The sequence below is a fragment of the Bacillus sp. GBSW19 genome, from assembly GCF_002998655.1.
GTDB lineage: Bacteria > Bacillota > Bacilli > Bacillales > Bacillaceae > Bacillus.
Genome location: NZ_PVRF01000001.1, coordinates 806,108 through 1,036,793, shown reverse-complemented (window position 1 = coordinate 1,036,793; position 230,686 = coordinate 806,108). Strand labels below are relative to the sequence as shown.

Sequence of the window (230,686 nt, the reverse complement as noted above, 5' to 3'; positions counted from 1 at the left end):
TGAAAAGCTAGAAGATGACCGGGAAAAAGCAGCGGTAAGAAATATTGCCCAAACATTATTCGAGTGAGGTTCTGACTTTTGAAATTCATCAAATTTAATGACAGCAGAATCGATTCATTTTTATTTATGGAATTAACGGATTTAGCTAAAACGTTAGCAAAAAGTGATGATGTCGAGCTTGAATACGGAGTGCATTCTTACTATGAGCCTTTTGAAAAGAAAATTTTCATCAGCCATTTTTGGGATGATCGTAAACAAGAAGACATGACAGCCGGGCTAAAAAGTGATGTGTTCCTCCGTGCAGTAGGAACCGTTTATAGTGATCTGACTGTCTTTCAGGAAATTATTCGCTATGCCCATACAATTTCCATTCCTGATCTATGTAAACAATTGTTTATGCTGTTTGAAGATATCCGGATTGAAGAGCGAATTAAACGCGATCGCCCAGGAACAAAAAAGGTATTTAAACGAAGAAGAGAGCTGTACCGGCGACACTTTAAGACGCAATTAACAATTAACCAAGAGCGAAGCATTCTAACGGATGCACTCTATTGTGCAATGTATGTGAAGCTGACAGCTGATTCGCCGCTGGAAGAGATTCCGCCTCTACACGAGCGGATCAACCCAATGATTCCGTTTGTTGAATCAAGTCTTGAGCGTGTATATGAAGCGGGTTCAACCGGAGATATCGCAGTCATTGTCAAAGAATTAATGGAAGGCTTTGATGAGCTTCTTGATAAGGATATGCTGAATACGTACTTTTTCTTCCCGGAATTGGACTATGAAAAAGCGGCAAAAGAACCGCTGTTTCATGACTTGAAAAGAAAACCTAAATTAAGTGAGGACATCAAAGTCGACCGGGAAAAAGAGGGCGATGAAGATATCCACCAGGAGTATATGGAAGTGTGGCATCGAGAAACAGAAGCGCCGTCAAAAAGCTTCCTTCAATTTGATTTAGAGCACGGCGGTAAAAGTGATCTCGGGAAGGATGCAGCAAGAGAAGGCGATGACGGAGATCAAGCACTCGGCACTGTCCAAGGCTCTGCCAAGCAAACATACCGAAAAGATTATTCAAAGCTTGAGGCGCTGGAAGAGGCTGAAGGGGAAGAAAGCGGGGCGGATGCTCATGAGAATGGAAAAGAGAACAAATATGCGTTTCCAGTCATGATTTCACCTGATCCTCCCGCGCCAGAACAAATCGATGTATACAAGCAGCACGCTAAGGAGATTGAGCCTTATCAGAAACGCTTAAAACAGATGATTCAAAAAACGCTCGAACACAAAAAATCATGGCCAAAAACGGACCTTCATGCAGGGCGTCTGAGTAAAAAGCTGATTCGTTATTTTACAGTGTCTAACCCGCGTCTTTTCTATAAAAAACAGGCACCTTCTTCGGAGATTGATGCTGTTTTCACTTTATTAGTAGACTGTTCTGCCAGCATGTTTGACAAGATGGACGAGACGAAAAAAGGAATTGTTCTATTTCATGAAGCGTTAAAATCCGTTCAAGTCCCACATCAAATTGTAGGATTTTGGGAAGATACAAACGACGCAACCGAAACCAGTCAGCCGAACTATTTCAACACGGTCGTGTCGTTCAAAGATTCTTTATTTGATGCAGGTCCTTCCATTATGTCCCTTGAACCAGAAGAGGATAACCGGGATGGCTATGCGATTCGCCAAATGACAAAAATGATTTTAAAACGAAGAGAAGAGCAAAAGTTTCTCATTGTCTTTTCAGACGGAGAGCCAGCTGCCTTCAGCTACGAACAAAATGGGATCGTCGATACACATGAAGCAGTTCTTGAGGCGAGGAAAAAGGGCATTGAGGTGATCAATGTGTTTTTATCCAATTCGCCGATCGAAGAAGCACAGATAAAAACCATTCAAGATATGTATGGCAAGTTCAGCATTTTTGTACCAGATGTCGATACATTGCCGGATGTTTTATATCCATTACTGAAAAAATTACTGCATAAAAGCATTGGGGCATAAGGTTTTGCCCCTTTCTTCAAAATATTTTTCGGAATGATTTAAATTTTTTGTTTTTCTGTGAATTTTTTATCTTTAATTGAACAAAGAATGTAGAAAGTAATCCGAAACAGTGGTAGAATATTATTGGAAGCGTTTTATTACATAAATTTGGTCATTGTGTTCTGGAAGTTATATCGAGATAGTGTTCAATCACTTGATGATCAAAGTTGGGGGTAGTGTTCAAAATGTTTCAAAATGATGTGAAACAACCGTTGAGTTGGGAAGAATTTCATGGTCCGAACCTCGGCTATGTGCTCGAGCTCTACGATCAGTATGTCCAGGATCCTACTAGTGTTGATGAAGATCTAAGAGGCATATTTGATGAACTTGGTGCACCACCGAGTGAAATGAAGGAGGAAATTGGGAAAAAAGAAAATAGCGTAGTTACTTCTGAACAAATCCAAAAGATAGCATCAGTCGTTAAACTGGCAGAAGACATCAGAACGTATGGCCATTTAAATGCTTCCGTCAATCCTCTTCGCAAAGAAAAGGAATTACAAGAGCTGTTTCCTTTAAAGGAGTACGGTTTAACAGAAGAAGACGTCAAGAATATTCCAATATCTATTATTAGTCCTGACGCACCAAAACACATTTCAAACGGCATAGAAGCCATTAACCATTTGAGAAATACGTATAAGCGTACCATTTCATTTGAGTTTGATCACGTGCATGATTTCGAAGAACGAAACTGGCTCTCAAAATCGATTGAGTCTGGTGAACTATTTAAGAAAAAGCCAGCGGATAAACTAGTTTCTGTTTTCAAGAGATTAACAGAAGTTGAGCAGTTCGAACAGTTTCTTCATAAAACATTTGTTGGGCAAAAGCGCTTCTCAATAGAAGGATTAGACGCACTTGTCCCAGTACTTGATGAAATTATTTCAGAGTCTGTTACACAAGGGACTTCAAATATTAACATTGGAATGGCACACAGAGGCCGTTTAAATGTATTAGCACATGTGTTAGGAAAACCATATGAGATTATTTTCTCAGAATTCCAGCATGCGCCAAATAAAGAGCTTGTTCCATCAGAAGGCTCTATCGGCATCAGCTACGGGTGGACAGGTGATGTAAAGTACCATCTTGGAGCAGATCGCCAAATTAAAGACGAAGATACAAAGAGTGCAAGAGTTACGCTTGCCAATAACCCAAGTCACTTGGAATTCATTGATCCAATCATTGAAGGAAGCACACGTGCCGCTCAGGAAACACGTACTCAAAAAGGTTATCCAGCCCAAGACGTTGAAAAGGCATTAGCCATCTTAATTCATGGTGATGCGGCATTTCCTGGAGAAGGAATTGTGGCAGAAACATTAAATTTAAGTCAACTTGTAGGCTATCAGGTGGGCGGAACAATCCATATCATTGCAAACAATATGATCGGATTTACAACAGAAAGCAATGAATCTCGCTCAACAAAATATGCAAGTGACCTTGCAAAAGGATTTGAGATTCCAATTGTTCACGTCAATGCAGATGATCCAGAAGCATGTTTAGCTGCTGTTCAGCTAGCTGTAGAATACCGCAAACGCTTTAAGAAGGATTTCTTAATTGACTTGATCGGTTACCGCAGATTCGGTCATAACGAAATGGATGAGCCTTCTACGACTCAGCCGATGCTGTACGATGCAGTCAGAAAGCACAAAACGGTCAAGAATATCTTTGCAGATAAACTTGTTACAGAAGGTCTTCTAACGAAAGAGCAGCGTGAAGAAATCGAGCAGGCTGTAGCGACGAAAATAGAAGAAGCCTATCAAAAGGTGCCTTCAAAGAAAGAGCATACGATTCAAGAAATTGAACTGCCAGAACCAGTATCAAATGGCTTCCCAGCAGTAGATACATCAGTAGAATTTGATGTATTACGAAAGCTGAATGAAGAATTGATCAGCTGGCCGGAGGATTTCCAAGTATTTGGTAAGCTCAAGCGGATCCTTGAAAAACGTGCAAAAGTGTTTACAGATGACCGTAAAGTAGAATGGTCGCTTGGGGAAGCACTTGCATTTGCATCTATATTAAAAGACGGTACGCCAATTCGAATGACCGGACAGGATTCAGAGCGCGGTACTTTTGCTCAAAGAAACCTTGTTCTTCACGACAGTCAAACTGGAGATGAATTTATTGCTCTTCATGAGCTGAGTGATGCAAACGCATCATTTACTGTTCATAATAGTCCACTGTCAGAGGGCTCAGTGATCGGATTTGAATATGGTTATAATGTCTATTCTCCTGAAACGTTAGTCATTTGGGAGGCTCAATTTGGAGACTTCGCAAATGCGGCTCAAGTGTATTTCGATCAATTTATTTCAGCTGGCCGCGCAAAATGGGGGCAAAAATCAGGTCTAGTGATGCTCTTGCCGCATGGATATGAAGGACAAGGACCTGAACATTCAAGTGGTAGAACAGAGCGTTTCCTGCAATCAGCTGCTGAGAATAACTGGACAGTGGCGAACTTGACAAGTGCAGCACAATACTTCCATATCCTTAGAAGACAGGCGAAAATGCTGCTTCGTGAAGAGATTCGTCCGCTTGTCATCATGACACCGAAGAGTCTGCTTCGTAACCCGAACACATTGTCTGAAGTCCAGGAATTAACGGATGGGCAGTTCCGTCCAGTTCTTGAACAGCCAGGCCTTGTGCATGATCACGAAAAAGTATCGCGCCTCGTGCTATCTAGCGGGAAGGTATCAATCGATATTAGTGATCGTTTTACCCAAATGGAAGAGCCGAAAGATTGGCTTCACATTGCGAGAGTGGAACAACTATATCCATTCCCAGCCAAAGATATTAAAGCGATTTTATCGAAACTAAAAAACTTAGAAGAAATCGTATGGGTGCAAGAAGAGCCACAAAATATGGGGGCTTGGGGATACATTGAGCCATATTTACGTGAAATTGCGCCTGAAAAAGTAAAAGTACGTTATATCGGCCGAAGAAGACGTTCAAGTACGGCTGAGGGTGATCCAACTGTGCATAAAAAAGAACAAGAACGAATTGTATCTGATAGCTTGACTCGCAAAAACTAAGGGGGAAATGAAAAATGGCGGAAATTAAAGTACCTGAATTAGCGGAATCGATCTCGGAAGGAACGATTGCCCAATGGCTAAAGCAGCCGGGCGATTATGTGGAGCAGGGAGAATACCTGTTAGAACTTGAAACAGATAAAGTCAATGTCGAACTGACAGCCGAAGAATCTGGTGTACTGAAAGAAGTGCTGAAGGATTCTGGTGACACTGTACAAGTTGGAGAAGTCATCGGAACAATTGCAGCAGGTGAAGCTGGCGGAAGCGAGTCCGCAGCTCCAGCACCTGAGCAAGAGTCTGCACCAGCTTCGAAAGAAGAACCGGCAGCTGCTCAAAAAGAAGAAGCAGTGAAAGAAGAGCCGAAATCTGGTAATGGCAGAACCATCGCTTCTCCTGCAGCTAGAAAACTAGCGAGAGAGAAGGGACTAGACTTATCTGAGATTCCAACCGTAGATCCGCTGGGCAGGGTACGAAAGCAGGATGTCGCTTCTTATCAAAAGAATGAAGCACCTGCAAGTGCACCGAAAGCCGCGCCAAAAGCAAATGCTGCGGTGCAAAATGAGCAACCAGGAAAGCCTGTTGAACGTGAGAGAATGTCACGCCGCAGACAAACGATTGCAAAACGTTTAGTTGAGGTTCAGCAAACGGCTGCGATGCTGACGACATTTAATGAAGTAGATATGACGGCTGTGATGGACTTAAGAAAGCGCCGTAAAGATGCGTTCCTTGAACAAAATGATGTAAAGCTTGGCTTCATGTCCTTCTTCACAAAAGCAGTTGTAGCAGCACTGAAGAAATATCCGCTACTTAACGCAGAAATTCAAGGTGATGAGCTTGTCTTGAAGAAATTCTATGACATCGGCATCGCTGTTGCTGCAAACGAAGGACTTGTCGTACCGGTTGTCCGTGATGCAGACAGATTGTCGTTTGCAGGGATTGAAAAGGAAATTGGTCATCTTGCGAAAAAAGCAAGAGATAACAAATTGTCTCTGAATGAGCTACAAGGTGGATCATTCACGATCACTAACGGTGGAACATTCGGTTCACTGCTTTCAACACCAATTTTAAACAGCCCTCAAGTTGGAATTTTAGGTATGCATAAAATTCAGCTTCGTCCTGTGGCAATTGATGAAGAACGTTTTGAAAACCGTCCGATGATGTATTTAGCTCTTTCTTACGACCACCGAATTGTCGATGGTAAAGAAGCAGTTGGATTCCTTGTCACGATTAAAAACTTGCTTGAAGATCCGGAGCAGCTATTGCTTGAAGGATAATCTCCAATTTGAAAAGCTAGCACCCGTTAAGGTGCTAGCTTTTTTTCTTTTTCATTCTCAGGATTTCCTTTTTTTGACCAATATGTTGCAAGCCAGGAACCAGATAAATTATGCCACACACTAAAAATGGCACTTGGAACGGCTGCAAGTGGCGAGAAGTGCGCTGTTGCTAGAGCTGCACCGAGTCCAGAGTTTTGCATGCCAACTTCGATCGAGATCGCTCTACGAGAAGGGATATCCATTTTGCACCACTTTGCGATCAGGTAACCAAATAAAAGACCAAGTCCATTATGTAATATAACAACCGCCAATATCAGCAGTCCAGATTGAAGAATCTGCTCTTTATTTGCACTGACAACCGCAGCAATGATCACCACAATTCCGGCAACAGATACAAGCGGCAGTGCTTGAACCGCATACGATACTTGTTTTTTAAAAAACAATTTCACAAGAATACCTAAAATAATAGGGATTAAGACAACTTGTACAATGGATAAAAACAGAGCCTCTGGTGATACAGGTAACCAAGATCTTGCAAAAATTAAAATGAAAACAGGGGTTAAAAACGGCGCAAGCAATGTTGATAGGGTGGTTACAGCTACAGATAAAGCTGTATTTCCTTTCGCCAAAAAGGTCATGACGTTCGATGCTGTACCGCCTGGGCAGCAGCCTACGAGAACAACTCCTACTGCGATTTCAGACGGAAGCCGCAGTCCGTAAGCTAACAAAAAGGCAAGAAGCGGCATGAGTGTGTACTGCGTCAGCACCCCGATCAGAACATAAAGAGGTTTTCGAAACAGTTCTTTAAAATCTTCAGCGGACAAGGTAAGCCCCATTCCAAACATAATAATACCGAGTAAAAAAGGAATATACGGTCCAATCTTAGAGAATTCGGCAGGAAAGGCAAATCCAAAAAGTGCAAAGACAATGACCCAAATCGCAAAGGTCCTTCCTGCAAAGTGACTAATAGTTAAAAGAATCTTCATTTATTGTTTCAACTCTCTTTCCTTACATATCTTTTATATTTTAAACGAATTTTCTGAAAAAACAACCCATTCTTTATATTGATGATCATAATAAAATTATGTAAACTAAATTGAATTAAAAACCCCCATATAAGCATTTGCCTATATGGAGTATCGTCTTAAAAAGGGGTCCATTTCACTTGCTGAGCTTGCTTTAGTCGTGCTTCTGGCTCACGCCAGTCAACGACATTCCACCAACGGTCTACATATTGTGCTTTTTCATTCAGATATTGCAGATAGTAGGCATGTTCCCATACGTCAAGAGCTAGAAGAGGGATCACATCCCATTGTGATAGAAATTGATGGCGTTCGGCTTGTAAAATCTCTAATCGTTGAGATCTTGGTGCCCATACAAGAATGGCCCAGCCAACACCTTCTACTTGTTTGGCTGCAGCTGAAAATTGGGATTTGAATGCATCATAGCTTTCAAACGATTGTTCAATGAGACGCAGCATTTGTCCAGTGGGCTTTCGTTTTCCTGAAGGACTCATAGAAAACCAAAAAATGCAATGTAAATAGTGTCCCGCACCATTGAAGGCAAGCTCCCGTTCCCAATGCTTGATCATTTTAAAATCATTGGTTCTTCTCGCTCTTTTTAAGGCAAGCTCAGCTTGGTTCAGACCATCAACATATGATTGATGATGTTTCTGGTGATGCAAATACATAATCTCTTTTGAAATAAACGGTTCTAGTGCATCATACCGGTAAGGGAGCGGAGGTAATTTATGGTCGCCAGCTGCCACATCTCGCATTGCTTCTAGTGGTTTCATATCCTCTGCAATACTTTCAGCCAATTCGTACCACTCTTCTTCACTGGAATATTCATCATTCATGATGAACGATAAATGTTCTGTTTTCTGACGGATGTTGTCATCTTGAACTGCACCTTGAATGGAGCTAAGCCAATCTTTAAGCTGCATGCGATATTCTTCCTTATTCATTTTTACGCCTCATTTCTTCTAAAAATGTGGAACAAGCCATCATTGGAAAGACAAATGGATAGCTATGATAGGTGATGTAAAATTGCTTTGAAAGACCAATGCCTACTGGATAGTGCAAGGCTTCACTCGAGTGCTGATGATGAATCAAAAATGAGATGGCTTTTAAAATTGTTGTGTGATCCGGCTTCTCATATTGTAAAAGTGCCTCAGCAGCCCAAGCCGTTTGAACCACTGTTCCAAATGGGAGCGGGACATATCTTTTTACCTCTGCACTTTTACACGATTCTCCGAAGCTGCCATCTTCCAATTGAATTGTTTTTAAAAATCGACACGCTTTTTGAACAGCAGGATGCGATGAGGGGATGCCAGCAGCCTTTAGTCCTGTTAATGCAGCCCAGGTTCCATAAATATAGCAAACGCCCCATCTGCCAAACCATGATCCGTTGTTCTCTTGATGATCAAGAAGCCATTTTACGCAATGATCTTTTTGTCTTTGCATGAGTGGTGACATGTTGTTCTCTTCAAGACCGATGAGATGAAGCACACGACCTGTAATATCAGGAGTAGATGGGTCAATGGCCGCATCCTCAGCAGATTCGAGCGGAAGATGACGAAGCAAGAAGTGATCTTGATTTTTTTCAAAAGCAGAAAAGCCGCCATCACGGTTTTGCATGGAAAGAAGCCAATCAAACCCTCGTTTCCACTGAACCGGTGCGTAGGTGTGAGGAATGGCTTTTAACACAATTTGCGTATCATCACAATCAGGGTTATTTGTGTTCAAATCTGAAAAACCAAAGCCTCCCGGAGCCGCATGCCGGTTATGAATCGCCCAATCTGCTTTCTTCATTTGCTGCCGGTTCAATAAGTACGTAAAAGACTTTTCGATAACTGGATCTTCTTGTGTTCTGCCTGCTCGCTGAGAAGCATAACTGACAAGCGCTGTATCCCAAACTGTGGATGTAGAATTCTCAGCATATTTCCTGCCCCCACAGTCAGTGACTATCTTTTTCATCCCTTTAACTGCTTTTAAAATGAGATGATGTCCTGGAGAGTATCCAAGACTCATGAGTGCATAGACCATAAAAATACTGGCACTTAAATAGCTGTACAGCGTGCCATCTTTTTCAAGGCGGTCAAACATATACCGCTTCGCTGCCTCATACCCGAAAAAGTCGAGGCGGCTGTCGAGTGCTGTATACGACCGCATGTACGCTAGAAAGTGGTGAGTGGAACGTTCTTCTCTTGCCATAAACCAGTCAAAAGGATTTTTAGACATGTTCGCATCAAGATGTGCTAAGCTTGGAAACTGTTCATGAGAGGTATATCGTTTGTTGAGTGCAATCATCATTGGGACAAAATGAATTCTTGCATATGCACTAAGATGATAGAAGTGCAGCGGAAAGTATGTAGGGATGAGTAAAAATGAAAGTGGCGCATAGAAGTATGGCCAAGGGTGCATGCCATTGACGGCAAGCATCCACTTTGTCATAAAATGAACGTCTTTTAATCCGCCTTTTGATCGAATAAAGTGTGCTGCTTTTTCCATATGCGGCTCATCTTGTTGAAACCTCCCTGAAACGAGCATTCCACAATAGCCTTGCACAGTCGCTGTTACATGTCCCGATTGATCATGATACAAAGAAAAAGAACCATCTTCATTTTGCTTTTCGCGAATTGCTTCTGCCAATTGATGAACGAGTGCCTGGTCCGAATCACCGACAGCCTTTAACAGCATAATCAAAAAAGCATTTGTCATCATTGGGCCTTCAAAGCAGAAGACAAAAGCGCCATCTTCTCGTTGTCTGCGTAGCATTTGCATGTGCAATTCATCAATAAATTCGTTTACTTTCGTTTTGAAATCTTGCATATGCGGCCATGCTCCTTTCCTTTATTACTATATTCAGGAGACTGCCTGTCACATGCAATCACAAAAAAAAGCCGATGACATGGTCACCGGCTTTATAGGCGTCATTAGTCTTGGAGATTAATCCACACACTTTTGACTTCTGTATAGTTGTTAAGGGCGTATGATCCCATTTCTCTGCCAAGACCTGATTGCTTGTATCCTCCAAACGGGGCTGCAGCATCAAAGACATTATAGCAGTTGACCCAAATCGTGCCTGCTTCAAGACGTGCAGCAATGTCATGGGCATGTTTTAAGTTTTCTGTCCAAAGTCCTGCTGCTAATCCATAGTCAGACTGGTTGGCTCTTTCGACCACTTCATCAATGGAATCGTATGGAATCGCAGATAGGACAGGCCCGAAGATTTCTTCTTTTGCGATGGTCATGTCATCTTCTACATCTTTAAAAACAGTAGGGGAGACAAAATAGCCAGCCTCATAAGGGCAATCGCCACCGACAACGGCTGTTGCACCTTCAGATTTACCTTTTTCAATATATCCTAACACGCGCTCATGCTGTTCTTTACTTACAAGAGGTCCGATTTGCGTATCTTGATGAAGACCGGCGCCTTGCTTGAGGGATGTCGCATACTTAGCCATTTGATCGACAACCTCATCATATTGACTCCGGTGAACAAAGACTCTAGAACCTGCAGAGCACACTTGGCCTTGGTTAAACATGACCCCATTTAAAGCACCTGGAATGGCTTTCTTTAAATCGGCATCTGGCAATATAATATTTGGTGATTTTCCGCCAAGTTCTAATGTGACCCTCTTAATGGATTTGGCTGCTTTCTCCATGATGAGTTTCCCAACGCTTGTTGACCCCGTGAAGGCAAGCTTATTTACATCAGGGTGATCGGTTAATGCGTTTCCAGCTGTTTCACCAAATCCAGGAACGATGTTAATCACACCTTCTGGGAAGCCGGCTTTATCCACTAATTCAGCTAAATAAAGAGCAGAGAGGGGTGTTTGTTCTGCTGGCTTTAAAACGATGGTGCAGCCAGTTGCAAGTGCAGCACCCATTTTCCACATGGCCATGAGCAGCGGGAAGTTCCAAGGAATGATTTGTCCTACAACACCAACAGGCTCATGACGGGTATAATTAAAATAACCTTGACTGACAGGAATGGTTTGTCCGCTTATTTTGGTCGTCCAGCCCGCATAATAGCGCATATGCTCAATGGCGAGAGGGATATCTGCATTTGTTGTTTCATTAATTGGTTTTCCGTTATCTAAAGTTTCAAGCTGCGCGAGCTCTTCTTGGTTTTCTTCCATTAAATCAGCAAGCTTGAACATGAGGCGGGCGCGTTCAGCGGCAGACATTGAGCGCCATGGGCCTTGAAAGGCTTTTTTGGCAGCCTTTACTGCTTCATCAATGTCTTTTGCACCTGCTTCATATACATCAATAAGGGTTTCACCTGTGGCTGGGTTAGGAGTCGAAAAGGTTTTGTTATCGTGACTTGTGACAAACTGACCGTTAATGTAGAGTTTTTTCGTCCCTTGGAGAAAAGAATCGAGTTTTGAACTAATTTGAAGTGTTGTAGAGCTCATAAATAAACAAACCTCCTTAAAGATATGGGTTGTTCTGCGAGTTCTAGGTGGAAAAGCGGACCTGAAGCAAATGAACCAGTATACGCACATGTGTGTAAACGTATACATTCATCATATTACACGACATGTTTAAAAGCAATCCATAACACTCATTGCATTTCACGAAAAATTGGCTACAATAAATGTATAGATGAAAAAAGGAGTTTTTAAATCATGATCCATCAAAACTGGCAAACGGCTCAAACGTTAAAGCAAGTAAAATGTATACATACGAATGCGAAAAAATATATGGTCGACCGTGCACTAACGGTTGGAAGCACATATGAAGTGAAAAATGAGACAGAAGAATTCCTCTTTGTCGTTGATAATACAGGTAAAGTAGGCGGGTATTATAAAGAGTATTTCGAAGACATTTCTGCTGAATGATTTTAGTGATCATCACTCATACTAAGAAAAACAGTAAAGGGTGATGATGATGAAAAAGAAGCAAACAGACGAGCAGAATAATCAAAATGCTTGGCATGATCACGAAGATGCTGATATGGCGATTACGCTTGAGCAGATTTCCGATGTATATGCCGAGGGAACCATTGATACACCAAAAGACGAATAGTCCAGATTGTTGACAAAGTGCTAAAATGATCTTTATTTTAGCACTTTGTCTTCATTTTTCAGCGTGACATGAAAACCTTTGCAGTCTAGGAAGAATGAGTACCGGAGCGGAGCGAATTTGACATTCGTGAGCACCGGCGCGCAGGACTGACAAAGAATGCGAGGTTTTGTCTACACGCTGACAGTGATTTGAAAAAATCACTGTTTTTTTATTGGTAACATTCAGCAATTTTTCTCAAAAAGAACTGAAACTTTTTTCCTGCTTTAACTGTCTAAATAAGTAGAGGAAAGAGCATCGAATCAAAAAGAAAAAGTTAAATGAAATTTAATCTATTCGTAATGGAATAACGACCATTTATAGCGTATTCTATAAGTGAGAATAAAACGTACCCACAGAGCGTGCGTCCGTTTTTTCATAAAGGAATTTGATGGAGGAAGAGGGGGTTTACGTGGGTATTTTTTCTGTCAGTAAACAAAATGATAAGAAATTCGAATCCTTACTAATTGAAGGGGAAAGAATTGAGGCTGTTTACAGACTGCGTCACGACCAAATTTGTTTCACCAATAAACGACTGATCTTTGGCGATAACCGCGTATTTTCTAAGAAGAAAGTCAGGGTCTCCTTGCCGTATCGATCAATTGAAAGTTTTGCCATTCAAGAAGCTGGCGTGTTTGATCAGGACACAGGTATGCTGCTTGTCACAAGCTCAAAAGTATTTGAACTCGATTTTTCGAAAGAGACGGATTTGAGTGATGTGCAAGCCATTTTGACAAAACATCTTTGCTGATCAACCTTGCGATTACATAGATCATGCACTTTTCTCATTCTACTTATTTTAATAGATCGCACATTTCCTGAGCCCTTACCCATATTTTCTGGGAAGGGCTTTTTTTGTTTAGGTGTTTGAATGATAGCAAAAAAGGATAAAGATGAAACAGATACAGAAAGGAGAATGAACAATGAAAGTATTAGTTGCTGGAGCAAATGGACATACAGGCAGGCTCGTCATTCGTTATTTAAAAGAAAAAGGACATGAGCCGCTTGCTCTCATTCGAGATGAAAAACAAGCGGATGCGCTAAAGGAACTTGGTGCAGCGCCTGTCATCGGTGATCTTGAAAAGGATGTGACAGATGCTGTGAAACAAGCAGATGCTGTCATCTTTGCAGCTGGTTCAGGCTCAAAAACAGGTGCAGATAAGACGATTGCAGTGGATCAAGAAGGTGCAAAACGCCTTGTCGACACAGCGAAAAAAGAAAACATTCAGCATTTTGTTATGCTGAGTTCCTATAATGCCGATGACCCAAACCAGGGAAAAGGGCAAGGAAGTATGGAAATTTATTATGAGGCGAAAAGAAAAGCAGATGAACACTTAAAACAGTCTGGGCTTTCCTATACCATCGTCCGTCCAGGCGCCTTGCTGCATGATGAAAAGACAGGAAAGATTGAAGCTGCGGAGCATATTCCAGATGATCAAAACATTGAGATTTCAAGAGAGGACGTAGCCGCTGTACTTGTGGAAAGCTTAACGGAATCCAATGTGAAAAATAAATACTTTGACTTGATTAAAGGGGATAAACCAGTAGAAGAAGCACTTCGCACCATGTAAGAGAAGAAAGCTGCTGCCAAAAAGGCGGCGGCTTTTTTGATGTTTTCAATTCCCTTGCAGCGGGAAGTTAATGAGAAAGGAGTGATTGACCGTGGGCTTAACGAAAGAACAAAAAGCTGATTTATACGAAAGATTGAATCAATTAAAAGAAGATGTGAAAGGGTCAAAAAAGAAAGAAGAATCTATGCTAAGTGAATCCAGCGAGATTTCAAATGGTGTTGGGAACCATATCGCTGATCATGGGAGCATCTATTTAGACCGCATGACAGAACAAACGCTGGATCAAGTTGATGGCCAGCTTGAAGACGAAATTGATGCAGCACTAAAACGAATGGAAGACGGAACATATGGGATATGTGAGAAAACAGGGAAAGACATTCCATATGAACGTTTAAAAGCAGTCCCCTATACACGTTATTCAATCGATGCGAAGAAAAACGAAGAAACGACTCAAGACCCAAACGAGTTTGACCGTAATTTCTCTGATCAAATGCGTGATTTAACAAATAGAGAAACAATGGATCAGATGCATTCAGATACGTATGAACGATTAGAGGAAGAGCAGGATGTTGACATAGACGAAGAAAAATAGGATAATAAGTGGAAGTTACATTTTTTCAGAATAATGTTTTCTTATGTGTGCAAGGACAAATATCTTGTATACATAAGTATTTCTTAGAAAAAAGATCTCTTGAAATTTAATAAACTTTCGTGTAATATAGTTTAAAGGCTGCGATGCGCGTAATGTTAATTAAGTTTTAACCTTTAAGCTGTAATAGGGAGTTTTATATTGAAGCCGGAATGTCATGCCTCCTTAGAGAGGAAGACAGGAACGTTTCTGCAAACACCCACTTTGAGGAGTGGTGGTTTAAAACTTTCTTACTTAGATTACGGCATCCGCAGCTTTTCCTAGGATGATTCAAGCCATTTTCCATTTCGGAAAATGGCTTTTTATTTTGTGAAAATGCGAAATTGGACAGATCGCCTGTAGAGGCAAGAATATATGTTAAAATGGACAAAACTAATGACGGAGAGGGAATTGGATGTTAGAACAAGCAGAAGCACTCCTGAAACAATACTATGGCTTTGATGTCTTTAGAAAAGGACAGAAACAAGCCATTGAAGCGATTGTAAATAAACAAAAGGATACTGTCTGCATTATGCCGACAGGCGGAGGGAAGTCAGTTTGCTATCAGATCCCTGCCCTCATGATGGAAGGTACAACGATCGTTGTATCTCCGCTTATTTCTTTAATGAAGGATCAGGTCGATGCGTTAAATGAGATGGGAATACGTTCTTCCTTTTTAAACAGCACACTTTCCGCAGCTGAAATGAATGAAAGGCTGAAAAAATGCGAAAATGGGGAATATGAGCTGCTTTATATCACACCTGAACGCTTACAAAATGAACGTTTTTTTCAGCTGCTGGATCGGTTAACGATCCCTTTAATCGCGATTGATGAAGCGCACTGTATATCTGAGTGGGGGCATGATTTTAGGCCAAGTTATCGCTTCATTCAAGAATGCTTGAACAAGCTGTCAAAAAGGCCGGTGATTGTCGCATTAACAGCTACAGCGACGAAAAAGGTTCACCAAGATATATGTGAACAGCTTGGCATGAACGCAGAAGAAACCATCTTTACTGGGTTTGCTAGAGAAAATTTGTCCTTTCAAGTGATCAAAGGGGAAAATAGTGACCGTTTTATCACACAATATATGAAGAAAAACAGTCTTGAGTCTGGCATTATTTATACAGCAACTCGTAAAGAAGCGGATAACATTTATAATCGACTAAAAAAACAAAAGATCAAAGCTGGCGTTTATCATGGCGGATTGGATGACCATACGAGAGAAGAGCAGCAAAACCTGTTTTTAAATGATGACATCCAGGTTATGGTCGCTACATCAGCATTTGGCATGGGAATCAATAAGTCGAATGTACGTTTTGTGATCCATCATCAAATTCCAAGGGATATTGAAAGCTACTATCAAGAAGCTGGGCGTGCCGGCAGAGACGGGCTTGAAAGTGAATGCATTTTACTGTTTTCACCACAAGGCGTAAGAGTGCAGCGCTTTCTCATTGAGCAGTCAACAGAAGATGAGGTGCGCTATCAGCATGAACTGCTTAAATTAAGGCAAATGGTGGATTACTGTCATACTGAGCAATGTCTGCAGCAATTTGTGATGGACTATTTTGATCAAACAGCTAGTTCGCCTTGCGGTAAATGCAGCAACTGCCTTGATGAAAGAGAGCGTGAAGAGGTCACAAGAGAAGCACAGATGGTGTTATCTTGTACAGTGAGGATGAATGAGCGATTCGGTAAAATGATGATAGCCCAAGTACTGGCAGGCTCTAAAAACAAAAAAGTGCTTGAGCTAGGTTTCGACCGTCTCCCTACATATGCTTTAATGAAACAACATTCGGCTCAGCAAATCAGTGACTTCATTGAATTTTTAATTACAGAAGAGTATTTGCACATGTCTGAAGGTGCTTACCCAACACTTAAGGTGACCCATAAAGGGAAGAAAGTGTTAGTTGGACAAGAGACAGTGTATAAAAAGCAGGCGATCAAAGCAGAGGCCATTCAAGAAAATGATGCATTATTTGAGCGATTGAGAATGCTGAGAATGAAGCTAGCTAGAGAGCAAGGCGTCCCGCCATTTGTTGTATTTTCTGATCAAACATTGAAGGAAATGTCAGCTGTAGAGCCTAAAACAGATGATGAATTACTCCAAATTAAGGGGATTGGCGCTCAAAAAAGAGAGAAATACGGAGATGTTTTTTTAGAAGAAATTCGTTTATTTATAGAAAAAGAGAAAAAATAAAGTGTTTAAAGAAGAAAAATAAATTTTTTTCGCTGCACTTGGACACGTTTTCATCAGGTCGTTTTCGATCCTTTTAAAACCTTGATATGGCGGGGAATCAAGCCGTTTTGTGGTCTGATTTACCAATGGAGAGAGATGTTTCATGTAAAGGAACTGTAATCTAAAACATATCGTTTTGTTATTGAAATGACATTTACATATGTTACGATAGCACTCGTTAGCCGCCATAAAAAGCTAACAAGGGAGGATTTACTTTATGAAGAAGACTATTATGTCCTTGGTTGCTGTTGCAGCAATCTCAACAACAGCATTTGGAGCGCAGCAAGCTTCTGCAAAGGAAATCACTGTACAGAAAGGTGATACACTTTGGGGAATCTCACAAAAAAATGATGTGTCTCTAAAGGACCTAAAGGGTTGGAACAATTTATCTACTGATATGATCTATGTAGGTGATAAATTGACAATCTCTTCAAAAGAGAAAACTCAGGAGCAGTATAAAGTCCAGAAGGGGGACAGCCTCTGGAAAATCGCTCAAAAATTTAATGTGTCAATTAGCGATATTAAGTCTTGGAATAACTTAAACTCAGATATAATTATGATTGGTTCAACACTAAGTGTTGCTGGTCAAAGCTCGGCTCCGGTAAGCTCAGAACCTGTTCAAAAACAGGAACCTGTCCAAAAAGAGCAAACAACGAAAAAAGCTGCTCCTAAAAAGGAAACAGCTAAAGCAGAATCATCTTCTGCTAGTCAAAGTGTACAAAAAGAAATGACTGTTACGGCTACGGCTTATACAGCAAATGATGGTGGCATCTCAGGTATCACTGCAACAGGGGTAAACTTAAACAAAAACCCAAACGCAAAAGTTATTGCAGTAGATCCTAGTGTCATTCCATTAGGAAGTAAGGTTTATGTTGAAGGCTACGGTGAAGCCATCGCAGCAGATACTGGCGGCGCAATTAAAGGTAACAAAATTGATGTACATGTACCAAGCAAATCCCAAGCGCAAAATTGGGGCGTAAAATCAGTCAAAGTAAAAGTACTTAACTAGTAAACAATTGTTTTTTTGGAAGAAAGCATCAGGTGGCGGCCTGATGCTTTTATTATACCCTTTTTTTGGTCAAAAATACACATATTTTTCTGAAAAGTTTGCATTTTCGACAAAAAGCAGCGCATATCTTATGATACACGCTGGTTTTTGTCGTTAGCTGTCCACCCAATAAATTTCTCCGCTTTGTTCTTTCCAATTGATTTGGACATCAAATTGATGCTTTTCATAAAAATGAATCAAGCGATCCACGTGATTCCAGTCCCTTTTGACGAGGTCGCCAGTAATCACTGGTATGTTCTGCTCTCTTGCGATTTCTTTTAAATGCTTCATACAGATGGAGCCGTACCCATTATCTGGCGGGCCTTTAATATCGGCAATATGAATCTTTCCTTCTTCAGGATATTCCGCAATTAAGGAAAAATCAGATTGTCCGCGAAAAGCTTTTTCACAATCGCTCAACATAATTTTACATGTATCTGCACTTTCAATGGCAGAGACGATCATCCACTCATCTTCTTTCGCTTGATCGATGCCAATGATTTTTGCTTTTTTCGAAATATCTTTCATATTTTCTTGCATTCGATACATTTGGAACTGCAATTGCTGTAATTCTTGCTCTAACGTCTTCACATCTTTGGCTGTTTCCTGTAAGATTGACAAGTCCATTACTCCTTTCATATCAGAAATGATAAAAATCACATAAATTCCAATTCTAAAGGAAGTGGATGGATCTTTCAAGCCGTTAGAACGTCTGCAACCCTTAAGTTTGTCTAAAATTCGACGAAGACAGCGAATTCATTGACTTTATAGAGAAAGTTAAATAACATACTCTTAGTCGGAACTAATAAAGAGAGGTTTTCAAACATGAACGAACAGAATCAAAAACCGAAAAATTTCACTGGTATTGTGATCATTTTAACAATTGCCATAAACGGATTAATCGCTTTATTATTTTTAATGCCAAAATCAGATAAATTTAGCCATCTGGATATTACATTTTTGCCGTTACTTAATGCCGTGATGAACAGCTTTACGTTTATCTTTTTACTTTCAGCACTCATCATGATTAAACAAAAGAACATTAAAGCGCATAGACGATTTATCTTTGCTGCATTTTCAACGACACTTGTCTTTTTAATTTCGTATGTGACATATCATTCAATGGCAGCTGATACCCATTTCGGAGGAGAAGGGATCATCCGTCCAATTTACTTCTTTATTTTAATCACACATATCGTCTTATCAGCTGTAATTGTACCGCTTGCCCTGATTACTCTGTTTAGAGGTGCACAGATGCAAGTCGAGCGTCACCGTAAAATTGCCCGCTGGACAATGCCGCTATGGCTTTATGTCAGTCTCACTGGCGTCATTGTGTATATGATGATTTCTCCATATTACAGCTAACGTATGCCCAACTGGACATACGTTCTTTTATTTACAAGAGGCAGTGCTTTGGATAAAATGGGAATTGGGTATCCGACTTGCACGGTATCTTCCCATCTATAGACTCACATCATTTCTGGCCGTTTGCTCGTTTGGAGAACAACAATTGAACGAAACGGGGGTTGTATGATGACTGAACAACTGCAGTATAAACCGGGGCTTGAAGACATTGTGGCAAGCGAAACGTCTATCTCATACTTAGATGTGCAGCAAGAAGAAATTGTAATTCGCGGGTATGACCTCATCGAGTTGGCACAAAAAAAGACCTATTTAGAAACAGCCTATCTGCTTATTTATGGAAGATTACCAGATACCATGGAATATCACCAATTTCAGCAAGACATTTCCTCACAAACCAACTTACATCCAACCATTCAAACCATTTTAACAAAGCTGCCAAAAACCACTCATCCTATGGATGCCATGAGAACGTGCATATCTGCTCTTAGTGGGTACGATGATGCATTACATGATCGATCAGAAGCGTGCCAGCAAAGGCGTGCTGTTCGATTACTCGGCCAGCTGCCGGCCATTGTTGCTGGAAGCTATCATATTCTCACAAAAGACGCCGCTATTTCTCCAGATCAGACCAAATCCTACACTGAAACCTTTTTAGCCATGCTCACAGGACGTACTCCAACACAAGACGAAATCACCGCTTTTGACCAAACACTCACATTATATAGTGAACATGAACTGCCTAATTCAACGTTTGCCGCTAGAGTCATCGCATCCACACATTCTGACATGTATGGTGCTTTTACTGGAGCGATTTCTTCATTAAAAGGTGACTTGCACGGGGGAGCGAATGAAGCTGTCATGCACATGCTTCTCGAAGGAAAAACAACGGAAGGATTCCTTGCGCTGATTGAACGAAAATTAGCCGCAAAAGAAAAAATGATGGGCTTTGGCCATAGGGTATACATGAGAAAAATGGACCCAAGAGCCGCTCTTTTAAAACGATCATTGAAAACGCTTACGGAATCAAAGGGAGATACAACGCTTTATGACATGTGTGTAGCAGGAGAGGCATACATGAAAGAGAAGAAAAACCTCTATCCGAATCTTGATTATTACGCTGCACCTATTTATTACGTGCTCGGGATTCCGATTTCACTTTATACACCGATTTTCTTTGCTGCGAGAGCTAGCGGATTAGCTGCCCATGTCATTGAACAGCATTTGCATAATCGCATTTTTAGACCGAGAGTCCGGTATTTAGGGCCAAGAGGATTAAAAGTCTCAGATGATGATAGAAAAACGGGGGAATGAACATGAATAAAACAGCAGTCGCCAATCAAACGGATCAGCTATTGGAAGAAATCGCAGCCTATGCAGTAGACGGGGAGATTACGAGCAAAGAAGCCATTGAAACAGCGCGATATGTACTGATAGACACACTCGGCTGCGGAATGCTGGCGCTCAATTTTCCGGAATGTACGAAGCATCTTGGCCCCATCGTACCTGGTACCGTTGTGCCTAACGGAGCAAGAGTTCCAGGCACTTCGTTTGTGCTAGATCCTGTTCAAGCGGCTTTTGATATAGGCTGTATGATTCGCTGGTTAGATTATAATGACACGTGGCTTGCAGAGGAGTGGGGACATCCGTCAGATAACTTAGGCGGAATATTAGCTGTAAGTGATTACATCAGCAGAACGCGGCTTGCAAACGGTGAAGAGCCGCTTTCGATGAATGACGTACTGCATGCGATCGTCAAGGCACATGAAATTCAAGGTGTGCTCGCTTTAGAAAATTGTCTGAATCGAAATGGCTTGGACCATGTGCTATTTGTCAAAGTGGCAACAAGTGCTGTTGTGTGTGCATTGCTTGGCGGAACAAAGGAAGACGTGCAGCATGTTTTATCGCAAGCGTTTGTTGATAATTCTCCGCTTAGGACGTATCGCCACGCCCCAAACACAGGATCAAGGAAATCGTGGGCAGCGGGTGATGCAACAAGCCGCGGGGTAAGACTGGCAATGATGACACTAAAAGGGGAAATGGGCTATCAAACACCGCTTAGTGCTGAGAAGTGGGGCTTTGAAGATGTTCTTATGCAAGGAAAATCTCTCACACTCGCTCAGCCGCTAGGATCATACGTCATAGAAAATGTGCTTTTCAAAATTGCTTATCCTGCTGAGTTTCATGCCCAGACGGCTGCAGAGGCCGCTATGATGCTGCATGATGCTGTAAAAGATCGATTAGATGACATTGACCGGGTAGAGATTACAACACATGAATCAGCGATTCGGATTATTGATAAGAAGGGGCCGCTGTATAACCCAGCAGACCGCGATCATTGCTTGCAGTATATTACCGCGATTGGATTGATCTATGGTGAGCTAACAGCTGACCATTATGAAGAAGAAACGGCGCAAAATCCGGTCATTGATCGTCTCCGGGATCAAATGGTTGTCAAAGAAGATAAACGTTATACAGCGGATTATTTAGATCCGAAAAAGAGATCAATAGCAAACTGTGTGCAGATCTTCTTTAAAGACGGGACGATGACAGACCGAATCGAAATTGAATATCCACTTGGTCATCGCAGAAGAAGGCAGGAAGGCATTCCGCTGCTTGAAAAGAAATGGGTCTATCATTTGAAGACAAGATTTCCACAAAAACAAGTGGATCAAATTGTGTCACTCTGTCAAAATCCAAATCAATTAAAAACAACAACCGTACCAGCATTTATGGACCTATTCGTCATATAAGGGGGAACTAGTGTGTGGATCGTGAATGATGAATCAAGTCAAGCAGATTTAGCCGCAGCCTTTAAAGAACAAATGCACAAATCAGCTTTATTTCAAATCCCAGGCGTTCACGATGGAATGTCTGCGCTTTATGCAAAAAAAATGGGCTTCCAAGGGCTCTATTTATCTGGCGCCGCTTTTTGTGCCAGCAAAGGACTGCCTGATCTCGGCATGATCCATTCAACGGAAATGGCTGAAAAAGCGAAGGAAATCATTCGAGCTTCTCAGCTGCCGCTTTTGGTCGATATGGATACTGGCTATGGCGGCGTATTGAATGCTGCAAGGGCGGCAAAAGAAATGGTAGAGAGCAAGGTGGCAGCTGTTCAAATTGAAGATCAGCAAATGCCAAAAAAATGCGGACATTTAAACGGAAAGTCGCTCGTTCCAGTAGAAGAGATGATCGCGAAAATCAAAGCCATCAAACAAGCGGCACCAACGCTTTTAGTGATTGCAAGAACCGATGCAAAGTCTGTAAACGGGATGGAGGAAGTCATCCGCAGAGGCAATCTTTATCTCGAAGCAGGAGCTGATGCTATTTTTCCTGAGGCGCTCATTACAGCTGAAGACTTCACGCATGCGTCAAGCAGCATAAAAGGACCGCTTCTTGCAAATATGACGGAGTTTGGTAAGACTCCTTATTATCATGCAGATGAATTTTCGATGTTTGGATTTCAGATGGTCATCTACCCTGTGTCATCACTTAGAGTCGCTGCAAAAGCGTATGAGCGTTTATTTACAGAAATCATGGAGAAGGGGACGCAGCAAGGAATTTTGAAGGACATGCAAACGAGAAAAGAGCTGTATGAAACGATTCAATATGATGACTATGAGGAAATGGATCAGCATTTAGCGAAAACGATCCTGCCGGAAATCGGGAAAGAACAGCGATAAAATGAAAAGCACTTCCTAAACGGAAGTGCTTTTTTTACGATGATGGTGTGGATGATGAAGCCAATTTCATCTTTTCTTCAACTGTTTTCGTTTTTTCTTTTACTTTTTCAGCATAAGTGAAATCACCGTAGCAATACGGATAGCGGAAGTTATCTTTGTTGCCTCCACACGTATAGACTTCGGGGTTTTGTTTCACTTGCTTTTTGGAGTATTGCTTTGCCAATTTCTCGGAATGTTTTCCCCCGTTTTTTGCAACAAAATCAATATAGCCGATTCCCATATTATAGCTTTGAATAATGGTTTCCAAATCAACGCCTTTTTTCTTCCCATGCTTGTACATAGTAGAAAAATGATGGACTCCTTGTCTAATGCTTTTCTGAGGGTCATTGATTTCATTTCGTTTCAAACCAAGAGATTCAGAGGACTGCATTGGATCTCCGCCTCTGCCTTTTGATTCTTGATACATCATACCGAGGATTAACGCGGTATATTGATCTAAATCTTGATCTCTTAGCTCTGTTTCTACAAGCGGCTTGTAATCATCCAATCTCGACAAAACAATTGATTCCGTATCAATCGGCAGCTTTTTTAATTCCTTTTGATTAAAGGACATGACAATGGCTGCTAATACGAAAACAAACAGAAAAATCGTGAAGCAGCCTGAAATGGCAAAACATCCTGTTTTTTTCTTTTTCAAGGTCAGTTCACCCCTGTTTTGCCCCGCTTTTAAAAGGGAAGTACAGCCTTTTTATTATGCCATATCCTGCACAGGATACCAAGTGAAAACCTTATAATCAATCATACCCAAATGTAAATTCGGGTCTTGTTTTCAATCTGTAGCAGAAATAAACAAAACCGATAATCAGCCAAAGCATACCAATGATTAATGCATTTGTACTGATGCTCGTTAACAGCCAAATACAAAAGGCCGTCCCGCACAGAGGGATCAATGCGTATCTCAATGTATTGAGTACACCTCTTTGTTTTTGTCTGACGAAATAGTACGCAAAAACAGACAAGTTCACAAAAGTGAATCCAATCAACGCGCCGAAGCTGATAAAGGAATAAATGACTTCAAGTTCGCCAACGACTGCGGTTAAGGAGAAAGCACCAATTAATAAAATATTAAAAACAGGGGTTTTTAATCTCGGATGAATATATCCGAAGAAACGCTTCGGTAACGACTCATCTCTACCCATTGCATATAACAGCCTTGCTGCACTTGCATGTGACGATAAAGAAGAAGAGATGACAGCGACCATTGTGCCAGCTAAAAAGAACGAGTGGAGAAATGCGCCCCCCACAAATTCCGCAATTTCAAGTGAGGCAGCATCGGGATGCTTGAACTGTTGAAAATTTGGAAATACCTGCTGCAAAAAATAAGACGTCAAGGTAAACAGTACGCCTCCAATGGCGACGGTTAAGAAGATGGCAAGTGGGATCGTCTTTTTTGGCTTAATGGTTTCCTCAGACATGGTCGAAATTGCATCAAATCCTAGAAACGAAAAACATAAAATGGTCGCTCCTGAAAAAATAAGCGCTGGTTCTAAGCTCGCTGAATAAAAAGGCCGGGCGGACAATAATTCTCCACTTCCAGCGTTTTGTGTGAGCCCATAAATAACAAACCCAACAAAAGTGACGGCGACAATGACCTGGAAGGTCACAAATAGTGCCGTGATGTTGGCTGTAAGCCGAATACCGATTACATTGACAGTCGTTATGGCGATAGCAAGTATGATGATCCAAATGTAATGAGGTACATCAGGAAAGGCTGCGGTTAAATAAGCACTTCCGATCGCAAAATTCACCATAGGCAAAAATAAATAATCCAGTAAAAGTGTCCAGCCCACAAGGAAGCCGACATGAGGATGAATACTTTTTTGCGCATATGTATAAGCAGATCCTGCTTTTGGAAAAGCCTTCACCATATTCCCATAGCTAAGCGCTGTCAATAGTAATGCAAGTAACGTAAATATATAAGCTGCAGCGACGTGTCCTTTCGTCAGCTGAGCAACAATGCCGTATGAATCAAATACGACAAGTGGATCCATATAAGCAAGCCCGATCACAACAAGTGGAAAGACAGTCAGGCTGCGTTTTAGTCTTGGCTCTTCAGTCAATTTGCCTATCAGCTCCTCTAAAAAAATGAATAAATAATGCTCATTTTAAAAAGAATGCTACCAAGTGTCAATGCTATTTGAGTAAATCCTTTTTCTAAAGTGTGCCCGCTTTGCATGCCGGACGTTTTGGTATATGATGATACAGAGAATAAGTCGTGATTTGACGGACAAGAAAGGTGAAGCAAAATGAAGGAAGAACTGAATACAAATCAAGAACAGGAACGGATGGAGCTGGATGAAGAAAGTCTATTTCTTGTCTCCCAAACCTTTAAAGCTTTATCTGATCCGACTCGTATTCGAATTCTGCACCTGCTGTCTCAAGGTGAACACTCGGTAAATGATATAGCAGAAACACTGAATCTCATGCAATCAACCGTTTCTCATCAGCTGCGCTTTTTAAAAAACCTTCGTCTCGTGAAATCTAGACGAGCAGGGACCTCGATTTTTTACAGCCCTGAAGATCAGCATGTGATGGAAGTGCTTGAACAGATGATTCACCATGCACAGCACGATTGATAAAAAACCTTCCTACGCCTATAGGAAGGTTTTTATGCATGATGCACATGTGTCGATCGTTTACTTGCTTTCATCATGTGATAAGAAAAAACAACATAGTAAGCAGCTAAAAGAAAAAAGCTGAGCATGGTCATCGCATCATCGCTCACGATATGCTGATATAGTTCAACGACACTGATCTTGGTCATCGAATGGTTTGTCAGCTCAACCAGCTTAAAACTAAGCCTGGATAAAAACAAACATAAAATGAAGCTTTCAATCCATTTACTCGTTTTCATATACAGCCGGCCATTTTCTTCTTTCATTCGAATCGTCTGATAGGCATGAACAGCCAGGCTGCTTCCAAAAAGCATGCCAATAGCGGCATAGATGAAGATACTGTGATTTTGCCATCCTTCTGATAGGAGAATAAGGGCAGAGAGACCAAAGATATACATTCTCATCAAAAGACTGATGGGGCGTACAAGCTGATAGCGTCTCATTCGATTCATTCGAATCATGATGCAGATCAACATAATGCTCCCAATCATGAACAACTGCCACACGTTATGTGTCATGATGCAACCTCCTCCTGCACGTGCAGGGATGTAAACGAATGCTGGCTGTTACTTATCTTTACCATTCTTTCTTTTTTTATCAAAACAAAACCTACATTTATGAAAAAGAGGAAAAGTCATGAAAATCGACCGCATTTTATCTATTGTGATGCTGCTCATTAGCAAGAAGCAAGTACAGGCGAAAGATCTTGCTGAACTCCACGAAGTGAGCGTGAGGACCATTTATCGTGATATTGATACCATCAATCAAGCGGGAATCCCTATTGTGACAACCCAAGGAGCAGGTGGAGGCATTTCACTTGTTGAGGACTATCGTTTAGAGAAAAAATTATTTACCGATGATGACATCGAGGTCATTTTAACAGCCCTCGAAAGCATGACGAGTGCGTACTCCTTTAAAGAAAGTGAGCATGTACTGAAAAAAATCAAATCGCTCATTCCCACGCATACGGATGAAAGCGAAAAACAGCATCATGTCTTCATTGATTTAAGCTCCTGGGGAAAAGACAGCCAGGCTGAGCAGAAGCTCCAGCTCATCCATACAGCTGCCTCAGCGCACCAATATATTCAGTTCACCTATCGCAATGCGAAAGGCGAAACACTTCCACGCAAAGTGGAGCCTTATACGCTTGTTTTAAAAGGAAGGCATTGGTATTTGTATGCGTTTTGTTGTGTGAAAAAAGCTTTTCGTCTGTTCAAGCTGACCAGAATGACGGGTCTTGTCACCATTTCAGGATATTTCCAACCGAAAAGAATCAAAAACGAAGAGAAGCCTTGGAATGACTCTTGGCAAGAACAACCATCGGTCAGCTCTGTCACGCTCAGGTTAACGGAAGCATCAGTGGGCAAAGTGAAGGAATGGGTGGATGAGAACGAATTGAACGTATGTTTAGACGGAAGCTATCTTGCCACCATCACTGTACCTCAAGATGATTGGTTAAATAGTTTCCTATTCCATTTAGGTCCAGATGTCGACATTCTTTCCCCAAAGCATGTCAAAGAAGCGTTTGATCTCCAGTTGAAACAATTTCTCAAACGAATGGAAACTTGACACAATGTTGTCAGGTTTCTTTTTATATGATAGAAAAAAAGGAGATGAGAATGTATGTACGATATCGTGACATTAGAGAAACAATGGATGAAAGGGTTGTCTGTTCGAACAACAAACGAAATGGAGCTGACAAAAGAGCGGAAGATTGCACCTCTTTGGCAGCAATTTTTTGCGCAGCAGCTTCACGGGGGACAAGCGCCCGTCATAGGGCTGTATTCAGATTATGAAAAAGATGAGCATGGCTCTTATTTATTCACAGCGGGACACTTTGTGGATCAGCACTTAGAACATGTAAAAGAGATTCCCTCGTCCACGTACGCAAGATTTCGAACGAGAAAGGGGCCGATTGAAGAAGTTGTGCTTGAAACATGGCAGCAGATTTGGAATTGGGATCAGCGTTATTTTCGCACATATACAGGGGATTTTGAATGGTACGATGAAAGGTCTATTGATCCAAAAGAAGCGCGAATTGATATTTATATTGCGGTCGATGAAAAAATAGTTGCTAAAACTAATAGTATTAGTTAATATAAAACTAACAACATTAGTTTTAGGGGGACACTTGATGAGATTGACAACTTTTGACCGTCTGCACCAGCTCACATTGATGCCGCGATTATTTCCGGTAAATTGTTATGTATTTGAGGAAGAGAATGGGCTCATTTTAATTGATGCTGCTTTAAAAATGGCAGCAAAGCCGATTATCGAATTTGCCCGTCAAAAGAACAAACCCATACACAAAATTATTCTCACCCATAGTCATATGGATCATATAGGCGCATTAGATGAAGTGAAAAAAGTTTTTCCAGAGGCAGTCGTCTATTTATCAAAACGCGATGCCCGCCTATTTGAGGGTGACTTATCCTTGCTTCCTGGCGAACCCCAGCAAAAAATCAAAGGCAGTTTTTCGAGAAATATTCACACAAAACCGGATGTGCTTGTCGAAGAAGGAGATGAGATTGGGCCGCTGAAAGTCATTGCGACACCAGGGCACACACCTGGCAGCATTTCCTTATACGATGGAAGGTCAGGAGTTGTGATTGCTGGGGATGCCCTTGTAACAAAAGGCGGCTTATCAGTAACGGGTGAATTTCGCTGGACCTTTCCGTTCCCGGCCTTTGCTACATGGGATGCAGAAACCGCACTCAATAGCGCCGAAAAATTACTGGCACTTCGCTTATCCTGTCTTGCTGCAGGACATGGCGATCTCATCATAAAACCTCATGAAAAGCTGCAAGCTGCCGTTCGTAAAAGGCAGCAGCAGCTGAAGAAAGGGGAGCAGTAAACCGTGTCTCCAAGAATGGGTATCACGCAAGAAAAAATTATGGATACAGCAGCTGCATTTGTTGATGAAGAGGGGTTTTCTGCATTGACCATTGCTACATTGTCTAAAAGGCTGAACATCAGACCGCCTTCCCTTTATAATCACGTATCCGGTCTTCATGAGATTCAGGCGGCACTCGCAGTAAAAGGGCTGTCCATGCTTTGTGAAGAAGGCATACACGTAACAGAGGGGCTGGATAAAGAAGAAGCTGTTTTAGCCTTCGCCAGGCAGTATGTTGAATTTGTCCGGGAACATCCAGGTCTCTATGAAGCTGCCTTTTCACATATGGATGAGAAAAAAGTAAGAAGCGAGGCAGAGCGCCTTGCTGAATTTGTCCAATCCATCATGTCCCGCTTTGGTGTAAAAGAAGAAGAGATGACACATGTGGTAAGAGGACTAAGAAGCTTATTGCACGGCTTCGGTGATATTTCAAATAAAAAGGGATTTCAACGAAAAGAACAGCTTGAAGACAGTGTGAGCTATGCGGTCAGGCTTTATATCTCAGGTGTGTTGCAAAAAGAAGATCTGTCTCATTGAAAGGTCTTTTTTTTGCAGTGAATCGATATCTTAAAAGGGCGGCCGTCTTGAAGAATTTTTTTAACAGAAAACGAATAAAGATTTGACAGTTTTGTGAAACATGGTATGCTTATTATGTGAAATAATTCACATAGAGGAGTAGAGGCAGATGAAAAGAAAGCCTGTTTATGTGGAAACAACCATTCATGCACCTATAGAGAAAGTCTGGGAATATACGCAAAATCCAAAGCTTCATGAACAGTGGGATTTGCGTTTTTCAACCATTTCATTAAATGAACCCCAAAATGAACAGCCCCAATCCTTTTTGTATGAAAAGCATCTTGGGTTTGGTTTAAGTGTCACAGGGACAGGAGCGTATCGAACAAGAATGATGGATGAACGGAATGAGCGGGCATCCTCACTTAATTTCAAATCGTCACACCCATTGTCTTTTATCAAAGAAGGCAGTGGCTACTGGAAGTATATGAAAACAAGCGATCACATTGTATTTCAAACTCAATTTGATTACGAAACGAAAGAAGGAAAAGGTTGGACATGGGCAGACCGGATTCTTTTTCGCCCGATGATAGGATTTATGACGGCCTTTAGTTTTGGCGCTTTAAAGACGTGGCTTGAAAAGGGAACGCATCCTCGGTTATTACTAGAGAGAACACTTGCTCATTACGGGATTTGTTTGCTGTTTGCCATCGTCTGGCTATGCCAAGCGGTCATCCCTTTTTCACATTCTGCTTTTGATCATAGCATGGGATTTCGATTGTTTTATGCGCTTTTAGGTGTATCATGGCTAATTCCTAAGCTATCAAAAAAATATCTTTTCATTCTACAAAGCATTTTTTTTCTGATCATGCTTTGTATAGGGATCCTATCCCCGCAAACGACGCTTCATGAGCCGCTTGTGATGAGTGCATTTTTCATCTTGTCGATTGTAGGTATGATCAATTTAAGAGATTGTATAGATGTATTTTCCATCAAACGAAAAAGGGGAGGTAGACATGGTCGTTCATCGTCATCAAGTAAAGGATTACGATAAGCTGCATCCAAAACTAAAAGAGAGATACAACCGCGCGTTTTCTGCTGAAGGCACCATGGGGGAGATAGGCGGCGGGTCAAGACTCATTCGATTGATCTTCAGAATTGGTCCATTGTTTCGTTGTTTTTTCCCTGAGAGAGGAAAAGATATTCCTTTCCAAATTGTCAATGAGCCCTTTGTGACAAATAAGGGGGAGGAAGGGATGCACTGGTATCGAACGTTTTATTTCCCAAAGAAGGAGCGGCACTTTGATGCAGATATGATCATTGATCAGAAGAGTCATACAGTCCTAGACTACTTTGGAAAGCCTAGACTTCTTGTGTCAGAGCTTCATTTTACAGTAACAAAGCATGGTTTCCTGCACATTCAATCCGGCCGGCAGAAGTTTTTGATGTTCGGCAGGGAATGGCCGCTGCCTTCATGGCTTTATGGTGTGTCAGATGTAACGGAAGGCTACGATGAGGATGCAGGTGAATATACCATTGATGTCCACGTGAAAAATCGCCTGTTTGGTACTCTTTTTACATATAAAGGCCGTTTTACAGAAAGGATGTCTCCTGATGAATAAGTGGCATTTGACCTCCAGTCTGATCTTTATGTCTTTTTTTATCGCCACCCGTTTGATGACAGGTCCGATAGCAGAATTTTTTGTTCTCATGGCGATTCTATTTTTTCTTCCCGCTGCCTTACACTTTTTTGAGAAAGAAGGGAAGAAACAAAAGCCAGGGATGCTGATCGGCTTTTTAATGAAAGCCTTTCCACTAGCGGCTCTTTGTGCAACCGCTGCTTTTATCTATCATTCCGCCTGGTTTGCATCGGGCTGGCTTTTATATACATTCCTGTTGGCGTTATTTGGCTTTGCTCGTTTGCTGAAAAGAGGAATCTTTCCGCTTCATGAGCTGATGATCGATGGCGCATGGATGTATATCGCTTTAGGCGGGCTTTGGTTTTGGCTGTACACAGCAGATATACAGGTGATGACATTTTCGCCGATCATTGTTCTTTTGACCGCTATTCATTTTCATTACTCGGCTTTTTTTATCCCGCTTTTTTATGGATTATTAGGGAGACAGCGAACAAAGGAGACAGCTTTATACATAGCGGCGGGCTGGGTGATTTTGCTGTCGCCTGTGATGATTGCTGTTGGGATTAGCTTCTCCCGTCTATTTGATACGTTCAGCGTCGTTCTTTATGTGGTTGCCCTCTATATATATGGAATCCTTTGTGTGAAAACAAAATTTCGGTCAACTTTCGCAAAAGGTCTTGTTGTGTTTTCTAGCTTTGTTTTAATGGGGACGATCGTGTTATCTCTTCTTTATTCAGCGGGTATGCTTATGCGAGTGACCTACATCAGCATTGATCAGATGATTTGGTTTCATGGCAGTATCAATGCTTTTTTTGTGATTTTGCCAGGTTTAATTGGCTGGTTGATCGAAGGACCGAAGGATCAATTGAAGCAGAAGGATTTTCCGATTTCGAAAGTGCATGGTCGCTTTCATTTGATCTCTTTTCAAGAGGAAAGAGTGCACGATCGAGAGAAGCTCGGTTTAGTCGATTCACTTGATGAATTAAATGGAACGACATTTTCAGCTGATCGGGTTTCACCTGTGATTCGCAGATTTTATGAGAACCCTATGGCTTTTATGTTAAAAGCAGCCGTCAGTTTCCATTGGTGGGTGAGGCCTTTTGTTTTTTTACTTCAGCCAGTGTTTAAGAAAATAGGTCAGCTTTATTTGGGGTCATCTCGTATTCCTTATGAAATGCCGGGAAGTCTTTGTAGATTTCAACACCCTAAGGAAGAAAGAGAGAATGTGCGTGCGTGGATTCGTCATAACGCAAAAGGGGAGCAAGTCTTTTTTGCACTTTATGCTCTTCATCACGATGCAGCTGCGGGTTATATGAATATTGCGCTGCCGCTTCCGTATTCTCAGCTGACTGCCATTTTAAAGCCTTTTAATGAAAAGGAAGACTTTCTATTAAAAAGCACACGTCCAAAAGGCAGTACCGGTGACGAAGGATTGTATTTACATACGCCTTTTATCACCATGAAACTGCCAATGGAAGAAAGCTTTCATATGAAGCCGGAGACAGATCAAAGTCTCACAGCGGTACACCAAATGAAGCTGTTCGGTATTCCTTTTTTAACGATTCATTATCATATTGACAGCGAAAGTCATCATGTTAGTCAATGATGTCACATGGTTCACCGTGCCGAATGATGTTCACAATTGCTTGCCCATCACTCGGATGATGATCTGCATACTGGACTGGCAGCAGTGCAAAAAATACATAGTAGACTGAGAAGTAAGCAAATTGATAGAAAAATTGGTGCTCTGGCAGGAAATCATTGGCGATCATTGTATTCAGTATGAGAACACTGAGCAGGTTGCATAATGAACCGCCTAAGTAGACAAGAATGTGCGAAAATCGGTTATTTTTCCTCATTTCTTCATAGTGGCAAAATGCATCTAGAAAATAGATTCGTCTAATTTCAACGACGCCTACTTTCAACACTTTTTTGCCTCTGCCAAGAGCAAAGGAAACCTTTGCCCCAAACATCCACGCAACCACAATATGGCCAAGCTGATGAAGGATGGCAACGATAGGAAGAATGACGAAAAACGACCAGCAAAACGTCCACATATCCGATAATGTAAACAAGTGTGAACCCTCCCCAATATATTCGGGAGGAAGCAGTAGGATTATTTGCCATTTTACTGAATTCATTTTCAGGATGCAAACATTTAATACACGACTATAAATTTATTATGTAAACTAAAAGGGAGATTTTAGCGCTGAATAGGCTTTTTGAACCTCCTTTTTGACGAAATGAATGTGCTACAATGGATAATCAATAGATTACGTTACCTTTCGTGAAGGGGAGAGAGTCATATGGCAGATATTGAACAGTTCTTGGCGTTAGATATTCGTGTTGGGACGATCATAGAAGCAGAATTATTTGCAGAGGCAAGAGTGCCAGCGTTGAAACTCAAGATTGATTTTGGTGAAGAAATTGGTGTAAAGCAATCTAGTGCTCAGCTGACAAAGCGTTATACAGCGGAGAATCTTACCGGCAAACAAATTGTAGCAGTCGTTAATTTCCCGCCAAGAAGAATTGCAGGGTTCAAATCAGAAGTGCTTGTCTTAGGAGGCATGCCATCAAAAGAAGACGTGGTTTTGCTAGCCACAGATGAACCGGTTGAGAATGGAACAAAAATAGGGTAAGAAAAAAGACATCTTCCTCAGAAGATGTCTTTTGCGTATTGAGGCGGAATAACCACACGCCACATTCGTGTGTGTCTCAAAGAGACATGTTACCCGACTTACACAATTCAGCTCATCGCTTGATTAATATAGCATGGGATGAGCTTGAATGCAACCATTAAATGAATTCTTTCAGATTTTCATGTCATTTTACAAGATGAATGACAAAAAATCGATTATTTGGATTATTTTTTCAAAAAATATTGAAAAGTCAGATCAGATTTTATAAAATGAATTCAACTTAGTTTGTTTGGTCAATAAACTAAGATGGATTTCAAGCATTGATTCCTATATTGAAGGAGATGATTCCGTCATTCAACTGATTTGCTGCTTAAATGGGCTAAGCTGAAAGGATGAGATGTTCAGCTACATTTTTACAACGAATTGAAAGCGCTTTATATTTCCCGCATTGATTGCTGCTGCCCTCCATCATCTGTTCGTTAGAAGAGGCTAAGTGAAGAAGGGAGAAAGCTCATGGTTAGTGAGAATTTAAAGAAGATTCGTATGTCTGAAAAAGTGGGATATGCTTCAGGGGATTTCGCATGTAATTTGATTTATGCAACTGTCTCTACGTATCTATTATTTTTTTATACAGATGTGTACGGTTTATCAGCGGCAGCAGCAGGGACGATGTTTTTGGTTGTTCGCGCCATCGATGCGCTTGCAGATCCATTTATTGGTGCATTGGTGGACCGGACGAATAGCCGTTTTGGCAGGTTCAGACCTTACTTGTTATTCGGTGCGTTTCCTTTCGTCGTACTTGCCATCCTTTGCTTTACAACACCTGATTTTTCCGAAATGGGTAAACTCATTTATGCCTACATCACGTATGTTGGTTTATCGCTTACATACACATTCATCAACGTTCCTTATGGTGCTTTAACTTCCGCAATGACAAGAAATAACCAAGAGGTTGTCAGTATTACGTCCGTTCGTATGGTTTTTGCCAATCTAGGCGGTCTAGTTGTGGCTTTTTTTGTTCCTTTTCTTGCGACCTTTTTAAGTGATACGACAGGTAATACAGCACTCGGCTGGCAGATGACGATGGCTTTTCTCGGCGTTCTTGGCGGTGCATTACTGATTTTCTGTTTTAAAAGCACGAATGAACGTGTCACGCTTCAAAAGCCAGAGGAAAAGATTAAATTCAGTGATATCTTTGTCCAGTTGCGAGTGAATCGTCCGCTTGTTGTATTAAGCATTTTCTTTATTATTATTTTTGGTGTGAACTCGATCAGCAACTCTGTTGGGATCTATTATGTGACGTATAACCTTGGCAGAGAAGATTTAGTGAAATGGTACGGACTCATTGGCAGTCTTCCAGCTTTAATGGTGCTGCCGTTTATTCCTAAGCTGCACAAGCTGTTAGGAAAGAAAAAGCTGCTGAATTATTCTTTATTGCTGAATATCGTAGGTCTTCTTGCATTACTTGTGATACCGCCGAGTCAAATCACTTTAATACTGATTTTCAGGCTCGTTGCTGCTGCGGGTAGTATTACAGCCGGTGCTTACATGTGGGCACTTATTCCAGAGACTGTTGAATATGGCGAATATAAAACAGGGAAAAGGATGGGCGGGCTCATCTACGCGGTCATTGGGTTCTTCTTTAAATTTGGGATGGCGTTAGGCGGGATTGTGCCGGGGCTTGTACTCGATCGATTTGGCTATGTCGCGAACCAAATGCAGACACCAGAAGCATTACTTGGCATTTTAATTACGGTAACGGTGATTCCTGTATGCTTACTGATTTTAGCGATGATTGATATTAATTTTTACAACCTAGATGAAGAAAAACACAAAAAAGTTGTAAGGGAGCTTGAGAATAGGGATCAAGTATATATCGATCATATGGATGATTTTAAAATGTAGGTCGTGAAGAGGAGGAAGTTGAATGAAAATTACCAATCCAGTGCTCAAAGGGTTTAACCCGGACCCAAGTATTTGCCGTGTAGGAGAAGATTATTACATGGCGGTCTCTACATTTGAATGGTTTCCAGGGGTGCAAATTTATCATTCGAGGGATTTAGTCCATTGGCGGCTTGCTGCGCGTCCTTTGCAAAAAACGTCGCAGCTGGATATGAAGGGGAATCCTGATTCTGGCGGAGTATGGGCACCGTGCCTAAGCTATGCAGATGGTCAGTTTTGGCTCATTTATTCAGATATCAAAGTAGTGGATGGTCCATTTAAAGATGGTCATAATTATTTGGTCACGGCAAGTGAAGTGGATGGTGATTGGAGTGAGCCGGTCCGTCTCAATAGCTCTGGCTTTGATCCCTCTTTATTTCATGATCAAAGCGGCAAGAAATACGTCTTAAATATGCTGTGGGATCATAGGGAAAAGCACCATTCATTTGCGGGTATTGCCCTGCAGGAATATAGCGTGACGGAAAAGAAACTCATTGGTCAGCGGAAGGTCATTTTTAAAGGCACGCCGATAAAATTGACAGAAGCGCCGCATCTTTATCACATTGGTGATTACTATTATTTATTAACAGCAGAAGGAGGTACCCGGTACGAGCATGCGGCAACAATTGCCCGTTCCTCGCAGATTGAAGGGCCTTATGAGGTTCATCCTGATAACCCCATTTTAAGTGCTTTTCACGCACCTGAACATCCGCTTCAAAAATGCGGGCATGCTTCCATCGTTCAAACGCATACAAATGAATGGTATTTGGCTCATCTCACTGGCCGCCCCATTCAATCAAGCAAGGAATCTATTTTTCAACAGAGAGGGTGGTGTCCTTTAGGAAGAGAAACAGCGATTCAAAAGCTCGAATGGAAGGATGGCTGGCCGTATGTTGTGGGCGGAAAAGAGGGGGCGCTGGAGGTTGAAGCGCCAGCGATAAACGAAAAGGTTTTTGCTCCTACACACCATACAGTCGATGAATTTAAAGAATCAACGTTAAATAGACACTTCCAAACATTAAGAATCCCTTTTACTGATCAGATCGGTTCATTAACGGAAAAACCTCAGCATTTAAGGTTATACGGTCAGGAATCTCTAACATCTAAGTTTACCCAAGCTTTCGTTGCAAGGCGCTGGCAAAGCTTTTATTTTGAAGCAGAGACAGCTGTGTCGTTCTTTCCAGAGAATTTTCAGCAAGCCGCTGGTCTTGTGAATTATTATAATACGGAAAATTGGACAGCGCTTCAGGTGACATATGACGAGGAACTTGGCCGCATTCTTGAACTATCTGTCTGTCAAAACCTTTCCTTTTCTCAGCCGTTGACACAAAAAATCGTCATTCCAGAGGAGGTCACGTATGTGTATTTAAAAGTGACCGTTCAGAAAGAGACATATACCTATTCTTATTCTTTTGATCAAAGAGAATGGAAGGAAATTGATGTGTCATTTGAATCAAGCCATTTATCCGATGACTTCATTCGAGGAGGGGGATTTTTTACAGGGGCATTTGTCGGCATGCAGTGCCAGGATACAAGCGGCGAGCGTCTTCCTGCTGATTTCAACTATTTCCGTTATGAGGAAACAGATAAATAAAAAAGACAACACGCTAAGAGCTGTCTTTTTTATTTATGAACCTGTCATGGTGAGAGGGTGGCATCTTGCAGGAAAGCTTCAATGACTAAAGATGTCATCCCTAATACCGGTGCGTTGTGTCCTAATGACGAAGGAAGTAGCTCTACATGTGAACTGAATTGAGTATCTATCCTTGAGGATACCTCCTCTTGAATCACACGTAAAACCGTTGGCTGTGCTTCAATCACCTTGTTTCGTAAAATAATCGCTTGCGGGTTAAAGGTATGCAGGACGTTTGTGAGACCGACGCCAAGGTAAAAACCAAAGTTGCGCAGGGCATTGAGCGTTTTCATATCATTTAACGTCGCCAGCTGTTCCAAGTCTTGATGGGAGATGGGCTGATCATTTGTTTGAAGGGACTGAAACAAGGCTTTCTCAGATGCATACAGCTCCCAGCATCCACGGTTTCCGCAGCTGCATGTTGGTCCATTAAAGTCGATGGTCATATGTCCCATTTCACCAGAAAAGCCGTATGAGCCTCTGTATAAATGATGATTGATAATGATCCCGATCCCAATGCCAGTGCCGATGCTGGCATAGATCAAATGATCATAGTGTTTAGCAGCGCCAAAGATTTTTTCACCATATGCACCCGCGTTTGCTTCATTTTCAATGAAGACGGGTACTTGGAAAGCGTCTTGGAGCGTTGTTTTCAGGTCAACATTTTTCCATTTGGAATGAGGCGTAAACACGATTTGTTCATCGGCATCCACTAACCCAGGTATACATAGGCCAATACCTATGAGCCCGTATGGGGAAGAGGGGATTTGTGCCATCAACTGCTGTATTAATTCAATTAAAATGCGTATGGTCACATCAGGAGAGCTTGATGGGAGCTTGATCTGCTCTTCATGAAGAATGGACCCTTCGAGGTCGGTTAAAATGCCGTTGACATAATCAACGCCGACATCAATCCCGATGGAGCAGCCAGCACGTTTATTAAACATCAGTAAAACCGGTCTTCTCCCGCCGCTAGACTCACCTTGACCGATCTCATAGACGAGATGCTCTTTCATTAATGTACTTACTTGAGAGGAAACAGTCGATTTATTTAACCCAGTGCGTTCAGATAATTTTGCTCTGGAAATTGGCGCATGCTGGAGAATTTCTTTTAATAATAGCTTTTGATTTATTTTTTTCACAAAGTTCTGATCAGCAATATCCACGTTATCCACTCCATTTGTTTCGTCTTTAGATTAAGTTGAAAAAAAGCTGTTTTTGTTCGCCTGTATTCTGTAAGAAGGATGATTTTAACTTTATTATAACGAAAATATTTCTAAAAAACTAAAAAATATGGAAAATTCAAAGTGAATTGATCATAGATTGAACATTAGTTTGTTGAATCAACTTACTAAGTATATTCATAGGAGGAATAAAAGATGGCTAACTCAAATATGAAAACGTTACACAACTTAGAAGGAATCGGAAAAATACAATATGAAGGAAAACAATCAAAAAATCCACTCGCTTTTAAACACTATGATCCAAACGAAATGATTGGCGGAAAAACAATGAAAGATCACCTGCGCTTCTCAGTCGCTTATTGGCATACATTGACTGCAGATGGAACAGACATGTTTGGAACTGGCACGATGCAGAGAGCCTGGGACTCCTATAGCGGAATGGATTTAGCGAAAGCTAGATTGGAAGTGGCCTTTCAACTTTTTGATCTATTGGATGTTCCGTATTTTTCCTTCCATGACCGTGACATTGCACCGGAGGGAGATACGCTTCAAGAGACCAATCAACAATTAGACATCATTTTAGATAGAATGAAAGAATACATGCGGGATAGCGGAGTAAAGCTGCTCTGGAACACGGCCAATATGTTCAAACATCCTAGATTTGTACACGGCGCAGCGACATCTTGTCATGCAGATGTCTTTGCCTATGCGGCCGCACAGGTGAAAAAAGGCATCGAAACAGCTAAAGAACTCGGCGCTGAAAACTACGTTTTCTGGGGAGGGCGAGAAGGATACGATACTCTGCTGAATACAGATATGAAAAGAGAGCTTGACCACATGGCGTCGTTCTTGCATATGGCTGTTGATTATGCAAAGGAAATTGGGTACACTGGCCAATTTTTAATTGAGCCTAAGCCAAAGGAGCCAACCACTCATCAATACGATGCAGATGCAGCGACATCTATCGCCTTTTTAAAGCAATACGGATTAGATTCACATTTTAAATTGAATATCGAGGCAAATCACGCGACGCTTGCTGGTCATACGTTTGAGCATGAATTACGAGTAGCAAGAATACATGGATTGCTCGGTTCTGTGGATGCGAACCAAGGGAATACGCTGCTCGGCTGGGACACTGATGAATTTCCAACAGATTTATATGCCACAACTCTTGCCATGTATGAAATTCTGCAAAATGGCGGACTAGGAACTGGTGGTCTCAATTTTGATGCAAAAGTTAGAAGAGCTTCTTTTGAGCTTGAAGATATTTTGTATGCCCATATTGCGGGTATGGATGCATTCGCAAAAGGACTGCGGGTCGCTCATAGACTCATAGAAGATCGAGTGTTTGAAGATGTGATAAAGCACAGGTATCGCAGTTTTTCTGAAGGGATTGGCCGTGACATTTCAGAAGGAAAGGCAAACTTTCATACATTAGAAGAGTATGCGCTCAAACACCCTTTGATCAGAAACGAATCGGGAAGAGAGGAACAGTTGAAAGCCCGGTTAAATCAATATTTGTTAGAAGATTGATTGAAGGAGCGGACCTGTTTTGAAGGAGTGAAGACATGAAGTATGTGATGGGAATTGATCTTGGAACGAGCGGAGTCAAAGCAATATTAGTAGATGAGAATGGAAAGGTGTGCTGCGAGGCCTCTAAGCCTTACCGCCTCATTCAAGATAAACCTGGATATTGTGAGCAGAACCCAGAGGATTGGGTTGAGCAAACAGTGGCTGCGATGAAAGAACTGATGGCAAGACAGCCTGTTCATTCAAAGAAAGTAGAAGGCATCAGCTTTTCTGGACAGATGCATGGTCTGGTTCTTTTAAATGAATCCCGCAAGGTACTCCGCCCTGCGATTTTATGGAATGATACACGAACGACAGCGCAATGTACACGCATCACAAAAAAGCTGGGGGAACGGCTGCAAAAGATCACGAAAAATCAGGCGCTAGAAGGATTTACACTGCCAAAATTATTATGGGTAAAGGAACATGAACCAGAAATTGATCAACAAATCGACATGTTTTTACTCCCGAAAGATTATGTCAGATTTCGTTTAACAGGGTCTGTTCATATCGATCATTCTGATGCGGCTGGCACATTGCTGTTAGATATTGGAGAGCAAAAGTGGAGTGAAGAGATTTGTCAGGCATTTGATATTCCTCCTCATATTTGTCCGCCGCTTGTCTCATCAGAGGATGAGGTCGGTACACTATTGCCGCATATTGCACGTGAGGCGGGGATCGAAGAGGGTGCAAAAGTCTTTGCTGGCGGGGCAGACAATGCTTGCGGAGCAATTGGAGCTGGCATTTTATCCTCTGGCCGCACGTTATGCAGCATTGGCACATCTGGCGTCATTCTCTCTTACGAAGAGGATCATGAAAGAGCGCTTCAAGGAAACTTGCATTTGTTTTATCATGCAAAAAAAGACGCTTTTTACACAATGGGTGTCACCCTTTCAGCAGGATATAGCCTTAACTGGGTAAAACACTTACTGGCTCCAGAGGAATCGTTCCAATCGCTTTTAGAGGGTGCGGTTGATGTCGCGCCAGGAGCGAATGGATTGCTCTTTACGCCATATTTAGTCGGGGAGAGAACACCTCATGCGGATTCTACCGTTCGTGGAAGCTTGATTGGATTAGACAGCAGACATGAAAGGACACATATCGTAAGGGCTGTGCTAGAAGGGATTACCTTCTCGTTAAATGAATCCATCGCCTTATTCCGGCAAGCAGGGAAACACATAGATTCTATTGTCTCCATTGGGGGCGGCGCGAGAAGCCGGACATGGCTTCAAATGCAAGCAGACATTTTTCAGGCTGAGGTCATCCAGTTAGACAATGAACAAGGGCCTGCTTTAGGTGCAGCTATGCTGGCCGCCGTTGGCTGCGGATGGTATCCATCGCTTGAGGCATGTGCAGATCAGTTTATTCATCAAGCTGCTGTCTATGAGCCAGAGCAGCAGCATGCAAGTATATATGCTGATCTATTTCATCTGTATCAAAAGATCTATACACAAACAAGAGACATCCATGCCGGGTTAGAACAATACCGTTCTGTCTAGCAAGAAAGGTTACATGAAAGGAGGTGATGGGCTCGTTTCATCTTAGAGAAGGCAGAATAATATGATGAAAAAAGGAGAGGGATGAAAAATGAATTTGAAAAGATTGAGGCTGTTGTTTGTGATGTGTATTGGATTTGTGCTGACACTGACTGCTGTACCAGCTCATGCGGAAACGATTTATGATAATAGAATAGGCACACACAGCGGATACGATTTTGAATTATGGAAGGATTACGGAAATACCTCAATGACACTCAATAATGGCGGAGCATTTAGCGCACAATGGAACAATATTGGAAATGCTTTGTTTCGAAAAGGGAAGAAGTTTGATTCCACTAAAACTCATCATCAACTTGGCAACATCTCCATCAATTACAACGCAGCCTTTAACCCAGGCGGGAATTCCTACTTATGTGTCTATGGCTGGACACAATCTCCATTAGCTGAATACTACATTGTTGAGTCATGGGGCACATATCGCCCAACAGGAACGTATAAAGGATCATTTTATGCCGATGGAGGCACATATGACATTTATGAAACGCTACGTGTCAACCAGCCTTCTATTATTGGGGACGCTACCTTTAAGCAATATTGGAGTGTACGTCAAACAAAACGTACGAGCGGAACTGTATCCGTCAGTGAGCATTTCAGAAAATGGGAAAGCCTAGGTATGCCAATGGGGAAAATGTATGAAACAGCATTAACTGTAGAAGGCTACCGAAGCAACGGAAGTGCAAATGTGATGACCAACCAGCTGATTATTCGATAAAACCAAATGAAAAAAAGCCAGCAGTTTTTGCTGGCTTCAGCGTGTAGACAAACCCTCGCATTCGTTGTCAGGTCTGCGCGCTGGTGCTCACGAATGTTAAATTCGCTCCGCGCCAGTGCTCGCCCTTCCTAGACTTCAAAGGTTTTCTATCACGCTGAAAAGAAGACAAAGTGCTAAAATAAAAATCATTTTAGCACTTTGTCAACAATCTAAAGCCAGCAGTTTTTGCTGGCTTTTCTTCTGTCTATGATAATTTTTCAACTTCCACTCTGCCAGAAAAGAACGTCGCGCCGCCGCCCATATCTGCCAAGCGATCTGGTGTTAATCCATTGACTAGATGTTTTTTGCCTTTTTGATCTGCCCATAATCCTTGACTGACCACAACACCAGATAATACATTTTGACCGACTGACACGACCAGCTCACATTCTCCTCGGTCATTCAGCACACGCACCATGTCACCATCTTCAATCTCTCTTGCCTTTGCATCCTCTTCATTCATATGAAGCTTAGGAAACTTCTCAAGCTTTTGATGCTTTTCATGAAGTGAGAAGGTTGAGTTAAGAAAATTATGATTCGGTCCCGGTATAAAGGTAAGCGGATAATCGCTTTCCTGATAGAGGGGCACATAGGTTGGTAGTGCTGGATAGCCGTCTTTTTTCATTTGTTCAGAATAAAGCTCAATTTTCCCGCTTGGAGTAGAGAGCTTTAAGTCTTGGAAAGGTCCTCGTTTTGCTTTGATCCATTTCTTTTCTTTTAATGCTTCGTACGAAATGTCCTCATAATGCGGATTTTCCGGATGGTGAAGGGCTTGTTCCATGAGCTCCGCATCTGTCTCGCGGAAGGCTTCATTTTCAAAGCCCATCGCATGGGCTAACAGGCGGAACACTTCCGTATTGGATTTACTTTCTCCATAGCGTTCAATCACCGGCTCTTGAATTTGAATATAATGGTGCCAGTATGATGTATAGAAATCCTCATTTTCAAAAGCGGATGTTGCCGGCAGGACAATGTCTGCATACGCAGCTGTCTCTGTCAGAAATAGGTCATGAACCACTGTAAATAAGTCCTCTCTCAGCAAACCTTCTCTTACTTTATTTGCTTCAGGTGTCACAACGGCTGGGTTGCACGAGTAGACAAAGAGTGAATCAATGGAAGGCGCTGCATTCGTCAGCACACTGCCTAGCTGATTCATATTAAATGATCTAGGCGTGCGGTCCTTTAATAGATCCGGCCGCTGAAGAGCGGTTTCATTATAGCTGAGAAAAGAAGAGTTTGATTTCATCGCACCGCCGCCCTTGTAGAGCCATTGACCAGTCAGGGCAGGGAGGCAGGAAATGGTTCGAATACTCATCCCGCCATTATCATGGTGCTGCAAACCATTGCCAATGCGAATGAGAGATGGCGATGTCTCTGCGTACATTCTCGCAAGTGTAAGGATGTCCTCTTTAGAAACCCCAGTGATACCCTCAACGGTATCTGGATCATACTGCTTCACATGCTCACGCAGCTCTTTATGACCGGTTGTATATTCCTCTAAAAAGGCTTCATCTGTCAGTCCTTCTTTAAAAAGGACATGCATGATGCCAAGGGCAAGTGCGCTGTCAGTACCAGGTCGAAGCGGAATAAACCAATCTGCCATCCGTCCGGTTTGGTTCTTGTGAACATCAATCACGACAATCTTTGCTCCTTGCTTTCGCGCTTTTTGTGCGAGGGTGATTTGGTGCATATTGGTCGACACAGCATTGATGCCCCAAAAGATAAATAGTTTCGTATGAATGGTGTCTTCTGGGTCTGTCCCGATGCTTGCACCCATTGTATATTTATAGCCAGTCGTTCCTGCTGACTGACAGATGGTCCGGTCTAATTGACTTGAACCAAGACGATAGAAAAAGCGGCGGTCCATGCCTTCTGCATTCAGATTGCCCATGTTCCCATAAAAGCTGTAAGGCAGAATACTTTCTGGACCTTTTTCTTCAATCAGCTTTGTCCATTTTTGACGAATGGTTTCAATGGCTTCTTCCCACGTAATCGGTGCAAATTGACCATCGCCTTTGCGTCCAACACGTTTCAAAGGAGTGGTCAGCCGTTTTTCATCATATAAACGGGCTGTGACATTCCGCACCTTGTTGCATATGTTGCCTTGGGTAACTGGGTGGTCTGGATCTCCCTGCACTTTTACGATCTTTCCATTTTCTTTATGTATCAAAAGACCGCACTGATCCGGGCAATCTAACGAACAAACTGATTTGAATATTCCGTCTTTCATTGCTGTATAATCGGTCATGAATTTTTGGCTCCCTTTCTGCAATCCGTTATCACTTTGTATGGACTTTATTTTAGCATGTTCGGAGATGGAAGGTAAGAAAGAGATGATGAATTGAAGAAAATGAAAAAGCCCCTCAAAAGGGACTTTTAAAAACGGGTGACCTGTACAGGAAATTCTTTTACCCCAAAAACAAATGTGCTTTGAATGGGTTTTAGCTGATCTGCCGCACAGGTGATGTCTTGAAACGTCTGGAGTAAAACCTCAAGGGCAATGTTGCTCTCAAGGCGGGCAAGCGGTGCACCGAGACAAAAATGAATGCCAAAGCCAAAGCTCATATGAGGATTTGATTTCCGGTCAAGGCGGAACGTATCTGGATCGTCAAATTTCTGTTCATCGCGATTTGCAGAAGCGACCCAGCTAATGAGATAGTCACCTTTTTCAATTTTTGAGCCTGCAATCTCCACATCCTCGGCCGCGATTCGCCCAATGGCTTGAACAGGCGGGTAATAGCGTAATGTTTCCTCGGTCAATTGAGGAATAAGAGAGCGGTCCTGCCGTACTGCTTCGGCGATATGCGGCTGCTCTGTAAGCAGTCGTACTGCATTTGTAATTAAATTGGTCGTTGTCTCATTACCAGCAACAAGTAATAGAATACAAAAGCCAAGCAGTTCATTCTCGGTTAAACGCTCACCATCGATTTCCGCTTGAATGAGAAGTGAGATCAGGTCATCAGCAGGGGATTCTTTTCGTTTTTGGATTAAGTGAGCAAAATAAGCGGACAGCTCTTCCTCTGCGCGTTTCTGCATATCGACAACTGCCTGAATGGCTTCTTTTGATTCATCCTTAGCACCTGCCACTAGGGCATCAGAATGTTTCTTAATCAGATCTCTATCTTTTACCTCTGCACCGAGAAGCTCAGCAATAATCATCACAGGAAGGGGAGCTGCTAGATCTTGCACGATATCAAACGTACGTTGATCCTTGACTTGTTGCAGCAGGTCATGTGTCAGGTCTTTAATCTTACCTTCTAATTGCTTGATCGCTTTTGGCGTGAATGCTTTATTCACGAGTGCTCTCATCTTTGTATGTTTTGGAGGGTCCATTGTTAAAATACTCGTTTTCGAGGTGCTTCTTCCTCGCTGTGAGGAGAACACTTTCGGCTGCTTGAGAACAGATTGGATATCCGCATATCGAAAGAGATCCCAGCACTTTCTTGTCTCATCATATCTCATATCACTCTGCGCACGTAGCTCCTTGTAAATAGGGAATGGGAAAAGAAGGTCATCGGTAGAACGGATTTCTTTCATTGGAATGACATTGACATAGTTTTCTTTCACTTTCATTATGAACGCTCCTTTTTCACTTGGTTTCTCTTTCACCGTATCACCAGTAAAATGTCATTTCAACGGACATGTTTTCTAGAATATGTCAATAGTCTAATCGGAAGATTCAAGCACATTCATCGTATAGGAAAATAGAAAGTCATTAAAAATGATAGCGCTTTCTAAAAAATAGAATTGAAGTCACCGAATCAAAAATAAAATGGGGAATTCAGTCGAAAGAAAGGGTACTATGATGCTAATTCGAATAGTTCTTTTGATCTAAATTGTTGTTTCGTAAAAGCGCAGTCAGCATACATATAGCAAGCGGTTCGCTATACAATCGGGACTTTTGAAAAGCACTAGCTCTTTCTTGACACGATTTCTCATCATGTTACGATAACTAACGTGTGAAAAACACGAACAAAAAGCGAACAAGGGAGAGGATCCATATCATTGATCAAAAGAAAGTTGCTTTCATTGGAGCAGGCTCTATGGCGGAAGGAATGATTGCAGGGATTGTGCGATCAGGACAGATGCCGCTAGGCCAAATTTACGCAACAAACAGACAAAATCAATTTCGATTGAATGAACTAACGAAACGATACGGGATACAAACAGCCACAATGGATTCTTTTCCTTTTGAAGAAATGGATATGTTGATCCTGGCCATGAAGCCAAAGGATGCTGAAACAGCACTTGAATCGTTAAAACCTCATATTCAGAGAGACCAGCTGATCATGTCTGTCCTTGCAGGCGTTAAGCAATCATATATTGAAGATATGCTGCATGAAGGGCAGCCTGTTATGAGGGTGATGCCCAATACGTCAAGTACGATTGGGGCTTCAGCGACCGCTTTATGTGCTGGACGTTATGTGAAAGACGACCATATCAGCATGAGTCAGGCTCTTTTATCTGAAATGGGCGAAGTCTATACCATTCAGGAAGAGCAAATGGATATTTTCACTGGAATTGCCGGAAGCGGCCCAGCCTATTTTTATTTCTTAATGGAGAGAATCGAAGAAGCAGGAGAAGAAGCAGGTTTATCTAAGGAATTGTCTCGTCAAATTGGCGCGCAGACACTTCTCGGTGCTGCGAAAATGCTGCAAGAAACAGAAGAAGACCCTTCTACTCTAAGAGAGAAAATTACGTCACCAAATGGAACAACGGCTGCTGGATTGAATGCATTAGATGATTTTGGCGGTGGAGAAGCGATCAAGCAGGCCGTCAAACATGCTGCTAATCGATCAAAAGAGATCAGCAATCAGCAAAAACAAAAAGTATCTATATAAATAGAGCTCAGGTACAGGAGTGATAAGGTGTACGCAGATAAAGAGAGAAAACGAATTGTTGTGAAAATCGGAAGCAGCTCGCTTACTAGCTTTCAAGGGGAAATTAGTTTAAAAAAACTAGAAAACCTCGTCAATCAAATTGTGAAACTCAAAGATGCAGGACACGAAGTCATTTTGGTTTCATCTGGTGCGGTTGCAGCTGGTTACCGAAAACTAGGATTTATCGATAGACCCAAAACACTGCCGGAAAAACAGGCATCTGCCTCAATTGGGCAAGGCCTTTTAATGGAATCATATTCTACTTTATTTTTATCACACGGTTATATTGCCTCACAGCTTTTAATCACAAGAAGTGATTTTTCAGATGAAACGCGCTATCAAAATGTACGCAACACGATGAATGTGTTATTAGATCGAGGCATCATCCCAATTATTAATGAAAATGACACAGTGACGATCAATCGGCTGAAGTTCGGAGATAACGATACATTGTCTGCAAAAGTAGCTGGATTGATTGATGCGGATTTCCTTGCCATTTTATCTGATATTGATGGCTTGTATGAAGATAACCCGCATACAAACCCAAATGCAAAGAGAATTCTTGAAGTCACAGACATCACAGAAGACATCGAAGCAGCGGCTGGAGATGCAGGCAGCAGTGTGGGCACAGGCGGAATGAAATCAAAGCTCGATGCGTTTAAAATTTCCATGGCCGCTGGCATCAATGGCTTTTTAGGAAAAGCGGATACGCCTCACATTTTAGATAAAGCGATCAATGGGACAGAGGACGGCACTTATTTTACGGCTGATGAAAATTTAGCTCCGCTGAATTACAAGAAGCAGTGGATTGCCTTTCATTCTGGACCAAAAGGCGAGATCGTTGTTCAAAAAAAATCACAGGAGCACCTCATGCACCGCGAGAAAAGCCTTGATTCCGATGGCATTGTCAATGTAAAGGGTTCGTTTAAAAAAGGCGATGTCGTCCGTATTTTAGATCAAGATGGTAGAGAAATAGGGCTTGGTATTGTGAATTACCCAGCTGACGAACTTGCACTGAGCAGTGACTCGTTACAGGATGAAGTGGTTCATGTCGTCGATCTTGAAGCGTTTGTTTGTCATTTAGAATTATCGATACCAGTTTGCTAACCAAAAGGGAGGAATTCCATGACACTGACAGCTGAAGTTGTCACATCGGTCAAAGAAAAAGCAAAAAAAGCAAAGCACGTTTCAAAAAAACTAGGTTTACTTCATACAGAGGATAAAAACGAGGCACTGCTTAAACTAGCAGAAGCGTTAGAACAAAAAAGCACCTTCATTTTACAGGAGAACCAAAAGGATGTAGATGCCGGGAAGGAAAAGGGCTTCTCAGAGGCACTCTTGGATCGTTTAATGTTAAATGAAGAAAGAATTCATGAGTTTGCGGAAAGCTTACGGCTTGTGACGAGATTAACAGATCCTGTTGGAGAAATATTGGATGAATGGACTCTTGAAAACGGCTTGCACGTGAAAAGCCGAAGAGTACCGCTCGGCGTGATCGGGATGATCTATGAAGCGAGACCGAACGTCACTGTCGATGCAGCAGGGCTTGCCCTCAAGGCAGGCAACGCAGTGATTTTAAAAGGCGGTTCCTCCGCTATTTCTTCCAACAAAGCCATTGTCCGTGTCATTCATGAAACATTAGATCAAACAAAGATTCCGCGTGATGCGGTGCAATTGATTGAACAAACAGACCGTTCATCGGTTCAAGCGATGTTCCATCTAAAAGAATGGATCGATGTCTTAATTCCGCGAGGGGGAGCTTCTTTAATCAAAACAGTGGTTGAACAATCCACTATTCCCGTCCTTGAAACAGGGACAGGAAACTGCCATGTCTTTATTGATCAAACAGCCAATGTAAAAAAAGCCATTGAGATTGTCATCAATGCAAAAACGAATCGTCCGGCTGTATGTAATGCACTTGAGACGCTGATCATCCATCGCGATTGGCTGAAAGAGAATGCTGCATCATTGAATGAAGCTCTGCTGGAGCACCATGTCACTGTACATGGTGACGAGGCAGCAATGTCTCATTTTTCAAACGCCATTCCTGCTGAGGAAGTGGACTGGACAGATGAGTATTTAAGTCTTAATCTTGCAGTAAAGGTAGTCGATTCAATCGAGGAAGCCATACACCATATTGATCAGTACGGTACAAAACATTCAGAAGCCATCGTGACAGAAGATGAAAAGCAGGCACTCATGTTTTTAAACGCAGTCGATGCGGCGGCGGTTTATCATAACGCATCTACCCGCTTTACAGACGGCGGCGCACTTGGATATGGGGCTGAAATTGGCATCTCCACTCAAAAACTGCATGCAAGAGGTCCAATGGGACTTCCTGCACTCACGACAACGAAGCTGCTTCTATCTGGCGATGGCCAGATTAGAGGCTAGAAGAGATGCAAAAAACACTACCTTTTTTATGGGGTAGTGTTTTTTAGTGTATGATGAAGATTTTCATTTGCTAGAGCAAGTTTTCTTCATGACTTTCTCAAATTTAAAGAATTCAAATTCCTCAGGTGCTGAAAGCTCATTTTCTTGATCATCTGCATGAGGTGCGTTCGGATCTGGATGTTTCATGTGATAAAATTCAACAATTTGAAAGCCGCACTTATTGACATAAAAATGAATGTTGCGTTTTTCAAAATAGGGGGTCACAACCTCCCAAACAATCGTTTCTGGATATTGCGCCTCGATGGCTTTCCATGCTGCCTGACCAATGCCTTTTCCGTGTGAGGACGAAGAGATGTATAACAGGTCAACTGAGTTGCGCTGTGTCTCTTGATTGATTTTGATGACAACGCCGCCTGCCTTTTCACCATTTAGCATAATATGATAAACAATGTGTTCATTTGATTGAAAAGATTCATCAATCACTTCATCTGGAGGAATCGGTCCATCATGCGCATCGCCAAATGCGTCGATCACGCCAGCTGTAAAAGCTTTCTGCAGCTCTTTTTTCATAAAAGGGAAATCCTCTTTATTTGCATGTGCTAATGTCACTTCATGTTGAGTTATTTTGTTCATATTTTTATCCTTTCCCAGCGTAGTGGTGGTTCTGCATGTTATCATGATAAAGGGTGGAGTAACTCCATAGTCAAGAGAGGAGCCTTAATCATGATCAATGATGTGCAAAAAACGTTTTTCACTGGAGAATTTGCCAAGCTATTTGATGTAAAAAAAGATACCCTGTTTTATTACGATAAAATTGATTTATTTAAGCCAGCTGGTGTCCATGAAAATGGGTACCGTTACTATACACTCGAGCAATTTGATCATTTTATAGCGATTCAATCCCTTCGAGCTGTTCAATTTCCGATAAAAGAGTTAAAACAATATTTTACAGAGCCTTCCCGCGAAAGGCTTCAAAGCCTAGCAGCCGAACAAATAGAAAAGGTCAAACAAGAGATTGAAAAACTTCAAGATATCCAGTCTTTTCTTATGCGGGTGATGGAGACGACGCAAGAACTATCATCTATAAAAATAGGGGAGGTTCAGTTTCAAGAGATGCCAGAAGAACCTGTTGTATTAAGTGCATCGAACCCAATTGACATGAATACATCCGTAGAAGAAATATCACGTATTGTTGGAAAATTTCTAAAGGGAATTGGTATAAAAGGTGCTGCGGCAAATGGTGCTGTCTTAAAAAAGGAGCAGTTTCTTCAGCGTCACTATCATCAGTCAGATCGGCTGTTTTGCCGAATGGAAGCGCCGGGAGCAGTTAAAAAACCTGCCGGCCTCTATGCGGTGATGTATGATCAAGGATCATATGAGGAGATTGAATCTGCTTATTCGCGCTTGTTAGATGAAATCGAGAAAGAGGAAATGATGCTGGATGGAGATGTATTTGAGGAGTATTTGCTTCATTCACTCATGTCTAAAGATGAAGCAGAGTATATAACGAAACTCAGTGTAAAAGTGAAAAAGCGAGCTGATTAACAAAAAAGAGGATAGACCGCATGAGCGCGTGTCTATCCTCTCTTTATATTTAACCCACTTGATTCTCCGAAAATTGGCTCATATATAAGTCTGCATAAAAGCCTTTTTGTTTCAAGAGTTCACTGTGCGTTCCTTTTTCAATGATGGTGCCATCTTTCATGACTAGAATAAGGTCTGCATCCTTGATCGTCGACAGCCTGTGTGCAATGACGAAGCTCGTTCTGCCTTTCATCAATTCATTCATCGCTTTTTGAATGTGCATCTCTGTCCGTGTATCCACACTGCTCGTCGCTTCATCTAATATCAAGATCTTTGGATCAGATAAAATCGCACGGGCGATGGTTAACAGCTGGCGCTGACCTTGGGACAGGTTGCCGGCATCTTCTGTTAAGAGTGTGTCATATCCGTCTGGTAGCGTGCGGATGAAGTCATCAGCATAAGCATGTTTGGCGGCTTTGATGACATCCTCTTTTGAGACGTTCTGCCTGCCATAGGCAATATTGTCGTGAATCGTTCCTTCAAAAAGCCACGTATCCTGAAGAACCATCGCAAATAAGTCGCGTACTTGCTGACGGCTGAGGTCAGTTGTTTTGACGCCGCCGATGCGGATAGAGCCTTGATCTAATTCATAGAAACGCATTAAAAGATTGATGATGGTTGTTTTTCCAGCGCCTGTTGGTCCGACAATAGCAACCGTTTGACCTTCTTGCACATCTAAAGTCAAATCTTTAATAATCGGATGGTCTTTTTCATATCCAAATTGAACTTGTTCAAAGCTCACATCGCCTGAAAGTGATTCAAGATCAATTGCTGCATCTTCCTCGGCACTTTCTTCTTCCTCATCGAGGATTTCAAATACCCTTTCAGCAGAAGCAATCGCTGATTGAACCAAGTTGGCGACGCTTGATGCTTGCACGAGCGGTTGAGACATTTGCTGCGTGTATTGGATAAACGCCTGCACATCTCCGACACGAATATTCCCATTAATGACAAGAATACCGCCGGCTACACTGACTGCCACATAGCCAAGGTTCCCGATAAACGTCATCAGTGGCATCATTAAACCAGAAATGAACTGCGCTTTCCTCGATGATTCATACAGCTGTTCGTTTAATTGATCAAATGTATCAATCGCTTTCTTTTCGTAGCCATACGCTCGAACCGTTTGATGCCCTGAGAACATTTCATTAATATGTCCGTTGATCATCCCGAGCTCTTTTTGCTGCGCTTTAAAATGCTTTTGAGAAAATGACGTAATGCCGCGAATCGCAAACAGGCTGAGCGGCAGTGTTAAACAAACAAGCAAGGTAAGCAGCGGACTAATCAATAGCATCATGACGACAATCCCAATGACCGTAATGACAGATGTAATCACTTGGGTGAGTGCCTGCTGAAGCGATGTATTAATATTATCGATATCATTCATCACACGGCTCAGCGTGTCCCCATGGGTTGTTTTATCAAAATACCGAAGGGGGAGACGTGTGAGCTTGTCATTTGCTTCTTGCCGTAATTCAGCAATGGTCTGTTGGGAGACACCCGCCATCACATATTGCTGAACGAATGAAAAGAGAGAGGCAATGACATATAGCGCGACAAGCAGTAATAAAATACGTGAAATGACATCAAATTGAACAGCTGTTCCTTGAGTAAAGCTGTCAAACAGGGAAGAGGTGGCATCCCCTAGCAGCTTTGGACTAATGACGTTAAAGACGGTTGAACCGATCGCTGCAATGAAGACAATGATCAATTGAATTTTCCTCGGTTTTAAATAACCAATCAAACGAAGCAGTGTTTTCTTAAATTCCTTCGGTTTTGCGACAGGTCCTCTAGGGTGGCCGCCTTTATGGCCCATGCCGGAAGACATTTTCTTACTCATCCTCGCTCCACCTCCTGACCTTCCTGGGATGCAACAATCTCTTGATAGACAAGATTGTCCTTCAGTAATTGTTCATGTGTTCCGATACCTGCGATTTTCCCATCATCTAGTACGATGATTTTATCACTATGCTTCACTGTGCTGATTCTTTGCGCCACAATGATGAGGGCTGCATGTGCTTTTTCGGCTTCTAATGATGCCCGAAGCTTCGCATCTGTTTTGTAATCAAGTGCTGAGAAACTATCGTCAAACAGATAAAATGACGGCTTTCTCACTAGCGCTCTTGCAATAGAAAGACGCTGCTTTTGACCGCCAGATAGATTCGATCCACCCTGGTCAATTTCCGCATTGATTCCGCCATCTTTTTGCAAAACAAATTCTTCTGCCTGCGCCGTTCGCAGCGCCTGCCAGACGTCTTCATCGCTTGCATCCTGCCTGCCAAAACGCACATTATCGGCAATGGTGCCGCTAAATAAAACCGCTTTTTGAGAGACATAGCCCATCTGGCTTCTTAGTTTCTCCTGAGGCAGCTCTCTAATGTCTACACCATCTAGTGTAATCCGGCCATCTGTTGCTTCATAAAAGCGTGTCATCAGCTGGAGAAGCGTGGTTTTCCCTGAACCTGTACTTCCGATAATAGCTGTCGTTTCGCCAGTTTTGGCTTCAAACGTAATGTCTTGAACTGCCGGTTTCTCAGCATTTGAGTAATAAAATGACACATCCTCAAAACGAATGGATTGGGCTGGCGCGCGCAGGTCAGTAACAGTTCCTTCATTGTCTTTAATCTTCGGTTCCATGTTCAACACTTCGTTCATGCGTTTAGCTGATGCTTGTGCTCTTGGAACCATAATAAAGCTCATCGACAGCATAATAAGTGCCATTAAAATCATCATCGCATATTGAATGAAAGCAATGAGATTCCCTACTTCCATCTCTCCGGCATCAATTCGGTTTGCACCTAGCCAGACAATGCCGATATTCGTGAAGTTCATGATGATCAGCATAAATGGAAACAAATAAGCCATTAATCGGTTGACTCTAAGGCCAGTATCCTTGTAGGATGTGTTGGCTTCTTGAAAACGCTCCTTTTCATCATCTACACGGTTAAAAGCACGAATGACCCGGATGCCTGAAAGAGATTCTCGCATAATTAAATTCAGCCGGTCTGTTTTCTTCTGAAGCTGGCCGAATAAAGGAATAGCTTTTCTCGATACCAAATAGATAAATCCGCCAAGAAGGGGAAGAGCTGCTAAAAAGATGAGAGACAGGACAGCATCTCGGGATACAGCCAAAATAATTCCGCCCACAAGCATGAGCGGTGCTCTCGTCATCATTTGTAAAATCATGATCGTGACATCTTGGACTTGTTTCACATCATTTGTTGATCTTGTAATAAAGGAAGATGTCCCGATCCTTTGAAATTCTTCTAGTGAAAATTGTTCGACATGCACAAACAGCTGTCTTCTCATATCACGCCCGAAGCCAAGTGCAGTCTTTGATGACAAGTAGGACTTCCAGATCGTGAGCAAGATGGCAAGTAAAGAACAGGCCACCATCCAGCCGCCAACCTTCCATATGTAAGCAATATCTCCTTGGACGATCCCGACATCGACGATATCTGCCGTAAGCGTCGGTAAATACAGCTGGAGCATGCTGCTTAAAAAGGTGAGGATAACAATGGACACAACGGACAGCCGATACGGCTTTAAAAACGATAAAATTGATTTCATACGAATACCTTTCTTCCATAAAGTGTGTTGTTCTGTAACCCATCATATACAAAGAGGGATTATTTCCACAAATGAAATGTCCTGTTTTAATAAATTATTTATATTGTTCAATTTTAGAAAAGAAATCCTTCACGAACACATAAAAATCATGAGCAGAAGGTGACATTTCTCGTGACTTAGACGCAATAATTCCAACCGTTCTTCTCACTTGCGGAAAATCGATCGGAATTTTCGCTGTAAATCGCGGTGTGGTTTCATAAAAGGCGCTTTCGGGTAATAAGGTAACGCCCATACCCGCTGATACAAGACCTTTAATGGCGTCTAAATCCTCTCCTTCAGATGAAATGGTTGGCTTATAGCCTGCCTGCTTGCAAGCATCAACTGCAATTTGTCTCAGCACATACCCTTCAGGAAATAACACGAAATGATCCTTTCTTAAATCACTTAAATGAATACTCTTTTGTCCGCTAAAGGGGTGGCTAACCGGCAAAAGGGCATAAATGCTTTCTGAAAACAAAATATTTCCTTCTATTTGAGGATCGTTTGTCGGTACGGGTCCTAAAAAGGCGAGATCAATATCTCGATTTTTTACAGCTTCAATGAGAAATTTATAGGATCCTTGACGAAGTAAAAAATCGACCTCTGGATATTCCTGCTTAAAGGCGGAAATGACAGAAGGAAGCACTTGGCTTGCTAGACTTGTAGGAAAGCCGATATTCACCGTTCCTTTGTGCGGATCTAAGTATTCATCAATTTGTTCTTTCGCGTAATCAATGGCTTTTAGTGCCGTTCTGACATGATCTAAAAATTGTCTGCCGATCTTCGTTAATTTGATATTTCGGCCTTCTCGTTCGAATAAGGCCACTCCAAGTTCTTCTTCTAAATTCGCAATCTGCCGGCTGATAGCAGATTGGGCGACATGTAAGTTTTCAGCCGCTTCTGACACGTGCTCACGGTCTGCGACTTCTACAAAATAACGTAACTGACGAAGCTCCATTTTTACACTTCACACCCATCTATCTCAAAAAGAGATTGTTTTGATCTAAATTATATATTGTTTATATTAATTTGAAAACTTAAAATAAGTTACAGAGTTTGTGAGATTTTATGACTGTGAAAAAACGGATCTTTTAAACGGGGGAGAGAAACGATGACTTATAATCAACTACCACAACCACAAGGTCTCTACCGTCCTGAATTTGAACATGATGCATGTGGAATCGGACTGTACGCTCATTTAAAAGGGGAAGCGACACACAGCATCGTCAAAAAGGGATTACAAATGCTGTGCCAGCTTGATCACCGCGGCGGGCAAGGCAGTGATCCGTATACAGGTGATGGTGCCGGCTTAATGGTACAGCTGCCAGACGCTTTCTTTAGAAAGAACTGCAAAGACTTTGCACTTCCTGAAAAGGGCCGTTACGGGGTAGGAATGGTCTTCTTTTCAAAAGAGGATGACGAGAAAACGCGTCAAGCCATCGAGCAAAAAATCAACGGATTCATTAAACAAGAAGGTCAAACATTAATTGGCTGGAGAACAGTCCCTGTCGATGCCGGGAAAATTGGTACTGTCGCAGCGAAGAGCTGTCCCGTTGTGAGGCAAGTCTTTATTGGGGCAAACGACAACATCACAGATCGTTTGTCATTTGAAAGAAAATTATATGTCATTCGTAAGCAGGCTGAGAACTGGGGAACAGCAGAGGAAAAGCAATTTTACTTTGTCAGCTTGTCGAGTCAAACCATTGTATACAAGGGGCTTTTAACATCAGATCAAGTCGATGCTTTTTATCTTGATCTTCAGGATGAAACATTTGTTTCTGCATTTTCACTTGTTCATTCACGATTTAGTACAAATACATTTCCTACATGGGAAAGAGCCCATCCAAACCGTTACTTGATTCACAACGGTGAAATCAACACATTAAGAGGAAACATCAATTGGATGAGAGCAAGAGAACAACAATTCGTATCTGAAGCTTTCGGAGACGATTTAGACAAGATTTTGCCAGTGCTGAATGCAGACGGAAGTGATTCATCCATTCTAGACAATGCCTTTGAATTCTTTGTGCTTGCAGGCCGTACACCTGCTCATACAGCGATGATGCTGATTCCAGAGCCTTGGACTGAAAACACGCACATGTCAAAAGAGAAACGGGCATTTTATGAATACCATAGTTCTCTCATGGAGCCGTGGGATGGACCAACAGCCATTTCCTTTACAGATGGTAAACAAATCGGTGCCATCTTAGACCGAAACGGATTAAGACCGGCAAGATATTACGTCACAAATGATGATCATATCATTTTCTCTTCTGAGGTCGGCGTGATCGACACAAATGAAGAGGATGTCAAATACAAAGACCGTCTCGAGCCGGGCAAAATGCTGTTAATCGATTTAGAAGAAGGACGAATTATTTCTGACGAAGAAGTGAAATCGACGATTGCGAATGAACTTCCTTATCAAAAATGGCTTGATGAAGAAATGGTTCATGTCAATCGCTCAGAAGAAAATTCAGAAAATTCTAGTATAATGGATGATTTATTGACTCGTCAGCGTGCGTTCCATTATACGTACGAAGACATTCAAAAATATTTAATTCCTTTACTAGAAGAAGGTAAAGACCCAATCGGTTCAATGGGAAGCGACACACCGCTTGCTGTGTTATCAGATCGTGCGCAGTCTCTGTTTCATTATTTCAAGCAGTTGTTTGCACAGGTGACGAACCCGCCGATTGATGCTATTCGTGAGCAGCTTGTGACATCTACCATGACTTGGTTGGGTGCTGAAGGAGATATTTTACATCCGAATGAATATTCATGCCGAAGAATTAAACTTTATACACCGGTCTTAACGAGTGGACAATTTAACGGCTTGAAAACGATTGTTCATAATGCCTTTAAAAGCAAAACGATTCATACTCTATTCACCGATGATTTAAAGCGCGGATTGGATGCGATGTTTGAAGAGGCGGAAAAAGCGATCCGCGAAGGCGTATCTTTATTAATCCTTTCAGATCGTGAAATGACAGAACAAAAAGTGCCGATTCCACCGCTTCTAGCGCTCAGTGCACTGCATCAGCATCTTGTACGCCAAGGCTTACGGACAAAGGTTAGTCTGATCGTTGAATCTGGAGAAGTCAGAGAGGTCCATCATTTTGCCGCACTGATTGGCTACGGAGCAGATGCGATCCATCCTTATCTTGTGTATGAAACGTACAAACAGTTGATTGCAGATGAAGCGATCTCTTTCAGCTTTGATGAAGCAGTCACAAAGTTTGGTAAAAGCGTGACCGAAGGTGTCGTCAAAGTCATGTCTAAAGTGGGAATTTCCACTGTGCAAAGCTATAGAGGAGCGCAAATCTTTGAAGCTGTCGGCATTAGTGAAGATGTCATTCAGGCGTATTTCACGGGAACAGCTTCTCAGCTTGGCGGGATTGATCTTGAGACCATTGCACACGAGGCAAAACTCCGTCATGAAGCAGGGTATCAGGCAGCGACTGACCAAACACTCGAATCAGGCAGTGATTTCCAGTGGAGAAAAAATGGAGAGCACCATGCCTTTAACCCAAAAACGATCCATACGCTTCAGTGGGCATGCCGCAATGAAGATTACGATCTATTTAAGCAATATACAAAGGCAGCGGACGAAGAAAGAATCGGCTTCCTCAGAAATTTATTTTCTTTCCAGCCAAAACAAAAGCCAGTTCGTCTGGAAGACGTTGAATCTGCTGAATCCATCGTGCGCCGATTCAAGACAGGTGCCATGTCATTTGGATCTTTAAGTAAAGAAGCGCACGAAGCGCTTGCGATTGCCATGAATCGAATTGGCGGTAAAAGTAACAGCGGAGAAGGCGGAGAAGATCCTGCACGCTTTACAGTTGATGAACGCGGCGATGATCGCAGAAGTGCGATTAAACAAATTGCTTCCGGACGCTTTGGCGTAAAGAGTCATTATTTGGTCAATGCAGATGAACTCCAAATTAAAATGGCGCAGGGAGCAAAACCTGGAGAAGGCGGACAGCTGCCAGGAAATAAAGTATACCCTTGGGTTGCCGATGTACGCGGCTCTACACCAGGCGTCGGATTGATTTCACCACCGCCGCATCATGATATTTATTCCATCGAGGATTTGGCGCAGCTGATCCATGATTTGAAAAACGCGAACCGTGATGCCCGCATCAGCGTCAAGCTTGTGTCTAAAGCCGGCGTTGGGACGATTGCAGCAGGTGTAGCAAAAGGGACGGCGGATGTCATTGTGATCAGTGGATACGATGGCGGCACAGGAGCTTCGCCGAAAACGAGTATTAAACACACAGGACTTCCTTGGGAGCTCGGTTTGGCAGAAGCACATCAAACCCTTGTGTTAAATGGTCTTCGCGAGAGAGTCGTTCTTGAAACGGACGGCAAGTTAATGACTGGACGCGATGTTGTCATGGCTGCGATTTTAGGAGCAGAAGAATACGGCTTTGCAACAGCTCCACTTGTCGTATTGGGCTGTGTGATGATGAGAGCATGTCATTTAGATACTTGCCCAGTCGGCGTCGCTACACAGAATCCAGAGCTTCGCAAAAAATTCATGGGGAACCCTGATCACATTGTGAATTTCATGATGTTTATTGCAGAGGAAGTAAGAGAAATCTTAGCGGAACTTGGCTTTACATCAATGGATGAATTAATTGGACGCACGGAAGTTCTAGGAGTCAGTGAACGAGCAAAAGCACACTGGAAAGCAGGGCAGCTAGACCTTGAAACACTGCTTTATCAGCCAGAAGGAGCTCGTACATTCAGAACACCGCAAAATCATAAAATTGATGAATCACTGGATATGAATGAAATCCTCCCTTATGTACAGGAAGCGCTGAATCATCAAACACCGGTTGATCTATCATTGAATATTCGCAATATCAATCGTGTGGCCGGAACCATTACTGGAAGTGAAGTGTCTAAGCGCTACGGGGAAGAAGGCTTGCCAGAGGATACGATCACACTAAGGTTCACTGGTTCCGCAGGACAAAGCTTCGGCGCATTTGTGCCAAAGGGCATGTCTCTCTATTTAACAGGTGATTCAAATGACTATATCGGCAAAGGACTCTCTGGAGGCAAAATTGCGGTCAAAACCTCTGATCACTTTGTACAAAATGGACATGAAAACGTCATTGTCGGAAACGTCGCATTCTACGGAGCGACAAGCGGAAAAGCCTTTATTAACGGTCGTGCAGGTGAGCGCTTTGCCGTTCGTAATTCAGGTGTGCATGTGGTCGTTGAAGGAATCGGTGATCACGGCTGTGAATACATGACTGGCGGACGTGTCGTCATTTTAGGAGACGTCGGAAAAAACTTCGGCGCAGGCATGTCTGGCGGCGTAGCTTACGTCCATACATCCGATGCGAAACAGTTCAAAAGAATGTGCAACATGGAAATGATCATGTTTGAAAAGCTCACAGATCATGAAGAAGAACAAGAAGTGAAACAGCTGATTAAAGAGCACCTTCATTATACAAACAGCTCAAAAGCATCGGCACTTCTAGAAAACTGGGCGCAAGAAAAGGATCAATTCATCAAAGTTATTCCGAGAAATTACAAAATGATGCTTCAAAGCATTGAAGAACAAAAACAAGCGGGCCTCAGTCATGAAGAAGCGGTCATGTTCGCCTTTGAAGCAAACACAAAACCGAAAAATCAAGAAACGGCAAACGGGCAAAAAGCAGCCCTCGCTCATTAAGAAAGGGGAGAGGACAATGGGCAAAGCAACAGGTTTTATGGATTATAAAAGAGAAAAGCCAAATGAACGTGACCCTCTCACTCGTCAAAATGACTGGAAAGAATATTCAGCTCCTTATACAGATGACGTATTGAAGAAGCAGGGCGCTAGATGTATGGATTGCGGCACACCGTTTTGTCAAATTGGGATGGAGATCAGGGGCGGCGTCTCAGGCTGTCCGATCTACAATTTAATTCCAGAATGGAATGACCTTGTGTACCGCGGGAGATGGAAAGAAGCGCTCGAAAGGCTGCAAAAAACAAATAATTTCCCTGAATTTACTGGGAGAGTATGTCCAGCACCTTGCGAAGGGTCATGTACAGTTGCCATCAATGATCCAGCCGTTTCGATTAAAAATATCGAACGCACGATCATTGATAAAGGCTTTGAAAATGGATGGATCACACCAAGAATTCCTTCAAGCCGTACAGGCAAGAAGATTGCCATTGTCGGCTCAGGGCCAGCAGGACTTGCAAGTGCGGATCAATTAAACCAAGCAGGCCACGCCGTAACAGTGTTCGAACGGTCTGACCGCCTTGGCGGGCTGCTGACATACGGCATTCCAAACATGAAGCTGGACAAAGAAGTGGTGGAGCGAAGAGTCAAACTGTTGAGACAAGAAGGCATTGATTTTGTAACGAACACAGAAATCGGCGTCGATGTCACTGCCGACGAACTGAAAGAACAGTTTGATGCGGTCATCCTTTGTACAGGTGCACAGAAGCAGCGTGACCTGTTGATTGAAGGCCGGGAAGCTAAAGGGATTCACCTTGCGATGGATTATTTAACCCTCGCAACAAAAAGCATGCTTGATTCAGGATTTAAAGACAAAAACTTCATTGATGCAAAAGGAAAAGACGTCATTGTCATTGGCGGGGGAGATACAGGTGCGGATTGCGTCGCAACTGCACTTCGCCAAAAAGCAAAAAGTGTTGTTCAGTTCGGGAAGCACCCAAAACTTCCGGATACACGTGTAGGGGATAACATGTGGCCTGAACAGCCTTACGTCTTCTCACTGGATTATGCTTATGAAGAAGCACAAGCAAAATTCGGAGAAGATCCGCGTCAATATTCCATTCAAACCACAAAAATTGTGGCAGACAAAAATGGGAAATTAAAAGAGCTTCATACCATTCAAATGGAAAAGATGAAAAACGAACAGGGGAAGTTTGAATTTCATGAGATTCCAGGGACAGAAAAGGTATGGCCTGCTCAGCTAGTCTTTATTGCAATTGGTTTTGAGGGAACTGAACAGCCACTCGTGAAACACTTTGGCGTGGACAGCAAAAACAATCGCATTGACGCAAAGTATGGGGAGTATACAACAAATGTAGAAGGCGTATTTGCAGCGGGAGATGCAAGACGCGGGCAAAGCTTGATTGTCTGGGCGATTAATGAAGGCAGACAAGTGGCGCACGAGGTAGACCGTTATTTAATGGGGAGTTCGGTTCTGCCAAAATAGGTCATACAAAGGGTGTTTACACATATAAAGAAAAGCCATGGCCAAAGAGTGGTCATGGCTTTTTATGATTCAGAAATGGTGTGGTTGATGATGACTTTTTTGCGTTTAAGCTGCGATATGACTAAACAAATAAAGACAACTAGAACAAAAAGAGAAATGGTCAAAAAGCCAAACATATATGAGCCCGTCACTTCTTTTAAACTGCCCAGAATATTAGGTAAAAAGAAGCCGCCAATGCCCCCAGCAGCACCAACAATTCCGGTCACGATCCCAATTTCTTTATGAAATACTTGAGGCACCAGCTGAAAAACTGCGCCATTCCCCATCCCAAGACACATCATCCCGGTAAATAAAAGGGTAATGACCAAAGGTAAAGCTGGAAGACTGCTCACCCCTCCTAAGCAGATGCCGATGACTGCGAATAATCCAAGCAGTACTTTCATTCCACCTATTTTATCCGCAATGAGACCACCGATGGGGCGAAAGAAGCTGCCCGCCGCCACACAAAGAGTCACAAAATCACCTGCATGAATTTTCGAGATACCATATTGATCCACAAAGAAAATACTGAGAAAACTGGAAAGCCCGACAAATCCTCCGAATGTAATCGCATAAAGCAGGCAGAAAAACCATGCCGATTTCACCTGAAATACTGAAAAATACGACCGTAGCGGCTTTGGAGCGGGCTGATTTGGTGCATCTTTTGCTGTGAAAATAAAAAACAAAAAGACAAGACTTAACGGAATCAGGGCGAGCCCCATGACTGCATGCCATCCATAAATCTCGGCAAGACGTGGACCAAATAGTGTGGAGATCAGTGTTCCGCTGTTACCGGCACCTGCAATCCCCATGGCCACGCCTTGTAAATGAGGAGGATACCAGCGGCTTGCCATTGGCAAAGCAACAGCAAAGCTTGCTCCTGCTACTCCTAACAAAATACCAATCAGCACGAGCTCGGAAAGGGTTGTACCAGCGATGAACCCCCAGATGAGCGGGATGGTGGTGAAAAGCATGCCAATTACCGCTGTCTTCTTAGGTCCTATACGATCGGTGAATAAGCCAAGTACAATCCGAAAAAAAGAACCAGATAAAATCGGAATGGCAACAATCATGCCTTTCTCTGCAGTCGATAAAGCAAAGTCTTGCGCAATAAAAGCACCCAGTGCCCCTAATAAGACCCAGATCATAAAGCTCACATCGAAATATAAAAAGGAACTTAGCAATGTCTTAGGGTGACCACTTGATTTTAACTCTGAGAGTTTCATAAAATGCCTCCTCTATTTTGAATTTTCTGACTTAAAGATAGCGAGTTATCCCAAGTAATAAAAGTATCATGTTAGAAAAATTGACATGATTACACACTTTTTTACAGGCATGTGCCATAATCTATCCATACAATGTGTTGGGCAAGAAGCTTAGAGAGGTTGATTTCATATGGCAAAACGCAAACTAGTGTTTATCGGAAACGGCATGGCGAGTATGAAATGTATCGAGCAGATGATTCAAAAACAGCCAGAACACTATGCCATAACAGTTATTGGAAAAGAGAAGCGCCCTGCCTACAATCGAATAAAACTTTCATCGATTTTACAAAAAAGCGACTCATTATCTCAAATTGAACTCAAGGAAAAAGAATGGTACACCGCGCATGACATCATCATGTACAAAGGGGAAACAGTCGTCCATATCGATACAAACAAGAAGTGTATCATGACAGAAGCGCGCCGGGAAATTCCCTATGACAAGCTCGTCATCGCAACAGGATCATTGCCGTATTTTCTTCCAATTCAGGGCGTGTCCAAAAAAGGGATTTATGCTTTTCGTACAATTGATGATTATGAGGCCATTTGTGCGGATGCGATGCGTTATCAACGAGCAGCAGTGGTCGGAGGCGGTGTGCTTGGTGTAGAGGTGGCGGCTGGCCTGCAGATTGCGGGACTTGAGACAACCATCATTCATCATGCCGAGTGGCTCATGCAGCGCCAATTAGATGAAACGGCTGCTAGTCTATTACAGCAGCAATTAACGCGCAAGGGCATCCAGGTGAAAACAAATGCCCATACCATTGCATGCTTAGGGGACGAGAGGGTAGAAGGCGTTCTATTGAAAAATGGCGACATCGTGGATGCTGATCTTGTTGTTTTCACAACAGGTATCCGTCCAAACATACAGCTTGCAAAAAATCACGGCATTCATACGCGAAAAGCCATTGTCGTCAATGACATGATGCAAACAAATGTCCAAGATATTTATGCCATTGGGGAATGTGCAGAGCATAAAGGAATGGTGCATGGCCTTGTTCAGCCCATTTATGAACAAGCAAATGCACTTGCCAATCATCTATTAGGCGAGCAAATTACATCTGTACCTCATCCCATTTACTCAACAAAATTAAAAGTACCTGACATGCCTATCTATTCTGCGGGATGTATTGAACTCCATTCCCCGTATACGTCAGTGGTGACATATTTAGATGAAGAGCAAGAAGTGTATAAAAAATTCGTCTTTGAACGCGAGGCACTAACAGGTTTTTTATTAGTTGGAGAGCTGGAGAAAGCCGATCAGCTTTTGCAAGATGTGAAAGTGGGGCGTGATAAAAGTGTCGTCATGAAAGCTCTTCATGAGGAGCAGCCATCTCCTCTAGATTCATTAAAAATGGACGATCTCGTCTGCCAATGTCAAAGCGTTACAAAAGGGACGATTTTGAACACCATATCCGTCCATCAGCTGACAAGCTTAGAAGAGGTTCAAAAACAAACAGGGGCAGCAACCGGCTGCGGCGGCTGTCAAGAGCTCGTCCGTGCCTGCTGTCAGTTATCATCACATGAACAAATAGATGAGCCGGCCTCTTTTTGTTCATGTACAGAAGCTGATGAGCAGACCATTTTTTCGTTTATCAAAAAGCAACTGCTGCTGAATGTGGAGGAAATCAGAAGACATTTTCATTGGAAAACGGAGAACGGCTGCAGCAACTGCAGGTCTGCCATTCCATACTATCTCGAGCAATTCCAATCACCGATTGAAAAAATCAGCGATGCTGATCAAGAAGACATGTTGCCTCAGCTATACGGAGGGCGTCTTGAACTGGATTTCCTGAAAATCATTACGTCTTTGTTAGAACAAAAACTGATTGATCAGGCAGAGCTGACAGAGCATAAACGAATACGGCTCATCGGCGTGTCAAAACAGGCGGCACAGATCGTCAAAAAACATTGGCCCATCATGGCGAAAGAAAAAAGAAGACTATCTCATGTCCTTACATGTGATTGTAGTCACGATCCAGCTGTCACAGCACTAGTAATGGAGTTTGAAAGACAAGTAGAAGACACACTTTTACCAGCCGTCACCTCTATTCATGTCGCCGGCTCTTCCTGCACGTGTAAACTATCTCCAATATATGACATTTGCATGAAGAAACAGCTGGGGGAATGGAACATTTATATAGGAGGTGACGTATGTCAGCCGAAGGCCGGCCAGCTTTTTTACACTTTGCCTCAATCAAGTGAGCTGATCCCTTTTTTAAAAGCGCTGCTTGAAGATTATAGAAAAAGTGCATACTTTCAAGAATCCATCGGCGATTGGCTTCTCCGTTATGGACTCATTTCTATTCGAGAAAAATTGCTTGATGAGGAAAGTAGAAAAGAGCTCTGTGAACAATTTGACCAAAGCAGACAAAAGGATGTGAAGGTATGAGTCAGTCTTTTTTACGATATGCCCAGCAAATATCAGAGCAGGAAGAACGAAAGCGAGTGTATCCATCCCAATGTCCATTTTGCAGTATGCAGTGCAAAATGCAGCTAGTAGAGCAGCATGTGGAAGGACGAACCAGATATCAAACGATTGGCGTACACAATCCAACTACGCACGGGAGACTTTGTATAAAAGGGCAGCATGCACACCAGCACGCACTGCACAAAGAACGTTTGAATCACCCGCTCATCAAAAGAAACGGGCAATTTGTAAAAGCGTCATGGCAGGAGGCACTTAATGAAATCAAAACAAACATGGAATCCCTTCAGATGGCACACGGGCATGATGCCATCAGTGTGTACGGAAGCGCATCTATTACAAATGAGGAGGCGTACTTACTCGGAAAGTTTGCGAGAGTGGCGCTGAAAACGAAATACATCGATTACAACGGGAGACTTTGTATGTCGTCAGCAGCAACTGCGGCGAATCAAACATTCGGACTTGACCGGGGTCTTACGTTTCCTCTCAGTGACATCAAGCATACACGGGTATTGATATTGGTTGGAACGAATATAGCAGAATGTCAGCCAACCTTCATGCCGTACGTCGAAGAGGCGAAAAAAAACGGTGCATTTCTCATCGTCATCGATCCGCGCAAAACACAGACAGCCCAATTAGCCGATGTACATGTCAGCCTGAAACCAGGATCAGATGCTGCACTGGCAAACGGCATCTTGCACATTATGCTTCATGAACATTTAATAGATGAATCATTTATTCGTCTTCGAACGTCAGGGTTCCAAAAATTAAAGGAGCACGTCTCGCGCATGTCCCTCTCAAACATTGCTGAGCAAACCGGTGTGATGATTGAAGTTCTGCAGAAAATAGCAAGGAAATTCGCACAAGAAAAGACAGGCATGATTTTCACAGCAAGAGGCATTGAGCAGCAAATAGACGGGACAGCATCTGTGCGAAATTTCCTGAATATTCTGCTTGTTACTGGGAAGATCGGCCGCGTTGGGTGCGGCTATGGCGCAATAACCGGGCAAGGAAATGGCCAGGGGGCAAGAGAGCATGGACAAAAAGCAGATCAGCTTCCAGGGTATCGAGATATCACAAATTCTGCTCACAGAAAAGAAATAGCTGACATATGGAACATTGATGAAAAAGAACTCCCTGGAAAAGGCGTGTCTGCTTTTGAGATGTTTGAAAAAATGCAGGAAGGAGAGATAAAAGCGCTCTTTTTAATGTGCTCTAACCCCGTTCAGTCAGGCCCGCACGCGCGCTTTATTCAACAAGCCATCAAGAAATTGTCCTTTTTTGTAGCTGTTGATTTATTTATGTCTGAGACAGCTGCGCTGGCAGATGTAATTTTACCTACTTCGTCATATTTAGAGGATGAAGGTACGGTGACAAATGTAGAGGGGCGCGTTACGCTTAGAGAAGCAACCTATCCACTTAAGCATCAAAGAAAACACGATTGGCAAATCATTTGTGATATAGCAGCTGTATTAGGCAAAAGCGGCTATTTCTCCTTTTCATCCGCAGAAGAGATTTTTGAAGAATTAAGAGCCGCAACGAAAGGCGCAAAAGCGGATTACTCAGGCATGACCTATGAAAGACTGAGGGAGGAGCAAGGCATATTATGGCCTTGTACGCATCTAGAAGACCCAGGAACCGAAAGATTATTTGAACATGCATTCTCACATTCTGACAGTTTAGCAAAGTTTGCCGTCGTCACACACGGAAAAAATGTGGCAAAGGAACCAGTCAGTCAAGAATATCCTCTTTATTTAACGACGGGCAGAGTGATGGCTCACTACCAAACGGGCGTTCAAACAAGAAAAAGTACCTCTCTTGTTGCCCGGCAGTTTGAATCTTATGCAGAGCTTCATCCTGACACAGCAAAAACGTATGGACTTCAGCACGGGGAGCTTGTGACCATCCAGTCAAAAAGAGGAAGTGTCATCATGAGATGCCGCATATCAGACACCATTCGAAAAGATACCGTGTTTGTTCCATTTCACTGGAGTAAACATCAATCCATTAATCAATTAATTAGTGAACAACTAGATCCGCACAGTAAAATGCCAGGCTTTAAATATTGTCCTGTAGAGCTGTCAGCCTATGTGAATTAAAAAATATGTGAGAAATCATAACATGTATTTTCCATCTATGTTTAGATGATGGTACTTTCTAAAAAATGATCACATGAGGGGTGTTTTATCGTGAAAGAAAAACTCGTATTAGTGGGGAACGGTATGGCTGGCATTCGAAGCCTCGAAAACATTTTAAAAACAGACAGCGAACGATTCGACATGACGGTATTTGGAAGTGAACCGCATCCTAACTATAACCGGATTCTTTTATCGAAGGTGCTTCAAGGAGATACGAAGGTTGAAGATATTACACTAAACGATTGGAATTGGTATCAGGAGCATGATATTCAGTTGTTTACAAATGAGACCATTGTGAAGATCGATACAGATAACCAAACAGTCACCAGTGATCAAGGACGGACCGTGCATTATGACCGATTGATTTTAGCAACAGGGTCACTTCCGTTTATCCTGCCGATTCCAGGGCGTGATAAAAAAGGCGTGACGGCCTTTCGTACATTGCAAGACACAGAGGAAATGGTCAATGCCTCTAGCAGGTACAAAAAAGCAGCAGTCATTGGAGGCGGCCTTCTTGGACTGGAAGCAGCACGCGGCCTACTCAACTTAGGCATGGAAGTGAATGTCATTCACCTCAGCTCTCATTTAATGGAACGCCAGCTAGACCCTATTGCAGGTCAGCTTCTACAAAAAGCATTAGAAGAACAGGGCATGAACTTCCTGTTAGGAAAACAGACAAATGAGATTTTAGGAGATACAAGAGTTGAAGGGTTATCATTTTCAGATGGCACGACACTTGAGACAGACCTAGTCGTCATGGCTGTAGGAATTAAACCAAGTAAAATGCTTGCAGAAATAAGCGGCCTTGAAGTGAACCGAGGTATTATCGTCAATGATTTCATGGAAACGAGTGTCCCAGGCATTTATGCCGTCGGAGAATGTGTAGAACACAGAGGACAAACGTACGGGCTTGTCGCTCCTTTATACGATCAAGCGAATGTGCTTGCTGGGCATGTATGTGACATGAATCCTGTGCCATATGAAGGCTCTGTTCTGTCAACGCAACTGAAAGTATCGGGGGTTGACGTGTTTTCAGCTGGTGACTTTATAGAAAACGATGAGAAAAAAGCGATCAAAATCTTTGACGAACAAAAAGGCATCTATCAAAAACTAGTCTTCCAGCAAAACCGATTAGTAGGTGCCGTCATGTTTGGAGAAACAAGCGATGGACCTCGTCTATTCTCGTATATTAGAGAAGGGGTAGATATGTCGGATATGGAGAAGGTATCTGTCTTAACCTCGAATGATCCGGCGCAAGAAAGCATGATTGAAAGCATGGCAAATGACCATATCGTTTGCGGCTGTAATGGTGTCTCAAAGGGTCAGATTGTGGAAGCCATTCAAAAAGAAGGCTTAACAACGATTCAGGAAGTGAAGCAATGTACAAGTGCCTCACGATCATGTGGAGGCTGCAAGCCCGTTGTCGAAGAGATTCTTTGGCACACGTTGGGCGATGATGCGAACCGATCAGCCCAAAAAGAAACCATCTGCGCCTGCACCACTCGTTCACGAGATGAAGTCATTCATGAAATCAAAGAGAAGGGCCTGCAGCATGTCAAAGAAGTGATGAACGTACTTGACTGGGAGACAGAGGAAGGCTGTTCAAAATGCCGACCTGCCCTGAATTATTATTTAGGCATGCTTCAACCTCTTGAGTACAAAGATGAAAAGAGCTCACGATTTGTGAATGAACGCATGCATGCCAATATTCAAAAAGATGGCACCTATTCGGTTGTTCCGCGGATGTACGGCGGCGTGACAAATGCAAATGACCTGAGAAAAATAGCTGATGTCGTCGACAAATATGAAATACCGCTTGTGAAAATGACTGGCGGCCAGCGTATTGACCTTCTAGGTGTCAAAAAAGAAGATTTACCTAAAGTATGGGCAGACCTGGATATGCCATCTGGTTATGCTTACGGAAAATCTTTAAGAACGGTCAAAACTTGTGTTGGAGAACAATTTTGCCGGTTCGGCACACAGGACTCGATGGCTCTTGGCATTGCACTTGAAAAGAAATTCGAAGGTCTTGCGACACCGCATAAAGTCAAAATGGCTGTCTCTGCTTGCCCTAGAAACTGTGCAGAATCTGGCATTAAAGACCTTGGCATTGTGGGAATTGATGGAGGGTTTGAATTGTACGCCGGCGGAAATGGCGGCACACACTTGCGGGCTGGAGATTTATTGATGAAGGTCAGTACAGCAGAAGAAGTAGAGCAAGTGGCAGCTGCGTACCTTCAATATTACAGAGAAACGGCAAATTATCTAGAAAGAACCTCTGCTTGGGTTGAACGACTTGGATTAGATCATATTCAATCAGTACTCCTAGATGATGAGAAACGAGAAGCCTTAATCCAAAGAATGGACATCGCACTGTCAACGTATGAGGAGCCTTGGCAGGAGCTGCGCGAGAGTCAAAAAGACACGAAACAATTATTTCAAAAAGCGACGGCTTCTGTATAAATCAATTGAAGGGATGAGATCATATGACAGTTTCAGTTGTAAAAGTTCACATTGGCACCCTTTCAGATTTTCCGCTGCAGCTAGGGAAAACAGTCGCAGCCGGTACTCTTGAATTAGCTGTCTTTCAAACCTCTAATAAGCAGTTCAAAGCCATTGAAAACCGCTGCCCTCATAAAGGCGGTGTTCTGGCTGAAGGAATGGTAAGTGGAGACCATGTCTTCTGTCCAATGCATGATTGGAAGATTGATCTTTCGTCAGGGAACGTTCAAGCACCAGATCACGGATGCGTTAAAACGTATGAAACATTGGTCGAGGGGGACGATGTCTTTATTTTATTGCCCTCATAAATAGTTTAGATCCTTCCTTTCATGTATATGCTGTATGTAAATGCAGCAAGAAAGGAAGGAATTTCTGTGCCGTTTTTTAGTATTTTGATTGAACTATTTATCGGGTTTTCCGCCTTATTTTTTATTACAAAATTATTAGGGAAAACACAGTTTGCACAAATCACGCCGTTTGATTTTATTTCTGCACTGATTTTAGGCGAAATGGTCGGAAACGCCATTTTTGACCCAGAAGTCAAGATTCAGCACATTTTGTTTGCTGTTGCAGTGTGGGGCGTTCTCATCTATACAGTTGAATGGTTTTCACAACGCTTTAAAGGTATTCGAGCCTTTTTAGAAGGAAGACCTACGCTTGTCATTGATAAAGGGAACATTCACTACAATCGTTTGAAGAAAAATATGCTTGATCTCAATCAGCTGCAGACACTGATTCGCGCGAAAGGTCATTTTGCCTTGCATGAAATAGAATATGCCATTTTGGAAACAGACGGCTCTGTCAGTGTTCTTCCGAAAATGAAATACGCAACTGCCACAGCAGAAGATGTGAACGTGAAGGGAAAAGAAGTCAAATTGCCTAGAACATTTATTATTGATGGCGAAATTTTAAAAGATGACCTACAAGAAGCTGGCTTTGACGAAACATGGCTGAGTGAGCAATTAAAAAAGCAGCACATTTCTTCTCATCGAGACGTTCTATTTTGTGAATGGATTGAAAATGAAGGGATTTATGCGATAAAATATGAAAAATCTAAAAAACATCCACAACAAAATTAAGTGGGTGTTTTTTTTGTGTGTCATGAATAGGATCAAAAAGAATGTTTGATTGAAAATGTTCACAAAGAGGAGGAGATGTGCGATGAAGTATGGAAAGGTATGGCTTGTATTCGTTTTGTCTTTATTACTATTTGACTCAGCTTCACTTCAAGCAGCCGGACATCAGAATCAAACAAACCGCGTCCTTGTGGTCGATCATAAGGGAAATGGCACGTTTCGAACCGTTCAGTCTGCCATTGATGCGATTCCAGCGAACAATCAACAGCGCGTAACGATCTATATTAAAAATGGTGTGTATAAAGAAAAGATCCTGCTTCCGCAAAATAAACCGCACGTGTCCTTTATCGGCGAAAACCAGCACAAGACGATTCTGACGTATGATGATACAAATGCAAGAACTGGCAGCACAACAAATAGCTCCAGCACTATGATTCGTTCGAACGACTTTTACGCAGAAAATATCACCTTTCAAAATACAGCTGGCAGACATGCTGGTCAGGCGGTTGCGCTGTATGTGTCTGGCGACCGGGCTGCGTTCAAACAAATACGGGTCTTAGGGTATCAAGATACACTTTATGCAACAGGCTCAGGCCGGCAATATTATGAAAACTGCTATATCGAGGGCACGGTCGATTTTATTTTTGGATCAGCCACAGCTGTGTTTAAAAGAGCTGAAATAAAAAGTCTTGGAAATGGGTATATTACTGCAGCATCCACAACAGAAGCACAAAGGTATGGCTATGTATTCATCGATTCTACGTTGAAAAAGGGGACGGCAGCTGCTCAATCGGTTTATTTAGGACGTCCGTGGAGGCCTCATTCCGCTGTGACATTCCTCTATACAAAAATGGATGAACATATTAAGGCAGAGGGATGGCATAACTGGGATAACCGTGATAACGAAAGAACAGCAAGATATAAAGAATATGGATCGACTGGGACCGGAAGCAATGTAGCAAATCGCGTTAAATGGTCCAACATTTTAACGAAAAACGAAGCAAGTCAAATCACGGTGCAAGCTGTTCTTGGCGGAACCGATGGCTGGAATCCAGAAAAGAGGTAAAGGGCTTGTCAGTTTTCGTCAAAGAAAGCTGACTTTTCTGTTTAAAAAACCTTTGAGAACAAACGTTCTTTTGTGTATAATGAACATATTCTTCTAAAATTGGCTGCGATAAAAAAGGAGGGATTGCGTGAAGCGTTTTTCACAGCTCTTGTTTTTACAAATATGTATCCTGTCGATTTTATTTCTCCCTTTTTCAGCAAAAGATGATCAACTTACAGCTCGTGACGACTCACTGCCGTGGATGACAGCTTTAGATGAATTCATACGAACAGCACCTGATTTAGAGGGCGCGATCTCCGGCGTCAGCGTCCGCAATACTTCTGACTCCTCTCTTCTTTATGAACATCAAGCCGATATTCGTCTTACTCCTGCTTCTAATATGAAACTGCTCACATCAGCCATCGCCCTTGATATACTAGGAGAAACACACACATTCCTGACAGATATCTGGATGGATGGTTCTATTCAAAAGAAAACGTTACATGGCAACCTGTATCTACGCGGTACCGGGGATCCGACTTTATTAGAGGAGGATTTTGCAGCACTTGCCAAACAAGTGAAAAAGGCCGGAATACATACGATTCGCGGACAGCTTGCGGCAGATGACACTTGGTATGATGATACGCGATATTCTATTGATTTGCCTTGGAGTGATGAAGATCAATATTACGGTGCACAAATCTCTGCTCTCACAGCTTCACCGAATCAAGATTATGATGCAGGAACCGTGATTCTCGAAGTAAAACCAGGAAAGAAAGCAGGGCAAAAAGCGACCTATGACATCATCCCGAAGACTTCTGTCCCTCAAGTCATGAATCAAGTAAAAACCGTGCCAGAAGGCGGAAAAAAGAAAATTTCTTTTAAGCGCTCTCACGGCACAAACAAGATTACGTTGACTGGAACCATTCCGGTTAAAGCGAGTTCATCTAGACAATGGGTAGCGTTATGGGAGCCAACCACTTATGCGTTAGATTTAATGAAACGAGCGTTAAAGGCGGAAGGGATTCAAGTAAAAGGACCGCTTAAAACAAAACAAGTTCCTAAAAAAGCCAAGAAAATTGCCACCCATTCATCGATGCCTTTATCAGATCTGCTTGTTCCCATGATGAAACTCAGCAACAATACCCATGCAGAAATGTTGCTAAAGGAACTTGGAAAACAAGTGAAAAGCAAAGGGAGCTTTGAGGATGGACTGGATGTCATGAATGAAAGGCTTCCTGCTTTTGGCATCAATCCTTCGCATGCAGTGCTGCGAGATGGGTCGGGCATATCACCTATTAACCTTGTTTCTGCCAACCAGTTCACGTTATTTTTGACAAACATTCAAAAGGAAAAATGGTTTAAGACCTATGAACATGCGCTTCCGTTAGCAGGGGCAAGTGAACGAATGGTCGGAGGGACGTTAAGGAACAGATTGAAAGAACCAGCTACACTAGAAAAAGTACGTGCAAAAACAGGTTCATTAACAACGGTTAGCACACTTTCTGGATATATTGACACGAAGAGCGGAAAGACGGTCGCCTTTTCCATTTTATTAAATCATCTTGTTGATGACGAAAAAGGGAAAGAGATAGAAGACCATATTGTCAGCATTTTAGCTGAGAATCTTTAGATAGAGAAGGAGTACCATCATGACGTTAGATAACAATCAATCTTTAGTAAAAACCATGTCCATTTTTCTCGTCCCGCTTTTGCTTAGCAATATTTTACAATCAATCGGACAGCTTGTATCCATCGTTCTTGTCGGTAGATGGATTGGAGAGGATGCAGTAGCTGCTATTTCTGCATTCTTTCCGCTTTTCTTTTTACTCGTTTCTTTTTCCATTGGAATTGGATCGGGAAGTTCCATCCTTATTGGACAAGCGTATGGCGCGAAAAATGAAAAAAGATTAAAAGAAATTATTGGCACAACGCTTTCATTCACCTTTTTAATCGGACTTTCTTTAGCGATCATTGGAGGTTTATTTGCAACAGACATCCTAAATCTCATGGGAACACCTGCAAATATTGTGGAGGAAAGTGCGGCATATGCCAGAATTCTATTCATCTCAATGCCGATCTTATTTCTTTATTTTGTTTACACGACCTTCCTGCGAGGAACTGGGGATTCAAAAACGCCTTTTTATTTCTTAATGATTAGTACGGCAACGAATATTTTGACGCTGCCCATTTTATTATTTGGCTGGATGGGACTGCCGGCATTTGGTTTATACGGCGCTGCATATGCTTCTGTGATTTCAACCATTGTGACGTTTATTATTCTACATATCTACTTATATAAGACAAAGCACCCGCTTCGCATTGATGCATCAGTGAGAAAGCATTTATTGATGAAAGGGGATCTACTAAAAACATTATTAAAGCTCAGCATTCCATCGAGCATTAATATGATCCTTATTTCTTTATCAGAAATTGCTGTTATTTCTTTTGTCAACGATTATGGATCACAGGCCACAGCTGCCTATGGTGTTGTCAATCAAGTCGTGAGCTATGTGCAGATGCCGGCAGTGAGTCTTGGCATTGCAGTCTCTATCTTTGCAGCACAATTCATCGGTGCAGGGAATATCAACCGCTTGAAAGATGTGATAAAAATCGGGTTAGGGCTCAATTTTGCCATAGGCGGATTCATTATTATCATCGTTTATCTCTTTGCACCACAGATTTTATCTATCTTTTTAACAGATTCTAAGACGATTGACATTGCCTATAGCTTGGTCGTCATTACATTATGGAGCTATCTTATTTTTGGAACGGCCCAAATTGTTGCAGCCACGATGAGAGCAAGTGGAACAGTTTTATGGCCAACAATCTTTAGTATTTGCTCCATTTGGCTTGTAGAAGTACCAGTCGCTTATGTGCTATCGCACTACACATCCCTTGGCATCAAGGGCATATGGATTGGCTATCCTGCGGCTTTCTTTGTGAACTTACTCCTTCAATACGGCTACTATCAGCTCGTATGGAAGAAAAAACAAATTGTAGCGCTTGTTCAGTCATAATGTGAAAGTGTGAAGCAGCATATACATACGAAGATCTATCACTTTTCAGGAGGTCTGATCTTCTATGTTTTTGAATCAAAGAAGTGAACTGAGCTCGCACAATATCGGTGATTTTTCTTATGCCGGACCAGATTTCCAAGTGCTGACATGGGGGGAAGGTGCGACACTAAACATTGGGAAGTTTTGTTCCATCGCAAACGAAGTGAAAATTTTCCTTGGCGGTGAACACCGGACAGATTGGGTCACAACGTATCCGTTTAATCAAATTTTCAAAGAAGCTGCCCACATCAAAGGACATCCCAAATCAAAAGGAGATGTGCAGATAGGACACGACGTATGGATTGGATATGGCGCGACGATTATGTCAGGAGTATGTATAGGGAACGGAGCAGTGATCGGAGCAAATAGTGTCATCACAAAAGATGTGCCGCCATATGTAATTGCTGCAGGAAATCCGCAGCAGTTCATGAAATATCGGTTTTCATCCGAAATGATCGAAAAACTGCAGTTATTAGAATGGTGGAATTTAGAGTTTGCAATCATCCAATCTATTTTTCACCTTTTGCAGTCTCATGATATTGAACATTGTATAAATGTAATAGAAGACATAAAAAAGAAAGGCTGAAAAAGCCTTTCTTTTTTCGTTTAGCTGAGCCGTATAATGGTCAAGGCAGCACCTGCAGCAGCACCCCCGCCAACTAAAACAGCTGTGGCAACAGCCCCAAAAAACTGCAGTGAAATGATGCTTCCAGCTGTTAAATTAACGATTACAGTATTATGGATAAACGAAGTAGAGATAACAGGTGATTGAACAGAACCAGGCACAGTGGTTGCTCCATTTAAAAGCAAACATGTATTAATTAAAAGAGCTGCAGTGGTGTTGACTTGATACGTAATATAATATTTATCAGTTTGCAGAACGGTAAAAACAGTACTTGTGCCGTTTGCTGTAAAACCAGTAATGTTTTGAAAGTTTGGCAAAGGAATATTCGTTCCTCCGGCTACAGTAACAATGGTAGGGCCAGAACTATTAGCAGCATAAAGTGCTGTATCCGTAAAACCACCTGTTCCAGCAACACTAGTGATTCCTGTAACTCCAGTAGGTCCCGTTGATCCGGGGTAGTACCAGCGAAGCTGTCACTACCCGCAATAAGGAATAAAGTTAAATATGCAAAGTATTTTCTTTTTCTGATTGTATTTCTTCGATTGGAATTCTCTCCATCATATCCAATTTAAAGATACCATAAGGATTTACATGGCTATAGATAAGTGGACTTAACGCTCTTAAGTCTTCAGGTGTCATCATATCTTGCCACTGCTTTTCCGATAATACAAATTGAATCATGAGTGTATTAATATACACGAGGCAATTTTGCAATAAATGTAGGGAAAGAACGGCAACCTCCTGGTCTTCCAATCTATTTGTTGAAATTTCTCCACCCTTTCCGTAAAAAATAAAGCTGTTGGCGGAATTCCAATTCTCTACAACATTGAGGCCTTCATTAATTTCTCTCCGAATGTCTTCCGAGCCTATATAATCACACAAGAAAATGGTTTTAATGACTTTTCCCAACTCAGAAAGGGCCTGATAAGTAGGGTCTTTTTTGTTACAGCAATTGCATAACAAACACTACTTTATAAAAAAGTAGTAAAGTTAAAAGCTCCAGTTACTTTTTTCCGCAATCAGGCCATATTGTCGAGGATTGTTTGAATGAATTTCCAGTTTGACTCGTTATGATTGTGACGATCTTTACTTAAACCAAAGGCAGTAAAGTTGAACAAGAATGTAAGTAAGTAATACGGATTAGACCATTACTGTGCAACACTGTCTTCATTTTAGATAACCTTTTGAAAGAATGTTCTTAAACGTGTAGGGCAGGTTAGTAGAAGAGGGATTTAAAACATAATTATAAATAAATTCTGTTTTGAAAGAATTAAGATCCAACTTAACGGACTCTTGAATCTTTCAGAATTTCAATTAGTAGTTATGATTTTTTTAGCAAAATAGGTATATATGGATATACAAAAAGGTACACCTTAACTGAGTGCACCTTTTGTTTTTATAAATTGTATATTTCTCTGTTTATATTCACAATATCCTTATGTGAAAATTCGCCTTCCTTTTTTTCTGCAAAGAGCTCTGCAAACCGTTCCATCACCTTGTCCCGTAGTAAGGGTGCTTTTTCTTTATTTGCCTTTTTCAACGCTTTCGTAAGATCATCTTTTGTTAACTCTGTGCAGTAAGCAGGAGTTCCTGGCTGCTGTCTCCAAGAGTCACTTAAAGAACCACTGTCTACTGCGTCAAAGCCTAACTTGTTTACTACTTCCATGATTTCGTATTTTTGTGTAGGATCATTACCAGCAACTGCCATCGCGATTCGTCCACTAGAATCCTCGGATTTTCCTTCATGTTCTAAAGTGTAGGCTAATAAGTTGTTGAAAGCTTTTATGATAGGTCTGCCTAATTGATTTGAAACCCAAACACTTTCAACCATCCCGTTCTCTATTTCTTCAATTTTACCGTTTCTAAAAGGATAATAATTTGAAGTATCTACAATGATGACTGCCTCACCAACTTGATCGATAGTGTTCCGAATGTTTGGAAGTACATTTATAGGGAGCGATAGTATTAGAACATCAATATTTTTAATGGCATCCTCTACCCGCACAGCTGTTCCAGCAAGTTCTTTTCCTTCTAAATGTTCAATTCCTCGCGCATCTGCAATTTTGACATCATGTCCAATCTTAACCAATTTTTTCGAAATAATTGACCCAATTGGTCCAGCACCTATAATTCCATATCTCATGATTGTTCCTCCTAAAGTATTTGTATATAAAAGAATTATTCAGCTTAAAGTTACACAATCATATGTTTATCAAATTGTAAACATATATTAGATAATAAAAAGTATTGAGTATTTCTGTTACATATACTAGAATAAAATCATTTCTCATCTTTTTAAAGTAGGCAAAAAAAATTGACGTAGTACAGTTTTTTGTACTTAACAGTAGAAAGCGGGTGAAGAAGGTGTCTAGGATATGTAAGGATGGATTTGATAAAGAGTGTATAAAGGAACAAAGAGAATTTTATGGCATTGCTTATACCCAAAATATCCTCTCCGGACGTTGGAAATATGTAATTCTATGGTATTTAAAGACCAAAGAGCGTCGCTATAGTGAAATTAAAGCCTTTTTATGGGATATTTCACAAGGTTCTCTTACAAAGCAACTTCGAGAACTGGAAACGGATGGTTTAATTAATCGCAAAGTTTTTCCAGAGGTTCCTCCTCGTGTTGAGTATTCACTAACCTCAAAAGGGGAAGAATTGATCCCTATTATTGATTTGATGGAAGAGTTCGGGAAGAAGTTTGGGGAGCAGGCAGACTAACCAAGGCCCTCACATTTATTGGTTACAAGTTACCCCTAATTCAAAACTAAATGATTTAAGGCCTAGGCTGTCATTGCGGCAGCTTTTTTGTAATACCAAGCTATTAAGTACAAAAAAATGTACTATGGCAACTTTTATTGCCCTCTTTTAAAAATTGAGAATTTGTTTTATTCTAGTGTCTGTAACAAAATTACTCCATACAACAAGTTGATAGGCAAAACGGTGTAATATACAGAATCCGGACATTTCAGTGTTTAACAGATATGATGCATTGATCCATATCCCTTTGTCGTCCGTTCTAGATAAATTCAGCCTGATAAAATGAGAGTAGTTCTCTTAAGTTAGATGGACAACTAATTTTTAACTATGATATAGTTAGCTTACTAAATACATCGTAGTAATGGGGGTATACCTATGAACGATATAGTTGGATGCGAAATTCGTGAGTCATTAGATAAAATTTCATCCAAAATGCGTCGAGATTATAGCGAAAATCTAAGAGAACTTAATCTTCATGTAGGCCAGGATAGACTACTCGCTCGTTTGTGGTTAGGTGATGGAATAACACAAATGCAACTATGTGAACATTTAAAATGTGAGCCGCCTACGGTAACAAATATGGTTAAATCGTTGGAGCAAAATGGGTTCATATACCGTAAACGTGATGAACAAGATGCAAGGGTTATGCGAATTTACCTAACTGACAGAGGGAAAGAATTAGAGAAACCTGTTGATTTCAAATGGAAGCAGCAACAAGAAAAATTACTCGGTTCAATTTTACCGGAAGAACGCTTAATCTTAAGGGAACTTATGAAGAGAATGGAGAGAAACTTATTCTAAAGTTTTCTCTATGTTGATATTTAGCATGCTAAATAAAATCAGTCTATATCGTTTAGTTACTAAGAAAAAGAAAAAGTTTATAGGAAACCACTGAAGAGGATGCGTCTAGTTGAAACATTGATATCCATACTTGCTAAAATGTTTCAAATTAGTTAGTAAGCTAATTTTGTGTTTTACAAATTTATTGAATCTAATTAGAAAGAGTTTACAGCGGCTTTTTTGTTTACTTGGAGCCTTTTAAAAATAAAGGAGTGAAGATACATGAAAAGAAAAGAAATGCAACTGGCACTACAAATGGTCTCTGGATATGGAGCTGAATTCAACGCTTGGAGAATGCCTGGTACAGACCCAGCAGCCTACACAAATACGGATGGTTATGTGGAGCGAGCTAAATTAGCTGAAAAAGGGAAATTTCAAATGATTTTTATCGCTGATACTCCTGGATTATACAATGACTTAGGTCCTCAGACTCCTATGTTCCCTATGGATCCTATGTTAGCACTAATGGCTGTAGCTAGAGAAACGAAACATATTGGGCTTGTTGCTACCCTATCAACGACATTCAATTATCCATATAACATAGCACGTCAGTTCAAAGCACTGGATGTTATAAGTCATGGACGTGTAGGATGGAATGCTGTCACCACATCAAATCCAGTAGCGGCAGCAAATTTTGGTGCTCAGATTGCCAGTCGCCAAGAACGATATGACATGGCTCATGAATTCATCCAAATTGTTCAAGCATTGTGGGGGAGTTGGGAATCAGACGCTTGGACGTTAGATGTAGAAGGAGGAAAATTTGCCGACATGGACAAAATTCGGCCTATTAATCTTCAAGGGGAATATTATGCATCTCGTGGTCCTTTGCCCATCCCACCCTCTGAGCAAGGTCAGCCAGTTATTTTTCAAGCAGGTGGAGGGGTTGAAGGATTGGAATTGGCGGGAAGATACGCTTCTGGTGTTTATGCAAATCCTTATGATATAGAATCTGCTCGTGAACACAGACAAGCGCTTCGACAAAGTGCTGCCCGTTTTGGCAGAAATCCCGATGACATCAAGATATATACAGGTTTTATGTTTTCCCTAGGCTCAACTGAAGAAGAAGGACTAGAACGACGAAGACAGCTTATGAGTTTTAATCCTGAGGAGATTCCAGGAAGGGTAAGTTACCTTGGTTCAATGGTTGGTTTACGACTATCGGAGAATTCGGTTGATATTGATCAACCTTTATCAGCTGACTTGTTGAAAAAGGCATATGCCAATCCAATGGATCCACGGTCCCACAGAGCTTTAGAGCTGCTGAAAAGAGGGATCTCCATTCGTGATGTTCTTGCTCATGGGGTTATTAACTATCATCCAGTAGTTGCAGGTACCCCCGTACAAGTTGCTGACTTCTTGGAAGAATGGTTTTTGGCTGGTGCATGTGACGGCTTCTCGGTTGTTCCGGATATAGCCTATGATGGAGTTGCTGATTTTGTGGAACTGGTTGTCCCAATTTTGCAGGACCGCGGTTTATTCCACAGGGAATATGAAGGGAAAACACTGCGCGAGAATATGGGAGTTCCTTACCAATACGGAAGGCTGAAAGAGAACAATAATTAATAGAGGAGAGGTTCAAATGAATAATACCCTTGAATTGCTTCATAATCATACATCCATTCGTTCTTTCACTAATCAACCACTGACAGAGGGACAACGAGATGCAATCTTTAAGGCAGCTAATCAAACTTCATCATTCAGTCTACTACAAGTGGTTTCTATCATTAGAATTACAGATCCAGAATTACGAAAAAAAGTGATGCAGCTCTCTGTAAATCAACCTTATATTGAAGAAGCAGCAGAATTTTGGATTTTTTGTGCAGATTTTAACAGGAATCATGAAATTGCACCCAAGGTTGACCTTGACTATATTGAATACCTATTAATAGGTACATTCGATGCTGGGTTAATGGCTCAAAATGCTTTAACTGCGGCGGAATCAATGGGACTCGGTGGTGTTTATATCGGTGGAGTAAGAGCTAATATCTCAGAATTAACCGAGGTATTAAATTTACCAAAGTATGTGATTCCGTTAGTGGGGCTATGCATAGGACATCCTGCTGGAGAGAAGCCTGGACTAAAACCACGTTTGCCTCAATCGATGGTCATGTTTGATAATCAGTATCAACCACTAGATGAAGAAAAATTAACAACTTATGACCAACAGATGCGTGAATATTACCAAAATCGTCCGGTTAAAGCGCCTTTCACAGTTAAGAAAGTAAAGGGATGGAAAGATCACATCGAGGATCATCTTGAAAGAAGTAGACTCCCTTTTATGCTTGAGTATTTAAACAAACAAGGATTTGCTAAAAAATAATCTGATATTAATTAAAAATAGATTTATGAGGATATATAAAATGAAGAATCAATACAATACGCGGGCCATCTTGACAGCGTTACTTATCTGCGGTGCTGTTGGCATGTTTAACGAAACCTCTCTAAATATAGCATTGACTAATTTAATAGAAGTGTTCCAAATTTCGCCTGCAACCGCACAGTGGTTAACAACCAGTTTTATGCCCTCTTGGTATTTTAATGCCAGTGAGTGGGTTGCTGTTGCAGACGTTTTCCACAAGGAAGCTGTTCATAGGTTTGGTCATGAGTTTAATCGTAGGTACATTGATTGCGGCACTGGCATTCAATTTTGAAATGTTGATGTTCGCCCGAGTTTTACAGGCGGTTGGCATGGGATTGTTGCTTCCACTCATATTTAATACCGTTCTTGTTATATATCCACTGGAAAAGCGGGGGGCGGCGATGGGATTGGTCTCTCTGGTTATCATGGTCGCACCAGCGTCTGACCGACTATAGGCGGTCTATTAATAGAATATTTAACATGGCATTACATCTTTTGGATCTCCCTGCCACTTTTGGTCATAGGGTTATTGATAGGGCTTAAGTATTTGAAAAACATTACCGATGTCACTAAGCCTCGGATTGATCTACTATCTGTTGGATTCGGAGGAGTTGTCTTTGGCTTCAGTAAGGCCGGCGAAGGATCTGAAGGTTGGAGTAGCATGGTTGTGATCACATCAATCGTCATTGGGCTCGTCGCGTTGGTATTATTCATAAAACAGGACGGGGGTATGTGTGTTGGAGGTATTTAACTTAAGCAACTTATTATTACCTTGATATTTCCTTATTGCGGGTGGTGTCAGCTTCGCTGGTACTACCCCGATCCGGTGATTCCAGTAGCCCTGGTAGTCCAGTAGGCCCAGTAGCACCGGTGATTCCCGTTTCACCAGTAGGTCCAGCAGCACCTGTGCTACCTGTTGAACCTGTAGCACAGGTGCTGCCAAAAGCGTATAATCCGGTGACGTATCTGGCGTACCTAAAGGTGGAGCAGAGTCCACAATATACGTACCACCTTCATAAGTGACCACTTGACCCACTGAATATGTTGATGCTATTGCAGGATCATATGCTTTAGCACCACTTAATTCTATCCCTGTAGGGCCAGTCGGACCAGTTTCCACAGAAGCTGCCAAAAGTGTATAGTCGGGGGAGAGCCCAGGTATTCCTGATGGAGCATCTACATTGGCTATATAAATACTGCCATTAAACGTGACAACTTGACCCGCCTCGTAATCTTGTGATTGTGAGGGGTTAAAAGGGAGGGTGCCGGTTAATCCGCCAGCAGGTCCAGTTGGTCCGGTTGGCCCAGCGGGACCTGCTGGGCCTCTTCGTCCAACCCTTTGAATTGTTTTTGATTGTTTTTCTCCTTTTTCACAGGGGGATTCCCTCGAGACCTGTTTTGTTTTGAATGTTCTTGATTGATAAATGGACAGTCTCTTCTTTGAGGACGGTCAAGACGTAATCTTTTGTAATGAGGCTGCTCATGATATTTACCGCAAAAGGGACATTTGTGATCGAATTGATTGTACAAATTGCCCATCTCCTAAAATTGATATTTCATTCTATGTGCAAATTTTCAAATTTGAAGTAAAACCTAGAAACTCATCATTTCGAAAATCATCGAATCAAATCATTTAAATGTTTCATGATTTTATGTTATGGTGTTGAAAGTATATAACTAGTATGATTTTTGACAGAAATGGGGACATCATTTATGAGTCAATCAGTTTTACAGCGCACAGCTTATTCCGTTTTAAATTTATCCTCTGTGACAGAAGGAGGCACCATTAAGGAGTCTTTTGAACATAGTATGGATTTAGCAAAAAAGGCGGAGAAGTGGGGTTATCATAGATACTGGCTAGCAGAACACCATAATATGGAAGGTGTTGCAAGCTCTGCAACGTCCGTTTTAATTGGATATATTGCTGGGGGGACCGAAAAAATTCGAGTAGGATCTGGCGGGATTATGCTGCCAAACCACTCTTCACTTGTCATTGCTGAACAATTTGGGACACTTGAGACATTATATCCGGGGAGAATTGATTTAGGTCTTGGAAGAGCACCAGGGACAGATCAGTTAACGGCAAGAGCTCTCAGACGTAACCTTCATAACGGAGAAGATTTCCCTGAGCAGCTAGAAGAACTTCGGCAATATTTTAAACCAACCGGACAGGTCAAAAAACATGTAAGAGCCGTTCCAGGAGAGGGTCTAGACATTCCGATTTGGCTGCTTGGTTCAAGCGGTTTTAGCGCAAGACTTGCAGGAGAGCTTGGATTGCCATTTGCCTTTGCGGCACATTTTTCACCTAAAAATACAATTCCTGCTTTAGAGTTGTATAGACAGTCATTTAGACCTTCTGATGTGTTAAAAGAGCCTTATGCCATGGTGGGTGTGACAGTTTTTGCTGCAGATCAAACAGAGCGAGCTGAATATTTGGCGACCTCTCATTATCAGCGGTTTTTGAGTCTCATTCGAAATACTCCAGGAAAACTCAAAGCGCCTGTTGACAGTATGGACGGCCTTTGGAGTCCGTATGAAAAAGCGATGGTGGATGAACAATTAAGTTCGACAATGATCGGGGATAAAGAAAAGGTGAAAAAAGAATTGGAAGCCTTTATTGAAGCCACTCAAGCAGACGAAGTGATGATTAATTCGGATATGTTTGACCATCAAGAAAGAATGCGCTCGTATGAAATCATCGGAGAGATCTTCCAAGAGGCACAAGAAAAATAAACATGAAAAAAGAACTGCACAAAGCAGTTCTTTTTTATTTATGCTTTTGTAAAAATACGAAATGGTTGTCCAATTGGCAGCACAGTACGGCCAAAATGAGTATTGAGCACAACTGCTGCTGAACCATAAAACGAAAGCAGGGAAATGATCAATTCTGCGATACCTGCAATGGTATGAGTCACATCGTACATCACACCAAACGAGCTAAGGGAAAGACCAAGGAATAAGAAATCAATAAAGACGAAAATCAAAAATAATACTTTATGTGTTTCCATTGCACCAATCGTCATAAACAAGCTGAAAATCAAATAACCGATAAACGCAAAACCTAGTTGTTTTGGATCTGCTGCTCCCGCAAGCGTTTTCCCAAAAACGCCGGCTTGAATGAGCCAAGTCGTTCCAACGCCCATCCAAAAAAGACCGAATGCGCCAAAGGCAGTGGCTCCAAAAATATTATGATGCTTTGAATCTTGTATGGACGCGATTAGCTGCGCGATGCCTCCAAGGAAGATAGCCCAAGGTAAAATAAGGGAAGTGCCATCTGTAATTCCTAGTTTTTGTGAGGACGCAACGAGCGTCACCATTGCTAAACCAAACAAACCAAGTGGTGTTGGGTCTGCAATTGATAATCGAATAGCTTGAACATTCTGTTTTTCCATAATGACCTCCTACAATTTGCACTTACAAAAGATACTCGAATTAGACCGAAACGTCAAGCTCTTTTTTAGTAGACACTTGCAACGTCTTCCAAATAAATCTATATTTAATACATATCAAATGTGATAGAAAAAGAGGGATAAAATGAGTAAAGGCTTAGCTGGAAAAACGATTGCCATTTGTGGAACGAGAAAAACAGAAGAAATGCGTACACTTGTCGAAAAGCAAGGAGGACAAGCCGTTATTCGTTCTCTTCAAGGAACTGTATTTTTAGCCAAAGAGGAGTTAAAGCCAGGCATTGAAACCTTTGTGAAGCAAGGTGCGGATTGGGTGATTTTCACAACAGGCATCGGGACAGACACATTGATTGAGAGTGCAGAAGAGCTTCATCTGGGGGAAGCATTTATGCACATTCTATCAAATGCGCATATTGCTTCAAGAGGGTATAAAACCTTTGCAGCACTCAAAAAACGCGGAATTCAGCCAGACGTATCTGATGAAGATGGAACGGTTCGTGACATGATCTCAAAGCTTGAAGACAAGGAGTTTCATGGCAAACGCGTCATGGTGCAGCTTCACGGGGAAAACGCTCCGGCTCTCATCCAGTTTTTACATGACAAAGGGGCTGATGTTTTGCCGCTTTTACCTTATCAGCACACACCTCCTGAACCAGAGGCCGCAGAAACATTGCTTCAAGAAATGAAAGATGATAAAGTCCATGCCGTCTGTTTTACAACCGCTGTTCAGGTTCACGCCTTTTTCACACTAGCGGCAAAATGGGGTAGAAAACAAGAACTCCAAGAGCTATTCGAGCAGCACGTACTGGCAGTGGCCGTCGGAAAAGTCACAGCTGAAGCTTTAAAAGTAGAGGGAATAGACAGAATTCTAGCTCCGTCACTTGAGAGAATGGGTGCAATGATTATGGAATTATCCCAATATATGAAAAAACAATCATCACATTCATAGAAAAAACGCCTTTCACCCGATCAGTGGAAGGCGTTTTTCATTAGATTGTCCGTTTTCGGTTCGTACGAATTTTTTTGATGACGAAATAGAGAACGATCAGGACGATCGCAATGGCCATAATAGGGGTTGTATAAGCGTGAGCAACACTTTGAATGTGATCCCACTTTGTCCCAAGCTGCATACCGAGATAGATAAATAAGATCGACCAAGGGATGGCAGCTAATCCTGTCAAGAGGACAAATTTCAAAAAAGGCATTTTGGCAATACCTGCTGGAATGGAGATGGCGTGGCGGACAACAGGAATAAAGCGCGCTGTAAACACCACACCGGTTCCATATCGGTCAAACCAGCGCTCTGCAGTTGCGATATGGTGTTCATGGATGAATAAGTATTTTCCGTACTTTGTTAAAAAAGGTCTTCCGCCATAAAGACCGATCCAGTATATAAAACACTGTGCGAGCGTACCTCCGATGACGCCAGCGATAACAGCTCCAACAAAACCGATTGTTCCTGTTGACACCATATATCCGCCATAAGCAAGAACAATTTCGCTCGGAATGATTTCAATCATCAGACCTAGTGCTACACCTACATAACCAAGGCTTGTCAGCCAGGTTAAAATTTCATTGAACAAGGTTCCCATTCATTTCACTCTGCCTTTAAATACGAATTTTCTTCAAGCATCCTTATAAAAGCCTATGCTTGTTTTGCTTTTCTCATGAGTATGCTTTCCGCTTACCTCCCACGGCTAAACCGAAAGACGCCTCATGAATGCCTGGCTTTTCCACCAAGTCTGTGACGATAAACTCTCGTCTAGCAAACTTTATCATACCATATTTGCTTGTACCTAGACGATCTACTTGCTGAACACTTGTTATGTGAAGAACTATCATGATGTCAGTGGTCAAAACAGTAAAGAAAATATGAACAGGCTGCATCCGTTTTTTTCAACAGATCATGATATAATTTGTTAGATGAAACGAACGGGTGGTGCACAAACATGTATTTAACAATCGCAGAAACAGCTGAATACTTAGAAGTAGCTGAAGCGTATATTGAGAAATTAATCCAGCAAAAAAAGATCCGCTATGTATTTGACGGCGAATCCTATCTGATTTATCAAGGACAGTTTCAAACGCATATGAAGCAGCTTGAACAATACAAAGAGCTCGTCCAAGAGATTTTAAATGAACCGATTCCTGAAGATCCAGATGTAAAGGACGAAGATTAGAAAACATTGTTCTTTTCACATGATTCAATGATGACAAATATAAAAGATCATACATATGCAATAAAAGGAAGTGAATGGAGTGGAAAAAGCCGCTTTATGTGAAGCCTGTCAAAAAAACGCAATGAATGTAGTAGAGAATTCTGATGAGCCGAAACAGCCTTATCAATTATGTCATCCGTGTCACAAGAGACTACTCAACTATTCATTACGACCTATTGAATGGTATAACTTAGCCGTTCTCCATTCTCCTAAACAATTTTTACTGCACGATGACTTTTATGGAGAGGACGGACAGGCTTTCCAATTAGAGGATGATGTCATCGTCACCAAAGAAGATAAAGCACCCACATTACAAGACGTTCGGCAAGATTTGGCGTCTTTATTAGACTTTTCAATCACTAGGTGGTTTCTTGAGGGTGATGTCATCGATGCTCTGAAACAGCACGATGAGAAAAAGATCTTAGACTCTGTTCAAAGTCGGTTTGATGAAACTCGGCATGTCGAAGTGAAATCACGAATGATAGAAATCGCGGCTGATGTTTTAGGTACATCTGCCGCTGGGTGGGTTAGGGAACTTTTGGATCAGGCTGACGAAGAATTTCTTTATCCACTTTCCTGGGCAGCAGCCAGCAGCCTGCCAGAAGATGAGGGTTTACAACATGTGATAGAGAAATTGAAATCGATCAGTGAAAAAGAATTGCCGACAGCTGCTTTTATCTGCCTGTACCGTTTCCGTTCTTACAAAATCATGGATTGGATGGAGTCTGCCTGTACCCAATTTCACGATCATTGGGGAAGGCTGGCAGCCGTAAGCTGTCCAACCTGGGATAGGATGAAAACATGGCTCGACAAAGGAAGACCTTTCAGCTTAATTGCACTGGATACAATGGCAAACTGCGCTAAAGGGAATAGACCAGTCCTTGTGGAACAATGTTCACCTAAAATCCTTAGAACAGATAAAAATGAAGTAGAGAACACTTTAAATGACTATCTTCAAAAAGATCGCGTGCCACGAGTCAAAATGAAAGTGTCTAAAATAATGAATAACAAAGAAGACATTTTCGAATAATTTTTCACTCATTTATTGACTGACACCGGTTTGAACAATTTTCATATGGCATTTAATTTGTACATCCGCATCAGGATAGATTTCCTGCCATTTTTCTGGTGTCATTGCTTTGTCTTTTGATCGATACCTCAAACCCAGCCCAAGCGGATCTATGTTTTGCTTTTTAAAGGACTGAACAAGGTCTTGTCCTTGCTGAGCGACACGTTTTTCAACTTTTCTTTCAACATGGTCCAATATAGAAGGTTTATCAATTTTTTTGGACTTCATAAATTCTTTTAATTCACCTTTCAGCTTGATATCAATCGTGATATGAGGCTTTTTTGTTAGGTTTTTCGTTGGTTTGATCTGGTAAGACACATGTGATTTGATATTTTCAATGACGACATGGGTCTTTGCTTGATCATCCAATTGAAACTCGTAGATGCCATTTTTATGATTTTCAATCATCGCTTTAAATGTGAACGTTTCTTCTCCAGGGATATGACCCACCATTTTTTCTTGATCAAACAGAGCGACTCCTGTGACCTTGATGGCATTGCTTGTTTTTTTGATGTAAGGGAGGTAAGCATCGACCCCTTTTGCCAGCATCTGATTCATAAAAATATGCTGATTGGTCACAGGTTCATTGCCATTTCGCATATTTTGGGTTAACAGATCAGAGAGATACACGCCAATATTCAAGTTCGTTTGATTCATTTTTGTGTATAATAACTCTTCAACTTCTCCGCCTACAATCGCAAACACTTGGCGTGAACCAATGATAGGATCACGATAAATGTAATTCATTAAATCGATCATGCCGACTTCTTTTGCTAATTTTTCACTGATTAAAATAACGAGCACCTGGCCCATGACCACTGGAAAAGGTGATTTTTCTGACACGAGAAACTGAATATTACTAATGGTGTTTGACCTCGCACTTAATATTTGATAACTTCCTTGCTCTTCACTTTTAAAGACAGGGAAGACGAAGAAGCCCTTCATTTCGCCATCTTCTACTAAATCAAATCCTGCCGCTTGAGAGATATTTAATTCATCTAAAAGGCGAGGCTGTGCACAGCTAGTTAACAAAAGACTAAACAACATGAGACCCATGAGTATATAACGTTTCATGCTCGTTTTTTCACCCACCTTTTTTTCAGCATCAGCCCAATGACCATACAGACAATCAATCCATATATAAGAATGTATCCGCTATATTCCACCCATTGATTAAAGGCTTCAAAAGAGGTTGCCCCGGCAAAAAACGAAAACATGACCAAAATGAGGATGCTGAGACAGATTAAAGTGACGCGCTGACTCGTATGAAATACTTGTTTCGCCATTCGGCTCGCTGCCCATAATGGAATGGCGATATTTGGAATGATCAGAAGCAGCCAGAGGGACACTTCAATAAATTCAAAGCGCTGGATAAAGGGAAGTTTCACAATACTTGTTAACGTTAATGTCGGCCATTTTGTTAATTTGAGCTGAGCACTAGAGTAATACGCAATGGAGACGAGAAAGACAAGTAAATTTAAGCATGTCGTGAATAATGCCCCCATGTGGGCAAATTTTTGTGACGTCTGTGCTTGTTTAATAAAGGGATAATAGACAAGCAGCGTGCCAAAACCAAACATGGATAAGGAGGCATCTTTGACGCCCATTACCAGCTGCGAAAATGTATGATCAAACATCGGAAACATGAAGCGAATGTGACTATATTTCATGACATAAAAGCAAATAAACGTCATCCAATACGTCAGTACAATGCTAAAAAATGCCCATCCAGCAATGGTTCTAAAGCCGCCGGTATGAATGTAATACACAAGCAGCAGCAGTACAGACGCAAACAATAGACCAGGAATTTCTTTAAACAGCCATACATGGATCACATCCATATAGTGGACGAGAACGGTCAACGACAAAGAAGCAAAATATAAGATATAGAGTATGTTGAATAATTGCCCAATCCATTTGCCAAATACGTATTGCGTGATATCACCAAATTCATCCGAAGGGGCCTTTCTAAACATCAAGTACATCAGAAAGATCATCACATTGACGCTGATGCCAGAAATAAGAATGGCGATCCATCCATCATTATTCATAGAACGAACAAGGTTTGTTTGAAAGTTTAAAATGCCGACACCTACTTGATTGGCATTGATGAGAAAAAACACAAAAAAAGGGGAAACTTGAAATTTTTCTTTCACAGAAGAAGAACTCATGCTTTCACTTCCTTATTCATAAAAATCATTTTTCCCCTTACGGCCTTGCTTAGGCTTTTGCCGGTGAATCGTTTCATTTTGCGGGCGTAAATTTTCCGGTCTTTTATTCAAAAAGCGGAGCTGAGGACGAATCAAGCTACCCTTTAAATCCGTCAGACGCAGCGGAAAAATAGGCTCTAGATACGGCCTTCCAATAGACGTTAATTTCATTAAATGGGTGAGTAGGAAAGATCCCATCACGTTAATGCCTAATGCACCCCAAATCTGTGCTGCAAATAGAAATGGAAATCTCAGCAGCCGAATGGCACTGCCCATTTTGTAAATAGGGGTGACAAATGAGGCAAGAGCAGAAAGGGCGACAATAATGAGTAAAATATTACTTGTTAAGCCTGCTGCCACAGCAGCCTGTCCAATGACAATCCCGCCAACAATCCCGAGCGTCTGCCCGACTTTAGCTGGGAGCCTCGAACCTGCTTCTCTTAGTAATTCAATCGAAATCTCTAAAAATAGGGCCTCAATAATCGGAGGAAATGGAACAAGATAGCGCGAGGACACAATGGTTTCTAATAAATCCTTTGGGATCAGCTCATAATGAAAGGTTAAAACGGCTACATATAAAGGTGTCGCAAAAATGGAGAATATCACTGCAAATATGCGTAACAGCCGAAAGCAAGAAGCCGCCATCCACGACATATTGTAGTCTTCCATTGTGGAAAAATACTCAAGTAAAATAGTCGGGGCAAGCAAGACATGAGGCGATCCATCGACTAAGATGGCAATTTTCCCTTCTGTTAAACCTGACGACACGCGGTCGGGTCTTTCTGTATTTAAAAACAATGGAAAGATCGTATTGGATACATCATAAAGCATTTGAGCGAGGTAATTCGCATCTAAAATCTGATCATAATCAACGTCCTCAATGCGCTGGAGAACGGTTTCGATGTTTTGCGGGTTGGCGATTTCTTCAATATATAACACCGCTACTTTTGTTTGAGATAGCGTGCCAACTGTCTTTTCTGCCACTTTCAGGTTCGGCGTCGGCAGCCGCCGCCTGACCAAATTTAAATTGGTATCCAAAACCTCCACAAATGCTTCCTGGGCACTGATAATGCCAAATTCAATCTCGGGGGGCCCAACTTGTCTGCCTTTCTTTTCTTCAATCGGTATCAGAAGTGCTTTGCCCCAGTCCGTTTCGAGCCGAATGGCCATATTGCCCAGATGAAGGGCTTCTTCCACTTTTTGAAGATCGGTCGTGATGACAGACTGTTCAATGGGGATTCGTTCTTTCAGCTCCTCAAGAGTGGGGGTGAGGTGCAACTCTTTCATGCAGGGCAAAATTTGTTCATGGAGTAGATGACCATTAATTAAAGAACGAAAAAAAGAGATTCGATAAAGAAAACCTTCACTTCGTGACAATTCGTTTGTAAAATCAGAGGAACGTGACAATGCCTCAAATACTGAATTTGGGTCCTTTTGATGTTGTTTGTTTTTCTTCAGCACTTGAATCATCTCCTTCCGCGATTTGCCTCTATTATCCAACTAATTGTCTGAAGATATGCATGAAAAAAAGCGTTCAGCTTGATGAGCTAGACGCTTTTTTTCCATATTGAACGGCTTCTAATAAAAAATCTGCGAGATGGACGGCACGCATGCTGGGCGATTGTCCTGAACGTTTGATACCCGCTGCCATTTGCAAATGACAGCCTGGATTGGACGTGACAATGGCAGCCGCCGCTGTTTGACTAGCTTCTGTCATTTTATGATCTAAAATTTGCATCGACATCTTTGGTTGCAAAATATTATAAATTCCGGCGGATCCGCAGCAGCGGTCGGCATCCTTCATTTCTTTAAATGATACCCCGTGAATCGCCTTCATCAGCACCCTTGGCGCTTGCTCTACACCCATTCCATTTCGTAAGTGACAAGAGTCTTGATAGGTGATGATCTGCTCTGGCAAGGCAAGCGATGTACGCCGGTGAAACTTAAGCTCCACGAGAATATCTGATATATCCGTGATTTTATTTGAGAAGGCTTCACCTCGCTTTTGAAAAGCCGGATCATCCTTTAGCAAATGATCATAATCACTTAAAAAGGCACCACATCCGCCCGCATTCATGACAATGGCATCTGCCTCAATCTCCTCAAATGCTTCAATATTCCGCCTTGCTAACTGTTTCGCTTGCTCCTTTTCTCCGCTATGGCCATGAAGTGCACCGCAGCAAGTCTGAACAGGAGGGACGACAACGTCACAGCCGGCCAGCTGCAAAAGCTGGATGGTCGCTTCGTTTGTGCTGGAAAAAACGGTGTCCATTAAACAGCCAGTAAAAAAGGCCACACGCTTTCTTGCCGTGCCAATGGCTTTGTATTCTAACGCACGGCTTTTTTGTTGACGCGGCACCTTTGGAAGGGCCTGCTCCATCAGCTGTAAATGCGGCGGAAGCACCTTTAGCATGCCAGACTTGCGGGCGGCCGTTTGCAGACCAGAGGTTTGATAAAATCGCAGAAGTCCAGCCGCTTGACGCATTCGGCTTTGTGAAGGAAAGAGTCCTTTAAACACAACACGTCTCACAAATTTGACAGGAATAGATTGTTTTTTGTGCTGCTGAAGGATGTCTCTCGCATCCTCAAGTAAACGTCCATATTTGACGCCGGAAGGGCAGACCGGTTCACATGCACGGCAGCCAAGACAAAGGTTCAGTGAATGTTCGACATCTTCATCCGGCTCAATCACGCCGTCTCTCACCGCCTTCATTAAAGCAATCCGGCCGCGGGGAGAGTGAGTTTCTTGTTGACCGGATTCAATATAAGTAGGGCAGGAAGGGAGGCAGAAGCCGCAGCGCATGCAGTTGAGCAGCTCCTTTTCATCCATTTGCTGCTGAAAGTTTTGCTGAATCTCTGATTGTTTAGAGGAATTCATGAGACCACCACCCGCTTTCTTGCTGCTTTTCCAAACACCTTATCAGGATTCATGATATTTGCTGGATCTAGCGCTTGTTTGATTGCTTTCATTGCAGCGATTCCTTCTTTTTTGACCTTTAGCTCTAAATAGGGGGCTTTCATCAGACCCACGCCATGTTCACCCGTAATGGTGCCGCCAAGGGAGACTGCTTTTTCAAAAATGGCCTGAAAGGCTTCTTCGACCCGCTTCATTTCTTCTTCATTTCTTGCATCGGTTGCACAAGTAGGATGTAAATTCCCGTCACCTGCATGACCAAATGTACAGATTTTCACTTCGTACTCTCTCGCAATGTCTTCGATCGCCCGCACCATGTTAGCAATTTCAGACCGGGGGACTGTAGCATCTTCTAAAATCGTTGTGGGGCTTAAACGGGCGAGGGCAGATAAAGCGGCTCGTCTCGCTGTTAAAAGGGCACTTGCCTCTTCTTCAGAATGTGCGATATTTACTCCTTTTGCACCGTGCTGCTGACAGACCTTTGCGATGTTCTCTATATCACGGGAAACGGCCTCAGGGTTGCCGTCCTGTTCGATTAATAGCACCGCTTGAACGTCAGTCGGCAGGCCGATTTTGGCAAAGTCTTCGACGACTTTCAGTGTCGGCTGATCCATAAATTCTAATGTGGCGGGGATAATACGCTCTGCAATAATCGCCGAAACTGAAGCGGCTGCTTCCTCTAGGCTTTCATATAAGCAAAGCATCGTTTGTTTGGTTTCTGGAAGCGGCAAAAGCTTCAGCGTGGCTTCTGTGACAATTCCGAGCGTTCCTTCTGATCCAACAAATAAACGGGTCAGATCATATCCGGCCACGTCCTTTGCGAGCTTGCCGCCCGTTTTGATGATGTCACCGTTTGGCAGAACCACTTCAAGTCCAAGTACATAATCTCTCGTCACGCCATATTTTAACCCCCGGAGACCACCTGAATTTTCATTAATATTGCCGCCTAACGTGGAGATTTTCATCGAGCTTGGATCTGGTGGGTAGAAGAGACCTCTTGCCTCTACTTGGCCAATAAGTTCCTGTGTGATCAAACCAGGCTGGACCGTTGCGGTGAGGTTTTCTTCGTCTATTTCGATTAATTGGTTCATTCTTGTAAACAACATCACAAGTCCGCCTTGTGTAGGACAGGTTCCTGCACAAAGGTTCGTTCCTGATCCTCTTGGCACGATCGGCACCTTATATGAAGCGCAGAGCCGGACAATTTGCTGGATGTCCTCAGCCGCGCGCGGGCTTACGATGACATCTGGCATATGCTGAAAATTAGGTGTTGCATCATAAGAGTAGGCAAGCCGATCGGCTTTACTGTCTTGTACATAGGGCGCCCCGACAATCTTTTTTAATTGACTTAAAAATTCAGAATTTAACATGCGCATTCACTCCTACTGATTAGACATACCGTTTCTTTCAGTATAAAAAAAGAATCGCCTCATGCCTATGGACGATTCTACAAAATATTGGGCTGTTCGCCTCGTTTATTTGGATGATGATCTAATAGCATCAAGGCTAAATAAAAGAGCATCGCATCTTGCATGCGTTTTGGATCAAGTGTCGTTAAATCTTGGATACGTTTTAGTCTGTAATGCAGTGTATTGATATGTACGTGCATCGCTTCCGCGGTATACTTCAATGAGTAATCTGATGTTATGAGTACACGCAATGTTTTCACTAGTTCAGGGTAGGGGAGAAGTGGGGCGATCGTTCGATCAAGGAACACTTCTTTTGTTTCCTGACTCACTTCTTCTATAAAAAGTTCAAGTGTTAAATCCTCATCAAACACAATCGGTGTATCCACATTCGCCAATTTTAAGGCACGAAAGGCTTGATGAAAGGATTGCTTCATCATATGTCCAGCTGCTGGTTTTCCCGCACCTATCAAAACCTTTGACGTGGAACGTGAGGTGAGGGAAGCATGGATGTGAAAAAGACGCTGCTGCAAGGTATCACGATCATTTGCCGAGGTTTGCAGCATGAGCAAAAAGCGGGCATGTCCCCAGCGAACGATCATTTCCTGACTTGTGAGATGCAGCATTTCCTTTACTTTTTTGTATTGATCCTGCTTCATAAACGATTCATCGTGACAATCAATGAGGACGACGATACGCTGCTTGTTGACATCAAGCTGAAGCCGCGCTGCTTTTTCAGTGAGATTGATTGCTGTCTCTGGCAGATGAAGCCAGTCGAACACAAACGCTTCAAGCTGCCGTTCATCGGTTTCCGTTTCTAGAAAAAATTCATGCTCTTGAATAAGCAGTTCGGTCATTTTTCGTAATATTTCGCCAAATGGAGAGACATGGACGGGATTTCCTGTCATCCCAATCACCCCAATGACCTCTTGCTTAAAATAAATAGGCAGATTGATGCCGGCTTTGACCCCTTTCATTTGCTGCTCATCATCCTTTGTGAGGATTCGTTTTTGTCCTTCAAAGGATGTCAGATACGCCCCTTCATGAAATTGACCAATGCGCGCTGGATCTGTTGCCGCAATGATGGTGCCGTTTGTTTGTGCGATGATGATTTCCTCAGTCAGCACTTTTTTGACCTCGTCTACGATTTTTTCTGCCAGTGTCATTGTGAGCAAAACGTACCCCTCCGAGATGTTTCTTTTGACACTATCATACCATCATATGCTGAGTCATATCTTTCTTTTCATGAGTTATGCTAAAATAATAAACGCACATGAAAGAGAAGAAAGGAGACATAGCCATGTCATTGCAAAATCGCTTACAAGATTTACTGAAAGAAGGACAAGCGCTGCCAGACTTTGAATATGACGAAGCGGCGCGCCACAATTGGCCTTTAGAAGGTGCAAGAATAAAGGAAGAGGCACGCTTTAGCGATGTATATATAGAGCGTGTAGACAAAGAATCCGAGGACATGATTCAAACAGAAGGCGCCTCATTTCTAAACACACCGCTTACATATGTAAAACAACATCAAAAAGAATTCATTTATATCGAATCGAAGTGGTTTGATGTGGTGAGAGTCGATGGATTAGCCATTGAATGGGACGAAGTGTTTCAAACGTATACCGTGTTATTCGGTTTAAAACGTCCTAAAAAAGACACAGGCATTCTAAAGGACATGCTGGCTCCATTAAATGGTGCGCAGCTTCAATTTAATGGGCAAGACGGCTTATTCGATGTGAATTTACAGCTTCTTGAGCTTGAGGACATCCACGAAGATATGCCTTTCATTGAAGTCATCTCAGCCGTATACCGTTTTTTATTCCGCATAATCATGCAGCTTGAAATGAATGAATCAAAAAACGGCTCAAATTCCTGAGCCGTTTTTTTGTGATCCATTTATTTACGTCTGCTCATTTGATGAAGGCGTGGCAAACCGTACATCATGCTCTTTTCCATATTGAAGATAATCTTCACTTGGCTGTTTATTCGTGACGACGACATCAAGATCGTGTAAATCACAAAACGTGGTCAAAGCGTAGTGATCGAACTTACTATCATCAACTAATAAAAACGTTTTGGCACTTTTTTCAACAACTGTCTTTTTAATATCCGTTTCAAGTGGGGACGAATTCGTGACTCCGTGATCAATGGATAAACCAGTTGATGCGATAAAGGCTTTATTGACATTGTAAGCTTTCAAACGCTCTACACTTTGATAGCCAACGAAAGAATTCGTTTTTCTCTCAAGCATCCCGCCGGTGGAAAAGATAGTGAGATTTTCATAAGGCATCGCCTGTGTAATAAAATCTACATTATTGGTCACAACGGTCACCTGTTTCTCAGTCAAATAGGGAAGCATCTCAAGTGTTGTCGTACCAGAATCAACAAAAATCATATCCCCATTTTCCACAAAAGCAGCAGCCGTTTGTCCGATCAATTGCTTTTTACTGAGCTGGCGGGTCTTTCGCTCTTGATATACTACTAATGTTGAATGGTTCACAGCGACTCCGCCATATACTTTTTTGAGCACGCCGGATTCGACCAATGCTTGTACATCTCGGCGTATCGTGTTTTTTGAGACGCCAAAATGCGCCACAAGCTCATCAAGTGAGGCAGATTCCCGGTCAAACACATACTCTTTGATTTGCTGAATCCGTTTTGTTTTTATCATGCTTCATATCTCCAATCCATCCGAATCTCCTTTTTCCATTATACCAAATGGCTTCTCTTTTCCCCATCTCAATAAAAGCGTATGATAGAGAAAAGAACGTAACGGAAAGGATTTTCACTTCTATGAATCAATCAAACAACCCATTTTCAAAGCTTGCGAATTTTAGAGAAGTAGGGGGACTTCAAACAACAGGTGAGATGGTGATCAGGCAGGGAATGATTTATCGATCCGCAGATCTATCGCGTCTCACAAAACAAGATATGTTGACGTTCTCAAAGCTTAGGATTCAAACCATTTGTGATCTCCGAACAAGCTCAGAACGCAAATCACATCCGCCAAAAATCAAGGAACACAACAAAATCGTTCATATCCCGATGCAGCCTGACAGTAAGATGCCAAGTAAGTGGACCATGTTTCGTATGCTGACAACTGAAGGGAAATCTCTTTCATTTGCACCGATTATGAAAGATTTATATCAAAGTATGCTCACAGAACGTAAAGAAGAGATTCAGCAGCTGTTCTCGCTGCTTTCAGATAAGAGCAATTACCCGCTGATGCTTCACTGCACGAGCGGTAAGGACCGGACAGGCTTTTTATCTGCCCTCATTCAATTAGCAGCAGGTGTACCGATGCCGGCCGTTTTAAGTGAATATATGCGTTCCAATGAAGGTGTGAAAATGCTTGTCAGAAGGCAGCAGCGATTTGTCCGCATGATGAGTTTATACCGGGTGTCAAAAGAGCAAATTCAACCGCTTCTCGGTGTGCAGCAAGATTATCTGGAAGATGTGCTAAACGAAATGATGGACACATACGGAAGTGCAGAGCGGTATTTAATCGAGGCTTGCGAAATACCTGAAGCTCAGCTCAAGGAAATGAAAAACATCCTGCTGACACCATCTGCTGGCATTCGATCTCAAAAAGCGGAATAAACTGAATATGAGGTGATGCAAAAAATGCTGAAAAAAATCAGTATGACGTGTCTAACACTAATTTTGATGTTTGTATTCTTATTGATTCCTTCTAGCAGTCTAGCTCGTCCAATGCCAAAAGGGAAGCTTGAAAGCACAAGAGAGATGCGCGCGGTATGGATCGCATCGGTTTATAACCTAGATTGGCCTTCAAAGAAAGGACTGCCTGTCAAAGAGCAGAAACAAGAGTTTATTCATTTGTTAGATGAGATCAAAGCGATGAATATGAATGCCGTGATCATGCAAATTAAACCGACAGCAGATGCCTTTTATCCTTCGGCATACGGCCCGTGGTCCGAATATTTGACCGGCACGCAAGGGAAAGATCCCGGGTATAACCCGCTTGAATTCATGATCGAAGAAGCTCATAAACGCGGGCTCGAATTTCACGCTTGGTTTAACCCGTATCGAATCACAATGAATCATACCGACCTCAGCCGTTTATCAGCCGATCACCCTGCAAAAAAACATCCAGATTGGACTATTGCGTACGGTAATCAGCTTTACTACAATCCAGGCATTCCTAAAGCTCAGGAGTTCATTGTCGGCAGCATAGAAGAAGTCGTGAAAAACTACGATATTGATGCAGTGCATATGGATGATTATTTTTACCCGAATAAAATAGCCGGTGTGCCGTTTCCAGATCAAGAAACGTATGAAACATATGGAAAAAAGGCATTCACGCATATAGAAGATTGGCGAAGAGATAATGTGAACCAATTGGTCAAGCAAATCAACGACACCGTGAAGAAAGTAAAGCCGTATGTGAAGTTTGGTATTAGCCCCTTCGGAGTCTGGCGCAACATAAAGGATGATCCGACTGGTTCAAACACCACAGCAGGGATGACCAACTATGATGATTTGTATGCTGATACAAGAGAGTGGATTCAGCAGCACGATATCGATTATGTCACCCCGCAAATTTACTGGAGCATCGGCTTTCAGGCAGCCGCATACGATGTGCTAACAAAATGGTGGTCAAATGAAGTGAAGGGAGAGCCTGTTCACCTGTACATTGGTCAGGCGACGTATAAAATTAATCAAAACAGTGATCCTGCTTGGTCTGATCCAGAAGAATACTTTCGGCAGATCAAACTGAACAGACAGTCGCCTCTCGTGCAGGGAAGCATGCACTTTAGCCTAAAGGATATCAATCGCAACCCTTTGAATGTCAAAAATCGATTGATAGAAGATGCTTACCGTAAACCGGCTCTCATTCCAGAAATGCCTTGGCTTCATCAGAAAGCGCCAAAAAAACCAATCATTCAATCTATTAAAAAGACAGCAGAGGGTGCGGCTTTACAGATCAAAAATGATCCGCAATCTACCGCATCCTATTACGCGGTCTATCGCTTGACGACGAAAGGAACATATGAATTGCTGCAAACCGTTAGAAAAGAAACCGGCACGCTGACATCTGTCAAAGATCTTTCAGTTCATCAGAATAAGAGTGATACTTACAAAGTAACGGCTCTCAATCGACTTCATCACGAAAGCAAGCCTTCTACAAAAAGAGTGAGATAACGAAAAAGCATGAATGAGGATTTTCTTCGTTCATGCTTTTTTCTATTATTTTTGTTTTAATTTTCTGAATTCAGCCAAGCTTGGCATGAAGCAGCCACTTGATTAATAAATATGATAGAAAAGAGCCAAAGGGGGAAACAAGATGGATTTTGAATTAACGAAAGAACAACAAATGATTCGGCAGATGGTCAAAGAATTCGCCAAGGAAGAAATTGCTCCACTCGCTCAAACCATTGATGAACAGGCCGTATTCCCTGTCCAAACTTTTCAAAAAATGGGAGAACTCGGCTTGATGGGCATTCCTTTTCCAGAGAAATACGGAGGCTCAGGAGGAGATACGATCTCATATGCGCTCGCTGTAGAAGAAATCGGAAAACAGTGTGCCAGTACAGGTCTTAGCTATGCCGCAGCCGTTTCCTTAGGCGCAAGCCCGCTTTATTACTTCGGTACAGAGGAGCAAAAGATGGATCACCTTGTCCCGCTGGCATCTGGAACAGCACTCGGTTCCTTCGGATTAACAGAGCCAAATGCAGGATCAGATGCAAAAGGGACGAAAACAAAAGCGGTCAAAGACGGACAAGAGTATGTGATTAGCGGGGAGAAGTGCTGGATCACAAATGCCAATTTTGCCAGAACCATTATCGTCACCGCTGTCACGGATCATGATGAGAACGGCCGCCCGATCATCTCCGCCTTCATTGTAGAAAAAGGTCAAAAAGGGCTGTCCATTACAAATCCATACGACAAAATGGGGGTGCGCGGTTCAGATACGGCTGAAATCATTTTAGACAGCGTACGTGTACCAGCACATCATATATTAGGAGACCCAGCCAAAGGCTTCAAGCAATTTTTATATACATTAGACGGGGGACGCATATCAATTGCTGCCTTATCTGTTGGTATCGCGCAAGCTGCACTAGATGCTTCTCTCTCCTATGCAAAGGAAAGAAAGCAATTTGGGCAGACCCTCTCGTCCTTTCAAGCCATTCAATTTAAACTGGCAGATATGGCGATGCAAATAGAACTTGCTCGTCAAATGGTGTGGAAAGCCGCTTGGCTGAAAGATCATGGAAAGCCATTTACAAAAGAAGCTGCCTATGCCAAGCTTTTCGCTTCGGAAATGGCCACAAAAGCAAGTCTTGATGCTGTCCAAATTCACGGAGGAACAGGCTACATGAAAGAGTGCGGGGTAGAACGGCTTGTGAGAGATGCCAAGCTCATGGAAATCGGAGAAGGCACCTCTGAAATTCAGCGTCTAGTCATCGCGAGACAACTGCTATCATAACCCTTTTATGAAAACGCTTACCACTGATGGAGGAGGAAAATCATGATGTCGATTCATCCACAAACGATCGGCTCCCTATTAAAAGAGAAAAAGGAGCAGCACCCAGCACATGAAGCCATTGTGTATCCAGAACGTTCATTACGTTATTCATACGAAGCGTTTTTTAGAGAGGTCAAGGAAACAGGGAAAGGTCTTATGGCATTAGGGGTTCAAAAAGGGGATCATATCGCCATCATGGCACCTAATGTCCCTGAATGGCTCATGCTGCAATTCGCCTGCGCCTCCATTGGAGCCGTTCTTGTCACCGTGAATACGAACTTTCAATCACAAGAACTCGCTTACTTACTAAAGCACTCTGATAGCAGCATGCTGTTTATCGTTGACGGGTTTAAAGAGACATCATATGTCAGGATGCTTGAAAACCTCATTCCAGAGCTTCAAACAGCTCATCAAGACGAGATCACTTCATCATCATTTCCATATTTAAAAAGTGTTGTATATATTGGCGAGCACACGCCAAAGGGCATGCGCAGCTGGGACAGTATTCAAGCTGCTGCTAAAAGAATGGAGGATGATGCATGGGAGAAACGAATGGATGAGCTGGCGCCTGATGACGTTATTAATATGCAATATACCTCTGGCACAACCGGCTACCCAAAAGGCGTCATGCTCAGCCATACAAACATCGTCTGCAATGCCAGTCAGATCGCAGATTGCATGAAGCTCACCCATGAAGACCGCATGTGTATCCCCGTGCCGTTCTTTCATTGCTTTGGATCTGTTCTTGGCGTACTTGCTTGTCTCGCAAAAGGAGGCACGATCATTCCAATTGAATCTTTCCACCCAGAGCGAGTCCTTCAAACAGTGGAACAAGAGAAGTGCACTGTTCTTCATGGCGTCCCGACAATGTTCATTGCAGAGCTTGATCATCCGAATTTCCACCAATACGATCTGTCCACATTACGAACAGGCATTATGGCAGGATCTCTTTGCCCATCCCATGTGATGAAAGCAGTCATTGAACAAATGGGCCTGAAGGAGCTCACGATTGCCTACGGTCAGACCGAAAGCTCACCTGTCATTACCCAAACAAGAACAGATGATTCATTTGAAAGGCGGGTTCAAACAGTCGGTCGGGCACTTCCTCACATCGAGGTAAAAATCACCGCCCCAGGTACGCCGGATGAAGTACAAAGAGGAGAACAAGGCGAGCTGTGTACAAGAGGCTATCATGTGATGAAAGGCTACTATAAAAATGAAGAAGCCACAAATGAAGTCATTGATGAGGACGGGTGGCTTCATACAGGGGATTTAGCGGAGATGGATGAGGATGGCTATGTGAAAATCACAGGACGGCTGAAAGATATGATCATTAGAGGCGGGGAAAATGTTTATCCAAAAGAGATTGAAGACGTTCTTTATACGCATCCAGCCATTCTTGATGCACAGGTCGTTGGTATTCCTGACGAGACCTATGGAGAGGAAGCCGCCGCATTCATTCGGCTCAAACAAGGTCACACAGTGACGATTGAGTCATTAACCAGCTATTGTCAGTCACAAATGGCTCGCTACAAAATTCCAAAATATTTTTTCATCACAGACGAGTATCCGATGACCGCATCAGGGAAGATTCAAAAATTTCGTCTAAAAAAACAGGCGCTTGATCTAATAAAGGAGTGAGGGCAGCGATGTTCAAAAAAGTACTCATTGCGAATCGAGGCGAAATTGCTCGTAGAATTATTCGGACTTGTAAAAGGCTCGGGATCAACACCGTGGCTGTTTATTCAGAGGCAGATCAGCATGCGCTTCATGTGCAAGAAGCAGACAGCGCCTATCTCATTGGAGGCGCGAAAGTATCTGAAAGCTATTTAAACATGGAAGTGATCATCGAGGTTGCCAAGCAGACAAATACAGATGCCATCCACCCTGGATATGGCCTTTTATCAGAAAATGCGGGCTTTGCTGAACGCTGCCGCAGCGAAGGAATTATTTTTATTGGACCATCCGCACAGGTCATTCAGCGAATGGGGAATAAAATTGAAGCGAGAAAAACGATGGACCATGCGGGGATTCCCATTGTACCAGGCGTTTCAGCCCCGCTCCATGACGCAGAAGAAGGAGTCAGTAAAGCCCAGTCACTCGGTTATCCGATCATGCTCAAGGCATCAAGCGGAGGCGGGGGAATTGGCATGCAGCTTGTGCGAAATGACGAGGAGCTGCATAAAGCTTTTGAAGGAAATCAAAAAAGAGCGCAAAATTTTTTCAACGACGGGACGCTTTATATGGAAAAGGTCATTGAAGACGCGCGGCACATTGAAATTCAGGTCCTCTTTGATTCCTTCGGCCATGGGGTTCACTTATTTGAGCGCGACTGTTCACTCCAAAGAAGACACCAGAAAATCATCGAAGAAGCACCTGCCGCCTGTCTCGATGAATCAGTGAGACAACAGATGGGACAGATGGCCGTCAAAGCAGCCAAAGCCATTGGCTATGAAAATGCAGGGACGATTGAATGTTTAGTCGATCAAAACCAACAATTTTATTTTCTAGAGATGAACACGAGATTACAAGTAGAGCACCCTGTCACAGAAGAAATTACAGGTATTGATCTTGTCGAGGAGCAGCTGAAAATCGCTGCATCAGAGCCGCTTTCCTTCATTCAGGAGGATATTCATCAAATTGGGCATGCCATCGAGGTCAGAATCTATGCGGAGGACCCCGTTACCTTTTATCCGTCACCAGGAACAATCACTCGGCTATTTATGCCAGAAGCTCCCTATATACGCCATGAATCAAGTGTGACAAGCGGGAGCGTCATTACCCCATATTACGATCCAATGATTGCGAAGATGATCGTTTACGGTGATACACGAAAACTTGCAATAGAACGATTAAAAAATGCGTTACAAGCATATGAAATAGAAGGGATCAAAACCAACTTACCGCTTTTAAGGGAAATGGCTGGATCTTCTGCTTTCTTACATGGCAGCATCACAACCGATTTTCTCATGAAAAAAAGGGAGGGGAACCGTTCATGAAAATGGTCACGATACAAATGGCCGGAAACTTATGGAAGCTTCTTGTGAAACAAGGCGATGAAGTGCAAAAAGGACAGGAGGTCGCTATCTTGGAATCAATGAAAATGGAGATTCCAATTGTTGCAGAAGAGGCTGGTGTCATCAGCAAAGTGTATAAGGCAGAGGGGGAATTTGTCGATGAAGGAGAGGTCCTTCTAGAGCTGACAGAATAGGAGGGAGCGAGATGGCATTACCAAAGCGTGTACTTATCAGAGAGGTCGGCCCGCGGGACGGACTGCAAAATGAATCCACTTGGCTGGACACAAGCGAGAAGCAAAGGTGGATTGAACTGCTCACAGCAGCCCGGCTCCCTTATATTGAAGTCACCTCATTTGTTCATCCTAAATGGGTCCCAGCCTTAAAAGACGCCAAAGAGTTAGCTCAATCCTTACACAAAAATGACAACATCACCTATGCAGCACTCATTCCTAATGAAAAAGGCTTGGCTCACTTTTTTGAAGCAAATCTTGACGCAGGCGCTATGTTTATCTCTTCGAGTGAAACACATAACAAAAAAAATATGAATCAATCCATCCACGAAACACTTCCTGTCATCAAACAAATGACAGCTGATTTAAAAGCAGCAGGAAAGATCACGCGCGTATATATTTCTACCGTGTTTGGCTGCCCTTATGAACATCAAGTGCCAATGGATCAAGTTCTGCGGTTAACGGATATTCTGCTCTCTTATGGCATTGATGAAATATCACTCGGCGACACCATTGGAGAAGCCCATCCGCTTCAAGTAGAAAGGCGATTAGACATTTTACTTGAACGTTTTCCTGCTGATAAAATCGCTCTACATTTTCACGATACGAAGGGGATGGGTCTTGCCAATATTTATACGGCATTAAAAGCGGGAATCACAACATTTGACTCCTCTAGCGGCGGGCTTGGTGGCTGCCCATATGCACCTGGCTCTAGCGGAAATGTCGCGACAGAAGATGTAGTGCATATGCTTCAAAAACTAGGAATTAAAACAAATATCGATTTTCCTGCATTGATAAAAGCGGCAGAATGGATCGAAACAAAAGTAGATCGAACCCTGCCTAGTCATTGTTTACGTGCTTTTCACTCTCATACTACTTCATAAAGGATGAATGTGACATGACATCATTGGTTAATTTTATGATACAAGATGAACGGATTGGGATCATGACCTTAAACAGGCCGGAACAAGCGAATTCCCTATCCGCTGCGATGCTTGAGGAAATCAATCAAATCATTCAAGAAATCAAACACGATGAAAGCATCCGCTGTCTGCTCATTACAGGAGCTGGTTCTAACGTTTTTTGCGCAGGAGCTGATTTAAAAGAGCGACGACTGATGACAGAAGAAGAAGCAAAAGCGGCGGTTCTGTCGATTCAGCAAACCTTTACAGAAATTGACTCCCTTCCTGTGCCTGTCATTGCCGTGATGAATGGACACGCACTCGGCGGAGGCCTTGAGCTCGCACTGGCTTGTGATCTCCGCATCGCACGAGCCGGAGCAAGACTCGGCCTGCCAGAAACTGGACTAGCCATCATACCAGGAGCCGGAGGAACCCAGCGGCTTCCGCGCCTGATTGGACTCGGTAAAGCAAAAGAACTGATTTTCACAGGTGGTTCATTACAAGCTGAAGAAGCCATTCAAATCGGGTTGATTGAGCACCTCTCTTTAGCAGATTCTCTTATGGATGACGCCATTTCTCTCGCAAAACAAATCGCCAAAAACGGTCCAATTGCTTTAAAAGAAGCGAAACAAGCGATTCAAATGAGCCTTGATCATGATTTACGTACAGGTCTGATGAAGGAATACGAAGCCTATGTACGGCTCATTGATACAGAAGATCGAATGGAGGGACTTCAAGCTTTCCAAGAAAAACGAACGCCTCATTACCGAGGCAACTAGCAAGAAAGGGGAATGGGCATGATCGAAGAATATGAAGTGAAAAAACAGCGGATTGTAAAAGGAGGAGCCGAACAATACCATCAAAAAAACAAAGAAAAAGGAAAATTGTTCGTCCGTGATCGGCTCCAGTTGTTATTAGATGAGGATTCTTTCATTGAGGATGCCATGTTTGCCGAGTGTAAAGATCAACATTTACCAGCAGATGGGGTTGTCACAGGGACGGGGCGGATGAATGGGCAAACGGTTTGCGTCATGGCGAATGATTCTACCGTCAAAGCTGGATCATGGGGCGTCAAAACGGTAGAAAAAATCATTAGAATCCAAGAAACAGCGGAAAAGCTCAACTGCCCGATGCTGTATTTAGTCGATTCTGCGGGTGCAAGAATCACCGATCAAATTGCCATGTTTCCAGGCAGAAGGGGCGCGGGACGCATTTTTTATAACCAGGTGAAGCTGTCTGGACGTATCCCGCAAATTTGTTTACTATTTGGTCCTTCTGCAGCAGGAGGTGCTTACATTCCTGCTTTTTGTGACATCGTCGTTATGGTCGAAGGGAATGCCTCGATGTATTTAGGCTCTCCGAGAATGGCCGAAATGGTGATTGGAGAAAAAGTATCACTAGAAGAAATGGGCGGGGCAAACATGCATTGCAGCATATCAGGATGTGGTGATATTTTAGCCAAAACAGAGGAAGAAGCCATTCAAATCGCTCGCGACTATTTAACCTACATGCCTGCCAACTATACAGAGAAACCAAAACGGGCAGCCGCAAAAGCACCTCAGCCATCTGAAATGACCATCCAAGACCTTATCCCTAAGGGGCAGAATACCCCTTTTGATATGTATCAGCTCATTTATTTACTCATTGATGAAGGGTCATTTTTTGAAATCAAAAAACTGTTTGCCGCGGAGCTGATTACAGGCTTTGGCCGCATGAATGGTCAGCCTGTTGGTCTTATTGCCAACCAGCCTAGGGTGAAAGGCGGGGTGTTATTCCATGACTCAGCTGACAAAGCCGCCAAGTTTATTCAGCTATGTGACGCCTTTCATATCCCGCTCCTTTTTCTTGCGGATATACCGGGATTTATGATTGGAACGAAAGTGGAACAAGCTGGCATTATTAGACACGGGGCGAAAATGATCTCCGCTATGTCAGAGGCAACCGTTCCGAAAATATCGGTCATTGTGCGTAAAGCATACGGTGCAGGTTTATATGCAATGGCAGGGCCAGCGTTTGAACCAGACTGCTGTCTTGCTCTTCCATCAGCGCAAATTGCTGTCATGGGGCCAGAAGCGGCTGTGAATGCTGTCTATGCGAATAAAATTGCCGAGCTGCCTGCCGAAGAGAGAGCTGCATTTATACAAGAGAAACGTAAGGAATATCAGGAAGATATGAATATATATGAGCTTGCCTCTGAAATGATTGTCGATGGCGTCATCCCGTTTGACCACCTGCGAGCTGAGCTTTGTCATCGATTACAAGCCTATTCCTCAAAAGAGATGACATTTACAAGACGAAAACATCCGGTCTATCCGGTCTAAAGGGGGCATCCTTATGATGAACCTGAAACCAGCATGGGTACCGGAAGAGCAGAAGGTCAAACATACACGTCTTTACAAATGGATGCACTCACTTGGTTTTTCTACTTATGATGCATTCTACAAAGCTAGTATCGAGCGTACCGATTGGTTTTGGAGAGAAGCTGAAAAGGCGGTCGGCATCAAGTGGAAGGTGCCGTATGAAGCCGCATTAGGTCAAGATTCATTCATGTGGCCGAAGTGGTATAAAGGCGGTCAACTAAACGTGACCGAAACGGCCGTGGACAAATGGGCAGAGAACGAAGAGACCCAGCATCAGCCAGCCGTGATTTGGAGAAATGAAGTTGGGGCAGAGAGGAGATGGACGTATCTCGACCTTCAGGAAAAGGTTAATCGCCTCGCTGCTGGTTTTTTGAAGAATGGCCTTCAAAAAGGAGATGTGGCAGTCATTTATATGCCGATGCTTCCTGAAACGGTCGCTGTCATGCTAGCCTTTGCAAAAATTGGTGTCATCTTTAGCCCCGTCTTCTCCGGATATGGAAGCGAGCCTCTTGCCGTGCGTATTCGTGCGTCAGGTGCATCCATTGTCGTCACAGGCTCCGACATGACGCGACGCGGGAAGACGATCAATATGCGGGAATGTGCAGCAGAAGCCATCGACAAAACCACGACCGTCAAAACCGTCATTGTACACACCTCCTCTGATACTGAATATGAAGGAGATATTAGGCTAAACGATTTGTTAAAAGAAGATCCGATAAGTGAAACGACCTATCTCACAAATGAAGAGCCTCTCATGATCTTATACACTTCTGGAACAACCGGTACGCCAAAAGGAGCTGTCCATACACACGCAGGCTTCCCTGTAAAAGCTGCTTTTGACGCCGGTCTTTGTATGGACGTTGCAAAAGGAAACCGTTTGTTTTGGCTCACAGACATGGGCTGGATGATGGGGCCATTTCTCGTCTTTGGCGGCTTGATCAATGGAGCTGCAATCGTTTTATATGACGGTGCACCCGATTATCCAGATGAACAGCACCTCTGGTCATTCATCCACGAGCAAAAAGTCACCCATTTTGGACTTTCACCTACTTTTGTTCGGTCTGCGATGCAGCAAAACCTTTCAGGTATTCAGCTGCCGCATGTCAAAACCATCATTTCTACAGGTGAGCCGTGGAATGAAGCACCATGGCAATGGCTTTTTGACAAAATCGGTCAAAAGCACATTCCGATCCTAAATTATTCAGGGGGAACAGAGGTCTCTGGCGGAATTGTAGGAAGTACGCTGCTTCGCCCAATCAAACCAGTCCTTTTTAATGCGGCGATCTTAGGAATGGCGGCAGATGTATATAATGAAGCAGGTCAGAGCGTCATAAATGAAGTAGGAGAGCTTGTTGTGAAAAAGCCATGGGTCGGCATGACATGTGGTTTTTGGGAAGATCCGGGGCGATATGAAGACACGTATTTCAGACGATTTGATGGGGTGTGGACACATGGGGATTGGGTGATGCAATCAGCGGATGGCACATTCCATATCACGGGCAGATCGGATGATGTCATTAATTCAGCAGGAAAACGTGTCGGTCCAGCAGAAATTGAATCCATTCTTGTCGGACATCCAGCCGTACACGAGGCAGCTGTAATTGGGGTAAAGGATGAGGTGAAAGGGGAGGTACTCGTGTGCTTCATCGTGACTAGCTCACAATCTTGTGACGAAGCAAAACTGATTCGAGAGCTCAAAACACATGTTGGTTCACACGCGGGAAAAGCGCTCATGCCAAAGGAAATTCATCTCATTTCAACTTTACCGAAAACAAGAAACGGAAAAATCGTCCGGCGTTTATTAAAAGGAGCCTATGAACAGCAGCATTCACTAGATCTTTCTTCTTTAGAAAACCCTCATGTGTACAAAAGCATTTGCGAATACTTGAAACGGAAACAGAATCCATAAAAAAAGACAGGAGAGTGTCCTGTCTTTTTTTATTGCACATGAAAATTCGTACCATCTGTTGTTTCTTTGACAATCCCTGCCCGAACGACAAAATCACCGAAATGTTCTTGGTCTTCTCGTTCTTTTGCATAGCGAGGGAGCAGAGAGCCAAGCTCGTTTAAAATGTCTTCCTCACCAACATTTTCACGGTACAGCTTACTTAATCTGCTGCCATCAAACGCAGCGCCAAGATACATGTTGTATTTGCCAGGTGATTTGCCGATAAAGCCAATTTCACCTAGCGCATGGCGGGCACATCCATTTGGACATCCAGTCATTCGAATCGTGATTTCTTTATCACTTAAGCCATTTTCTTCAACAATCTCTTCAATTCGGTCAATCAAGCGTGGAAGGTAGCGTTCTGCTTCTGCCATCGCTAAGCCGCATGTTGGAAGAGAAACACAGGCCATTGAACTGCGGCGGAGTGCAGAGTGCTGCTGGCCATCTGATAAACCGAACTCCTGAATGAGCTGCTCGATTTGTTTCTTTTTATGAGAAGTGACATTTCCAATGATCAAATTTTGATTCGCTGTTAAGCGGAAGTCACCTGTATGAATCTTTGCAATTTCCCGAATACCTGTCATCAGCGGGTAGTCATCGTAATCCGTGATGCGGCCGCCTTCTACAAACATCGTATAATGCCATCTGCCATTGATGCCTTTTACCCAGCCATAGCGGTCTCCGTTATGATCAAAGTGATAATCTTTTGCGTCTAAAAGGGCAAACCCAAGGCGTCGTTCAAGCTCTTCTTTTACATTCTCAAGACCGAGGCGGTCCACTGTATATTTAAAGCGGGCATTTTTTCGCACGGAACGGTTTCCGTAGTCTCGCTGAATGGTAATCACTCTTTTGGCAATCTCTACAACTTGATCCGGTGTACAAAAGCCAATCACCTTTGCCAGCTGAGGGTAGGTTGCTGTATCACCATGCGTCATGCCCATTCCGCCGCCAATCGCGACATTAAAGCCGACTAATTGATCATTTTCAATAATCGCGATGAAGCCTAAATCCTGCGAAAAAACATCAATATCGTTAGCAGGAGGGACCGCCACACCAATCTTGAATTTTCTTGGCAAATAAAGCGGGCCATACATCGGCTCAACCTCTGTATCAGGCGTTGCCGCTACCTTTTCCTCATCAAGCCAAATTTCATGATACGCTCTCGTTTGCGGAAGCAGGTCATCACTTAATTTTTTGGCCAGCTCGTATACATCATGGTGCACTTCTGATTGATAGGGGTTTGATGTACACATGACATTCCGGTTCACGTCGCCGCAAGCAGCGATTGTATCTAGCATAGTAGAATGGATGTCTTGAATGGTCTTTTTCATGTTCCATTTTAAAATACCGTGAAGCTGAAAGGTTTCACGAGTAGTCAGCTTTAACGTACCGTTTCCGTATTTGTGAGCAAGCTCATCCATCACTAGCCACTGCTTAGATGTGGCGATTCCGCCAGGCAGGCGCACGCGCAGCATAAATTGATAGGCTGGCTCAAGCTTTTGTTTTTGCCGTTCATTTCTGAGGTCTCGATCATCCTGTAAGTAGCTGCCGTGATGCTTCATCAGGCGGTTGTCATCATCAGGAATTCCCGCTGAAATCGGATCAAGCATCACTTCTTTTAACGTACCCCGTAAATAATCACTTTTTTCTTTGATTTCCTCTACGTCGCTCGGAGGTCCATCCGGCGCTGTTAATGCTGTCTTCACCATGTAAGTAAAAGCTCCTTTCTTTCAAGCATCAAATCAATCAATATACGTCACGCTGATAGCGTTTTTGCTGCTGCAAGTTAGCTAAATAGCTTTCTGCTTTCTCTTTGCTCATCGCACCTTCTTCTTGGATGATCGATAGAAGGGTACTATGAACATCATGCGCCATATGTTTTTCATCTCCGCAGACATATACATAGGCACCTTGCTCCAGCCATTCGAATAATTCTTTACTTTGTTTCTTCATTTGGTGCTGGACATATACCTTTTCCTCTGAATCTCTTGAAAAAGCCACGTCCATTTTCGTTAAGACACCATCTTTTAACCACTTTTGCCATTCAGTTTGATATAAGAAATCCGTCACAAAGTGCTGATCACCGAAGAATAGCCATGACTTTCCGTTTGCACCGATTTCTTCTCGTTCCTGCATAAACGAACGGAAAGGAGCGATACCTGTGCCTGGTCCCACCATAATGATCGGTGCATCAGGGTTTTCAGGAAGCTTAAAGTTTTGGTTGTGCTGGATATAAACAGGCAGTGTATCACCTGGCTCTAAGCGCTCCGCACATAAGATGGAGCAGACACCTTGGCGTTCTCTCCCGTGTGCATCATATCTCACAGCACCTATTGTCAAATGAACTTCTTCTTCATTGGCTTTCAGGCTGCTTGCAATCGAATAAAGGCGTGCAGGGATTTTTCTTAAAATAGCGGTGAAATCTGCGGCTGTTCCTTCAAAAGGACCAAAATCGCGCGCAGCATCTACTAGATCTCTTCCTGCTATATACGCTTTTAACTTTTCTTCATTCCCTTCTTCTAAAAGGGCATGGAGGGCTTCACTTTTTGTAAAGTCCGCCATCTTTTGAAGAAGGGGTTTTGTTAATACTGTAATCTCAAAGTGCGAGGTGAGTGCTTCTTTCAAAAGAAGAGTGTCGCCGTTTTTATGCACGGTTACGGCTTCCTCTGCATTCCATCCGCATGTCGTGAGAAGTTCATCAACAAGCGCAGGATCATTTGTTGGATAAATACCAAGGCTGTCACCCGGCTCATATACAAGTCCTGATCCTTCAAGAGAGAGCTCCAAATGGCGGGTTTCTTTGTTAGAACCGCGGCCATTTAGGTTGATATTTTCAAGAACTTCCGCATAAAAAGGATTCGTTCTTGAGTATTCAGAAGCTGCTGTTTGGTTGGTTGCTCCTGCTGATTCTTGCGGGAATGCTGCGGCTTCACCTTCGCTAAGTGCCGATGTCACCCCTTGAAGCCATTCAGAAAACGGCTCATCATAATCAAGGTCACAATCCACTCGGCCTATAAGGCGCGTTCCGCCAAGTTCTTTGAAGCGCTCATCAAATTCTTTTCCAGTCTGACAGAAGAATTCGTAAGAGCTGTCGCCAAGCGAAAGAACAGAAAAGCTTAAATGATCGAGCTTTGACGCACGTCTACCATGGACATATTCATGGAAAGAAAAGGCATTATCAGGCGGATCTCCCTCGCCATGTGTGCTGACGATCATCAGTAAATTGTGTATTTTTTTCAGATTATTTGGTTTAAAATCTGACATAGAAGAGAGCGTCACTTGAAAACCTTTCTCCTCGAGATGCTGCGCTGTCTTTTTCGCTAATCCTTCAGAATTGCCTGTTTGCGAGCCATAAAGTACGGTCACATCTTTACTGACAGGCTGCGCAGGGGCTGCGGCAGAAGGAGTAGGGGCCAGAGCGGCCGTTTCTGATCCGGCTAGAGCTGCCTGTGCTGATAAATAACCGGTAAGCCAAATTTTTTGTTGATCTGTTAAAGTCGGAAGCAGCTGATTGAGCAAGTCTGCCTGCTGCTGACTAAAAGGACTGTTCAATACATGAAGTTGCAACGATATCCACCTCACAAGAAATATAAACATAGATTAATTCGATAGGAATTATATATATAGGTTCAATTTGAACTTTACCGAAAGTTTGCCATTAAGTAAAATATATAATATTGATTGTCATGATTAAGATTTCTAATACCTTTACAAGGTGAATGAACTTGAAGGTAAATCAGCTTAACTTATAAAGCACCTTAAGAAAAATAGGCGTTTTGTTCTGAGAATGCTAGCATGAAGAAGCTATCGTGAAAATTGAAAAGGAGTGTAGGAAAGTTGATGCAGCTAAAGTTTAAAAACATAAAATGTTTTCGGTTTGTCATCTTGATTTTTCTCATTTTATTAGTAGCGTGCAATTCTCCAAAGGACAATATAAAGGATTCATACAATAAGAATAAAACAACAACGCCTTTTTCAAAAAAAGGCATACTGCTGAGTAAAGAGGAGACTGGTTTACTTCTTATAAACAATAAAACTCCTCTAAAAAGCGATTATTCATTGAATACTCACCTTCTTATTGATAAGTATAAACATGATCTCATCATTATGGATTTATCGAAAGTTGATACTAAAGAGCTGGCACAGGGTCAAACGGTTGAGATCTGGTTTGATGAGTTACAAGAATCGTTTCCTCCTAAAGCAACGGTCGAAAAATATAAAATCATTATGGATAAGTAGGAGGGCAATGAGCACTTCTTAAAATTCACAAATAAAAAAGGGGAGAAAAACCCTAGAGTTTTTCTCCCTTCTCAATTTATGCCGTTGGAAGTCCCATCACAGCTTTCACTTCTAAATATTCCTCGATGCCGAAGTCTCCCCATTCTCTTCCGATACCAGATTGCTTAAAGCCGCCAAATGGGGCAAAGTAATCTGTTTCGGCATTGTTAATGGTGATTTGGCCAGCACGGATATGTTCAGCTACATATTTTAAAGTTTTTTCATCTTTTCCAACAACATACCCGGCAAGGCCATAAACCGTATCATTGGCGATGTCAAGGGCATGATCTAGGTCCTGATACGTAATCACACTCATGACCGGTCCGAAGATTTCTTCTTGCGCAATGGTCATATCATTTTTCACATTGGTGAAAATGGTATGCTTGGCGAAATATCCTTTATCGATTCCGTCCGGCTTTCCAGTTCCCCCTGCAAGCAGAGTAGCACCTTCATCAATTCCTTTTTCAATATAAGATTGCACAGTATCCCACTGCTTTTTAGAAACAAGCGGGCCTGTAGCGTGATCTTCTCTCGGATCACCAACTGTAAACTTCGGCAGGGCATTCAGCAGCGCTTTTTCAAATTTGTCTTTCATTGATTCTGGAATAAGCACACGCGTAGCCGCAGAACACACTTGACCTGTATTCATCGCAATATGATGAACGGCGGTTTCTGCTGCCTCATCCACATCTGCATCATCTAAAACGATAAGAGGGGATTTCCCGCCAAGCTCAAGAGCCACTTTCTTCACATTGTCAGCAGCGTTTTCCATAATCTTCGAGCCGACAGCACCTGATCCAGTAAATGAAACAAAGTCAATATCAGGATGTGAGCTAATACCGTCACCAATCACGTCACCAGTTCCGTTTACTAAGTTGAAGACTCCTTTCGGTACGCCTGCTTCATCAATGATTTCTGCAAGAATCATCGCAGCAAAAGGTGTAATTTCTGCTGGCTTTAAGACAACTGGTGAGCCTGCCGCAATGGCACCCGCAATTTTAAGAGAAGTTTGATTCGTTGGGAAGTTCCACGGTGTAATCAATCCGCTGACGCCAATCGCTTCTTTTATAATGGTATGTCCGCCGCGGTCCTCGGTAAATGTATAAGATTTAAGTGCTTCCGCTGCTTTAGAAAAATGTTCATAGCCCATTGTGTAATGAACTTCTTCTGATACTTTCAGCGGTGCACCGAGCTCTTGTGTCATCACTTCTACAAGTTCATCCTTGCGTTTTTCGTAGCCGCGCACAATGTTTTCCAGCATCTTCACGCGTTCATTTCGAGTTGTTTTCGAGAAAGAAGGGAAGGCGGCACGAGCTGCTTTCACTGCCTTATCTAAATCTTCTTTTGTTCCTAAGCTAATGGTGCCAATGACTTCTTCTGTCGCAGGGTTGATGACCTCTGTCTTTTCGTTTCCTGTTGAAGCAATCCATTCTCCATTAATAAAATGTTTCTCTTGATTTCTCATTCTGACATGTCTCCTTTTTATATGTGATTCAATCAATATTCTGTTTTCAGCTGATATAAAACTGTACCCACTGTGAAAAATCTAAAACGAAGAAACTGCAAAAGAAAAAGTTTCTGATATAATACGCAAAGTGGGACATATGTCCTTTTCAATAGATGGGCATGTATCATTTAATGGAACTAGACTGAAAAAAGAAGGAGAATTTGAACGAATGAAAGGTGTTATTTTCGCTTTATTAGGAGGCGCTTGCATTACACTGCAAGGCGTGGCCAACGCAAGAATCAGCCAGGATATCGGCACATGGCAGGCAGCAACTATCACACAGCTAACCGGTTTTATCATCTCGCTTGTCATCTTACTGATCGTTCGAGACGGGCACTTCAGGGAATATCAAAAGGTGCGGCCACTTTATTTAATAGGCGGCGCATTTGCAGCCATTATTATTTTTAATGAAGTCACCGCGATTCAAATGATCGGTGTCACACTCACCATCGCAGCGTTACTTATTGCACAGCTTGCTTTTACCTTTGCAATCGATGCAAAAGGATGGTTTGGTGTACAGAAGAAGAAAATGAAATGGCCTCATTATGCAGGAATTTTACTGATGGTCGCAGGCGTGATCATTTTAAAGCTATAAAGGAGGGCGTCAGATGGAGGAGCTTTATGATGAACCTCTTTTTGCCTCATATATGAAGGCACATCAATTAGAAAACGTCTTTCATCAAAAGCTCATATCACACGTGAGCTTGTGGCGCTATGAGCAGGGTGAGCTCGTTTGTTCAAAAGGGGATAAGAGGGAGTACCTGTACTTGTTAGTGAAAGGAAAATTAAAGATTTTCACGACCACAAAGGAAGGGAAGACCTTTATTCTTAGCTTTAAACATCCCCTTGAAGCGATTGGAGATATTGAATACGTTCAGCAGACGGATATGGTCAATACAGTCGAAGCTGTCACAGAAGTACATATGCTAAGGGTTTCTCATCAAGCGCTCATGCGCCATGCGAAGGATGACCCACGCGTGTTAACCTTTCTGCTAAAAGGCATCACAAACAAATTTTATACAAAATCAAATGATTTGAGTTTCCACCTTTTATATCCTGTGGAGGTCAGGCTTGCAAGCTACTTATTGTCTGTTGTGACAAATGATGACAGCGCGAGCGCCCTTCGTCTCACTGATGCGGCAAGCTTAATCGGTACAAGCTATCGTCATATTAACCGGGTCATTCAGCAATTCTGTGAAAAAGGGCTGATAGAGAGGCGTAGAGGAGAGATTACGATTTGTGACCGGAAAGGGCTCCTAGAAATAGCAGAGCACAATATTTATGAATAGAAGAAATGAAGGGATTTATATATGATCATAGGAATACTATTAGCTATCACTGCTGGCGCACTCGTCAGCTTACAAACCATTTTTAACAGTAAGGTCAATGAGCATACAGGCTCTTGGTCAACTACAACCGTCGTTCTTGGAATGGGCTTTATTGCTTCACTCCTGATGGGTCTCTTACTAGAGGGAACTGGCATGTTTCAATTAAGACATATGGAAGCTTGGTACTGGATCAGCGGAGCCATTGGGGTAGGAGTGGTCATTTGTCTTGTTCAGAGTATCAAACGTCTTGGACCGACTTATGGCATCTCGATTGTCCTCACGGCACAGCTGGGCTGCGCTCTTTTGTTTGATTCGCTTGGCTGGCTTGGGTTAGAAAAAGTGGCATTTTCTTTTACAAAACTATTAGGTGTCATTGTGATTGTTGCTGGGATCTTAGTGTTTAAATTGACCAAATTGGAGTCAGCAGAAAAAGATCAATCGCAAGAAAAAGGGCTGCCACAAGAGTAGCCGCCCTTTTTTAAATCAATCGCCGCCATAATACCGTTATCGCGGATAATCCATTTAAAAGGAGCCTTTTCATCAAAGGCTTTTTTTTCTGCCCATATGCGCTCGCATGATAGGCTGTTCGGTCTTTAGCAACGAGATTACTGTAGGCGATTTTTCGTTCGATTGCCTGTGTAAGTGATAACGCAAACGGGGCACTGTCAATCACCAAAATCGACTCTGTGTTTAAAAAACTAGACCTCGCATCTAAGTTATATGTCCCAATAATACTCAAGTAATCATCAATCACCATTGATTTCCCATGAATGGAATAGGGGCCTTCATATTCATACAAATGAACGCCTGTTTTCATCAGTTCCTTTTTCGTGCTTAAATATCCAGCAAAGGCTAACGGATTTGGTGTCGCTGTAAGAGAATTCGTGACCATTGTCGTTTGAATCTCACTACCTAAGGGGGTGAGTCCGGCTTTCATTGGGCGTGTTGGGATGACATAAGGCGTTTGTATAAGCACAGAACGCTTTGCCCGGTGCGCAAGATCGTTCAGTTTTTTCAGCACAAGCGGCCGCTTATTGAAGCGTTCCACAGGATTTGTGAAAAAGGCAATCTGTTTCACTGAAGTGGCATCTGCTGCCCAATCAAAGGAGGACATCACAAAAGGTTCTTTTGTGCGCACTGCTTCTTGATAGGATCTGAGCAGCTGTTTTCTAAGCTTTAACCCTTTTTTCGCTTTTGGCTTGGAGAACACATCTTTTGTTCTTTTCGTAAAATCATGATTCCATAGATAAACGAAATATTGCTCCATTTCATCTAATACTTTTCCCTTTTTGGCGTTATAGAGCAGCACATCGCGGTCAAAAGCAAAGTCTTTCGGCGGCTGATCTGCAAAGTATTTATCACCGATATTTCTTCCGCCCATCACAGCCACTCGACCATCTGCTAGTAGCAGCTTATCGTGAAGCCGATTATGCCACGTCCATGGCTTGAACAAACGAAAGGGCTCATAAAAACGAATCGACATGTTCGGATGATTTGCCACCGCATAGCGCAAATGCTTCAGCGGCCCGCGCAAACTGTGACAAATGCCATCTAACAACACCTGGACTTTCACACCTCGATCAGCTGCTTCAATTAAAGCACCTAGTACCCATTCGGCTGTTTTTCCCTTTTGAATGGAATAGTAACTGAGACGGATCACCTTCTTTGCCTCACGAATCATTTGGATTCTAACCTGACCAGATTCAAACCCATCGTCAAGAAGCATCACTTGATTTGTCCCCTGATCGTCTCCTGAGATAGAAGAGGCTTTATAAATACAATGTTCTTTGCATGTTTTTCGTATCGGTAAATAAAACAAAACAAATGCGGTCAAAAATACATAGACGACATAGAGAAGGATGAGAAAAAACAAGAGATGAAGCATAGGTATCAGCTCCTTTCACACAGACACAACTTTTCCTTAGTGTATGTCAAAAATCAAATTTCACTCATTTTGGCTTTCCATCAAAATATATGACAAAAGAATCACCTTGTTTTTATTGGGTATTTAATTATAGTATGAAATGAGTAAGGGGGAATCGAATTGAATGAACCACTATTTAACATTCCAAGCGATGTGTATCAAACGTTAAGTGAAACAGAACGTTATTTACTCCATTATATTCACCAGCATCTAGAGGATATCTCCACCTTATCCATCGTCACATTAAGTGAAAGAGCGAATGTGTCGACAGCCACAATTGTCAGATTGATGAAAAAAATTGGTTACAACGGCTATACCTCCTTTAAGTATCGATTGAAACAAGAAAAGAAAATGACCGATGCAAGTGATCAGCTAAAAAACATCGATGAAGACATCAAACTAGCGATTCGGAAAAATGAAGAAGAGGTTTTAAAGACGATTCAGCTGCAAAGTATTGGGCAAATTGAAGATGCCGTTCAAAAAATACATAATGCGGACAAAATTTATATTTTCGGCAGAGGGTTCTCAGAGATGATTGCTAAAGAAATGACCATCAAATTACAGCTCATCGGAAAAACATGCGAAGTACACGACGACCCGAATATCATTCGGCTGAAATCACGAGATATTGGTAAAAATGAACTTGCGATCTTTGTTTCATTAAATGGCGAAACAGCAGAGCTCGTTGAAGCGTGTCAAAATCTCAGCATGAAGCAAGTCACAACCATTACCGTCACGACAAGAATAGATTCTACATTAAGCAAAATATCAGATATGACTCTAGTCGGATATAAAGGCGAACAATCTTTCTTCCCAGATTATGAAGTCAGATCGCGCCTGTCTCTTCATGTCATTGCCCGCATTTTACTAGATGCCTATGTGATCCGAATGAAATAACCGCTTAAGAAGCCTTCGAGACTTTGATCTGGAAGGCTTTTTATCATGAAAACCTTTACACAATCTGAAAACATTTTCACTCCATCGTATGAGATACTTTCTTTAGAGAAAAGAAAGAAGGTGAAACCAATTGATTTATACCTGCACCTTAAATCCTGCTATTGACCTATATATTGCATTAAAAGAAATGAGGGCAAATGCAGTCAACCGCACAGAAGATGAAGACTATCAGCCGAATGGCAAAGGAGTCAATGTCTCCATTATGCTAAAGAAATATGGATTCACCAGCACTGCATTAGGATTTATTGCTGGGTTTTCAGGCTCTTATATTGAACAATCCTTAAAGGACCTTTCCATTCAAACCGATTTTATCTCGGTTGAAGGAATTACACGCATTAATGTTTTTATTAATACGACAGAAGAATACAAGCTCGTGAACCAAGGACCTGCGATTGAAGCAAAATCGCTTCACGCCTTTCGTGAAAAAATAGCGGCCATCCCGCAGGGGGGCATCCTTATCATGTCAGGCAGCCTGCCAAAGGGCGTACCCGCCAGCATTTTTTCAGAAGTAGCAGCTATTTGTCATCAGCACAACGTTAAGTTTATTTTAGACACAAGCTCCGCAGCAGTTCTTGAGACGCTTCAATACAAGCCGTATTTATTAAAACCGAATGAAGAAGAAATCGCTGCTTTTTTCGGCAAAATACATCCTATGTCAGAAAAAGAACTCATTCAATCAGGAGAAAAACTCATTGAGATGGGTGCAGAGCAAGTGCTTATTTCCCGCGGAGGAGAAGGGGCTTTGTTCATTACGAAAGACGTCATCTTAAAAGGAAACGCACCGACAGGCACTGTGGTAAACACAGCTTGTTCTGGAGATGCAATGCTCGCAGCCTTTCTTAGTAAACAGCTTGAAGGTCATTCACCTGAAGAATGCTTACGTTACGGCATTGCAACGGGCGCATCTACTGCATTTTCTAAAGGCTTAAGTGATTTACATGACATTCATTCATTAATTGAGCAAGTACACATTCACAAGATATAAGGGGGAATCAGATATGAGCCGTAAAAAAATTGTCGCTGCAACTGGCTGTCCAACAGGCATTGCACACACGTTTATGGCAGCTGAGGCATTAAAAATAGCTGCTGAGCAATTAGGGGTCGACATCAAAGTCGAAACGCATGGTCAAGTAGGAATTGAAAACGCTTTAACCGATCAAGACATTCTGGAGGCCGATGGGGTCATTGTCGCAGCTGACAAAGATGTGAATACAGATCGTTTTCACGGCAAACCACTGATTGAAGTGCCTGTAGCGAAAGGCATCCGCACGCCAGAAGAACTGATCCAAGGCATTATCAATGGAGATGCACCCGTTCATCAAGTGAAAGGAAGGGCTCCTGGGACGGAGAAAACATCTGCTCCTTCATCCTCTCAACAAAAGACGACGAATAAATGGATACACACGATCTACAAACATTTAATGAACGGTGTATCACACATGCTTCCATTTGTCGTTGGAGGCGGAGTCTTAATTGCTATTTCTTTTCTATTCGGTATTTACTCAGCTGATCCTCAGCATGAAACGTATCATCCGTTTGCTGCCTATTTAAAAAGCATTGGTGGACTCGGCTTTAGCTTAATGGTGCCTATTTTAGCAGCATTTATCGCTGATTCAATCGCCAGACGCCCAGGGATGGTTGTCGGATTTATCGGCGGCCTGCTTGCAAACGACGGTGGCGCTGGATTCTTAGGTGGTATTATCGCAGGTTTTGCAGCAGGATATATCATCGTATTCCTTCAATTCCTGCTTCAAAAATTACCTGCATCACTTGACGGTTTAAAATCAATCTTCATCTATCCTGTTATCGGTATTTTCTTGATTGGAGCTGTGATGACACCACTATTAGTTCCGATCACAGGCCTAAATAATTCATTAATGGATTTTCTCTCAGCTGTTCAATCCACGAACCCGCTGCTCTTAGGTTTAATTGTTGGCGCGATGTGTGGATTTGATATGGGAGGTCCTTTTAACAAAGCAGCCTATGTCACAGGAACGGCTTTACTTGCACAAGGCAACCTTTACTTCATGGCAGGTGTGTCCGCAGCATGTATCACACCGCCGCTTATCATTGCGATTGCCACAACGATTTTCAGAAAACATTTCACACCGCAGGAACGAAATGCAGGGGCAATCAACTATATTCTAGGGGCGACACATATTACAGAAGGTGCCATCCCATTTGCGGCAAAAAACCCGATCGTTGTCCTGCCAATTATCATGTTTGGCTCAGCCATCTCTGCTATATTGACGTATCTATTTGGCGTACAGGTTCCAGCTCCGCATGGTGGATTCCTTGTCCTTCCAGTCGTCACAGGTGCATTTCAGTGGGTACTATCCATACTGATCGGATCACTTGTAGGTGCCATTCTATACGGACTTTACCGTAAAAAAATAGACAAACCCGCAGTTTAATAGGGAGGAAGAGAAATGATGGAACATATCTATATGAATCTTCATGAAACAGCTTCTTCACAGGCTGGCGTTTTCACAGCCATTGCTGACATTGCCTACAAAGCAGGTATTTGTACATCAGCAGAGGATGTCAAAAAAGGCTTAGCTGAAAGGGAAGCACTGAGCACGACTGGATTTCAAGATGGATTTGCCATTCCACATACACAAACAGAAGCCATCACAAAACCAGCACTCGTGATCGTCCGCACGGAAACAGGCATTGAATGGGACGCTTTTGATGGGAAGCCATGCTTTTTCTTCTTATCCTTACTGATCCCCAAAAATGAAGCGGGCACCACTCATCTAAAGGCTCTTTCTGCCCTTTCACGAGGATTAATGGATGAAGCGAAACGACAAAAGCTACTGGAAACAAGAACAAATGAAGACATGCTTACTGTTTTAGAAACAGATATTTTAACGAGAGAGGATGTTTGATCATGCCTTTACTTTCAACAACACCGATGCTTGAGGCTGCGAAAAAAGAAAAATACGGAATCGTTGCATTCAATGTACATTCCTTTGACAGTATTTATTGGGTGCTCGAAACGGCCGCAGAATTAAAATCACCTGTCATTTTGCAAACAACGGTTGGAACGGTTCAATCACTTGGAGCAAAAGCGATTGCAGATACAGTCAAAGCGGCGGCTGATCAATATCAAATCCCAATCGGTCTGCACCTTGATCACTGCACGGACTTTGATGTGATTCTCACCTGTATTCGAGCGGGATATACATCCGTCATGATCGATGCATCCATGCATTCATATGAAGAAAATGTACGCCGCACAAAAGAAGTCGTAGACCTCGCGTTAAAAGTAGGGGTGAACGTCGAAGCAGAATTAGGCAAGGTAGGCGGCGTAGAGGATGATATCGTCGTCGATGAAAAGGATGCTGAAAAAGCCATTCCATCAGAATGCCGTCAATTTGTAGAAGAAACTGGGGTACCTACTTTAGCGCCTGCGATTGGTACCGCTCACGGCATTTATAAAGGGGTACCGGATATTGACTTTGACCGCATTGAACAAATTGCAGCGCTGGTCGATGTTCCCCTTGTGCTGCACGGTGGTTCCGCTGTACCGGATGAGGACGTCAGACGATGTGTAGCACTTGGTATGGCAAAGGTCAATGTCTCTACTGAATTGAAAAATGCGTACTCTGAAGCCATCCGTGATCATTTCTCAAACGAACCTGAAAGCTTAGATCCACGTATGTATTTACAAAAAGCAAAACAAGCAGCAAAAGACATGGTCACATCGAAAATACGGATCGTTGGCAGTGAGGGCAAAGCCCATCCTCTATATCAGTGAAACAAAAAAGCAGAGCCGCTAAGGCTCTGCTTTTTCACATTATTCGCTTTCTTTCATTTCATTTGATGTGCGTACTCGTGCATTTCCCATAAATAGGACCGTAATCGCTGCAAGGGCAATAGGGAATAACGCAATCAAAAATACGTACGTAATGCTTTGTGACATCGCATCGATGACTTTATTTAAAATATCAGGCGGAATTTGTGAGCGAGCACCTTCTTGAAAAATGGCTTGTGGATCGCCTATTTGAGAAGGGGCTCCTTTTATTCCGCTAAAGGCATCTGCTAAGCGATTCGTTAGGACATTGGTTTGAATCGTCCCAAAAATCGTGACACCAAGCGTCATCCCAAGTGATCTCATAAATGAATTGGTTGAGTTTGCACTGCCTCGGTAACGAGGGGCAAGATCATTCATTGAAGCTGAAGGCAGAAGAGAGAAGCTAAAGCCGACGCCAAAGCCTGATATCATCATAAAGAGTGTAAGCCACAGTCTAGCTGTATCTGGTGACATATTGGCAAGAAGCAGCATCCCAGCAAAAAATGAAATAACAGAGATCGTCATAAGACGTCTGAAAGGCACTTTCGTCTGCATCGTTCCGCCAATCATACTGCCAATCACAGATCCTATCATCATCGGTGTTAAAATAAACCCTGCACTTGTCGCAGATTCACCATACACCGCTTGCACGAAAATAGGAATAAAGACGGCAAGAATAATAAATGTCCCCCCATATAAAAACGCCAATATTTGAGATGTCGCAAATAAACGATTTTTAAACATCCAAAAAGAAATAATCGGTTCCTCCGCTTTACGCTCAACAATAAAGAAGATGGTACCAAACACAAGAAACACGGCAAAAAGTGTGAGGATTTGCACCGAATCCCACGCATAAGATTTACCGCCAAGCTCAAGTGCGAACATTAAGCTCACAACTGCCACGACAAGTGTAATAGCACCTGACCAGTCAATTTTTTGCTTGCGATGTTCCAGCGATTCATGATAGTATCTGGCGATCAAGAACACACTAACAATACCGATTGGCACGTTAATATAGAAAACCCAATGCCAGCCGATCGAATCTGTGATAATAGCTCCTAACAGTGGTCCTAGTACACTCGATAAACCAAATACTGCACCAAACATACCGGACATTTTTCCGCGCTTTTCAGGCGGGAAGATATCAAAGATGATCGTAAACGCGATCGGAAGAAGGGCACCGCCTCCAAGCCCTTGAATGGCCCGGTAAATAATGAGCTGATCCATCGTTTGTGCGATACCGCACAGCGCTGATCCAATTAAAAAGAAAATAAGTCCAAACAGAAAAAAACGCTTTCGACCATACATATCAGAAAGCTTTCCGTAAATCGGCATTCCAGCCATCACTGCCACCATATAAGAAGCCGTCACCCAAGCAAATTTATCAAAACTGCCCAAATCTGCTACGATGCTTCCCATCGCTGTTGCAACAATGGTATTGTCCATCGCTGCCATAAAAATCCCTAACAGCAAACCGATGACAACAAAGCGAGTGGATGCCTTGCCTTTATCCACATGATTCATTTCATTTACCTCCTGCTTACGTTCTCTTCTTATTTTTGCTATGATCAACTTAACCATAAGTAAGAGAACATTTATCTTGATGATCAAGATAAATTGATTTTAAAGGGAGGAGAACAAGTTGTCAATAAAGAACGAGACTGAAGACAGAGCAGACCTGATCATACATACAATGAGGCGCCTCGCCACACGAACGGTTTTATTCCATCAAGCGGCCGCGCAATCGCTCGGCCTTTTCCCAACAGACCTCAAATCAGCCGATTTATTAAACGAACTCGGTCCTCTCACAGCAGGAGAATTAAGTGAAAAAACAGGTCTTAGCTCAGGTGCGGTCACAGCTCTTATTGATCGCCTTGAAAAAGCGGGCTACGTCAAAAGAGAAAAAGACCCAAAAGACAAACGAAGAGTTATCATCGTTCCATTAACGGCAGGGAAATCACAGGTAAAAGAACTTTTCCAATCCTTATCGGCATCAACTAAACAGCTCACAAACGAATACAAACGAGAAGAATTAGACTTAATCATTCAATTTATTAACGAAGCAGCAGATATTATGGACCAAGAGCTGCAATTGCTTAAGTCTAAATCGTAAGAAGGCGCACTGATGCGGGTGTGCTTTTTTATGGAAAAATGGACTCAAAGGCTGCACGCTGTTTTTGAAGATGGTTTAGCTGAAAGTATAACTGATGATAGGAGGAGGACTGAGCTGTCAAAGATAACTATCTTGGGCTGAAAACATAGATGAGGCTCTGACTGAAGCTGATCTGAAGGCTTTGATTATTTGTCTTTAGATTTAAGGGACGAACATCTCTTTTTGAAATTCTAACTACAAAGAAAATTGAAAGCACATAGAGTTGGGAAGAGTAAAACTCCTAATCTTAGACGGAGTTAACCACAAAGCCTATTTATCAGACATTCCTGATTACGGAAAGACTAGTATTCATTCAAAAAACGGAGTACCTATAAGGATACAATATGATTAAGGATATAAAATAACATGAGTATTGTTATAATATACCTTATCACGTTCCACCTAATCTAAAAGATCATCATGTTATTTTCTAAAGGAGAGATCAACGTTGCTTAACTTAGACGATACAATGCATTTGCATGTAGGCTATTATGAAAATGATTCAGATTATGAAGGTGTGTTTTTTAAAAGTTTAGATTCAGGGAAATGGTTATTGTTTTTTGATCAAGAAAGCTATGGTATAAAACTTAAACAAAAATATGAAAAATATGATGATTTTGGTTTGTTGGTTGGAGAGTATAATATTGATGATGAATATATTGAGGATAAAGGGGATGAATTGTTCGAACGGTTTCTAAAAGAAAACGGTATTATTAAAGCATAGTGTTTTTGTGGGATACGTTACAATAAAACAACAGGATATAGAAGAAGACAGCTTTATCTGTTTGAAAACGTTTATGTAGACTTTAAAACTTTTGTTGAGGAATATATTTATTACGAAGGCGATGCGTTTTGGGAATAATATAAAAAAAGTGTCCATGTTTATGGGCACTTTTTCTTATTTGTATTGGCCGAGAAAAAGGGGACCTTTTTTTCTAAGTGGATCATCGTATGATAGAGGCAAGCAAAACGAACGTGAATATTTTGTCCAGAAGAAAGAACATGCGGACACTGATGCAGTACATATGTGTGAATCAAGAATGCCAAAAGCATTGTGAAGGATCAAAAAAATTCAAAAAGATTTTTCAGTACATCCATGACCTCATTACAAACGTTTTCTATCACATAAAAGAAGACAAAGGGTTCTTTTTGTACAAATCTCAAAGCACACTCAAGCGGGTGTGCTTTTTCTTATGGCAAAAGAGCACCCAAAAGCTGCACAGCATGTGCTGAAGACATTTGGGCTTCTTTGACGCATGTGAGTTGATTAGACTTATAACCAAAGGGAAGAAGGGAGGAATTCCAACTGTATTTAACCAAAAGGGGCACGACTTTACTATCAATGCTGATTCACACGACATCTTATTTATCAATTGAAGATTTACAGAATCGACTGAATGTCTCTACTCGAACCGTCTACTCTGAAATCAAACGCATGAATAGCTGGCTGGAAACTCAGCAGCTGAGTGGTATTCAGCGAAAAGATCAACTTGGCTACTACTTACACCCACATGAAAAAGAAGTCATTATTCAAAAAGCGAACACCATTCTCGTTGGCCATGATTATGAACCATGTGTAAAGGAAAGAAGAGCCATCCTGCTCTTATCCATTGCATGCAGTGAGAAACGCCTAAGAATTGATGATTTTATGAAGATGACCAAAGTGAGCCGGAATACATTGCTTGAAGATATGAAACAGCTAAAAGAAGCACTTTCAAAGCAGCAGCTTATCCTCCACTATCAGGCAGCCTGCGGCTATTTGATTTCAGGAGAAGAAAGAGCGATTCGATTGGCGCTGAAACCTTATATTCATTCCATTCGCACAATGATAAAAAACGAAAAAGCGTTTCCACCTTTTTGGTTAAAGGGGCCAATTTCATATAAACGGTTAAAGCATCTCCTCGAGCAGTCAGAACAAGAGCTTAAGCTCGAGTTTGCAGATGACATGCTGGATCAGCTGTCTTTGGATCTCTTTTTCTACTTTAAGCGGATGAAGCTAGAACGTGCTGTACACCTTTCAAACGAAGAAAAGCGTACATTGCAGGAAACAGATGAATGCTTTGCGGCTATTCGTTTCATGGCACGAATTCAAAGAGAAACCGGCCTTCATGTTCATGATGATGAAATCTATTTTCTTACTACTCTATGGCTCAGCGCCAAGAAACAAAAGCTTCCATCAAGTAAAAAACCAGAAGAGCATCTCATTCGCACCATTGCCAGACAAATGATTTTTGACTTTCAGCGGTATGCATGTATTTCCTTTCAAGAATACGAAGCCTTGGAGCAAAACTTGACAATGCATCTCATCCCGGCCTATTACAGACTCATCTATCACATTAATATCAACAATGAATTAACAGACTCTATTAAAAAAGCACAGCCAGAGGTGTTTGAAATCACTCAAAAGGTCGTATGCCATTTAGAAAAGGCGACCTGTTCAAAGATCAGCGACCATGAAATTGCATATGTGGCGATGCATTTTGGTGGTTGGATGAGAAGAGAAGGGATTTCACCAATTGTGCGGCGTTCTGTATACATTGTCTGCGGTGAAGGAATTGGCACAAGTCACATGCTGAAAACACAGCTTATCGAATTAATCGGTTATATCGAAGTACGTGAACTATTATCAAAGCGTTCATATGAAGAAATGTCATCCATTGATGTCGACTTTGTTGTGTCAACAACACCTATTTCGTTTAAAGGAAAACCTGTTCACCTCGTTCATCCCATTCTCACTGCCTATGAGAAAAAAACCTTACTTCAATATGGGGAAGGTGCAGAAATCAGGCTTGATGAGAACAATGTGGACGCTTTATTCAACATCATTCAGCAGCATACCATCATACAAAATGAAAAAGCACTGCTTCGTGATCTTAAAGAGCTACTTCATCCCGCATATGTATCCCATCAGAAAGGGTGGAAACCAGTGTTAAACGATTTATTAACAGAAAAAACCATTCATCTCCAGCAAACAGCAGATACTTGGCAAGAGGCCATCACAAAAGCAGCGCAGCCTTTACTCGATCAAAATGCCATTCAGAGAGGTTATGTGGAGGCCATGATTCAGTCTGTGCATCAAAATGGACCTTATATTGTGATTGCACCACAAGTAGCCATTCCGCACGCCAGACCAGAGGACGGCGTGAACAAATTAAGCATGTCACTCATGTCATTTGAACCGCCCGTTTTTTTCTCTAAAGATGGAAAAAAACAGGTTCGTCTCATCATTGTGCTAGCAGCCATTGACAGTATGACCCACTTGAAAGCACTCAAACAGCTGACCATGCTGTTAAGTGATGAAAAACGGAGAAAACAACTGGTTGAAGCAAAGGAATTAGCATCGGTGCAAAAACTAGTTGATCAATTTTCACAACTATAAAGGAGGAAAAAGAGAATGAAAAAAATTCTTGTTGTGTGCGGAAACGGATTAGGAAGCAGCTTTATCGTAGAAATGAATGTCAAAAAAGCATTAGAAGAGTTAGGACTTGTAGCTGAAGTGGATCATACCGATCTCAGCACAAGTAAAAATGAACAGGCCGATCTATATATCGGAGCAACAGACATTATCGACCAGCTGGATGACGGCACAAGAAAGGTCGCTGGATTAAATAACTTGTTAGACCAGGAAGCCATTAAAGACGTCCTTCGTAAACACATATAAGCCACAAAAAAGGGGGATCACATCATGATGGAACTGATCATGAACGATATATTGGGCACACCGGCAATTCTCATCGGTTTGTTTGCACTGGCCGGTTTACTTTTGCAGAAAAAATCAGCCGCAGATACCGTGTCAGGCACCTTGAAAACAACCATGGGTTTTTTAATATTAGGAGCGGGCGCCACGGTCGTGTCTGATTCACTTGGAGTTTTTCGAAAAATGTTTGAAGCAGCCTTTCACATTCAAGGGGTTGTCCCAAATACAGATGCCATGGCGGCTATTGCTCAAAAGGAATTCGGGACACAGACGGCTCTCATTATGATTTTTGGCATGCTGGTCAATTTGTTATTGGCAAAATTCACGCCCTTTAAATACGTCTTTTTAACAGGGCACCATACCTTGTATATGGCTGCAATGCTCGCAGTGGTTCTCTCGACAGCCGGAATGCAAGGAGGATTTCTTGTGACCACCGGTTCGATTATATTAGGAACGGCTATGGTCATTGCACCCGCTATTCTTCAGCCATTCACAAGGAAAGTCACCGGAAGCGATGATCTCGCGCTTGGACACTTCAGTACCTTTGGTTATTTTACAGCGGGAATGATCGGCAAATGGATCGGTCGTCCAGAGAGATCAACGGAAACCATTCAAGTGCCTAAATCACTCGGCTTTCTAAGAGATACATCTGTTGCCATTTCGATCACGATGGCTTTGCTGTTCTTTGCGATTGCACCGTTTGCAGGGATTCCCTTTATAGAACAAATTAGCGGGGGCACGAACTTCGCTGTCTTCATTCTCATTCAGGCTATTACCTTTGCTGCAGGTGTGTACATTATTTTAGCCGGGGTGCGGATGGCAATCGGTGAAATCGTGCCTGCTTTCAAAGGGATTGCCGATCGTTTTGTGAAAGGGGCAAAGCCGGCACTTGACGCGCCAACCGTTTTTCCATTTGCTCCAAATGCAGTCATTATCGGATTTTTATGCAGCTTTGCAGGAGGCATCGTATCCATTTTTCTTTTACCTTTGTTTGGTTTAACTGTCATTGTCCCTGGTCTTGTCCCGCACTTTTTTTGCGGCGCTACAGCAGGAGTGTATGGTAATGCAACAGGAGGCGTAAGAGGTGCTGTCGCTGGGGCCTTTGTGAATGGATTGCTTCTTTCCTTTTTACCTGCTTGTTTATTACCTGTGTTAGGAACCCTTGGCTTTGAAGGGACAACTTTTGGAGATACAGACTTTGGTATCATCGGAATCTTGATTGGATTGATCAAGCTTTTATTTCAACTCTAAAAAGGAGGAGCCTCAGAATGACAGCCATTTTTTCACCTTCATTGATGTGCATGGATTTAACGCACTTCCGCGAACAAATTCATATACTCAACACAAGAGCAGATCGATATCATGTCGACGTCATGGATGGTCATTACGTGAAAAATATCACCTTATCGCCCTTTTTCATAGAACAGCTTCGAAAACTGACAGATAGACCAATTGATGTTCACCTTATGGCGGAATACCCCCAAGAATTTTTAATCGATGCCTGCATTGATGCAGGCGCAAGCATGATCTGCTTACACCCAGAGGTCGTGCAAAGAGACGTTTTTAGAATCATTCGGCATATCCATCAAAGAGACTGCAAGGTCGGCTTTGTCTTAAATCCCGCCACACCAATTGCGGTGTTAAATTCCTTTATACATTTAATAGACCGAGTGACGATCATGACGATCGATCCAGGCTTTGCTGGACAGCCTTTTATTAAAGAAATGCTTCGTAAAATCAAAGAGGTGAGAAAGATAAAAGAGCAAGGAGGATACTCATTTTCAATTGAAGTAGACGGCTCTTGTAATGAGAGCACGTTCCGGCTGCTTGCTGAGGCTGGAAATGAGATCTATATCATCGGCAACTCAGGTTTATTTGGACTTCACAATCAACTCGATAAAGCTTGGGAGACAATGAAGCAATTGTTTGCAAAAGAAACAGCCTCAATTGAATCACGTTAGTAAAAGAGGATGTAATCCATCCTCTTTTTTACGCAATTTTACTAAAACACCGCAATCTCACCAAAAAATACCCAAATACAAAATAAAAAATTACAAATCCACAATTGAAAGCGCTTTACTTATATGTTATCCTTCAAATATCTTTAGTAAATATTTAGTCAAAATCTAAGAGGAGTTTGCCTATGACCACACTCAAAGATATTGCCCATGATGCAAAAGTGTCCGTATCCACTGTATCCCGTGTGTTAAATGGCGATCAAACACTTGCCGTTTCACACGCAACAAGACAAAACATCCTCGACATTGCAAAGAAGCTAAACTATACCCCAGTGAGAGCAAGAAAAGCCGATCAAGCAGAAGAAAAACCTCCATCTGAATCCCCAGTCATCGGTATCGTTGTCGCTCAATCCATTGACGAAGAATTAAATGATCCCTTTTTTTCATCGATTCGAAAAGGAATTGAAAAAGAATATGCCAAACAAGGGCTGTCCACCCTCCATACCTTTCGCCTGAGAAGCATGGACAAAGGGGCGATGCTAAAGGATATTGACGGTTTGATTGTCATTGGACGAATCAGTCCCGATACAGTTGAAAAAATGACAAACCGAATGGAACACATTGTTTTTATTAATCATTATGCGGATGAAGATTTGTATGATTGTGTACATGTTGATTTTGTAAGAGCGGCAGATCGAGCAATTCGCCATCTGCAATCGCTTGGCTATACACATCTAGGCTATATTGGCGGAAAGGAGCGGGAGCATTATTTCGAAGGAAACGCTGTGATTGAGGACGAAAGGCAAACGACGTTTATGAGAAGAATGCAGGAGGCGGGATGTCTTCATCTGGATGACATCCACATTGGGGAATACTCCATGCAAGAAGGCTATACGCTTATGCAGCAAGCCATTAAAAAAGGAAACCTTCCACAAGCCTTTTTTATCGGAAGTGATTCAATGGCGATCGGTGCAATGCGTGCGCTCAACGAAGCCGGTCTGCGTGTTCCTTTCGATGTATCCATTGTTGGGTTTAATGACATTGAAGCTGCTTCATTTTCAAGTCCGCCGCTTACAAGCGTAAAAGTATATACAGAAGAAATGGGGGAAGTCGGCTTGAAGCTTTTGCTTGAGCGAATAAACGGAAGAAAGCTCCCTCTAAAAGTCGTCGTGCCAACAAAACTCATCGAACGGGGCAGCACATGTCTCATCCATGAAAGGGGGTGAACCAAGATCTCAGCAAACAAAAAAGAGACAAAAAAGCAGAAAGCAGCTGCTCAGCATGATGGCCAGATCATGCTAAGAACAAGGCAGCCTGCCGTTATGCTCTCTTATCTCTTTGAAAAGAATAGAATTCCAGTATAATGGACTTCTTTTGTTTCCGCAACTGCATGAATTCTACCGATTATCGTCTGAATTTTCAGTGATCAAAAGGAGGAAACCATGAATAAAAAATTCATGCTGCTGACTGCGGCCTTTGTCTTGACCATTCTTTTGTCTGCTTGCGGCAATAACGGTACGTCCGAAGCAAACGGAAAGGTCACCCTGACTCTCTTTTCGACGATGAGCAACAGCGGGGAAAGAAAAGCATTTGAAGAAGTGATTCGTGAGTTTGAAAAAGAGCATCCACATATTCGAATCGATGCCAACTTCCCGGGCAACAGCTATGAAGATATGATTCGCGTCAAAATGGGGGCAAACGATATGCCGGATCTGTTTGACACACATGGCTGGGCCAAACTGCGCTATAGCGAGTATGTGGCTGATTTAAAAGAGATGGATTGGGTCAAACAGCTTGATCCATCTCTCGATCAGATTTTAAAGGACCAAGATGGCAAAGTATACGCGTATCCGCTGAATCAAGCAAAAGACGGGCTTAGCTTTAATGCCAATCTATTAAAGGACTATGACATTGAAGTCCCTAAAACACTTGATGAATTAAAATCTGCTTTGCTGACAGTTAAAGAAAAGAGCAAAGGAGAGGTTGTGCCGCTCTGGATACCAGGAGGAGATAACTCAAATATCGCCCAAGTCTTTGATGAACTAGCCACACCTTTATTAATCACCGATCCAAAACATCAATACGGAAAAGAACTTGAAAACGGATCTTTTGATTGGTCTCACTATACACCGCTTGCACAGTTCATGAAGGAGCTGAAGGATCAAGATTTTTTAAACAAAGATGTCCTGACAGCGAAACTATCTCAAGCACCTGAACTGATGGCACAAAACAAAATAGCCTTCACCTTTGTCGGAGGTTCTTTAGGACCTGAAGCGTCAGAACTCAATCAATCGATCAAAGTAGGCACGATACCTGTTCCTGCCATTCATGAAGGAGATGAGCAAAGCTGGATTGGGGGAGAACGATTTACTGTCGCTGCCTGGAAGGACTCCAAGCATCTAAAAGAAGCAAAACAATTCATCGATTTTCTCGCAAAGCCTGAAAATGCGGAAAAAATCGCAGAAGGCACATCCTCTGAAGCAGCCTTAACGCATGTAAAAGTGAAAAACTATTACTCTACGTTTTACGATCAATACGAACAGGTGAAGATTGAACCTTACTTCGATCGAAAATACTTACCAAGCGGAATGTGGGCTGTCATGGCAACGACGGGTCAAGAATTATTAGCAGGCTCCATCACACCAGAACAATTATCGAAGAAGATGGAAGAGGAATATAAGCGTCTGAAAAAACAATAGCAGGCCCATGCTGAAACAGGAGTGAAGCCAATGAATGACATCACAAAAGCAAAGCAGCCAGCCGCATTTACCTCTTTACCAAAACAAAAGATGCAAAAAAGCCGGAATTCATCACTTTGGTGGATGTACATGCCAGCTGTACTCGTCGTCAGTACCTTTATCATTTATCCTTTTTTGAACGGCATTCAGCTATCTTTTACGAATTGGAACGGGTTCTCACAAACTTATGAATGGATTGGGCTTGATCAATATAAACGTCTGCTTCAAGACCCAACGACATGGCTTGTTGTCAAAAACACGCTTCTCTACGGAATTGGGAGTACAATCTTACAAAATATCATTGGACTTGGATATGCTCTCTTATTAAACCAAAGTTTAAAGATAAGAGGCATCACAAGGACGGTGATCTATCTACCTGTCATGATCAGTCCGATTGCCATGGGCTATATTTGGTATTTTGTGTTTGCTTACCAAGGCGGTGCCTTAAACGATGTGGTGACGTTTTTTGGATTTGACCAAATGAATGCGCTTGGCAATCCGCAATTAAACACATGGATCATTGTGCTTGTCAACACCTATCAATTCGTCGGAATTGCGATGATCATTTATTTAGCAGGCCTTCAAAGTATTCCTAAGGATTATTATGAGGCGGCACAATTAGACGGCGCATCAAGCCTCCAGCAATTCAGACGGATCACATTGCCGCTGCTTATGCCGTCTATCACCATTAATGTTGTGCTTAACGTCATTGGCGGGCTGAAACTTTTTGATGTCATTGTGGCACTAACAGGCGGCGGACCTGGAGATTCCTCGCAATCGATGTCGACCTTTATGTATGATCTGTATTTCAAACGTCAGGATGCAGGCTATGCAGCAACGCAAGGAGTCTTCATGGCGGTCATCATCCTTGTCATTAGTGTCGCAGCACTGATTTATTTCAAACGAAAGGAGACCGAGGTGTGATGGATAACGCCTTTAAACGCAAAAAGAGATGGTACACCTTCCTCGCACTTTTGGTGACATTGCTTCACCTCATTCCATTTTATATCTTGGTGACGACATCATTAAAGGGGATAGGAGATTTCAGTTCAAAATGGCTGTTTCCGAAAGCGCTCCATCTTGAAAACTTTCGCACGGCATGGACAGAGGCTCAGCTTGGCCAGTCCTTTTTGAATACAGTGATGATTACGTTTAGCTCCGCTGTATTACTCATCATACTTGGATCTCTTGCAGCCTATCCGCTCGCAAGAAGAAACACAAAGCTAAATAAAGCAGTTTATGTTTTATTCATCACCATTATGGTCATTCCACCGCTCACAGCCCTTGTCCCGCTCTATAAAATGGTCGTTCAAATCGGGATGATGAACACCTATCAAATCGCTATTTTAAATAATGTCGCTGCTTTTTTGCCGCTAACCATTTTCTTATACGCAGGCTTTATCCGGTCGACCATTCCAAAGGAGCTTGAAGAAGCAGCCCGTATTGATGGAGCGGGGACACTCAGAGTTTTTTTCACTGTCGTTTTTCCTCTTCTGAAGCCCATTACCGCTTCTGTCTTAATCATTGCCTGTGTGTATATTTGGAACGACTATCAATTTGCCATCTTCTTTTTGCAAGATAAAGAGATGCATACACTCACAGTCGCCTTATCCCATTTTTTTGGTCAAAATCAGCATCAGCTCCAGCTCGTTGGTGCCGCTGCGCTCATTGCGATGCTGCCAATGGTTACGATGTTTTTACTGTTGCAAAAATATTTTATCGCAGGGCTTTCACAAGGCTCTGTCAAAGGGTAGTTCAATATGGATGTAAAAAGGAGAGTCGTCAATGTCTAAAATTACATTTATCGGTGCAGGGAGTACCGTGTTTGCTAAAAATATATTAGGAGATTGTTTGTTCGTCCCTGCACTTAGCGGCTTTGAATTCGCATTATATGATATCGACCACAACCGGCTGAATGAATCAGACACGATGCTTCGGCATTTAAAAGAGAACTACGGTGCAAATGTGACCATTAAGCCCTATCACAACCGAAAAGAAGCCTTAAAGGATGCGAAATATGTCATCAATGCCATCCAGGTTGGAGGCTATCGGCCAAGCACTGTAATTGATTTTGAGATTCCGAAAAAATACGGATTAAGACAAACGATTGCGGATACGGTTGGCATCGGCGGCATCTTCCGCTTCCTTCGAACAATTCCTGTGATGCTTGATTTTGCAAAGGAGATGGAAGAGGTTTGCCCAAATGCTTTATTATTAAATTACACAAATCCAATGGCCACACTGACAGGTGCGATGCTGCGCTATACACCGATTCAAACGGTGGGTCTTTGTCATAGTGTGCAGGTGTGTACAAAGGATCTATTTGAATCACTTGAAATGGATCATGAAGGCATTGAAGAAAAAATTGCCGGCATCAACCATATGGCATGGTTATTAGAGGTGAAACGGGACGGAAAAGATTTGTACCCAGACATCAAAAGAAGAGCGAAAGAAAAGCAGCAAGCGCGGCACCATGATATGGTACGTTTTGAGCTGATGGATAAATTCGGCTACTATGTCACAGAATCCTCAGAGCACAATGCCGAATACCATCCTTATTTTATCAAAGCACGCTATCCAGAACTGATCGGTCAATTTAACATTCCGCTCGATGAATACCCGAGACGCTGCGAGGAACAAATCAACAACTGGAATACAATGAAGCATGACCTTGTGGGCAATACACAGATCACACATACTCGCTCAAAAGAATATGGTTCTCGTATCATTGAAGCGATCGAAACGAACGTTCCCTTTAAATTTGGAGGGAATGTGCTGAACACAGGAGGACTCATTCACAATCTGCCTGAAAAAGCGTGTGTCGAAGTACCATGTGTTGCAGATCGCAGCGGCATCATGCCTTGCTATGTCGGAGAGATCCCTGAACAATTGGCTGGACTCAACCGGACCAATATCAGCTCACAGCTCATGACAATCGAAGCAGCAATTAGCGGCAAAAAAGAGCACATTTATCAAGCGGCATTACTTGATCCACACACAAGCGCTGAACTATCCATTGATGACATCATCAAATTATGCGATGAACTCATTGAAGCACATGGTGAGATGCTCCCGCATTTTGCAGAACCGAATCAATATGCTGCATCAACTAAATAAAAGAAAAGAACCAGCCTCTACCTGATGCAACGCGCATCAGGTTTTTCTTATGTTGCAAAAAGAGGATTGACTGAAAGCATTTTTAATATTATGATTTTTCTACAGTTACCCAATAGTTGATCAAAAATACACCATGAATAAATCACATTCCGGAATCATTTCTCACAAACAAATCGATGGGCGGCAACCTTTCACACTTTAGAGCAAGCTCTTTATCACAACGTAAACCAAAACGTCAGTTTCATTTGACAAAGAGTGTATACAGATGGGCGCCCGTTAGATGAGACAATGACAACCATACACATCCTATAAGCATGACATTCTTTCATAAAAAGGAGAGAGGGAACATGACCAAAACAGATGTACAAATGTTGAAAAATTATATTGGCGGACAATGGATTGAGGCAGAAACAAGTCAAACAGAGGCAGTATATAACCCAGCTATTGGCGAGATCATCGCAGAAGTGCCGCTTTCAACAAAAAAGGATGTCGAACGTGCGGTACAGGCAGCACAAGAAGCATTTACCACTTGGTCGAAAACACCAGTTCCCCGCCGTGCACGCATTTTATTTAAATACCAGCAGTTACTCGTTGAAAAATGGGATGAGCTGGCTGAACTCGTAACGATTGAAAACGGAAAAAGCATAACAGAGGCAAAAGGAGAAGTGCAGCGAGGGATTGAATGTGTGGAATTTGCCGCTGGTGCACCGACCTTAATGATGGGAAAACAATTACCAGATATCGCATCTGGACTCGAATCTGGCATGTACCGCTATCCGATTGGTGTCATTGGCGGCATTACGCCATTTAACTTTCCGATGATGGTCCCGTGCTGGATGTTCCCGCTTGCCATTGCCTGCGGAAATACGTTTGTTTTAAAACCTTCAGAACGAACGCCCATTCTTGCCGCGCGGTTAGCCGAGCTATTTGAAGAAGCGGGTCTTCCAAAAGGTGTTCTCAACATCGTCAATGGGGCTCACGATGTCGTCAATGGTCTGCTTGAACACCAAAAGGTCAAAGCCATTTCATTTGTCGGCTCTCAGCCAGTCGCAGAATACGTCTATAAAAAAGGCACAGAGCATGGCAAACGTGTCCAAGCACTTGCAGGTGCAAAGAATCACTCCATTGTCCTCAAAGATGCAGATTTAGATGCGGCAACGAAACAAATCATTGGTGCTGCCTTTGGATCAGCGGGAGAGCGCTGCATGGCCGCGGCTGTTGTCGCGGTGGAAGAAGAAGTGGCAGATGAGTTCATTCAAAAATTAGTTGATGAATCGAACGAGCTCGTCATTGGAAATGGAATAAATGAAGATGTCTTTCTTGGTCCAGTCATTCGAAAGGAACATAAAGAACGAACGCTTCAATATATCCAGTCAGGGATTGAAGAAGGAGCAAGCCTCATTCGTGATGGTAGGAATGACCTTGAAACAAATGGAAAAGGGTATTTCGTTGGACCGACGATTTTTGACCATGTCACAAATCAAATGAAAATTTGGCAGGACGAGATTTTCGCCCCAGTCTTATCAGTTGTCCGTGTCTCTTCACTAACAGAAGCGATCGACCTGTCCAATCAATCAAAATTTGCGAACGGTGCCTGCCTTTACACGGACAGCGCATCAAGCATCAGAGAATTTCGCGAAAACATCGAAGCAGGTATGCTCGGCGTGAATATCGGTGTGCCCGCACCAATGGCATTTTTCCCGTTTTCCGGCTGGAAGGATTCTTTCTACGGGGACTTACATGCGAACGGAACAGACGGAGTAGAGTTTTACACAAGAAAGAAAATGGTGACCGCTCGTTATATGTAATCTACATTCATTGAATAAGAAGAAAAAATGCAGTTCCAAAGTGGAGGACTGCATTTTTTATTGTCTCCTAGTCAAAAAGTAAGGGTTTTCATGATGATTTTAGCAGTGATTTCCCCTAGAAATCATCCTTTGTATTCATTCTTCATCAGCGCATATCAACATAATTTGAAATTGGGCGTAAACCCCAATATTAGGAAGATGAAAACAGGAGGAAAATGACACGATGAGGAAGAGGATGAAGTGCGGTGTAGGTTTTTTGATTCTTGCTTTGGTGCTGAGCTGTATACCGGTATATGATGCGAGTGCAGCAAGTACCCCCATTGCAAAACGAGTAGGAAATGCAAATCCACTCATAGACCATCACCTGGGGGCGGATCCGTTTGCGCTCACCTATAACGGCAGAGTGTACATTTATATGTCGAGTGATGACTATGAATATCACAGCAATGGAACGATTAAGGATAATTCTTTTGCGAATTTGAATAGGGTCTTTGTCATCTCTTCGGCGGATATGGTGAACTGGACAGATCACGGAGCGATTCCAGTAGCTGGCGCAAATGGGGCCAATGGCGGGAGAGGGATTGCCAAATGGGCAGGCGCTTCCTGGGCTCCATCCGCTGCGGTGAAAAAGATCAATGGGAAGGATAAATTTTTCCTTTATTTTGCTAACAGCGGCGGAGGGATTGGCGTCTTGACAGCAGACAGCCCGATTGGACCTTGGAAAGATCCTATCGGAAAAGCGCTCGTCACGCCAAATACACCAGGGATGTCCGGTGTTGTATGGCTTTTTGATCCAGCCGTATTTGTAGATGATGACGGAACCGGTTATCTATATGCCGGAGGAGGCGTTCCAGGCGGTTCAAATCCAACGCAGGGACAATGGGCCAATCCTAAAACAGCAAGAGTTCTGAAACTAGGATCTGACATGACTAGTGTAGTTGGCAGCGCATCAACCATTGATGCTCCTTTTATGTTTGAAGATTCGGGTATGCATAAGTATAACGGTACCTATTACTATTCCTATTGCATCAATTTTGGCGGCTCCCACCCAGCAGATAAACCACCTGGTGAGATCGGTTATATGACGAGCTCAAGTCCAATGGGCCCCTTTACGTATAAAGGACACTTCCTGAAAAATCCGGGTGCATTTTTCGGCGGCGGCGGTAACAACCATCATGCTGTGTTCCATTTTAAAAACGAGTGGTATGTCGTGTATCACACGCAAACGGTGAGCTCAGCCTTATATGGAGCAGGGAAAGGCTACAGATCTCCACACATTAATAAGCTTGTGCATAATGCTGACGGCTCCCTTCGAGAGGTCGCAGCCAATTTTGAAGGAGTTAAACAGCTTTCCAACCTGAATCCTTATCAACGGGTAGAAGCTGAAACATTCGCTTGGAATGGACGCATTTTAACAGAGGCCTCCTCAGCACCAGGTGGACCAGTCAATAACCAGCATATCACAAACATTCAAAACGGTGATTGGGTGGCTGTCAGTAATGTCGATTTCGGATCGAGCGGTGCCAGAACCTTTAAAGCCAATGTAGCATCCGCTTCAGGTGGACAAATAGAAGTACGTCTTGGCAGTCCAGACGGCAGAATTGCCGGAACACTCAATGTCCCTTCCACAGGCGGAAACTGGCGAGAAATAGAAACGGCAGTGAACGGAGCAGCAGGAGTGCACAACGTATTTTTTGTCTTCAAAGGAAATGGTGCCAACCTATTCCAATTTGATTCCTGGCAGTTTACTCAAAGGTAAACAAAATCAGATGCTGCGGCATCGATCACTGGTTGATGGGAGAGTGGGAAAATTTGATGTCCATAATCAAAAAACCAATTTGTACTTTATTGATCTGCTTCACTATGCTGTCTGTCATGTTCATAGGGCCTGGGGTAACTGAGGTTTCAGCAGCAAGTGATGCGAATATTAATGTCAATGCGGAAAGACAAGTGATTCGCGGCTTTGGCGGAATGAACCACCCGGCTTGGATTGGTGATTTAACCGCCCCTCAAAGGGAAACCGCCTTTGGCAATGGGCAGAATCAATTAGGATTCTCCATTCTACGAATTAATGTAGACGAGAACAGAAATAATTGGCACAGAGAAGTTGCTACCGCCAAAAGAGCAATAGAGCATGGCGCTTTAGTGATCGCTTCGCCTTGGAATCCTCCAAGCCATATGGTGGAGACTTTCAACCGTAATGGTGCGTCTGCAAAGCGGTTGAGATACAATCAATACGCCGCGTATGCTCAGCATCTCAATGATTTTGTGACATACATGAAAAATAATGGTGTCAACCTCTATGCCATTTCTGTACAAAACGAGCCTGATTATGCACACGAATGGACATGGTGGACGCCTCAGGAAATCCTGCGATTCATGAGAGAAAATGCCGGCTCCATTAATGCACGCGTGATTGCACCAGAATCTTTTCAATACCTTAAAAATATATCAGATCCTATCTTAAACGATCCGCAGGCGCTTAGAAATATGGACATTCTCGGTGCCCATCTGTATGGAACCCAGATCAGCCAGCTTCCGTATCCTCTTTTTAAACAAAAAGGAGCGGGGAAAGAGCTGTGGATGACAGAGGTATATTACCCGAATAGTGATAACAATTCAGCGGACCGCTGGCCTGAGGCATTAGGGGTGTCAGAGCATATTCACCATTCGATGGTGGAAGGTGATTTTCAGGCGTATGTTTGGTGGTACATCCGCAGATCATACGGTCCTATGAAGGAAGATGGAATGATTAGCAAACGTGGCTACAACATGGCGCATTTCTCCAAGTTTGTGCGTCCAGGGTACGTCAGGATTGATGCAACGAAAAGCCCTGAACCGAATGTTTTCGTCTCAGCCTATAAAGGGGACAATAAGGTCGTCATTGTAGCGATTAATAAAAACAATACAGGCGTTAACCAGCACTTTGTCATGCAAAATGGAACCGCTTCACAAGCGTCAAGATGGATTACGAGTAGTAACAGCAACCTTCAGCCTGGAACTGACTTAAATATATCAGGTAATCAATTTTGGGCTCATCTCCCGGCTCAAAGTGTGACAACATTTGTGGTCAAACGCTAAAAAAACACCAAAAGCCAATTTTCTCATTAAAAAAGAAAATTGGCTTTTTTCTGTGCAAATAGAAAGTTGATTTTTCACGATGTCTACACTTTGGGTATAATAATAACAATGACTTCAGGAGAGTGATCATAATGCCAAAGCTTCAAAGCAAAGTATTGATTATAGATGACGAAAAAGAAATTTTGGAATTAATCCATACAGTATTAACAAGAGAAGGCATTGACCGGGTGATAACAGCTTCAACTGCCCGTGATGGGCTCACGCAATTCCATCAAGAACATCCCGATCTCGTCATACTGGATATTATGCTGCCAGACGGTGAAGGCTACGATATTTGTAAACAAATCAGAGACGTCTCGCATGTTCCGATTATCTTTTTATCAGCAAAGGGAGAGGAATCAGACAAAATTGTAGGACTTGCCATTGGCGGCGATGATTACATTACAAAACCTTTCAGCCCAAAGGAAGTCGCCTACCGGGTAAAAGCCCAGCTGAGACGGTCATCATACTTACAGCCTTCTCAAGCTGATCCCGTGATCAAAAAAGGGCCATTTGAGTTAAATGAGCAGCAAGCCGAACTGACGAAAAACGGAGCGGTAATTGAGCTCACACCGAAAGAACTTATGCTGATGACCTATTTCTTGCAGCATCCGAATCGAGTGATCAGTAAAGAAACGCTTTATCAAACCGTTTGGGGAGAAGATTTCTTCGGTTCTGACAATACGGTGATGGTTCATATACGAAGACTTCGGGAGAAAATAGAGAATTCCCCATCTATACCAGAATTTCTCGTGACGGTCAAAGGGCTTGGCTATAAATTTGTTGTAAAGGATGCGTAAGGATGAAATGGCGATTAACAGGCAGATATATGGTCTCTGTCATTATCGTGACCATTATCACTGTCTTTATTAACTTATTTGGATTCATGATTTGGCTTGTACTACAAGCAAGCAGCCAGCAAAACGAAGAAAATACGCCCGAAACCTTCACAAGAACATTTGAACAATACATAACCTTTTCCGATCAAGGCATCACTGTGAACAAAGAAGGACAGCAAGCCTTAAAACAACAAAATGCGTGGATTCAAATATTAGACGAAAATGGACAAGACGTCTATCATGCACACGCACCTAAAGGAATAAAGAGCAAATATACACCTATAGAAATCGTGAACATACATAAATATAAAGATAAGCAATTGTTATCGACCATTTATGCCGGCGGAAAAAAAGGAAAGGGCAGGGAATACAGCTACTTTATCGGATTTAAGAACCCTGCCATCGGAAAATATTTATTCTCGTTCGACACGAAGGACTTAATATCAAGATTCAATATCGGGACGATGATTTTATTATCGATCGATGCCATCATTGCCTTATTCATTGGATACTTATTCAGCCGGCAGCTCATCAAACCGCTCGGCCGTGCCATTCATGGAATCCAGCGGCTCGCAAACGGAGATTATACGACAAAGCTGCCAACTAAGGGAATATATAAAGATGTCTTCTATAATGTCAATCACTTATCAGAGCAGCTCGCTTCAAGCCAAAAAGAAAAAGACAAATTAGAGCAAATGCGGGAAGAGTGGATCAGTCATATTTCTCATGATATTAAAACACCATTATCCTCTATTCAAGGCTATGCAGAAATCATCAAAGATCCAAATTATCCTCTTTCAGATCAAGACATCAGAGATTATGCCAGCATCATAGAGAATAAATCACTGTACATCAAAGATGTCATGGAGGATCTAAATTTAACAACAAGGCTGAAAAATAACGACGTGATGCTGCATAAAGAGCTAGTGAACATTGTGCCGTTGCTGCGGGAAACGTTAATTGATATCCTAAACGATTCGAGATATGCAGATCAGACGATTGAGCTGCAATCGAATGTAGACAAGCTCATGCTAAATATTGATACGATCCTCATACGAAGAGCGGTCACCAATCTCATTTTAAATGCCCTTGTTCACAATGATTCTGATGTGAAAATCATTGTACAGCTGGAACAAAAAGAAAATACCCACATCACGATTAAAGATAACGGCAAAGGAATCGAAGAGGCAGAGCTAGAAAAAGTGTTTGACCGCTACTATAGAGGGACGAATACAGGAGGGACACATGCAGGCTCTGGTCTCGGAATGGCCATTGCAAAGGATATTATCCAAAAGCACGGCGGGGATATTACGATACGCAGTATAATAGGGGAAGGAACAACGATTGATATCCAATTACCCGCATGAATGGACATACAAAAAAAACGGTTCTGATCAATCACAGAACCGTTTTTCCCATCTATTATTCTGAAAACACTTTAATGCCTTTGACAATGTTCCAAATGAAGAAGTAGATCGCCACAAGGAATGTCACAGCATACGTTGCAATTAAGAACGGACCAGCATGTCTGATATCGTTCATGCCAAGTAAACCTGAACCAAGGATGCCAATGCCAAAAATCAAATAAGGAATGAAATGTGTCCATAGCGATTTTTTCGCATGATATTTCACTTCGTCCTTCCCTAAGAAATAGACGATAATCGGAAACAAAAATGGCGCAAAAAAGATACTGAAGTAACATAATGAAGACAAAATTTTATTTTCTCTCAAACCTTTTCACCTCTATGATTGATTTAGAAGGAGGACCATTTGACTCATCCCTCACTTCCTTACAAACCCATTGTACTACCTCAATCTTAACTTGTATTAATCCGAACCTTACAGCAACCTTAAAAATGTTAAAAGATCGAACGCTACATGAAAGATAAGGAAATACAAGTTATGGAACTGCTGAGTCAAGACATAGAACCTGATACTTTAAGAAGGATAGTCCATCACAAACACGAAGAAATTGAAAGGAAAATCAAACGCTTCCGTCAAATTCAAGACCTTTTATCTAACTTGTTAAAGACCTCTGATAAAGAAATACAAGTCTTCCTCGAATCATTTCGTGTGATACATCAGGATGAACAATAAAACAATTGACTTAAAGGAGAGAAAACAAATGAGTGTGGAAATTGTTAATGGAGAACGTTCTGAAGAAAGTATTCAATTTGAAAAATTATTCGCTTCCCAAAGTAATAAAGAGAGTTTTTCTAGTATTGAAAACACAAAAAAATTTCTTGATCAAAAAGGAATAGAAAATACGAAGCCTTATGCCATTGGGGATGATGTGAAGTTAATTAGTGAGATAAAAGAGCAGACATTCGAAGGCATGCAAGTTTTCACTTTGAATGACCAAACGTCACAAAAACAAAAAGTCATTCTATATATACATGGCGGCGCGTGGACAAATCAGCCTTTGAATTTCCATTGGTGGTTCATGGATAAGATGGCGCAATCACTCAATGCGAAAGTGGTGGCTCCTATTTACCCAAAAGTGCCTCATTATAGCTGCCAGAATACCTATCCGAAAATCCTAAACTTATATAAAGACCTTCTGAAAACTGCCGGAAGTGCCAATCAATTGACGATCATGGGAGATTCAGCTGGCGGAAATATCTCACTTGGTCTGGCGCACCTTTTAAAGAAGGAAGGTCTGCCGCAGCCGAAGGATATTATTTTATTATCTGCATGTGTTGACATGAGCTTAAACAATCCTCTCATGTTTGAATATGCAAAAAAGGACCCGATTCTAGGTCCTGAAGGAATGGAAGTCATTGCAAAGATTTGGACAGCTGATAAAAATGTAACTGACCCATTGATCAGTCCCATTTACGGTGACTTTAAAGGACTTGGGAAGATTACTCATTTTATTGGAACACATGATATGTTATATCCAGATGCCATAAAGCTTGATGAAAAACTAACAGAACAAGGAATTGACATAAAAATCTTTGTTTATCCTGAAATGCTTCATGTATTTGTTGTCATGCCAATCCCTGAGGCACAAGATGCTCAGGAGAAAATCATTCAGGTGATCACTCGTTAGGGGTTGAGTTCACACAAAAAGATGCAGAATGATTTGATTGAAATAGTCGAAAGTTTAGTGAATGGGCTGCTTACTTGAAAGCAGCCTTTTTCAATTCAACATGAAATACATTCAGATTGTCAATTCACTTCGGGTTAAGCAATCCTTAAATTCCAATTTTTGTTTAAAACATACATATTTCCTATTAATATAATGAATGTTCACTTCTTCACTGGAGTTGACGAAGTGTCACCACTCCCTCAAACGTTATATCAACTAGCTGATATTCGCTGCCTGTAAAACGCGGTCATTGAATCTACATTGATAAAAAGTACAATCGATAAACATAGCATTCTCCAATGTCATTCCTCTCATATCGCAGGAGGAGAATTCGCAATTGGTGAAAACGGCTTTGATTTTGGCAATGTCCACAGAGCGCAAGTCGGAACGAATAAAGGTACAATGATCAATCGTACTACCGTTGGGGTGAAATCCCTCCGAGCAAAGAGCCGGTATCTATTTCAATACAGCTTGACATGTGAATCAATTATCGATATGGTGTGAATGAGTTCACACTTTACATAAAGGAGTCATTTATGCCAAAAAATACTTTCTTTCGATTGGATGAAGCAAGACGTGAGGACATATGTAATCGTGCTATGCATCTTTTTGTTGATCATCTTTACGAGGATATAACGATGAAGATGGTTTTGGATCGTTTGTCCATGCATCCCGGAACTTTTTATCGGTATTTTGAAGACAAAGATGACCTTTATTGTCTCTTAATACGACATGTGACCAAGAAAAGAGCTGCGTATTTTCATAACAACAATGAAGATTCTCTTTTTCAATTTTTCCTTACTGGCTTATTTGACAACACTAATGGCATTGCGACTGAGCCATTGAATGAACTGGAAATCAAACTCGTTGAAACATTTTTACACATTCCAGAGAACACCTTACTAAAAGTATATTTGAATGTGCTAAAGGGCGAGTCATTCCCCTTAATCAAGGACATGTTACGCCGCATGAGGGTTGATGGATATCTACGACCTGATATTGATGACGACCTCATTTCTTTTATGTTTGAATCTATGCAGTTTAATTTAGTCATGTTTTTTAGGGAATTCGATATTAAGGATTCTAACCTGCAGCATAAGATGAGCAAGTACTTTGCTGACTTTATGGGTCATGGGCTTCTTAGAGATGATAAATATGCTGAAGTTGTTAGCGATCTCAAGGAAGCCAAGGAATAAGGATGATGAACTGAAGATTGGATGTAACCATTTTACAGTTTTGAAAGCACTTATATCGCCATGTGTATTTCACATTCGCACTTTCATTTATTAAGGGGGAACAAAAGGATGAAAAGGTATGACACATTCCCAGAACCAATCGGCAGCTATACCGCCGCTCGTACCCAGATGGATTTTGAGTACACAGCATCAGATGACTCAAAAAGAGAATTGACCGCGTTTGTGTACTATCCGTCCGATAGCAGCGAAGGGAAGACTCCATCAACGTACATGTTTCCTGAAGTCTACGAAATGCTTCATGAGCAGCCACTTGTCACTGAGTATCTGAAAGAGAAGAATTTTTTCTCTATCGATATCAAGACTCATTGTTACGACGACCTTGCTCTTTCTGAGAAGAAAAAGCGCTATCCAGTGTTATTTTATGTTTGCGGCGGGGGCGGTTCACCGGAATGGGGGACAGCCATCTGTACAGACCTGGCAAGCCTGGGTTATGTTGTCGTCAGTATCGGCCATCAGAATAGCACAATGTATAAACGGAAAGATGGGAAGCTGTTGAATGTATCAAAGGATTTTTCGGATGTCATTATGGCGTTTTCTGAAGATCCGGAGATGATGGAGCTGGCTGGCAAGATGAAGATGCGGCCTGACGATGAAACGGCCATTGAGATGTGCCGTAACGTCCTGGCTCTGCCAATCATTAATCAGTTAACATTATATAGTGAACGACAGGCAGAAGATGTAAGGTACGTAGCCGATCATCTTCACAAACTAAACTCTGAAGAATTGGATTCTATCTTTCATGACAGACTGATGCTTGACGTCGGCATGGGCATCGTCGGACACTCTTATGGAGGACCTACGGCAGCGGTTGTTTGCCGGGATGACGACCGGTTTTCCTGCGGAATTGGCTTGGACAGCGGGGCATTCGGCCTTCTCGATAGCGACCTGAATAAACCTTTTCTGCTGTTGTTTTCTGAACCTAACTATCATATGAATGCGCTCATTGGCGTGAACAACAGCATGGAAACCTTTTATTTCTCTGTTGATCGCGCTGCCCATTTAGATTACTGCGACATCGTGTTTACCGGTGTAGATGAGGAACTCAGAGGCACAAGGGATGCATTAGATATGCGAAATCTTATGACGGATTATACGAAGACCTTTTGTGATCATTACATTCTGCAAAAGGCTGCACGTGTGGAAAGCCTGTCATATGATGGCGTGGACTTAATCAAGAAAACGAGCAACAAGTAATAACGGAGAAGCTGCTGATCAAAGCCGTTTCAAGCGTCAGCTTAAAGTTGAATATCTCAGCTTTTCCGTTAAATACCGAATGCTGATTGTTTGGAAAAGAAGAGACCGTACTAACAGATCTGTATTCCAAACAGCTTGTAGTGAATGAAGAGAAAAAAATCTAAAGTGGATCAATCCATCATCTTGATGATTAAATTAAAAGGGAACCATTTCAAGCATTGCTCATATTAGCCTACAAATACTTCTCCCTCCGGATAACGTATTGGGCTTTTGGTTCGTTTCATAAAGATAAATACAATGGTCAGAGAACCTACTCTGCCAATAAACATCAGAATCGAAAGAATTACCTTACCTAAAAACGTTAAATCAGGCGTTAATCCCATAGAAAGACCTACTGTGCCAAATGCTGAAAAGGTCTCAAAAACAATATCAATGAAAGGAGCTTTTTCAGCCATTGTCAATAAGAAAATGGTGATAAACACAAAACATAAACTGATAAAGCTGATTGCTAAAGCTTTAATGACAACATCATGCTTAATCGTACGTCTAAATATAACGGGTTCTTTATTTCCTTTCAGAAAGTGGAGAACAGAAATCACAATAATGATCATTGTTGTTAACTTAATCCCACTTCCTGTTGACGCACTACCAGCCCCCATAAACATAAGAAGCATCATAAGTGTTAAAGAACTCTCATGCATATGTCCGATATCAAGAGAATTAAAGCCCGCAGTTCTAGGTGTCACAGCTTGAAAATATGACGCCCATAATTTATCAAAAAGATTCATTGGACCTAAAGTATGCGGATTACCAAATTCCATTAAGAATATCAATAATAGTGCAACACCATTTGTGACGAAGGTTCCTATGATCATAAGCTTTGAATGGATGGATAATAATTTAAATTTACGTTTATCCCATATATCAAAAATCACGGTAAATCCAAGACCACCGATGATAAACAGGAGGGTAATCGTCAAGTTGATCAGTGGATCATTGACATAGTTCATCAAACTATTTGAAAAAAGAGAAAATCCAGCGTTATTAAAAGCAGAAATGGCATGAAATAAACTAATATAAAATCCTTTTAAAAAGCCATATTCAGGTATCCATCGAAACGATAATATACACGTCGCCAATAACTCAAAAGTCATTGAAAAGATAAACAATACTTTTACAAGACGTACAATACCACCAATATTTGTGAGGTTAAAGGCTTCTTGAACCAACAATCTTTCACGAAGCCCTATTTTTTTGCCAAGCAAAAGGATGACCATGACGGCTAAAGTTAAAAAACCAAGACCACCAATTTGTATCATCAGCATAATGACTATTTGGCCGAATAAAGTAAAAGTTGTTCCGGTATCAACCACAGCTAAACCTGTAACAGTTGTTGCTGAAACAGCTGTAAAGAAAGCATCAATGATGGGGATAGGTTTGACTGTAGAAATAGGTAAAGACAAAAGAAAGGATCCTATTACAATAACAGTCAAAAATCCAAACAATAAAATCTGGGGAGGAGTTAATTTTACTGGTTTACTTAAAAAATGATCAAATTTAAACATTCCTTAGCCTACTTTCAACCACATGAAATTTTTAATGTTATTATATAACGAATAGGGATACGATTGTCTATTAATCACTCATTCTCATGTCAAATGAGTGCATTGGCGCTTTGATGATCCAGCAAAAGCAGAAGGAACAGAAGAAGAGAAATAGGCATTTTCCCAAAGGGTGAGAGATGAAATTGGGGGTTGATTACAGCAGTTTGCTGTGACTGAATATAGTTTTACATGATAAGCCATATTGAATCAATGGCTTATTTTTGTTTCGATCAATTGAAGACGTTCAGGTAGCGTGACTTTAAAAGGCTTGATATTTAGTAATAGCACATTTACAGCCATCTTGAATGAAACAGGAAGATGATAGCAGACAAGATAAAAACATTTGATCCAACTCAAAAAGATATATAGTGAATAAACGCCGCAAAAAACGATTTTTCATTGTTCTAATGAGCGATTGAATTGTTTTCGAAAAACTAGGCATGAGACAGCAAATACTGCGAATGCGCCTGCTGATCCAGCAGCAAACATCAGCTCAAATTGTTCTGGTTTGGATTTGAATAACAAAGGGACAGAAAGAATGAGAGCAGCACCACTAAAGCTCAATCCTAATATCAACATTGCCAATAATTTATTCATAGAAACACCTCGCAGACTCAGCATTGAAACATTAGGAACCGACTGATCTAAGAATCATGTTATGATTTGAAATCCTTTAAAATCCCTAAATCGAAGTGTCCAATTTATATCCTTTGGGTGTCGAATGATTGGGTTCATTACAATTAAAGCACACATTCATGAAATAAACCATTTTAAACGAACACTGTTCTTTACGAACTATGTTCGTTATAATATAAATGAGATGTGATTTTACACTACTTCCATAAAGAAGAGGAGATGCATACGATGCAGACATTATCTAAAAAACAAAAGCAAATCGCTATCATTGGAGGAGGACCAGGAGGGCTAACACTCGCCTTAATTCTGCAAAATTACGGTATACAAACAACCATCTATGAACGGGAGATGCATGACAAGAGTCTTGAAAGAGGAGGCTCACTGGATATTCACGAAGAAACAGGTCAAAAAGCCTTAAAGGAAGCAGGAGTTTATGAGAAATTTCAAAAGAACGCTCGCTATGAAGGAGAAGATTTCCGGTTATTTGATAAAGTAGGAAGAATCTATCTAGACGAAGAAACTGAATCACATGAAAAAGGCACTCGGCCAGAAATTGATCGTGGTGTTTTGTGTAAAATGCTGTTAGATCAAATTGATGCTGAAAACATCAAATACGGATATAAACTAGATAGATGTGTTTCATTAGAAAACGGCATGACAGAACTTCATTTTGAAAACGGGGTTGTCGAGACGGTTGACCTTTTGATTGGAGCAGATGGTGCATTTTCTCGTGTACGTCCACTGTTAACAGATATTGATATTGAATACTCCGGGCTCACGATGCTTGAACTGAATGTCCTCAACGTAGAGGTGAACCACCCTGATTTAGCTGAATTTAATAAACGTGGTAAAATGTTTGCTTTAGCTGATCACAAAGGAATTATTGGTCAGTTAAACGGAGATGGACGAATAAAAGTGTATGCAAGCCTTATGGTAGAACGCAGCTGGATCGAGACTTGTGGCATTCCATTTAATCAAGCGAATGAAGCGAAAGAACCATTATTAGAGTTATTTAGTGATTGGGATGATCAGCTGAAAAATTATATTCGTTATGCAGAAGATGTCATCATTCCAAGACGTATTTATACGCTTCCTGTCGGTTTTAAATGGAACCGTCATAAAGGAGTAACGCTTATCGGTGATGCAGCTCATCTCATGACACCATTCGCAGGTGAGGGTGTAAACATGGCGATGTTTGATGCAATGGAGCTTGCACTTGCTATTGTCCGACATCCTAATGATATTGAAAAGGCTATTGAAGAGTACGAAGAAATGATGTATGAATATTCATCGGAAAAGGCTCAGGAATCGGAGAATAGTTTAAAACTGTGTTTTTCAAAAGACGCTGCGGTCAAGCTTGCAGATATGATGAATTCTTTTCAAGTAAACGGTGATTGATGCTCAATTTACTATTTTACTTTGACATGATATAAAGAGAGTATGAACAATTCAAATCGTCGTATTATAAGTCGTCGGTCTCGGCCGGCTAAAGAGCCCTTAAGCCGTGAGCTTATTGTTAAAACTGCCTATTCGCTTCTTAAGGAGCAAGGGATAGAGGGCATGAGTATGCGTAAGGTGGCTAAAGCATTGGATACGGGACCTGCATCCTTGTATGTCTACGTGAACAATTTTCAAGAACTAAGTGCTTACGTATTGGATTATGGTCTCGGCCAAATGGTTTATCCAGATTCAGTGGATGGCACATGGAAAGAAAAGTTATGTGAAATATTGCATACTTATTTCCTGCTGCTATTTGAAAAACCTGGTCTTGCTGAAATTTCTCTTTCCACCATTCCACAAGGAACGAACTTTCTTCAGTTGACCGAACATATTCTCGCTGCATTGCATGAAGGCGGGATCAAATCTACATCCGCTGCATGGGGAGTAGACCTGTTACTGTTATACGTATCTTCCGTAGCTTACGAAAAGGTCTCTTGGAAGAAACAAGGCTCTTCGCAGATTTCAGACACAAAAAAAGCATTTCATGATGCAGACAAAACGCGTTTTCCTTTCATTCATCGTGTAAAAGAAGAAATGTTTGCAGGTGATCCCGTTTCAATGGAACGATTCCGATGGGGAATTGACGTCATTTTGTATGGAATCCAGCAAAAAGACAATTAGAAAGGAGCACAAGTAAAAAGCAGTCAATGGCTGCTTTTTTTATATGGTGAATTTCATATTTGTGATCTTGTAATCATCATAATGTATAAATAAATCTACATATTGTTTTTATATATAAAAAATTATATAATCTAGTGGAATAAAAAAATGAGGTGCTTAGGCATGGAACATATTAAAAAGTTATTAGAGAGTTATATTCCTTTAGCAAAATCTACTGCAAAAATGTTTGGACCAAATTGCGAAGTGGTTATTCATGATTTAACGAACCCTCAAGCATCTGTCATGTTTACAGTAAATAACCATGTGACAGGAAGAGAAATCGGCCAATCATTTGATCATCTAGTAAAGACTGTATTACAATCAGAAGATTTTAAAGAAGATTATCTGGCTGGTTATACATTTGTAACAGAAGATAAGCGTACGATTCGTTCTTCGACTTCATTAATACGTGATTCAAAGCAAAAGGTGATTGGTGCTTTCTGTATCAATTTTGATGTTGAAGCACTAAATCAAATGCAGCAATTTATGGATACTTTTCTTTCTACACAAGTGGCAGCTCAAGAGAAAGAAACAACATCAAATGATGATCTTGAAAATGTGGAAGAAATAGTAGATCAATTGATTCAACAAATTATTCAAAACAGTGTTCATCCAGTCATGAAACGTCATGAAAAAATTGAACTAATTAAATTTATGGATGAAAAGGGCATCTTTTTAATGAAAGGATCTGTTGAGAAGGTCGCATCTATGTTAGGCATTTCCAAAGTAACCGTCTATAGCTATTTGGATGAAATCAAAAATAAATCGAGGTAAGGAGTGTCAAAATGAAAAGCATACTCGAGGTAGGAAATCTAAAATCAAACGGACACTATGCATTCGCAACCATTCATCAAAACACGGTCTATGTTTCAGGACAATTTGCCATCAATCCCGAAACGAGAGAAAAAGAGTTCGGCCACATTGAAGAAGAGACATTACAAGCGCTTAAGAATGTAGAGATGATTGTAGAGGCTGCTGGAAGTAAAAAAAAGAAGATCTTGCGCATGACATTATACATTTCGAATATTCATTTATGGGACAAAGTAGATGCTGTTTATACTAATTTTTTCGGTGAACATAAACCAGCACGTACGATTGTACCAACGAATGAATTACATTTTGGTTTCAAAATTGAAATTGATGCCATTGCATATATTTAAGATATTTTTTTGCCTACTCTATATAAAAAATTATATTTCATATAAAAAAATATTCGAAGGGGTAGATGATCGATGAATCAATTGATTTGTAACCATTGCGGGAGAAAGTATGAGATGACACCAACTCTATGGAAATGTGATTGTGGTGGAGTATTAAATCTGGTGAAAGATACTCCGAAAATAGATGTTGCAGCTTGGGATGACTATCCAAGTTCATTATGGCGTTATGTTGAAACCATGCCATTTACAAAAGGTTCAAAGACTTGGGAAACTGTCACAATGGGGGAGGGTCAATCCCCTTTAATCGTTCTAGACCCTAATGAGCCAAACACTTATGTAAAAGTTGATTATATGATGCCGACATTATCCTTTAAAGACCGAGGAGCCGCTGTTCTAATGACAAAGGCTAAAGAATTAGGGGTATCAAAAGTGATTGCTGACAGTAGTGGGAATGCAGGAACGGCGATTGCAGCTTATGCAGCACGTTGTGGTATTGCCTGTGACATCTATCTAAGCGATGAAACTTCGCCTAAAAAGGTTGCTCAAATAAAAGCACATGGAGCAGCGATTAAAACAATTCATGGTACACGTGAGGACATTGCAGCTGCGGCACAAAAGGCAGTAGACAATGAAAACGTTTTTTATGCAAGCCATGTCTATAACCCTTATTTTTTTGAAGGAACAAAAACATATGCCTATGAAATCTATGAGCAACTAAAAGGAGCACCTGATGCTTTAATCATTCCGGTTGGAAACGGTACTCTCCTCCTAGGTGCGTATTATGGCTTTAAAGAGTTATTTGAAAATGGTTTCATTCATAAAATACCGAAAATCGTTGCCGTACAAGCGAAAAACTGTGCACCCCTTGTGAAAGCTTATCAAAATGAAGAGGAATCAGCATCACCTGTGACGAATAAAGGGACCTTAGCAGAAGGGATTGCCATTGCTGCTCCAGCACGCTCCAAACAAATTTTAGAAGCTGTACTAGATACCAATGGTACGTTTATTGATATTAAAGAAGATGAGATTCTAAATGCACGCTCTAAACTAAGTGAGAAAGGATTTTATGTAGAAGTGACATCTGCAGTCAATTTGGCTGGCTACATGAAATATAAAAAGGAATCAGAAGAAACCATTGTCATACCTCTTTGTGGTGCAGGGATTAAATCAAAATAACCCTATTAGAATTGTCTCTCTTTGAAAATATGGAAATCCGCCATTGTGAAGCAGATTGGTCTTACACCGACTTCCATTTGAAAACTATCAAGATGACATATCCATTGCTGGATCTTTAGGATTCTGATAGTTACTTAATGCCAGATGTGTGTAAGACCGTTGCAGTTAGATTGCGTCAACTAATCCGCACTTGGCCTGATGATGATATAAATAAAAAGAACGCTCTCTATTTGGTAGGAGGAATGGAGCTAGCGCATCAACAAAATGAGCCATTGGGATTTATATAAGAATAGGAATTGTCATATGACAGACCATTGAAAGAAATGTAGATCCATTTTTTGCTTTATAAACAATAGTCAAATAAGGATTCTACAATAATCAATTTTTTTGATGAATAAAAAATAAAAGAAAAAAACATTAATCAATAATTTTAACGGGAACAAATTTTTGTTCAAATCCATATAATCAATTGATTATATAAGTATTCAGTTATATAATATTGGAGGAGTTGATAACAGGGACCGTCACCAATATTTGAAAAGAGGGAGGGAACCATTGTGACTTCAGATGTTTCAATTGGTTTGTTACATATGTCGAATTGTTTAAAAATACTCAGTGATCAAACAAGACTCATTATGATGAAATTGTTTTTGGAGAAGGAATATTGTGTTTGTGAACTGGTAGATAAGTTCGAAATGAGTCAACCAGCGATTAGTCAGCATTTACGAAAATTAAAAAAAGCTGGATTTGTCCATGAGAACAGAAAAGGGCAGTGGCGTTATTATTCAATCAATACACTGTGTCCAGAATTTGAGACGATTTGTATCATCTTAAATCTAATTGATAAAGAAGATGACCTTTTAAAAAGCATACAACATAACGCAACAAACATTTCTTGTTCGTAAGGAGGGATGGGTTTGAGTTTTGCCGTTTTATCATTACTCATATTTTTGTTAACTTTGGTATTGGTTATTTGGCAGCCAAAAAATTTATCCATAGGGTGGTCCGCATGTGGAGGGGCCATTTTAGCATTAATCGTAGGTGTTGTGAATGTTGACGATGTGATCACCGTGACAGGCATCGTATGGAATGCGACTTTAGCTTTTGTTGCCATTATCGTCATCTCACTCATACTTGATCGAATCGGCTTTTTTGAATGGGCAGCATTGCATATGGCAAAGGCTGCAAAAGGCAGTGGGCTGCGTATGTTTGTGTATGTGACCATCCTTGGTGCAATCGTCGCTGCTTTATTTGCAAACGATGGTGCAGCACTTATTTTGACACCCATTGTTTTAGCAATGGTCAGAGCATTACACTTCAATGAAAAAATTGTATTCCCTTTTATTATCGCGAGTGGGTTTATTGCAGATACAACTTCGCTTCCCCTTGTCGTTAGTAATTTGGTGAACATTGTAACAGCCGACTATTTCAACATTACGTTTATTGAATATGCATCCAGAATGGTTGTTCCAAACCTTTTTTCATTGCTAGCGAGTATCACTGTACTGTACCTTTTCTTTAGAAAGAGTATACCTAAACGCTATGATATGACTGAGTTAAAGCATCCTAGTGAAGCAATAAAAGATCCAAAGATGTTTAGATTATCTTGGTATATATTAGCTTTTTTGTTGATTGGTTATTTTGCAAGCGAATTTTTATCTATACCTGTATCAGTCATAGCTGGTGTGATTGCCATTTTATTCTTGGTCATTGCACAAAAAAGCCCTGCTGTCCAAACAAAAAGCGTTCTAAAAGAAGCACCATGGGCGATCGTTTTCTTTTCCATAGGTATGTACGTTGTTGTCTATGGCATGCGAAATGCAGGGCTCACTGATGCTCTTTCAAGCGTGATCCAAGCTGTAGCAGATCAAGGTTTATTGGCAGGGACTCTTGGTATGGGATTTATCGCAGCAATGCTTTCATCTGTCATGAATAATATGCCGACGGTCATGATCGATGCATTAGCCATATCCGGTACCGATACACAAGGAATAATGAGAGAAGCGTTAATTTACGCAAATGTCATTGGTTCTGATTTAGGACCAAAAATTACGCCCATTGGCTCCTTAGCAACACTACTGTGGCTCCACGTCCTTTCTCAAAAAGGTGTGAAGATTTCCTGGGGCACATATTTCAAAATAGGAGTCATTTTAACTGTACCAACACTATTCATCACGCTTTTAGCTTTGTATTTCTGGCTATTGATTATACATTAAAGGAGACGATCAACATGTCAAAGAAAACAATTTACTTTTTATGTACCGGTAATTCTTGCCGCAGTCAAATGGCTGAAGGTTGGGCTAAAAAACATCTTGGAGATGAGTGGAAGGTCTATAGCGCTGGTATTGAAGCTCATGGATTAAATCCGAATGCTGTAAAAGCAATGAAAGAAATAGGGATTGATATTTCTAATCAAACGTCTGACCTGATTGATCAAAAGATATTGCATCACGCTGACTTAGTCGTCACACTATGCGGTGATGCAGCTGATAAATGCCCGATGACTCCACCTCATGTCGAACGTGTCCATTGGGGCTTTGATGATCCAGCAAAAGCAGAAGGAACAGAAGAAGAGAGGTGGGCATTTTTCCAAAGGGTAAGAGATGAAATTGGAGATCGATTGAAACAGTTTGCTGAGACTGGAGAATAATATCTTTTATATGTGAAAGGAGACATCAATTCAGTAGATTGCGATGATCGAGTATGCAAAAATTCTATGGGATTGGCTAATAAGTCAAGCAAAGGAAAATGAGTGTGGACAATTTCATTTAGATTCTGGTGTTCATAGGCATGATGCACATAGATTCTACCTTAAAGTTGGATTAGATATTACTTGTCACCATTTTCAAATGTCTCTTTAACAAATGGATGGTCAGCATCGATTAGGTGGAATTAAGTTATATTTAGAAGAAACAAATGCATTTATTAATGTGCCATTTTTAGCTTTTCATTATTTGGAAGATGAAGAAGAGATCAGTTTATTTGATACTATCAACACTAAAGCTAAAGGTATAGGGTCTTCTTTAAGCCGATATCTAAAAAAGGAGAGAAGAAGAATTATGGAGATAACGCCTGTAGTATTAATAGGAGATAGAGTAAAGATACAACCTATGGAAGATTATCACGTACAGGAATTATTTGATGCGGGAAACAATTCAGATATATGGGCACACATGCCAATGAGGGTTCAATCGATTGAAGATATGAAGTCCCTTGTGAATGGAGCACTTCAAGCGAGAGAGCAAGGAAGCGAATTTCCTTTTGTTATCTTCGATAAGAATTCGGGGAAAATTGTGGGAAGCACTCGTTTTCTTAATATATCCATACCAAATCGTAACTTGGAAATTGGTTGGACATGGCTGTCTCCAACTGTTTGGCGAACTAGAATAAATACAGAATGTAAGTATCTTCTTTTGAAACACTGCTTTGAAACACTTGGGACAATTCGTGTTCAGTTGAAAACAGATAGCAGAAATGTGCGGTCTCAGCAGGCAATTGAACGGTTGGGTTTGGTAAAAGAAGGGGTGCTTCGGAATCATATGGTTATGCCTGACGGTTATTTAAGAGACTCTGTGTATTACAGTGTAATCGACCAAGAATGGGTGCTAGTGAAGGACAAATTGGAGAGTATGCTACAATAATCTCGTATTTTCGAAGTGTTGCTTATAAAACTAAAGGGTGCTTTGACTTAACAAAGGAGGTAGCTGCGGCACCTCCTTTTCTTATTGAACAAACGGAGCAACTAACTTTACTTGAACAATTATGACCCTAAAAAATATACATATAATAATAAAGGGTAATAACACAATTCTGTGGGGAATGAACATGTTATCGAAACGTGAAGAAGAAAGACGAAACCAATTAGAAGTAGTGGCTTTAGATGAATTAGTGCCTGAAGATCATCTTGTACGGAAAATAGATCAAGCGATCGATTTTGACTTCGTTTATAATCTTGTTAAAGATCATTATAGTTTCAAAAATGGTAGACCAAGTGTGGACCCCGTTGTTCTCATTAAAATGGTTTTGATCCAATATCTATTTGGCATTCGCTCCATGCGTCAAACCATTAAAGAAATTGAAACCAATGTTGCTTATCGTTGGTTTATTGGGTATGGGTTTTCCGAGAAAATTCCGCACTTTTCTACCTTCGGTAAAAACTACGGTCTGAAAGGCGCTTTATAAAGCACCTTCTATACTTATTCCCAAGTTTTTGCATGTTTTTGAACTAGTTCAATCATGCTATTAATAGAGGGTGATAGCCATTTATTTTTGTGATATGTCAAGTAAGTCGATAGGGAATTTTGTTGGTTTGAAACTTTCTCTCCCTTAAATAGGCCATTTTTTAGTTCTTCTTTTACAGAAAAGAAGGGAACAAGAGATACTCCTAGTCCATTTTTAACACAGTGTTTTATTGCTTCAATGCTTTGAAACTCTATACTATCTTTTATATAAAGTTCATTTGATATAATGTAATCATCGAAAACTGATTTATAACTACATCTTAAATCAGAATATAATGCAGTATTTAATGTGTCCCCTTTGCTGTGTGGACTAATGAAGACCATTATCTCCCGTACTAATTCTTCGATATACAACTCCTCCTGTGTCCAGTTCTTGTTTTCCAAAACCAAAGCTAAATCAATGTCACCACTTTGAAGGCTCTTGGTGACATCGTAATTTTCTAATGACTTAACGTAAAGACTCACTTTCGGATATTTCTGCTTAAATTCGAGGAGAATAAGAGGAATCCGGCAAATAGTTAAGGATTCTGATATTCCTATAGTTAGATCTCCTTGAGGTTCCTTATCAATAGTTAGTGATTGTTCGTATAGTTCAATTATTTGATTTGCATAAGGAAGATATTGCTCTCCGAAGTGAGTCAATATTATTCTCTTTCCTAATCGGTCGAAAAGGGGCCTGCCTAATTCTTTTTCTAATTCTTTAACATGTGTAGTTATAGAAGATTGCGCATAACCCAAATGTTCAGCCGCTTTATTAAAACCATTTTTGTTAACAATTGTCTTGAAAGTAATTAAATGTCGAAGTTCCAACTTAATAGCAAGCCTTTTAATACTTTTTGAGTAGCTCGAGTAATAGCAATTATGAATACAATCAAAACTTAAACTCGGGCTCTTTTAGTTTACATAATATATATTCTAGGAAGTTACAGCGCAAATGAATTTCTCTTGTCTCAAATCTAAGTATACTTATCTTATTGAGACAAAAAAGAAAAAATCAAAATCCCACGTTTATTCGCCAGATTTTGATTTATCAAGATATTTATGGTGACATCTGGATTAATAATGGCGCCACCGCCAATCCATACATAGTTCCAATGGTGACTGGTTTGCCGAATTCAATGCCTTTTGCACGTTCTATTAGGTCAAGCGGGTGTCCAGCCGATGCATCAAAATTTGCAAAAAAATGCTCGCCAACCTCTAATTCCTTTAAAATGGATGTTCTTTTTTCTGGCTGATTGGTTTGCTGGTATGCAAATGTCAATTTCTCGATCTGCGATCAGGGTTTGGTCACTAGAAACATAATGTTCTCCTTGGATCATTTTTTCCTTTTCACTTCTATTTATCCTGATTCATCATTTGAATGAATGCATCTGTGAATTGTGTCGTGGTTTCGCTTCCTCCTAAATCCTTCGTTTTTATGTTCATTTTCATCATCTCATCCAGAGTGCGTCTTATAAGAACAGCCGTCTTTTTCAGCCTGTCATCATGATATTTCACATATAACCAGTCAAAAAGCATGACTGTAGAAAGAATTAACCCCATGGGATTGGCGATATTTTGCCCAGCAATATCCGGTGCTGATCCATGTGCTGCCTGTGCCATCGCTTGGTTTTCGTTACAATTTAATGAAGGGGCGATCCCTAAACTTCCGACTAGTTCCCCTGTTAAATCCGATAAAATATCCCCAAACATATTCTCTGTCACAATGACATCAAAATCACCGGCACGTCTTACTAAGTGAGCTGCCATTGCATCGATATGTAGATCTTCTACTGTCACGTGCGGATATGCTTTTGCCACCTCTTGGCATGTTCGCAGAAATAAACCAGATCCTAATTTGATTACGTTTGCCTTGTGAACAATGGTCACCTTTCGCCTGCGCTCCATTGCACTTTGAAAAGCTGCATGAGCAATACGTGTAATCGCTTTTTTGGTAAACACACCTGTGGATATAGCGACCTCTGGCGTAATCATCCACTCTCCTACCCCATGATACATGTTCCGATCTGGATAAAAGCCTTCTGTGTTCTCTCGAAAAATCACGAGATCGACGTTTTGCACAAGGCCCTGTACCCCAGGTAATGATTGAGATGGACGAATGTTTGCAAATAAATCAAACGTATGACGGAGCTCTCCGCTTGGATTTCTCCTCTCTGTCAATATCTCTGGATATGAGGCAGAATCATGAGGACCTAAAATCCACCCATGGCACTTTTTTAATTCTTCTATAGTAGATGCTGGCACAGGATCTTGGTGAGAGTGGATGGCTTCAAAGCCAATTGGACATTCGACATATTCCACAAATGACTCCTGAAACTGTGATAGCGCTGCCTTTAAGATGCGCATATTTGCTTGTACAATTTCTGGCCCAATCCCGTCTCCTTTCAACACACCGATACGATATGACTTCATGCTTCCTCCCCCTTTATGTTTATTTTACCTTCTCGTCAGAAGAATTGGGAAGGCAAGATTTCTTTTGACTAGAATTGTTCATGTTCCTGCCTCAAGTTATTTACGAATCAGCCCATCTCATTTATAATCGAGTAGATTTGTTCAGTGACAGATACATCTTTAAATGTGAGGGATTAGATGGAATTAAAGTGGTATAAAGCGATAATAGTCATTTTCACGATGTCTGGAATTTCCATCTCTACATGGTTTTCACGGACACCGGAAGTCAGAGATTTATTACAAGCCAATACAGGAACGATGGGACTTATTTTACTTGGCTTATCCGTTGGTTCAATTGTCGGGCTTGTTCTTTCAAATGTATTTGTTCGAAAAAAAGGCGGCCGCGTGGCGATTGTGATCAGTGCTTTTTTGATGTTCCTTGGATTCACCACTCTTGCCATTGGTTCAACACTCTCTTCTATCTTTGTCGTCACTGCCGGTCTATTTCTTTTTGGAGCAGGCTCAGGTATGTGCAATGTGGCGATGAACCTAGAAGGGACAGAAATTGAATACAGTATCAAGAAAACCATTTTGCCTATATTGCACGCTTCCTTTAGCATTGGCACTTTAATTGGAGCAGGAGCTGGCATTCTTTTTATCCATCTAGGGGTCTCTGTGCTGAATCACCTACTTGTCATTGCCCTTCTTTTCTTTCTCAGCATCTTGATTTGCACACGGTTTATTCCGCACGGTACAGGAAAGGATCAGCATGAGAAGCAGTCAGATACAATAGATGATACTCAAACGCCATGGCTGAACAAACGAACAGTCTCTCTTGCGATGATCGCCTTATGTCTTGCGTTTGTCGAAGGGTCTGCCAATGATTGGATTCCACTTGCAATGGTGGATGGCTACCAGGTTTCACATTCCATGAGTACAGTCATCTATGCTTTATTTTTATGCGGGATGATTAGCGGCAGACTAATCAGCGGACGTTTGATCGATCGTTTCGGCAGGGTGTTATTGCTAAGAATTGCGATTTTATCAGCCGCCGCCGGACTATTTCTGGTCATTTTAAAGATTTCACTTGTTGTATGTATGATATCGATCTTTTTATGGGGACTTGGCGCTTCTTTAGGCTTCCCGCTAACCATTTCTGCAGCTGGTGATGATAGCCAGTACGCCGTGAAACGCGTCAGCATTGTGACCTTATCAGGTTATACAGCCTCTCTTTCTGGGCCGCCTATATTAGGGCTGCTTGCCAATCAAGTAGGACTGCTTCATGCCTTTATTTTTGTTTTATTCGCCATATGTATTGCAGGAATCTTTACAAAAGCTGTAGCAAAACCGCGTTCATTACAAGTTCACTAAAAGTGTCTGATCCTCGATCATGGCACTTTTTTTAAATTTAAAAAATAAAATTGAAACCTTTCATGAAGTGAAACAGTCCTATAAATGTCCTGATGTTTATCGCTTTTTTAAAGAGGGAAAGTAAAAAAATAAGACTTTTCAAATAACAGAAAACGTGGTAAGATCATGAAAATAAACAGGAAGGGGTGAGAAAAATGAAAAAAAATATGCTGCTAAAATTAGCTGTCTTATTTATAGCACTCGCAAGTTTTCATTTGTTCTCAATGCCTCATTCCGTTCAGGTATACCATCATGCAAAGGTGGTTGCCGATCAAGAATCACATGAAATGAAAATCGCTCAGACAATGGGCGATGAAAAGAAACAAAAACATGTGAGCGCAGTATTTGCCGCATTTACAGTACTGCTGATGATTGGCAGTATGACAGCTGGATTTGCACGCATCACTCATACTGATCAATTTGACCGGAAAAAGAAGCATTTACTTGCAGTATTCTATCAATCTTCTTATTTCCGACTATCTCGTGTTTAACCCAACCATCTAAATCAAAACAAAAATTGGGAGGTTTTACACGATGTTATTTTTCTTAAGAGTATTCATTCTAGGTCTATTCTCTGTCACTTCACTTTCTCTTTTCGTCTACCAAGGAATTGAAGTAGTGCACGCCATTACAAGCATGTTTGGCAACCACGAGAGCTAAATGACCCGTATATAAAAGAAACCCCCTGTTTATCGCAGGGGGTTTTCGTTTGCTTATTTATTGTCATCTGGCGCAGGTTGAGGTGTGACAAGGACATGTGTTACTTCTCCCTGCTCTTCCTCATCTACAATAAATGATCCATTGCTATAGCGGTCATTCGCTCTTAAAGTAGAGATATCAAGCGGAATCGTTGCACCCTTATCCGTATCAATCTCAAGTGTATCGTGCAGTGATGCAGCAATAACAGCCACAATACGGTGCGGGTTTTTCTTTAATTCTCTTAGCATCAGAACTCCGCGTTTGGCTCTAGATGTTTTATCAAATTCAGAGAGGTTCATTCGCTTCACAGCCCCTCTTTGAGTCGTCAGCACGAGGACATCGTTTTTCGGATCAATGATCTGGCCAGAGACTACTTCGTCCCCATCCTTCAAGTTGATTCCTTTGACACCAGCCGCTCTCGGACCAACAACACTTACTTCTTCTTCATCAAACCACAATCCATAGCCATTCTTCGTCGCAATAAACAATTCCTGCTGTCCTGTTGTCACATGAACATCCACGAGTTCATCGTCCCCTTTTAGGTTCAAGGCGACAAGCGGTTTCGAATAGCGCTGCGCTTTATATTGAAGAAGCTCTGTTTTCTTCACCATTCCACCTTTTGTAAAGAACAGAAGATACGACGTTTCATCAAATTCTTTAATTGGTATGGCTTTTTGAATTGATTCATCACGATCAATTGAAATGATATTCGTAATATGCTGCCCCATGTCTTTCCAGCGTATGTCTGGCAGCTGATGAACTGGACAATAAATATAGCTCCCTTTATTCGTGAACAATAGGAGGACATCCGTTGTATTCATTTCAAACTGATGAATCAGGCGGTCTGTATCCTTCATGCCAAAGTCCTTACCGTTAGATGCAGCATAGGAGCGCTGGCTTGTCCGTTTGATGTACCCATCCTTCGTCACCGTGACGTAAACATCCTCTGAGGCGATCATCACTTCAAGGTTAATCTTAATTTCTTCGATTTTTTCCTCAATGACAGATCGTCTCTCATCAGCATATGTCTTTTTGAGCTTTTTCAAACTGTTTGTAATGACCTTTAGCAGCTTTTTCTCGTTACCTAAAATGTCTTCAAGTTCTGTTATACGCACATCAAGCTCACTAGCTTCGTCTCTTAATTGCGTAATATCCGTATTCGTTAATCGATATAACTGGAGGGAAACAATCGCTTCTGATTGTGCTTCTGTAAAGTCATATTTCTCCATCAAGTTGTTTTTCGCATCTCGCTTATCATTAGAGGAGCGGATTGTGGCAATGACTTCATCTAAGATGGAAAGCGCCTTAATTAATCCGTCTACAATATGGTGGCGTTCCTTCGCTTTTCGAAGCTCATATGCTGAGCGGTTCGTCACCACTTCTTTCTGATGGGCAATATATGCATCAAGTATAGTTGTCAGCGTCATTAAGGTTGGTCTACGATTATGTATCGCCACCATATTAAAGTTATATGGAATTTGCAGATCTGAGTTTTTATATAAGAAATTCAAGACACCATTTGCATCTGCTTCTTTTTTCAGCTCTACCACGATTCGAAGCCCAGTTCGGTCAGTCTCATCTCGAACCTCTGAAATTCCTTCAACTTTTCTTTCAATTCGGAACTCGTCCATCTTTTTGACAAGATTGGCTTTATTCACTTCATAAGGAATTTCTGTGATCACGATTTGCTGGCGTCCGCCGCGGATGGTTTCAATTTCCGCTTTTCCGCGAATCATAATCTTTCCTTTTCCTGTTTCATAAGCCTTCTTAATGCCGTCGACCCCTTGAATGATACCGCCTGTTGGGAAATCTGGACCTTTGATGACTGTCATTAAATCCTCAACCGTACAATGCGGCTGTTCGATTCGTTTAATGACACCATCAATCACTTCTCCCAGATGATGCGGCGGGATATCGGTGGCATAACCTGCTGAAATCCCTGTTGATCCATTCACGAGAAGGTTTGGAAACATCGCTGGTAAAACAACTGGCTCCTTGCTTGTATCATCAAAGTTTGCGACAAATTCGACCGTTTCCTTGTCTAAGTCCTTTAATAGCTCTGAAGCAATGGCAGAAAGCCTTGCTTCCGTATAACGCATGGCAGCAGGCGGATCTCCATCGATACTCCCGTTATTCCCATGCATCTCAATGAGCACATTTCGTACTTTCCAATTCTGACTCATTCTCACCATCGCTTCATAAACAGATGAGTCACCGTGCGGATGATAGTTACCAATCACGTTACCGACTGTTTTCGCGGCTTTACGGAAGTTTTTATCTTGCGTGTTTCCTTCTGCGTACATCGCATATAAGATTCTTCGTTGTACAGGCTTTAGTCCATCTCGCGCATCTGGAAGCGCACGGTCTTGGATAATATATTTACTATAGCGACCAAACCGGTCTCCGATCACTTCTTCTAATGGTAAATCATGAAATCGTTCTTGTTGTGCCATGTTTAAACCTCCTCAGCTAGCGACAAGTTTTCATTTTCAAGAATGTTGCTTTCCTCATCAAGTCCAAAGGCGACATTCTTTTCAATCCATTTACGTCGTGGTTCTACTTTGTCACCCATCAATGTCGTGACGCGGCGTTCCACACGTGCAGCATCGTCGATTTTGACCCTGACAAGTGTTCTCGATTCTGGATTCATTGTCGTTTCCCATAGCTGGTCGGCGTTCATTTCACCTAAACCTTTATAGCGCTGAATCGTGTACCCTTTTCCAACTTTCTTCAGTACGTCATCCATTTCTTCATCAGACCATGCGTACTCAATGATTTCTTTTTTCCCTGAGCCCTTGCTGACTTTATATAAAGGGGGTAGTGCAATAAACACTTTGCCATGCTCAATCAGCGGCTTCATATAGCGGTAGAAGAACGTCAGTAGAAGCACTTGAATATGCGCTCCATCTGTATCAGCATCTGTCATGATCACGATTTTGTCATAATTGATGTCTTCTACATTAAAATCGACACCGACGCCTCCACCGATCGCATGAATAATGGTGTTGATTTCTTCATTTTTGAAAATATCAGCAAGCTTCGCTTTTTCTGTGTTGATGACCTTTCCACGAAGCGGCAGCACCGCTTGGAATTTACGGTCACGCCCTTGCTTTGCTGATCCGCCCGCTGAGTCGCCCTCTACTAGGTACAATTCGTTTCTTGCTGGGTTTCTAGATTGAGCAGGTGTTAATTTTCCGCTCAGTGTTGCTTCGGACTTTTTCCGTTTCTTGCCGCTCCTTGCTTCTTCACGTGCTCTTCTAGCAGCTTCTCTTGCCTGCTGCGCTTTAATCGCTTTTTTCACAAGAAGAGTGGCTGTTTCCCGGTTTTCTTCAAGGAAATAAGCCAGCTTTTCAGAAATAACAGCATCAACAGCCGAGCGAGCCTCACTTGTCCCAAGCTTTCCTTTTGTCTGGCCTTCAAATTGAAGCAGTTCTTCAGGAATTCTGACAGAAATAATGGCTGACAGTCCTTCGCGAATATCAGTGCCTTCTAAATTTTTGTCTTTTTCTTTTAAAAGGGCTACTTTGCGTGCATATTCATTAAAGGCTCTCGTCATCGCCGTTTTGGCACCAGACTCATGCGTACCGCCATCTTTCGTTCTGACGTTATTGACGAAAGAAAGAATATTCTCCGAGTAGCCGTCATTGAATTGAAAAGCAAAATCTACTTCGATGGATTGATGCTCTCCTTCAAATGAGACCACTTCACTCAGAACATCTTTTTCTTCATTTAAATAAGCAACGAAGGCTTCAATGCCTGTCTCATAATAAAAGGTTTCTTGTACATCATGTCGTTCATCAATCAGCTCTATTTTTAATCCTTTTAATAAAAAGGCAGATTCTCTTAAACGTTCTGATAAAGTATCGAAGTTATAGGTCGTGACACTGAACATAGTTGGATCAGGTTTAAAATGAATCAGTGTTCCTGTTTTTTTCGTTTTTCCGACTTTTTCAAGTGATGTGGCAGGCTTTCCGCCGTTTTCAAAGCGCTGATGATAAATAAAGCCGTCGCGTTCAATTGTGACAGTGAGCCATTCTGACAGCGCGTTTACTACAGATGCCCCAACTCCGTGAAGCCCACCACTTGTTTTATATCCGCCTTGACCAAATTTTCCGCCTGCGTGAAGGACCGTTAAAATGATCTCAGGTGTCGGTTTTCCAAGCTTATGCATACCAGTAGGCATCCCGCGTCCTTTATCTTGAACGGAAATGCTGTTATCTTTATGTATTTTGACAATGATATGATCTCCATGGCCAGCGAGCACTTCATCGACAGAGTTGTCTACAATCTCATAGACAAGGTGATGAAGACCGCGTGAATCCGTAGACCCAATATACATCCCTGGACGTTTACGGACCGCTTCAAGTCCCTCTAGCACCTGAATAGAATCATCGTTATAATCTACTTGCTGCTTTTTAACCAAATGCTTAATCCCCTTTCACTAACAAACATAACCGGCAAACCATCAAATGATCTCTCTAGATTTTAATGATGATCATGCTGCTCATTACTGTCCACTTTAATAAGCTGCATCATCACCATGCATGTGTGAATCAACAAAACATGCTCTTTTGCACGGCTATGAGAAATGTTCTACATTCTGCAATCAGAACTAGAAGTCCATTATAAACAAGACTGTTTGATAAGCCAAATGCAATCATATGATGGTTTTCACAAAACAGAACAAACGTTCTACCTTTATCTTATCGCTCTTTTTCTTGATATGCAAGGTCACCGCTATGTCCCTGTCGCCTTATTTTATCGCTTTCTTCTAGAATCGCAAATATATTTCTGCAACAAAAAAGCAAAAATCCTTGAAAACCAAGGATTTTTGACGATTTAATGAGTTTTTGTCATTGCATGAGCCACCTTGATACATAAATCCATGATGGCGACCTTGCCATTTTCCTCAATCAGCCTTTTCGCTTCCTCGTGATAGATGCCTTGCTGCGCCCAAAAAACAGGTGCGTCCATTTCAAGAAATTCTTCTGCCACCTCGGGCAAAAACTCTGAACGTCTAAAGACATTGACGATATCAACAGGATCTTTGATGTCCTTTAAAGAAGCGACTGCTTTCACACCAAGTGCTTCATCAATCGTTGGGTTCACCGGAATGATCTCATATCCGGCATCTTGCATCGCTTTAGACACCATATAAGACGTTCGGTGCGGCTGATCTGATAATCCAACAACAGCAATTCGTTTACTGCTCTTTAATATACGGCCAATTTCTTGTTTCGTAGGATGATTCATCCAAACACCCCTTTTCCTCTATTTTAGCGAACTTCTGCTTAAAAACAAAGCTGAATCCATCTGCTTTTGATTTTTTCAAAAAAAGATCCCCATGTTTTTCATAAGATCATGTTAAAATGTAAGACAAGAGGGAGAATATAAAGGAGTTATGCAGATGTTAATTGCTTTGATGTTTATTTTGGCTTATCTTCTCGGCAGTATTCCATCCGGTCTCATTGTCGGGAAAGCTGCAAAGGGTATCGATATCCGTGAACATGGCAGCGGAAACCTAGGTGCAACGAATGCATTTCGTACACTTGGCGTAAAAGCAGGGTCTATCGTGATTTCAGCTGATATTTTAAAGGGAACCCTTGCTTCTGCTTTACCGTTTTTCATGCAACTGGACATTCATCCCTTATTAGCAGGAGTTGCTGCTGTTATCGGTCACAGCTTTCCTGTCTTTGCAAAATTTAAAGGGGGAAAAGCAGTCGCTACATCTGGCGGCGTGTTATTATTTTATGCCCCATTCTTATTTATCACGATGATCGCTGCTTTTTTCTTATTTTTATACATTAGTAAATATGTTTCACTATCATCTATGCTGACCGGTATCTATACATTCATTTACAGCATTTTCACCAAAGACGTATTCTTAATCATTGTTGTTGCCGTTCTAGCTGGTTTTGTGATCTACAGACACATCGCCAACCTCAAACGAATCCTCAACAAAACTGAACCGAAAATCAAATGGCTCTAGCCGTTTCATAAGTTTCATTATGTGGTAAAAGGAAAGAAAAGCTGTTTTTGCATCCTGCATTTAAAAAAACAGCATGACTTCAAAAAGGGGCGATCACATTGAAATTAACGATAAAAGAAGATGCACTCAATTGGTACAAGGATGAACTAGATTTAGAAAAAGGTGATCAAGTTCGCTTTTTTGTGAGATATGGCGGGTGCAGTAATGTACAAAAAGGCTTTTCTCTCGGCGTCGCAAAAGATGAACCTCAAAATGCCGGCGCAACCGCTGAAATAGAAGGTATTACTTTCTTTGTTGAAGAAAGTGATATTTGGTATTTTGACAACCATGATCTGCATATTGATTATAACGAGTCCGTGAAAGAACCAGAGTTTCATTATGAATAAACAAAAAAGATACCTCATCCCTCGGGTATCTTTTTTGTTTTATCCTTCAATATATAGCCCATACTCATGAATGTTTCCTAAAGACCGCTCCTTTTGCAGGATTCTTTTTTGTGGTTCACCAATCAAGTCAAAGTGTGGAAACCCTGCGCGGTCATGAATCCATTCTTTTTTGAGTCCATGTTTTTCTCCCCACTCAATTAACTGCTTCATATCCTGACAGGCTGCTTTAGTGACGGTATTGGCATGCGGGAAACGGTCATCAAGCCAATAATGGGTTAAAAAGGCCAGTTCTCCTTGCTGGACAGCTGATTTCCACGCATTTAGATCGCTTCTTTTAATACCAAACGCCATGAATTAAACCTGCTTCTTCGACTGTTCGTATACTTTGTGCCAGGCAGGAAAAGCTTTTCTAAATTGAATAGGTCTAAAGGTTTCTTTGTCTACACAAATATGTGAGGTTGTCCCTGTAATCGCTGTTTGCCCATCAGGCTTTTGAATTTCGTAGCCATACACCGTTTTGAGTCCATTGTATTCTTCAATCCACGTATGAACTGTCGCTGTTTCACCGTACAGCAATGGTTTTTTATATTGCACCTGTAAATCTATAACGGGTGCAAGAGCGCCGTCTGCTTCTAGCTGCGCATAGGAAAATCCTAATTCTTTAATCAGTGCTGTTCTGCCGACTTCCATCCAGATTAAATAATTGGCATGATACACGATGCCCATTTGGTCTGTTTCTGCATAACGGACTTCTATTTCTTTTTTAGATACATACACGTTTTCATCGCTCTCCTATCAAAACCTAAGGTCTCTGCCATTTTACCACAATCGAAATGGTTCTTCTAAAAGGAGGCAATAAAATAAACCAGGAATCCCTGGTTTATTCGGTATAGCCATTTTTTCTTGCTGCTTCTTCGTCCTTGATCTCAGAGCGCATGGCATCAATACTCATTTTTCTATTTTCATTTTTTTGCTTGATCATCTGTTTTTCTTGATCTGTCGAAAGGGCCATCGCTGCTTCAGATTCATCGATATTGTCAAGGGTGTTTTCGATCATATCTTGCAGCTTTTCAACATTATCAGAACGATCATCTGGATTGGATTGATATGACTTTCCATTCATCATGATTCCCTCCTTATTCGCCCTTCGTCTGTATGACATCAGGCTGTTCATTTGATTTATTATGCATCTTTTTTCCTTTATTACGTTTGTACGCTACAGGTTTTGTCCCTAAATGGTCTGGTGTAAACTGCGCTTGTTTATCATGCTCTCTGCCCATCATTCATCCCTCCCTCTTCTTTAGGATGAACGAAAAAGGATAATTCATAACTTATTTCTGTCTAAAACGCTCTTCCAACTTTTCTTCAAGCTGGTTTAAAAATTCCTCATTGCTTAATAATTCTTTTTTATTTTCAAGTACAAGCTCTTCAAATGTACGTCGTTTTCTTCTTCTCATTGTACTCACCTCCAGTGTTTGTATTTCATTTTCGCCAAAACATTTAGAAAATAAGCAAAAAAGCTGAATCATTATAGACCCAGCTCTTGCTCAATTTCTTTTTTTGTCAGCATTTGATGCTTTACAGACACGATTCGTCCTTTTTCATCTAATATGTATGTCGTGGGGTATGAAAGCACCTGATATCGTGCTTGAATGCCTTTTTGATCCAATAAAATAGGAAAGCTCAGCTTTAATTCATCTGCAAATGCTGCAACATGATCTACACTTTTTTCAGTGGTCGTCAAATTCACCGCAAGTACTTCGACCTGATCATATTCGCTTCTAATTGCGTCTAGATCCGGCATTTCTGTCCTGCATGGCTTACACCATGTCGCCCAAAAATTGACGAGCACCTTTTTCCCTTGATAATCAGATAACGAGGCCGTTTGACCATCTAGGGTTTTAAGTTCAAAATCAGGGGCTTGATCCCCTTTTTCAAGACCGATTGCGGGCTCTTTTGGTTCAAGTAAATTCCACACAAGTAAACCAATCAACACAAGTAAAACAGCGCTTGCCATTCCTTTTTTCCACATGATTGATCCTCCACTATTTTAAAAAAGAAGAGAAAGCTGTCTAGGCGCCTTCTCTTCTTTGCTGTATGAGTATTAGTTGCTTGCCAATTTTTCACGAAGTACCATTTGAAGGATACCGCCATGACGATAGTAGTCAATTTCGACTTCACTATCAAAACGAACAACCACTTCAAATATTTTCTCATTGCCATCTGTATCAATTGCTTTCACAGTGACAAGATCACGTGGACGAACTGTTTCATCAACATGAACTTCAAATGTTTCTGTTCCTGTTAGACCATGAGTTTCTGCACTTTCTCCGTCTTTAAACTGTAAAGGAAGTACGCCCATGAAGACAAGGTTACTTCTATGGATACGCTCAAAGCTTTCAGCTAGAACAAATTTAATTCCAAGAAGGTTTGTTCCTTTTGCAGCCCAGTCACGTGAAGAACCCATTCCGTAGTCTTTACCTGCTAAGATCGCAAGACCTGTTCCATCTTCTTTATAACGCATGCATGCATCATAAATGGATGTCACTTCACCAGTTGGCCAATAAGTTGTATATCCGCCTTCTGTTCCTGGTGCGATTTGGTTCTTAATACGGATGTTTGCAAAAGTACCTCTCATCATGACATGGTGGTTACCACGGCGAGATCCGTATGAGTTAAAGTCTCTAGGCGATACGCCTCTTTCTTGCAAGTATTTACCCGCAGGTGTGTCTTTACCAATCGCTCCAGCAGGAGAAATATGGTCAGTTGTCACAGAGTCACCGAACTTGGCAACGACGCGCAAGCCTTTAAGCGGTTCAACCTTACCAGGTTCAACTGATAGGTTTTCAAAGAATGGCGGGTTATCAATGTATGTGGAATTTTCATCCCATTTGTACAATGCATCATCCGTCGTTTTAATTTCATTCCAGCGGTCATTGTTGTCAAAAACAGTTTCATACTCTGAACGGAATAACTCAGGTGTGACAGTGCTTTTGACGACGCTGTTGATTTCGTCCATTGATGGCCAAATATCATCGAAATAAACGTTCTCACCATTTTTATCCACACCGATAGGGTCTTTTGTTAAATCAATATTCACCGTACCAGCAAGTGCATACGCCACAACTAATGGTGGAGATGCAAGGTAGTTTCCTTTCACAAGCGGGTGGATACGCCCTTCAAAGTTACGGTTACCTGATAAAACAGAAGTGATCAGCAGATCATTTTCAGAGACAGCATCCTCGATTTCTTGCGCAAGCGGTCCTGAGTTTCCGATACATGTTGTACAGCCATACCCAACGATGTTAAATCCGAGGTCTCTTAAGTATGGAAGAAGTCCTGAGTTCACGAGGTATCCTGTCACAACCTTAGAACCTGGTGCTAGTGACGTTTTCACGTAGTTTGGCACCTTCATACCAAGCTCACTTGCTTTCTTCGCAACAAGACCTGCTCCGATTAAGACGTATGGATTCGATGTATTCGTACAGCTCGTAATCGCTGCAATCGCAATCGCACCTGTCTTCATCACAGCTTTTTCACCATTTGCTAGATCAAATTCAATTTGTTTATCCAGCTCTGATTTTTCTAAGCCAAACCCTTGGTTACCAGCTGGGCTTTCAATGTGCTGATGGAACGTCTCTTTCATTTCAGAAAGTGGAATCAAATCTTGTGGACGCTTTGGACCAGATAAGTTTGATTCAATTTGAGAAAGGTCAATTTCCACAACATCCGTAAAAATTGGCTCTTCTGCATCTGGCGTATAGAATAAGCCATTTGCGCGAGAATATTCTTCAACGATATTAATTTGCTCTTCATCACGTCCAGTAAGGCGAAGGTAAGCAAGAGCTTCCTCATCTACTGGGAAGAATCCGCAAGTAGCACCGTATTCAGGCGCCATATTCGCAATCGTTGCACGATCCGCTAACGGCAGTTGTGCAACTCCAGGTCCGAAGAATTCAACGAATTTGTTCACTACGCCTTTTTCACGCAGAACTTGTGTCACTTTTAATGCAAGGTCAGTTGCAGTCGTTCCGTTTGGAAGCTCTCCAACTAATTTAGCACCAATGACTTCTGGTACTGGGAAGTATGAAGGCTGACCGAGCATACCAGCTTCCGCTTCAATACCGCCAACGCCCCATCCAAGTACGCCGATACCGTTGATCATGGTTGTATGTGAGTCGGTACCAACCAATGTATCTGGGTAAGTGATGATCTCGCCATCTTCTTCAATCGCATGAACAACACTTGCAAGGTACTCTAAGTTTACTTGGTGAACAATCCCTGTTGCAGGCGGAACAGCTTGATAGTTATTAAACGCTTTCTTTGCCCAGCTAAGGAAGTTATAACGCTCTGCGTTACGTTCGAATTCTAAATCCATGTTAATGTTTAAAGCATCTTCAGTTCCAGCTTTATCAACTTGTACTGAGTGGTCAATGACAAGGTCAACTGGAATTTCAGGGTTGATTTTATCCGGGTCCCCGCCTACATCTGCCATTGCTTTTCTTAAAGAAGCAAGGTCAACGACGGCTGGTACACCCGTGAAGTCTTGTAAAATAACACGAGAAGGTTTAAATGGAACATCAATTTCTTTGACCTCGGCAGTTCCCCATTTTGCCAAGTTTTCAACGTGTTCCTTCTTGATCACTCTACCGTCTACTTGGCGAAGCACTGATTCTAAAAGTACCTTAATGGAATAAGGCAGCTTAGAAACATTTCCGATTCCTTGTTTCTCTAGTGCTTCTAACGAATAATAGTGATACGTTTTCCCATTTGTCGAAAACGTTTTTCTAGATTGAAAAGCGTCTTGTTTAGCGACTTGCTGCTGTTTCGACATGTCCAAAATCCCCCTTTTGATGATCAAGATCAATTTCAATTCTCAGAAAAATCGTCGTATTTCACCACAATTTTCTCACAATTTCATCTTAAAACAAATTCATACATAAGTAAATAACAATGCTTTTATTAAATTCAATAAGTTTATCTTATCATTAGGAAATGATTACTCTTCATAATCCAAGCAGAGCGGGTTCATACTACAATTGAGGTGATAGAACATGACAAAACGTAAAGCAAATCATGTGATTGACGGCATGAACGCAGCCAAAAGCCAAGGAAATGGTGCAGGCTATATTGAAAATGATCAACTCGTTTTAACAGAAGAACAAAGACAAAATAATAAAAAACGTAAAAAAAACCAATAAGAAAGGAGCAAACATTATGACGAATAAAAACACAGGAAAAGACATCCGTCAAAACTCGCCTAAGGAACATCAAAGCGGACAGCCGGAGCCATTATCAGGCAGTAAAAAAGTAAAAAACCGCAACCATACAAGACAAAAGCACAATTCTCATCATGATATGTAAACACCCTCCTCTCATCCCGTGGCAAAGCGGGATGTTTTAGGTCTTTCACACATTTCAGTTCTCAACATATCATTTATTATGAGATGTGATGGAGGAGTGTTTATGGAGAATGAAAAACAATCGAATTCCTCTGATTTTCTAGAAATAGATGATTGGCTCAATGTCTTAATGGATGATCCATTTGCCTGGTATGATGAACACCTCCCAATTGATCTTTATGAAACAAGCCGCGATTATATTATTGAGATTGATGTCTCCACCCTGTCGATCACTGATGTAAAGCTGACCTTCGCTGGACATGAGCTGACTCTCGCTTACACGGTACAAAAGCCAAATGATGAAGGCGAACAGCCAATTGAAAAAAGTGTCATGCTCCCTTTTTATCTGAACGACAAAGATATTGAAACAGAATACGAAAACCGAATTATTTCGATAAGAATTAAAAAAAGTTCTGACCATCCAAGCGGGGCATTTTCCTTTCAAATCCCGCACTTCAAACATTAAGAGCCCACCTTCATTTGGTGGGCTCTCTTCCGTTCGTGTCAAGTCAATACCTTTTGCGAACCACCATGGCCAAATAGTAGAGTCGCTATATGATAATGTATTCTTTTTCTACTAGATGGTTTGGGTCTTTCTAGTAAATGGGCAGTTATGAATGAAAAAAGGCGTTCATAGAGATGAGAGACATACATTTTTGTTATTTTCTTCTATCATCTCTTCATGTAAAATAAGATAGAGAGACGAGGGGTATAAGGAGTGAGAACATGTTAAGCGGCTGGTTTTTGTGGTTCATTTTATTTTGGGGTACGGTGATGATCGGATTACTCGCAATCGGTGGCTTTTTTATGTTTCGCAAATTTTTAAAACGATTGCCGAAGGAAGATGGGAAATCAGAGCTTGATTGGCAGGATGAATATATTCAAAAGAGCCTCCACCTATGGCGGGAAGAAGACAAAAAGCTTTTAAATGAACTCGTATTACCTGTTCCAGAGCTGTTTAGAGATGTAGCCAAAGAAAAAATTGCGGGAAAGATTGGCGAGCTGGCTTTAAAAGAACAAGCTGCCAGCATTAATTTAGATTTAATCATTCGCGGCTATATTATCGCTACCCCAAAGCGGGATCATAAGTTTTTACTGAAGCGCCTTCAAGAAAAAGACATCGATCACACGCCATATGAATCGTTATTAAAATAACCTCCTTTATCAAAAGGAGGTTTAATTCATTTGAACCTGCTGCGGATCTAATTGCTTAGACAGCTTTCTAAACGACAAATACATAGCAACGCGCCAAGGTACGATCATGCCAAAGGCAAGAATCCAAAACATCCCGCTTAGAGAACCATAATCAATAGAAGAACTCAGGATGGTCTTCATCCCGATACGAAGAACAAGAAGTCCAATGAGAATAAACACAAATGCTTTTGATCGCTTTAAATAAATGTCATTCCCTCTAATTTCAAACTTCGATGTTTTGATTAAAAATATGGAGAAAAACATCCCCACTGTGATCGCCTCTAGAAATTCAGCCCCAGTTACTCGAAACATAGGAACAAAAAACATTAGTGCCCCAGTGCTCATGAAAATAGGAGGTAATATAATTTTTTTTGCGGTTGCAGGTTTTGCAGATGACTTAATGCGAATAAACATGACGGCTACCGCCATACATATCGCAATTATAGAAGAGATCAAGACCATCATATCAAATCATTCCTTTATACTTTAAGGTCAGCCTATGTATAATATACTCCAATTGACGAAAAAAAACCATTCGCCGCGACTGTAGAAAACGATTTCAAAAGCCTGTAAATCCGCCGAACAATGAGGAGAACATGATGATAATCCATGTCAGAAGATCAAAGAACAGCAATATCCCTACCACAATCATAATGATCCCGCCAATTCTCATGATAAGCTGCTGGCGCTTTCTGATCCACGTCATTTTCGTGATGAAAAAGGATAGAACAAAAAACGGAACGGCAAATCCGAATACATACGCAATCATATATGTGACAGCCGACTCCGGATTGTTACCAGCAAGTGTGATAACAGCAGATAAAATAGGTCCTGTACAAGGTGTCCATCCAGCGGCAAAGCCCATTCCGATGAGAATCGACCCAAAAAAACCAGCAGGACGATTTTTGAACTGCATTCTCTTTTCCCCCATAAGGAAAGAAGGCTGGAATACACCAAGAATCATAAAACCAAAGAAAATAATGAGAATGGCTCCAACCTGGCGAATTGCTTGATGGTAATCATAAAAAAACTTCCCAACAAATGATGTTCCAAAGCCAATCGCAATAAATATAATAGAGAACCCAACTAAAAAGAATAAGGTATGAAGCAGACTTCTTCTTCTCAGCATCACCTTCTCAGATTTCACTTCATCTATACTAACGCCCGTAATATACGATAAAAAGGCTGGATAAAGCGGCAGACAGCATGGTGAGATAAAAGAAAGAAACCCTGCTCCAAAAGCTAAAAAGTAATTCAAATCTGTCAAAAGAACACCCCCTTCTTACAATATACAATAAGAGATGACAAAATCATTTCATTTTTTTTACATCCTCTCAATAAAGATGGTCTATTCTCTTAAAACCTTATATAATTTAATTTGACATCAAGATAACGAATCCTTTAAATTTGAAAATAAACCTTAAAATGGATATAATAAAATCGATTCTTTTTATCAAGATTTGCATGAAAGGAACATGACTTTGGTAAAAACATCATTATTAACTCAAATCGAAGAAAAAAGAGAAGAGCTGATGAAAGTTGTCTTGCATAATGGGATGACATCAACAGTGACCATCGAACATAGCCAGCAGCTAGATCATCTTCTCTTACAATATCAACGACACTTACACTCAAACTCAGCCAACTAATCATATCTCATGATATCTATCATGCTGCACGATTTTTAGAACAGTTGATATGTGTGACCATAAACGAAACAAAAACCTCTGATGACAGGGGTTTTTGTTTTTTAAGGAGGCTGACGCCAAAATAAAAACCACCTTCCCTGCTTTATTCATGCAAGTACAGTGGTTTTAAAGCGTCTGATGAAGGTGAATTCAATAAAGAAAGGACAACGCTTGTCCATTCTTTATAACCATGTTCCATCTATGATCATAATATCGTACGTATTATTTCGCTTGGTTGTTCATGGCTTTCATCATTTGATTGATTTTCTTCTGGGACGGTTTCATGCCCATTTGCATCATCATCATTCGAAGCATTTGTTCATTAATTGGTGGATTCTTTTTCAAGTAGCTCATCATATACTTACGAGCAATAAAGAATCCGAGTGCAACTCCTGCAAGCAGTGCAACAACGCCTACAAGGATGACAACCCATAAATCCATAATTCTTCCTCCTTCATGTTGTCTCGTATAAAGTGTACTAAACAAAAGGCTATTATACAACATTTCACGTTCAATTTTATTTTTTTAAACAAAATTCCTCACTTTTACCGGATTGAGCCACCCGTGCTTCTTTGAACCGAAGTCCATCGCAAGAAAGCAAGGACTAATTTTTCTCAGCACTTCAAAAAACACCGCTTCTGCCTCGTAACTGCCGGTGGCAGACATTTGGATATAACGGTCTTTTATAATAAATGCAGCCGTTCCTTTTCCATCAGGTAAGGAAGCGCTGTATATCGAGCCAATTTGTGTATAGTGAATGTTCGTTAAGTTGTTCATTAATCGCTGGTGCATATGAAAAGCAGGGATTCGTTTCGTCACGTAATCCACTTGTTTCACAAGCATCACCAATTCATCTTCCGTGCGGTTCGTCCAGTGTAACGACTCAAACAAATGAAACAAAATCGATTCTCTGCCAAAATAATGATGTGCAAATTCATCCTCAATCCAATAAATATAATAATGGCGTTCCATGTCTATCCCTTCCTTTCACATTTCGTCAATCTCGTTTATTGCTTGTATTATACAAAAATGTGAAAGAAAGAATTGTCTATATATGAAGCAAGAAGAAACTAGTTTTGTCAAAAAAACAAGAAAAAAGAAAAAAGTTTGCAGAGCGGATGAAAATGCTCTGCAAACAGATGAAAAAAAGCATGATGCTTGGAGACTGGTTATTTGTTCAGCTTCGCTTTCACACGGCTGACCACATTGCTGACCGTAAATCCGTATTTCTCAATAATGGTTTCACCTGGTGCAGAAGCGCCAAATTTATCAATGGCAATCACGTCACCATCAAGACCAGTGTAACGCTCCCAGCCAAGTGAAGCTCCCATTTCAATCGCAATACGAGCCCGCACTGCTGTAGGAAGGACTGATTCTTTGTATTCATCTGACTGCTGATCGAAACGATCCCATGCAGGAAGACTGACAACAGACGCGCGGATCCCTTCTTTTTCAAGTGCTTTTTGCGCTTCAATCGCTAAACCGACTTCAGATCCAGAAGCGAGTAGAAGTGCTTCGGGCTGTGCATCAGCAGCTTCAACGACGACGTATCCACCTTTTTCTACTCCCTCATACGCCTTCTCTGGTGCTTGGTCAATCGTTGGAAGGTTTTGACGAGTCAGAACTAGTGCTGTCGGTTTATCCGTTGAAGATACAGCAAGTTTCCACGCTGCAGCTGTTTCGTTTCCATCCGCTGGGCGAATAACAGAAAGATTAGGCATCGCACGTAATGAAGCAAGCTGTTCAACCGGCTCATGTGTCGGACCATCTTCACCAACAGCGATACTGTCATGAGTAAAAACATATGTGACTGGAAGTCCCATTAAGGCAGCAAGACGAATAGCTGGTCTTAAGTAATCTGAGAAAACAAAGAACGTTCCGCCGAATACACGAAGGCCGCCGTGAAGTGCCATACCGTTTAACGCGGCACCCATTGCAAATTCTCTGACACCGAACCAAATATTCTTGCCGGCATAATTATCTTTACCAAAATCGTCTGTGTTTTTAATCGTTGTTTTGTTTGAACCTGCAAGGTCAGCAGACCCACCAATAAAGAAAGGTACTTGCTTCGCAATGCCATTTAATACTTCGCCTGAAGAAGCGCGGGAGGCAAGACTTGAACCTGCTTCATAAACAGGAACCTCTTGATCCCAATTCTCAGGAAGCTTTCCTTCAATCGCAAGCTTCAGTTGAGCTGCAAGCTCAGGGTATTCTTTTTCATATTGTTCAAATAGTTCATTCCAAGCTGCTTCTTTTTTCTGACCAGCGTCTTTTACAGCTTCTTTGAAATGATCGTACACTTCAGAAGGTACATGGAAATCTTCTTCAAACGTCCAAGAGTAAGCTTCCTTCGTCAGCTTGGCTTCATCGCTGCCAAGCGGTGCACCATGCACACCAGACGTTCCTGCACGGTTAGGCGATCCGAAACCAATCGTTGTTTTCACTTCAATCAATGTAGGTCTGTCTGTACTTTGTTTCGCCTTTTCGATAGCAGCCGTCACTTCTTCAATGTTGTTGCCGTCTTTCACATAGAGAACTTCCCAGTTCATCGCTTCAAAACGATTCTTCACATTTTCAGAGAATGAACGATCTAGGTCGCCATCTAAGGAAATATCATTTGAATCATAAAGAACAATTAAACGGCCTAAGCCTAAATGACCAGCAAGTGAAGCAGCTTCAGAGGAAATTCCCTCCATTAAGTCCCCATCTCCGCAAATGCTGTATGTATAGTGATCTACAACATCAAAGTTGTCTTTGTTATACGTTTCCGCAAGATGTCTTTCTGCAAGTGCCATACCAACTGCCATGGCAATCCCCTGCCCTAAAGGACCTGTTGTGGCATCTACGCCCTCTGTGTGTCCAAATTCAGGATGTCCAGGTGTTTTGCTACCCCATTGGCGGAATTGTTTTAGATCATCGATGCTCAGGTTGTATCCGCTTAAATGAAGCATGCTATATAGAAGCATAGAACCATGCCCCGCAGATAAAACAAAACGGTCTCTGTTAAACCAATTAGGGTTTTGCGGACTTACGTTTAAGTGATTCGTCCATAAAGCGTATGCCATTGGTGCAGCACCCATTGGCATTCCAGGGTGACCGGAATTCGCTTTTTCAATTGCGTCTATGGAGAGAGTACGTATTGTTGCAATAGATTTCAATTCAATCGTTTCCATATAAATCCCCTTCCGTATCTTGTGTACACCATTATCATAAATCTACTGTCCTTTTTTCACAACTATTTCACGCTGAAAAAGAGTGATTTTGTCACATTTAGTTTATCGATCACCTAAAAAGTTATGCAAATATGAAAAAAGATGAGAATATACTTCCCATCTTTTCAAAATTTAAGAAATCACAGACTTAGTGAAGGTTTTGATCTCTTTCTCTTTTTAATTTTTCTGGTGTGACATCGTTTCCTTCAGGATCAACGATTTTCACGGTTTTAAGTGTATTTTTCATAGAAGAACGAAAAGCTTTTAAATACTCTTCTCTCAATAGCTTTTGTTCTGTTTTTTCAGCGTCTGATAAACCGGTCTCTTTCGACTTTTTTGAAAGCTCATTGATTCTTGCAAGCTGCTTTTTAGAAATCATGACAAACTCCTTTAAAACATTTTCTCTACATACTACTAAATATCAATCATTTTGACAACAAATCAAGCTTTAGGTGGTCAGACCTTTTTCATATTCTTGATACCTTCTATGGACCGTTGCTTTTGAAATGTCAAAACCTAGTGCCTGAAGAGTTGCTGCAATTTCTGCGAATGTCATGTTGTTTTTTCTTAATCGAACAATTTCTGAAATCGGCACTTCAATACGCTCACGGCCAGGCGCATGATCCTGCTGTTTTAAATTCAGTTCGGGCTGATACCCGCGCTCAACAGCTCTTCTCATTCCCCGCTTGATTTTCAGGTTATGAATTTTTCGTTGATACTCTTCAACTACTCCTACGATCTCAATAACCATTTCATCTGCTTCTGAAAGCTCAAGCTCGCCTCTATGAAACGTACTGTACACCTTTACGTTCTCTTTAAAAAGACAATGAAGAAGCGCAATTTTTGCTTGTCCTCTTCCGAGACGCGTTTCATCCTGGATAAGAACGGCATCAATTGACTCTTCTTTTAGAGTAGCTAGCATATCAAACACACCATCACGATCTAGATCATATCCGCTTGCTTTTTCTTTGATGACTTTCACCACATTCATCTTGTGCATAGCAGCTAAAGCCAGCAGTTCTTCTTCTTGTCTCTTCAGCGAGGTTTCCTGCTCTTCTTTGACAGTGCTTACTCTCGCATAGATGATTGCATTCATGACTTCAATCGACCTTTCTATTGTACTGTTGCAAGTTGATATACGACTGGATGCTCTTTTTTGACTGGTATGACAAGAATGTCACCAGGCTGGATTTCCGTTGAAGCAAGATCATTGTGCTGAGTGACCCAGTCAATAAACGCATTTTTGTCGATTGATTTGCTGTCGTTTACTTGATCAGCTAACCCCCAAAGAGTATCACCTGATTGAACCTCTATTTTAACATACTGATTTGGATCATTATGGCTTGTGACTGCAATAAGTGAGAGAAATATGCCAACGATGAATGAGAATACCCCAATAAAAATAATAGATTCTTTTAACCTCATAATGTCATCTCTCCTAACAGAATATGTGTTCGCTCTTTCTGTCACTCATTATAAATACGAACAAACGTTTCTGTCAAACGTTTTTTTCGAACCTATGTTTGTACTGTTAGGAAAAACATGCTATAATTTCTTTAAAATTGACGTTTTGAGGTGCAAAAGATGACGAAGCTATCAAAAAGACAACTCGATATCCTGACATTCATCAAAGAAGAAGTAAAAAGTAAGGGCTATCCCCCATCCGTTCGTGAAATTGGAGAAGCTGTCGGTCTAGCATCCAGTTCAACGGTTCATGGACATTTAGCTAGACTAGAAACAAAGGGCTTAATTAGAAGAGACCCGACAAAACCTAGAGCGATCGAAGTACTAGATGAAGAGGAAATGAATATTCCTAAGAGTGCTGTAATGAACGTACCAGTCATCGGAAAAGTAACAGCAGGCCTGCCTATTACGGCTGTTGAGAATGTAGAAGAATACTTCCCTCTTCCAGAGACTTTTGCAGCACCAGATGAACAAGTATTTATGCTTGAAATTATGGGAGAAAGTATGATTGATGCAGGAATTTTGGACAAGGACTATGTCATTGTGCGTCAGCAAAGCACCGCTAACAATGGAGATATTGTCGTCGCCATGACAGAGGAAGATGAAGCGACAGTGAAACGTTTCTATAAAGAAGATACACACTTTAGATTACAGCCAGAGAACCCATCTATGGAACCGATTATTTTACAGAATGTAAGTATACTAGGTAAAGTGATTGGCGTATTTAGAAATATTCACTAAAAAAAGCCGGTATTTCATCAGCTGCTGATGAGAACCGGCTTTTTCTTTTATGAACAAGAATATGCTAGAATACGCGAGCTTGGGAAGGAACCAAATGTAAAGTTTGGCCAAATAAAGCCAGTTGTTCTCCCGAAAGGCTGTGAGGATAGGACATACATTAAAAACACTTGACCGTTTCTCATGAACACAATCGTCCATCTTCTATTACATCCCGCTGCAAATTGAACAGATTGCTGGCCTCCACCTGTTTGCCCTGAAATAAGTGACTGCATGCTTTGAGGCTGTGATAATGCTTGCTGATACTGCGAAATGATATGCTGCGGCGGAGCTGGCGGAGCTGATCCGCTTGATCCGGGTCCAGTGCCTCCTCCTCCGATTGGAAACCCTGGAAATCCTCCAACTTGAGGAATAGGGAGTGATGGCCATCCTTGCATCTGCCTGTCATATGAGTAACCATTCCACATACCTTCATACGGATGATACATATTCAACACCACTTTCTTAGACATTCATCACGATAGTATATGTCATAAATGAAAAAGCGTGTTGAACGTCCAAACAAAAATTTTTCCAAAAAACGTTTTGTTCTTCTTTAGAACGGTTAAATAGTAGATATAAAGAAAAAATAAAAAAATGAAAACTTTTTGTCTCCCTCAAACGTTATATATATAGAAAGAAAAGAAATAAAAAACATTTAGATTTAATACTTGTAATACCATTGTAATTGTTGTAACATTTGTAACATAAGAAGTTTTCATTGAGAAAAGGAGGCAATCGCCTTGAAAAAATTATTCGTTTTATTAACTGCTATTATGCTTATGATCTCATTACAATCTACAACATTGGCCGCTTCTAAAAAACCAGCCGCTTTGACAAATAAAGAAGCGTTACATATTGCCCTTGACGCACGAGAACACTTTTGGAGTGCGATGTCAGGCTACAAAATTAATGAACATTCCGATTACAAATTAAAATCATTTAGCTATAAAGACATGACATACAACTATCTTTCTAAAACATTTGATACAAAGAAAAAACTAAACAGCTACCTATCTCAAGTTTTCACAAAAGATGCCATCAATCAAGGTTTAAAAGACTACCAGTTCATTGTTCATAAAGGAAAAATGGCTGTTCCAGTCGGTGACGGAGACAACATGCTTAATTGGGATAAAGCCACACCTAAACTTGTCTCTAAAAAACAAACGGTCCGCACATATGAATTCACCGTCCCAACACTTGATGGACGCAAAGTAAAACGAACTGTTACGTACGAAAAAGTACAAAAAGATTGGAAAGTCACAAAAATTGACGCTGTCATCTAAATAAGAAACCAGGCCATTCAATCGGCCTGGTTTTTATATTGGAGAAAATTCAGTCATGCGATCCAGCGCGTGAGCAAGTGATGATGCCGTGCGAAATTCATTAAAAGGAAGCCCAAGCTGCACGGCTGTTTGGGCAATTTCTGGTCTGATTCCTGAAATGGTCGTCTCTACTCCAATTAACCGAAGTGATGTGACAAGATCAAAGATTTGATGAGCCACCATTGTATCAATAATGACAACGCCCGATAAATCAATACATAAATGCTGTACGCCTTTTTGCGAGCACTGTTTCAGCGTATTTTCTAAAATCATCTTTGCTCTCGCTGTATCAATGTCACCTACTAACGGCAATAACGCAATATGATTTTTTAAGACAATGACAGGTGAGCTCAGCTCGTAAATCATGTCTCTTTGTGCCACGAGTTTCTTCGTTGTATTTTTCACATATTGCTGGATGAACACATGAATTGAAATATTAAACGCCTCTGAAATTAAATCATACCAATAAAAGATGCGGTCAATATCAATTTCATCTTGACGCTGCTTAATAAATTCTTTTAAGTAATGAAGGACCACTCTTTGATTGGACATGTATTCTCTCACAACATAATCTAATGGTGTGTTTAAATGCTTCGGGTCACTGGCTAAGTCTTCAGACCACTTTTTAAACTCAGTATGTAAATACGTCTTGTCTTCAATAAGAGCACGTATAAAATGCTGGTAATAATCTTGATTTTGCCGTTTCAGCTCTGCTATAATGCTGGAATCTGTTGAACGATATATTGATTCTGGATCATTATCCTCAATTGATTCATACCAAGTTTCAGTCAGTTTCTCTGCATGTTGCATGAAAAAATCGTATAATGCACGGTTCTTATCCATAAGCATATGTCCCTTCACATTTTCTTCTTGTCAGTCTTTGTACCTTATAGATCCATTGTACCACTGAATCTTTTGTCCCTGCTAGCTCCAATACGCTCTGATCATCAACAAAAAAGGCACCTACTCACAGGTGCCTCTCTTCCAGTTTTATTTCACAATAAATAAAATTCTTTTCCCATCAGGATAACCGCTGATCTGGTGTCCAACCCATGAGCCTGCTCCCCTATTATCAGATGGGCTGACATATTGAACACTCGCACCTTTTCCTCCCTCAAGACAAACCGCCATCGGCCACTCATCCCGGTCAAAGCCAGGTTTAGTCGGAATTCCTTTTAATGATTCTTGCCTGCGGGCATCTGCTCCATTTCGGTCTATCGTACACACATCTGAATGCCCTTTTCGAATGGCTTCTTGAATATGGCTGCCTGTTTCAGGGTACCGTTCCTTTGGAAATTGAATGACATGATCATATCGATCCGCACCTTTTGCCGCATGTTTCTCCCCAAATCCACCTAACAACGTGCCCATCCATATCACAAAGCATAGGGCGGCACCAGTGATCCAGCCTCTTCTCATTTTCAAAAGTGTGAGACCTCCTCATTTTTCTCAAGCAGAATCTTGACTTAAAGGAAATGTGTCATTTTAATGTATGAGCGGTTCACGAATGTATGTGAAAAAAATGATGAGGCTGAGAAATCAATGAATCTCTCAGGTTAGACAGATAGAAACCAGTGATTCTATCCATATAAAAAAGCTTGTCCCCTATGAAGGAAACAAGCTTTGTGCTCTAGCTTTTATTGCGCTTTTGCATAGTTGATAAATTCAACAAAGGCAGCTGTCGCTTTTGGACCGCCATTAATCGTTCCGTTTGAATACCCTGCATTATGAACCCCAACGATTTGCTGATTTTGATCTAGCATCGCTGAGCCTGAATTTCCGCTAAATGTATCAATCGTATAGTATGCGAGATTTGTATCTTCTCTTGTCACAGGACCTGACATCTCCCACTGCGACACCTTGCCAGTAGATCTCATTTTATCACCTGGATATCCAGAAATTTTAATCGTTGTCCCAGTTAAGTTTGTCACCTGACGAATAGAGCGGTAACCGACCGTATTGCCAATGTTCGTATCTGTTTTGATCACGGCAAAATCATATTGGCTCGCGCCTGTATTGATATATCCGCTTGGTACATAGAACTCCGTCATGTTTGCTGAGCCATTCACCGCAGTACTATCGTTCATGCCTGGATACACCGATCCTTTTGCACTATAACTTCTCGATGCTGTATTGTACACGCAGTGCCCGTTTGTCAAAATTTTGTTAGGGGCAATGAGTGTCCCCGTGCAGCTTGAGCCGCCAAATGTAATATAAGCAATTGAATTATATGGTGCCACTCTTGTGTTTGTTACTTTTGTTCTACCATCGTCTCCAATGACGACTTTTGTTTGAAAGTCTTTTAAATATTTTGATAGTGGTTTTACTTTTTCGCCAACAGTAGAAGAAAGATCATCCACTTTGTCAAAGGATGAGGGGGATTTCGTATCATTGTGGAAATCACTTGAAGAGATCACCTTTCCATCAGAAGTCACCATGTCATAATCAGACGTTAGTACTGAATCCGATGTGGCATGGGCAAAACTAGGCACACTTAAAGCACCAAAAACGAGTAGAGAAGGGAGTAACATTTTCACCTTTTTCATCATATTCCTCCTTTATGTCCTATATCAAAAATCATACGATTGTTTCATATTGGAGTAAATGAGAGAATATTCTTATTTTTTACAAAATATTTCATTTTTAAATTAGGTGTTTTGTATCTTCCCAACCTTCTTTCTATTGATCTCTCTCTGAAATAGAAAAAACCGCCTAATTGGCGGTCTTCCTAATTTTTCAGCTCCACACATCTTTTACATATCTATTGTCATTTGCAAGGGTTGTCAGCCAATTTTCAGCTGTTTCCTTCGAGCAATGTTTCTCGTTTTGATAGAGGTCGATAAGCGTAGCCTCTACGTCTGGTGCCATAACTTTTCCGTCCCCGCACACGTAAAGATACCCACCTTGGTCAAGTAACTTGATCAGCATGTCGCCGTCTTCTTTCAACAAATGCTGGACATATACTTTTTGCTCTTTGTGACGAGAATAAGCCCGGTGGATGTGAACAACTCCTTTTTGCGCTGCAAGCTGCATTTCCTCAAAATACAGATCATCTTCAAGAGGGTGACGGCAGCCAAAATACAGGTGAGCTTCGCCTAGTGGTTTTCCTTCCTTCTGCCACACTTCTCTTGCCTGAACAAACCCTCTAAATGGAGCGATTCCTGTACCCGGTCCGATCATGATCATCGGTACTTCAGATGAAGGTGGCAGCTGGAATCCTGCCTGCGCTTCGTGGAGGAAGCAGGCGACTTCTTCTCCTGCCTGCAGACCGCATAAATAGTTTGATGCGACTCCGGCATATTCTCCGCGGCCGCTCCACGCTTTACCTTTCACAACCGCCACTGTGATACTGACTCTTTTTTCTTCGACCTTTGGTGAGCTAGAAATTGAGTAATAGCGCGGCTTCAAACCTGGTAAAAGTGCTAAAAAGTGCACAAACGGCAGCTCACACGCTTCATATTGATCTAATAAGTCCAGCATGGTTACTCGTTTCTTTAAAACGGCTTCTTGATATGCTTCACCAGCCATTTGCTCAAGCTCCACGCGGTGAGGCGGACAAACTGTATATGCTGCGAGCTCTCTTAGCTGCGTACGTGTTGCAGGCTCTTGAAGCTCAACATGTGACGCAAGTAATTCTCTCATTTGAATCGGCTGATCTAAAGGTAAATGACTTGCTTCTTTCTCAGAAGAAAGCTTGATGTGCTGATTAGGCTCAAGATTGAAGCGATTGATCACCCGCTGCACGAGTGCATCACTATTTTTCGGAACAATTCCGATATGATCCCCTTCTTTGTATTGTTTCCCTTCAGGCAATTGCAGTTCAATATGTCTTGTTTGCCGCTCACTTTTTTCAGATTGTAATTCCTCATTTTTCAGTACAACAGCTGAAAAAGCACCATACGTTTTCGCCACAGGACGTTCTACTAGCTCATTTGTATAAACAACTGATAATTTTGGATTTTCCTTACCTTTCTCTTGGAAGGTGAGCTTAAATTCTTTTGCAAGCTGCTTGAAGACCGTTTTCTGGAATGTTTCTTTATCCTCATCCATATCTCCGCCTGCATCGCCTTCTCCTAAATCAGCTACACGCTTTGCACTTTTTCTTTCAAGTGCTTCATCAATGAGACGCGGAATACGCTGGTACGTACTCGCCCAATTTCGATCTCCGCATCCAAAAACAGCAAATGTCACGTTTGATAAATCCTGCTCTTCATCCTGCGTGACCCAATCCACAAATTTTTTCGCATGGTCAGGCGGATGTCCATTGTATGAAGCGGTCACGATTAAGACTGCACCTTTATCTGGTAATTGGCGTGTATAGTCATCAAGCGGAGCAGTGGTCACGTCAAACCCTTTTGCTTTCCCGTCTTCAGCAAATTCGTTTGCGATTTGCTGCGCTGTGCCAAGATTTGATCCATATAGAACAAGCAGTGGTGTACCGTGACTGGCCACTTTTGACTCATCAGATTTTGTGCTTTTTTTCGCCTCTTCTTTCGGTGGTGCCATAAAGAGTTTCTGCTTCCGTGGCCGCACTTTGATTTTAAAATCGTTTGGCTTAATCGTCAGAGATTCTTTTAAATCAAGTTCATATGATGTGTGATCAATCAATTCCAGATTGTGCAGAACCATCGCTAGCACCATTGTGGCTTCATGAAGGGCGAATTGCATGCCGATACATGCACGCTGCCCATTCCCAAAAGGCTTGTAGGCATGCTGCGGGATCTTTTCAGGGTGTAGAAACCGCTCTGGTTTAAATTCTTCCGCATCCTCTCCCCATACCGCTTGATCACGATGTAACTTAGGGAGAAGCACGGAGACACTTTGATTCTTTTCAATCGAATATTTCCCTCCGATGACGGTGTCCTCTTTCGCATAAAGAGAGAACGTAGGCGCTGTTGGCCAGAGGCGAAGTGATTCATTTAAAACCATACGAGTGTAATTTAGTTTTTGTACCTGCTTAAATGTTGGCAGTCCGCCTTGCAGCACATCATCTGCTTCTTGGACGGCTTTCTTTAATTTTTCTGGATTCTTTAATAAGAAATAAATCGCAAAGGATAGCAGCCCGCTTGTTGTTTCGTGCCCAGCTATTAAGAAGGTAATGATTTGATAGCGGATATTTTCATCTGACAGGCGCTCTCCTGTTTCAGGGTCCTTTGCATGCAGCATGAGGGACAGTAAATCATCGCCCGTTTTATCTTGTTTTTTTCGTTCTTGAATAATGTCATCTACTAATTGCTTCATAAAATCGACATTTTGGTCAAATTTTTTTCTTCTTTTGATCATTAGCTTATCTGCAACCTGCAACCGGCTCGCCTGATCCATCGCTTCGTTTAAACCATTCAGCATACTTTCGATGAATGGATGCTGATTTTCTTTATAAAAGCTGTTAAATCGAAAATCAAAACCGCAAAGTCCGATCGTATCTAAAGTAAGCTTTGTCATGTCCTCTGCTACTTCAATTTCTTCATCACGGCCTGTTCTTTGCCATTTTTGTACAAGCTGTGTGGCAATATCGAGCATCATCTCATGATAGCCCTTCATGGCCTGCTGGCTAAACGCAGGCATCAAGATGTGGTGAGCCTTTCTCCAGTTCGGTTCTTCTGTCCAGCTCGTAAATAACCCATCTCCTGCAAATGCTCTTACTTTATTGAGACTGCTCCCAATGTATTTATCAAAACGGCTCTCATCACATATTTCTTGGACAAGTTCATGGCTGGAAACAAAAATACTTGTTGCTTTTGAAAATTCAAACTGAAAGATCGGTCCTAATTCATCTGCAAGACGCCAAAAGGTTTGAGAAAGCTCCCCCTTTTTGATATGGGGAATATTTTTAAAAGGTCCGTAAGTTTTTGGTTTTGGAATGATTGATGTTTGTTGCATGTGCCCACTCCCTTTATATCATTAAGAAGCAACGCTAATGGCGCGCCATAAACATTGCTCAATGTCCTCTAGAAATTCAATCGTTGGCTCTATTTCTTCTGCAAGAATTTGTTTATGCAGCTGTACAAAGGCACCAAATACAATCGATAAAATGGTTCTACCTGAGAGATTTGGATGAATCCCATCCTTTTTCCCTTCTTCAAAGATAAGGAATAGCTCATGTAACAAAAGCTGCATTTTCTCTTTGCTCGTCTCGTCTAAGTAATGGGATCGTTTATCAATTTCTAAGAAATATAGCCCGCTTGGATTCTCCTTTGTAAATAAAACCAAGCAATAAAATACATGCTTAAAGTACGCCCGAATACTTGCCTTTGGATCTGGACTGTTTGTGTTCATTTTTTCGATAAATGCAGAAAGGCTGCGCTGGTACAAAATATTAACGAGGGCCTCTTTACTGTCGAAATAACGGTAAATGGTTCCTGCTCCGACGTTTGCTCTTTTTGATATCATCGGCATCGTGGTCCCATCAAAGCCCCGTTCAATAAATAAATCTAGTGAAGCCTTCATAATCTGTTCTTGTTTATCAGTCACTGCTGGCACTTCATCCCCTCCTCATTTCAGGAATGAATGTTCATTCCGCATGCGGTATATTATATTAATATTTTAATTTCTTCTATATATACTTAAACACACTTATTTTTCTCCGTCATCACATTTTCTGAAAATAATAATAATTGAGAAATGATGCCTAGTCAGACAGCATCCAAAGGACTTAGAAATCTTGGCAGATATGTGTCATGCGGGTGACCTCTGCACTACACGTTCATTCTTGATCAATCGGAGACTGAATATGGCCGTCATATGTATCAATATGTTTGCTTTCCAAGAAGACGTGCTCCACCAAATAAAATCGCAAAAGCAAACATCGTTCGAAGAATCACTTCAATATGATCAGGCATATATGGGGCTACCTTTCAATTGCATCAAAAAAAGCCTTTTCCTTAGAAAAGACTCATGTTTAGACTATGCATTTATTTCACCATTATTCAATTGGGCAGCATCGCTTTGCTCAAATTGTGTTCGCAGCTCAATAATTGAGCTATTCCTGACATCATTGGCATCTTGCTCAAGAAGCCACGTATAAAATCTAGCTTGCTCCGCTGTTTGCAAAGCCTGCATATATTTTTGTGTGGAACGTTTCTCGGCGACACGCTGCTTAATAGCACGCATCTGCTTCCAGAATTGATAATAAGGGAGCTTGAGCTTGGTCATGAATCCGCGATGATCCTCTATGACAAATCCCTCTTCTTTAATCGAGTCGTCATGAGAGACTGCCTGATACCATTTATAAAAAGACGTCCAATCATGGAACACAGCCACTTCCTGCTTGCAGGACATTCCAAGCTGTTCGCTTAACCTTTTCACTTCAGTGAATGGTGCTTTTTCATAGCTTAGCTGACGCTTCACAATATCAAGCAAAATGAGTTGATCTTGATCATATGTGATAATATGTGGGTCTTTCTCTGGTAAAATGACTTCAAACACAAGAGATACATTGTTGTCACGTACGTATGATTTGATGTAGTCGACCTGCACATCGTCAAAGGTTGCATAAAATAGCTCTTCGACCCAGGAAGCATGCGGATTTTGCTTCACATGTGATGTATACGATTTGGACGTAAACACCAATTCATTTTCCATTTCGTTATACCCAACCGTTCCTAAATATCCATTTGCTTTATCATAGACGGTAACAGGGAATTGAAGATGGTTCACTAGATGATGCATTTTTGTCTCCGGACGCTCGTCAATATTAAAAAATTTGTTGTAGCTTCTTGAAACAATCTGCTTTGACACCATATTGACAAACAAACCTCTTGCCTTCACATTCACATCATCCCACTGCCGTTCACTAAAAGCTTTTTTCGTAAAATTAAAAGATGAAATATGGTGAGGAAGCTTTAATTCCTGTACATATTCATGCTGATCTAAGTGAGCTAAAAAGTCATCCAGTGAGATATCTGGTTGAAGAGCACCCGATGGTTTTTTCTCAGAAGCTCTATAGACTGGGTTGTCAATTTCATGAGTCTCAATCCCGTCTGCTGTGATTTTCAAGACCCTCAGCTGCCCCCCGAATTCAACCTGGCCTTCTAGATTATAAGACCTTTCCGATGCTTGAATAGGCAGCCTGTATAAATTGCGATGCCCGTGAATTTGAATGACATCTAATCCAGCGGTGTTTTGAACAAACAAGTGGTCAATGTCATCTGAATATTCACCTACACCATGAATGAGCTGCTGTGTTGAGACATGCAGAAGCTCTTCTGGCATATGAGCAAGTCCCCCGTGGGTAACAAGAAATGTCTTGCCATGGTACGTAAAATAAGTAAGCTGATGAAATGTTCTGACAAACTTCCGTACTTCTTTTAAATCAAAGTCTGCTGCTTCGATTTCAGGTGCAGTATGCCGGTTAAACATATTGCTTCTTACTTTTTCACCATGTGCAAACCGGTATAAATGCTGATCATGATTGCCCTCAATCACGATGACATTCCGGCATTCTCTATGTGCGAGCATCCATTCTAATACTTCCTTGTTTTCTATTCCTCTATCAAGCAAATCACCTGCAAAGATATAAAGTTCGTTTTCTTTAATATCTCCTTGTAAATAGGTGGTCAGAGCGGTATGACAGCCGTGAATATCTCCAAAGACATGAATGGCCTCATATTGATCGAAGGATCGAGGCTGATAGGTCATCACTTGCGGATATTCCTCAGGCTGCAAAACAGTCACCCATGATGGGACCTTTTCTGTTTTTAACCGCTCGTTCATTTGATATAAAACAGACTCCCGCACAACTTTGTGAGGTTCCCGTGAGCGATTTTGCAGAAGGGCTGTTTCAAGCGGCACCTGCGTGAAATCGACGACATACACCCTGTAACGATACGTAGTAGCTAACGACTTATATTGAGAAATCGACTTGCTTGTGACATGTGTCGCATCAATCACAGTAAAATCTCCACGTTCCATTCGGGCTGTGAGTAAATCAAATAATAAAGACCACACTTTATGATCATGCTTGCTCGTAATTTCCGGTTTCCCATTGACAGATAACTGCGGCGGCTGGGTCAAAAGACGGATCTGATCAGCTGATAAAGTATATGGCTCTAAGCCTTGCTCTTTGATCCATGTTGATTTACCTACGCCTGGGAGACCTCGTAAAAGGACTAAAGTTCTCATATTGGTTCTCCTTTAATGAGTGATATTTTACCTATTATAGATAAATTATGGATAAATCTCAATCTTTTATTGATTATGGTAATATATAGATAGAAAGGGAGGTTTTACGTATGTCTAATGGAGAGAATATGGCATTCAATCTTGGAGATTTTTTATTTCAAGTGTTCTCTCTTCTATTCATTGCTGTTATCGTGACTATGATTGTCACCTCTTTTCGAATGATCAGAAGAAGACGAATGGAATTGAAGAAGGTTGAGGAAAGATTGAACAAAGTGATTGAAAAAAATGATTTAAAAGAGTAAAAAATCCGGGATTTAACCGGATTTTTTTGGTTTCATCACAATTCCTTGACGCTGCTGCATCAAAAAGAAAAAGACGCCTAAAAGGACAAGAAGACCGCCACACATTTGGAGCAGTGTAATCTTCTCTCCAAGCAGCCACACAGCAAGAATCGTGGCCCCAACAGGTTCGCCAAGTATACTCATTGAAATCGTTGTGGCATTGACATAAGTTAAAAGCCAATTATTAATGACATGAGACATGGTGGGAATGATGGCAAGCAATAAAAAAATCCCCCACTCTTTACCCGGATAGCCTGTAAAAGGAGTTTGCTGCATTAGGTTGAATAGAATTAAAAAAAGACCAGCAAAACCAAACACACAAAAACTATAAATCCAATGAGATATTTTCCTTACAGCCTGTTGACCTATTAATAAATAACAAACAACCGCGATCACACTTAAAAAGGATAAAATGTCTCCTAGGATGGCTTCCTGGCTATGACCTATGTCTCCCCATCCAATCATGAGTGCACCAGCAATCGCTGCACACATCGTCAAGAGTGCGGGCAGCGTGGTTCGTTCACGGAAAATGAGAAAGCCGCCTAATAAGGAGACCATCGGCTGAAGGGCGATAATAATAGTAGAGCTTGCCACAGTCGTCAGCTTCAGTGAGCCAAACCACAACACAAAATGGAGTCCTAAAAAGAAGCCTGACATACATAAGAAAAACCAGTCTCTGCGCTTTATTGAAAGAAATTCTTTTTTACGTGGCAGGATAAACGGCAGCATAAAAGCCGCGGCAAAGATCATTCGATACATGCTTAAAATAGCAGCAGGTGCATTTGACCATTTCACAATGATAGCAGAAAACGAAATGGCAATAATTGAAATCACAAGCGGTAGTGCAATTGATTTCTTTTGAGCAGTTGACTTCATTTCCATAAGCAGCTTCCTTTACATCAGCAGTAGATGAGAAGTTCATCTTGTATGTCGTCATCTTACTATGTCCAATCCGCTAGAGGCAAGATGATTTTAAAACTTGTGTGAGCTTTTTTGCATGAAAAAAAGGCTTTCATCTCGAAAGCCCTACTCATCATCTATCAATAGATAAACGGCCCGAACTGGACCATGAACACCTACCACTAAATTCATCTCAATATCCGCAGAGTTACTCGGACCTGATATGAAATGAATAGCACCTTTCGCCTGCTCCCCCTCTTCTACCGAGCGATTAAGAGCCGAAACAGCCTGAATCATCCGCGGAACCACTGTGCTTTTTTCGATACACACGATATACATCATCGGTAAAAAATGCAGCGCTCTGCCTTGGCCTTGATGGGATGAAAGGACGACTGTACCTGATTCTGCAAGGGTGTAATCACTGAATACAACCGAATATGTCGCTTGTTCTGCCAGCCTGATATTTTCTTCCCTTGATGCCTCAGCATTCCAGCTGGTGACTGCGAATCCTTCGTGCTGCAAGCTGTCAAACATCGGATGAAATCCATATTGTTCAAAACGATGATCGACAGGCGTCATCACAGAACCCTCTCCATACTCTGTCATCAATAATCTTAATACAGAGGGCGCTTCCTCTGGTGTTGTTTCGACCACTCTTGTGTGAATTCGTTGACATTGCTTCTTCAGTTGCTCGACTAGTTCTTCTTTAGACAAAAGTCCGTTTGTTTCCCACTGGACTTGATGCTTCCAAGCTGGACGCTGAATAGATGCAGACGGGGAGGAATCTTTACCTAATTGCTTACGGATATGAGCTAAAAACGACTCTCGGTGAGAAATGGTTCCCTTCATCACTGCTCCTCCTTCTGTCTCTTTTTAAACCAATCCCTGAATCTTTCTTTACTTGGAGCTGGCAGGTCACGAATATCTGTCCAATTCTTTAAAGGACCTATTCCTTTTGAAATCTGTCCGTTTGAAGCCATACGATTCATCAATACAGGGGCTGCTTTTGTTCCGAATTGATACATTCCGGGAGTCGATGCGCCCATTCCGAACATTTTCATCGCCATCATTTCAGCTTTAGACGCTCTCCCCTCTTTTTCAACGATGACTTGTCGATGTTTTATTAATAACTCGTGAAGCGGGATCTTTACTGGACAAGCATCTGTGCAGGCTGCGCAAAGGCTTGATGCAAAGGGGAGCTCTTGGTAGTCATCATAGCCGCCAAGAAGCGGCGAAAGAACAGCGCCAATTGGCCCCGGATAAATCGATCCGTATGAATGTCCGCCCACATGCCGGTAAACTGGGCACACATTAATACAGGCTGCGCACCGGATACATTGGAGAACAGGCTGAAAGGCAGTACCTAATATATTGGACCGCCCATTGTCTACAATGACCAAGTGAAATTCTTCTGGTCCATCCACTTCTTCTCCTCCTTTTGGCCCGACGACAGAAATATAACTTGTTAATTTCTGACCAACTGCACTTCTGCACAAAAGACCAACAAGGACATCCAGTTCCTCCATCGTTGGAACAATCCGTTCCATGCCCATAACGGCGATATGTGTCTTCGGGATAGCCGTGACAAGATCCGCATTCCCTTCATTTGTCACAAGGCAAATGGAACCTGTATTGGCGACAGCAAAATTACAGCCAGTGACACCAATGTCAGCTTCGAGGAACTTTTCACGTAATATGGCTCTCACAAAACTCGTCATATCTTCAGGTGTCTCTGACATCTCATATCCGAGCTTTTCGTGAAAGACTTCTCGTATTTGTTCTTTCGTCATATGAAGAGCAGGTGCCACAATATGTGAAGGAGGTTCATGATCATCTACTTGCAGAATATACTCGCCAAGATCGCTTTCCACCACCTCACAGCCGATCTCTTCAAGCGCTTGATTCATTTCAATTTCTTCTGTGACCATTGATTTTGATTTAACGATCTTTTTGGCCGCTTTTTTCTGTGCCACATTTTGTATATACGCCGATGCCTCTTCCTTTGTTTTTGCAAAAAAGACATGTCCTCCACGTGCACTAACGCTTTCACTTAATTGGTATAAGTAGTCATCAAGATGCGTCAGCGTATGCTGCCGGATTTCCTCGCCAAGTTCTCGCCACTTTTCCCAGTTGCCAAGCTCTTCGCTCGCAGATAGCCGCCTTTCATACAGGCGTTCCTGCGCTGAGGATACAGCACCTCTCATGACAGTATCTTCTAACCCTTCCCCGATTCGTTCTTTAAAGCCCTTCTCTCCAATTTTCATACTCATGTGCCGTTCCCCCTCTTAAAGTCAGCGGCTATTTAATACTTCTGCGATATGCATCACTTGAATGGGCTTATCAAGACGATTCAGCCTCCCGCCAATATTCAGCAGACAGCCGCAGTCAGCACCAATAATGTATTCAGCGCCTGTCTCCTCTATGCTTTGGACTTTCTCATCGACCATTTGCTCAGAAATAGATGTCATTTTTACTGAAAAGGTTCCTCCAAATCCACAGCAATTTTCTGCGCGCGGCAATGGTGTCATCGTCAAATCTTTGACATTTGACAACAGTGTGAAAGGTGCTTCCTTAATTCGCAGCAGTCTCGTCATATGACAGGATGTGTGATAGGCTGCGTTTCCTTTCAGGCTCGCCCCTACATCTGTGACGTGTAATATATCAACAATAAACTCGGTTAATTCAAATGTTTTCTCAGCAAGTGCCTCAGCTTTTGCTGACCACACTGGGTCTTCTTTTAAAAGATGAGGATATTCTAAAAACATCGCCTTACAAGAACCTGACGGCGTCACGACATATTCAGCTGATTCAAAGGCTTTGATCATGTTTTTTGCTGCTTTGATGGTTTCTTTTGTATAGCCGCTGTTAAAGGCTGGCTGTCCGCAGCACACTTGTGCCTCTGGAAATTCCACTTCTACACCGAGCCTTTCTAGTACTTTCACTGTCGCCTTTCCTACATTTGGCTGCATGGTGTCAATTAAACAGGTAACGAATAAATGGACTTTCATCGGCGAACTTCCCTTCTTTGCTGCAATTTGATTCATCATTTTGGTCATCTGATGACGAAATAACAGGCCTTATTTTCATTTTAATCCCAAATTTCTGAAATTTCAACGAAGTGATTTGTCTAAATTTGGACATATGGCATGTGTAGCTTGAATGAAAAAAACGCCCTTTTGATAGGGCGCTTGAGAAGATTTATTTTGAAATCAATTCACGAATTCTTTCTTCAATAGGTGTTAAGGGCCGGCCTAATAATGGTTCGAAATCACGGCTTTCAACGGCTAAGGCACCATCGCGAATGCCGCTTTGAATGGCTTTGACAAATGGCACAGCTTCTTTTGGTACACCATTTGAAGCTAAAAATTCTCCAAATGTGTCGACATCAATTTGCTCGACTTTGATCTCTTTTCCGCTTACCTCACTGACAATGTGTGCAAGTTCAGTATGCGTCCGAAGAGGTCCTGACAGCTCATATATCTCCTGGTCATGTACAGGAAGTGTTAACGCATTTGCGGCCGCTTCTGCGTAGTCATTTCTTGTTGCCCAGCCAACCTTGCCATCACCAATTGGACTTAAAAATGGTGCGCCGCTAACGGCTGCTAGAATCGTATCTTTTTCGTTTTCTACATACCAATTGTTTCTTAAAAACACATGAGGAATGCCAGAGGCCACAATCGCTTCTTCTGTTTTTGCATGGTCATGTGCAAGGACAAGCTGACTCTCTCTTGCACTCACAACGCTTGTATAAGCAATAAAGGATACACCAGCTGCTTTCGCCGCTTGGATGGCAGCCGTATGCTGCTGCACGCGGTCTCCTTCTGCAGTTGAAATCATCAAAAGACGGTCAATGCCTTGAAAGGCTGCCTTAAGGGTGTCTGGCTGAGTAAAGTCTCCATGGCATACATCCACCCCAGCTTCCTTCAAATGTGCTGCTTTTTGCGGGTCCCGAACACTGACCGCAATTTGTTCAGCCGGTACCTTTGTAAGCAAATGCTGGACGACGAGCGATCCAAGCTGTCCTGTTGCGCCTGTTACTAATAACTTCATTTGTTTGACCTCCTCATTTTGTGATTCGACGGTGATGTTTTGGTACAGCTTTACGTATCCGTTTATTCGTTATAACCATCTCGATTACAACAACTGGTGTAAAAAAAGCTCAAGTTCAGCCTGAGCTTCTTTTATTCTGACTCTGTCAACAATTGCTGGATGGTCACTTGTTTGAGGTGATTTTCAAGCGCTGCCTGAGCTTCTTTTAGTTCACTCCTCAGTCTTGTATCCATTGCTTGACCAATCGGACATGCGATGACTGGCTGATGGAAGTTAAATAATTCTTCATCCTCGCTTACATCGACAGCACGGTACACATCTAACAGCGTGATTTCCTCTGCCGGTCTTTTTAAATAAGCCCCGCCTACTCCACGGCGAATCTCAATAAGACCCGCCCGTTTGAGCATTGCCATCATTTTTCGAACAATGGCTGGATTTGAATTCACACTTTCCGCAATAAAATCCCCTGTACACTCTTTTGGAACACCTGCAATAAATGACAAAATATGAACAGCAATTGGATACCTGCTGCTAATTTGTTTCACAATCTTTCACCACCGTTGTAATCAATATAGTTACAATGAGTGATTTTGTCAATCAATAAACGGATTTTTCTTTCGATCCCAGTCCTCATATGTCATGATATCGTAGTCTTCTGCTGTATCAAGTTCAAGCGGGGCAATGCATTCAAGCAAATTCTCATCTGGGTCAAGAAAATAGATCGCTGCATGAAATTGCGGCGGATTATCCAGAACTAAAGGCTGTTCCTCTTCTGAAAAGCCAAACATTGGGTGAATACTGATGCCTTTTTCAACCAGCCAAGCCTTGATCTGTTCGATACTGGACGTTGTAATTTGAAAGGCAACGTGCCGAGTTGATGGATGGTATGGATAGGCGTTCATATCTACTTTCCACAAGCCAAGCCAGCTCTTTCCTTTCTCAATCCATAAAAAAGCAACTCGTTCATTTTCGTGAGCAAGTGTCAATTCCAATTTTTCATAAAACGCAATAGATGCCTTCAAATCACTCACAGGTAAATGGGCTTCATACAAACCTTTTATCATCATCAAAACCACTCCTTTTCTCCCTTCTATTCTGCTGGATTTGATGAGATTCCGCCTCAGCAAAACGATGTATTTTATCCCCTTCATTGGTTTGAGAAGAATGATATGTTTGATCCATTGCAGATGGGGGAAGGTGTTCAAATAAAAGAAAGGAGCGTTTCATATGCCTTGGACGATGAATGATTATCCGGCTTCATTTCAATCGTTAGATAACGTCATTCGAAAAAAAGCGCTTGAGATTGCCAACAAAATGATACAGGAAGGCTATGACGAAAATAGAGCCATCCCAATTGCGATCAGTCAAGCGAAAGAGTGGAAAAAGAATGCAACGAAGAATGAGATAGAGAATTTCTCAGCTCATGGTTCAGTCACGCCTTCTAAAAACAGCAGCTCCGCAAGACCAGAGCTCATGGATCATGCGCAGCATGTCGTCAAACATGAAGAAGGCTGGGCGGTTCAGACAGAGAAAGCGAAACGAGCAAGTGAGGTCAAAGAAACGAAACAAGAAGCAATTGACCGGGCAAAGGAGATTGCATCTAATAAAGGGACTTCTGTTGTTATTCACAGAAAAGACGGGGAAATTCAGGACGTGTTAAAACCGCAATAAGACCGCCCGTAAGCGGTCTCAGCGTGTAGGCAAACCCTCGCATTCGTTGTCAGGTCTGCGCTCCGGTGCTCGTCCTTCCTAGACTTCAAAGGTTTTCTATCACGCTGAAAAGAAGAAAGTGAAGACCGCCCATAAGCGGTCTTTTCTTATGCATTCTTTTCTTTTTTCGCTGGTGCTTTTCTTTTTTTAGGAGCCGCTTTTTTCGCTTTGGCTGGTTTTGATCGGTCGATTGAAGCCTGTAGAGCTGCCATTAAATCAGTCACATTGGATGCAGGATCTTTTTTGCCTGTCGTTTCTGGCTGAACCGTATGTTCTCCAGATATTTTATCGCCAATTAAGTTCATCAGCTGTTCTCTGTATTCATCCTGATATGCCGCTGGATCGAAAGTTGTGGTTAATTGCTCGATTAAAAGGAGCGCTGTATCTAACTCCTTTTTCACAATGTTCTCCTCTTGGGGGATATTCGGTACATCAGATACTTGTCTAATTTCGTCAGGGAAATGAATGGTTTCCATCAGCAAAATATGTTCATAGCACCTAACGATCGCTAATTGCTCCTTTGAGCGGATCATAATCTTCGCCACACCAATTTTTCCCGATTCCTCTAAAGCTTTTCTTAATAATGAATAAGCCTTCGCACCGCCCGTATCTGGCGATAAAAAGTAACTTCTTTCATAATAGATTGGATCAATCTCTTCTATTTTCACAAAATCAATGATTTCAACCGCTTTTTCTTCATTTTCTTTTCGCAGTTTTTCAAGCTCTTCCTCGTCTAATTCAATGAATTTATTTTTCGCATACTCGTACGCTTTGACGATTTGTTCTGGTGCCACCTCTTCCCCGCAGTTGGCACAAACCTTTTTATAGTTAATGGGCGTGTGACACTCTTTATGCAGCTGTCTTAATTTAATATCTTTGTTCTCTGTAGCAGTAAACAGCTTAACTGGAATATTGACTAGTCCAAAGCTAATGCCGCCTTTCCAAACTGTATGCATCGCGTCGCCTCCGTTCTTTTCTCCTTACTATGTAATGTTTTCGTTAGACTTATGTATGCGAATGAAAATTTCATCCCACTCTAAGAACACATCATATGAGGAAGTGACATGACAATGAACCCTATGCGATTAACGGCGGCACATGATATTCCTACCGGTTCAGACTGGGTGTATGAATTAAAATATGATGGCTTTCGGACCATCCTGATATGGGAGGAAAACGAGATTCATTTAGAAAGTAGAGCCGGAAAACGATTAAACGAACAGTTTCCTGAGGTTATTGAACAGTGCGAACAATTAAGGGACCAGTTTGCTCCTTTTTTACCACTTACGTTTGATGGGGAATTGGTCTTTTTACTGGATGAACAGCAAAGCGATTTTGCGAGGGTTCAGCAAAGAGGCAGGCTGAAAAACAAAGAGGCTATAAAGCTGCAGGCTGAGCGGTTTCCATGTCATTTGATTGCATTTGATCTATTAAGATGCACAGGGAGATCCCTTGTTGATTTACCGTTGATGGATAGGAAAAAACAGTTACAGCAAGTTTTCCAAGAAGCAAAACTTCCGCCAACTGTTCAGTTGGAGCACCCTTCCCTTCTTCAACTTATTCATACAGACACAAATCATGAATATATGAAAAAGCTGATGACGACGTATTTAGCAGAAGGACTCGTTGCGAAAAAAAAGACGAGTAAATGGCACGACAATACCCGGTCAAAAGAATGGCTGAAAGTCAAAAACTGGCGCTATGTCTCTGTCATTGTGACTCGTTTTGATAAAGAAAATGGCTATTTCCAAGGCTGTATTTATCAAGATCATCATCTCACCGAGGTTGTCCAATTCAAGCATGGGTTTTCTAAAGAAGAAGAACAAACGCTGCGTACACTCTTTCAAACTAAAGGCCAGCTAAAAGGAGCATCAGGATATGAAATCCCTCCTTCTATCGTCGCCAGTATTGCTTGTATATCCTTTGATGGATCCGCCTTAAGAGAGCCGCGTTTTTCTTCCTTTTTACTAGATACTGACCCAGCAGCATGTACGTTTCAGCAAATGCTCAAACAGCTGTATCCGCTCCCTGCCGTGATTGAGGTCACTCATCCTGAAAAACCGATTGTGCCGGCTCTTCATCTGAACAAGGCAGATTACTTACTTTATTTGAGACAAGCGGCTCCCTATCTCTTGCCCTTTTTACGTGAAAGACGACTTACTTTAATTCGGTTCCCTCATGGCGCTGGGGATGAATTCTTTTATCAAAAGTCGACACCTGATTATGCACCAGATTTTGTGTTGACCGATCAAGTTGATGATATTGCTTACACGGTCTGTAATGACCCGCAGACGCTTCTTTGGCTCGGTAACCAGCTGGCGATGGAATTTCATATTCCTTTTGAAACAAGGGATACGGACCGGCCGACCGAAATCGTCTTTGATTTAGACCCGCCATCTGTTAACGAGTTTCATCTAGCCATAGAGGCTGCCAAGCGAATCAAAGCGCTTTTAGACGGTCTCTTTCTCACAGCCTTTATTAAAACAAGCGGCGGTAAAGGACTGCAAGTGTATATTCCATTAAAGAAAAATGCCTTCACATACGAAGAAACGAGATCATTCACCGCGTTTATATGTCAATTTTTATGTGAACAAGCTCCTGAGCTATTTACTTTAGAACGCCTTAAGAAAAAACGCGGCAATCGCTTGTATTTAGACTATATTCAGCACGATGCTGGAAAAACAATCATCGCGCCCTATTCACCAAGAGGAAATGAGCTTGGACTTGTAGCGACACCGCTTGAATGGGACGAACTCCATCAAGATGGACTTCATCCTTCTTTGTTTACCATGCCAGTTGTTATAGAGCGTCTAAAGGAAAAAGGCGATCCATTCCGCCGCATGAGGCATCTTGTAAATGATGACACTTTCAGACAAGTCTTACATCGGCTTGAAGACATCATACCGGCACATAAGATGGACATACGCGGTCATTAAGCGTTACACTTATTCATTAGAGAGTAAGAAAGGGATGACCATTTTGACCGCACATTCATTTCGAAATATAGCACTAATCTTCTTGTGCCTTTCCGCAGGAATTGTGGATGTGATTGGCTATTTGAGCCTAGGGCATGTGTTTACAGCCAATATGACAGGTAATATTGTGCTGCTTGGCATTGCAGCAGGAAGCTCCTTGCAGCTAACAGCCCTTCATTCCATCACTGCACTGAGTGGATTCGTTCTAGGGGTTTTACTTGCTGTTGTGATAGGCGGAAAGCATGAGAAAACATTTTGGCCAAAAGCCGTTACACGTATCTTTATCATAGAAGTCATGATACTACTTCTATTTGCTCTCATGACCATATTCCCTTATACACAAGGTGCTTATTTTATGCTGATTATCCTTTTAAGTATGGCCATGGGTCTCCAGACAGCGGCCGCCCGCAAATTAAATGTGGCTGGCATTTCCACAACGGTTCTAACGAGTACACTCGCTAACCTATTTGAAGATTTGGCTCAGCGCATTTCACACCGGGAAAAAAGAAAAGCTCCTATTCAGCATGTCAGTTTCATGCGAATAGGCTCTATTGTCTTTTACTGCCTAGGTGCCGCTTTAGCGGCATACACAGATGCGTACGATCCGTTTATCATCATTTGGCTGCCTATCTCTATCCTTGGGGTGATTGTGATCACTGCTGCATTGAAGCATTTTCACCAATTGAAATAGTCAATCGTTAGATGGCTATTTCAACGTTCACTCATAACTTCTCACATAAAAACCAGGAGGACGCCCCATAATGAACGTGGAGCCATACGGATATCCAGAAAATGTCCCGAATCCACCGTATCCAGGGAAACCGCCTAAACCAGAAAACACACCAGGGCTCACATAATACCCGCCAAAGCCGATATGAGAACCAACCGATCCGATATGTGCTCCCCCACCGCTAAAACCGCCTCCATGAAAACCTCCATAAACTCGTGGATACATACAATCACCTGCTTTCGTCTAACAACTCATCACATCATATGCATGACAAATGGAGCGGTGTTCCGACTTTTTCTTTTACTTCTATGTACAATAGACCAATTTGATAAAATGTGAATGAAAAGTCCTGCAAAAAATTAAATTAAGCAAAGAAAGGTGACCTTTTTAACTTGTTGCGCTGCCCTATGTTTATTTAGAATAATGGGGCAGGTAACAAATTTGCACACCCCCTTTGTTGCGAATTCTTCTTATTAAACGTTCTTGTAGCGTTTAATAAGAAGAGCCTATTAACAACATACAAAAAACCCTTGCTGACGATGATCAACAAGGGCGAGAGATAAATGGTGGATTAACCACCAATGATTTTTTCTGCTACTTCGAAAGAACCCGCAACGTTTTGAGTCAGAACTGACGCAGCGATCGCTAAACCTACAACGAATAATACTTTTAAACCTGTTTTCATCTTAAATCAACCCCATTCTTTTCATATGTAAATCCGCTTCTAAACTTTTGTTCAAGTAAAAAACAGACTGCTCATAAAGTGCTTGCTTTTCACAATACTTAGCAGCAAAATGTGAAAGCTCTTTTACTTCATGATATTCATGCTTCTCTTCTAACTTTCTTAATTTCTCATCAATTTGCTGAAATCTTTGTGGTGCATTCGTTAAGTAAAGGTCATGGACGATGCCTATTTTCAGCTGAAACACTTCATGAGAAGCATCTTTTATTCTGGCATACGCAGCCTCTATATATTGGCTTGCACGCTGCTTTTCACCAATCACACAGAGTTCCCGGCTGATCAGATACGTAGAATGGAAAAAGAAATCCGACTCATAATATTCTTGATGGGACAGTGCTTTTTCAAGATGACGTATTGATTCTTTCGGTTTGTTCCAAAATGAATATAAAATGGCTACATTGTGATGGAGCTGAGCCAGCATAAAGTCATCCTGCTCGCTTGTCAAAACCTCTTCCGCCAGGCGATAATTTTCAAGCGCCTCTTCATACCGGCCGATCTCTGTTTGATTCGCCGCAATGAGAGAGTATGAAAGTGCCGTTCTTCTTTCATAATGCTTGTGCCGTTTATAGACGTGAAGTGCTCTGCGGATATAGCTTAATGAGAGCATGATATGACTAAGCCGGTAGTAAAGCCAGGCCACCTTAAAATCGAAATCAGCCCGTTCGATCTCACTTGGAATTTTATCTAAGAGCTTTTCAGCACTTTGATACATTTGCAATGCAACCTCGTAATTTCCTTGATGCTGCTCATACACACCCTCATAAAAATCAAAATAGTAGGCAAGTCGGTTAGACAAGTCATCCTCTTTTTTCCCGTGATGACCTTCTATACTTCTCGTTGAAACACTGCCCTTTTGCCCTCTTAAATTGTACATGAGAATGTGATGCCTCTTCTCAAGAAGAGAATAGTACATAAGGATGTCCGCATCGTCAATTTCCTCTACCGCTTGTTTCGCTTTAGCAAATAACCGTTCTGCCTCATCTGCATGATCTTTTTTGATTTCCATGTTCCAGTCATTTAATAATGATGCCAATTCCGCAACAGGAATCTTGCTCATTCTACACCCCCAATCACTTTCAGCTGCATCACATGATTTCACTAAATATGGAACTTCTATTAGCAATTGCTAATTGTCCATTTGAGATCATTTTAATATGAATCACTTGAATCTTCAATAACCGTTTCCATTGAAAATGCGTTTCTTTCTTCTAGTCAATGATGTTTGCGTAAATATTTCACCTTTTTTCGGTTTTAAAGTACCCAATCATCTCGTGATGAAATGAAAAAAGCCCTTTTTTTGGGCTTTTTTTCCTTATTCCAATCGTATGATGGTGAGTGCCGCTCCAACCGATCCTCCCCCAAGTAACACTATTGTTGCGACTAAACCGAAAATTTGGAGAGAAATCTGGTTACCTGCTGCAAGTGTTGTAATGAGTGATACGTTGTAGGTAGATGCCGATAAAGCGGGTGTTAATATAGAACCAGGAATGGCAGATCCGCTGTTAATGATCCTTGTTCCGGCAAGCAGCGCTACACTTGTGTTCACTTGATATGTGATGAAATAGCGACCTGAGACAGGCACTGTAAAAATCGTATTTCCACCACTTGCCGTAAAACCATCTAAGCTCTGATTATTAGGCAAGGAAACCGCTGTCCCGCCTATGACAACAAGCACTGTACTTCCCGACGTATTGGACGCGTACATTGAGTTAGCGGTCACAATTGTGCCGGTTGGACCTGTTACTCCTGTTGGGCCCGTTGATCCTGTTGTTCCCGTTACTCCGGTTGGACCCGTTATTCCGGTTATTCCCGTTGGACCTGTTACTCCGGTCCGGCCGGTTGATCCTGTTGAACCCGTTACTCCGGTTACTCCGGTTGCTCCCGTTGGACCTGTTGCTCCGGTTATTCCCGTTGCTCCTGTTGGACCCGTTACTCCGGTCGGGCCGGTTGCTCCTGTTGGACCCGTTGGACCTGTTGCTCCGGTTACTCCGGTCGGGCCGGTTGCTCCTGTTGAACCCGTTGGACCTGTTGCTCCGGTTACTCCGGTCGGGCCGGTTGCTCCTGTTGGACCTGTTGCTCCGGTTACTCCGGTCGGGCCGGTTGCTCCCGTTGGACCTGTTGCTCCGGTTACTCCGGTCGGGCCGGTTGCTCCCGTTGCTCCCGTTGGACCTGTTGCTCCGGTTACTCCGGTCGGGCCGGTTGCTCCCGTTGCTCCCGTTGGACCTGTTATTCCTCCACACATATTAAGTTGGGCGCACATGCCTCTCACTTCTTTCAAACTGTGGAATCTTTAAGACATACACACTAATACTGATAATTGAGAGAAAAAGAAACGACAATACTTCCAGTCGAGGTCCCGCCAGTAGCTACAATCCCAATGGAGTTAAGATCACTGAGCGTAATGGATCGACTCTCTCCCGGAGGTACAGTGAAATCTGGAACAGCCGCACCGTTGACCTCTAATGTCACAGTTGGTGCTACAGCCACGATTCCGTTGTTTTCCACCATAATGGTCCCGTTTATGACAAATGGTGTTCCATCCGTCCAGACGACAACTGGATCCGCTGCTGCTGCTAAATCGACTGTGAAGCATACCGCATCATTCACAAAGCCTGTTTGCTCATTACTACACCCGCCTAAAATAGCCATTTTAACCCTCCTTCAACCTATTCTTGATAGACTATGATCTAGTGTTCTATGAAGATTGTGCGATTATCCCAGACTCAAAGCCTTATTTTTTTCCTTTGTACCATGTTTAATTGAATGTCTAAGCGCGCTTGCACGTTTTCAGTGGCTTGTTTCTTTAAAATCAACATCATATCTTTTACAGTAATCGATCGACTTTCTCCTTTTTGGACACATATGTCATGACATGCTTTTTTTGTTTGAATGGTGATAGAAACTGGCACTTCTTGATCATCATGATGATGCAAAACCACTGTTGCTGTATTTAGTAATCTTGTTCCATTACGCCAGATTTCAACCGAACTGGGAGATGTTGAAAAATCAAGAAGGAGGTGGTGAGGTTCTATGTTCTTTAAAATGAGCGCATCATATACTGGCAGCTCTGCTTCAATCATTCCGCATAAAAAAGAAAGATCAACAAGGATCTTTGAACTGGATCGATACAAGACTTTCTGACAGCAAGTCGACCTCATGCAGCATGGAACAAGGAGCTCTAATACCACACAATTCTGTTCTTCATTGATGGAAATCAAAGAAAAATAGCAAGTCTTAAACACACTTCTTTCAACGAACACCCAGGAGTAGAAAGGTTCCCCATTTTCCATGATGAGCAAAAAAGGAGAACTCATTGAACGTTTGTGAGTAAAGCCTTCATTTTTTGTTTGATTAATTATCTCTTTCAGTTTACTCATCAACAGGTTTATCACTTTCTATCAGCTCAATTCAATGCTGTATACAAATCCATATGGTCTTTTATCATATGTGCCTTTGACTATTTTGTGCGATTCGCGTAAAGATCAGCGGCAGAAAGAGAACCCATGGAACTAATCGCAAAATTTACCGAACGAAAAGTCACTTTTAAAAGCTGTTCAATTAATCTATCGCATAATACGATATTACGTCATGCTCCGCCAAAAACGACGCCAATTATACGCAAATAAAAAAACAAATCAATAAAGCTTTAAAAGTGTTAAAAGGTTTATTCATACATTGTGAAAATTATCACCTTATATAAATAGGTAAATTTAAGGTATTTTTACAAAATTCGACACAAAATGCTTTTTCTCTTTGATACTATTGAATTAACCTATTTACAAATAATAGGTTAATTCAAATTAAGGAGTTGTTTTGTTTGAAAAAATCAACATTAAAAAAAGCTGTATTATCTATCGCCTTTTCTGCAACAATGTTATTTTCTATGAATACTGCAAGTGCTGCTCCGTTAGAGTGGGTCAGAGATGCTTATCCTGATCAGTGGGATTACGTATTAATTAAACAAAATGGGGTAAGTTACACTCAAGTTTGGACAAGTAGTAACAGTTATTTCCTTGTAAAATGCGAAGTATTATCTAATGGAAAATGCTTTGTTTCAAAATAAAAATATTTACAAAACGACTTCCAATTTTGGGGTCGTTTTTTACTTCAAAGTCAAACTCCTCTAAACGGGTGCTTTAAATTAAACCTCATTGAGAGCATAATCCAGGTCTAGGAAAGTCTTTGCTTTTAAACGTGTATACAATCTTTCACTCATACCGATTTCATTATATACCTTGTAATAGTTAATATTGGAGCTTATTTTGGTTTAATCTCCCTAATCTCTTTATACATAGGTTTTTCTTTACAATAACCCTATTAGCATTTTACTATATATAATAAGATCAATAACTTCCGCGCCTCAGCAGCTCTAGAAGGCTAGAGCACTGTAAAACGAATTATAGCTGGCGAGCCGCAAGGTAAGGGTTCAGAAGCATCGAAAAGCACACTAGCTGCGACAGGTGAAATTCCGTAGAGCGGCGTGTTGCCCCTAACCTATGCTTACGAAAGGAGTGCGGGTTCGAATCCCGTCTGAGACGTATGAGGTCAATGGAATTGGAGGATAAAACATCATGCATGTGTTTGAAGAATATGTAAGCAATATCGGTAATCCAAAGCTGAAGCAGCGCACACAAGACATTTTACAATGGATTTTAGACACATTCCCTCAATTAGAGCCAAGAATTGCTTGGAATCAGCCCATGTTCACAGACCACGGCACATTTATTATTGGGTTTAGCGTAGCAAAACATCACATTTCTGTCGCACCAGAAGGTAAAGGAATCGATCACTTTTCAGCTGACATTGTACAAGCGGGTTACGATCATGGAAAAAAGATGTTTCGCATGAAGGAAAGCTTGCCAGTTGATTATCCTCTCCTAAAAAAAATCATCGAATTTAATATCGAAGACAAAGCGGATTGTTCAACGTTTTGGCGAAAATAAAAAGCACCCCGATCTGAGCCATTAACAGATCGGGGTATTTTGCTGCAACATGTTATTTTGTTCTCTTCCTTACAACTTTCTGCTCAAGCCACTCATAACATGACAAAATGGCATTAACGCTCCTTTGGCATATCGGCAAATATACAACAGCGACCGCTGTTAAACACGCTATGACAGCACCTGCTAAGACATCAAATGGATAATGGACACCTACCCAAATCCTTGAAAAACCAACGGCGCACGCAATGATCAGCCAATAAACATGGCGTTTGTGAAAAAGCCAAAAGATCAGACAAACAGAAAAAATAAAGATGGTATGATCACTCGGAAAAGAGTTATTTACTTCCTTTTGAATCAAAAGATTGACATGACTCATTTCGGCAAAGGGCTGCTGGTTGGAATAAAAAATTCCTGCAATTTTGCCAATTAACTCTGCCAATATGAAAGTAAATCCGGCAGATACGACCACCCGCCTATTGGTTCTGCTCCGATTTTGAAACCATATGAACAGACACATGAGCGCTGCTAACAGCACTGTATATTCAGCTAGTCCAATGAATAACGGATTCAAGTAACCATGATCGATACTGAGCTGATTCACCCACCTAAATAAATCTTCATTATATCCCTGCATCTCATTTCATCCCTTTTTCCTCGATTTATGACAAGGATAATTGAAATGAGATGACCGCTCCATCGATCGAACGAACAAACCATGGAATCATATGACATGTTTGTCACTTTGCTGTCACCTGCACATCATTCACTGAGTGCTCTATAGAGAGTGATGCTGCTCCCATTCCTTTTTTAGCAAAGCATATTGATACGTGTTTTCATATTTAGGGGTGCCGTCCTCATAAGTAGTAAATGAAATAAACTCAAGAAAAAGGCCTTCTTTCCGCATGCCTAATCGCTCACATAATGCCTGTGAACGGACATTATCATCTTCTACATAGGCATAAAGCCGCCTTGCTCCCTTTTCTACAAATAAATAGGTCAAGAATGCTTCAGCACTCTCACGTGCATACCCCTTTCCTTCATATGCTGCATTGAAATTCCAGCCGATTGAATACGTATCAGGCTCCTCTTTTAAATGAAACAACTCACCGATAATTTGTTGACTTTCTTTTAAACAAACCGCTACATATGAATGATCTTCTTTTCTCTTTTGCACTTTAGCCACAGCTTCTTCTAATGAAAAAATTCGATCACTAAGAAAACAATTTACTCTTGGATTGGACAAGTACTCCAGCACCCCTGCCGCATCTTCATCGCAAAACGGTCTAAGATTTAAACGATTCGTTTCTAATTGATTCATAAATGACTCCTCTTTGCATCATTTCGTGTTTTCTAGTCTCTCCATATTTTAGATGACATGCACCAGCTTTGACAATCAAGTTGTTGTGAAGTGTCTTCAAATAAACGAAACTCATAAAAAGCATTTTTGCTATTAAATAATTTGATCAAAACTGATAAAATAGAACATAAGTTTCTATTTATTTTATTAAAAAGGGGTTACTTGATATGATCAAAACAGTGGATGGTAACATTTTAGAGGCAAGTGAAGACATCATCTGTCACCAGGTGAACTGTAAAGGGGTCATGGGCGCTGGATTAGCCAAACAAATCAAAAGCAAATACCCCAATGTATACAAAGAGTATAAACAATTATGTACAGAACAAGGAGATGACTTGTTAAGCTCCGTTCAACTCATCACAACTAATGACGGAAAAACAATTGCCAACTTATTTGCTCAAACTGGATACGGAAGAAAAAGAATGCAAACTGATTACGACGCCTTACGCAGCTGCTTACAAAGCCTAAAAGACACAGTAACCCATTCACATGAAGAGAAAAACCGAACTTCCATCGCCATTCCTTACGGGATCGGCTGCGGACTGGCGGGCGGCGATTGGACGATTGTTGAAGACATGATTGAAGAGGTATTGGGTGATTGTGAAGTGACGGTTTATCGGTTTAGATAAAGGGAATGAGGTTTTTATGAAATATATAAAATACAGTCATACAAAAACCCTCCTTAAATTGGAGGGTAATGTGTGTTAGCTGTTATTTTTATTTTTTATATAATTTAACACAGTTTCTTTATCTTCCTCATCTTCAGGGAGAATGCCGAATGTTTCATATTCCCAAACCTCTATTCTCTGAATGCCATAAAGCCCTATATTGAGAATATCTTCATAGCCGTACTCAATTGAAAACTTCCCTGACTTCTCCAGCTGAAGGGTAGCTGTTGTCCAAGCTCCTAAACCATTTTTTATATACTCCTTTTTCAAATCTTCAAAGACTTCACTGAGTTCAACTAATAAATGGTCATAAGTAGAGTCACTTACTCTATATCTTTCTGGAATATCATGTCCATAAACACATTCTTCATTATTAGGTTCAGTAAAATAAAAAGTAATTCCAGCTGAATCGTCTAGAATTTCAGCGTACATCCAAACTTTATCCCAATCACATGGTATAATTTCATTAATTGCTTCTGCAATTTTTTTATAATATTGTTCTATTGATTCCACTAGTATTAACCTCCAGGTTGATTTTTAATAGTTTCACGAACGGAACGTTTTCCAATTTTATATCTCACTACAAAACTTTCAGGTCTTAATGAATCATCTTTATAGATAGGCCGAATACTAACCTCTACATGTTTAGGTGGGTCTTTCCTCAAGGCTGCTAACCACTCTTGTTCTATCTGATACCATTTCCCACCACTTCGATTGATCTGTGAATTCATAGGTATGAGATTATCAATATCCCCAGACCCTTTAAAAATAGAGGCAATCAAATGACCTCCATCATCATCTAGTAATCGATCAGGCTTTCCTGAATTGGACTGAGCATATTGGTTTCTTTTGACCTCTCCATATTTTAAATCACTTGCTTCGACTTTGACAATCCGTCCGTAGTGATCTGTTGTGTAGGTGTAGCCTTGTTTAGTTGCATAAACGACATTGGGTTTTAATACTTTTTTACGTTTCCATCTCACATAGTGGTCTCCGTAACTGACAACGGTTGGCGGTGATTTTGGTGCTGGTAATCGTCTGCCTGTCTTAGAGATTCCGTATCCTGAATTGTTGTCTAGACGCTTTGCCATGGAGAGGAGTTTATTTTTAAGATTTTCTCCGTCAAAAACGTTATACGGTAGCTTCGGTCCACCAGCCATTTGAAACTTTGGTGAATATGGCAATAGGCTAGGAATGGAGACTCTGTCTAATGATTTTGCGCCTTGTTCAAGCCCTTTCTTCACCGTAGTTTTGGCCGCTGTTGTCCCCGTTTTTGTAATGGCTCCTGCCCCTTTAGAACCAAAGACGATTTCTGCTAGAGAACCAGTCGCATAGGCGAACCAGTGTGAACGAGAATACGCATCACCATCTATGACTTCTTTTTGGAATGAGTCTGAAATTGATTTTCCAATCGCTTTCGATGTTTCAATTGGGTGAGAAACAGCCGTAACGACTGATTCAACGGCACCTCCAGGGTCTGTTACAAGATCGTAGATGCCAACTACTGTATCTTTGGCCACATCATATAGACCAACTGCAGCACCTTTTACACTATCAACGAATACCTCTGATGCTTCTTCCTGCGCTTTGATTTGGAGCAGCTGGCTGTAATACATTTTTTGATCGTAAGAAAGATTTTCATATCCAATTTCGTCTACAATCTCAAAGTATTTCTCTACTGATATACACGAAGGATCATTGAGCTTTTCTTTCAATTCTTTGATTCTTCGTTTCTCTTTTTCTTCTTTTTTCACTTTTAAGTAAGCTTTCACCTGTGCATCAATTTTATCATGATTCTTGTACACATCTGTTTCATGAAATGCTTTTGCATCATAATACATGGGCTGAGCGTTCTTACCTTTTCCTGTAGCAGCCATCATTTTTGTATAAAAAGTTGCAAGATGTTTCTCAATCGCTTCTGATTTTGCGTATTCTGTTTTTAGGGCATGATCTAATGTATGTATAGCCTCAATTGCATCTTTTCTTTTTTTGTTCGCATCATCTAAGTGCTCGTCTACTTTTTTACTGGAAAATGTCTGCAATTCAATCAAATCACTAATATCGTCAAAAATAGCCGTAAGGGCTTCTTTTTGTTCCTTCACCATATCTTTATTGTTCTGAATGCCTTGCTTCAATTGAGCGTCTAAGAAGTGCTCGTCAATAAATGTACTACCGCCTAATGATTCATCATCAAGCTTTCCTTTCACTCCATCTAAAAAAGCCTTTTGCATATCGATAAAATCAAGATAAGTGTCCGTGTATAGTGCAAGATCATTATAAAAAGCTTTGATATTATCTGCACCTTTTCCAGTAAACTCGTCACCTAATCCCGATACACTTTTTAATGCTTTTTTCACAAGTTTCATTTCTTCTTGAAGCTCATGATAGGCCTTTGACCTCTGTTCGACAGCTGATAGTAAAGATGGAGCATCTAATATTTTCATATAAAAAAGACTCCTTTTATGGAATATTCTTTTACTAGAATACCATAAGGAGCCTGACACTTTATACCACTTTATCCATTTATGAATATCCTTTTTTACTTCAGGGGCATTCCTTAGTTTTCTTAATTAGATCTTTATTTTATAAAGTAATTTTCTCGTTCTAAACCCTTAATAATATCTTTTATTTTTCGGTCACCTCTTGAATAAAAAGCCAAAAAAATAGTTTTAAATATTTTAGGCAATAATTTATAGGTTTCAATTTTTGAACAAAGATGAATGAATTTATCCTTTGATTTTTGTAAGTTTTCTATTTGATCCACTGGATAAAGAATATATTCATCTTCAATAAAAATTGATTGAATTATTAATTCCTTATAAAAAATATCAATATGAATTTGTTCTGTATTTTTATTTACATCGTGATCAAAATTCATATTTTTAACTTTCTCAAATATTTCTTTTTTTATTAAATCTAACTTTTTTTTGATTTTTATGCGTTTTATATTTGGTTGATAATGAGATACCTTTGTTTGAATATAATTCATACCAATAACTTTTGCTACAACCGTTCTATGATTACCATCTCCAAAAGTGAAGTAACAATCTAAATCTTCTAAATAGCTAAGATGAATTTTCCTATCCTGATCTTCCTTAAATGACTTTTTATAGCTTTCTAAACCTTTTTTCTCTAGGCTATCTATAAGATAATCCACTCTACTTCCCATCGCATCAAAATTTTCTAACCAAGAGTCTTTACTTTTAACTCGGTATGCTCCCACAATTTTACTTACCTCAACTAATCTCTCCTTCTCTTCTTCCATTTTAGGCACATACTTATATAATCTAAAATCAGGATAATTATGTGGATATGTAGTACTCATATTCTCTATTTGACTTTCAGATACTCCTGCCCTAACAATTTTTTTTATTCTCTCAGACATTCTCTTTCAACTCACTTCTATTTAAGATTTGCAAAAATTTTATTTATTAAAAGCCCCTCCATTTGGCGCTGTCCCCCCGTTTTTACACTTTTAGAATCTTGGGCATCTATGAAATATGTTCAGGAGCGACTTGGCCATAAAAGCATTCGAGTAACATCTGATATTTATTCTCATATTAGCAAAAAAATTGACATGGATTCAATGAATAAATATGAAGAGCACATCTCCAAGATCATGGAGTGATTTTTTCATCATTTTTTGTGGGTGATACCTGTTTCATTTTAAAAGATAAGAAACACCCCCAAAAACAATAAACCCCTGAAGCCAATGGCTCCAAGGGGTTTTATTTATTAATACTGAGACATATACTGATCGCGTTCCCATGGGTGTACTTGGGTGCGGAACATAATTTCTAATTTAGATACAGTATATGCAACACTCTAAACCCTTGAAAACAAAGGTTTTTTTATTGTTTTATTATTTTAAATTTGAAATAGAACCTCTATGATTCTCAATATTTTTTGGTCAAATTTTGGTCATGATTTTGGTCAAAAATTTTAAATAGTGACCAATACATGATGGTAATAGTATAGTACTCTCTTAAAAAAAGAAGATTTTATCCGATAAGATTATAAGAAAAATACGATCAGCATATTAAAAACCGGATAACTTTCAGGAGATGTTCACGCTGTTAATAACAGAGAAAACGAAATAATCGTCGTGAAGCCAACAAAGTAATATGTAAGATTGAAATATTTTGAAAAAGGAAAGAGGATATTCATATGACAGAAGTTTATGATTTTAAAGCATTATCAGAAAAGCATCCTGAAATATTAGATAATTTACTCACAGGAAATGGCTTCTCAATAGAATTTGATTCGAATTTTAGATACGGTGGTCTATACGATTTTTTACAAAAAAAGGGACTTTTTGATGAAAAGGAAAAAAAATTATTTAGAGCTTTTGATACTACAAACTTTGAACAAGTTTTAAATTCCCTATTCAAGGCTCAAACAATTAATAAAACGTTTGATAAAAATACAGATTATTTAGATGAAAGTTATCAAACTATCAAAGATCTCCTAATTACGTCTGTAAAAGAAATACATCCTGAATATGCTTACTTAGATATTGATAAATTAGCTTGGAGTTTTAATATCTTCAAAAAAAACATATTCACAACTAACTACGATTTATTGTCATACTGGGCATTACTAGCTCTGAGAGGGAAAAAGAAAATCAGGGATGGATTTGGATATAGGGATGATCGAAAGCTTTCTTTCCAACCGGATACCCTTAAAAAGGATCAATTTAAATTATTTTACTTACATGGTGCATTACATCTTTATGTAGATCGCGGTGACGTAATCAAAGTAACAGGAGAAATTTTAATGGATAATATTACAAAAGAGTATGAGATGGGACACTTTCCTATTTATGTCTCAGAAGGAGCTTCAGAGAAAAAATTAGCACAAATCAAAAGTAACAATTATTTAAGTCATTGTTATCATGAGCTTTTAAATAGTAATGGAGGTATCACTATTTTAGGGCAAGGTTTAAATCCTGATTACGATCAACATCTTATAGATGCTATTAAAAACTCTAAAGTGAAATATATTGCATTCGGAGTCTATGAAACGCAATTTACAAAAGAAGATTATATTATTGAAACCACAAAGCAACATTTTGGTGATTTACCGGGTAAGGAACTTCTCTTTTATAATTCAAAGAATTTTTTCCAATCAGTTAAAGAGATAGCATATAAAAATCAAATCAAATTTGGTAAGCTTCCTCCTTTTTTTCCAAAGATTTAACATAAAATCCCCTAGATAACTCCAGGGGATTATTTATTTATAATAATGATTCAAGTTTTATTTTGGTTTTTGGTCCATAAATGCCATCAGCAACAAGACCATGCATCATTTGGAATCGTTTGACCGCATCCGCTGTCTTTGGACCATAGTAGCCATCAATACCGTTGTTTTTAGCTCTTTTGTCAGGATAGAAATAGAGTGCTGCTAGTGCTTCTTGGATTCGCCTTACAGCGTCTCCTTTCATCAAGGGTGCTTTTACCTTAAAGATGCCTGTTGGGAGCTTGTACGCTTTCTTAGATGCTTTTTTCTTAGGTGCTGTTGCGGATGATGTTGTCTTAGGCTTAGAAGATGATGTTTTACCGCCCAATGACTTTAGCTCTTTTCCAATGGCTGCTTTAAATGAGCTCCATCTACCTTCAGATAAGATCCGATGTGGACAATACTTTCCGTTCCAGTCTTGGTGCTTGCGTACTCGATCAACACCCCATCCACGTTCTTTTAGTAACTGCGCCACGAATTTTATGGCCAACTTTTCCGCAGCCTTGTATCTAGCACCACCAGACTCACTATAACAAATTTCAATAGCGATTGACTTACGGTTGCCGGACCCGTACGTACCGTCACCTGAATGCCAAGCATTTCGATCTAATGGAATTGCTTGAATTACTTCCTTATCATCCACCGCAAAATGATAGCTCGTTGAGCTAGTGTTATTGATCATATAGCTAATTTCATTTTCAGCTGCTGCGTCATTCGCTGTATTGTGGATGGTGATGTATTCTGCGTTCATTTTGTTCGGACATTTTAAACCGTATCTGCTGGATGAGACCATTTTCTTTTTCACCTTGATTGCCAAGTTCATCTACTCCTTAATTTGTTTTTATATAGAAAAAAGCCGCCGATTACTCAGCAGCTTTCTTTTCCTCTTCTTCTTTTTGGCTGTCAGACTCGATGACGTGAAGTCGGTCTGTGATGGAAGCCGGAATTTTAACGCCGATCTGTGCAAGGTTCTCTACGATAGACAACCCCTCATTGGCGATGTAAAACAATACTGTCCCGAAGGTCAGCACTCCATTCAAAGTCATGATCTGATCAATAATATTGGCTACAATCACCACTACAAAACTAAGCATTTTACGCACGTAACCGAACCATGCAGTTCGGCTGCGTAGCTTGCCGATCTTCCATGCTTTAATGATTCCTGTCAACACGTCGATGACACTCAACAGCAAGAGCAAGTCCAGAAATTTCACTCCGCCAAATAAATAAGTCTTCGCTAAATCTAAAGTTTCAAAGTTGATAAACACTATCGTTTCCTCCATTTCGTTAATCACCTCCTTTAAGAAGGCAAAATAAAAAGCACCTGTTAAGATGCTGTGGTTCCTAAATCTGCAGAAGCAGCTGGCTTGTCGAATGCGACGCCTGTGATCTGCTTAAACTCTTCTTTTGTTATTACTTCTAATGCGACATACTCCCGCATGATCTCAAGAGTGTAAACGCCCCAATCCCAAAATACTTTTATGTCGTCCGCCGTTGGATAAATCATGATACCCCGCCCCTCTGCAACTGAGAAAGCTGCAATGTAAGGAGAGCGACTTGTTTTTTTAGCAGCGCTACATCATCTGGTGACGGTGGATCAGGCTGCAAACTATCAATGTATTCTTGTGTTGCTGATTCAAACCACTCTTCTTTTTTGGGATCGTACTTTGCAATAAACAACCCATCTGGTGGCTGTTTATCTGTATAGCCTTTGGGGATTTCCTCTCCGTTTTCTACATCTACTAAGATGTCTTTGTCTGCTTGCCAAATGTAATTTTCATCATATTTATACACCCAAATCATGTTCGTACCTCCCCCGTTTACTTTGTTCTAAATCGGACCCCAAACGTAATAAATTCATTTGGGTTTACCGTATTAGAACAAGATTGAACACAAACACGACCGTCAGTACCTATATAGGTTCGGTGATATTGTGGGACACCCGGTGTCCCCAAACTGGATGCTACACCAATAAAGTGAAATGACTGCAGAGGAAAGTATCCTTCAAGTAATGTAAACGCCTCGACATCATTACCAATCACCCCACCAGTAATAGACCCGATGATCTCCACCACTCCCAAGGCATCTTTTGAGTAGCATAACGTGTGCGGAAATCCATCTGATGATACATATTGCTTCCATCCTTTTGACAATGAAGGTTTTTTCCAAGTGACTGTAGCATCTCCGTCTGTTATGAGTCGTTCCCAGCCTCGAAACCCTTGTGTGTGGAATGTTCCAACCCACGTTAAGTTATCAAATGACCTCGTTACAATAATTCTTTTCAAACGATTTTCATTTGATGTGTACTCAGTATCAAACACTTCTACATAATAAAAGCTGCCATCATTCACAATCGGTACATTTACAAGGTTTGCCCCCATATATGGACCATGCGGTAAAGTGAATATATCCGTTCCATTCGGGATACGTTTCACTAATCCATTGTCGGGAACAAGTTTGTACAATTGTCCGCCATTCCATTTGGCACGTTCTGCGGTTGTAATATGGATATTTTTATCATCAACATGTTTATCAAAATCAGCCTTTGAAGCCTGCTTAACATTGTCTACATTGCCTAATCCTACATTTGATTTAGTGACAGCATGAGGATTGTTTTTGTTATTAGCGTGTGCATCTATTTGCTTTTTAGCTTCTGCAAGTGCTGCATCTACTTTAGACTGCGCACCTTCTTTTGTTTCGATCTTTTCCAAGTCCTCAAACTTGTCTCTTAGTTCTTTAATTGTTTGAATGGACTCTTCGTAAAGCTCATTTATCTTTGCTCTTAGTGCCTCGAATTCATCCACGTAATATTCCGTTATCGGCACAATGTCTTGATCTATAAGAGACTTAGATATATGGAAAGAGAATTGATGCACGGACATAGATTGATCATTTGCATAGTACAAATTTAGCTCAGCTTGTACTGTGCCGTAGTGCTTGACCTCTTTGTCTGACAAAACGTACTCGGCGTGACCGTTCACTCGATCAATAATATTTATGTCTCGAATGAATCGGCTGCCGTCAGACATAACTAATACAAGTTTTCCTGTGACAGCTGCTAGAGGCAAAGGGACTCCATCTTTCGTGAGTTTGAATATCAATCGTGCTGTCTGACGATCTTGCGTCCAAAAATTTATGCTGGTTGATACGCTTGAACTGGTATACGCGTTTACATCAAAATCAATTGGTCCGTTCTTATGAATCATTTGTTATCACCTCTCTCATGTTACATTCTCGATTGTTTTAATTGGAACGACACTATTATCCTTCAAGCTGCCTTCTGCGCCAGCTCCTTTAAGCCTGTTCCCAAAATGCTGAATTCTTGAGCATTTGCTAGTCATATACATCGCGTATCTGCATTTTTTTCCACGCACTTTATTGAATCTTGCTGCCGAATCTGTGACTCCATCCATGAAGATAATTCCGTAATACGGGTTTGATGAAGAGGTTCTTTTACCTGCATTCTGAATATCGCTGAAATCAACGTTTATGTCCTCAGAATCTCCTGAAACGGAAATTCCTGAATAGCCAACTTCCCGCAAGGATGTGTTTGTGACATCAATATTCTTACACCCTAATTCTACGCGTACACCGTTCCCCTCGATGTCTCGTCCAACGCTTGATTCGACTTTGCCATTACTGCAGCGAGTTAAGAGCACCCCATGATGCTTGATGTCTCTAAATTGATTGCGAGACACCAAAAAGCCATCCACATCTGATAAATGGATAGCGTGCTTGACCTTTACGCCATTGATTTTATTGTCGGAAACATCCACGTCGTCAATTTTTTGAATCCCTTTACGGCCATATACCTGAATGGCATGACGCTTTTTGATATTGGTGAAAGTGTTATCTTTGACTGAAAGACGCTTTACCTTGTTGACCCTGTTCGTAGGATTGCCGTTCGCGTCTTGTGTGTAGACCGACTCAACCCTTGGAAGCATGAGCCTCACTCCAGATGCACAATTCTTAAATCGGTTTCGGCTTATTAAAACGTCTTCCCATTTGTTTCCTGATATTGCGTACTCGGTCGTATCTTCAAAATCGTTGTTTTCTATATGAATATCAGAATACCAATAGCCATCAGTGCTGGTGTGTGAATCTATTCCGCGAGCATATCCCCCTAGATTCTCTGATCTGCTGAAATAACAATCTCTAACGGTAACATGCTTGCTGACAGTTTGATCATAAGCACCAAAGGCGCCAAAGTTGCCCGCCGATCTCATTAAGTCCAACTGAATTGCAGCAGAAAACCATCTGTCGCCTTTATAATCAGCGAACCCTTTAAACCATACATTCTCTATTAATACGTGTTTATTACCTGCACAGTCAAGGGCATGGCCGCCGCACACATCTTTGATCGTGATGTCACGGATGATGATACGCTCAGCATGAGCGAACCCCAGGACAGAACATTGCTCTTTGATCTCTCCTCCTGCGCTATCCAGTACACCTTGTCCATCAATCAGTAGGTTTCCGTGTCCGTTATAACCCTTTGTCTGATCGTCTTTATCTCCATTTACAAGCATTGACCCTACAAATCCGCGTCTAATAACTGCACCAGCTTGTAAGGTTAAGTGAGTGTTTTTATAGATGCGTGCAGTCTCCATTAGTTTGTATTGTCCTTGAGGAACAACAATGTGCACAGGATATAATCTTGCAAGACTAAGAGCTGCCTTGAATCCTGCGGTAAAACTTCCGTACTTTTTAATAAATCTTTTTAGGTTCAGGGAAACGGCAGCTGCTTCTATTTCTTCTTCAAGTAGTTGAAAGTCATAGTCTAATCTATCTTTTGCTGTGGGATGGATAGATGCATCCCTAGCAACTCGAATGTCTACAACTTCCTTGACATCTTTCCCGTCATGATTGAGAACAAGGTTTGTCAATCTAGCCCACATGTTGTCAATCCTGTTGGCAACCGTAAATAGACCATGCATAATCTGACTAGACAAATGAGCTTTTTTACTATCCTTGTGAGACTGTAATTCAGTTGCATTTTTATTAAGCTCATTCTCAACCGTTTGCATGTCGCCACGCAATTGGGATTCATAGACTGAGTTTCGGGTTGAGTCATAATCTTTTTTAAGCCGGACCAATTTATTCACTCCTTTCAATTCCAAAAGAAAAAACGCTCTTAATTGAGCGTTCTCATCAATTGATCAATGTATCTTTTTTGTTGCTTAATCTGCCGCGCCTGGCTTACTTGATAGTCCTGGATGTCTTTCCTAAAGTTAGCAAAGGTCATTTTAGGGCTGTCATAAGGGTTGAGGGGATTATAAGTGACAGACACTAACCTTACATCATCCTCAAACGTGATCCCATTTGCCGTATCAGCAATGACATGGATCTTGTCACCCTTCCAAAAAATCTTCCTCTATACCATGAAGTTCCGGCTCGTAGATGTACTGATACTCAGCCTCTACGACCACATCAGGATATGGGTTCACATGCTTTTTCAAAGCAGAAACCATGTTGCTTGCTTTTTTTACTGTGTCATCTCTTATCGGCTCTCCCCAGCGCGGCTTACCCTCGATCAAAAATTTGTCCTCGTCAGGATGAATATAAAGGATAGGCTCGAATTCGTATTCGGGCTCTTTCTCCTTTTCATCCTCGTTCGTTTTTGTATCGGTCGACTTTGACTCGCTTTTCTTAGCTTTCTTTTCTGCGCCGTAACCCCAGGCGCGCGTTGACGTGTTTTGATCATTAATCTTCATCTTAAATCCTGGCATATTGTATCGGCTGTCAAGTGTGAAGTCTACTACCTTACCCATTTTTAAATGTACATAGATGACATAGTTATTTACATCAAGCTCTATTTCGTAATCTTCAACAATCTGATCCATTAATTCAATGCGAAACTTTTCACCGAAGCCGTCCTGCTCTACCTCGTCAAACTCCGATAATTTTGCTTTTAGAACATATTGAAAAGGGGTACCGGCTAGGGCAATGTCTAAAGCTTCATTAATTTTCAGTTTCTTTGAAATCTTTTCTTCTACCCTGTCATTTACCAGCAAGACGGTATACACATGATTGGCCGTTATCTTTTTTTGTGACACGTTTTTTCTACTTTGATCAAGTTCAATATCCGTAATGTAATATTTTTGATGATTGTAATCTTTTTCATCCAAGTACAATATGTTCCCTGGAACAAGTAAATCAAATTCAGTTCCGTTATCCTCAGTCCGAAACAGGGTAAAGGTGAAACTCTTTTTACCTGTTGTGTCGTCTTGCAGTTCTAGCACTGCGCCTACGATTTCAACAAGTTCTTTGCCGTCCTTGGTTGAGACATGTAGCTGCCTAAAATCAATGTCAGAAGGTAACCCGTCGTTTAGCTCTACGTCCTTTCCCTGATACTCTTTGCTTGGATAAGACGGTTTAGTTGGTGTTTCAGGTTCACTTGGGCCATCATCCACACCTTCCACCGTATCGTATTGCGTAAGTTTATAGGTGAAGATGATACTATTCAATTTCGTTGCGTAGATTGGATCGGTTGCATATCCGGCTTTCACAAGTGCTGCTGTTGCCTTGGTGTAATCTTTTTCGCCTATTACAGCCTTATAAATGTTTGGATCCCAGCTTACCCCTTTTAGATAGAGCTTTGCTAAGTCTTGTACGGATTCGTACCATGAAGGGTACTTTCTGAAAGGCGCTTTAACTCTCGTTGCTTTACCCTTTTTATCATATTCAGTGGTCCACATGAGGACTGATTGACCGTTGAATGATCCTTTTATTCCGAATAGATTTTTACCCTTTTGAGCTAGGTCGCTTTTTCCCCATCCGCTTTCCAGGCAAGACTGCGCGATAATAAGAGAAGCTAAAATATTGTATTTCTTATAAATCCTCTGCGCGTCTTTTGCTATCTCTTTTATAAAATCTTTTGCAGCCATGACAACCCCCTTTTACGGAAAATAAAATCTTGTATCGAATACAATCTCAAAATCATTTGTATTCTGAATCTCAAACTCATTCATACCTTTATCTAAAGACGGTAGCCTACCGGATGTTTTCAACCTTTTACTACCCACTACGGTATACTGTTTCAGGTTTCTGACCTGTTGTGACTTTTTCAATTCGGCTTCTATTTTCAATCTTTCATTGTTCGTGTGATTGATAATCGTTATGTTTTTTCCCTTTGCGTTTAGCAGCACGTTGTAATCATGCTGCAGTGGATTAATCGGTAAGCCAGGATTGAAAACACTAAACCGTTTTTTGTTTTTGAATCGGTACTGCAGATCGTCGCGCCTTTGAATTCCCATTCCTGAAAACCATCTTTCATTAGAAAAGTTCTGCGCGCTTAAAGACGTGCCCTTTGACTCTGCCAGCCCTGTGATATTGTTAAAATCCACTTGGAAGGATACCTGGTTTTTTTGCTTGTCTTTGGGTATTTGAAACCCTCCGTCACACGTAACCGCAAAACGCCTCCCGGGAAGCAGATCACATGAGATGTAATACCAGAAGGGCTGAACAACGAGATCATAAAACTCATGCCTGTACTGATAAAAGTTTGCCGCTATTTTAGCATCAAGCAATATTTCAACCTTGATAGACCTTTCTTTGTACACTATGTCGCGCGGATGCTGCGTCGGTACAAGTCCGTTAAACCTGGTTAACTGTACAAGCTCCCTGTCAGTGCTCGGCGCGTCAGGTGTAAAGCTAAGCAACTTAAAATAGGGCAGTAACCCCGACAAAGGTTGCTCCCCCATTCCGTCTCTGAAATCAAAATAGAGATCCATTTATCTTTTCAGCCCTCCTTTATAGGCGTTCTGCTCATATTTTTGAGCACTCTTTTTATCCAGTATGGATGTGTCACCTAGTTCAAAAACGATGTCTGCTAAATGATGACCGCCAATAATGACAGGCGCAGGATGGATTTTGATTGTTTGTCCTGTAGCACTTACGCTTTCATTGTTCGTTTGTAGATTATTTGATAGAAGACTAATAAGAGCATCTAGCTTTTGGTTTAATACAGGCGTATCAATTTCGTTTTTCACAGTCAGTTCGGCGCGCATCGTGTTTATTTCATCTGCTGCCCCCTGGATGTTAAACGCCATTCTATTAATTTCAGACTTAAAGGACGTCATAGCACCTTGCGCCATAGCTGCTGTGCTCTTTTTCACGTCCTGCGCCTTTTCTCCAAGCCCAATGATAAACCCATCGCCAAAGTTCACACCTTCTGCAATGGTCTTTTTTGCTGGTGATTTTGATTGTATGGAATCTTTCAGCGAACGTATTGCAACTTTACCGATGGCCCAAGCAGCTTTCCAAATTGTCCCGCCAGTGCCCCCCATGCTGCGTATACCGTTAGCAAATCCTTTAGAAAAATCAGCACCTGTGCTAGTTGTTTTAACACTTGATAAGCCTTGTTTTCCTGATTGTGCTACGGTGCTACCCGAATTACTAGCGTTTCCGGCTTGGCTACGAATCCCCGATGCAAATTGAGTCCCTGCTTTTTGTCCGCCTCCACCATCGGTTGTTTTGGCAAGCTGGGCTGTTGCTGTCGCGCTCACCGAAGATGCTGCAGACGTATTGGCGCCCTTTGTGCTTGTTATTCCCGCACTGTGGCTCTTTCCTTTTGTTGCACCTGCTTGAGTAGCTTGGGTCGTATTTTTATTAAGATTGGATAATGCCGTTTGGTTTACGCTGCTTGCTGCCGTGCTTGTGCTGCCTTTTGTTGAGCTTATACCTGCGCTAAATGATTGACCCTTTTGAGAACCGGATGTATTAGCCTCTGCATTGCCTTCACTTAACTTTTGTTTTAGTGCTTGCTGCAGAACTGTACCACTGTTAGATACGTTAACTTTTGATGAAGTAATACCTTCACTAAACGATTGACCTTTTTCTTTGCCTGCAATTCTAGGGATTCCACTCTCTTCACGTAATTTCAAATCCAATGACTGTTTTAGAATAGAACCACTCGCTAAAGTATTTGGCGTAGCATCTATTAGACCATCAGCAAATTCCTTCCCCATTTTCTTTCCTGAATTACGGGCGGATGTTTCGCGGTTCATCTTCTTTTCTACATCGGCAATTGTTTTGTCTGCTTGAGTGGCTGCTTCGTCACTTGCAAGCCCTAATCCTTCGTTAAACTCAACAAGGGATTTCCTTGTTTGCTTTAGCGCTTCTTCTTTGCTGTCTCCTAGTTTTTGCAGAAACGCAACTTGTTTTTCAGCCCAGCGCGCTTGGTATGCAGTCTCGCTTTCTTCTATTTCTACGAAAATTCCCATTGAGTTACTTGAATACTCTTTTTGTCTTTCCAACGCTTTGCCTGTTTCTAAATCTAGCAGTTGCCCATCTTTAGACATTTGATCAAAAAGAGCTTCTGAGCTTTTCTTATATGTGTTTAGGTTTTGAGCAAGAGACTCTTGATAGTCTGCGTTAATTTTGGCTTTTATAGCCTTATGCTGTTCTGCGTTTATCGCTTCTTTAGCAAGAGCCTCATCCATCACTTGATCCATATAATCTCTGTCTTTTTTTGCTGCCTTCTGACCTTCCTTATACAGCTCAGTGATCTGATCGTTATAGCCTTTAGCATTTTTAAAAGATAACTTATTTTGACTCTCGGAAACTCTCTGCTGGATAGCTAAAGCATCCTTTTGATTGGCCGCAAATTTACTAGTAGCCTGTTGGAAGAATGTGATGATCTCGTTAAATGTTCTGCGTTGTACTTCGTTCATATTAGAAGTGATTAAGCCTGTCTCTTCCTTTAACTTCTCAAACTGTTTCATTTTCTTACGAACTGTTTGTACATCCTCATCAATTTTCCCGACAAGCTGATCAGACCATTCCTCGCCCTTTTCTTTCATTTTCCCTTCTTGATCTTCAAAAAGACCATTAAGGACAGCCAATGCGTCTGTCTTAAATCCTTCTAATTCTTTGACTAAAGAAGATGACATATTTTGATAAGTTTTAAGTAACCTATTTGCCATTTTATCTGCTTCTTTTCCTGAAACCTGCGTCAACTGGAACAGCTGTGATGTGGCTTTTTCACGTAGACTGACATATGAGGCAGCAGCTTTTTGTGTCGCTTTAGAAACACCCTCGCCATATAGAAGCGCTGATTCTTTTGCTTCCTCCTGGCGTTTCTTTTGGTTTTTAAGCTGCTCATTATACGCATATGTCGCTACGGCAATACCGCCTAATAATGCCGTTCCACCGACTATTGCAAGCCCCACTGGACCCGTAAATGCTAAGAGCGCACCGATACCCATTGTCAGCGTTGCGACTGCTGTTGTGGCACCCAATACACCCGTAGCAAACAGTGCAGTTTTAGCAACCGTTTGGGCTGTGGCAGAATCCATTTTGTTAAACATGGAAACGATGTCTGCCCCTTTATCAGCTAGACTGCCAAGCGCAGGAAGTAAACTTTTTGTCAGTTTGATTTTTGCACCTTCAACCGCAGAATTAAAAGCGATAATACTTCCTCTTGCATTATCAAGCATGGTGTCTGCCATATCTTGAGCAGCACCATCTGATTCTTTTAGCGCCTTCGTGTTCTCTTTTAATGCCTTGCTGCCTTTTTGTAAGAGAATAGCCCAATGTTTATAAGACTCAGCGCCTACAATGGTTTTAAGAGTGGCGGCTTGCTGCTCTTTCGTCATGCCTTTCATGCCCTTTTCCATTTCTGCAACGACTTCCGGCATGCTTTTCATATCTCCGGCCGCATCAAAAAACGCGAAGCCTAAGTTATCAATTACCTTCTGAGCTTTTTTTGCAGGTGTTGCCAGACGAATCAATGATGTACCAAACGCTTGACCTGCGATAGAACCTTGTAAACCTGCATCACCAAACGCCATGACTGCGGCCGCTGATTCTTCTAATCCCCAACCTAGAGAATTGGCGTTAGGCGCAAGGAACTTCATAGCCTCTCCCATTTGTTCTACGTTGGTGTTTGCGTTAGCAGCACCGTATGCAATTACATCCGATGCGTGACCTGCTTCCTCAGCTTTCAAGGCAAAAGCCTGCATCATATTAGAGGAAATGTCGGCGGCGGCAGCTAAATCTAGTTGACCTGCAGCTGCTAAATTCAACATACCTGGCATGGCTGCGTAAATATCGTTTGCTTTAAATCCAGCCATAGCCAGGAAACTTTGTGCGTCTGCTGCTTGACTAGCAGTAAAAACTGATGTTGCCCCAAGATCCATTGCTTGCTTTTCCAGCTTTTTTATTTCTTGAGCAGTACCACCTGAAATAGCTTGGACTTTACTCATTTGCTTTTCAAAGTCCATACCCACTTGTACTGCATCTTTTAGTGGGAGGGCCAAGCCAGCAAAAGCAACACCTGTAGTCATTGCTACCGAAGCACCCGTACTTCTCATTTTGTTGCCAACTGTATTCATTCTTTGGCCCATTTTATAAAGCGATGAGGATGTTCTTTTTATCTCAGCTTCCATCCTCTGAATTTTGTTGGTCGTTTGTGTTAACGCATTTTGCGTTTTATTCATTTCAGCTGTTGCATAGTTCAAACGACGGGCAAGGTTTTGTGTCTCTTGTGCGTCTTTTCCTTTTTTAACAGCTGAATCTGCATACGCTCTTTCGAGTGCTTTGACCTTCATTTTATGCTGATCTAATTGCTGTGAAAGGGTTCTGACTTTTGTTTGCGAAGTTTTCAGTTCATTACCCCACACACCGACGGCAGTCCGATTCTTTTCAAATTCAGACTTTATGTTCTTCATTTGAACGGCAATTGCTTTCATTTCCCCGTTAAATTGGGACGAATTAGAATACAGCTTTACTTTAATGTCTTTGCTCAATCCCTCACCACCTTTTTACAGTCCAGGTATCTGATCAATGTATAAAGGTTTATCCGATGCTGTAGCAATCTTACTTGGCTTTTCCTTGCTCGCTTCTTTCCTGCGTGCAAGGCGTTTTAGGTGATAGACAATGTCCATTTCGTCTATCTGATTTTGAGTAAAGCCAATGTCCTCTAATGCGTTATACATATCAAGGACAGCATCGGACAAACTTACTCCCCCGGCTCTGCTTCCTCTCCGGTTTCAGGATTCAGGATTTTGCTCGCTTCAACGATATTCCCAATGACATAGTTTGCGGTTGCGTAGATTGTTCTATATAAAAGTCGTGAATCAATGCCTTGTTCAAATTCTTCTGCAGTGAATTTGTTTCCGAACACTTCACAGATAAACTCTGATTGTCTACTTGTATAAATTCTTTCAGGATCATTCGATTCAAGGTCTTCTGTTATTTCTGCCGCAGTCCTAAATAAAGCACCCGTGATAAAGTTAGGTGTCGAGAACTTCTTTTTCTTGCCGTTTAAATGTAGATCTATTGTCAATGCTTCCATGTTATTGCCTCCCGATTACAAAATAAAAAAGAGCGTTATTAAACGCCCTTTCCAATGTCT

The 230,686-nt window shown here is 41.5% G+C and carries 213 protein-coding genes, 1 other RNA gene and 7 pseudogenes (2 of these 221 cut by a window edge); 124 read left to right on the top strand and 97 right to left on the bottom strand.

Annotation, left to right across the window (positions count from 1 at the left end; genetic code table 11):
* The 4 genes from C6344_RS05395 to odhB all read left to right on the top strand — a co-directional run.
* On the top strand, positions 1-67 hold the end of the coding sequence (locus C6344_RS05395; protein WP_060596551.1) for an ATP-binding protein. It extends 812 nt beyond the left edge of the window; 67 of the gene's 879 nt are visible here — the last part of the coding sequence; its start codon lies beyond the left edge, outside the window; it ends in the stop codon at positions 65-67.
* Positions 68-78: 11 nt separating this feature from the next.
* Positions 79-1,995 carry a vWA domain-containing protein gene (locus tag C6344_RS05390; protein ID WP_106072813.1) on the top strand — a complete coding sequence of 639 codons (1,917 nt, stop codon included), beginning with the start codon at positions 79-81 and terminating at the stop codon, positions 1,993-1,995.
* A gap of 224 nt (positions 1,996-2,219) precedes the next feature.
* Positions 2,220-5,054 carry a 2-oxoglutarate dehydrogenase E1 component gene (gene sucA / locus C6344_RS05385; protein WP_106037312.1) on the top strand — a complete coding sequence of 945 codons (2,835 nt, stop codon included), beginning with the start codon at positions 2,220-2,222 and terminating at the stop codon, positions 5,052-5,054.
* A 14-nt stretch (positions 5,055-5,068) separates the two neighbouring features.
* Complete coding sequence (gene odhB, locus C6344_RS05380) at positions 5,069-6,325, top strand: 2-oxoglutarate dehydrogenase complex dihydrolipoyllysine-residue succinyltransferase (RefSeq protein ID WP_034660924.1); 1,257 nt, start codon at positions 5,069-5,071, stop codon at positions 6,323-6,325.
* A 26-nt stretch (positions 6,326-6,351) separates the two neighbouring features.
* Here odhB and C6344_RS05375 read toward each other — a convergent pair whose 3' ends face one another.
* The 4 genes from C6344_RS05375 to C6344_RS05360 form a co-directional block, all read right to left on the bottom strand.
* Positions 6,352-7,311 carry a bile acid:sodium symporter family protein gene (locus C6344_RS05375; RefSeq protein ID WP_106031090.1) on the bottom strand — a complete coding sequence of 320 codons (960 nt, stop codon included), beginning with the start codon at positions 7,309-7,311 and terminating at the stop codon, positions 6,352-6,354.
* A 158-nt stretch (positions 7,312-7,469) separates the two neighbouring features.
* Positions 7,470-8,291: a superoxide dismutase gene (locus C6344_RS05370; protein ID WP_060596547.1), complete on the bottom strand. Its 822-nt coding sequence runs from the start codon at positions 8,289-8,291 to the stop codon at positions 7,470-7,472.
* A complete protein-coding gene (locus tag C6344_RS05365) occupies positions 8,284-10,158 on the bottom strand; it encodes a terpene cyclase/mutase family protein (RefSeq protein ID WP_106072812.1) in 1,875 nt (624 codons plus the stop codon). The genes C6344_RS05370 and C6344_RS05365 overlap by 8 nt, the downstream gene beginning before the upstream one ends.
* 104 nt (positions 10,159-10,262) lie before the next feature.
* Positions 10,263-11,747, bottom strand: coding sequence for an aldehyde dehydrogenase family protein (locus C6344_RS05360; protein WP_060596545.1), 1,485 nt, complete (start codon positions 11,745-11,747; stop codon positions 10,263-10,265).
* 213 nt (positions 11,748-11,960) lie between these two features.
* On the opposite strand from C6344_RS05360, the gene C6344_RS05355 reads away from it, so the two are divergent.
* From C6344_RS05355 to C6344_RS05320, 8 genes are all read left to right on the top strand, one after another.
* Positions 11,961-12,173 (top strand): DUF6501 family protein, encoded by a 213-nt coding sequence (locus C6344_RS05355; protein WP_012010250.1) that lies wholly within the window; start codon positions 11,961-11,963, stop codon positions 12,171-12,173.
* Between the two features lie 49 nt (positions 12,174-12,222).
* Positions 12,223-12,360, top strand: a complete 138-nt coding sequence (locus tag C6344_RS05350) for a DUF4025 domain-containing protein (RefSeq protein WP_223249850.1) — start codon at positions 12,223-12,225, stop codon at positions 12,358-12,360.
* A gap of 448 nt (positions 12,361-12,808) precedes the next feature.
* Complete coding sequence (locus C6344_RS05345) at positions 12,809-13,147, top strand: PH domain-containing protein (protein WP_024422682.1); 339 nt, start codon at positions 12,809-12,811, stop codon at positions 13,145-13,147.
* A gap of 172 nt (positions 13,148-13,319) precedes the next feature.
* The gene (locus C6344_RS05340) at positions 13,320-13,967 is read left to right on the top strand and encodes an SDR family oxidoreductase (protein ID WP_106072811.1); all 648 of its coding nucleotides are present in this window, start codon (positions 13,320-13,322) and stop codon (positions 13,965-13,967) included.
* A gap of 91 nt (positions 13,968-14,058) precedes the next feature.
* Positions 14,059-14,559, top strand: coding sequence for a TraR/DksA family transcriptional regulator (locus C6344_RS05335; protein WP_066030771.1), 501 nt, complete (start codon positions 14,059-14,061; stop codon positions 14,557-14,559).
* A 132-nt stretch (positions 14,560-14,691) separates the two neighbouring features.
* Positions 14,692-14,877: non-coding RNA, 6S RNA (gene ssrS / locus C6344_RS05330), on the top strand.
* Between the two features lie 133 nt (positions 14,878-15,010).
* A complete protein-coding gene (recQ, locus tag C6344_RS05325; protein WP_106071660.1) occupies positions 15,011-16,792 on the top strand; it encodes a DNA helicase RecQ in 1,782 nt (593 codons plus the stop codon).
* A 256-nt stretch (positions 16,793-17,048) separates the two neighbouring features.
* On the top strand, positions 17,049-17,840 hold the full coding sequence (locus tag C6344_RS05320) for a LysM peptidoglycan-binding and 3D domain-containing protein (protein ID WP_060596542.1): 792 nt from the start codon (positions 17,049-17,051) through the stop codon (positions 17,838-17,840).
* Positions 17,841-17,993: 153 nt separating this feature from the next.
* On the opposite strand, the gene C6344_RS05315 is transcribed toward C6344_RS05320, so the two are convergent.
* Positions 17,994-18,506 carry a GNAT family protein gene (locus C6344_RS05315; protein WP_060596695.1) on the bottom strand — a complete coding sequence of 171 codons (513 nt, stop codon included), beginning with the start codon at positions 18,504-18,506 and terminating at the stop codon, positions 17,994-17,996.
* 198 nt (positions 18,507-18,704) lie between these two features.
* On the opposite strand from C6344_RS05315, the gene C6344_RS05310 reads away from it, so the two are divergent.
* The 4 genes from C6344_RS05310 to prpB all read left to right on the top strand — a co-directional run bounded on the left by C6344_RS05310 (position 18,705) and on the right by prpB (position 22,924).
* Positions 18,705-19,244 (top strand): DUF420 domain-containing protein, encoded by a 540-nt coding sequence (locus tag C6344_RS05310; RefSeq protein WP_003215636.1) that lies wholly within the window; start codon positions 18,705-18,707, stop codon positions 19,242-19,244.
* 168 nt (positions 19,245-19,412) lie between these two features.
* A complete protein-coding gene (mmgD, locus tag C6344_RS05305) occupies positions 19,413-20,555 on the top strand; it encodes a citrate synthase (protein ID WP_060596541.1) in 1,143 nt (380 codons plus the stop codon).
* 2 nt (positions 20,556-20,557) lie between these two features.
* Positions 20,558-21,994 (top strand): bifunctional 2-methylcitrate dehydratase/aconitate hydratase, encoded by a 1,437-nt coding sequence (locus C6344_RS05300; RefSeq protein ID WP_060596540.1) that lies wholly within the window; start codon positions 20,558-20,560, stop codon positions 21,992-21,994.
* A 12-nt stretch (positions 21,995-22,006) separates the two neighbouring features.
* Positions 22,007-22,924, top strand: a complete 918-nt coding sequence (gene prpB / locus C6344_RS05295) for a methylisocitrate lyase (RefSeq protein ID WP_106072810.1) — start codon at positions 22,007-22,009, stop codon at positions 22,922-22,924.
* A 34-nt stretch (positions 22,925-22,958) separates the two neighbouring features.
* On the opposite strand, the gene C6344_RS05290 is transcribed toward prpB, so the two are convergent.
* A complete protein-coding gene (locus tag C6344_RS05290; RefSeq protein WP_034660911.1) occupies positions 22,959-23,621 on the bottom strand; it encodes a lysozyme family protein in 663 nt (220 codons plus the stop codon).
* 97 nt (positions 23,622-23,718) lie between these two features.
* A complete protein-coding gene (locus C6344_RS05285; protein WP_034660910.1) occupies positions 23,719-25,044 on the bottom strand; it encodes an APC family permease in 1,326 nt (441 codons plus the stop codon).
* Between the two features lie 186 nt (positions 25,045-25,230).
* On the opposite strand from C6344_RS05285, the gene czrA reads away from it, so the two are divergent.
* Positions 25,231-25,560 carry a Zn(II)-responsive metalloregulatory transcriptional repressor CzrA gene (gene czrA, locus C6344_RS05280; RefSeq protein ID WP_007500691.1) on the top strand — a complete coding sequence of 110 codons (330 nt, stop codon included), beginning with the start codon at positions 25,231-25,233 and terminating at the stop codon, positions 25,558-25,560.
* Positions 25,561-25,592: 32 nt separating this feature from the next.
* On the opposite strand, the gene C6344_RS05275 is transcribed toward czrA, so the two are convergent.
* Positions 25,593-26,117, bottom strand: a complete 525-nt coding sequence (locus C6344_RS05275) for a CcdC protein domain-containing protein (RefSeq protein WP_106037307.1) — start codon at positions 26,115-26,117, stop codon at positions 25,593-25,595.
* A 118-nt stretch (positions 26,118-26,235) separates the two neighbouring features.
* On the opposite strand from C6344_RS05275, the gene C6344_RS05270 reads away from it, so the two are divergent.
* From C6344_RS05270 to C6344_RS05240, 7 genes are all read left to right on the top strand, one after another.
* Positions 26,236-27,168 carry a helix-turn-helix transcriptional regulator gene (locus C6344_RS05270; protein ID WP_106037306.1) on the top strand — a complete coding sequence of 311 codons (933 nt, stop codon included), beginning with the start codon at positions 26,236-26,238 and terminating at the stop codon, positions 27,166-27,168.
* A gap of 54 nt (positions 27,169-27,222) precedes the next feature.
* Positions 27,223-27,696 carry a GyrI-like domain-containing protein gene (locus C6344_RS05265; RefSeq protein WP_106072809.1) on the top strand — a complete coding sequence of 158 codons (474 nt, stop codon included), beginning with the start codon at positions 27,223-27,225 and terminating at the stop codon, positions 27,694-27,696.
* A 37-nt stretch (positions 27,697-27,733) separates the two neighbouring features.
* Positions 27,734-28,453 (top strand): MBL fold metallo-hydrolase, encoded by a 720-nt coding sequence (locus C6344_RS05260; protein ID WP_034660906.1) that lies wholly within the window; start codon positions 27,734-27,736, stop codon positions 28,451-28,453.
* Positions 28,454-28,456: 3 nt separating this feature from the next.
* A complete protein-coding gene (locus C6344_RS05255; protein ID WP_034660905.1) occupies positions 28,457-29,029 on the top strand; it encodes a TetR/AcrR family transcriptional regulator in 573 nt (190 codons plus the stop codon).
* Positions 29,030-29,177: 148 nt separating this feature from the next.
* Positions 29,178-30,059, top strand: coding sequence for a hypothetical protein (locus C6344_RS05250; RefSeq protein WP_106072808.1), 882 nt, complete (start codon positions 29,178-29,180; stop codon positions 30,057-30,059).
* Positions 30,022-30,627 carry a DUF4166 domain-containing protein gene (locus C6344_RS05245; RefSeq protein ID WP_106038613.1) on the top strand — a complete coding sequence of 202 codons (606 nt, stop codon included), beginning with the start codon at positions 30,022-30,024 and terminating at the stop codon, positions 30,625-30,627. Before C6344_RS05250 ends, C6344_RS05245 begins: the two co-directional genes overlap by 38 nt.
* On the top strand, positions 30,620-32,251 hold the full coding sequence (locus C6344_RS05240) for a YndJ family protein (protein WP_106072807.1): 1,632 nt from the start codon (positions 30,620-30,622) through the stop codon (positions 32,249-32,251). Before C6344_RS05245 ends, C6344_RS05240 begins: the two co-directional genes overlap by 8 nt.
* On the opposite strand, the gene C6344_RS05235 is transcribed toward C6344_RS05240, so the two are convergent.
* Positions 32,241-32,720 (bottom strand): site-2 protease family protein, encoded by a 480-nt coding sequence (locus C6344_RS05235; protein ID WP_034660901.1) that lies wholly within the window; start codon positions 32,718-32,720, stop codon positions 32,241-32,243. The two genes, C6344_RS05240 and C6344_RS05235, sit on opposite strands and share 11 nt — an antisense overlap.
* 231 nt (positions 32,721-32,951) lie before the next feature.
* Between C6344_RS05235 and csaA the strand changes: the two genes are divergently transcribed.
* The 3 genes from csaA (at position 32,952) to C6344_RS05220 (ending at position 36,819) form a co-directional block, all read left to right on the top strand.
* Positions 32,952-33,284 (top strand): chaperone CsaA, encoded by a 333-nt coding sequence (csaA, locus tag C6344_RS05230; RefSeq protein WP_060596531.1) that lies wholly within the window; start codon positions 32,952-32,954, stop codon positions 33,282-33,284.
* Between the two features lie 513 nt (positions 33,285-33,797).
* Entirely contained in the window at positions 33,798-35,189 is a 1,392-nt protein-coding gene (locus C6344_RS05225; RefSeq protein WP_066030781.1) for an MFS transporter, read from the top strand.
* A gap of 22 nt (positions 35,190-35,211) precedes the next feature.
* Positions 35,212-36,819, top strand: a complete 1,608-nt coding sequence (locus tag C6344_RS05220; RefSeq protein ID WP_106031103.1) for a glycoside hydrolase family 43 protein — start codon at positions 35,212-35,214, stop codon at positions 36,817-36,819.
* Positions 36,820-36,863: 44 nt separating this feature from the next.
* On the opposite strand, the gene xylR is transcribed toward C6344_RS05220, so the two are convergent.
* Positions 36,864-38,024 carry a transcriptional repressor XylR gene (xylR, locus tag C6344_RS05215; RefSeq protein WP_106047919.1) on the bottom strand — a complete coding sequence of 387 codons (1,161 nt, stop codon included), beginning with the start codon at positions 38,022-38,024 and terminating at the stop codon, positions 36,864-36,866.
* A gap of 213 nt (positions 38,025-38,237) precedes the next feature.
* On the opposite strand from xylR, the gene xylA reads away from it, so the two are divergent.
* From xylA to C6344_RS05200, 3 genes are all read left to right on the top strand, one after another.
* Positions 38,238-39,575 (top strand): xylose isomerase, encoded by a 1,338-nt coding sequence (gene xylA, locus C6344_RS05210; protein ID WP_060596530.1) that lies wholly within the window; start codon positions 38,238-38,240, stop codon positions 39,573-39,575.
* Positions 39,576-39,610: 35 nt separating this feature from the next.
* Positions 39,611-41,110: a xylulokinase gene (gene xylB, locus C6344_RS05205; RefSeq protein WP_060596529.1), complete on the top strand. Its 1,500-nt coding sequence runs from the start codon at positions 39,611-39,613 to the stop codon at positions 41,108-41,110.
* Positions 41,111-41,198: 88 nt separating this feature from the next.
* A complete protein-coding gene (locus C6344_RS05200) occupies positions 41,199-41,882 on the top strand; it encodes a glycoside hydrolase family 11 protein (protein ID WP_034660895.1) in 684 nt (227 codons plus the stop codon).
* A 244-nt stretch (positions 41,883-42,126) separates the two neighbouring features.
* On the opposite strand, the gene C6344_RS05195 is transcribed toward C6344_RS05200, so the two are convergent.
* On the bottom strand, positions 42,127-44,169 hold the full coding sequence (locus C6344_RS05195; protein WP_106072806.1) for a molybdopterin oxidoreductase family protein: 2,043 nt from the start codon (positions 44,167-44,169) through the stop codon (positions 42,127-42,129).
* Positions 44,170-44,297: 128 nt separating this feature from the next.
* On the bottom strand, positions 44,298-45,494 hold the full coding sequence (locus C6344_RS05190; protein ID WP_106072805.1) for a cytochrome P450: 1,197 nt from the start codon (positions 45,492-45,494) through the stop codon (positions 44,298-44,300).
* A 470-nt stretch (positions 45,495-45,964) separates the two neighbouring features.
* On the opposite strand from C6344_RS05190, the gene proC reads away from it, so the two are divergent.
* From proC to C6344_RS05175, 3 genes are read left to right on the top strand one after another with little or no spacing between them, the layout of a single operon-like run.
* Positions 45,965-46,762 carry a pyrroline-5-carboxylate reductase gene (gene proC, locus C6344_RS05185; RefSeq protein ID WP_260336121.1) on the top strand — a complete coding sequence of 266 codons (798 nt, stop codon included), beginning with the start codon at positions 45,965-45,967 and terminating at the stop codon, positions 46,760-46,762.
* 27 nt (positions 46,763-46,789) lie between these two features.
* Positions 46,790-47,908, top strand: coding sequence for a glutamate 5-kinase (gene proB, locus C6344_RS05180; RefSeq protein WP_060596525.1), 1,119 nt, complete (start codon positions 46,790-46,792; stop codon positions 47,906-47,908).
* Between the two features lie 18 nt (positions 47,909-47,926).
* Positions 47,927-49,195 carry a glutamate-5-semialdehyde dehydrogenase gene (locus C6344_RS05175; RefSeq protein WP_106072803.1) on the top strand — a complete coding sequence of 423 codons (1,269 nt, stop codon included), beginning with the start codon at positions 47,927-47,929 and terminating at the stop codon, positions 49,193-49,195.
* 63 nt (positions 49,196-49,258) lie between these two features.
* Here the strand turns inward: C6344_RS05175 and C6344_RS05170 are convergent, their stop codons facing one another.
* Positions 49,259-49,828, bottom strand: coding sequence for a GNAT family N-acetyltransferase (locus tag C6344_RS05170; RefSeq protein ID WP_106072802.1), 570 nt, complete (start codon positions 49,826-49,828; stop codon positions 49,259-49,261).
* Positions 49,829-49,918: 90 nt separating this feature from the next.
* Here C6344_RS05170 and C6344_RS05165 point away from each other — a divergent pair, with 90 nt between their 5' ends.
* Positions 49,919-50,740 carry a MerR family transcriptional regulator gene (locus tag C6344_RS05165; protein WP_060596522.1) on the top strand — a complete coding sequence of 274 codons (822 nt, stop codon included), beginning with the start codon at positions 49,919-49,921 and terminating at the stop codon, positions 50,738-50,740.
* Between the two features lie 49 nt (positions 50,741-50,789).
* Here C6344_RS05165 and C6344_RS05160 read toward each other — a convergent pair whose 3' ends face one another.
* From C6344_RS05160 to gltC, 3 genes are all read right to left on the bottom strand, one after another.
* Complete coding sequence (locus C6344_RS05160) at positions 50,790-52,619, bottom strand: ABC transporter ATP-binding protein (protein ID WP_060596521.1); 1,830 nt, start codon at positions 52,617-52,619, stop codon at positions 50,790-50,792.
* The gene (locus C6344_RS05155) at positions 52,616-54,349 is read right to left on the bottom strand and encodes an ABC transporter ATP-binding protein (RefSeq protein WP_060596520.1); all 1,734 of its coding nucleotides are present in this window, start codon (positions 54,347-54,349) and stop codon (positions 52,616-52,618) included. The genes C6344_RS05160 and C6344_RS05155 overlap by 4 nt, the downstream gene beginning before the upstream one ends.
* A gap of 94 nt (positions 54,350-54,443) precedes the next feature.
* Positions 54,444-55,346 (bottom strand): glutamate biosynthesis transcriptional regulator GltC, encoded by a 903-nt coding sequence (gene gltC / locus C6344_RS05150; protein ID WP_034660886.1) that lies wholly within the window; start codon positions 55,344-55,346, stop codon positions 54,444-54,446.
* A gap of 153 nt (positions 55,347-55,499) precedes the next feature.
* On the opposite strand from gltC, the gene gltB reads away from it, so the two are divergent.
* Together gltB and gltD are read left to right on the top strand one after the other, a co-directional pair.
* Positions 55,500-60,071, top strand: a complete 4,572-nt coding sequence (gltB, locus tag C6344_RS05145) for a glutamate synthase large subunit (RefSeq protein ID WP_066030792.1) — start codon at positions 55,500-55,502, stop codon at positions 60,069-60,071.
* A gap of 16 nt (positions 60,072-60,087) precedes the next feature.
* Positions 60,088-61,572: a glutamate synthase small subunit gene (gene gltD, locus C6344_RS05140; protein ID WP_106038621.1), complete on the top strand. Its 1,485-nt coding sequence runs from the start codon at positions 60,088-60,090 to the stop codon at positions 61,570-61,572.
* Between the two features lie 62 nt (positions 61,573-61,634).
* On the opposite strand, the gene C6344_RS05135 is transcribed toward gltD, so the two are convergent.
* On the bottom strand, positions 61,635-62,837 hold the full coding sequence (locus tag C6344_RS05135) for a nitrate/nitrite transporter (RefSeq protein WP_106031113.1): 1,203 nt from the start codon (positions 62,835-62,837) through the stop codon (positions 61,635-61,637).
* Positions 62,838-63,006: 169 nt separating this feature from the next.
* Here C6344_RS05135 and nirB (C6344_RS05130) point away from each other — a divergent pair, with 169 nt between their 5' ends.
* The 9 genes from nirB (C6344_RS05130) (at position 63,007) to C6344_RS05090 (ending at position 75,707) form a co-directional block, all read left to right on the top strand.
* Positions 63,007-65,265 carry a nitrite reductase large subunit NirB gene (gene nirB, locus C6344_RS05130; protein WP_106072801.1) on the top strand — a complete coding sequence of 753 codons (2,259 nt, stop codon included), beginning with the start codon at positions 63,007-63,009 and terminating at the stop codon, positions 65,263-65,265.
* Complete coding sequence (gene nasC, locus C6344_RS05125; protein ID WP_066030795.1) at positions 65,262-67,400, top strand: assimilatory nitrate reductase catalytic subunit NasC; 2,139 nt, start codon at positions 65,262-65,264, stop codon at positions 67,398-67,400. Before nirB (C6344_RS05130) ends, nasC begins: the two co-directional genes overlap by 4 nt.
* 87 nt (positions 67,401-67,487) lie before the next feature.
* Positions 67,488-69,902 (top strand): nitrite reductase large subunit NirB, encoded by a 2,415-nt coding sequence (gene nirB / locus C6344_RS05120; RefSeq protein WP_223254321.1) that lies wholly within the window; start codon positions 67,488-67,490, stop codon positions 69,900-69,902.
* 23 nt (positions 69,903-69,925) lie between these two features.
* The gene (gene nirD / locus C6344_RS05115) at positions 69,926-70,249 is read left to right on the top strand and encodes a nitrite reductase small subunit NirD (RefSeq protein ID WP_034660879.1); all 324 of its coding nucleotides are present in this window, start codon (positions 69,926-69,928) and stop codon (positions 70,247-70,249) included.
* A 27-nt stretch (positions 70,250-70,276) separates the two neighbouring features.
* Positions 70,277-71,020 carry a DUF421 domain-containing protein gene (locus C6344_RS05110; protein WP_170938391.1) on the top strand — a complete coding sequence of 248 codons (744 nt, stop codon included), beginning with the start codon at positions 70,277-70,279 and terminating at the stop codon, positions 71,018-71,020.
* A gap of 82 nt (positions 71,021-71,102) precedes the next feature.
* Positions 71,103-72,083, top strand: a complete 981-nt coding sequence (locus C6344_RS05105) for a pectinesterase family protein (protein ID WP_060596514.1) — start codon at positions 71,103-71,105, stop codon at positions 72,081-72,083.
* A 127-nt stretch (positions 72,084-72,210) separates the two neighbouring features.
* Positions 72,211-73,695 (top strand): D-alanyl-D-alanine carboxypeptidase/D-alanyl-D-alanine endopeptidase, encoded by a 1,485-nt coding sequence (gene dacB / locus C6344_RS05100; RefSeq protein ID WP_066030797.1) that lies wholly within the window; start codon positions 72,211-72,213, stop codon positions 73,693-73,695.
* A gap of 19 nt (positions 73,696-73,714) precedes the next feature.
* Positions 73,715-75,082: an MATE family efflux transporter gene (locus tag C6344_RS05095; protein ID WP_060596512.1), complete on the top strand. Its 1,368-nt coding sequence runs from the start codon at positions 73,715-73,717 to the stop codon at positions 75,080-75,082.
* 64 nt (positions 75,083-75,146) lie between these two features.
* Complete coding sequence (locus tag C6344_RS05090; RefSeq protein ID WP_060596511.1) at positions 75,147-75,707, top strand: CatB-related O-acetyltransferase; 561 nt, start codon at positions 75,147-75,149, stop codon at positions 75,705-75,707.
* Positions 75,708-75,727: 20 nt separating this feature from the next.
* Here C6344_RS05090 and C6344_RS05085 read toward each other — a convergent pair whose 3' ends face one another.
* The 3 genes and pseudogenes from C6344_RS05085 to C6344_RS05075 all read right to left on the bottom strand — a co-directional run bounded on the left by C6344_RS05085 (position 75,728) and on the right by C6344_RS05075 (position 77,889).
* Positions 75,728-76,168, bottom strand: coding sequence for a BclA C-terminal domain-containing protein (locus C6344_RS05085; protein ID WP_181185463.1), 441 nt, complete (start codon positions 76,166-76,168; stop codon positions 75,728-75,730).
* Positions 76,169-76,244: 76 nt separating this feature from the next.
* Positions 76,245-76,691, bottom strand: a pseudogene (locus C6344_RS05080) (Tn3 family transposase); the annotation flags it as partial.
* 451 nt (positions 76,692-77,142) lie between these two features.
* On the bottom strand, positions 77,143-77,889 hold the full coding sequence (locus tag C6344_RS05075; protein WP_034660874.1) for an NADPH-dependent F420 reductase: 747 nt from the start codon (positions 77,887-77,889) through the stop codon (positions 77,143-77,145).
* Between the two features lie 221 nt (positions 77,890-78,110).
* Between C6344_RS05075 and C6344_RS05070 the strand changes: the two genes are divergently transcribed.
* The 5 genes and pseudogenes from C6344_RS05070 to C6344_RS05050 form a co-directional block, all read left to right on the top strand.
* Entirely contained in the window at positions 78,111-78,470 is a 360-nt protein-coding gene (locus C6344_RS05070) for a winged helix-turn-helix transcriptional regulator (protein WP_170938387.1), read from the top strand.
* A 414-nt stretch (positions 78,471-78,884) separates the two neighbouring features.
* Positions 78,885-79,310 (top strand): MarR family winged helix-turn-helix transcriptional regulator, encoded by a 426-nt coding sequence (locus C6344_RS05065; protein WP_034660872.1) that lies wholly within the window; start codon positions 78,885-78,887, stop codon positions 79,308-79,310.
* 261 nt (positions 79,311-79,571) lie between these two features.
* Positions 79,572-80,912: an NtaA/DmoA family FMN-dependent monooxygenase gene (locus C6344_RS05060; protein ID WP_106047897.1), complete on the top strand. Its 1,341-nt coding sequence runs from the start codon at positions 79,572-79,574 to the stop codon at positions 80,910-80,912.
* A 16-nt stretch (positions 80,913-80,928) separates the two neighbouring features.
* Positions 80,929-81,669, top strand: a complete 741-nt coding sequence (gene nfsA / locus C6344_RS05055; RefSeq protein WP_060596507.1) for an oxygen-insensitive NADPH nitroreductase — start codon at positions 80,929-80,931, stop codon at positions 81,667-81,669.
* Positions 81,670-81,694: 25 nt separating this feature from the next.
* Positions 81,695-82,420, top strand: a pseudogene (locus C6344_RS05050) (MFS transporter); the annotation flags it as partial.
* Positions 82,421-82,977: 557 nt separating this feature from the next.
* On the opposite strand, the gene C6344_RS18965 reads toward C6344_RS05050, so the two are convergent.
* Positions 82,978-83,238, bottom strand: a complete 261-nt coding sequence (locus C6344_RS18965) for a hypothetical protein (RefSeq protein ID WP_066030800.1) — start codon at positions 83,236-83,238, stop codon at positions 82,978-82,980.
* A gap of 183 nt (positions 83,239-83,421) precedes the next feature.
* Here C6344_RS18965 and C6344_RS05045 point away from each other — a divergent pair, with 183 nt between their 5' ends.
* Positions 83,422-84,441, top strand: coding sequence for an LLM class flavin-dependent oxidoreductase (locus C6344_RS05045; RefSeq protein WP_060596504.1), 1,020 nt, complete (start codon positions 83,422-83,424; stop codon positions 84,439-84,441).
* 38 nt (positions 84,442-84,479) lie between these two features.
* Here the strand turns inward: C6344_RS05045 and C6344_RS05040 are convergent, their stop codons facing one another.
* Complete coding sequence (locus C6344_RS05040) at positions 84,480-85,100, bottom strand: acetate uptake transporter (RefSeq protein WP_060596503.1); 621 nt, start codon at positions 85,098-85,100, stop codon at positions 84,480-84,482.
* 142 nt (positions 85,101-85,242) lie between these two features.
* On the opposite strand from C6344_RS05040, the gene C6344_RS05035 reads away from it, so the two are divergent.
* Positions 85,243-86,064, top strand: coding sequence for a uroporphyrinogen-III synthase (locus C6344_RS05035; protein WP_106047894.1), 822 nt, complete (start codon positions 85,243-85,245; stop codon positions 86,062-86,064).
* A gap of 40 nt (positions 86,065-86,104) precedes the next feature.
* On the opposite strand, the gene uptA is transcribed toward C6344_RS05035, so the two are convergent.
* Positions 86,105-86,707 (bottom strand): undecaprenyl phosphate transporter UptA, encoded by a 603-nt coding sequence (gene uptA / locus C6344_RS05030; RefSeq protein WP_060596501.1) that lies wholly within the window; start codon positions 86,705-86,707, stop codon positions 86,105-86,107.
* Between the two features lie 357 nt (positions 86,708-87,064).
* Here uptA and C6344_RS05020 point away from each other — a divergent pair, with 357 nt between their 5' ends.
* Together C6344_RS05020 and C6344_RS05015 are read left to right on the top strand one after the other, a co-directional pair.
* A complete protein-coding gene (locus C6344_RS05020; RefSeq protein WP_034660863.1) occupies positions 87,065-87,295 on the top strand; it encodes an excisionase family DNA-binding protein in 231 nt (76 codons plus the stop codon).
* Between the two features lie 79 nt (positions 87,296-87,374).
* Positions 87,375-88,364 (top strand): hypothetical protein, encoded by a 990-nt coding sequence (locus C6344_RS05015; RefSeq protein ID WP_223250437.1) that lies wholly within the window; start codon positions 87,375-87,377, stop codon positions 88,362-88,364.
* 12 nt (positions 88,365-88,376) lie between these two features.
* Here the strand turns inward: C6344_RS05015 and C6344_RS05010 are convergent, their stop codons facing one another.
* The 6 genes from C6344_RS05010 to C6344_RS04985 form a co-directional block, all read right to left on the bottom strand.
* Positions 88,377-89,477 carry a Ger(x)C family spore germination protein gene (locus tag C6344_RS05010; RefSeq protein WP_066030803.1) on the bottom strand — a complete coding sequence of 367 codons (1,101 nt, stop codon included), beginning with the start codon at positions 89,475-89,477 and terminating at the stop codon, positions 88,377-88,379.
* The gene (locus C6344_RS05005; RefSeq protein WP_060596498.1) at positions 89,474-90,574 is read right to left on the bottom strand and encodes a GerAB/ArcD/ProY family transporter; all 1,101 of its coding nucleotides are present in this window, start codon (positions 90,572-90,574) and stop codon (positions 89,474-89,476) included. The genes C6344_RS05010 and C6344_RS05005 overlap by 4 nt, the downstream gene beginning before the upstream one ends.
* Before the next feature lie 12 nt (positions 90,575-90,586).
* On the bottom strand, positions 90,587-92,074 hold the full coding sequence (locus C6344_RS05000; RefSeq protein ID WP_106072799.1) for a spore germination protein: 1,488 nt from the start codon (positions 92,072-92,074) through the stop codon (positions 90,587-90,589).
* Between the two features lie 73 nt (positions 92,075-92,147).
* Complete coding sequence (locus C6344_RS04995; protein ID WP_106072798.1) at positions 92,148-93,491, bottom strand: (Fe-S)-binding protein; 1,344 nt, start codon at positions 93,489-93,491, stop codon at positions 92,148-92,150.
* A complete protein-coding gene (glcD, locus tag C6344_RS04990) occupies positions 93,488-94,897 on the bottom strand; it encodes a glycolate oxidase subunit GlcD (RefSeq protein ID WP_106072797.1) in 1,410 nt (469 codons plus the stop codon). The genes C6344_RS04995 and glcD overlap by 4 nt, the downstream gene beginning before the upstream one ends.
* A 77-nt stretch (positions 94,898-94,974) precedes the next feature.
* A complete protein-coding gene (locus tag C6344_RS04985) occupies positions 94,975-96,108 on the bottom strand; it encodes a CdaR family transcriptional regulator (protein WP_060596494.1) in 1,134 nt (377 codons plus the stop codon).
* A 125-nt stretch (positions 96,109-96,233) separates the two neighbouring features.
* Here C6344_RS04985 and C6344_RS04980 point away from each other — a divergent pair, with 125 nt between their 5' ends.
* Positions 96,234-96,812, top strand: a complete 579-nt coding sequence (locus C6344_RS04980; RefSeq protein ID WP_106072796.1) for a branched-chain amino acid aminotransferase — start codon at positions 96,234-96,236, stop codon at positions 96,810-96,812.
* 24 nt (positions 96,813-96,836) lie between these two features.
* Here C6344_RS04980 and C6344_RS04975 read toward each other — a convergent pair whose 3' ends face one another.
* Positions 96,837-97,607 carry a DeoR/GlpR family DNA-binding transcription regulator gene (locus C6344_RS04975; protein ID WP_060596492.1) on the bottom strand — a complete coding sequence of 257 codons (771 nt, stop codon included), beginning with the start codon at positions 97,605-97,607 and terminating at the stop codon, positions 96,837-96,839.
* A gap of 122 nt (positions 97,608-97,729) precedes the next feature.
* Between C6344_RS04975 and C6344_RS04970 the strand changes: the two genes are divergently transcribed.
* From C6344_RS04970 to C6344_RS04925, 10 genes are all read left to right on the top strand, one after another.
* Positions 97,730-98,536, top strand: a complete 807-nt coding sequence (locus C6344_RS04970) for a tyrosine-protein phosphatase (RefSeq protein ID WP_060596491.1) — start codon at positions 97,730-97,732, stop codon at positions 98,534-98,536.
* Positions 98,537-98,560: 24 nt separating this feature from the next.
* Positions 98,561-100,099, top strand: a complete 1,539-nt coding sequence (locus C6344_RS04965) for a glycoside hydrolase family 10-like protein (RefSeq protein WP_060596490.1) — start codon at positions 98,561-98,563, stop codon at positions 100,097-100,099.
* A gap of 142 nt (positions 100,100-100,241) precedes the next feature.
* A complete protein-coding gene (locus C6344_RS04960) occupies positions 100,242-101,384 on the top strand; it encodes an acyl-CoA dehydrogenase family protein (RefSeq protein ID WP_106031129.1) in 1,143 nt (380 codons plus the stop codon).
* A 42-nt stretch (positions 101,385-101,426) separates the two neighbouring features.
* Positions 101,427-103,064, top strand: coding sequence for an AMP-binding protein (locus tag C6344_RS04955; RefSeq protein WP_106071673.1), 1,638 nt, complete (start codon positions 101,427-101,429; stop codon positions 103,062-103,064).
* An 8-nt stretch (positions 103,065-103,072) separates the two neighbouring features.
* Positions 103,073-104,422: an acetyl-CoA carboxylase biotin carboxylase subunit gene (locus C6344_RS04950; protein ID WP_106072795.1), complete on the top strand. Its 1,350-nt coding sequence runs from the start codon at positions 103,073-103,075 to the stop codon at positions 104,420-104,422.
* A complete protein-coding gene (locus C6344_RS04945) occupies positions 104,419-104,634 on the top strand; it encodes an acetyl-CoA carboxylase biotin carboxyl carrier protein subunit (RefSeq protein ID WP_034660850.1) in 216 nt (71 codons plus the stop codon). Before C6344_RS04950 ends, C6344_RS04945 begins: the two co-directional genes overlap by 4 nt.
* Positions 104,635-104,645: 11 nt before the next feature.
* Positions 104,646-105,554, top strand: coding sequence for a hydroxymethylglutaryl-CoA lyase (locus tag C6344_RS04940; RefSeq protein WP_106037286.1), 909 nt, complete (start codon positions 104,646-104,648; stop codon positions 105,552-105,554).
* Between the two features lie 14 nt (positions 105,555-105,568).
* Positions 105,569-106,351, top strand: a complete 783-nt coding sequence (locus C6344_RS04935; RefSeq protein WP_106031132.1) for an enoyl-CoA hydratase — start codon at positions 105,569-105,571, stop codon at positions 106,349-106,351.
* 18 nt (positions 106,352-106,369) lie between these two features.
* On the top strand, positions 106,370-107,893 hold the full coding sequence (locus C6344_RS04930) for an acyl-CoA carboxylase subunit beta (protein ID WP_106072794.1): 1,524 nt from the start codon (positions 106,370-106,372) through the stop codon (positions 107,891-107,893).
* Between the two features lie 13 nt (positions 107,894-107,906).
* Positions 107,907-109,841, top strand: a complete 1,935-nt coding sequence (locus C6344_RS04925; protein ID WP_106072793.1) for an AMP-binding protein — start codon at positions 107,907-107,909, stop codon at positions 109,839-109,841.
* Positions 109,842-109,870: 29 nt separating this feature from the next.
* On the opposite strand, the gene cysI is transcribed toward C6344_RS04925, so the two are convergent.
* The gene (gene cysI / locus C6344_RS04920; RefSeq protein ID WP_106071677.1) at positions 109,871-111,589 is read right to left on the bottom strand and encodes an assimilatory sulfite reductase (NADPH) hemoprotein subunit; all 1,719 of its coding nucleotides are present in this window, start codon (positions 111,587-111,589) and stop codon (positions 109,871-109,873) included.
* Positions 111,590-111,626: 37 nt separating this feature from the next.
* Positions 111,627-113,447 (bottom strand): assimilatory sulfite reductase (NADPH) flavoprotein subunit, encoded by a 1,821-nt coding sequence (locus tag C6344_RS04915; protein ID WP_106072792.1) that lies wholly within the window; start codon positions 113,445-113,447, stop codon positions 111,627-111,629.
* Between the two features lie 273 nt (positions 113,448-113,720).
* On the opposite strand from C6344_RS04915, the gene C6344_RS04910 reads away from it, so the two are divergent.
* Positions 113,721-114,119, top strand: a complete 399-nt coding sequence (locus C6344_RS04910; RefSeq protein ID WP_223254320.1) for a DUF3221 domain-containing protein — start codon at positions 113,721-113,723, stop codon at positions 114,117-114,119.
* A gap of 76 nt (positions 114,120-114,195) precedes the next feature.
* Here the strand turns inward: C6344_RS04910 and C6344_RS04905 are convergent, their stop codons facing one another.
* Positions 114,196-115,623 (bottom strand): aldehyde dehydrogenase family protein, encoded by a 1,428-nt coding sequence (locus C6344_RS04905; RefSeq protein ID WP_106072791.1) that lies wholly within the window; start codon positions 115,621-115,623, stop codon positions 114,196-114,198.
* A gap of 211 nt (positions 115,624-115,834) precedes the next feature.
* Between C6344_RS04905 and C6344_RS04900 the strand changes: the two genes are divergently transcribed.
* From C6344_RS04900 to C6344_RS04890, 3 genes are read left to right on the top strand one after another with little or no spacing between them, the layout of a single operon-like run.
* Positions 115,835-116,260 carry a DMT family transporter gene (locus tag C6344_RS04900; protein ID WP_060596692.1) on the top strand — a complete coding sequence of 142 codons (426 nt, stop codon included), beginning with the start codon at positions 115,835-115,837 and terminating at the stop codon, positions 116,258-116,260.
* A 13-nt stretch (positions 116,261-116,273) separates the two neighbouring features.
* Positions 116,274-116,954 (top strand): Crp/Fnr family transcriptional regulator, encoded by a 681-nt coding sequence (locus tag C6344_RS04895; protein ID WP_060596478.1) that lies wholly within the window; start codon positions 116,274-116,276, stop codon positions 116,952-116,954.
* A gap of 21 nt (positions 116,955-116,975) precedes the next feature.
* Positions 116,976-117,461 (top strand): DMT family transporter, encoded by a 486-nt coding sequence (locus tag C6344_RS04890; protein WP_060596477.1) that lies wholly within the window; start codon positions 116,976-116,978, stop codon positions 117,459-117,461.
* A gap of 10 nt (positions 117,462-117,471) precedes the next feature.
* On the opposite strand, the gene C6344_RS04885 is transcribed toward C6344_RS04890, so the two are convergent.
* Positions 117,472-118,878: a phospholipase D-like domain-containing protein gene (locus C6344_RS04885; protein ID WP_060596476.1), complete on the bottom strand. Its 1,407-nt coding sequence runs from the start codon at positions 118,876-118,878 to the stop codon at positions 117,472-117,474.
* A gap of 159 nt (positions 118,879-119,037) precedes the next feature.
* Between C6344_RS04885 and C6344_RS04880 the strand changes: the two genes are divergently transcribed.
* The 5 genes from C6344_RS04880 to C6344_RS04860 all read left to right on the top strand — a co-directional run bounded on the left by C6344_RS04880 (position 119,038) and on the right by C6344_RS04860 (position 123,634).
* A complete protein-coding gene (locus C6344_RS04880) occupies positions 119,038-119,814 on the top strand; it encodes a MurR/RpiR family transcriptional regulator (protein WP_066030821.1) in 777 nt (258 codons plus the stop codon).
* Positions 119,815-119,944: 130 nt separating this feature from the next.
* Positions 119,945-120,859 carry a 1-phosphofructokinase gene (gene pfkB, locus C6344_RS04875; RefSeq protein ID WP_060596475.1) on the top strand — a complete coding sequence of 305 codons (915 nt, stop codon included), beginning with the start codon at positions 119,945-119,947 and terminating at the stop codon, positions 120,857-120,859.
* 13 nt (positions 120,860-120,872) lie between these two features.
* A complete protein-coding gene (locus tag C6344_RS04870; protein WP_066030822.1) occupies positions 120,873-122,288 on the top strand; it encodes a PTS fructose transporter subunit IIC in 1,416 nt (471 codons plus the stop codon).
* 15 nt (positions 122,289-122,303) lie between these two features.
* Complete coding sequence (locus C6344_RS04865) at positions 122,304-122,762, top strand: PTS sugar transporter subunit IIA (RefSeq protein WP_106037277.1); 459 nt, start codon at positions 122,304-122,306, stop codon at positions 122,760-122,762.
* A 2-nt stretch (positions 122,763-122,764) separates the two neighbouring features.
* Positions 122,765-123,634 carry a class II fructose-bisphosphate aldolase gene (locus tag C6344_RS04860; protein ID WP_034660835.1) on the top strand — a complete coding sequence of 290 codons (870 nt, stop codon included), beginning with the start codon at positions 122,765-122,767 and terminating at the stop codon, positions 123,632-123,634.
* Here the strand turns inward: C6344_RS04860 and C6344_RS04855 are convergent.
* Positions 123,628-125,194, bottom strand: a pseudogene (locus C6344_RS04855) (MDR family MFS transporter). The gene C6344_RS04860 and the pseudogene C6344_RS04855 sit on opposite strands and share 7 nt — an antisense overlap.
* Before the next feature lie 169 nt (positions 125,195-125,363).
* On the opposite strand from C6344_RS04855, the gene C6344_RS04850 reads away from it, so the two are divergent.
* The 16 genes from C6344_RS04850 (at position 125,364) to C6344_RS04770 (ending at position 144,466) form a co-directional block, all read left to right on the top strand.
* On the top strand, positions 125,364-125,783 hold the full coding sequence (locus tag C6344_RS04850; RefSeq protein WP_223250451.1) for a MarR family winged helix-turn-helix transcriptional regulator: 420 nt from the start codon (positions 125,364-125,366) through the stop codon (positions 125,781-125,783).
* Positions 125,784-126,270: 487 nt separating this feature from the next.
* A complete protein-coding gene (locus C6344_RS04845) occupies positions 126,271-126,546 on the top strand; it encodes a DUF3986 family protein (RefSeq protein ID WP_223250439.1) in 276 nt (91 codons plus the stop codon).
* Between the two features lie 582 nt (positions 126,547-127,128).
* Positions 127,129-129,201, top strand: coding sequence for a BglG family transcription antiterminator (locus C6344_RS04835; protein WP_223253268.1), 2,073 nt, complete (start codon positions 127,129-127,131; stop codon positions 129,199-129,201).
* A gap of 15 nt (positions 129,202-129,216) precedes the next feature.
* Complete coding sequence (locus tag C6344_RS04830; RefSeq protein ID WP_034660831.1) at positions 129,217-129,483, top strand: PTS sugar transporter subunit IIB; 267 nt, start codon at positions 129,217-129,219, stop codon at positions 129,481-129,483.
* A 24-nt stretch (positions 129,484-129,507) separates the two neighbouring features.
* Positions 129,508-130,770, top strand: a complete 1,263-nt coding sequence (ulaA, locus tag C6344_RS04825) for a PTS ascorbate transporter subunit IIC (protein WP_060596468.1) — start codon at positions 129,508-129,510, stop codon at positions 130,768-130,770.
* 17 nt (positions 130,771-130,787) lie between these two features.
* Positions 130,788-131,480, top strand: a complete 693-nt coding sequence (gene alsE / locus C6344_RS04820) for a D-allulose 6-phosphate 3-epimerase (protein ID WP_060596467.1) — start codon at positions 130,788-130,790, stop codon at positions 131,478-131,480.
* Positions 131,481-131,662: 182 nt separating this feature from the next.
* Entirely contained in the window at positions 131,663-132,703 is a 1,041-nt protein-coding gene (locus C6344_RS04815) for a LacI family DNA-binding transcriptional regulator (protein ID WP_106061892.1), read from the top strand.
* 216 nt (positions 132,704-132,919) lie between these two features.
* The gene (locus C6344_RS04810; RefSeq protein WP_060596465.1) at positions 132,920-134,176 is read left to right on the top strand and encodes an ABC transporter substrate-binding protein; all 1,257 of its coding nucleotides are present in this window, start codon (positions 132,920-132,922) and stop codon (positions 134,174-134,176) included.
* A gap of 30 nt (positions 134,177-134,206) precedes the next feature.
* Positions 134,207-135,139, top strand: coding sequence for a carbohydrate ABC transporter permease (locus C6344_RS04805; RefSeq protein ID WP_060596464.1), 933 nt, complete (start codon positions 134,207-134,209; stop codon positions 135,137-135,139).
* Entirely contained in the window at positions 135,139-135,969 is an 831-nt protein-coding gene (locus C6344_RS04800; RefSeq protein WP_060596463.1) for a carbohydrate ABC transporter permease, read from the top strand. Before C6344_RS04805 ends, C6344_RS04800 begins: the two co-directional genes overlap by 1 nt.
* A 31-nt stretch (positions 135,970-136,000) precedes the next feature.
* Positions 136,001-137,332 (top strand): alpha-glucosidase/alpha-galactosidase, encoded by a 1,332-nt coding sequence (melA, locus tag C6344_RS04795; protein WP_060596462.1) that lies wholly within the window; start codon positions 136,001-136,003, stop codon positions 137,330-137,332.
* Positions 137,333-137,679: 347 nt separating this feature from the next.
* Positions 137,680-139,140: a CoA-acylating methylmalonate-semialdehyde dehydrogenase gene (locus tag C6344_RS04790; protein WP_060596461.1), complete on the top strand. Its 1,461-nt coding sequence runs from the start codon at positions 137,680-137,682 to the stop codon at positions 139,138-139,140.
* A gap of 223 nt (positions 139,141-139,363) precedes the next feature.
* On the top strand, positions 139,364-140,899 hold the full coding sequence (locus tag C6344_RS04785) for a glycoside hydrolase family 43 protein (protein ID WP_060596460.1): 1,536 nt from the start codon (positions 139,364-139,366) through the stop codon (positions 140,897-140,899).
* Between the two features lie 53 nt (positions 140,900-140,952).
* Entirely contained in the window at positions 140,953-142,221 is a 1,269-nt protein-coding gene (gene xynC / locus C6344_RS04780; RefSeq protein ID WP_060596459.1) for a glucuronoarabinoxylan endo-1,4-beta-xylanase XynC, read from the top strand.
* 131 nt (positions 142,222-142,352) lie between these two features.
* Positions 142,353-143,060, top strand: a complete 708-nt coding sequence (locus C6344_RS04775) for a response regulator transcription factor (RefSeq protein ID WP_106047872.1) — start codon at positions 142,353-142,355, stop codon at positions 143,058-143,060.
* A 2-nt stretch (positions 143,061-143,062) separates the two neighbouring features.
* Positions 143,063-144,466, top strand: coding sequence for a sensor histidine kinase (locus C6344_RS04770; protein ID WP_106072790.1), 1,404 nt, complete (start codon positions 143,063-143,065; stop codon positions 144,464-144,466).
* 55 nt (positions 144,467-144,521) lie between these two features.
* Here the strand turns inward: C6344_RS04770 and C6344_RS04765 are convergent, their stop codons facing one another.
* Complete coding sequence (locus C6344_RS04765; RefSeq protein ID WP_034660817.1) at positions 144,522-144,830, bottom strand: magnetosome magnetite crystal formation protein family; 309 nt, start codon at positions 144,828-144,830, stop codon at positions 144,522-144,524.
* A 394-nt stretch (positions 144,831-145,224) separates the two neighbouring features.
* Between C6344_RS04765 and C6344_RS04755 the strand changes: the two genes are divergently transcribed.
* Positions 145,225-146,151, top strand: coding sequence for an alpha/beta hydrolase (locus C6344_RS04755; protein WP_106072789.1), 927 nt, complete (start codon positions 145,225-145,227; stop codon positions 146,149-146,151).
* A 255-nt stretch (positions 146,152-146,406) separates the two neighbouring features.
* On the opposite strand, the gene C6344_RS19190 is transcribed toward C6344_RS04755, so the two are convergent.
* Positions 146,407-146,562 carry a pentapeptide repeat-containing protein gene (locus C6344_RS19190; protein WP_223250440.1) on the bottom strand — a complete coding sequence of 52 codons (156 nt, stop codon included), beginning with the start codon at positions 146,560-146,562 and terminating at the stop codon, positions 146,407-146,409.
* A gap of 164 nt (positions 146,563-146,726) precedes the next feature.
* Here C6344_RS19190 and C6344_RS04745 point away from each other — a divergent pair, with 164 nt between their 5' ends.
* Both C6344_RS04745 and C6344_RS04740 read left to right on the top strand, forming a co-directional pair.
* A complete protein-coding gene (locus C6344_RS04745; RefSeq protein WP_060596454.1) occupies positions 146,727-147,386 on the top strand; it encodes a TetR/AcrR family transcriptional regulator in 660 nt (219 codons plus the stop codon).
* A gap of 108 nt (positions 147,387-147,494) precedes the next feature.
* Positions 147,495-148,640, top strand: a complete 1,146-nt coding sequence (locus C6344_RS04740; protein WP_106047868.1) for an alpha/beta hydrolase — start codon at positions 147,495-147,497, stop codon at positions 148,638-148,640.
* A 227-nt stretch (positions 148,641-148,867) separates the two neighbouring features.
* Here the strand turns inward: C6344_RS04740 and C6344_RS04735 are convergent, their stop codons facing one another.
* Together C6344_RS04735 and C6344_RS04725 are read right to left on the bottom strand one after the other, a co-directional pair.
* A complete protein-coding gene (locus C6344_RS04735; protein WP_106072788.1) occupies positions 148,868-150,205 on the bottom strand; it encodes a TrkH family potassium uptake protein in 1,338 nt (445 codons plus the stop codon).
* 435 nt (positions 150,206-150,640) lie between these two features.
* Positions 150,641-150,841 carry a hypothetical protein gene (locus C6344_RS04725; RefSeq protein ID WP_034660801.1) on the bottom strand — a complete coding sequence of 67 codons (201 nt, stop codon included), beginning with the start codon at positions 150,839-150,841 and terminating at the stop codon, positions 150,641-150,643.
* A 267-nt stretch (positions 150,842-151,108) separates the two neighbouring features.
* On the opposite strand from C6344_RS04725, the gene C6344_RS04720 reads away from it, so the two are divergent.
* The 10 genes and pseudogenes from C6344_RS04720 to C6344_RS04670 form a co-directional block, all read left to right on the top strand.
* A complete protein-coding gene (locus C6344_RS04720; protein WP_106072787.1) occupies positions 151,109-152,278 on the top strand; it encodes an FAD-dependent oxidoreductase in 1,170 nt (389 codons plus the stop codon).
* A 42-nt stretch (positions 152,279-152,320) separates the two neighbouring features.
* A complete protein-coding gene (locus C6344_RS04715) occupies positions 152,321-153,001 on the top strand; it encodes a TetR/AcrR family transcriptional regulator (protein WP_189313009.1) in 681 nt (226 codons plus the stop codon).
* A gap of 162 nt (positions 153,002-153,163) precedes the next feature.
* On the top strand, positions 153,164-153,814 hold the full coding sequence (locus tag C6344_RS04710) for a helix-turn-helix transcriptional regulator (protein WP_106072786.1): 651 nt from the start codon (positions 153,164-153,166) through the stop codon (positions 153,812-153,814).
* An 11-nt stretch (positions 153,815-153,825) separates the two neighbouring features.
* Positions 153,826-154,200, top strand: a complete 375-nt coding sequence (locus tag C6344_RS04705; RefSeq protein ID WP_106071485.1) for a RidA family protein — start codon at positions 153,826-153,828, stop codon at positions 154,198-154,200.
* Positions 154,201-154,272: 72 nt separating this feature from the next.
* On the top strand, positions 154,273-155,376 hold the full coding sequence (locus tag C6344_RS04700) for a threonine synthase (RefSeq protein WP_106072785.1): 1,104 nt from the start codon (positions 154,273-154,275) through the stop codon (positions 155,374-155,376).
* Positions 155,377-155,933: 557 nt separating this feature from the next.
* A complete protein-coding gene (locus tag C6344_RS04695) occupies positions 155,934-156,281 on the top strand; it encodes an ArsR/SmtB family transcription factor (RefSeq protein WP_060596446.1) in 348 nt (115 codons plus the stop codon).
* Between the two features lie 12 nt (positions 156,282-156,293).
* Positions 156,294-157,592: an arsenic transporter gene (locus C6344_RS04690; RefSeq protein WP_106047861.1), complete on the top strand. Its 1,299-nt coding sequence runs from the start codon at positions 156,294-156,296 to the stop codon at positions 157,590-157,592.
* A gap of 14 nt (positions 157,593-157,606) precedes the next feature.
* A complete protein-coding gene (gene arsC / locus C6344_RS04685) occupies positions 157,607-158,026 on the top strand; it encodes an arsenate reductase (thioredoxin) (protein ID WP_106071487.1) in 420 nt (139 codons plus the stop codon).
* A 409-nt stretch (positions 158,027-158,435) separates the two neighbouring features.
* The gene (locus C6344_RS04675) at positions 158,436-159,017 is read left to right on the top strand and encodes a GNAT family N-acetyltransferase (protein ID WP_066031758.1); all 582 of its coding nucleotides are present in this window, start codon (positions 158,436-158,438) and stop codon (positions 159,015-159,017) included.
* A 184-nt stretch (positions 159,018-159,201) separates the two neighbouring features.
* Positions 159,202-159,537, top strand: a pseudogene (locus tag C6344_RS04670) (transposase); the annotation flags it as partial.
* A gap of 35 nt (positions 159,538-159,572) precedes the next feature.
* On the opposite strand, the gene C6344_RS04665 reads toward C6344_RS04670, so the two are convergent.
* The 3 genes and pseudogenes from C6344_RS04665 to C6344_RS04655 all read right to left on the bottom strand — a co-directional run bounded on the left by C6344_RS04665 (position 159,573) and on the right by C6344_RS04655 (position 162,029).
* Entirely contained in the window at positions 159,573-160,427 is an 855-nt protein-coding gene (locus C6344_RS04665; protein WP_106072784.1) for a LysR family transcriptional regulator, read from the bottom strand.
* A 230-nt stretch (positions 160,428-160,657) separates the two neighbouring features.
* A pseudogene (locus tag C6344_RS18950) lies at positions 160,658-160,936 on the bottom strand (maltose acetyltransferase domain-containing protein); the annotation flags it as partial.
* Positions 160,937-160,952: 16 nt separating this feature from the next.
* On the bottom strand, positions 160,953-162,029 hold the full coding sequence (locus tag C6344_RS04655; protein ID WP_106061906.1) for an isocitrate/isopropylmalate dehydrogenase family protein: 1,077 nt from the start codon (positions 162,027-162,029) through the stop codon (positions 160,953-160,955).
* 177 nt (positions 162,030-162,206) lie between these two features.
* Between C6344_RS04655 and C6344_RS04650 the strand changes: the two genes are divergently transcribed.
* The 3 genes from C6344_RS04650 to C6344_RS19095 all read left to right on the top strand — a co-directional run bounded on the left by C6344_RS04650 (position 162,207) and on the right by C6344_RS19095 (position 164,078).
* Entirely contained in the window at positions 162,207-163,379 is a 1,173-nt protein-coding gene (locus C6344_RS04650; RefSeq protein ID WP_106072783.1) for an MFS transporter, read from the top strand.
* 194 nt (positions 163,380-163,573) lie between these two features.
* Positions 163,574-163,909 carry a hypothetical protein gene (locus tag C6344_RS04645; RefSeq protein WP_034660789.1) on the top strand — a complete coding sequence of 112 codons (336 nt, stop codon included), beginning with the start codon at positions 163,574-163,576 and terminating at the stop codon, positions 163,907-163,909.
* A gap of 43 nt (positions 163,910-163,952) precedes the next feature.
* Entirely contained in the window at positions 163,953-164,078 is a 126-nt protein-coding gene (locus C6344_RS19095) for a hypothetical protein (protein ID WP_008343787.1), read from the top strand.
* A gap of 53 nt (positions 164,079-164,131) precedes the next feature.
* Here the strand turns inward: C6344_RS19095 and parC are convergent, their stop codons facing one another.
* The 3 genes from parC to C6344_RS04625 all read right to left on the bottom strand — a co-directional run bounded on the left by parC (position 164,132) and on the right by C6344_RS04625 (position 169,370).
* Positions 164,132-166,570, bottom strand: coding sequence for a DNA topoisomerase IV subunit A (parC, locus tag C6344_RS04640; protein ID WP_060596430.1), 2,439 nt, complete (start codon positions 166,568-166,570; stop codon positions 164,132-164,134).
* A 2-nt stretch (positions 166,571-166,572) separates the two neighbouring features.
* A complete protein-coding gene (gene parE, locus C6344_RS04635; RefSeq protein ID WP_060596429.1) occupies positions 166,573-168,540 on the bottom strand; it encodes a DNA topoisomerase IV subunit B in 1,968 nt (655 codons plus the stop codon).
* A 416-nt stretch (positions 168,541-168,956) separates the two neighbouring features.
* On the bottom strand, positions 168,957-169,370 hold the full coding sequence (locus C6344_RS04625; protein WP_034660785.1) for a CoA-binding protein: 414 nt from the start codon (positions 169,368-169,370) through the stop codon (positions 168,957-168,959).
* A gap of 154 nt (positions 169,371-169,524) precedes the next feature.
* Between C6344_RS04625 and plsY the strand changes: the two genes are divergently transcribed.
* Together plsY and C6344_RS04615 are read left to right on the top strand one after the other, a co-directional pair.
* Positions 169,525-170,106, top strand: coding sequence for a glycerol-3-phosphate 1-O-acyltransferase PlsY (plsY, locus tag C6344_RS04620; RefSeq protein WP_060596428.1), 582 nt, complete (start codon positions 169,525-169,527; stop codon positions 170,104-170,106).
* Positions 170,107-170,204: 98 nt separating this feature from the next.
* Positions 170,205-170,492 (top strand): HesB/YadR/YfhF family protein, encoded by a 288-nt coding sequence (locus C6344_RS04615; RefSeq protein ID WP_003210876.1) that lies wholly within the window; start codon positions 170,205-170,207, stop codon positions 170,490-170,492.
* 39 nt (positions 170,493-170,531) lie between these two features.
* Here C6344_RS04615 and C6344_RS04610 read toward each other — a convergent pair whose 3' ends face one another.
* The 7 genes from C6344_RS04610 to acnA form a co-directional block, all read right to left on the bottom strand.
* Positions 170,532-170,843, bottom strand: coding sequence for a hypothetical protein (locus C6344_RS04610; protein ID WP_034660782.1), 312 nt, complete (start codon positions 170,841-170,843; stop codon positions 170,532-170,534).
* 3 nt (positions 170,844-170,846) lie between these two features.
* Positions 170,847-171,269 carry an acyl-CoA thioesterase gene (locus C6344_RS04605; protein WP_034660781.1) on the bottom strand — a complete coding sequence of 141 codons (423 nt, stop codon included), beginning with the start codon at positions 171,267-171,269 and terminating at the stop codon, positions 170,847-170,849.
* Between the two features lie 103 nt (positions 171,270-171,372).
* Positions 171,373-171,615, bottom strand: coding sequence for a small acid-soluble spore protein Tlp (tlp, locus tag C6344_RS04600; protein WP_003211760.1), 243 nt, complete (start codon positions 171,613-171,615; stop codon positions 171,373-171,375).
* 13 nt (positions 171,616-171,628) lie between these two features.
* On the bottom strand, positions 171,629-171,772 hold the full coding sequence (locus C6344_RS04595; protein WP_008357830.1) for an acid-soluble spore protein N: 144 nt from the start codon (positions 171,770-171,772) through the stop codon (positions 171,629-171,631).
* 51 nt (positions 171,773-171,823) lie between these two features.
* Complete coding sequence (locus C6344_RS04590) at positions 171,824-171,949, bottom strand: FbpB family small basic protein (RefSeq protein ID WP_003211002.1); 126 nt, start codon at positions 171,947-171,949, stop codon at positions 171,824-171,826.
* A 71-nt stretch (positions 171,950-172,020) separates the two neighbouring features.
* Positions 172,021-172,524 carry a TlpA family protein disulfide reductase gene (locus C6344_RS04585; RefSeq protein ID WP_106030942.1) on the bottom strand — a complete coding sequence of 168 codons (504 nt, stop codon included), beginning with the start codon at positions 172,522-172,524 and terminating at the stop codon, positions 172,021-172,023.
* A gap of 72 nt (positions 172,525-172,596) precedes the next feature.
* Positions 172,597-175,326, bottom strand: a complete 2,730-nt coding sequence (gene acnA, locus C6344_RS04580) for an aconitate hydratase AcnA (protein WP_034660778.1) — start codon at positions 175,324-175,326, stop codon at positions 172,597-172,599.
* Between the two features lie 220 nt (positions 175,327-175,546).
* Here acnA and sspO point away from each other — a divergent pair, with 220 nt between their 5' ends.
* The 4 genes from sspO to C6344_RS04560 all read left to right on the top strand — a co-directional run bounded on the left by sspO (position 175,547) and on the right by C6344_RS04560 (position 177,049).
* A complete protein-coding gene (gene sspO / locus C6344_RS04575) occupies positions 175,547-175,693 on the top strand; it encodes a small acid-soluble spore protein SspO (RefSeq protein WP_003210995.1) in 147 nt (48 codons plus the stop codon).
* A 16-nt stretch (positions 175,694-175,709) separates the two neighbouring features.
* Positions 175,710-175,856 (top strand): small acid-soluble spore protein P, encoded by a 147-nt coding sequence (locus tag C6344_RS04570; protein WP_012010105.1) that lies wholly within the window; start codon positions 175,710-175,712, stop codon positions 175,854-175,856.
* A 102-nt stretch (positions 175,857-175,958) separates the two neighbouring features.
* Positions 175,959-176,360, top strand: coding sequence for an Hsp20/alpha crystallin family protein (locus C6344_RS04565; protein WP_034660776.1), 402 nt, complete (start codon positions 175,959-175,961; stop codon positions 176,358-176,360).
* Positions 176,361-176,620: 260 nt separating this feature from the next.
* Positions 176,621-177,049: a DUF2621 domain-containing protein gene (locus C6344_RS04560; protein WP_034660775.1), complete on the top strand. Its 429-nt coding sequence runs from the start codon at positions 176,621-176,623 to the stop codon at positions 177,047-177,049.
* 21 nt (positions 177,050-177,070) lie between these two features.
* Here C6344_RS04560 and C6344_RS04555 read toward each other — a convergent pair whose 3' ends face one another.
* Complete coding sequence (locus C6344_RS04555; RefSeq protein ID WP_034660774.1) at positions 177,071-177,553, bottom strand: CcdC family protein; 483 nt, start codon at positions 177,551-177,553, stop codon at positions 177,071-177,073.
* A 94-nt stretch (positions 177,554-177,647) separates the two neighbouring features.
* Entirely contained in the window at positions 177,648-178,355 is a 708-nt protein-coding gene (locus tag C6344_RS04550) for a cytochrome c biogenesis CcdA family protein (protein ID WP_060596423.1), read from the bottom strand.
* A gap of 208 nt (positions 178,356-178,563) precedes the next feature.
* Here C6344_RS04550 and C6344_RS04545 point away from each other — a divergent pair, with 208 nt between their 5' ends.
* Entirely contained in the window at positions 178,564-178,737 is a 174-nt protein-coding gene (locus C6344_RS04545) for an aspartyl-phosphate phosphatase Spo0E family protein (protein ID WP_369810454.1), read from the top strand.
* A 261-nt stretch (positions 178,738-178,998) separates the two neighbouring features.
* Here the strand turns inward: C6344_RS04545 and C6344_RS04540 are convergent, their stop codons facing one another.
* From C6344_RS04540 to yneA, 6 genes are all read right to left on the bottom strand, one after another.
* On the bottom strand, positions 178,999-179,217 hold the full coding sequence (locus C6344_RS04540; protein WP_003212379.1) for a YneF family protein: 219 nt from the start codon (positions 179,215-179,217) through the stop codon (positions 178,999-179,001).
* Positions 179,218-179,301: 84 nt separating this feature from the next.
* Positions 179,302-179,748, bottom strand: coding sequence for a sporulation inhibitor of replication protein SirA (gene sirA / locus C6344_RS04535; RefSeq protein ID WP_012010100.1), 447 nt, complete (start codon positions 179,746-179,748; stop codon positions 179,302-179,304).
* Positions 179,749-179,945: 197 nt separating this feature from the next.
* A complete protein-coding gene (gene tkt / locus C6344_RS04530; RefSeq protein WP_060596422.1) occupies positions 179,946-181,949 on the bottom strand; it encodes a transketolase in 2,004 nt (667 codons plus the stop codon).
* Positions 181,950-182,136: 187 nt separating this feature from the next.
* Positions 182,137-182,367, bottom strand: coding sequence for a DUF896 domain-containing protein (locus tag C6344_RS04525; RefSeq protein ID WP_034660771.1), 231 nt, complete (start codon positions 182,365-182,367; stop codon positions 182,137-182,139).
* A 69-nt stretch (positions 182,368-182,436) separates the two neighbouring features.
* Complete coding sequence (locus tag C6344_RS04520) at positions 182,437-183,084, bottom strand: YneB family resolvase-like protein (RefSeq protein WP_003211322.1); 648 nt, start codon at positions 183,082-183,084, stop codon at positions 182,437-182,439.
* 17 nt (positions 183,085-183,101) lie between these two features.
* Positions 183,102-183,413, bottom strand: a complete 312-nt coding sequence (gene yneA / locus C6344_RS04515; protein WP_003211955.1) for a cell division suppressor protein YneA — start codon at positions 183,411-183,413, stop codon at positions 183,102-183,104.
* Between the two features lie 159 nt (positions 183,414-183,572).
* Here yneA and lexA point away from each other — a divergent pair, with 159 nt between their 5' ends.
* On the top strand, positions 183,573-184,193 hold the full coding sequence (gene lexA, locus C6344_RS04510; protein WP_003212311.1) for a transcriptional repressor LexA: 621 nt from the start codon (positions 183,573-183,575) through the stop codon (positions 184,191-184,193).
* 47 nt (positions 184,194-184,240) lie between these two features.
* Here the strand turns inward: lexA and C6344_RS04505 are convergent, their stop codons facing one another.
* Positions 184,241-184,678, bottom strand: coding sequence for a hypothetical protein (locus C6344_RS04505; protein WP_106072782.1), 438 nt, complete (start codon positions 184,676-184,678; stop codon positions 184,241-184,243).
* A gap of 294 nt (positions 184,679-184,972) precedes the next feature.
* Here C6344_RS04505 and C6344_RS04500 point away from each other — a divergent pair, with 294 nt between their 5' ends.
* Positions 184,973-185,515, top strand: coding sequence for an IseA DL-endopeptidase inhibitor family protein (locus C6344_RS04500; RefSeq protein WP_034660768.1), 543 nt, complete (start codon positions 184,973-184,975; stop codon positions 185,513-185,515).
* Positions 185,516-185,548: 33 nt separating this feature from the next.
* Here the strand turns inward: C6344_RS04500 and C6344_RS04495 are convergent, their stop codons facing one another.
* The 6 genes from C6344_RS04495 to C6344_RS04465 all read right to left on the bottom strand — a co-directional run bounded on the left by C6344_RS04495 (position 185,549) and on the right by C6344_RS04465 (position 194,674).
* The gene (locus C6344_RS04495) at positions 185,549-186,397 is read right to left on the bottom strand and encodes an STAS domain-containing protein (RefSeq protein WP_060596420.1); all 849 of its coding nucleotides are present in this window, start codon (positions 186,395-186,397) and stop codon (positions 185,549-185,551) included.
* Positions 186,398-186,544: 147 nt separating this feature from the next.
* The gene (locus tag C6344_RS04490; RefSeq protein WP_045210079.1) at positions 186,545-186,925 is read right to left on the bottom strand and encodes a NucA/NucB deoxyribonuclease domain-containing protein; all 381 of its coding nucleotides are present in this window, start codon (positions 186,923-186,925) and stop codon (positions 186,545-186,547) included.
* A 266-nt stretch (positions 186,926-187,191) separates the two neighbouring features.
* On the bottom strand, positions 187,192-188,100 hold the full coding sequence (locus tag C6344_RS04485) for a trypsin-like serine peptidase (protein WP_106072781.1): 909 nt from the start codon (positions 188,098-188,100) through the stop codon (positions 187,192-187,194).
* A 190-nt stretch (positions 188,101-188,290) separates the two neighbouring features.
* Positions 188,291-191,434, bottom strand: a complete 3,144-nt coding sequence (locus C6344_RS04480) for a bifunctional cytochrome P450/NADPH--P450 reductase (protein ID WP_106072780.1) — start codon at positions 191,432-191,434, stop codon at positions 188,291-188,293.
* A 21-nt stretch (positions 191,435-191,455) separates the two neighbouring features.
* Entirely contained in the window at positions 191,456-192,001 is a 546-nt protein-coding gene (locus C6344_RS04475; RefSeq protein ID WP_249114887.1) for a TetR/AcrR family transcriptional regulator, read from the bottom strand.
* Between the two features lie 456 nt (positions 192,002-192,457).
* A complete protein-coding gene (locus tag C6344_RS04465; protein ID WP_060596418.1) occupies positions 192,458-194,674 on the bottom strand; it encodes an RNA ligase in 2,217 nt (738 codons plus the stop codon).
* A 110-nt stretch (positions 194,675-194,784) separates the two neighbouring features.
* On the opposite strand from C6344_RS04465, the gene C6344_RS04460 reads away from it, so the two are divergent.
* Positions 194,785-194,976, top strand: a complete 192-nt coding sequence (locus C6344_RS04460) for a hypothetical protein (protein ID WP_060596417.1) — start codon at positions 194,785-194,787, stop codon at positions 194,974-194,976.
* A gap of 12 nt (positions 194,977-194,988) precedes the next feature.
* Here C6344_RS04460 and C6344_RS04455 read toward each other — a convergent pair whose 3' ends face one another.
* The 7 genes from C6344_RS04455 to C6344_RS04425 form a co-directional block, all read right to left on the bottom strand.
* Positions 194,989-195,897, bottom strand: coding sequence for a DMT family transporter (locus tag C6344_RS04455; RefSeq protein ID WP_095285210.1), 909 nt, complete (start codon positions 195,895-195,897; stop codon positions 194,989-194,991).
* 144 nt (positions 195,898-196,041) lie between these two features.
* Positions 196,042-196,764, bottom strand: a complete 723-nt coding sequence (locus tag C6344_RS04450; RefSeq protein ID WP_060596416.1) for a LutC/YkgG family protein — start codon at positions 196,762-196,764, stop codon at positions 196,042-196,044.
* Positions 196,764-198,185, bottom strand: coding sequence for a LutB/LldF family L-lactate oxidation iron-sulfur protein (locus C6344_RS04445; RefSeq protein WP_060596415.1), 1,422 nt, complete (start codon positions 198,183-198,185; stop codon positions 196,764-196,766). Before C6344_RS04445 ends, C6344_RS04450 begins: the two co-directional genes overlap by 1 nt.
* A gap of 21 nt (positions 198,186-198,206) precedes the next feature.
* Positions 198,207-198,923 (bottom strand): (Fe-S)-binding protein, encoded by a 717-nt coding sequence (locus C6344_RS04440; RefSeq protein WP_060596688.1) that lies wholly within the window; start codon positions 198,921-198,923, stop codon positions 198,207-198,209.
* Between the two features lie 190 nt (positions 198,924-199,113).
* Positions 199,114-199,965 (bottom strand): SDR family oxidoreductase, encoded by an 852-nt coding sequence (locus tag C6344_RS04435; RefSeq protein ID WP_106072779.1) that lies wholly within the window; start codon positions 199,963-199,965, stop codon positions 199,114-199,116.
* Between the two features lie 131 nt (positions 199,966-200,096).
* The gene (locus tag C6344_RS04430; RefSeq protein WP_106038673.1) at positions 200,097-200,510 is read right to left on the bottom strand and encodes an Rrf2 family transcriptional regulator; all 414 of its coding nucleotides are present in this window, start codon (positions 200,508-200,510) and stop codon (positions 200,097-200,099) included.
* Between the two features lie 48 nt (positions 200,511-200,558).
* Positions 200,559-201,032, bottom strand: a complete 474-nt coding sequence (locus tag C6344_RS04425; RefSeq protein ID WP_060596412.1) for a VOC family protein — start codon at positions 201,030-201,032, stop codon at positions 200,559-200,561.
* A 160-nt stretch (positions 201,033-201,192) separates the two neighbouring features.
* On the opposite strand from C6344_RS04425, the gene C6344_RS04420 reads away from it, so the two are divergent.
* Positions 201,193-201,636: a DUF2188 domain-containing protein gene (locus tag C6344_RS04420; RefSeq protein ID WP_060596411.1), complete on the top strand. Its 444-nt coding sequence runs from the start codon at positions 201,193-201,195 to the stop codon at positions 201,634-201,636.
* A 146-nt stretch (positions 201,637-201,782) separates the two neighbouring features.
* Here C6344_RS04420 and ku read toward each other — a convergent pair whose 3' ends face one another.
* Positions 201,783-202,631, bottom strand: coding sequence for a non-homologous end joining protein Ku (ku, locus tag C6344_RS04415; protein ID WP_003211891.1), 849 nt, complete (start codon positions 202,629-202,631; stop codon positions 201,783-201,785).
* 114 nt (positions 202,632-202,745) lie between these two features.
* Here ku and C6344_RS04410 point away from each other — a divergent pair, with 114 nt between their 5' ends.
* Both C6344_RS04410 and C6344_RS04405 read left to right on the top strand, forming a co-directional pair.
* Entirely contained in the window at positions 202,746-204,611 is a 1,866-nt protein-coding gene (locus C6344_RS04410; RefSeq protein WP_106072906.1) for a DNA ligase D, read from the top strand.
* Positions 204,612-204,645: 34 nt separating this feature from the next.
* Positions 204,646-205,341, top strand: coding sequence for a YoaK family protein (locus tag C6344_RS04405; protein WP_106030930.1), 696 nt, complete (start codon positions 204,646-204,648; stop codon positions 205,339-205,341).
* 27 nt (positions 205,342-205,368) lie between these two features.
* Here the strand turns inward: C6344_RS04405 and C6344_RS04400 are convergent, their stop codons facing one another.
* From C6344_RS04400 to C6344_RS04380, 5 genes are all read right to left on the bottom strand, one after another.
* A complete protein-coding gene (locus tag C6344_RS04400) occupies positions 205,369-205,605 on the bottom strand; it encodes a hypothetical protein (protein WP_060596409.1) in 237 nt (78 codons plus the stop codon).
* A 461-nt stretch (positions 205,606-206,066) separates the two neighbouring features.
* Entirely contained in the window at positions 206,067-207,179 is a 1,113-nt protein-coding gene (locus C6344_RS04395) for a response regulator aspartate phosphatase (RefSeq protein WP_106038675.1), read from the bottom strand.
* A 255-nt stretch (positions 207,180-207,434) separates the two neighbouring features.
* A complete protein-coding gene (locus tag C6344_RS04390; RefSeq protein ID WP_106072778.1) occupies positions 207,435-208,382 on the bottom strand; it encodes a BclA C-terminal domain-containing protein in 948 nt (315 codons plus the stop codon).
* 44 nt (positions 208,383-208,426) lie between these two features.
* A complete protein-coding gene (locus C6344_RS04385) occupies positions 208,427-208,771 on the bottom strand; it encodes a DUF3992 domain-containing protein (RefSeq protein WP_034660755.1) in 345 nt (114 codons plus the stop codon).
* A 74-nt stretch (positions 208,772-208,845) separates the two neighbouring features.
* Positions 208,846-209,499 carry a CotZ-related putative spore coat protein gene (locus C6344_RS04380; protein WP_060596385.1) on the bottom strand — a complete coding sequence of 218 codons (654 nt, stop codon included), beginning with the start codon at positions 209,497-209,499 and terminating at the stop codon, positions 208,846-208,848.
* Between the two features lie 440 nt (positions 209,500-209,939).
* Between C6344_RS04380 and C6344_RS04375 the strand changes: the two genes are divergently transcribed.
* Positions 209,940-210,185 (top strand): hypothetical protein, encoded by a 246-nt coding sequence (locus tag C6344_RS04375; protein WP_034660753.1) that lies wholly within the window; start codon positions 209,940-209,942, stop codon positions 210,183-210,185.
* 508 nt (positions 210,186-210,693) lie between these two features.
* Complete coding sequence (locus C6344_RS04365) at positions 210,694-211,065, top strand: iron chaperone (protein ID WP_034660752.1); 372 nt, start codon at positions 210,694-210,696, stop codon at positions 211,063-211,065.
* 52 nt (positions 211,066-211,117) lie between these two features.
* Here C6344_RS04365 and C6344_RS04360 read toward each other — a convergent pair whose 3' ends face one another.
* Complete coding sequence (locus C6344_RS04360) at positions 211,118-211,699, bottom strand: undecaprenyl-diphosphatase (RefSeq protein WP_060596382.1); 582 nt, start codon at positions 211,697-211,699, stop codon at positions 211,118-211,120.
* Positions 211,700-211,840: 141 nt separating this feature from the next.
* Positions 211,841-212,383: a GNAT family N-acetyltransferase gene (locus tag C6344_RS04355; protein WP_066030867.1), complete on the bottom strand. Its 543-nt coding sequence runs from the start codon at positions 212,381-212,383 to the stop codon at positions 211,841-211,843.
* 206 nt (positions 212,384-212,589) lie between these two features.
* On the opposite strand from C6344_RS04355, the gene C6344_RS04350 reads away from it, so the two are divergent.
* Complete coding sequence (locus C6344_RS04350) at positions 212,590-213,051, top strand: macro domain-containing protein (protein ID WP_106072777.1); 462 nt, start codon at positions 212,590-212,592, stop codon at positions 213,049-213,051.
* A 75-nt stretch (positions 213,052-213,126) separates the two neighbouring features.
* Here the strand turns inward: C6344_RS04350 and C6344_RS04345 are convergent, their stop codons facing one another.
* The 3 genes from C6344_RS04345 to C6344_RS04335 form a co-directional block, all read right to left on the bottom strand.
* Entirely contained in the window at positions 213,127-213,603 is a 477-nt protein-coding gene (locus C6344_RS04345; RefSeq protein ID WP_106030926.1) for an immunity protein YezG family protein, read from the bottom strand.
* Between the two features lie 5 nt (positions 213,604-213,608).
* Positions 213,609-215,534, bottom strand: coding sequence for a T7SS effector LXG polymorphic toxin (locus C6344_RS04340; RefSeq protein ID WP_106072776.1), 1,926 nt, complete (start codon positions 215,532-215,534; stop codon positions 213,609-213,611).
* Positions 215,535-215,668: 134 nt separating this feature from the next.
* Positions 215,669-216,475 (bottom strand): hypothetical protein, encoded by an 807-nt coding sequence (locus C6344_RS04335; protein ID WP_189313008.1) that lies wholly within the window; start codon positions 216,473-216,475, stop codon positions 215,669-215,671.
* An 87-nt stretch (positions 216,476-216,562) separates the two neighbouring features.
* On the opposite strand from C6344_RS04335, the pseudogene C6344_RS19290 reads away from it, so the two are divergent.
* Together C6344_RS19290 and C6344_RS04325 are read left to right on the top strand one after the other, a co-directional pair.
* Positions 216,563-216,718 (top strand): annotated as a pseudogene (locus tag C6344_RS19290) (site-specific integrase); the annotation flags it as partial.
* Between the two features lie 539 nt (positions 216,719-217,257).
* Positions 217,258-218,289 carry a DUF4917 family protein gene (locus C6344_RS04325; RefSeq protein ID WP_106072774.1) on the top strand — a complete coding sequence of 344 codons (1,032 nt, stop codon included), beginning with the start codon at positions 217,258-217,260 and terminating at the stop codon, positions 218,287-218,289.
* Positions 218,290-218,326: 37 nt separating this feature from the next.
* On the opposite strand, the gene C6344_RS04320 is transcribed toward C6344_RS04325, so the two are convergent.
* The 12 genes and pseudogenes from C6344_RS04320 to C6344_RS04265 form a co-directional block, all read right to left on the bottom strand.
* Positions 218,327-219,145, bottom strand: coding sequence for a peptidoglycan recognition protein family protein (locus C6344_RS04320; protein ID WP_106072773.1), 819 nt, complete (start codon positions 219,143-219,145; stop codon positions 218,327-218,329).
* A gap of 46 nt (positions 219,146-219,191) precedes the next feature.
* Positions 219,192-219,611 carry a phage holin family protein gene (locus C6344_RS04315; protein ID WP_106072772.1) on the bottom strand — a complete coding sequence of 140 codons (420 nt, stop codon included), beginning with the start codon at positions 219,609-219,611 and terminating at the stop codon, positions 219,192-219,194.
* A gap of 44 nt (positions 219,612-219,655) precedes the next feature.
* The gene (locus C6344_RS04310) at positions 219,656-219,835 is read right to left on the bottom strand and encodes an XkdX family protein (RefSeq protein ID WP_106072771.1); all 180 of its coding nucleotides are present in this window, start codon (positions 219,833-219,835) and stop codon (positions 219,656-219,658) included.
* Positions 219,832-220,131 (bottom strand): hypothetical protein, encoded by a 300-nt coding sequence (locus C6344_RS04305; RefSeq protein WP_106072770.1) that lies wholly within the window; start codon positions 220,129-220,131, stop codon positions 219,832-219,834. Before C6344_RS04305 ends, C6344_RS04310 begins: the two co-directional genes overlap by 4 nt.
* Positions 220,132-220,148: 17 nt before the next feature.
* On the bottom strand, positions 220,149-221,534 hold the full coding sequence (locus C6344_RS04300; protein WP_106072769.1) for a phage baseplate upper protein: 1,386 nt from the start codon (positions 221,532-221,534) through the stop codon (positions 220,149-220,151).
* 15 nt (positions 221,535-221,549) lie between these two features.
* A complete protein-coding gene (locus C6344_RS04295; RefSeq protein ID WP_223254319.1) occupies positions 221,550-223,433 on the bottom strand; it encodes a right-handed parallel beta-helix repeat-containing protein in 1,884 nt (627 codons plus the stop codon).
* 29 nt (positions 223,434-223,462) lie between these two features.
* Positions 223,463-225,215: pseudogene (locus tag C6344_RS04290) on the bottom strand (phage tail protein).
* Positions 225,216-225,227: 12 nt separating this feature from the next.
* Positions 225,228-226,061 (bottom strand): phage tail domain-containing protein, encoded by an 834-nt coding sequence (locus C6344_RS04285; protein WP_106072767.1) that lies wholly within the window; start codon positions 226,059-226,061, stop codon positions 225,228-225,230.
* On the bottom strand, positions 226,062-230,078 hold the full coding sequence (locus tag C6344_RS04280) for a phage tail tape measure protein (RefSeq protein ID WP_106072766.1): 4,017 nt from the start codon (positions 230,076-230,078) through the stop codon (positions 226,062-226,064).
* Between the two features lie 15 nt (positions 230,079-230,093).
* On the bottom strand, positions 230,094-230,288 hold the full coding sequence (locus C6344_RS04275) for a hypothetical protein (RefSeq protein WP_106072765.1): 195 nt from the start codon (positions 230,286-230,288) through the stop codon (positions 230,094-230,096).
* A gap of 2 nt (positions 230,289-230,290) precedes the next feature.
* Positions 230,291-230,626 carry a phage tail assembly chaperone G gene (gpG, locus tag C6344_RS04270; RefSeq protein ID WP_106072764.1) on the bottom strand — a complete coding sequence of 112 codons (336 nt, stop codon included), beginning with the start codon at positions 230,624-230,626 and terminating at the stop codon, positions 230,291-230,293.
* Positions 230,627-230,664: 38 nt separating this feature from the next.
* Positions 230,665-230,686: the 3' end of a major tail protein gene (locus C6344_RS04265; protein ID WP_106072763.1), read on the bottom strand. The gene runs 605 nt beyond the window's last position; 22 of the gene's 627 nt are visible here — the last part of the coding sequence; its start codon lies beyond the right edge, outside the window — the gene reads right to left on this strand; its stop codon occupies positions 230,665-230,667.

Excerpts from the sequence above, each read along its gene's own strand:
- sucA (WP_106037312.1), top strand. The coding sequence starts at position 2,220 with ATGTTTCAAAATGATGTGAAACAACCGTTGAGTTGGGAAGAATTTCAT.
- odhB (WP_034660924.1), top strand. The coding sequence starts at position 5,069 with ATGGCGGAAATTAAAGTACCTGAATTAGCGGAATCGATCTCGGAAGGA.
- C6344_RS05375 (WP_106031090.1), bottom strand. The coding sequence starts at position 7,311 with ATGAAGATTCTTTTAACTATTAGTCACTTTGCAGGAAGGACCTTTGCG.
- C6344_RS05370 (WP_060596547.1), bottom strand. The coding sequence starts at position 8,291 with ATGAATAAGGAAGAATATCGCATGCAGCTTAAAGATTGGCTTAGCTCC.
- C6344_RS05365 (WP_106072812.1), bottom strand. The coding sequence starts at position 10,158 with ATGCAAGATTTCAAAACGAAAGTAAACGAATTTATTGATGAATTGCAC.
- C6344_RS05360 (WP_060596545.1), bottom strand. The coding sequence starts at position 11,747 with ATGAGCTCTACAACACTTCAAATTAGTTCAAAACTCGATTCTTTTCTC.
- C6344_RS05355 (WP_012010250.1), top strand. The coding sequence starts at position 11,961 with ATGATCCATCAAAACTGGCAAACGGCTCAAACGTTAAAGCAAGTAAAA.
- C6344_RS05350 (WP_223249850.1), top strand. The coding sequence starts at position 12,223 with ATGAAAAAGAAGCAAACAGACGAGCAGAATAATCAAAATGCTTGGCAT.
- C6344_RS05340 (WP_106072811.1), top strand. The coding sequence starts at position 13,320 with ATGAAAGTATTAGTTGCTGGAGCAAATGGACATACAGGCAGGCTCGTC.
- recQ (WP_106071660.1), top strand. The coding sequence starts at position 15,011 with ATGTTAGAACAAGCAGAAGCACTCCTGAAACAATACTATGGCTTTGAT.
- C6344_RS05320 (WP_060596542.1), top strand. The coding sequence starts at position 17,049 with ATGAAGAAGACTATTATGTCCTTGGTTGCTGTTGCAGCAATCTCAACA.
- C6344_RS05315 (WP_060596695.1), bottom strand. The coding sequence starts at position 18,506 with ATGGACTTGTCAATCTTACAGGAAACAGCCAAAGATGTGAAGACGTTA.
- C6344_RS05310 (WP_003215636.1), top strand. The coding sequence starts at position 18,705 with ATGAACGAACAGAATCAAAAACCGAAAAATTTCACTGGTATTGTGATC.
- mmgD (WP_060596541.1), top strand. The coding sequence starts at position 19,413 with ATGACTGAACAACTGCAGTATAAACCGGGGCTTGAAGACATTGTGGCA.
- C6344_RS05300 (WP_060596540.1), top strand. The coding sequence starts at position 20,558 with ATGAATAAAACAGCAGTCGCCAATCAAACGGATCAGCTATTGGAAGAA.
- czrA (WP_007500691.1), top strand. The coding sequence starts at position 25,231 with ATGAAGGAAGAACTGAATACAAATCAAGAACAGGAACGGATGGAGCTG.
- C6344_RS05275 (WP_106037307.1), bottom strand. The coding sequence starts at position 26,117 with ATGACACATAACGTGTGGCAGTTGTTCATGATTGGGAGCATTATGTTG.
- C6344_RS05270 (WP_106037306.1), top strand. The coding sequence starts at position 26,236 with ATGAAAATCGACCGCATTTTATCTATTGTGATGCTGCTCATTAGCAAG.
- C6344_RS05265 (WP_106072809.1), top strand. The coding sequence starts at position 27,223 with ATGTACGATATCGTGACATTAGAGAAACAATGGATGAAAGGGTTGTCT.
- C6344_RS05260 (WP_034660906.1), top strand. The coding sequence starts at position 27,734 with ATGAGATTGACAACTTTTGACCGTCTGCACCAGCTCACATTGATGCCG.
- C6344_RS05250 (WP_106072808.1), top strand. The coding sequence starts at position 29,178 with ATGAAAAGAAAGCCTGTTTATGTGGAAACAACCATTCATGCACCTATA.
- C6344_RS05245 (WP_106038613.1), top strand. The coding sequence starts at position 30,022 with ATGGTCGTTCATCGTCATCAAGTAAAGGATTACGATAAGCTGCATCCA.
- C6344_RS05240 (WP_106072807.1), top strand. The coding sequence starts at position 30,620 with ATGAATAAGTGGCATTTGACCTCCAGTCTGATCTTTATGTCTTTTTTT.
- csaA (WP_060596531.1), top strand. The coding sequence starts at position 32,952 with ATGGCAGATATTGAACAGTTCTTGGCGTTAGATATTCGTGTTGGGACG.
- C6344_RS05225 (WP_066030781.1), top strand. The coding sequence starts at position 33,798 with ATGGTTAGTGAGAATTTAAAGAAGATTCGTATGTCTGAAAAAGTGGGA.
- C6344_RS05220 (WP_106031103.1), top strand. The coding sequence starts at position 35,212 with ATGAAAATTACCAATCCAGTGCTCAAAGGGTTTAACCCGGACCCAAGT.
- xylA (WP_060596530.1), top strand. The coding sequence starts at position 38,238 with ATGGCTAACTCAAATATGAAAACGTTACACAACTTAGAAGGAATCGGA.
- xylB (WP_060596529.1), top strand. The coding sequence starts at position 39,611 with ATGAAGTATGTGATGGGAATTGATCTTGGAACGAGCGGAGTCAAAGCA.
- C6344_RS05200 (WP_034660895.1), top strand. The coding sequence starts at position 41,199 with ATGAATTTGAAAAGATTGAGGCTGTTGTTTGTGATGTGTATTGGATTT.
- C6344_RS05195 (WP_106072806.1), bottom strand. The coding sequence starts at position 44,169 with ATGACCGATTATACAGCAATGAAAGACGGAATATTCAAATCAGTTTGT.
- C6344_RS05190 (WP_106072805.1), bottom strand. The coding sequence starts at position 45,494 with ATGAAAGTGAAAGAAAACTATGTCAATGTCATTCCAATGAAAGAAATC.
- proC (WP_260336121.1), top strand. The coding sequence starts at position 45,965 with ATGGCGGAAGGAATGATTGCAGGGATTGTGCGATCAGGACAGATGCCG.
- C6344_RS05175 (WP_106072803.1), top strand. The coding sequence starts at position 47,927 with ATGACACTGACAGCTGAAGTTGTCACATCGGTCAAAGAAAAAGCAAAA.
- C6344_RS05170 (WP_106072802.1), bottom strand. The coding sequence starts at position 49,828 with ATGAACAAAATAACTCAACATGAAGTGACATTAGCACATGCAAATAAA.
- C6344_RS05165 (WP_060596522.1), top strand. The coding sequence starts at position 49,919 with ATGATCAATGATGTGCAAAAAACGTTTTTCACTGGAGAATTTGCCAAG.
- C6344_RS05160 (WP_060596521.1), bottom strand. The coding sequence starts at position 52,619 with ATGAGTAAGAAAATGTCTTCCGGCATGGGCCATAAAGGCGGCCACCCT.
- C6344_RS05155 (WP_060596520.1), bottom strand. The coding sequence starts at position 54,349 with ATGAAATCAATTTTATCGTTTTTAAAGCCGTATCGGCTGTCCGTTGTG.
- gltC (WP_034660886.1), bottom strand. The coding sequence starts at position 55,346 with ATGGAGCTTCGTCAGTTACGTTATTTTGTAGAAGTCGCAGACCGTGAG.
- gltB (WP_066030792.1), top strand. The coding sequence starts at position 55,500 with ATGACTTATAATCAACTACCACAACCACAAGGTCTCTACCGTCCTGAA.
- gltD (WP_106038621.1), top strand. The coding sequence starts at position 60,088 with ATGGGCAAAGCAACAGGTTTTATGGATTATAAAAGAGAAAAGCCAAAT.
- C6344_RS05135 (WP_106031113.1), bottom strand. The coding sequence starts at position 62,837 with ATGAAACTCTCAGAGTTAAAATCAAGTGGTCACCCTAAGACATTGCTA.
- nirB (WP_106072801.1), top strand. The coding sequence starts at position 63,007 with ATGGCAAAACGCAAACTAGTGTTTATCGGAAACGGCATGGCGAGTATG.
- nasC (WP_066030795.1), top strand. The coding sequence starts at position 65,262 with ATGAGTCAGTCTTTTTTACGATATGCCCAGCAAATATCAGAGCAGGAA.
- nirD (WP_034660879.1), top strand. The coding sequence starts at position 69,926 with ATGACAGTTTCAGTTGTAAAAGTTCACATTGGCACCCTTTCAGATTTT.
- C6344_RS05110 (WP_170938391.1), top strand. The coding sequence starts at position 70,277 with ATGCTGTATGTAAATGCAGCAAGAAAGGAAGGAATTTCTGTGCCGTTT.
- C6344_RS05105 (WP_060596514.1), top strand. The coding sequence starts at position 71,103 with ATGAAGTATGGAAAGGTATGGCTTGTATTCGTTTTGTCTTTATTACTA.
- C6344_RS05095 (WP_060596512.1), top strand. The coding sequence starts at position 73,715 with ATGACGTTAGATAACAATCAATCTTTAGTAAAAACCATGTCCATTTTT.
- C6344_RS05090 (WP_060596511.1), top strand. The coding sequence starts at position 75,147 with ATGTTTTTGAATCAAAGAAGTGAACTGAGCTCGCACAATATCGGTGAT.
- C6344_RS05075 (WP_034660874.1), bottom strand. The coding sequence starts at position 77,889 with ATGAGATATGGAATTATAGGTGCTGGACCAATTGGGTCAATTATTTCG.
- C6344_RS05065 (WP_034660872.1), top strand. The coding sequence starts at position 78,885 with ATGAACGATATAGTTGGATGCGAAATTCGTGAGTCATTAGATAAAATT.
- C6344_RS05060 (WP_106047897.1), top strand. The coding sequence starts at position 79,572 with ATGAAAAGAAAAGAAATGCAACTGGCACTACAAATGGTCTCTGGATAT.
- nfsA (WP_060596507.1), top strand. The coding sequence starts at position 80,929 with ATGAATAATACCCTTGAATTGCTTCATAATCATACATCCATTCGTTCT.
- C6344_RS05045 (WP_060596504.1), top strand. The coding sequence starts at position 83,422 with ATGAGTCAATCAGTTTTACAGCGCACAGCTTATTCCGTTTTAAATTTA.
- C6344_RS05040 (WP_060596503.1), bottom strand. The coding sequence starts at position 85,100 with ATGGAAAAACAGAATGTTCAAGCTATTCGATTATCAATTGCAGACCCA.
- C6344_RS05035 (WP_106047894.1), top strand. The coding sequence starts at position 85,243 with ATGAGTAAAGGCTTAGCTGGAAAAACGATTGCCATTTGTGGAACGAGA.
- uptA (WP_060596501.1), bottom strand. The coding sequence starts at position 86,707 with ATGGGAACCTTGTTCAATGAAATTTTAACCTGGCTGACAAGCCTTGGT.
- C6344_RS05020 (WP_034660863.1), top strand. The coding sequence starts at position 87,065 with ATGTATTTAACAATCGCAGAAACAGCTGAATACTTAGAAGTAGCTGAA.
- C6344_RS05010 (WP_066030803.1), bottom strand. The coding sequence starts at position 89,477 with ATGAAACGTTATATACTCATGGGTCTCATGTTGTTTAGTCTTTTGTTA.
- C6344_RS05005 (WP_060596498.1), bottom strand. The coding sequence starts at position 90,574 with ATGAGTTCTTCTTCTGTGAAAGAAAAATTTCAAGTTTCCCCTTTTTTT.
- C6344_RS04995 (WP_106072798.1), bottom strand. The coding sequence starts at position 93,491 with ATGAATTCCTCTAAACAATCAGAGATTCAGCAAAACTTTCAGCAGCAA.
- glcD (WP_106072797.1), bottom strand. The coding sequence starts at position 94,897 with ATGTTAAATTCTGAATTTTTAAGTCAATTAAAAAAGATTGTCGGGGCG.
- C6344_RS04980 (WP_106072796.1), top strand. The coding sequence starts at position 96,234 with ATGTCATTGCAAAATCGCTTACAAGATTTACTGAAAGAAGGACAAGCG.
- C6344_RS04975 (WP_060596492.1), bottom strand. The coding sequence starts at position 97,607 with ATGATAAAAACAAAACGGATTCAGCAAATCAAAGAGTATGTGTTTGAC.
- C6344_RS04970 (WP_060596491.1), top strand. The coding sequence starts at position 97,730 with ATGAATCAATCAAACAACCCATTTTCAAAGCTTGCGAATTTTAGAGAA.
- C6344_RS04965 (WP_060596490.1), top strand. The coding sequence starts at position 98,561 with ATGCTGAAAAAAATCAGTATGACGTGTCTAACACTAATTTTGATGTTT.
- C6344_RS04960 (WP_106031129.1), top strand. The coding sequence starts at position 100,242 with ATGGATTTTGAATTAACGAAAGAACAACAAATGATTCGGCAGATGGTC.
- C6344_RS04955 (WP_106071673.1), top strand. The coding sequence starts at position 101,427 with ATGATGTCGATTCATCCACAAACGATCGGCTCCCTATTAAAAGAGAAA.
- C6344_RS04950 (WP_106072795.1), top strand. The coding sequence starts at position 103,073 with ATGTTCAAAAAAGTACTCATTGCGAATCGAGGCGAAATTGCTCGTAGA.
- C6344_RS04945 (WP_034660850.1), top strand. The coding sequence starts at position 104,419 with ATGAAAATGGTCACGATACAAATGGCCGGAAACTTATGGAAGCTTCTT.
- C6344_RS04940 (WP_106037286.1), top strand. The coding sequence starts at position 104,646 with ATGGCATTACCAAAGCGTGTACTTATCAGAGAGGTCGGCCCGCGGGAC.
- C6344_RS04935 (WP_106031132.1), top strand. The coding sequence starts at position 105,569 with ATGACATCATTGGTTAATTTTATGATACAAGATGAACGGATTGGGATC.
- C6344_RS04930 (WP_106072794.1), top strand. The coding sequence starts at position 106,370 with ATGATCGAAGAATATGAAGTGAAAAAACAGCGGATTGTAAAAGGAGGA.
- C6344_RS04925 (WP_106072793.1), top strand. The coding sequence starts at position 107,907 with ATGATGAACCTGAAACCAGCATGGGTACCGGAAGAGCAGAAGGTCAAA.
- cysI (WP_106071677.1), bottom strand. The coding sequence starts at position 111,589 with ATGGTGAAGACAGCATTAACAGCGCCGGATGGACCTCCGAGCGACGTA.
- C6344_RS04910 (WP_223254320.1), top strand. The coding sequence starts at position 113,721 with ATGCAGCTAAAGTTTAAAAACATAAAATGTTTTCGGTTTGTCATCTTG.
- C6344_RS04905 (WP_106072791.1), bottom strand. The coding sequence starts at position 115,623 with ATGAGAAATCAAGAGAAACATTTTATTAATGGAGAATGGATTGCTTCA.
- C6344_RS04900 (WP_060596692.1), top strand. The coding sequence starts at position 115,835 with ATGAAAGGTGTTATTTTCGCTTTATTAGGAGGCGCTTGCATTACACTG.
- C6344_RS04895 (WP_060596478.1), top strand. The coding sequence starts at position 116,274 with ATGGAGGAGCTTTATGATGAACCTCTTTTTGCCTCATATATGAAGGCA.
- C6344_RS04890 (WP_060596477.1), top strand. The coding sequence starts at position 116,976 with ATGATCATAGGAATACTATTAGCTATCACTGCTGGCGCACTCGTCAGC.
- C6344_RS04885 (WP_060596476.1), bottom strand. The coding sequence starts at position 118,878 with ATGCTTCATCTCTTGTTTTTTCTCATCCTTCTCTATGTCGTCTATGTA.
- C6344_RS04870 (WP_066030822.1), top strand. The coding sequence starts at position 120,873 with ATGAGCCGTAAAAAAATTGTCGCTGCAACTGGCTGTCCAACAGGCATT.
- C6344_RS04865 (WP_106037277.1), top strand. The coding sequence starts at position 122,304 with ATGATGGAACATATCTATATGAATCTTCATGAAACAGCTTCTTCACAG.
- C6344_RS04860 (WP_034660835.1), top strand. The coding sequence starts at position 122,765 with ATGCCTTTACTTTCAACAACACCGATGCTTGAGGCTGCGAAAAAAGAA.
- C6344_RS04850 (WP_223250451.1), top strand. The coding sequence starts at position 125,364 with ATGAGGCGCCTCGCCACACGAACGGTTTTATTCCATCAAGCGGCCGCG.
- C6344_RS04830 (WP_034660831.1), top strand. The coding sequence starts at position 129,217 with ATGAAAAAAATTCTTGTTGTGTGCGGAAACGGATTAGGAAGCAGCTTT.
- ulaA (WP_060596468.1), top strand. The coding sequence starts at position 129,508 with ATGATGGAACTGATCATGAACGATATATTGGGCACACCGGCAATTCTC.
- alsE (WP_060596467.1), top strand. The coding sequence starts at position 130,788 with ATGACAGCCATTTTTTCACCTTCATTGATGTGCATGGATTTAACGCAC.
- C6344_RS04815 (WP_106061892.1), top strand. The coding sequence starts at position 131,663 with ATGACCACACTCAAAGATATTGCCCATGATGCAAAAGTGTCCGTATCC.
- C6344_RS04810 (WP_060596465.1), top strand. The coding sequence starts at position 132,920 with ATGAATAAAAAATTCATGCTGCTGACTGCGGCCTTTGTCTTGACCATT.
- C6344_RS04805 (WP_060596464.1), top strand. The coding sequence starts at position 134,207 with ATGAATGACATCACAAAAGCAAAGCAGCCAGCCGCATTTACCTCTTTA.
- C6344_RS04800 (WP_060596463.1), top strand. The coding sequence starts at position 135,139 with ATGGATAACGCCTTTAAACGCAAAAAGAGATGGTACACCTTCCTCGCA.
- melA (WP_060596462.1), top strand. The coding sequence starts at position 136,001 with ATGTCTAAAATTACATTTATCGGTGCAGGGAGTACCGTGTTTGCTAAA.
- C6344_RS04790 (WP_060596461.1), top strand. The coding sequence starts at position 137,680 with ATGACCAAAACAGATGTACAAATGTTGAAAAATTATATTGGCGGACAA.
- C6344_RS04785 (WP_060596460.1), top strand. The coding sequence starts at position 139,364 with ATGAGGAAGAGGATGAAGTGCGGTGTAGGTTTTTTGATTCTTGCTTTG.
- C6344_RS04775 (WP_106047872.1), top strand. The coding sequence starts at position 142,353 with ATGCCAAAGCTTCAAAGCAAAGTATTGATTATAGATGACGAAAAAGAA.
- C6344_RS04770 (WP_106072790.1), top strand. The coding sequence starts at position 143,063 with ATGAAATGGCGATTAACAGGCAGATATATGGTCTCTGTCATTATCGTG.
- C6344_RS04755 (WP_106072789.1), top strand. The coding sequence starts at position 145,225 with ATGAGTGTGGAAATTGTTAATGGAGAACGTTCTGAAGAAAGTATTCAA.
- C6344_RS04745 (WP_060596454.1), top strand. The coding sequence starts at position 146,727 with ATGCCAAAAAATACTTTCTTTCGATTGGATGAAGCAAGACGTGAGGAC.
- C6344_RS04740 (WP_106047868.1), top strand. The coding sequence starts at position 147,495 with ATGAAAAGGTATGACACATTCCCAGAACCAATCGGCAGCTATACCGCC.
- C6344_RS04735 (WP_106072788.1), bottom strand. The coding sequence starts at position 150,205 with ATGTTTAAATTTGATCATTTTTTAAGTAAACCAGTAAAATTAACTCCT.
- C6344_RS04725 (WP_034660801.1), bottom strand. The coding sequence starts at position 150,841 with ATGAATAAATTATTGGCAATGTTGATATTAGGATTGAGCTTTAGTGGT.
- C6344_RS04720 (WP_106072787.1), top strand. The coding sequence starts at position 151,109 with ATGCAGACATTATCTAAAAAACAAAAGCAAATCGCTATCATTGGAGGA.
- C6344_RS04715 (WP_189313009.1), top strand. The coding sequence starts at position 152,321 with ATGAACAATTCAAATCGTCGTATTATAAGTCGTCGGTCTCGGCCGGCT.
- C6344_RS04710 (WP_106072786.1), top strand. The coding sequence starts at position 153,164 with ATGGAACATATTAAAAAGTTATTAGAGAGTTATATTCCTTTAGCAAAA.
- C6344_RS04705 (WP_106071485.1), top strand. The coding sequence starts at position 153,826 with ATGAAAAGCATACTCGAGGTAGGAAATCTAAAATCAAACGGACACTAT.
- C6344_RS04700 (WP_106072785.1), top strand. The coding sequence starts at position 154,273 with ATGAATCAATTGATTTGTAACCATTGCGGGAGAAAGTATGAGATGACA.
- arsC (WP_106071487.1), top strand. The coding sequence starts at position 157,607 with ATGTCAAAGAAAACAATTTACTTTTTATGTACCGGTAATTCTTGCCGC.
- C6344_RS04675 (WP_066031758.1), top strand. The coding sequence starts at position 158,436 with ATGGAGATAACGCCTGTAGTATTAATAGGAGATAGAGTAAAGATACAA.
- C6344_RS04655 (WP_106061906.1), bottom strand. The coding sequence starts at position 162,029 with ATGAAGTCATATCGTATCGGTGTGTTGAAAGGAGACGGGATTGGGCCA.
- C6344_RS04650 (WP_106072783.1), top strand. The coding sequence starts at position 162,207 with ATGGAATTAAAGTGGTATAAAGCGATAATAGTCATTTTCACGATGTCT.
- C6344_RS04645 (WP_034660789.1), top strand. The coding sequence starts at position 163,574 with ATGAAAAAAAATATGCTGCTAAAATTAGCTGTCTTATTTATAGCACTC.
- C6344_RS19095 (WP_008343787.1), top strand. The coding sequence starts at position 163,953 with ATGTTATTTTTCTTAAGAGTATTCATTCTAGGTCTATTCTCTGTCACT.
- parC (WP_060596430.1), bottom strand. The coding sequence starts at position 166,570 with ATGGCACAACAAGAACGATTTCATGATTTACCATTAGAAGAAGTGATC.
- C6344_RS04625 (WP_034660785.1), bottom strand. The coding sequence starts at position 169,370 with ATGAATCATCCTACGAAACAAGAAATTGGCCGTATATTAAAGAGCAGT.
- plsY (WP_060596428.1), top strand. The coding sequence starts at position 169,525 with ATGTTAATTGCTTTGATGTTTATTTTGGCTTATCTTCTCGGCAGTATT.
- C6344_RS04610 (WP_034660782.1), bottom strand. The coding sequence starts at position 170,843 with ATGGCGTTTGGTATTAAAAGAAGCGATCTAAATGCGTGGAAATCAGCT.
- tlp (WP_003211760.1), bottom strand. The coding sequence starts at position 171,615 with ATGAATGGAAAGTCATATCAATCCAATCCAGATGATCGTTCTGATAAT.
- C6344_RS04595 (WP_008357830.1), bottom strand. The coding sequence starts at position 171,772 with ATGGGCAGAGAGCATGATAAACAAGCGCAGTTTACACCAGACCATTTA.
- C6344_RS04590 (WP_003211002.1), bottom strand. The coding sequence starts at position 171,949 with ATGAGAAGAAGAAAACGACGTACATTTGAAGAGCTTGTACTTGAAAAT.
- C6344_RS04585 (WP_106030942.1), bottom strand. The coding sequence starts at position 172,524 with ATGTGGAAAAAAGGAATGGCAAGCGCTGTTTTACTTGTGTTGATTGGT.
- acnA (WP_034660778.1), bottom strand. The coding sequence starts at position 175,326 with ATGTCGAAACAGCAGCAAGTCGCTAAACAAGACGCTTTTCAATCTAGA.
- sspO (WP_003210995.1), top strand. The coding sequence starts at position 175,547 with ATGACAAAACGTAAAGCAAATCATGTGATTGACGGCATGAACGCAGCC.
- C6344_RS04570 (WP_012010105.1), top strand. The coding sequence starts at position 175,710 with ATGACGAATAAAAACACAGGAAAAGACATCCGTCAAAACTCGCCTAAG.
- C6344_RS04565 (WP_034660776.1), top strand. The coding sequence starts at position 175,959 with ATGGAGAATGAAAAACAATCGAATTCCTCTGATTTTCTAGAAATAGAT.
- C6344_RS04560 (WP_034660775.1), top strand. The coding sequence starts at position 176,621 with ATGTTAAGCGGCTGGTTTTTGTGGTTCATTTTATTTTGGGGTACGGTG.
- C6344_RS04555 (WP_034660774.1), bottom strand. The coding sequence starts at position 177,553 with ATGATGGTCTTGATCTCTTCTATAATTGCGATATGTATGGCGGTAGCC.
- C6344_RS04545 (WP_369810454.1), top strand. The coding sequence starts at position 178,564 with ATGACTTTGGTAAAAACATCATTATTAACTCAAATCGAAGAAAAAAGA.
- C6344_RS04540 (WP_003212379.1), bottom strand. The coding sequence starts at position 179,217 with ATGGATTTATGGGTTGTCATCCTTGTAGGCGTTGTTGCACTGCTTGCA.
- sirA (WP_012010100.1), bottom strand. The coding sequence starts at position 179,748 with ATGGAACGCCATTATTATATTTATTGGATTGAGGATGAATTTGCACAT.
- tkt (WP_060596422.1), bottom strand. The coding sequence starts at position 181,949 with ATGGAAACGATTGAATTGAAATCTATTGCAACAATACGTACTCTCTCC.
- C6344_RS04525 (WP_034660771.1), bottom strand. The coding sequence starts at position 182,367 with ATGATTTCTAAAAAGCAGCTTGCAAGAATCAATGAGCTTTCAAAAAAG.
- C6344_RS04520 (WP_003211322.1), bottom strand. The coding sequence starts at position 183,084 with ATGAATGCAATCATCTATGCGAGAGTAAGCACTGTCAAAGAAGAGCAG.
- yneA (WP_003211955.1), bottom strand. The coding sequence starts at position 183,413 with ATGAGGTTAAAAGAATCTATTATTTTTATTGGGGTATTCTCATTCATC.
- lexA (WP_003212311.1), top strand. The coding sequence starts at position 183,573 with ATGACGAAGCTATCAAAAAGACAACTCGATATCCTGACATTCATCAAA.
- C6344_RS04505 (WP_106072782.1), bottom strand. The coding sequence starts at position 184,678 with ATGTATCATCCGTATGAAGGTATGTGGAATGGTTACTCATATGACAGG.
- C6344_RS04495 (WP_060596420.1), bottom strand. The coding sequence starts at position 186,397 with ATGGATAAGAACCGTGCATTATACGATTTTTTCATGCAACATGCAGAG.
- C6344_RS04490 (WP_045210079.1), bottom strand. The coding sequence starts at position 186,925 with ATGGGCACGTTGTTAGGTGGATTTGGGGAGAAACATGCGGCAAAAGGT.
- C6344_RS04485 (WP_106072781.1), bottom strand. The coding sequence starts at position 188,100 with ATGAAAAAGGTGAAAATGTTACTCCCTTCTCTACTCGTTTTTGGTGCT.
- C6344_RS04480 (WP_106072780.1), bottom strand. The coding sequence starts at position 191,434 with ATGCAACAAACATCAATCATTCCAAAACCAAAAACTTACGGACCTTTT.
- C6344_RS04475 (WP_249114887.1), bottom strand. The coding sequence starts at position 192,001 with ATGAAGGCTTCACTAGATTTATTTATTGAACGGGGCTTTGATGGGACC.
- C6344_RS04465 (WP_060596418.1), bottom strand. The coding sequence starts at position 194,674 with ATGAGAACTTTAGTCCTTTTACGAGGTCTCCCAGGCGTAGGTAAATCA.
- C6344_RS04460 (WP_060596417.1), top strand. The coding sequence starts at position 194,785 with ATGTCTAATGGAGAGAATATGGCATTCAATCTTGGAGATTTTTTATTT.
- C6344_RS04455 (WP_095285210.1), bottom strand. The coding sequence starts at position 195,897 with ATGGAAATGAAGTCAACTGCTCAAAAGAAATCAATTGCACTACCGCTT.
- C6344_RS04450 (WP_060596416.1), bottom strand. The coding sequence starts at position 196,764 with ATGAAGGGAACCATTTCTCACCGAGAGTCGTTTTTAGCTCATATCCGT.
- C6344_RS04445 (WP_060596415.1), bottom strand. The coding sequence starts at position 198,185 with ATGAGTATGAAAATTGGAGAGAAGGGCTTTAAAGAACGAATCGGGGAA.
- C6344_RS04440 (WP_060596688.1), bottom strand. The coding sequence starts at position 198,923 with ATGAAAGTCCATTTATTCGTTACCTGTTTAATTGACACCATGCAGCCA.
- C6344_RS04435 (WP_106072779.1), bottom strand. The coding sequence starts at position 199,965 with ATGAAGTTATTAGTAACAGGCGCAACAGGACAGCTTGGATCGCTCGTC.
- C6344_RS04425 (WP_060596412.1), bottom strand. The coding sequence starts at position 201,032 with ATGATGATAAAAGGTTTGTATGAAGCCCATTTACCTGTGAGTGATTTG.
- C6344_RS04420 (WP_060596411.1), top strand. The coding sequence starts at position 201,193 with ATGCCTTGGACGATGAATGATTATCCGGCTTCATTTCAATCGTTAGAT.
- ku (WP_003211891.1), bottom strand. The coding sequence starts at position 202,631 with ATGCATACAGTTTGGAAAGGCGGCATTAGCTTTGGACTAGTCAATATT.
- C6344_RS04410 (WP_106072906.1), top strand. The coding sequence starts at position 202,746 with ATGAACCCTATGCGATTAACGGCGGCACATGATATTCCTACCGGTTCA.
- C6344_RS04405 (WP_106030930.1), top strand. The coding sequence starts at position 204,646 with ATGACCATTTTGACCGCACATTCATTTCGAAATATAGCACTAATCTTC.
- C6344_RS04400 (WP_060596409.1), bottom strand. The coding sequence starts at position 205,605 with ATGTATCCACGAGTTTATGGAGGTTTTCATGGAGGCGGTTTTAGCGGT.
- C6344_RS04395 (WP_106038675.1), bottom strand. The coding sequence starts at position 207,179 with ATGAGCAAGATTCCTGTTGCGGAATTGGCATCATTATTAAATGACTGG.
- C6344_RS04390 (WP_106072778.1), bottom strand. The coding sequence starts at position 208,382 with ATGTGCGCCCAACTTAATATGTGTGGAGGAATAACAGGTCCAACGGGA.
- C6344_RS04385 (WP_034660755.1), bottom strand. The coding sequence starts at position 208,771 with ATGGCTATTTTAGGCGGGTGTAGTAATGAGCAAACAGGCTTTGTGAAT.
- C6344_RS04380 (WP_060596385.1), bottom strand. The coding sequence starts at position 209,499 with ATGAGTAAACTGAAAGAGATAATTAATCAAACAAAAAATGAAGGCTTT.
- C6344_RS04365 (WP_034660752.1), top strand. The coding sequence starts at position 210,694 with ATGCATGTGTTTGAAGAATATGTAAGCAATATCGGTAATCCAAAGCTG.
- C6344_RS04360 (WP_060596382.1), bottom strand. The coding sequence starts at position 211,699 with ATGCAGGGATATAATGAAGATTTATTTAGGTGGGTGAATCAGCTCAGT.
- C6344_RS04355 (WP_066030867.1), bottom strand. The coding sequence starts at position 212,383 with ATGAATCAATTAGAAACGAATCGTTTAAATCTTAGACCGTTTTGCGAT.
- C6344_RS04350 (WP_106072777.1), top strand. The coding sequence starts at position 212,590 with ATGATCAAAACAGTGGATGGTAACATTTTAGAGGCAAGTGAAGACATC.
- C6344_RS04340 (WP_106072776.1), bottom strand. The coding sequence starts at position 215,534 with ATGAAAATATTAGATGCTCCATCTTTACTATCAGCTGTCGAACAGAGG.
- C6344_RS04335 (WP_189313008.1), bottom strand. The coding sequence starts at position 216,475 with ATGTCTGAGAGAATAAAAAAAATTGTTAGGGCAGGAGTATCTGAAAGT.
- C6344_RS04325 (WP_106072774.1), top strand. The coding sequence starts at position 217,258 with ATGACAGAAGTTTATGATTTTAAAGCATTATCAGAAAAGCATCCTGAA.
- C6344_RS04315 (WP_106072772.1), bottom strand. The coding sequence starts at position 219,611 with ATGGAGGAAACGATAGTGTTTATCAACTTTGAAACTTTAGATTTAGCG.
- C6344_RS04310 (WP_106072771.1), bottom strand. The coding sequence starts at position 219,835 with ATGATTTATCCAACGGCGGACGACATAAAAGTATTTTGGGATTGGGGC.
- C6344_RS04305 (WP_106072770.1), bottom strand. The coding sequence starts at position 220,131 with ATGATTTGGGTGTATAAATATGATGAAAATTACATTTGGCAAGCAGAC.
- C6344_RS04300 (WP_106072769.1), bottom strand. The coding sequence starts at position 221,534 with ATGATTCATAAGAACGGACCAATTGATTTTGATGTAAACGCGTATACC.
- C6344_RS04285 (WP_106072767.1), bottom strand. The coding sequence starts at position 226,061 with ATGGATCTCTATTTTGATTTCAGAGACGGAATGGGGGAGCAACCTTTG.
- gpG (WP_106072764.1), bottom strand. The coding sequence starts at position 230,626 with ATGGAAGCATTGACAATAGATCTACATTTAAACGGCAAGAAAAAGAAG.